Source organism: Geomicrobium sp. JSM 1781026, assembly GCF_041949955.1.
Lineage (GTDB): Bacteria > Bacillota > Bacilli > Bacillales > Marinococcaceae > Geomicrobium_A.
This window is the reverse complement of sequence record NZ_JBHFQF010000001.1, coordinates 1-230686: the sequence shown is the minus strand read 5'-3', so window position 1 is coordinate 230686 and position 230686 is coordinate 1. Positions and strand designations below refer to the sequence as shown.

Annotated in this window: 229 protein-coding genes, 1 pseudogene, 1 riboswitch and 3 other annotated features (1 of these 234 cut by a window edge); of the genes and pseudogenes, 62 read left to right on the top strand and 168 right to left on the bottom strand. The window is 43.6% G+C overall.

The genetic code is table 11. From position 1 onward, the window contains the following. Positions 1-679, top strand: the 3' portion of a protein-coding gene (gene fdhA / locus ACE1TF_RS01150; protein ID WP_375013594.1) for a formaldehyde dehydrogenase, glutathione-independent. The gene continues 536 nt to the left of window position 1, outside the view; only the last 679 of its 1215 coding nucleotides appear in the window; its start codon lies off the left edge, out of view; its stop codon occupies positions 677-679. A 247-nt stretch (positions 680-926) separates the two neighbouring features. Here fdhA and ACE1TF_RS01145 read toward each other — a convergent pair whose 3' ends face one another. The 3 genes from ACE1TF_RS01145 to ACE1TF_RS01135 all read right to left on the bottom strand — a co-directional run bounded on the left by ACE1TF_RS01145 (position 927) and on the right by ACE1TF_RS01135 (position 2751). Continuing rightward, entirely contained in the window at positions 927-1280 is a 354-nt protein-coding gene (locus tag ACE1TF_RS01145; RefSeq protein ID WP_375013592.1) for a YisL family protein, read from the bottom strand. A gap of 228 nt (positions 1281-1508) precedes the next feature. Further along, positions 1509-2129 (bottom strand): SCO family protein, encoded by a 621-nt coding sequence (locus ACE1TF_RS01140; RefSeq protein ID WP_375013590.1) that lies wholly within the window; start codon positions 2127-2129, stop codon positions 1509-1511. Positions 2130-2271: 142 nt separating this feature from the next. Further along, positions 2272-2751, bottom strand: a complete 480-nt coding sequence (locus ACE1TF_RS01135) for a glutathione peroxidase (RefSeq protein ID WP_042401710.1) — start codon at positions 2749-2751, stop codon at positions 2272-2274. Positions 2752-2889: 138 nt separating this feature from the next. Between ACE1TF_RS01135 and pdxK the strand changes: the two genes are divergently transcribed. Next, on the top strand, positions 2890-3723 hold the full coding sequence (gene pdxK, locus ACE1TF_RS01130; RefSeq protein WP_375013587.1) for a pyridoxine/pyridoxal/pyridoxamine kinase: 834 nt from the start codon (positions 2890-2892) through the stop codon (positions 3721-3723). A 36-nt stretch (positions 3724-3759) separates the two neighbouring features. On the opposite strand, the gene ACE1TF_RS01125 is transcribed toward pdxK, so the two are convergent. After that, on the bottom strand, positions 3760-3933 hold the full coding sequence (locus ACE1TF_RS01125; protein ID WP_193744172.1) for a YuzK family famiily protein: 174 nt from the start codon (positions 3931-3933) through the stop codon (positions 3760-3762). A 77-nt stretch (positions 3934-4010) separates the two neighbouring features. Then, positions 4011-4565: an NADPH-dependent FMN reductase gene (locus tag ACE1TF_RS01120; protein WP_042401713.1), complete on the bottom strand. Its 555-nt coding sequence runs from the start codon at positions 4563-4565 to the stop codon at positions 4011-4013. A gap of 450 nt (positions 4566-5015) precedes the next feature. Here ACE1TF_RS01120 and fumC point away from each other — a divergent pair, with 450 nt between their 5' ends. After that, the gene (fumC, locus tag ACE1TF_RS01115; RefSeq protein ID WP_042401716.1) at positions 5016-6404 is read left to right on the top strand and encodes a class II fumarate hydratase; all 1389 of its coding nucleotides are present in this window, start codon (positions 5016-5018) and stop codon (positions 6402-6404) included. A gap of 37 nt (positions 6405-6441) precedes the next feature. Here the strand turns inward: fumC and ACE1TF_RS01110 are convergent, their stop codons facing one another. Beyond that, positions 6442-6618, bottom strand: coding sequence for a hypothetical protein (locus ACE1TF_RS01110; protein ID WP_193744170.1), 177 nt, complete (start codon positions 6616-6618; stop codon positions 6442-6444). A 24-nt stretch (positions 6619-6642) separates the two neighbouring features. Then, the gene (locus ACE1TF_RS01105) at positions 6643-7203 is read right to left on the bottom strand and encodes a phosphatidylglycerophosphatase A family protein (protein WP_042401719.1); all 561 of its coding nucleotides are present in this window, start codon (positions 7201-7203) and stop codon (positions 6643-6645) included. 109 nt (positions 7204-7312) lie between these two features. Between ACE1TF_RS01105 and ACE1TF_RS01100 the strand changes: the two genes are divergently transcribed. Next, positions 7313-8032: an alpha/beta hydrolase gene (locus tag ACE1TF_RS01100; protein WP_375013584.1), complete on the top strand. Its 720-nt coding sequence runs from the start codon at positions 7313-7315 to the stop codon at positions 8030-8032. A gap of 14 nt (positions 8033-8046) precedes the next feature. After that, on the top strand, positions 8047-8475 hold the full coding sequence (locus ACE1TF_RS01095; RefSeq protein WP_375013583.1) for a GNAT family N-acetyltransferase: 429 nt from the start codon (positions 8047-8049) through the stop codon (positions 8473-8475). A gap of 42 nt (positions 8476-8517) precedes the next feature. On the opposite strand, the gene ACE1TF_RS01090 is transcribed toward ACE1TF_RS01095, so the two are convergent. Continuing rightward, complete coding sequence (locus ACE1TF_RS01090; protein WP_042401722.1) at positions 8518-8748, bottom strand: hypothetical protein; 231 nt, start codon at positions 8746-8748, stop codon at positions 8518-8520. 209 nt (positions 8749-8957) lie between these two features. Here ACE1TF_RS01090 and ACE1TF_RS01085 point away from each other — a divergent pair, with 209 nt between their 5' ends. Further along, positions 8958-9443, top strand: a complete 486-nt coding sequence (locus ACE1TF_RS01085) for a CotY/CotZ family spore coat protein (protein ID WP_042401724.1) — start codon at positions 8958-8960, stop codon at positions 9441-9443. A gap of 20 nt (positions 9444-9463) precedes the next feature. Here ACE1TF_RS01085 and ACE1TF_RS01080 read toward each other — a convergent pair whose 3' ends face one another. Next, positions 9464-10066 (bottom strand): CotO family spore coat protein, encoded by a 603-nt coding sequence (locus ACE1TF_RS01080; protein ID WP_042401726.1) that lies wholly within the window; start codon positions 10064-10066, stop codon positions 9464-9466. A gap of 179 nt (positions 10067-10245) precedes the next feature. Here ACE1TF_RS01080 and ACE1TF_RS01075 point away from each other — a divergent pair, with 179 nt between their 5' ends. Continuing rightward, positions 10246-10350 carry a YjcZ family sporulation protein gene (locus ACE1TF_RS01075; protein WP_152549066.1) on the top strand — a complete coding sequence of 35 codons (105 nt, stop codon included), beginning with the start codon at positions 10246-10248 and terminating at the stop codon, positions 10348-10350. A gap of 43 nt (positions 10351-10393) precedes the next feature. On the opposite strand, the gene ACE1TF_RS01070 is transcribed toward ACE1TF_RS01075, so the two are convergent. The 4 genes from ACE1TF_RS01070 to ACE1TF_RS01055 are packed head-to-tail and all read right to left on the bottom strand — an operon-like array spanning position 10394 to position 14325. Further along, a complete protein-coding gene (locus tag ACE1TF_RS01070) occupies positions 10394-11410 on the bottom strand; it encodes an ABC transporter ATP-binding protein (protein WP_042401729.1) in 1017 nt (338 codons plus the stop codon). Beyond that, positions 11407-12453, bottom strand: coding sequence for an ABC transporter ATP-binding protein (locus ACE1TF_RS01065; RefSeq protein WP_375013581.1), 1047 nt, complete (start codon positions 12451-12453; stop codon positions 11407-11409). The genes ACE1TF_RS01070 and ACE1TF_RS01065 overlap by 4 nt, the downstream gene beginning before the upstream one ends. 48 nt (positions 12454-12501) lie before the next feature. Beyond that, positions 12502-13422: an ABC transporter permease gene (locus ACE1TF_RS01060; RefSeq protein WP_042401732.1), complete on the bottom strand. Its 921-nt coding sequence runs from the start codon at positions 13420-13422 to the stop codon at positions 12502-12504. A gap of 12 nt (positions 13423-13434) precedes the next feature. After that, complete coding sequence (locus tag ACE1TF_RS01055; RefSeq protein WP_375013579.1) at positions 13435-14325, bottom strand: ABC transporter permease; 891 nt, start codon at positions 14323-14325, stop codon at positions 13435-13437. 411 nt (positions 14326-14736) lie between these two features. Here ACE1TF_RS01055 and ACE1TF_RS01050 point away from each other — a divergent pair, with 411 nt between their 5' ends. Beyond that, a complete protein-coding gene (locus ACE1TF_RS01050) occupies positions 14737-16392 on the top strand; it encodes a glutathione ABC transporter substrate-binding protein (RefSeq protein WP_375013577.1) in 1656 nt (551 codons plus the stop codon). Positions 16393-17212: 820 nt separating this feature from the next. Continuing rightward, positions 17213-18430, top strand: a complete 1218-nt coding sequence (locus ACE1TF_RS01045; RefSeq protein WP_375013575.1) for a CynX/NimT family MFS transporter — start codon at positions 17213-17215, stop codon at positions 18428-18430. A gap of 205 nt (positions 18431-18635) precedes the next feature. On the opposite strand, the gene ACE1TF_RS01040 is transcribed toward ACE1TF_RS01045, so the two are convergent. Further along, positions 18636-18863, bottom strand: a complete 228-nt coding sequence (locus ACE1TF_RS01040; RefSeq protein WP_042401738.1) for a DUF7667 family protein — start codon at positions 18861-18863, stop codon at positions 18636-18638. A 73-nt stretch (positions 18864-18936) separates the two neighbouring features. Next, positions 18937-19719 (bottom strand): enoyl-ACP reductase FabI, encoded by a 783-nt coding sequence (gene fabI, locus ACE1TF_RS01035; protein WP_375013573.1) that lies wholly within the window; start codon positions 19717-19719, stop codon positions 18937-18939. Between the two features lie 152 nt (positions 19720-19871). On the opposite strand from fabI, the gene prpE reads away from it, so the two are divergent. Next, entirely contained in the window at positions 19872-20636 is a 765-nt protein-coding gene (gene prpE, locus ACE1TF_RS01030; protein ID WP_375013571.1) for a bis(5'-nucleosyl)-tetraphosphatase PrpE, read from the top strand. A gap of 17 nt (positions 20637-20653) precedes the next feature. After that, positions 20654-21070 carry a hypothetical protein gene (locus ACE1TF_RS01025; protein WP_375013569.1) on the top strand — a complete coding sequence of 139 codons (417 nt, stop codon included), beginning with the start codon at positions 20654-20656 and terminating at the stop codon, positions 21068-21070. A 1419-nt stretch (positions 21071-22489) separates the two neighbouring features. Here the strand turns inward: ACE1TF_RS01025 and ACE1TF_RS01020 are convergent. The 4 genes from ACE1TF_RS01020 to ACE1TF_RS01005 are packed head-to-tail and all read right to left on the bottom strand — an operon-like array spanning position 22490 to position 25229. Beyond that, positions 22490-23392 carry an RluA family pseudouridine synthase gene (locus ACE1TF_RS01020; protein WP_375013567.1) on the bottom strand — a complete coding sequence of 301 codons (903 nt, stop codon included), beginning with the start codon at positions 23390-23392 and terminating at the stop codon, positions 22490-22492. Then, positions 23385-24179 carry an NAD kinase gene (locus ACE1TF_RS01015; protein ID WP_375013565.1) on the bottom strand — a complete coding sequence of 265 codons (795 nt, stop codon included), beginning with the start codon at positions 24177-24179 and terminating at the stop codon, positions 23385-23387. The genes ACE1TF_RS01020 and ACE1TF_RS01015 overlap by 8 nt, the downstream gene beginning before the upstream one ends. Then, positions 24176-24841, bottom strand: coding sequence for a GTP diphosphokinase (gene yjbM, locus ACE1TF_RS01010; protein WP_042403774.1), 666 nt, complete (start codon positions 24839-24841; stop codon positions 24176-24178). Before yjbM ends, ACE1TF_RS01015 begins: the two co-directional genes overlap by 4 nt. A gap of 10 nt (positions 24842-24851) precedes the next feature. Beyond that, positions 24852-25229 (bottom strand): UPF0738 family protein, encoded by a 378-nt coding sequence (locus ACE1TF_RS01005; RefSeq protein WP_375013563.1) that lies wholly within the window; start codon positions 25227-25229, stop codon positions 24852-24854. A gap of 79 nt (positions 25230-25308) precedes the next feature. Between ACE1TF_RS01005 and ACE1TF_RS01000 the strand changes: the two genes are divergently transcribed. From ACE1TF_RS01000 to ACE1TF_RS00985, 4 genes are all read left to right on the top strand, one after another. Then, a complete protein-coding gene (locus ACE1TF_RS01000; protein WP_375013561.1) occupies positions 25309-25917 on the top strand; it encodes a CYTH domain-containing protein in 609 nt (202 codons plus the stop codon). Between the two features lie 69 nt (positions 25918-25986). Beyond that, a complete protein-coding gene (locus tag ACE1TF_RS00995) occupies positions 25987-26625 on the top strand; it encodes a lytic transglycosylase domain-containing protein (protein WP_375013559.1) in 639 nt (212 codons plus the stop codon). Positions 26626-26756: 131 nt separating this feature from the next. Beyond that, positions 26757-27143: a globin domain-containing protein gene (locus tag ACE1TF_RS00990; RefSeq protein ID WP_375013557.1), complete on the top strand. Its 387-nt coding sequence runs from the start codon at positions 26757-26759 to the stop codon at positions 27141-27143. An 18-nt stretch (positions 27144-27161) separates the two neighbouring features. Next, positions 27162-28067 (top strand): DsbA family protein, encoded by a 906-nt coding sequence (locus tag ACE1TF_RS00985; protein WP_193744815.1) that lies wholly within the window; start codon positions 27162-27164, stop codon positions 28065-28067. 221 nt (positions 28068-28288) lie between these two features. On the opposite strand, the gene ACE1TF_RS00980 is transcribed toward ACE1TF_RS00985, so the two are convergent. The 4 genes from ACE1TF_RS00980 to ACE1TF_RS00965 form a co-directional block, all read right to left on the bottom strand. Beyond that, entirely contained in the window at positions 28289-29425 is a 1137-nt protein-coding gene (locus ACE1TF_RS00980; RefSeq protein WP_375013555.1) for a competence protein CoiA, read from the bottom strand. Positions 29426-29541: 116 nt separating this feature from the next. Beyond that, the gene (gene mecA, locus ACE1TF_RS00975) at positions 29542-30201 is read right to left on the bottom strand and encodes an adaptor protein MecA (protein ID WP_042403765.1); all 660 of its coding nucleotides are present in this window, start codon (positions 30199-30201) and stop codon (positions 29542-29544) included. A gap of 319 nt (positions 30202-30520) precedes the next feature. Next, entirely contained in the window at positions 30521-30916 is a 396-nt protein-coding gene (spxA, locus tag ACE1TF_RS00970; protein ID WP_042403763.1) for a transcriptional regulator SpxA, read from the bottom strand. 275 nt (positions 30917-31191) lie between these two features. Then, positions 31192-32385 (bottom strand): putative glycoside hydrolase, encoded by a 1194-nt coding sequence (locus ACE1TF_RS00965; protein ID WP_375013552.1) that lies wholly within the window; start codon positions 32383-32385, stop codon positions 31192-31194. Positions 32386-32572: 187 nt separating this feature from the next. Between ACE1TF_RS00965 and ACE1TF_RS00960 the strand changes: the two genes are divergently transcribed. Next, on the top strand, positions 32573-33550 hold the full coding sequence (locus tag ACE1TF_RS00960; RefSeq protein WP_375013550.1) for a sodium:calcium antiporter: 978 nt from the start codon (positions 32573-32575) through the stop codon (positions 33548-33550). Here ACE1TF_RS00960 and ACE1TF_RS00955 read toward each other — a convergent pair. Continuing rightward, positions 33547-34020 (bottom strand): peroxiredoxin family protein, encoded by a 474-nt coding sequence (locus ACE1TF_RS00955; protein ID WP_375013548.1) that lies wholly within the window; start codon positions 34018-34020, stop codon positions 33547-33549. The two genes, ACE1TF_RS00960 and ACE1TF_RS00955, sit on opposite strands and share 4 nt — an antisense overlap. 277 nt (positions 34021-34297) lie before the next feature. On the opposite strand from ACE1TF_RS00955, the gene trpS reads away from it, so the two are divergent. Further along, entirely contained in the window at positions 34298-35275 is a 978-nt protein-coding gene (trpS, locus tag ACE1TF_RS00950) for a tryptophan--tRNA ligase (protein ID WP_042403758.1), read from the top strand. Positions 35276-35529: 254 nt separating this feature from the next. On the opposite strand, the gene ACE1TF_RS00945 is transcribed toward trpS, so the two are convergent. Both ACE1TF_RS00945 and ACE1TF_RS00940 read right to left on the bottom strand, forming a co-directional pair. Further along, positions 35530-36279, bottom strand: a complete 750-nt coding sequence (locus ACE1TF_RS00945) for a DUF3603 family protein (RefSeq protein WP_042403756.1) — start codon at positions 36277-36279, stop codon at positions 35530-35532. 73 nt (positions 36280-36352) lie between these two features. Then, a complete protein-coding gene (locus tag ACE1TF_RS00940) occupies positions 36353-36622 on the bottom strand; it encodes a YuzI family membrane protein (RefSeq protein WP_042403754.1) in 270 nt (89 codons plus the stop codon). A gap of 48 nt (positions 36623-36670) precedes the next feature. On the opposite strand from ACE1TF_RS00940, the gene ACE1TF_RS00935 reads away from it, so the two are divergent. Together ACE1TF_RS00935 and ACE1TF_RS00930 are read left to right on the top strand one after the other, a co-directional pair. Further along, positions 36671-39154 (top strand): CBS domain-containing protein, encoded by a 2484-nt coding sequence (locus ACE1TF_RS00935; protein ID WP_375013546.1) that lies wholly within the window; start codon positions 36671-36673, stop codon positions 39152-39154. 61 nt (positions 39155-39215) lie between these two features. Further along, positions 39216-40097 (top strand): LCP family protein, encoded by an 882-nt coding sequence (locus tag ACE1TF_RS00930; RefSeq protein WP_042403745.1) that lies wholly within the window; start codon positions 39216-39218, stop codon positions 40095-40097. Between the two features lie 68 nt (positions 40098-40165). Here ACE1TF_RS00930 and fabF read toward each other — a convergent pair whose 3' ends face one another. From fabF to ctaG, 13 genes are all read right to left on the bottom strand, one after another. Then, complete coding sequence (fabF, locus tag ACE1TF_RS00925) at positions 40166-41404, bottom strand: beta-ketoacyl-ACP synthase II (RefSeq protein WP_375013543.1); 1239 nt, start codon at positions 41402-41404, stop codon at positions 40166-40168. Positions 41405-41435: 31 nt separating this feature from the next. Further along, the gene (locus tag ACE1TF_RS00920) at positions 41436-42371 is read right to left on the bottom strand and encodes a beta-ketoacyl-ACP synthase III (protein ID WP_375013541.1); all 936 of its coding nucleotides are present in this window, start codon (positions 42369-42371) and stop codon (positions 41436-41438) included. Positions 42372-42539: 168 nt separating this feature from the next. Further along, positions 42540-42908 carry a hypothetical protein gene (locus tag ACE1TF_RS00915; RefSeq protein WP_081829434.1) on the bottom strand — a complete coding sequence of 123 codons (369 nt, stop codon included), beginning with the start codon at positions 42906-42908 and terminating at the stop codon, positions 42540-42542. 66 nt (positions 42909-42974) lie between these two features. Continuing rightward, positions 42975-43139, bottom strand: a complete 165-nt coding sequence (locus tag ACE1TF_RS00910) for a hypothetical protein (RefSeq protein WP_193744812.1) — start codon at positions 43137-43139, stop codon at positions 42975-42977. A gap of 350 nt (positions 43140-43489) precedes the next feature. Continuing rightward, positions 43490-44446, bottom strand: a complete 957-nt coding sequence (gene argF, locus ACE1TF_RS00905; RefSeq protein ID WP_375013538.1) for an ornithine carbamoyltransferase — start codon at positions 44444-44446, stop codon at positions 43490-43492. Further along, positions 44447-47611, bottom strand: coding sequence for a carbamoyl-phosphate synthase (glutamine-hydrolyzing) large subunit (locus tag ACE1TF_RS00900; RefSeq protein ID WP_375013536.1), 3165 nt, complete (start codon positions 47609-47611; stop codon positions 44447-44449). After that, on the bottom strand, positions 47604-48683 hold the full coding sequence (locus ACE1TF_RS00895; protein ID WP_375013534.1) for a carbamoyl phosphate synthase small subunit: 1080 nt from the start codon (positions 48681-48683) through the stop codon (positions 47604-47606). Before ACE1TF_RS00895 ends, ACE1TF_RS00900 begins: the two co-directional genes overlap by 8 nt. 14 nt (positions 48684-48697) lie before the next feature. Then, positions 48698-49855 (bottom strand): acetylornithine transaminase, encoded by a 1158-nt coding sequence (locus ACE1TF_RS00890; protein ID WP_375013532.1) that lies wholly within the window; start codon positions 49853-49855, stop codon positions 48698-48700. An 18-nt stretch (positions 49856-49873) separates the two neighbouring features. Beyond that, positions 49874-50635, bottom strand: a complete 762-nt coding sequence (argB, locus tag ACE1TF_RS00885) for an acetylglutamate kinase (RefSeq protein ID WP_042403734.1) — start codon at positions 50633-50635, stop codon at positions 49874-49876. Further along, complete coding sequence (gene argJ / locus ACE1TF_RS00880) at positions 50632-51870, bottom strand: bifunctional ornithine acetyltransferase/N-acetylglutamate synthase (protein ID WP_375013530.1); 1239 nt, start codon at positions 51868-51870, stop codon at positions 50632-50634. Before argJ ends, argB begins: the two co-directional genes overlap by 4 nt. A gap of 15 nt (positions 51871-51885) precedes the next feature. Then, positions 51886-52917, bottom strand: coding sequence for an N-acetyl-gamma-glutamyl-phosphate reductase (gene argC, locus ACE1TF_RS00875; protein WP_375013528.1), 1032 nt, complete (start codon positions 52915-52917; stop codon positions 51886-51888). A 351-nt stretch (positions 52918-53268) separates the two neighbouring features. Beyond that, complete coding sequence (locus ACE1TF_RS00870) at positions 53269-53877, bottom strand: SCO family protein (protein WP_375013526.1); 609 nt, start codon at positions 53875-53877, stop codon at positions 53269-53271. Positions 53878-53890: 13 nt separating this feature from the next. Next, positions 53891-54817 (bottom strand): cytochrome c oxidase assembly factor CtaG, encoded by a 927-nt coding sequence (gene ctaG, locus ACE1TF_RS00865; RefSeq protein ID WP_375013524.1) that lies wholly within the window; start codon positions 54815-54817, stop codon positions 53891-53893. Between the two features lie 189 nt (positions 54818-55006). Here ctaG and ACE1TF_RS00860 point away from each other — a divergent pair, with 189 nt between their 5' ends. Further along, on the top strand, positions 55007-55459 hold the full coding sequence (locus ACE1TF_RS00860) for a GNAT family N-acetyltransferase (protein WP_042403732.1): 453 nt from the start codon (positions 55007-55009) through the stop codon (positions 55457-55459). Between the two features lie 20 nt (positions 55460-55479). Here the strand turns inward: ACE1TF_RS00860 and ACE1TF_RS00855 are convergent, their stop codons facing one another. From ACE1TF_RS00855 to ACE1TF_RS00800, 12 genes and pseudogenes are all read right to left on the bottom strand, one after another. Continuing rightward, positions 55480-55851 carry a BsuPI-related putative proteinase inhibitor gene (locus ACE1TF_RS00855; protein WP_375013521.1) on the bottom strand — a complete coding sequence of 124 codons (372 nt, stop codon included), beginning with the start codon at positions 55849-55851 and terminating at the stop codon, positions 55480-55482. A gap of 11 nt (positions 55852-55862) precedes the next feature. Then, positions 55863-56708, bottom strand: coding sequence for a YitT family protein (locus tag ACE1TF_RS00850; protein ID WP_081829432.1), 846 nt, complete (start codon positions 56706-56708; stop codon positions 55863-55865). A 119-nt stretch (positions 56709-56827) separates the two neighbouring features. Then, positions 56828-57118 carry a hypothetical protein gene (locus ACE1TF_RS00845; protein WP_052364072.1) on the bottom strand — a complete coding sequence of 97 codons (291 nt, stop codon included), beginning with the start codon at positions 57116-57118 and terminating at the stop codon, positions 56828-56830. A gap of 609 nt (positions 57119-57727) precedes the next feature. Beyond that, positions 57728-58018: a CRISPR-associated endonuclease Cas2 gene (gene cas2 / locus ACE1TF_RS00840; RefSeq protein WP_042403728.1), complete on the bottom strand. Its 291-nt coding sequence runs from the start codon at positions 58016-58018 to the stop codon at positions 57728-57730. Between the two features lie 102 nt (positions 58019-58120). Beyond that, positions 58121-58411: pseudogene (locus ACE1TF_RS00835) on the bottom strand (CRISPR-associated protein Cas4); the annotation flags it as partial. Between the two features lie 28 nt (positions 58412-58439). Then, positions 58440-59297 carry a type I-C CRISPR-associated protein Cas7/Csd2 gene (gene cas7c, locus ACE1TF_RS00830; protein WP_042403726.1) on the bottom strand — a complete coding sequence of 286 codons (858 nt, stop codon included), beginning with the start codon at positions 59295-59297 and terminating at the stop codon, positions 58440-58442. Beyond that, complete coding sequence (cas8c, locus tag ACE1TF_RS00825; protein WP_375013518.1) at positions 59294-61174, bottom strand: type I-C CRISPR-associated protein Cas8c/Csd1; 1881 nt, start codon at positions 61172-61174, stop codon at positions 59294-59296. The genes cas7c and cas8c overlap by 4 nt, the downstream gene beginning before the upstream one ends. A gap of 6 nt (positions 61175-61180) precedes the next feature. Then, complete coding sequence (gene cas5c, locus ACE1TF_RS00820; protein WP_375013516.1) at positions 61181-61891, bottom strand: type I-C CRISPR-associated protein Cas5c; 711 nt, start codon at positions 61889-61891, stop codon at positions 61181-61183. Between the two features lie 383 nt (positions 61892-62274). Next, positions 62275-64755 (bottom strand): CRISPR-associated helicase Cas3', encoded by a 2481-nt coding sequence (gene cas3 / locus ACE1TF_RS00815; RefSeq protein ID WP_375013514.1) that lies wholly within the window; start codon positions 64753-64755, stop codon positions 62275-62277. 106 nt (positions 64756-64861) lie between these two features. Continuing rightward, entirely contained in the window at positions 64862-65884 is a 1023-nt protein-coding gene (locus tag ACE1TF_RS00810; RefSeq protein ID WP_375013512.1) for a D-glucuronyl C5-epimerase family protein, read from the bottom strand. Positions 65885-65980: 96 nt separating this feature from the next. Continuing rightward, a complete protein-coding gene (locus tag ACE1TF_RS00805; protein ID WP_375013510.1) occupies positions 65981-66940 on the bottom strand; it encodes a dTDP-glucose 4,6-dehydratase in 960 nt (319 codons plus the stop codon). Positions 66941-66954: 14 nt separating this feature from the next. Beyond that, entirely contained in the window at positions 66955-67710 is a 756-nt protein-coding gene (locus ACE1TF_RS00800) for an SDR family NAD(P)-dependent oxidoreductase (RefSeq protein ID WP_375013508.1), read from the bottom strand. A gap of 152 nt (positions 67711-67862) precedes the next feature. On the opposite strand from ACE1TF_RS00800, the gene wecB reads away from it, so the two are divergent. Together wecB and ACE1TF_RS00790 are read left to right on the top strand one after the other, a co-directional pair. After that, entirely contained in the window at positions 67863-68945 is a 1083-nt protein-coding gene (wecB, locus tag ACE1TF_RS00795; RefSeq protein WP_375013506.1) for a non-hydrolyzing UDP-N-acetylglucosamine 2-epimerase, read from the top strand. Positions 68946-69018: 73 nt separating this feature from the next. Continuing rightward, positions 69019-69162: a lmo0937 family membrane protein gene (locus tag ACE1TF_RS00790; protein WP_152549170.1), complete on the top strand. Its 144-nt coding sequence runs from the start codon at positions 69019-69021 to the stop codon at positions 69160-69162. A gap of 49 nt (positions 69163-69211) precedes the next feature. Here the strand turns inward: ACE1TF_RS00790 and ACE1TF_RS00785 are convergent, their stop codons facing one another. The 8 genes from ACE1TF_RS00785 to ACE1TF_RS00750 all read right to left on the bottom strand — a co-directional run bounded on the left by ACE1TF_RS00785 (position 69212) and on the right by ACE1TF_RS00750 (position 78066). Continuing rightward, a complete protein-coding gene (locus tag ACE1TF_RS00785) occupies positions 69212-70213 on the bottom strand; it encodes a glycosyltransferase family protein (RefSeq protein ID WP_042404300.1) in 1002 nt (333 codons plus the stop codon). A gap of 1 nt (position 70214) precedes the next feature. Next, the gene (locus ACE1TF_RS00780) at positions 70215-71441 is read right to left on the bottom strand and encodes a glycosyltransferase (protein WP_375013503.1); all 1227 of its coding nucleotides are present in this window, start codon (positions 71439-71441) and stop codon (positions 70215-70217) included. A 224-nt stretch (positions 71442-71665) separates the two neighbouring features. Then, positions 71666-73224 (bottom strand): IS3 family transposase gene (locus ACE1TF_RS00775; RefSeq protein WP_375013501.1). Its coding sequence is split into 2 segments (ribosomal slippage): positions 71666-72591 and positions 72591-73224, totalling 1560 coding nucleotides; the frame shifts between segments, so codons are not numbered across the junction. 84 nt (positions 73225-73308) lie between these two features. Beyond that, entirely contained in the window at positions 73309-74298 is a 990-nt protein-coding gene (locus ACE1TF_RS00770; RefSeq protein WP_375013499.1) for a LolA family protein, read from the bottom strand. After that, on the bottom strand, positions 74295-75746 hold the full coding sequence (locus tag ACE1TF_RS00765) for a sensor histidine kinase (RefSeq protein WP_375013497.1): 1452 nt from the start codon (positions 75744-75746) through the stop codon (positions 74295-74297). The genes ACE1TF_RS00770 and ACE1TF_RS00765 overlap by 4 nt, the downstream gene beginning before the upstream one ends. Then, positions 75736-76440 carry a response regulator transcription factor gene (locus ACE1TF_RS00760; RefSeq protein ID WP_042404293.1) on the bottom strand — a complete coding sequence of 235 codons (705 nt, stop codon included), beginning with the start codon at positions 76438-76440 and terminating at the stop codon, positions 75736-75738. Before ACE1TF_RS00760 ends, ACE1TF_RS00765 begins: the two co-directional genes overlap by 11 nt. Positions 76441-76590: 150 nt before the next feature. Then, positions 76591-76956 carry a rhodanese-like domain-containing protein gene (locus ACE1TF_RS00755; protein ID WP_375013495.1) on the bottom strand — a complete coding sequence of 122 codons (366 nt, stop codon included), beginning with the start codon at positions 76954-76956 and terminating at the stop codon, positions 76591-76593. An 18-nt stretch (positions 76957-76974) separates the two neighbouring features. Beyond that, on the bottom strand, positions 76975-78066 hold the full coding sequence (locus ACE1TF_RS00750; protein ID WP_375013493.1) for an AI-2E family transporter: 1092 nt from the start codon (positions 78064-78066) through the stop codon (positions 76975-76977). 199 nt (positions 78067-78265) lie between these two features. Here ACE1TF_RS00750 and ACE1TF_RS00745 point away from each other — a divergent pair, with 199 nt between their 5' ends. Together ACE1TF_RS00745 and ACE1TF_RS00740 are read left to right on the top strand one after the other, a co-directional pair. Beyond that, entirely contained in the window at positions 78266-79342 is a 1077-nt protein-coding gene (locus tag ACE1TF_RS00745; protein ID WP_042404292.1) for a TAXI family TRAP transporter solute-binding subunit, read from the top strand. Between the two features lie 83 nt (positions 79343-79425). Next, a complete protein-coding gene (locus ACE1TF_RS00740) occupies positions 79426-81405 on the top strand; it encodes a TRAP transporter permease (RefSeq protein ID WP_375013490.1) in 1980 nt (659 codons plus the stop codon). A 39-nt stretch (positions 81406-81444) separates the two neighbouring features. On the opposite strand, the gene ACE1TF_RS00735 is transcribed toward ACE1TF_RS00740, so the two are convergent. Both ACE1TF_RS00735 and ACE1TF_RS00730 read right to left on the bottom strand, forming a co-directional pair. Next, complete coding sequence (locus ACE1TF_RS00735; RefSeq protein ID WP_375014086.1) at positions 81445-82272, bottom strand: MurR/RpiR family transcriptional regulator; 828 nt, start codon at positions 82270-82272, stop codon at positions 81445-81447. 58 nt (positions 82273-82330) lie between these two features. Beyond that, positions 82331-83704, bottom strand: coding sequence for an aspartate aminotransferase family protein (locus ACE1TF_RS00730; protein ID WP_375013488.1), 1374 nt, complete (start codon positions 83702-83704; stop codon positions 82331-82333). A 377-nt stretch (positions 83705-84081) separates the two neighbouring features. On the opposite strand from ACE1TF_RS00730, the gene ACE1TF_RS00725 reads away from it, so the two are divergent. Beyond that, entirely contained in the window at positions 84082-85263 is a 1182-nt protein-coding gene (locus tag ACE1TF_RS00725) for a KamA family radical SAM protein (RefSeq protein ID WP_375013486.1), read from the top strand. A gap of 48 nt (positions 85264-85311) precedes the next feature. On the opposite strand, the gene ACE1TF_RS00720 is transcribed toward ACE1TF_RS00725, so the two are convergent. Together ACE1TF_RS00720 and ACE1TF_RS00715 are read right to left on the bottom strand one after the other, a co-directional pair. Continuing rightward, on the bottom strand, positions 85312-86214 hold the full coding sequence (locus ACE1TF_RS00720) for a fumarylacetoacetate hydrolase family protein (RefSeq protein WP_375013484.1): 903 nt from the start codon (positions 86212-86214) through the stop codon (positions 85312-85314). Further along, positions 86214-86804, bottom strand: coding sequence for an NAD(P)H-dependent oxidoreductase (locus ACE1TF_RS00715; RefSeq protein ID WP_052364007.1), 591 nt, complete (start codon positions 86802-86804; stop codon positions 86214-86216). Before ACE1TF_RS00715 ends, ACE1TF_RS00720 begins: the two co-directional genes overlap by 1 nt. A 108-nt stretch (positions 86805-86912) precedes the next feature. Here ACE1TF_RS00715 and ACE1TF_RS00710 point away from each other — a divergent pair, with 108 nt between their 5' ends. Continuing rightward, positions 86913-87362 carry a hypothetical protein gene (locus ACE1TF_RS00710; protein ID WP_042403343.1) on the top strand — a complete coding sequence of 150 codons (450 nt, stop codon included), beginning with the start codon at positions 86913-86915 and terminating at the stop codon, positions 87360-87362. Here the strand turns inward: ACE1TF_RS00710 and ACE1TF_RS00705 are convergent. From ACE1TF_RS00705 to accC, 3 genes are all read right to left on the bottom strand, one after another. Next, the gene (locus ACE1TF_RS00705; RefSeq protein ID WP_375013481.1) at positions 87357-88871 is read right to left on the bottom strand and encodes an acyl-CoA carboxylase subunit beta; all 1515 of its coding nucleotides are present in this window, start codon (positions 88869-88871) and stop codon (positions 87357-87359) included. The genes ACE1TF_RS00710 and ACE1TF_RS00705 overlap by 6 nt on opposite strands. Positions 88872-88964: 93 nt before the next feature. Next, positions 88965-89453: an acetyl-CoA carboxylase biotin carboxyl carrier protein gene (accB, locus tag ACE1TF_RS00700; RefSeq protein ID WP_042403342.1), complete on the bottom strand. Its 489-nt coding sequence runs from the start codon at positions 89451-89453 to the stop codon at positions 88965-88967. Positions 89454-89469: 16 nt separating this feature from the next. Further along, the gene (gene accC, locus ACE1TF_RS00695) at positions 89470-90810 is read right to left on the bottom strand and encodes an acetyl-CoA carboxylase biotin carboxylase subunit (RefSeq protein WP_375014084.1); all 1341 of its coding nucleotides are present in this window, start codon (positions 90808-90810) and stop codon (positions 89470-89472) included. 252 nt (positions 90811-91062) lie between these two features. Here accC and ACE1TF_RS00690 point away from each other — a divergent pair, with 252 nt between their 5' ends. The 5 genes from ACE1TF_RS00690 to ACE1TF_RS00670 all read left to right on the top strand — a co-directional run bounded on the left by ACE1TF_RS00690 (position 91063) and on the right by ACE1TF_RS00670 (position 94980). Beyond that, on the top strand, positions 91063-92781 hold the full coding sequence (locus ACE1TF_RS00690) for an ABC transporter ATP-binding protein (protein ID WP_375013479.1): 1719 nt from the start codon (positions 91063-91065) through the stop codon (positions 92779-92781). A gap of 68 nt (positions 92782-92849) precedes the next feature. Then, on the top strand, positions 92850-93128 hold the full coding sequence (locus ACE1TF_RS00685; protein ID WP_042403341.1) for a 4a-hydroxytetrahydrobiopterin dehydratase: 279 nt from the start codon (positions 92850-92852) through the stop codon (positions 93126-93128). Between the two features lie 11 nt (positions 93129-93139). Then, entirely contained in the window at positions 93140-93463 is a 324-nt protein-coding gene (locus ACE1TF_RS00680) for a DUF5665 domain-containing protein (protein WP_042425329.1), read from the top strand. Between the two features lie 20 nt (positions 93464-93483). After that, complete coding sequence (locus ACE1TF_RS00675) at positions 93484-93921, top strand: DUF948 domain-containing protein (protein WP_042425327.1); 438 nt, start codon at positions 93484-93486, stop codon at positions 93919-93921. Between the two features lie 282 nt (positions 93922-94203). Beyond that, on the top strand, positions 94204-94980 hold the full coding sequence (locus ACE1TF_RS00670; protein WP_052364006.1) for an alpha/beta fold hydrolase: 777 nt from the start codon (positions 94204-94206) through the stop codon (positions 94978-94980). 182 nt (positions 94981-95162) lie between these two features. Here the strand turns inward: ACE1TF_RS00670 and phaC are convergent, their stop codons facing one another. Genes phaC through ACE1TF_RS00655 form a run of 3 tightly spaced genes read right to left on the bottom strand, consistent with a single transcriptional unit; the run spans position 95163 to position 97487 of the window. Beyond that, positions 95163-96230, bottom strand: a complete 1068-nt coding sequence (phaC, locus tag ACE1TF_RS00665) for a class III poly(R)-hydroxyalkanoic acid synthase subunit PhaC (protein ID WP_375013475.1) — start codon at positions 96228-96230, stop codon at positions 95163-95165. Positions 96231-96266: 36 nt separating this feature from the next. Continuing rightward, positions 96267-97010, bottom strand: a complete 744-nt coding sequence (phbB, locus tag ACE1TF_RS00660) for an acetoacetyl-CoA reductase (RefSeq protein ID WP_375013473.1) — start codon at positions 97008-97010, stop codon at positions 96267-96269. Positions 97011-97046: 36 nt separating this feature from the next. Next, a complete protein-coding gene (locus tag ACE1TF_RS00655; RefSeq protein ID WP_042425326.1) occupies positions 97047-97487 on the bottom strand; it encodes a DUF4349 domain-containing protein in 441 nt (146 codons plus the stop codon). Between the two features lie 317 nt (positions 97488-97804). Between ACE1TF_RS00655 and phaQ the strand changes: the two genes are divergently transcribed. The 3 genes from phaQ (at position 97805) to fabG (ending at position 99670) form a co-directional block, all read left to right on the top strand. After that, the gene (phaQ, locus tag ACE1TF_RS00650; RefSeq protein ID WP_375013471.1) at positions 97805-98197 is read left to right on the top strand and encodes a poly-beta-hydroxybutyrate-responsive repressor; all 393 of its coding nucleotides are present in this window, start codon (positions 97805-97807) and stop codon (positions 98195-98197) included. Between the two features lie 58 nt (positions 98198-98255). After that, a complete protein-coding gene (locus tag ACE1TF_RS00645) occupies positions 98256-98807 on the top strand; it encodes a hypothetical protein (RefSeq protein WP_375013469.1) in 552 nt (183 codons plus the stop codon). Between the two features lie 122 nt (positions 98808-98929). Next, entirely contained in the window at positions 98930-99670 is a 741-nt protein-coding gene (gene fabG, locus ACE1TF_RS00640; protein ID WP_042403331.1) for a 3-oxoacyl-[acyl-carrier-protein] reductase, read from the top strand. A 22-nt stretch (positions 99671-99692) separates the two neighbouring features. Here the strand turns inward: fabG and nfsA are convergent, their stop codons facing one another. From nfsA to ACE1TF_RS00620, 4 genes are all read right to left on the bottom strand, one after another. Next, entirely contained in the window at positions 99693-100430 is a 738-nt protein-coding gene (gene nfsA, locus ACE1TF_RS00635; RefSeq protein WP_042403329.1) for an oxygen-insensitive NADPH nitroreductase, read from the bottom strand. Next, positions 100427-101830, bottom strand: a complete 1404-nt coding sequence (gene allB / locus ACE1TF_RS00630; protein WP_375013467.1) for an allantoinase AllB — start codon at positions 101828-101830, stop codon at positions 100427-100429. Before allB ends, nfsA begins: the two co-directional genes overlap by 4 nt. Positions 101831-101892: 62 nt before the next feature. Then, a complete protein-coding gene (gene dcd / locus ACE1TF_RS00625) occupies positions 101893-102423 on the bottom strand; it encodes a dCTP deaminase (RefSeq protein ID WP_042425316.1) in 531 nt (176 codons plus the stop codon). 86 nt (positions 102424-102509) lie between these two features. Next, positions 102510-102827 (bottom strand): IDEAL domain-containing protein, encoded by a 318-nt coding sequence (locus ACE1TF_RS00620; protein ID WP_042403328.1) that lies wholly within the window; start codon positions 102825-102827, stop codon positions 102510-102512. A gap of 244 nt (positions 102828-103071) precedes the next feature. Here ACE1TF_RS00620 and ACE1TF_RS00615 point away from each other — a divergent pair, with 244 nt between their 5' ends. Then, on the top strand, positions 103072-103449 hold the full coding sequence (locus ACE1TF_RS00615; RefSeq protein ID WP_042403326.1) for a YhjD family protein: 378 nt from the start codon (positions 103072-103074) through the stop codon (positions 103447-103449). Here the strand turns inward: ACE1TF_RS00615 and ACE1TF_RS00610 are convergent. From ACE1TF_RS00610 to mgtE, 3 genes are all read right to left on the bottom strand, one after another. After that, positions 103407-104144 carry a YwaF family protein gene (locus ACE1TF_RS00610; protein WP_375013464.1) on the bottom strand — a complete coding sequence of 246 codons (738 nt, stop codon included), beginning with the start codon at positions 104142-104144 and terminating at the stop codon, positions 103407-103409. The genes ACE1TF_RS00615 and ACE1TF_RS00610 overlap by 43 nt on opposite strands. Positions 104145-104168: 24 nt before the next feature. Then, positions 104169-105374: an aminotransferase-like domain-containing protein gene (locus ACE1TF_RS00605; RefSeq protein ID WP_375013462.1), complete on the bottom strand. Its 1206-nt coding sequence runs from the start codon at positions 105372-105374 to the stop codon at positions 104169-104171. Between the two features lie 155 nt (positions 105375-105529). Next, positions 105530-106894, bottom strand: coding sequence for a magnesium transporter (gene mgtE, locus ACE1TF_RS00600; protein WP_375013460.1), 1365 nt, complete (start codon positions 106892-106894; stop codon positions 105530-105532). Positions 106895-107138: 244 nt separating this feature from the next. Beyond that, positions 107139-107304: riboswitch (M-box (ykoK) riboswitch) on the bottom strand. 134 nt (positions 107305-107438) lie between these two features. On the opposite strand from mgtE, the gene ACE1TF_RS00595 reads away from it, so the two are divergent. From ACE1TF_RS00595 to ACE1TF_RS00585, 3 genes are all read left to right on the top strand, one after another. Then, complete coding sequence (locus ACE1TF_RS00595; protein WP_375013458.1) at positions 107439-108893, top strand: spore germination protein; 1455 nt, start codon at positions 107439-107441, stop codon at positions 108891-108893. A 151-nt stretch (positions 108894-109044) separates the two neighbouring features. After that, the gene (locus ACE1TF_RS00590) at positions 109045-109707 is read left to right on the top strand and encodes a DUF4328 domain-containing protein (RefSeq protein ID WP_375013456.1); all 663 of its coding nucleotides are present in this window, start codon (positions 109045-109047) and stop codon (positions 109705-109707) included. Beyond that, on the top strand, positions 109704-110429 hold the full coding sequence (locus tag ACE1TF_RS00585; protein ID WP_375013454.1) for a (S)-benzoin forming benzil reductase: 726 nt from the start codon (positions 109704-109706) through the stop codon (positions 110427-110429). The genes ACE1TF_RS00590 and ACE1TF_RS00585 overlap by 4 nt, the downstream gene beginning before the upstream one ends. A 44-nt stretch (positions 110430-110473) precedes the next feature. Here ACE1TF_RS00585 and ACE1TF_RS00580 read toward each other — a convergent pair whose 3' ends face one another. Continuing rightward, positions 110474-110686: a hypothetical protein gene (locus ACE1TF_RS00580; protein WP_042403320.1), complete on the bottom strand. Its 213-nt coding sequence runs from the start codon at positions 110684-110686 to the stop codon at positions 110474-110476. Between the two features lie 31 nt (positions 110687-110717). Beyond that, entirely contained in the window at positions 110718-111278 is a 561-nt protein-coding gene (locus tag ACE1TF_RS00575) for a helix-turn-helix domain-containing protein (RefSeq protein ID WP_375013451.1), read from the bottom strand. A 112-nt stretch (positions 111279-111390) separates the two neighbouring features. Between ACE1TF_RS00575 and ACE1TF_RS00570 the strand changes: the two genes are divergently transcribed. Next, the gene (locus ACE1TF_RS00570) at positions 111391-112074 is read left to right on the top strand and encodes an AzlC family ABC transporter permease (RefSeq protein ID WP_042403319.1); all 684 of its coding nucleotides are present in this window, start codon (positions 111391-111393) and stop codon (positions 112072-112074) included. Between the two features lie 3 nt (positions 112075-112077). After that, a complete protein-coding gene (locus ACE1TF_RS00565) occupies positions 112078-112392 on the top strand; it encodes an AzlD domain-containing protein (RefSeq protein ID WP_375013449.1) in 315 nt (104 codons plus the stop codon). Between the two features lie 312 nt (positions 112393-112704). On the opposite strand, the gene ACE1TF_RS00560 is transcribed toward ACE1TF_RS00565, so the two are convergent. The 9 genes from ACE1TF_RS00560 to ACE1TF_RS00520 all read right to left on the bottom strand — a co-directional run bounded on the left by ACE1TF_RS00560 (position 112705) and on the right by ACE1TF_RS00520 (position 120369). Next, positions 112705-114219 carry a tripartite tricarboxylate transporter permease gene (locus ACE1TF_RS00560; RefSeq protein ID WP_375013447.1) on the bottom strand — a complete coding sequence of 505 codons (1515 nt, stop codon included), beginning with the start codon at positions 114217-114219 and terminating at the stop codon, positions 112705-112707. 13 nt (positions 114220-114232) lie between these two features. Continuing rightward, the gene (locus ACE1TF_RS00555; protein WP_042403317.1) at positions 114233-114682 is read right to left on the bottom strand and encodes a tripartite tricarboxylate transporter TctB family protein; all 450 of its coding nucleotides are present in this window, start codon (positions 114680-114682) and stop codon (positions 114233-114235) included. 12 nt (positions 114683-114694) lie between these two features. Beyond that, complete coding sequence (locus ACE1TF_RS00550) at positions 114695-115666, bottom strand: tripartite tricarboxylate transporter substrate binding protein (RefSeq protein ID WP_375013445.1); 972 nt, start codon at positions 115664-115666, stop codon at positions 114695-114697. Positions 115667-115827: 161 nt separating this feature from the next. Further along, the gene (locus tag ACE1TF_RS00545; protein WP_375013443.1) at positions 115828-116499 is read right to left on the bottom strand and encodes a response regulator; all 672 of its coding nucleotides are present in this window, start codon (positions 116497-116499) and stop codon (positions 115828-115830) included. Next, on the bottom strand, positions 116474-118063 hold the full coding sequence (locus tag ACE1TF_RS00540; protein ID WP_375013441.1) for a sensor histidine kinase: 1590 nt from the start codon (positions 118061-118063) through the stop codon (positions 116474-116476). Before ACE1TF_RS00540 ends, ACE1TF_RS00545 begins: the two co-directional genes overlap by 26 nt. A gap of 23 nt (positions 118064-118086) precedes the next feature. Beyond that, positions 118087-118698, bottom strand: coding sequence for a CPBP family intramembrane glutamic endopeptidase (locus ACE1TF_RS00535; protein ID WP_375013439.1), 612 nt, complete (start codon positions 118696-118698; stop codon positions 118087-118089). Positions 118699-118791: 93 nt separating this feature from the next. Next, the gene (gene resA / locus ACE1TF_RS00530) at positions 118792-119349 is read right to left on the bottom strand and encodes a thiol-disulfide oxidoreductase ResA (protein ID WP_375013437.1); all 558 of its coding nucleotides are present in this window, start codon (positions 119347-119349) and stop codon (positions 118792-118794) included. Between the two features lie 353 nt (positions 119350-119702). Further along, positions 119703-120014 carry a DMT family transporter gene (locus ACE1TF_RS00525; protein WP_375013435.1) on the bottom strand — a complete coding sequence of 104 codons (312 nt, stop codon included), beginning with the start codon at positions 120012-120014 and terminating at the stop codon, positions 119703-119705. Between the two features lies 1 nt (position 120015). After that, positions 120016-120369, bottom strand: coding sequence for a DMT family transporter (locus ACE1TF_RS00520; RefSeq protein ID WP_375013433.1), 354 nt, complete (start codon positions 120367-120369; stop codon positions 120016-120018). Between the two features lie 201 nt (positions 120370-120570). Here ACE1TF_RS00520 and ACE1TF_RS00515 point away from each other — a divergent pair, with 201 nt between their 5' ends. Next, positions 120571-121158, top strand: a complete 588-nt coding sequence (locus tag ACE1TF_RS00515; protein WP_375013431.1) for a cysteine hydrolase family protein — start codon at positions 120571-120573, stop codon at positions 121156-121158. A 73-nt stretch (positions 121159-121231) separates the two neighbouring features. Here the strand turns inward: ACE1TF_RS00515 and ACE1TF_RS00510 are convergent, their stop codons facing one another. After that, positions 121232-123277 (bottom strand): cation:proton antiporter, encoded by a 2046-nt coding sequence (locus ACE1TF_RS00510; RefSeq protein ID WP_375013429.1) that lies wholly within the window; start codon positions 123275-123277, stop codon positions 121232-121234. Between the two features lie 315 nt (positions 123278-123592). On the opposite strand from ACE1TF_RS00510, the gene ACE1TF_RS00505 reads away from it, so the two are divergent. The 6 genes from ACE1TF_RS00505 to ACE1TF_RS00480 all read left to right on the top strand — a co-directional run bounded on the left by ACE1TF_RS00505 (position 123593) and on the right by ACE1TF_RS00480 (position 129543). Then, on the top strand, positions 123593-124531 hold the full coding sequence (locus ACE1TF_RS00505) for a metal ABC transporter solute-binding protein, Zn/Mn family (protein WP_375013426.1): 939 nt from the start codon (positions 123593-123595) through the stop codon (positions 124529-124531). Positions 124532-124554: 23 nt separating this feature from the next. Continuing rightward, positions 124555-125307: a metal ABC transporter ATP-binding protein gene (locus ACE1TF_RS00500; protein ID WP_375013424.1), complete on the top strand. Its 753-nt coding sequence runs from the start codon at positions 124555-124557 to the stop codon at positions 125305-125307. A gap of 1 nt (position 125308) precedes the next feature. Beyond that, complete coding sequence (locus tag ACE1TF_RS00495; protein WP_375014082.1) at positions 125309-126568, top strand: metal ABC transporter permease; 1260 nt, start codon at positions 125309-125311, stop codon at positions 126566-126568. Continuing rightward, on the top strand, positions 126565-127446 hold the full coding sequence (locus tag ACE1TF_RS00490; RefSeq protein WP_375013422.1) for a metal ABC transporter permease: 882 nt from the start codon (positions 126565-126567) through the stop codon (positions 127444-127446). Before ACE1TF_RS00495 ends, ACE1TF_RS00490 begins: the two co-directional genes overlap by 4 nt. An 87-nt stretch (positions 127447-127533) precedes the next feature. Next, complete coding sequence (locus ACE1TF_RS00485) at positions 127534-128364, top strand: polysaccharide deacetylase family protein (protein WP_375013419.1); 831 nt, start codon at positions 127534-127536, stop codon at positions 128362-128364. Between the two features lie 15 nt (positions 128365-128379). Then, on the top strand, positions 128380-129543 hold the full coding sequence (locus ACE1TF_RS00480; protein WP_375013417.1) for a serine hydrolase domain-containing protein: 1164 nt from the start codon (positions 128380-128382) through the stop codon (positions 129541-129543). Between the two features lie 48 nt (positions 129544-129591). On the opposite strand, the gene ACE1TF_RS00475 is transcribed toward ACE1TF_RS00480, so the two are convergent. The 17 genes from ACE1TF_RS00475 to ACE1TF_RS00395 all read right to left on the bottom strand — a co-directional run bounded on the left by ACE1TF_RS00475 (position 129592) and on the right by ACE1TF_RS00395 (position 148167). Next, positions 129592-130314, bottom strand: a complete 723-nt coding sequence (locus ACE1TF_RS00475; RefSeq protein ID WP_042403305.1) for an amino acid ABC transporter ATP-binding protein — start codon at positions 130312-130314, stop codon at positions 129592-129594. Further along, positions 130311-130967: an amino acid ABC transporter permease gene (locus tag ACE1TF_RS00470; protein WP_375013414.1), complete on the bottom strand. Its 657-nt coding sequence runs from the start codon at positions 130965-130967 to the stop codon at positions 130311-130313. The genes ACE1TF_RS00475 and ACE1TF_RS00470 overlap by 4 nt, the downstream gene beginning before the upstream one ends. A gap of 67 nt (positions 130968-131034) precedes the next feature. Continuing rightward, entirely contained in the window at positions 131035-131943 is a 909-nt protein-coding gene (locus ACE1TF_RS00465; RefSeq protein ID WP_375013412.1) for a transporter substrate-binding domain-containing protein, read from the bottom strand. An 854-nt stretch (positions 131944-132797) separates the two neighbouring features. Further along, positions 132798-134078 carry an aspartate aminotransferase type Ic gene (locus tag ACE1TF_RS00460; RefSeq protein ID WP_375013410.1) on the bottom strand — a complete coding sequence of 427 codons (1281 nt, stop codon included), beginning with the start codon at positions 134076-134078 and terminating at the stop codon, positions 132798-132800. A gap of 60 nt (positions 134079-134138) precedes the next feature. Continuing rightward, on the bottom strand, positions 134139-134792 hold the full coding sequence (locus tag ACE1TF_RS00455) for an HD domain-containing protein (RefSeq protein ID WP_375013407.1): 654 nt from the start codon (positions 134790-134792) through the stop codon (positions 134139-134141). Positions 134793-134846: 54 nt separating this feature from the next. Continuing rightward, positions 134847-137138 carry a beta strand repeat-containing protein gene (locus tag ACE1TF_RS00450; RefSeq protein ID WP_375013405.1) on the bottom strand — a complete coding sequence of 764 codons (2292 nt, stop codon included), beginning with the start codon at positions 137136-137138 and terminating at the stop codon, positions 134847-134849. A 117-nt stretch (positions 137139-137255) separates the two neighbouring features. Next, complete coding sequence (locus ACE1TF_RS00445; RefSeq protein WP_042430747.1) at positions 137256-137975, bottom strand: cytochrome c biogenesis CcdA family protein; 720 nt, start codon at positions 137973-137975, stop codon at positions 137256-137258. Between the two features lie 152 nt (positions 137976-138127). Further along, positions 138128-138271 carry a hypothetical protein gene (locus ACE1TF_RS00440; protein ID WP_193744316.1) on the bottom strand — a complete coding sequence of 48 codons (144 nt, stop codon included), beginning with the start codon at positions 138269-138271 and terminating at the stop codon, positions 138128-138130. 38 nt (positions 138272-138309) lie between these two features. Continuing rightward, a complete protein-coding gene (locus tag ACE1TF_RS00435) occupies positions 138310-139974 on the bottom strand; it encodes a gamma-glutamyltransferase family protein (protein ID WP_052363624.1) in 1665 nt (554 codons plus the stop codon). Between the two features lie 54 nt (positions 139975-140028). Continuing rightward, entirely contained in the window at positions 140029-141165 is a 1137-nt protein-coding gene (locus ACE1TF_RS00430; RefSeq protein ID WP_052363623.1) for a CapA family protein, read from the bottom strand. Positions 141166-141202: 37 nt separating this feature from the next. Then, a complete protein-coding gene (gene pgsC, locus ACE1TF_RS00425; RefSeq protein ID WP_375013402.1) occupies positions 141203-141652 on the bottom strand; it encodes a poly-gamma-glutamate biosynthesis protein PgsC in 450 nt (149 codons plus the stop codon). A 14-nt stretch (positions 141653-141666) separates the two neighbouring features. Further along, positions 141667-142848: a poly-gamma-glutamate synthase PgsB gene (gene pgsB, locus ACE1TF_RS00420; protein ID WP_375014080.1), complete on the bottom strand. Its 1182-nt coding sequence runs from the start codon at positions 142846-142848 to the stop codon at positions 141667-141669. Between the two features lie 276 nt (positions 142849-143124). Next, a complete protein-coding gene (locus ACE1TF_RS00415) occupies positions 143125-143796 on the bottom strand; it encodes a phosphatase PAP2 family protein (RefSeq protein WP_375013400.1) in 672 nt (223 codons plus the stop codon). A 16-nt stretch (positions 143797-143812) separates the two neighbouring features. Then, the gene (locus ACE1TF_RS00410; RefSeq protein ID WP_375013398.1) at positions 143813-145048 is read right to left on the bottom strand and encodes a M20/M25/M40 family metallo-hydrolase; all 1236 of its coding nucleotides are present in this window, start codon (positions 145046-145048) and stop codon (positions 143813-143815) included. Between the two features lie 113 nt (positions 145049-145161). Continuing rightward, positions 145162-145698, bottom strand: coding sequence for an HD domain-containing protein (locus ACE1TF_RS00405; RefSeq protein WP_375013396.1), 537 nt, complete (start codon positions 145696-145698; stop codon positions 145162-145164). A 122-nt stretch (positions 145699-145820) separates the two neighbouring features. Further along, on the bottom strand, positions 145821-146261 hold the full coding sequence (locus ACE1TF_RS00400; protein ID WP_042399152.1) for a peptidylprolyl isomerase: 441 nt from the start codon (positions 146259-146261) through the stop codon (positions 145821-145823). Between the two features lie 22 nt (positions 146262-146283). After that, the gene (locus ACE1TF_RS00395) at positions 146284-148167 is read right to left on the bottom strand and encodes an ABC-F family ATP-binding cassette domain-containing protein (RefSeq protein WP_375013392.1); all 1884 of its coding nucleotides are present in this window, start codon (positions 148165-148167) and stop codon (positions 146284-146286) included. A 108-nt stretch (positions 148168-148275) separates the two neighbouring features. On the opposite strand from ACE1TF_RS00395, the gene ACE1TF_RS00390 reads away from it, so the two are divergent. Next, positions 148276-149145 (top strand): SDR family oxidoreductase, encoded by an 870-nt coding sequence (locus ACE1TF_RS00390; RefSeq protein ID WP_375013390.1) that lies wholly within the window; start codon positions 148276-148278, stop codon positions 149143-149145. Positions 149146-149187: 42 nt separating this feature from the next. Here ACE1TF_RS00390 and ACE1TF_RS00385 read toward each other — a convergent pair whose 3' ends face one another. From ACE1TF_RS00385 to ACE1TF_RS00350, 8 genes are all read right to left on the bottom strand, one after another. Then, positions 149188-150204, bottom strand: coding sequence for a siderophore ABC transporter substrate-binding protein (locus tag ACE1TF_RS00385; RefSeq protein WP_375013388.1), 1017 nt, complete (start codon positions 150202-150204; stop codon positions 149188-149190). 154 nt (positions 150205-150358) lie between these two features. Next, entirely contained in the window at positions 150359-151165 is an 807-nt protein-coding gene (locus tag ACE1TF_RS00380; protein WP_375014078.1) for an iron ABC transporter ATP-binding protein, read from the bottom strand. A 5-nt stretch (positions 151166-151170) separates the two neighbouring features. Beyond that, positions 151171-152127, bottom strand: coding sequence for an iron chelate uptake ABC transporter family permease subunit (locus ACE1TF_RS00375; RefSeq protein ID WP_042399143.1), 957 nt, complete (start codon positions 152125-152127; stop codon positions 151171-151173). Next, complete coding sequence (locus ACE1TF_RS00370; RefSeq protein ID WP_375014076.1) at positions 152117-153070, bottom strand: ABC transporter permease; 954 nt, start codon at positions 153068-153070, stop codon at positions 152117-152119. Before ACE1TF_RS00370 ends, ACE1TF_RS00375 begins: the two co-directional genes overlap by 11 nt. Positions 153071-153265: 195 nt before the next feature. Beyond that, positions 153266-154198 carry a hypothetical protein gene (locus tag ACE1TF_RS00365; protein WP_375013386.1) on the bottom strand — a complete coding sequence of 311 codons (933 nt, stop codon included), beginning with the start codon at positions 154196-154198 and terminating at the stop codon, positions 153266-153268. Between the two features lie 25 nt (positions 154199-154223). Next, positions 154224-157412, bottom strand: a complete 3189-nt coding sequence (locus tag ACE1TF_RS00360) for an SNF2 helicase associated domain-containing protein (RefSeq protein ID WP_375013384.1) — start codon at positions 157410-157412, stop codon at positions 154224-154226. Positions 157413-157495: 83 nt separating this feature from the next. Beyond that, a complete protein-coding gene (locus ACE1TF_RS00355; protein ID WP_152548974.1) occupies positions 157496-157834 on the bottom strand; it encodes a hypothetical protein in 339 nt (112 codons plus the stop codon). Between the two features lie 286 nt (positions 157835-158120). Beyond that, entirely contained in the window at positions 158121-158543 is a 423-nt protein-coding gene (locus tag ACE1TF_RS00350; RefSeq protein ID WP_042399128.1) for an organic hydroperoxide resistance protein, read from the bottom strand. Positions 158544-158743: 200 nt separating this feature from the next. Here ACE1TF_RS00350 and ACE1TF_RS00345 point away from each other — a divergent pair, with 200 nt between their 5' ends. Next, positions 158744-159202, top strand: coding sequence for a DUF4064 domain-containing protein (locus ACE1TF_RS00345; RefSeq protein WP_042399125.1), 459 nt, complete (start codon positions 158744-158746; stop codon positions 159200-159202). 1070 nt (positions 159203-160272) lie between these two features. On the opposite strand, the gene ACE1TF_RS00340 is transcribed toward ACE1TF_RS00345, so the two are convergent. Then, positions 160273-161427, bottom strand: a complete 1155-nt coding sequence (locus tag ACE1TF_RS00340) for an FtsW/RodA/SpoVE family cell cycle protein (protein ID WP_042399122.1) — start codon at positions 161425-161427, stop codon at positions 160273-160275. Between the two features lie 142 nt (positions 161428-161569). Further along, on the bottom strand, positions 161570-162400 hold the full coding sequence (locus ACE1TF_RS00335; protein WP_375013379.1) for a polysaccharide deacetylase family protein: 831 nt from the start codon (positions 162398-162400) through the stop codon (positions 161570-161572). 74 nt (positions 162401-162474) lie between these two features. Here ACE1TF_RS00335 and ACE1TF_RS00330 point away from each other — a divergent pair, with 74 nt between their 5' ends. Then, complete coding sequence (locus ACE1TF_RS00330; RefSeq protein WP_375013376.1) at positions 162475-162807, top strand: hypothetical protein; 333 nt, start codon at positions 162475-162477, stop codon at positions 162805-162807. Here the strand turns inward: ACE1TF_RS00330 and ACE1TF_RS00325 are convergent. The 25 genes from ACE1TF_RS00325 to ACE1TF_RS00205 all read right to left on the bottom strand — a co-directional run bounded on the left by ACE1TF_RS00325 (position 162804) and on the right by ACE1TF_RS00205 (position 187072). Beyond that, on the bottom strand, positions 162804-163211 hold the full coding sequence (locus tag ACE1TF_RS00325; protein ID WP_375013374.1) for a chemotaxis protein CheW: 408 nt from the start codon (positions 163209-163211) through the stop codon (positions 162804-162806). The two genes, ACE1TF_RS00330 and ACE1TF_RS00325, sit on opposite strands and share 4 nt — an antisense overlap. 10 nt (positions 163212-163221) lie before the next feature. Further along, entirely contained in the window at positions 163222-165201 is a 1980-nt protein-coding gene (locus ACE1TF_RS00320) for a chemotaxis protein CheW (RefSeq protein WP_375013372.1), read from the bottom strand. A 242-nt stretch (positions 165202-165443) separates the two neighbouring features. Then, positions 165444-165590: a hypothetical protein gene (locus ACE1TF_RS00315; protein WP_375013370.1), complete on the bottom strand. Its 147-nt coding sequence runs from the start codon at positions 165588-165590 to the stop codon at positions 165444-165446. Between the two features lie 477 nt (positions 165591-166067). Further along, entirely contained in the window at positions 166068-166721 is a 654-nt protein-coding gene (phoU, locus tag ACE1TF_RS00310) for a phosphate signaling complex protein PhoU (protein WP_375013368.1), read from the bottom strand. A 10-nt stretch (positions 166722-166731) separates the two neighbouring features. Then, entirely contained in the window at positions 166732-167508 is a 777-nt protein-coding gene (pstB, locus tag ACE1TF_RS00305; RefSeq protein ID WP_375014074.1) for a phosphate ABC transporter ATP-binding protein PstB, read from the bottom strand. Between the two features lie 85 nt (positions 167509-167593). Then, positions 167594-168367: a phosphate ABC transporter ATP-binding protein PstB gene (gene pstB, locus ACE1TF_RS00300; protein ID WP_375013366.1), complete on the bottom strand. Its 774-nt coding sequence runs from the start codon at positions 168365-168367 to the stop codon at positions 167594-167596. A gap of 24 nt (positions 168368-168391) precedes the next feature. Beyond that, entirely contained in the window at positions 168392-169261 is an 870-nt protein-coding gene (pstA, locus tag ACE1TF_RS00295) for a phosphate ABC transporter permease PstA (protein WP_375013364.1), read from the bottom strand. Between the two features lie 4 nt (positions 169262-169265). Beyond that, positions 169266-170183 (bottom strand): phosphate ABC transporter permease subunit PstC, encoded by a 918-nt coding sequence (gene pstC, locus ACE1TF_RS00290; RefSeq protein ID WP_375013362.1) that lies wholly within the window; start codon positions 170181-170183, stop codon positions 169266-169268. Positions 170184-170286: 103 nt separating this feature from the next. Further along, positions 170287-171177: a phosphate ABC transporter substrate-binding protein gene (locus tag ACE1TF_RS00285; RefSeq protein ID WP_375013360.1), complete on the bottom strand. Its 891-nt coding sequence runs from the start codon at positions 171175-171177 to the stop codon at positions 170287-170289. Positions 171178-171368: 191 nt separating this feature from the next. Then, on the bottom strand, positions 171369-171653 hold the full coding sequence (rpmA, locus tag ACE1TF_RS00280) for a 50S ribosomal protein L27 (RefSeq protein ID WP_042426987.1): 285 nt from the start codon (positions 171651-171653) through the stop codon (positions 171369-171371). Then, positions 171647-172003: a ribosomal-processing cysteine protease Prp gene (locus ACE1TF_RS00275; protein ID WP_042399109.1), complete on the bottom strand. Its 357-nt coding sequence runs from the start codon at positions 172001-172003 to the stop codon at positions 171647-171649. Before ACE1TF_RS00275 ends, rpmA begins: the two co-directional genes overlap by 7 nt. Positions 172004-172015: 12 nt before the next feature. Continuing rightward, on the bottom strand, positions 172016-172324 hold the full coding sequence (gene rplU, locus ACE1TF_RS00270) for a 50S ribosomal protein L21 (protein ID WP_042399107.1): 309 nt from the start codon (positions 172322-172324) through the stop codon (positions 172016-172018). 14 nt (positions 172325-172338) lie between these two features. Beyond that, positions 172339-172413, bottom strand: a sequence feature (ribosomal protein L21 leader region). Between the two features lie 25 nt (positions 172414-172438). Next, the gene (locus tag ACE1TF_RS00265; protein WP_375013357.1) at positions 172439-173317 is read right to left on the bottom strand and encodes a M50 family metallopeptidase; all 879 of its coding nucleotides are present in this window, start codon (positions 173315-173317) and stop codon (positions 172439-172441) included. Continuing rightward, entirely contained in the window at positions 173310-174116 is an 807-nt protein-coding gene (locus ACE1TF_RS00260; RefSeq protein WP_375013355.1) for a peptidoglycan DD-metalloendopeptidase family protein, read from the bottom strand. Before ACE1TF_RS00260 ends, ACE1TF_RS00265 begins: the two co-directional genes overlap by 8 nt. A gap of 123 nt (positions 174117-174239) precedes the next feature. Then, the gene (minD, locus tag ACE1TF_RS00255) at positions 174240-175040 is read right to left on the bottom strand and encodes a septum site-determining protein MinD (RefSeq protein ID WP_042399104.1); all 801 of its coding nucleotides are present in this window, start codon (positions 175038-175040) and stop codon (positions 174240-174242) included. A gap of 12 nt (positions 175041-175052) precedes the next feature. Beyond that, positions 175053-175751 (bottom strand): septum site-determining protein MinC, encoded by a 699-nt coding sequence (gene minC, locus ACE1TF_RS00250; RefSeq protein ID WP_375013352.1) that lies wholly within the window; start codon positions 175749-175751, stop codon positions 175053-175055. A 73-nt stretch (positions 175752-175824) separates the two neighbouring features. Beyond that, positions 175825-176349, bottom strand: a complete 525-nt coding sequence (gene mreD, locus ACE1TF_RS00245; protein ID WP_042399098.1) for a rod shape-determining protein MreD — start codon at positions 176347-176349, stop codon at positions 175825-175827. Next, the gene (mreC, locus tag ACE1TF_RS00240; RefSeq protein ID WP_042426978.1) at positions 176349-177272 is read right to left on the bottom strand and encodes a rod shape-determining protein MreC; all 924 of its coding nucleotides are present in this window, start codon (positions 177270-177272) and stop codon (positions 176349-176351) included. Before mreC ends, mreD begins: the two co-directional genes overlap by 1 nt. Positions 177273-177403: 131 nt before the next feature. After that, positions 177404-178441: a rod shape-determining protein gene (locus ACE1TF_RS00235; protein WP_042426975.1), complete on the bottom strand. Its 1038-nt coding sequence runs from the start codon at positions 178439-178441 to the stop codon at positions 177404-177406. A 1090-nt stretch (positions 178442-179531) separates the two neighbouring features. Continuing rightward, positions 179532-180230 (bottom strand): RadC family protein, encoded by a 699-nt coding sequence (gene radC, locus ACE1TF_RS00230; RefSeq protein WP_375013349.1) that lies wholly within the window; start codon positions 180228-180230, stop codon positions 179532-179534. 4 nt (positions 180231-180234) lie between these two features. Further along, complete coding sequence (locus ACE1TF_RS00225) at positions 180235-180834, bottom strand: Maf family protein (RefSeq protein WP_042399095.1); 600 nt, start codon at positions 180832-180834, stop codon at positions 180235-180237. Between the two features lie 38 nt (positions 180835-180872). Then, the gene (locus ACE1TF_RS00220) at positions 180873-182174 is read right to left on the bottom strand and encodes a hypothetical protein (protein ID WP_375013347.1); all 1302 of its coding nucleotides are present in this window, start codon (positions 182172-182174) and stop codon (positions 180873-180875) included. Between the two features lie 82 nt (positions 182175-182256). After that, a complete protein-coding gene (locus tag ACE1TF_RS00215; RefSeq protein WP_375014072.1) occupies positions 182257-182994 on the bottom strand; it encodes a prepilin peptidase in 738 nt (245 codons plus the stop codon). Positions 182995-183106: 112 nt separating this feature from the next. After that, positions 183107-184393: a bifunctional folylpolyglutamate synthase/dihydrofolate synthase gene (locus ACE1TF_RS00210; protein WP_375013345.1), complete on the bottom strand. Its 1287-nt coding sequence runs from the start codon at positions 184391-184393 to the stop codon at positions 183107-183109. A 21-nt stretch (positions 184394-184414) separates the two neighbouring features. Further along, positions 184415-187072 carry a valine--tRNA ligase gene (locus ACE1TF_RS00205; RefSeq protein ID WP_375013343.1) on the bottom strand — a complete coding sequence of 886 codons (2658 nt, stop codon included), beginning with the start codon at positions 187070-187072 and terminating at the stop codon, positions 184415-184417. Between the two features lie 44 nt (positions 187073-187116). Beyond that, positions 187117-187335, bottom strand: a binding site (T-box leader). 115 nt (positions 187336-187450) lie between these two features. Here ACE1TF_RS00205 and ACE1TF_RS00200 point away from each other — a divergent pair. Continuing rightward, a complete protein-coding gene (locus ACE1TF_RS00200) occupies positions 187451-187657 on the top strand; it encodes a hypothetical protein (RefSeq protein WP_042399091.1) in 207 nt (68 codons plus the stop codon). Between the two features lie 524 nt (positions 187658-188181). Here the strand turns inward: ACE1TF_RS00200 and ACE1TF_RS00195 are convergent. The 23 genes from ACE1TF_RS00195 to ilvE form a co-directional block, all read right to left on the bottom strand. Further along, positions 188182-189207 (bottom strand): hypothetical protein, encoded by a 1026-nt coding sequence (locus ACE1TF_RS00195; protein WP_375013340.1) that lies wholly within the window; start codon positions 189205-189207, stop codon positions 188182-188184. After that, the gene (gene spoVID / locus ACE1TF_RS00190; RefSeq protein ID WP_375013339.1) at positions 189200-190369 is read right to left on the bottom strand and encodes a stage VI sporulation protein D; all 1170 of its coding nucleotides are present in this window, start codon (positions 190367-190369) and stop codon (positions 189200-189202) included. Before spoVID ends, ACE1TF_RS00195 begins: the two co-directional genes overlap by 8 nt. Before the next feature lie 273 nt (positions 190370-190642). After that, positions 190643-191929, bottom strand: coding sequence for a glutamate-1-semialdehyde 2,1-aminomutase (hemL, locus tag ACE1TF_RS00185; RefSeq protein ID WP_375013336.1), 1287 nt, complete (start codon positions 191927-191929; stop codon positions 190643-190645). Next, positions 191929-192906 carry a porphobilinogen synthase gene (gene hemB / locus ACE1TF_RS00180; RefSeq protein ID WP_373900497.1) on the bottom strand — a complete coding sequence of 326 codons (978 nt, stop codon included), beginning with the start codon at positions 192904-192906 and terminating at the stop codon, positions 191929-191931. Before hemB ends, hemL begins: the two co-directional genes overlap by 1 nt. A gap of 5 nt (positions 192907-192911) precedes the next feature. Next, positions 192912-193652 carry a uroporphyrinogen-III synthase gene (locus ACE1TF_RS00175; RefSeq protein WP_375013334.1) on the bottom strand — a complete coding sequence of 247 codons (741 nt, stop codon included), beginning with the start codon at positions 193650-193652 and terminating at the stop codon, positions 192912-192914. Further along, complete coding sequence (hemC, locus tag ACE1TF_RS00170) at positions 193649-194584, bottom strand: hydroxymethylbilane synthase (RefSeq protein WP_375013332.1); 936 nt, start codon at positions 194582-194584, stop codon at positions 193649-193651. The genes ACE1TF_RS00175 and hemC overlap by 4 nt, the downstream gene beginning before the upstream one ends. A gap of 89 nt (positions 194585-194673) precedes the next feature. After that, a complete protein-coding gene (gene hemA, locus ACE1TF_RS00165; RefSeq protein ID WP_375013330.1) occupies positions 194674-196083 on the bottom strand; it encodes a glutamyl-tRNA reductase in 1410 nt (469 codons plus the stop codon). 318 nt (positions 196084-196401) lie between these two features. Next, positions 196402-196989, bottom strand: a complete 588-nt coding sequence (gene yihA / locus ACE1TF_RS00160) for a ribosome biogenesis GTP-binding protein YihA/YsxC (RefSeq protein WP_375013328.1) — start codon at positions 196987-196989, stop codon at positions 196402-196404. Beyond that, a complete protein-coding gene (lon, locus tag ACE1TF_RS00155) occupies positions 196976-199249 on the bottom strand; it encodes an endopeptidase La (protein ID WP_375014070.1) in 2274 nt (757 codons plus the stop codon). The genes yihA and lon overlap by 14 nt, the downstream gene beginning before the upstream one ends. A gap of 202 nt (positions 199250-199451) precedes the next feature. Beyond that, the gene (gene lonB, locus ACE1TF_RS00150) at positions 199452-201125 is read right to left on the bottom strand and encodes an ATP-dependent protease LonB (RefSeq protein ID WP_375013326.1); all 1674 of its coding nucleotides are present in this window, start codon (positions 201123-201125) and stop codon (positions 199452-199454) included. A 130-nt stretch (positions 201126-201255) separates the two neighbouring features. Next, a complete protein-coding gene (gene clpX, locus ACE1TF_RS00145; protein ID WP_375013324.1) occupies positions 201256-202536 on the bottom strand; it encodes an ATP-dependent protease ATP-binding subunit ClpX in 1281 nt (426 codons plus the stop codon). Positions 202537-202756: 220 nt separating this feature from the next. Next, on the bottom strand, positions 202757-202897 hold the full coding sequence (locus tag ACE1TF_RS00140; RefSeq protein WP_081829107.1) for a ClpX C4-type zinc finger protein: 141 nt from the start codon (positions 202895-202897) through the stop codon (positions 202757-202759). A gap of 107 nt (positions 202898-203004) precedes the next feature. Further along, complete coding sequence (tig, locus tag ACE1TF_RS00135; protein WP_375013322.1) at positions 203005-204318, bottom strand: trigger factor; 1314 nt, start codon at positions 204316-204318, stop codon at positions 203005-203007. 113 nt (positions 204319-204431) lie between these two features. After that, positions 204432-205430 (bottom strand): hypothetical protein, encoded by a 999-nt coding sequence (locus tag ACE1TF_RS00130; RefSeq protein WP_375013320.1) that lies wholly within the window; start codon positions 205428-205430, stop codon positions 204432-204434. Positions 205431-205505: 75 nt separating this feature from the next. Beyond that, positions 205506-206930, bottom strand: coding sequence for a sodium/glutamate symporter (locus ACE1TF_RS00125; protein WP_375013318.1), 1425 nt, complete (start codon positions 206928-206930; stop codon positions 205506-205508). A 172-nt stretch (positions 206931-207102) separates the two neighbouring features. Further along, complete coding sequence (gene leuD / locus ACE1TF_RS00120; RefSeq protein ID WP_375013315.1) at positions 207103-207693, bottom strand: 3-isopropylmalate dehydratase small subunit; 591 nt, start codon at positions 207691-207693, stop codon at positions 207103-207105. 20 nt (positions 207694-207713) lie between these two features. After that, the gene (gene leuC / locus ACE1TF_RS00115) at positions 207714-209126 is read right to left on the bottom strand and encodes a 3-isopropylmalate dehydratase large subunit (protein ID WP_375013313.1); all 1413 of its coding nucleotides are present in this window, start codon (positions 209124-209126) and stop codon (positions 207714-207716) included. Between the two features lie 14 nt (positions 209127-209140). Beyond that, positions 209141-210214, bottom strand: a complete 1074-nt coding sequence (leuB, locus tag ACE1TF_RS00110; RefSeq protein WP_042399064.1) for a 3-isopropylmalate dehydrogenase — start codon at positions 210212-210214, stop codon at positions 209141-209143. A 16-nt stretch (positions 210215-210230) separates the two neighbouring features. Beyond that, positions 210231-211784: a 2-isopropylmalate synthase gene (locus tag ACE1TF_RS00105; RefSeq protein WP_375013311.1), complete on the bottom strand. Its 1554-nt coding sequence runs from the start codon at positions 211782-211784 to the stop codon at positions 210231-210233. After that, positions 211771-212793 (bottom strand): ketol-acid reductoisomerase, encoded by a 1023-nt coding sequence (ilvC, locus tag ACE1TF_RS00100; RefSeq protein WP_375013309.1) that lies wholly within the window; start codon positions 212791-212793, stop codon positions 211771-211773. Before ilvC ends, ACE1TF_RS00105 begins: the two co-directional genes overlap by 14 nt. Before the next feature lie 31 nt (positions 212794-212824). Beyond that, positions 212825-213343 (bottom strand): acetolactate synthase small subunit, encoded by a 519-nt coding sequence (gene ilvN / locus ACE1TF_RS00095; protein ID WP_042399061.1) that lies wholly within the window; start codon positions 213341-213343, stop codon positions 212825-212827. Further along, positions 213340-215070 carry an acetolactate synthase large subunit gene (gene ilvB / locus ACE1TF_RS00090; protein ID WP_375013306.1) on the bottom strand — a complete coding sequence of 577 codons (1731 nt, stop codon included), beginning with the start codon at positions 215068-215070 and terminating at the stop codon, positions 213340-213342. The genes ilvN and ilvB overlap by 4 nt, the downstream gene beginning before the upstream one ends. 94 nt (positions 215071-215164) lie before the next feature. Beyond that, positions 215165-215413 (bottom strand) — a binding site (T-box leader). A gap of 92 nt (positions 215414-215505) precedes the next feature. Further along, complete coding sequence (ilvE, locus tag ACE1TF_RS00085) at positions 215506-216456, bottom strand: branched-chain-amino-acid transaminase (protein WP_375013304.1); 951 nt, start codon at positions 216454-216456, stop codon at positions 215506-215508. Positions 216457-216634: 178 nt separating this feature from the next. Between ilvE and ACE1TF_RS00080 the strand changes: the two genes are divergently transcribed. From ACE1TF_RS00080 to ACE1TF_RS00065, 4 genes are all read left to right on the top strand, one after another. Further along, positions 216635-216961: a hypothetical protein gene (locus ACE1TF_RS00080; RefSeq protein WP_042399058.1), complete on the top strand. Its 327-nt coding sequence runs from the start codon at positions 216635-216637 to the stop codon at positions 216959-216961. Positions 216962-217296: 335 nt separating this feature from the next. After that, a complete protein-coding gene (gene pdhA, locus ACE1TF_RS00075) occupies positions 217297-218322 on the top strand; it encodes a pyruvate dehydrogenase (acetyl-transferring) E1 component subunit alpha (protein WP_375014068.1) in 1026 nt (341 codons plus the stop codon). Further along, the gene (locus tag ACE1TF_RS00070) at positions 218322-219338 is read left to right on the top strand and encodes an alpha-ketoacid dehydrogenase subunit beta (RefSeq protein WP_375013302.1); all 1017 of its coding nucleotides are present in this window, start codon (positions 218322-218324) and stop codon (positions 219336-219338) included. The genes pdhA and ACE1TF_RS00070 overlap by 1 nt, the downstream gene beginning before the upstream one ends. A gap of 8 nt (positions 219339-219346) precedes the next feature. Next, positions 219347-220528, top strand: coding sequence for a dihydrolipoamide acetyltransferase family protein (locus tag ACE1TF_RS00065; RefSeq protein ID WP_375013300.1), 1182 nt, complete (start codon positions 219347-219349; stop codon positions 220526-220528). 968 nt (positions 220529-221496) lie between these two features. Here ACE1TF_RS00065 and ACE1TF_RS00060 read toward each other — a convergent pair. The 5 genes from ACE1TF_RS00060 to ACE1TF_RS00040 form a co-directional block, all read right to left on the bottom strand. Next, positions 221497-221922, bottom strand: a complete 426-nt coding sequence (locus tag ACE1TF_RS00060; RefSeq protein ID WP_375013298.1) for a PaaI family thioesterase — start codon at positions 221920-221922, stop codon at positions 221497-221499. A gap of 3 nt (positions 221923-221925) precedes the next feature. Further along, a complete protein-coding gene (paaX, locus tag ACE1TF_RS00055) occupies positions 221926-222789 on the bottom strand; it encodes a phenylacetic acid degradation operon negative regulatory protein PaaX (protein WP_375014066.1) in 864 nt (287 codons plus the stop codon). 73 nt (positions 222790-222862) lie between these two features. Next, entirely contained in the window at positions 222863-223663 is an 801-nt protein-coding gene (locus tag ACE1TF_RS00050) for an ABC transporter ATP-binding protein (RefSeq protein WP_042426913.1), read from the bottom strand. After that, the gene (locus ACE1TF_RS00045) at positions 223638-224654 is read right to left on the bottom strand and encodes an ABC transporter permease (protein WP_042399045.1); all 1017 of its coding nucleotides are present in this window, start codon (positions 224652-224654) and stop codon (positions 223638-223640) included. Before ACE1TF_RS00045 ends, ACE1TF_RS00050 begins: the two co-directional genes overlap by 26 nt. Positions 224655-224673: 19 nt before the next feature. Continuing rightward, positions 224674-225738 carry an ABC transporter substrate-binding protein gene (locus ACE1TF_RS00040; RefSeq protein WP_375013295.1) on the bottom strand — a complete coding sequence of 355 codons (1065 nt, stop codon included), beginning with the start codon at positions 225736-225738 and terminating at the stop codon, positions 224674-224676. Between the two features lie 326 nt (positions 225739-226064). Between ACE1TF_RS00040 and paaA the strand changes: the two genes are divergently transcribed. Genes paaA through ACE1TF_RS00005 form a run of 7 tightly spaced genes read left to right on the top strand, consistent with a single transcriptional unit; the run spans position 226065 to position 230562 of the window. Then, on the top strand, positions 226065-227045 hold the full coding sequence (gene paaA, locus ACE1TF_RS00035; RefSeq protein ID WP_375013293.1) for a 1,2-phenylacetyl-CoA epoxidase subunit PaaA: 981 nt from the start codon (positions 226065-226067) through the stop codon (positions 227043-227045). Then, positions 227045-227413, top strand: coding sequence for a 1,2-phenylacetyl-CoA epoxidase subunit PaaB (gene paaB, locus ACE1TF_RS00030; RefSeq protein WP_042399044.1), 369 nt, complete (start codon positions 227045-227047; stop codon positions 227411-227413). Before paaA ends, paaB begins: the two co-directional genes overlap by 1 nt. Then, the gene (gene paaC, locus ACE1TF_RS00025; protein WP_375013290.1) at positions 227391-228203 is read left to right on the top strand and encodes a 1,2-phenylacetyl-CoA epoxidase subunit PaaC; all 813 of its coding nucleotides are present in this window, start codon (positions 227391-227393) and stop codon (positions 228201-228203) included. The genes paaB and paaC overlap by 23 nt, the downstream gene beginning before the upstream one ends. After that, positions 228197-228685: a 1,2-phenylacetyl-CoA epoxidase subunit PaaD gene (gene paaD, locus ACE1TF_RS00020; protein WP_042399043.1), complete on the top strand. Its 489-nt coding sequence runs from the start codon at positions 228197-228199 to the stop codon at positions 228683-228685. The genes paaC and paaD overlap by 7 nt, the downstream gene beginning before the upstream one ends. Before the next feature lie 12 nt (positions 228686-228697). After that, positions 228698-229009, top strand: coding sequence for an EthD family reductase (locus ACE1TF_RS00015; RefSeq protein WP_375013284.1), 312 nt, complete (start codon positions 228698-228700; stop codon positions 229007-229009). Further along, positions 228999-229775 carry an enoyl-CoA hydratase-related protein gene (locus ACE1TF_RS00010; protein WP_042399036.1) on the top strand — a complete coding sequence of 259 codons (777 nt, stop codon included), beginning with the start codon at positions 228999-229001 and terminating at the stop codon, positions 229773-229775. Before ACE1TF_RS00015 ends, ACE1TF_RS00010 begins: the two co-directional genes overlap by 11 nt. 4 nt (positions 229776-229779) lie before the next feature. Continuing rightward, entirely contained in the window at positions 229780-230562 is a 783-nt protein-coding gene (locus tag ACE1TF_RS00005; RefSeq protein ID WP_375013282.1) for an enoyl-CoA hydratase/isomerase family protein, read from the top strand. Positions 230563-230686 lie beyond the last annotated feature (124 nt).

Below are 230686 nucleotides of genomic sequence, written 5' to 3'. Positions count from 1 at the left end.
TATTTTCCCAACCGGTTTTCACGGCGCGTATACGGCAGGTGTCAAAACGGGATCCACCGTCTACATCGCCGGGGCAGGCCCTGTTGGTTTAGCGGCTGCTCACTCCGCTCAACTTCTCGGAGCATCAGCGGTTATCGTCGGAGACTTGAATGAGCGGCGTCTTGAACAAGCCCGTAGTTTCGGGTGCGAAACCGTTAATCTAAAGGAACATGATCGTCTCGGTGAACAAATTGATCAGATTCTAGGAGTACCAGAGGTGGATGCAGCAGTTGACGCGGTCGGGTTTGAAGCATCAGGGCACGGTGAGTCGGGTGAACAACCTGCCGCAGTCCTGAATGCGATTATGGACGTTACCCAAGCCGGGGGTAGCCTTGGTATTCCGGGGTTATATGTGACTGAAGATCCTGGAGGTGTCGACGACGATGCGAAAACCGGCTCTTTAAAAGTTCGGTTCGGTCTCGGTTGGGCAAAAGCTCATTCCTTTACAACCGGACAGACTCCTGCGATGCAATACAACCGGAGCTTAATGAAATCCATCCTTTCAGGAAAAGCGAACATTGCCAAAGCAGTAAACGCAGAGCTCATCTCATTGGACGAAGCGCCAAAAGGGTACGCTCATTTCGATGAAGGTGCTGCCAAGAAATTCGTCATTGATCCTCACGGGATGGTAAAGCGTTAAGAAAAAAGCAGTAAGGGGAGAGCCGACCCCCTTACTGCTTTTCTTTCATTAAATCAAACTAATAATAATGCTCACAACGACGATGAGTCCAATAAGCATGAGAATTGTTCGGATCATAAGTAACCGCTCCTCATTTCTGTCATATGTGTCTATACCTATACGTTGAAGGTTTCAAACAAAAATGAGAAAATTGAGTCGTTTGTGCCACTAGAAAAACCACTAGCCGTGCCAGTGGTCCTACAATTCATTAAAACGTAATGACATTAAAGCCCATGAGCGCAACGATAACGAGAAGTACGATCACACCAATAAAGGCGCCGATACCATTCTCTCCCCGCTTCGCTTTGCCAAGAGCCATTTCCATTAGGCCGATCATAACGACAGCTAAGATGCCTTTAACAATGTAAACGAGCGGCCAGCCCATCTGAACGAGCATACCCACACCTGAAACGAGCATGATGATAAAGAACAGACGAAGAATCATATGAAGAATTTTACCAGGTTTGTTCTTGTGACTCGTAAACAAAAAGTACGCAACGATAAATAGCGCCGCAACAAAGGCCCAAGAGCCTTGATGTGAAGCAAAGAACATATCAAACATTTTTTACACCCTTCCTGTAATCCTACTCTCTTTCATTCTAACAGGATTACCCGAATCCATCACTTTATATCCTTTCTAATCACTAGTTTACTAACGAAATATGAACAGAAGATGAACAGAAAAGCTGTTTCTATGTAGCGTAAAGACGAACTGCCCACATCACTCTTATGATGCAGGCAGTACGGTCAATTCCTTATCAAAATATATCATCAAATCTTCAACATGTAATTATTTCTCTTGTTCTACCAATACTTCAAGGTCATTTACAATTGGAGAATGATCGACATCAAGTCCATCATACGTTTCAATTACACGACCATCCATATCGACAAGGAATGTTTGCGTCGAGTGAATGATATCATCGTTTTCAGGGTGCGCTTGAACAACACTATTAAAAGATGCTGCAGCAAAATTCTCTACTTCCATTCTGTCATAGCCTGTGAGAAAGTCCCAATTAGAGAAATCTGCATCATACTGCTCTCCGTATGCTTTTAACTGCTCTGGCGTATCGTGATCTGGGTCCACCGTAAATGAAATCAAATTCACATCTAGCTCCCGCTCATTTAATTCATCTTGAAGTTCGGTCATGTTAGGGGTCATTAAATTACAAACGGTCGGGCAACGCGTAAAGACCATATTGACGAGAGAGTACTTTCCTTTCAAGTCTTCGTTTGATACAGTCTCGTTATCCTGATTCGTATACGAGAAGTCATGCAGTTCTAAATGTCCCCCGTCTGTCGCTGTTGTTGGTTCTTCAGCATCGCCCGCTTCCGGTTCAGACGAACCACATGCTGAGAGTACGAGCGTAAGCGCGAGTGCACTAATGAACATCCAATGTTTTCTGTGCAAATTCCTTCCTCCTTTAGATTTCGTCTGTGGTTCATGCTTGTTTAAGACGTTTCTCTACTTTGAGGAATATGCACAAGCTTGGCAACTATGTCTAATTCAGGACAAGAATATTTTACAATCTTTCTTGAAACGATCGGAATCGCTAACCTAGAAGGTTTACAACCTCGTCTTCGATTCGTTCAATTGATACTCCAGGACCGTACCGTTCAACGACATTGCCGTGTCGATCAATGAGAAACTTCGTAAAGTTCCACTTTATTTTACTTGAGCCCACTCCTTTCGTTGCGGATGTGAGCCTGTCATAAAGCGGGTGAATGTTTGCGCCTCGAACGTCTATTTTCTTAAAAATCGGAAAAGTTACACCGTGTTTTGCTTGAAAGACTTTCGGAATCTCTTCATCATTGAGCGGCTCTTGATTCATAAATTGATTGCTCGGAAAGGCTAAAATTTGAAATTGGTCGTCTTTGTAGCGTTCATACAACTCTTGTAAACCCGTTAATTGATGAGCAAACCCGCAGCGACTTGCCGTATTTACGATCAACAACACACAGCCTTGATATTTTTCTAGTTTATGCTCCCCGTCAACAAACGACTCTACGGACACCTCGTAAATTTGACTCATCGGAAATCCTCCCGTCTTTCTTCATGTTTACCCGCGCTCATCCGTGTTCAACCTTCATTTGTTGTCAAGCAGATCAAAATCACTTTATAATAGAAGAACATACTTTTAGTCTATTCATCAAGGAGGAAATCAATTTTTATGACACAACCAAAAGCATTGACCATCGCTGGATCGGATTCTAGTGGCGGAGCAGGTATACAAGCAGACTTGAAAACTTTCCAAGACCTAGGCGTATACGGAATGAATGCATTGACGACGATTGTCGCAATGAATCCTAATGGCTGGAGTCACAACGTGTTTCCACAACAGGCGTCTACGGTAGAAGCACAACTAGACACGATCTTTTCAATCGGCGTCGACGCGATGAAGACAGGAATGCTCGGGTCCGTTGACGTAATTGAGTTGGCAGCGAAAAAGATTGAAGAACACAACGTTCAAAAGTCCGTCGTTGATCCCGTTCTCGTATGTAAAGGCGAAGACGAGGTACTTCACCCAGAAACAGCCGACGCATTACGTGAAGTGTTGGTGCCGAAGGCTTACGTTGCAACCCCGAACCTTTTTGAAGCTTCACAACTGGCTCAAGTTGACAAGATCACAACGATTGAACAAATGAAAGAAGCAGCAAGCATTATCCACGACAAAGGTACACAATTCGTCGTCGTTAAAGGTGGAAAGCAGTTAGATTATCACCTTGCCGTTGACCTCGTCTATGACGGAAAGACATTCACATTGCTTGAAACCGAGAAAATTGATACTTCATACAACCACGGTGCGGGCTGTACATTTGCTGCAGCGATTACCGCAGAACTTGCGAAAGGCACTGAAGTCAATGAAGCGATTAAAACAGCAAAAGCATTTGTTTCAGCAGCGATTCGCCACGGCATTCGCTTGAACGAATACGTCGGTGCTGTGCGTCACGGTGCGTATCGCACGTTTGGTGACGAGACGACGATTACTTCAACATCGATCTAACGAAAAAGAAGCCAGGCTCACCGCCTGGCTTCTTTCTTATAATTGCTCGTTTATTCGTTTAACGTGGTTGTATTCTTCTTCGCGTTTCTTCTCTACTTCAATGATCTTCTCAACATCTGCATGATACTCTCCAGTGCTATACCCATGAGACTGGTGCATCGCTTTCTCCATAAGCTCGGTGTAATTCATCGGTTGTTCATTACTCTTCACGTAGTAATCCTCCCAATATTCATAGCCGCTACAAGCGGTCTTACTCTACATTTACCCGAACTGCTGTTAATGAAACGTCAGATTTTCTTTCGTAACCAATCTGCAAATGTGTTCAAGTAAGAAAGTAACGCTTCGTCTGTCTCCTTGTCACTTAACTGCCCATTTGTTTCAAACTTATCTGGGGCTTTGGCTACCTTCAATGAATGATCCTCCATAACCGTTGCACCTGCAGCTTTTAATGTTTGAATCACCTGCTGTTGCGCCCCAGCTGTTCCACTATTGGTCGGGGTTACTCCAATCACACCCGCAAAATGCCCATTCAGCATATTCTCATTCGCATCACTACCCGCCCAATCTAGCGCATTTTTTAACACACCAGGAATGCCCTGGTGATACTCCGGTGTCACAATGAGAACACCGTCACTCTTTTGAATCGCTTCTTTAAAATCGCGAATCTGCTCAGGATCACCGTCATTTTCAAGATCACCGTTAAACAAAGGGATATTCTTAAGTGGGTATTCGGTAATTGCCAGCCCAGGAACTTCTTTCGATATGGCTTGACGAAGCAGTTTTGTATTTAGTGACGCGGATCGCAAACTTCCACTAATACCAATGATATTTAACGGTTTCATATGATAGAACTCTCCTTATTGCTATATATTTGCGAAAAAAAAAAGCAGCTCCGCAGGGGACAGCGGAGCCACAACAGAGGATGAGGGATGCAGGCAGGGCCGGTTGGCATTCAGCGACTCGATGTGTTACAGGGGGGACACACCAAGGCTGATCAGGAGGGCGTAGTTCCTGTATGCGAACGAGGAGTTATGTTTAACGGTCGTCGTCCGTAGACTCCCGTGTGCTGCACGTGTGCAACGGCTCCATGTTCTTTCACCGGTTACCCTGTTGGTAAATAGATACCTTTTATCGGAATGTTTCAAACCTGTTTTTTTAAATTATTTACGAAAAAATATAAGAATTGTAACAGCCTTACTTTTTCTCATCTACAAAGTGGTTTATGATAGATAAGGTAGACAACAATTCTAACGTTTACTACTTACATTCATTATGCACAGGGAGCGATTGAGATGGATTATCGAATTGAAAAAGATACACTCGGTGAAATGCAAGTTCCTGCCGATAAATATTGGGGCGCGCAAACACAGCGTAGCGTTCAAAACTTTCCGATCGGCAAAGAGAATATGCCTAGAGAAGTCGTGCAGGGCTTTGCCATCTTAAAAAAAGCAGCAGCGAAAGCAAACGAAAGCTTAGGCAAGCTGGATAGCGAACGAGCAAATGCCATCGCACAAGCAGCCGATGAAGTACTTGAAGGAAAATGGGACAGCCATTTCCCGCTCGTTGTATGGCAAACAGGAAGCGGAACACAATCCAACATGAACATGAACGAAGTACTTGCTAGAAGGGGTACAGAAATTCTTAAAGACAAAGGTTCAGACACAACGATCCATCCAAATGACGATGTGAACCGTTCCCAAAGTTCCAATGATACATTTCCAACGGCAATGCATATTGCAGCGGTAAGTGATGTCAACCAAAAGCTTCTCCCCGTACTTGAAACGTTGAAAAATACGATTAATAAGAAATCTGAAGAGTTCAATGACATCATTAAAATTGGTCGTACTCATTTGCAAGATGCAACACCACTTACGCTCGGGCAAGAGTTTAGCGGCTGGTATGAAATGCTAAGAAAAAGTGAAATGATGATTTCTGAAAGCATTCAACACCTCCACGATCTTGCGATCGGCGGAACAGCTGTCGGAACTGGGATTAATGCACACCCAGAGTTTGGAGAGCGCACAGCCGCTTTTATTAGCGAATTCACATCTTTTCCATTCCGTTCTGCGCCGAACAAGTTTCATGCGCTAACAAGTCATGACGATACGACGTATGCCCACGGTGCCATTAAAGCATTGGCTGCTGACCTTATGAAAATTGCGAATGATGTACGTTGGCTCTCAAGTGGTCCAAGATCAGGAATTGGTGAATTAACCATTCCTGCAAATGAGCCAGGAAGTTCGATTATGCCTGGAAAGGTTAACCCTACACAAAGCGAAGCACTCACAATGGTCGTCACACAAGTGATGGGTAATGATGCGGCCATCGGGTTTGCAGCAAGCCAAGGAAACTTTGAGCTAAACGTCTTTAAACCTGTAATTATCTACAACTTCTTACAATCCGTGCAATTGCTTACAGATGCGATGAAATCCTTCCACGATCGTTGTGTTGAAGGAATTGAAGCAGAGAAAGAGAACATTGAGAACCACGTGAAAAACTCACTAATGCTCGTTACAGCGCTAAACCCTCATATTGGGTATGAAAACGCGGCTTCCATTGCGAAAACAGCTCATCAAGAGGGACTTACACTAAAAGAAGCTGCATTGAACAGCGGCTTATTAACCGAAGAACAATTCCACGAGTGGGTTGATCCAGCCAAAATGGTTCAACCATCCGAATGATACAACGAACCACCGAGCGAATGATTTGCTCGGTGGTTTATTCATCGTATGTGTAACGAACGACATACTTTTTATTTTTTAAACGAATGACTTCCACAAGCGGACCGACTTCATAGCCCCCGTGCCAGTTATCTTCAAGCTTCGCTTTTATGCAGCTCGCTTGAAACTTCGTATGATACGTCTCTTTCCAATAAATCCAACGCGGTCTATACATCAGGACGTTCCTTTCATAAAGTCTTCAACCAATCAACTCTTCATCTTCTCGAATCTTCATGTCTTTTTTTGCTTTTCCCTCTTGCTTATCGCGAATGCGATGCGCCAGTCGGGCAGATGCATTTGCGGCAATGCTACACACGAGATCATCCAAAAAAGTGTTCACTCGTTCCGACGCACGATCCAAATCTCGAATAACCCCAGTCTTCTCTTTATCAAGATAACCAAATGTAGTCACAGCAATGCTACCGAAACCAAATACTGAACCGAGCGCAATCGTTTCATCCACCCCAAATAATCCTTCATCGGATTCAACTAACGCTTGTAACGGTGCTGACAATTGCTGTTTTTCAGCCAGACAATCAAGTTCCACACCGACGAGAATCGCATGTTGAATTTCTCTTTTCATTAACACCGCATCGACGCTGTCTATACATTCAGATATCGTTAAGTCTTCAGCATATGGGTGTTGTAAAGCATACACAATATGACCGATATCTTCAACCGTAACCCCGCGGTTTTCCAAACGCTCCCGTGCCGCTTTCTCAACAACATCCCCTTTTACAGGTTGGTTCTCTTTCCCCATATGAATTCCCCCTTAGCTAATATACTATCATATTCATGCCATCCCCCAAGCTCCACAAGATTATGATACAATACGTCTAGATTCTAGTTGTAATAAAGGAGATAACGAGATGGAAGGATCCGTTCAAACCATTGCATTTAAAAGTACAATTTTAGACACAGAACTTGATCTGCAACTGTACATTCCACCGAACTATCACGAAAACATTGCGTACAACATCGCCATTACCGGAGATGGCCAAGATTTTTTTAAGTTAGGAAAAATTGATCAACAGATGGAAACGTTCATTTTGGAAGAATCTGGCCCTGACACGATCGTCGTTGGCGTTCCTTACCCAAGAGTTTCAACACGGCGCCTATGGTATGCCCCGCTTGGGGAACAAAAAGATGACTACATTCGTTTTCTAAAAGATGAATTGCTTCCTTTTCTTTCAGAAAGATATCATCTGCTGGGCAGCGCTGAAGGTCGTTTACTTCTCGGCGATTCGCTATCGGCATCGCTCACGTTAATGGCTTGCATTCAGGAACCTGACACATTCCAGCGAGCAGTCATGTTCTCTCCTTATGTAGACGATACACTGTTGTCTCTCGTTGCAAATAGTGACGATTTGCATCGCTTTACCGTGTACCACACCCTCGGTAACAAAGAAAACGAAGTGAAGGCAACAGATGGACGGATATTGGACTTTGTAACGATGAACGAGCAATTACATGCATCGTTAGATGGCACATTGAAACACTATCAATATAAAGTGATCGAAGCGGGTAACCATACATGGTTTACGTGGGCGCCAGAACTTCCACACGCACTCGATTATCACTGGTCATAAGGAGGAATAAAGCTATGGAAGTGACCATCGCTCAAACAGAAGAAGAAATGAAAGGCGTGCAACACGTGCGCTACGAGGTGTTTGTGAAGGAACAACACGTCTCCGTTGAAGAAGAATGGGATGAATACGAGGATTCCAGCATCCACTTTCTCGCTCACGACAACCATACCCCTGTAGGTGCGGGTCGTTTACGTTGGGTAGAAAATACAGGGAAAGCAGAGCGTATTTGCATTCTGTCCTCCTATCGTGGTACAGGCCTTGGACGTTTAATCATGAGCGCGCTTGAAGATTACGTACAATCGCAAAACGGCAAGGAAGTGGTTCTCTCTGCCCAAACTCATGCACGCCCCTTTTATGAAAAAATCGGATATAAGGTAACGAGCGAGGAAGAATTTCTTGATGCGGGTATCCCTCACGTTTCCATGAAAAAAGGTATAGAATAGATGGTAAAACCGCTGTGCAAACGAACGTGCACAGCGGTTTTTTTAACCAAGACCGTCAATTCTTCTTCCTTTGCCCGTGACAAAGCGTTCGGAACGTTGCCGATAATAAAAAGAAGAGGCATAATCATCGGTAGGTTCTTTATATTTTCGGTACACTTCATATCGATGTACCGGCTGTACGCGCGAAGCGGCATGAATAAGATTTGATGGACGCTGGACCCGATTGCCGTATTGGCTGGCTGTCTCATTAACGTTTGCTGGAACATACCCCACTTCAATCTCTCCTTCATAGCGATTACCTTTATAGAACTTGTATACCCGAACTCTTCGTCGTTTACTCCTCTTGTCCGTATTTGTTTACATATCGTTCTAACCCTTGATAAATCAGGATTTTTACGAACTCAAATAAAACTACACACGCTTTAGGGTAAACGTACATACGATATAGCGAACATGAAGGAAATCCTAAAGGAGTGATGAACGTGAGCTGCGGTCGCAAAGACTTTGATACCGGCAACTGCGTATGCGATGCGGTGCTTGCGATTAGTGAAGCACAAGATGCCGTTGATAAAAAAACTGGAAACTGCGCGAATAGTTGTTTCTCTAATCTGCTTAAACCAAACGGGCGGATTAACGACACAATTCCATTCATGCTAAAAGGGAAGACCGGAGAATTATTCTGGGCTACCGGCGGTCTAACTGCTGATTTCCCTGATGTTTTCGAATCTGTATTCTTCAGAGTAGAGAACATTTGTGAGAAATCTTGCTGTGCTACACTATCCTTGCTTCGCCCAATCGGTGACATCTTGTTTACACAATCGTGCTGCGTCGATCCAACGTCTTTATCTGATGTAGTCTCTCTTGAGCGCACAAACTGCTGCATTGAAGTAGATCTAAGCTGCTTCTGCGCAATCCAATGCGTAGACCCAGGATTGGTAGACAATCCAGTCGCACCTCCAGGTCAATAACTGGAGGGCACTGGAAAATGTTAAGCAAACGTTTCGATCGTTAAGTCGACAACGTCCTCGTATTTAATCGTCACAAGATAAGGTAACTGCTGGGTCTGCATCGTAAACTGCTCATCTTCAACAGCGGTAACGTTGCCGACCCAGGTCTCTTGTGATGTTTTACACGTACACACTGTCGGCTGCAAATTTCTCATTTTAAACAACAGATCTACCTTTTCTTTTACCGTTTTTTCGGAAAATGGTTTTTTATCTTTCTTTTGTACAGGCTTTTCCTCTTTACGTTCGCTCACTATTGTCTTCTCTGTACTTACTTTGTCACTAAGTGCGTCCCGAAGAAGCTCGTTCGCTTCCATAGAATTGTTCGATTGTTGCCAATCAAACCCTAAATGCCTAGACAGGTCAAAAGAACGTTTCTTTTGCATTGGGGTTTCCTTCGGTGTTTCTGCTTTTTCTTGAGGAGCTGCCTCTTGTTCCTCTGCCTGTTCAGCTTCCTCGAATAACTCTTGGTTTCTTCGTTTATACAATACTTCTAACTCATTATCTCCTTGTGAAGGTAAAGAATGTTCAGGGTTGTCAATATATAAAAGTGGTTGTACACGATTAATGATCCGCTTTGTTCGCATCATCTGCCTCCTTAACTTGTATTGTTTTCATTGTATTCAGCCGTCTACAAGCTATGCAAATTCTTCTAGTTATTCGCCCGTTTTCCTCTCGTACTCACACCCAACGATACACTGCTGCATAGGTTAGTATGGAGAGCAAAGGGTTCTCTAAAGAATCTATATTCCAGGAGGAATGTTACATGTCAGATTGTTGTCACCAAGGCGGTAACCAAGGTTTAGGCGGATTTGCATTTGTAGTTGTGCTCTTTATTCTCTTAATTATTGTTGGTTCTGCATACTGCTAATGCAAAGAAAACAGCCATCCATAACGGATGGCTGTTTTATCGTTTATTGTGGTACCGGTGTGTCTTCTTGTGTTTCAATAATCTTTTCGATGTGATGACAAGCGGCCATGTGACTATCGTTCATAAGCTCTGTAGAACGAAGTTCTGGCTCTTCTGTTTTACACACTTCTGTTGCAAACGGGCAACGCGTATGGAAACGGCAACCACTTGGCGGGTTCATCGGTGACGGCACATCTCCTTGAAGCACGATACGCTCTCGCTTCTTCGTCGGATCAGGGATCGGAATCGCCGAAAGTAATGCTCGTGTATACGGATGTCTAGGATGATCAAAGAGATCCTTCTTGTCAGCAATCTCGACAATCTTCCCGAGATACATAACGATCACACGATCAGAAATGTGACGTACAACACCAAGGTCGTGAGAGATAAACAAATACGTAAGGTTCAATTCGTTTTGAAGTTTCTTCAAAAGATTCAACACTTGTGCCTGTGTCGACACGTCCAATGCGGATACGGCCTCATCACAAACAATGAGCTTCGGGTCGACCGATAGCGCTCTTGCGATACCAATTCGTTGACGTTGCCCACCACTAAATTGGAAAGGGTAACGTTCCGCTTGTTGCGGCCTTAAACCTACAAGTTCCATTAACTCACGAATTCTTGCTGGACGTTCGCTTTTAGGCACAACTCCTTGAATTGCCATTGCTTCATCAAGAATTTGTTTTACTTTTTGTCTTGGATTGAGTGACGCATATGGATCTTGAAAGATGATCTGCATTTCTTTTCGTTTTTGCCTAAGATCACTTTTCTTTAGTTCCATTAAGTTATCGCCATCAAAGAAAATCTCCCCACCCGTCGGGTCATCTAGTCGCAAGATGGCACGGCCAGTCGTTGATTTCCCGCACCCAGACTCACCAACGATACTTAACGTTTCGCCTGGATTGATGGCGAATGAAATATCATCCACAGCTTTTACATCAGCCATCTTACGGTTTAGAATTCCACCTTTTACTGGGAAATACTTTTGCAAGTTCTTCGCTTCAAATAATGGAGTCGTCATTGATTCGTTGCAACTCCTTTCGTTGGGTTTGAACCATTCCACTCGTCAGTGTAGATCCAACAGCGTGTTTGTCCACTCGTATTTTCACTCTCAACATTGTTTGAAGGAGATGCGAGCTCTGGGTGATTTTCGATACAAAAATCAGTTGCATAAGGACAACGCTCAGCAAATCGGCAACCGTCCGGCATATTTTGTGGTGAAGGTACGGTTCCTGGAATCATTTCCAACTCATCTAAATCAATGTCATGACGAGGAATCGCATTCATCAACCCTTGTGTGTATGGATGCAGCGGTCGTGTAAATAGTGTTTTTACATCTGCTTGCTCCACAACTTCTCCAGCGTACATAACGACCACTTTGTCTGCAGTTTCCGCGATAACCCCAAGGTCATGCGTAATCATGAGCACAGCCATTCCTGACTTCTCTTGAAGCTCTTTAATTAGCTCAAGAATTTGCGCTTGAATGGTCACATCTAGTGCTGTCGTTGGCTCATCGGCAATTAATAACTCCGGATCACACGAAAGCGCAATCGCAATCATGACACGCTGCCTCATCCCCCCTGATAATTCATGAGGATAACGCTTCGCCCGGTCTTCTGGCGCAGGAATTCCAACGAGAGTAAGCATGCGAATTGCTTCTTGCCAAGCCGCTTTCTTATCAAGCTTCTTATGAATTCGAACGGCCTCAGATACTTGATGTCCAACCGTGAACACCGGATTTAATGAAGTCATTGGTTCTTGGAAAATCATTGATAACCGGTTTCCACGGTATTTCGCCATCTGTTGCTTCGTTTTCTTTAGAAGGTCGTCTCCACTAAGGCGAATGGATCCACCTACAATCTTGCCAGGGTGTTGAATGAGTTGCATGACCGATAGTGACGTGATGCTTTTACCAGAACCAGACTCACCAACAATCCCTAACGTTTCATTATTACTTACACTAAAGTCCACACCATCTACAGCTTTCACTTCGCCATCTGGCGTGAAAAAGGATGTACGCAAGCCTTCTACTTCCAAAACAGGTGTCTGTTCATTTGAAGCCAATGTCCATGACCTCCTTCTATATCCAACCGGAAATCATCTTCCGATCATTTAGTTCAGTTCAATTCGTTTGTTCAAAATACGATAGGCAATGTCAACGAGGAAGTTCACGAAAACGAATGTTACCGCAAGGACGATAACCGTACCTTGAACGACCGGGAAGTCACGTTGCCCAATTGCGTCAACAACCAGCCTTCCTAGCCCGTTGATCGCAAATACATTCTCTGTAAGAACAGCTCCACTTAAGAAATAACCAAACTGCAAACCAATAACCGTTACAACAGGAATCATTGCATTTCTGAATGCGTGCTTATAGATGACGAGGTTTTCTTTAACCCCTTTTGCACGTGCTGTTCGAACGTAATCTTGATCAATGACTTCGAGCATACTGGATCGGGTCATCCTCGCAATGACTGCAGCTCCTGCCGTACCCATCGTAATGGCCGGCATGATCACTTGTGCAGGTGTTCCCCACCCTGACGTTGGCAGCCAACCTAGTTGTATTGAGAACCAATAAATGAGGAGTAAACCTAACCAGAAGTTTGGCATTGATAAACCAACAACAGCAATCGCCATCGTTCCGTAGTCACGTAATGTATTGCGGTACGTTGCAGATAAAATCCCGAAGAATAGACCTGCTGTTACAGCAACAACCATGCCCCATAATGCGAGTTCAACCGTTATGAAAAACCGGGGGGCGATAATATCAATCACGGGTTGTCCAGTTCTAACGGACTCACCTAAGTTAAACAATAGAAGGTCTCCAAGAAATCGACCATATTGAACGACTAACGGGTCATTCAACCCTAAGTTTTCTCTCATTTGTTCAAGCTGAGCTTCTGAAGCAGCCTCTCCGGCCATGACTTGTGCGGCATCCCCTGGTACGAGCTGGATAATTAAAAAAGCAACGAGGGTGACACCTAACAGTACCGGAATGAGTTGAAGCAGTCGGCGAATAATAAATATATGCATGTCAAATCCTCCCTACTTTTTCGACCTTGGGTCTAACGCATCACGAAGTCCATCACCTAACATGTTAAACGACAATACGAGAAGCACAATGGCAATCCCTGGGAATATCGTTAAATGAGGATTCTCCCACATGTATGAACGTCCATCATTAAGCATGGCTCCCCATTCCGGTTCAGGCGGCTGAACACCGACACCGAGGAAGGAAAGTCCGGCTGCACTTAAAATCGACGTTGCAATTTGCAATGATGCTTGGACAATAATTGGAGATGATACGTTCGGTAAAATATGTTGAAAAATGATTTTCCCATCTTTGGCCCCAAGAGCGCGAATTGCCTCGACGTACTCAATGCCTTTTACTTCAAGAACAGATCCACGAACTATTCTGGCAAAAACAGGTATGTTGTAAATGGATAGGGCGATGATGACATTAAACATGCTTGCGCCTAATGCACTAACAATGGCTAGGGCTAACAAAATCCCTGGGAATGCAAGCATAACATCTGCTGCACGCATGATAATCGTATCTACCCAACGACCGTAGTACCCAGAAACAAGTCCTAAAAGTATTCCGAATACAGCACCGAAAAAGACAGAAACCACACCGATAAACATCGTCAAGTGCGTACCGTAAATAATTCGGCTAAAAATATCTCGACCGTTTTGGTCCGTTCCGAACCAGTTGTCTGCTGATGGTGGTGCAAATCGATTTAAGATGTCTGTCGATTGGTAACTATGCGTCATCAACAGTGGTGCTAAAATGATAATAAGAATGAAGAATAGTAAGATGATCCCACCGACGAGCGATGACTTGTTGCGGACCAGCTGCTTCATCAGGTTCTTAAACCGTGATTCCGGCGCCCCGATTTCCGCTTTGGCCGTGCTCTCATTAACGGTTGACCCCATGAACTGCTCAACCCCTTCTCTTTCATTGTTCTGATGCATGAACACGTGTATAGTGTGGCTCAAAATCATCATTTTACGCTGTTCGTCTTATTATATCAATGTTCGAAATGAAAACAATATAACCGTTGCAAATTCTTCCTAATCGTCAACGATTCGTAGCTTATTTCGACATTCTGTATTGATTTTTGCTTTTTTCTAACAAATTAGTGTTAGACTTAGTCTCGGTTGAACCTCCTTCTTGATGAATAACAAAAATCAATACTTAACAGCTTACAACAGGAACTATTTGTTGTAAATCGTAAATATTTGTTTCGTTTTGTTAATTTTTTCGCAAAAAAGAGTATTGAAAGTTTTTGATTCGTAGTTTATAGTAACCGTAAACTGGTTTTCTTACAACAAGGGGGATAAAAATTGAAAAAGTTTAAAAAGTCTAGCGCATTCGGTTTAACAGTTGCCGCTGCGTTCGCACTCGCTGCATGTTCGACAGATCCAGAAGAGGCACCAGAAGACACTGAAGGCGGAGATACATCCGAGGACACTGAAGTGTCAGAAGATGATGACGTTTCCGACGATGGAGCAGCCGGAGACGGTGGAGAACTCGTTATCGCATTATCTGCAGATGGCGTCTCTCTTGACCCTCACGGTCAAAATGATAACCCATCAGCGAAGTACCGTTCTCTCATTTATGAAACGTTAATGACGTTCGATCCAGAAACGTATGAATTGGTTCCAGGTCTTGCCGAAGAATATGAACAAATTGACGAAACAACGTTTGAGTTCACTCTACATGAAGGTGTTGAATTCCACAACGGTGAAGAACTTACTGCAGATGACGTTGTCGCGACATTTGACCGTATGCTTGACCCAGACATTGCCGCACCTTCAGTCTTCCTATTTGAAATGATTGATAGCGTAGAAGCCATTGACGAGTATACTGTCCAAATGACGACAGAATTTCCATTTGCACCGCTTCTTTCCCACTTAGCGCATAACGCTGGGGGTATTATCAGTGAGACAGCAATCGAACAAGATTACGCTGGAGAAATCAACCTTGATGTTGGTGAAGGCGAAGCCGGAACCGGTCAGTTTGTGTTTGATGAGTGGAACGAAGGCTCTAACCTCCGCATGCTAAACAACGAAAACTATTGGGGAGAGCCAGCGAATATTGACAGTGTTTATTTTGAAGTCATCGGTGAAGACTCCACACGTATGGGAAGTCTTTCCAACGGTGAAGTGCACGTTGCTGACCTTATTCAACCAGCATTGGCAGATCAAGTAGACGCTTTTGATAACGCAAGTCTTGTGAGTGTTCCAAGTTTAAGCCTTACGTATGTAGGAATTAACACAGAGGTTGAACCGTTTGATGATGTACGTGTTCGTCAAGCGATCTCTCTTGCAATTGATAACGATGCTCTCGTAGAAGGTATCTACGAAGGTTATGGTGAGCCTGCAAAAGGACCGATCAACGATCTCGTGTTTGGTTATGACCCTGACATTGATGACATCGGTTATGACCCTGAAAGAGCTCAAGAATTACTCGAAGAAGCAGGATTGGAAGACGGATTTGAATTCACACTTCTTATGAATTCGGATAACCCAGTTCGTGAGCAAACGGCAGTTTTAATTCAAGATCAACTTAGTGAAATTGGTGTTACAGCAAGCCTTGAAAACGTAGAGTGGGGTGCTTACCTCGACCAAACAGGTGAAGGCGATTCAGAAATGTTCGTCCTCGGTTGGGTTACGGTAACAGGGGATGCCGATTACGGTATGTATTCACTCTTCCACTCTAGTCAACACGGAAATGCTGGTAACCGTTCATTCTATACGAACGAAGAAGTCGATGACTTGCTTGACCAAGCACGCCAAGCAACTGACGACGATGAGCGTTTAGAATTATACAGCCAAGTTCAAGAAATTCTCGTAGAAGAAGCGCCAATGCTTTACACTGCATTTGATGAACTGCGCATTGGTGTAGCTGACTCTGTAGAGAACTTCTACCAAGTACCAAACGGTCAATTTGACCTTTCAGAAGTGACAATTACTGAAGGCGCAGACGTTGGCTACTAAAGTTTAGAAACGCGCGGGGCAAGGGATATTGAATATCCCTTGCCCCGTTTTTACTTAAATGAAATTCGAACCCGTATTTTCAACTCTCATACGCAAACCTGTTTTTTGAGCTGATGTGAAAAGAGGATTAGATAAGTTAAACTTTTGAGTTTTTCATTTGCGCTGGTGATGCTCGATTTCCACCGCCTTTGCAAGGCAGGAGAACCGGTCGAAGTTCACCATAAGCGCTCATGAAAGTTAACAACGCTTTTTGTATTTAAATTGCTTCCAAAGAGCCTCAATTGGAAACAGAATTACTCTGTTACGCCCCTTTGGGCCCGTTTTGCTTCCAATCGATTGACCGTCCTTTATGGAAGCAGATCGAGCCCTTTAAAGAGAAAGTGCGTCAGTCTACTTTCAAAGCCTTCTTCATTCTCCCAATATCTCTTTAACGTTAGCTTCATACGCTTTGCCTCGCTCACAATCAAGACATTTCTCAAACTCGGTCATGTAGCACAACACCTTGAGTCTTTACGACATCTTTCGTTCAGTAAATTTCTCTCGTTCAACATATGTAGATCATTTTATTGAGGATTGGTTCTCTAGAAAAATTGCTGAACGATCGGTGCCGCTCCCCTCTTCATGTAAACAAACGGCTATCATCTTTCAACTTATCAATGACTTCCTTCCATCATTTCCTTGTTAAAATGTTCTCCGAACAGCCGTCGCACGTTTTGTACGCATCCGTTAACTTCATTCACGTTAAGCACGACAGTTTATGAATCATCACTTTTATGGTACACTTCTTCCGCACTATAGAACTCGGTTAGGAGGTGGCCGCATGCAACTAGAATCGACGACGCGATCAAGTCGCTATTATACATATTTATTAATTATTGCTATTTTAATTATTGCATCTACATTACGTTCTCCAATGACATCCGTCGGCCCGCTCATCCCGTTTATTCGAGACGACTTGGACATTGCCAATTCGACAGTTGGACTTTTAAATACCCTTCCACTTATCGCATTCGGGCTTTTTTCGCCATTTGTTCCGAGAATTTCTAGAAAGTACGGCATGGAAATGACACTGCTTTTTGCGATGCTCGTTCTTGCTGCAGGCATATTCGTAAGATCAGTCGGATCGGTGTCGTTACTACTTACTGGAACGGTTCTGTTAGGCTTAGGAATTGCCGTTGGAAATGTGCTCATGCCAGGTCTTATTAAGATGAGCTTCCCTTATCGAATCGGATTAATGACCGGTATTTATTCGGTTTCAATGAATGTGTTTGGCGCCTTCTCATCTGGTGTATCCGTTCCTCTTGCTACGTCAGAACAATTTGGTTGGCAAGGAGCTCTTCAGTTATGGGGGATACTGGCAGTATTCGCGATCGTCATATTGCTTTTACGATTACCAGCCATACTTTCTGAAGAAAAGAAAGTACCAGGTCGTGTTGACAATCAGCCATCCCAAGCTCTATTTAAGTCTAAAATCGCTTGGGCAGTCACCCTGTACATGGGCTTTCAATCGTTTATCCCGTACAGCATCTTTACATGGTTGCCTGATATGATGCTCGTAAAAGGGTTTGATGCAACCGAGGCAGGCTGGTTTATGGCAATCTACCAAGCAGGCTTAATCCCAGCAACGTTTATCGTTCCGATTATCGCTGCGAAAATGGCAAATCAACGGGCGCTTGCTTTTTTATCAGGTGTCCTGTTATTTACTGGATTACTCGGTACGATGCTGTCAACATCCTATCTGATCCTCGCTTTTCTCGTTCTCACGGGAATGGGCGCAGGAACGACATTTAGTCTAGCCATGGTCTTCTTTGTTTTACGCACAAGAACCATTACCGAGTCTGCTCAGCTTTCAGGAATGGCGCAATCTGTCGGTTACTTGATCGCCGCGACTGGACCGATTGCACTCGGTAGCTTAGCTGATTGGTCAAATGGGTGGACATTTCCTTACCTCATTCTTATGTTTGTTTCTGCTTGCATCGCATTATTTGGCCTTGTTGCGGGGCAGAATAAACAAGTCATTGAACAAGCTAACGTTTAATAAAAAGCCGGGTTTACAACGAAATAATCAAACCTCAAAACAACCCAAAATATAAACCGAAGGACTAAAAGCCTCTAAATGAGAGTTCCTAGTCCTTCGGTTTTTCAAGGTCTATAATCTTTTAACCGGACGACACCAATATACATAACGTCTCGCCGAAAAATGGCCGAGCATTAAAAAAGGAGCATGCTTTTGAACATGCTCCTTACTCTCCTTGTAACCGCTCAACTTGAGCACAAATCTCGTGTTGCCAACCATTGTCATTTGTTGCATAGGCTAGATATGACATTGCTTGTAGCTTCTCTTTTTCCCAGAAGTAGTTTTGTAAAAATGTTTTACTTTCTTCTAACTCTGCTTGTTCAGGGCCAGACAATGTGCGAAATTCTTCTTCTAGTACGAGACGAATAAATCGTTCAGCTACTACGGTATACATCGCATTCACTCACTTTGCTCTAATAAGGATGGTGTATGGACAGTATATCCACAATCACCCATTCTTATAAGAACTAGCCCATTCCGATAATATGATACCCACCATCAACGTGAATGACCTCACCTGTGATGCCCTTAGATAGGTCACTCATAAGAAACAGGGCTGTATTCCCTACCTCTTCAGTCGTGACCGTTCTTTTTAACGGAGCTTTTTCTTCCATTTCTTTTAAAACAGTATTGAAACCAGCAATTCCTTTAGCAGATAGCGTACGAATCGGACCTGCTGAAATGGCGTTCACTCGTATTTGTTTTGCTCCTAAATCATTTGCTAAATATTTCACACTTGCATCAAGAGCCGCTTTTGCGACACCCATCACATTGTAATTTTTCACGACTCTCTCACCGCCAAGGTACGTTAGCGTAATGATTGAACCGCCCTCTGGCATCATTTCATATTTTTCAATGGCGTGTGAGACGGCGGTTAAGGAGTAGGCGCTAATGTCGTGAGCCAACAAGAAGCCTTCTCGAGATGTTTCAGTAAACGTACCTTCAAGGTCTTCTGTCTTCGCAAACGCGATGCAATGCGCTAGACCGTGGATCGGTCCGACGTCAGCTTTAATCTGTTGAAACGTCTTATCAATTTCATCATCGTTTGTAATGTCACAAGCATAAATGTATTTTTCCTGATTAATGGACGCGGCTAGCTCCCGCACATTCTTCTCTAACCGATCCCCAGCATAAGTAAATACGAGCGTAGCTCCTGCGTCTGAGAGACTTCTTGAAATCCCCCAAGCGATACTTCTTTTATTTGCAATTCCCATAACGACATACGTTTGACCTTCTAAAGATAATGCCATATGTGTGTACCCCTTTCCATTCCGTTAGATCACTACTTCATTCTAGTACCTGGTCATAATCATACCACACTCTTCTAAAAAAATCACGAATCGGTCACTAGAATTACGGGGGCGAAACTGATATATTTTAAAAATACGCGGGGGTGTAGAAAATGGAAGAGAAATTGGACTTCATCGGTGATGTACACGGGTGTTTTGACGAGTTACAGCTACTTTTACAGCAAATGGGCTATCAGGAAGGTTCACATCCAAACGGTCGAAAACTTGTTTTTATCGGCGACCTTACTGATCGTGGACCAAACTCCTTAGACGTTATTCGACTTGTTTATAAACTCGTGAACGTCACACAATCGGCGTATTACATCCCTGGAAATCATTGTGACAAGTTGTATCGATATTGGAAAGGCAACCGCGTGATGATTCGACATGGGCTTGAAACTACGGTTGAGGAGTATGAGCAGTTGCCGAAAATAGACCAAACGAAAATACGGAGACAGTTCATGCAACTGTATGAGCAATCCCCTCTCTACCAAGTATGGAATGATGGGCAAATTGCCGCTGCCCATGCAGGTATTCGCAGGCAAGATATTGGAAAAAGTGCTCATCGTTTGCGTTCTTTTCTCCTTTATGGAGATGTCGATCACCACCAACAACAACCAGGCAAGCCACCGGTTAGAAGAGACTGGGCAAAACGCGAAACCAACATAAACCCGATCATTATTTATGGTCATACACCGGTTCCTAAACCACGTGTGAAAAACCGCACAATTAACATCGATACTGGGTGCGTGTTTGGCGGCTTCCTAACCGCATTTCATTACCCAGAACGAACGTTCACGATGCAAAAATCAAATGAACCCTTACAAGTAGATGCATTTAATCACGAATTTGATTATGAAACCCTCGATATGGATTAAGAAAGGATAAGATTTTGATGATAAAGAAATACAGTTTACTTACTGCAATGATTCTAATGGTGTTGGCAGGATGCTCAGAGGCTGAAGTGAGCCATGATCCAGAAGAATCAATGATTTACGTTGTTGACGACCCTGCCTCCATGACCGTTAATGCGAGAATGATTAATGAAGGTTCCAGTGATACAGATACACTCAACTTTAATTACGATGTAACCGACGAAGCGTTGCTCGAGTCTATTGATGCTGATGCGCTTTTAGAAGAAAGTGAGGAGTTCACAATCGGAGCAGACAATGCATTTGTACTGAATGTGACCATCCCTCTTAGTGAGCCATTGACTGCCGATGAGCTCAGCGGAGGAATTGAAGGCTACGTTACCGATATCGCTGGAAATGAAATTTACCGATTTTCATTTGACCATATTGAAGAAGCATAATTGTGAGTCATTTAAATGGAAATATTAAAAGAGGTGTGATCTAGATCACACCCGAAACGATCTAGATCGCGTTAATACGATGGGTTTTTCCAGACACTGAGCGATCTTTATGGAATGAACGAAACACTTTCTTGATTTACACTGTTGGGTGTTGGGTTGGAGGGGTAGCGCGGTGCTATTTTGCTCAGTTTGTTTCAACTTGCGCGCAGATTCCAGGCTGAAGTGCCAACGACACGTCGGCCCCACCGGGGCCGACACGAGACCCACATCCTGTCGGCGCAGGAATGAATAGGTGATCCGGTAATCTGTTCCCTAGTTTATGAGAATAGACCGCTTTTTCTGCGATTTGACCTAACTTGAGAACAGTTCAGCCGCAACTCGAGCACAGTTTCCACTTTCCCAAGCCTACCAACCGTTAAAGCCTAAAGTTCATCGACTTTGAGATCGATCATCATCGGTTTCAATAGACGTAGAAAAGATTAGTATCTACTGCTATTGGCCTCCAAAGTGTACGGATCGAGTTGAATGCCAATATTGAGCAACCCCAGTTCAGCGACGTCGTCTATTCAGTACCGTTGCTTGGAACGAAAGGCGGTGACGCCTGTAGAAGTTGGGCCGAGACGAGACCCCGCAGGTCGTTAGACCGAGGAGGCTCGGCCGGTCCTCCGCGGTCAAGTAGACACAGCGAACACAAGCGGCAGCGCCGGGTGAGGTGATGTCGCACTTATACTCCGGAGTACAAGCATCCGCCTGCAGTGGAAAGCAACAACAAACTGTGCAATTAGAAAAATGTTAAGTTCATCCTATATAGATCGTTTTCCTGCACGGACGGAGACGACGGTAGCTCTTTTTTGGGAATTTCTGGGAAATTGGCGACCTAGATCGCTTTGGAACACCTCACTTCATAATAAATTATCTAAGAATGATCGACTGTAAACCAAACTTCAAGAGCTAGCAACCATCGGCACTCTAGATGCCGAAGAAAAACCGAGCGGTCTTCGTCATGACTCTCGTTAATGTCTTTTCGGTCTTTGTGACCGAAAAGAGTGGTAGAATTTCTTACGCCTAATGTATAGGCGAGGAAATTATGCAGTTATCACCTCAAGATCAGTGAATTTCTTTAGTACACCATATATAGATCGTTTTAGCCTGTACGGTATAGATGAGAGTGATACGAATAATCGTTCGGGTTCTGGGACAGAATGGCATTTGGCCTACTCCTCAATCTCACTAATCATCTGCCTCCACAGCACTCATTTAGCAAATACTCAAATGGCTACTTAACAACGCATGGAGGTACTCTCAATCGTTTCTAATTTAAAAACCCCCGAGGTCAACGTTGACTTCGGGGGCTTTTTCTATAATAAGATGCGGTGCTGATTTCCATGACAGCATCAGCTCACGGTTTTTAGGTGTTGTTTAGCTATAGTTTTCGGGGATCATATTCAGCATATCCACCGGTAACGGTGCTTCAATGTGAAGTCGGTCGTTTGTTATCGGGTGCGTAAATGTGTTTGACTTGCAATGCAACGCTTGTCTAGCAATATGGGATGAAGCATTGCCATAAAGTGTATCACCTGTTATCGGAAAACCGATTGATGCCATGTGGACGCGTATTTGATGGGTTCTACCTGTATAAAGTTTAATATCCAGGAGTGTTCGGTCGTGACCTGTCCATACTTTTCGGTAATGGGTCATTGCCGGGTCCCCTCCTGAAGAAACCGTCCGTTCTATTATTGATCCTTCTTTTCGTGCGATCGGCTGTTGAATGGTCTGCTCTTCTGCTCGTAATTTCCCATCCACAATCGCCACATATCGCTTCCCTACTTCTTCTTGTAAACGTTTGTGCAATTGATCGTGGGCAAAACGATGCTTCGCAAAAATCACAATTCCACTCGTAAACTGATCTAACCGGCTTACTGGATGAACGCCCCCATTTTGTTTGGTCTGCTGGAAATAATAAATCACTTGCTCAGCAAGGGAAACCCCTCGTTCTCCTTGACCGGGCAAAGTCTTCACTCCACTTGATTTGTTTACAGCAATGAGGTGGTCATCTTCAAAAAGAATTTCAACCGCCAACGCACATGGTTTAAAATGAGCCGGAGGTGCGATGAATGGATAGTGAATCTTGAGTCGATCTTTCCCTTGCAAAAGACTACCCATGTGCGCACGCTCGCCATTTACTCGGATTTTTCCGCAGCTTTTCAGTAACTTCACTGAGCGCGAAGACATGTGGCGGACCGTTTTTACATATGCGGATACTGTTCCTTGAAAGTCGTCATGAACGGTCCACGTCCAGCTGGCAAACGGCTCGTTATTCACCAATAAATGACTCTTTCACGCGCTTCCAAAATGGAAAAGGGCGAAACCTCGCAAAGCGCACATATTCATCAGCAACACGACACTGGATGGAAGCAATATCTTTACTAACGAGTGAATAATGGTCGATCGTCAATTGCATGCTCACATCATTGAGCGGTTTTAAAAGGCACGTGTGATGCTCTGGGAGAACTAAAGGGGAACCAATTGTTCGATACACCCGGTTGTTGATGGAGGCCATTTCAGAAATCTGCATTGATGCAAGCGACGGATGCAAAATTGCCCCACCTAAAGCTTTATTATACGCCGTGCTGCCAGATGGCGTGGAGATACATAACCCATCGCCACGAAACGTCTCAAACTCTTCTCCTTTAATGTCCACGTTACAGACGAGAGACCCTTCCGTCGTTTTCACTGTACATTCGTTTAAGGCCAAATACCGATCCGAAGAATCACCGTCATGATAACGAACGGTCACTTCAAGCAGTGGGTACTCGACGACTTGAAACGGAGTCTTCGCAATATGGATGACTAACTTGTCCGCTTCATCGGGTCTCCAGTCCGCATAAAACCCTAAATGACCCGTGTGAACCCCGACAAAGCAAGTGTTTTGCAGCCGGTGCTTATGGCGATGAAACGCTTCTAGTAATGTGCCGTCCCCACCTACGGAAATGACAATTTCAGGTTCTTTCGGATCTTGTTCTAATTGATGGCTGTTTAAGCCTTCAACGACGGTACGCGCAATATGGTTGGAAACATCGTCCCCTCTCGACGTTACATCATATTTCATACAGTGCCTCCTGACGATTCGTTTTTAAATGACTCGCGATGGTTTTCTTGTCTTTCTTGGATAATCGTCTGTGCTTCACGTACTTCACCTTGAATTTTCGACATCTCTTCATCCAGATTTGATGCCGCTTCTGCTGCGCGATACAGACGTTCCTTAATATCTTTTGGAATTTCGCCTCTGTACTTGTAATTTAACGAGTGTTCAATCGTTGCCCAAAAATTCATCGCCATCGTACGAACTTGAATTTCTACGAGAATATGCTTCGTTCCTTCAATTGTGTGGACAGGATAGTCAATCACCATATGGTAAGACCGATACCCACTTGATTTCTTTTCTTTTATATAATCACGCTCACTTATAATCGTAATATCATTTCGGCTTTGAATCATTTCTACAATCGCATCAATGTCTGTAACGAATTGACAAACAATTCGTACCCCAGCGATGTCTTGCATGCGATTTTCAATCTCTGTGAGCGGGATGTTTTTTCGTTTTGCTTTTTCTTCAATGCTTGATAACGGTTTAACTCTGCCTGTAACAAATTCAATGGGTGTATGTTTAGATGAGCGTTGGTATTGGACGCGTAAACTGCGAAACTTCACCTTTAATTCCTCAACCGCTTGTCGATAAGGTTGCAAGAATACTTCCCAGTTTTCAATCATGATTCCACCCTCATTCTCTGTTGTGATTTAGAAAATGTTTAGCGACTGCTTCTTCCATCGCTTTTCCATAATTATTATTGTCAGGTATGTTGTCGAGAAGCATCTCTAATTCATCATGAAAGTCCATCAGTTCAATGTCATCATTCCCTAAGTAAACGGGCAATTGTTTTTGATGAATGTCGGCTAAAATCGGCCAAAAAAACTCTGGAAGATGTACTTTTTGGAACTCACCATTGCATTCAATGACATATACGAATGCAAGTCGGTCAGAATCTGCAAGCATTCGCATTGCCGCTTTACAATCGGACGAAAGCTGTTCTTCATTTTTCGGAATCATTTGTGCACGATGTTCAGTAATAAGAATTTGATCAATTTGAATATCGGACATGTTGACCACCTCTTTTTCTAATCTACTATTGTTAACGCTCTCTTCACTGTGCGATAATGCATTCGGAGGTGAGTCAATTATGGCACAGCACCATGAAGAATTTGAATTTGAAGGGAAACGCACACTGACCGAACGTCAGTTTGAGCAATTATGTACAGAACATAAACCCGAAGGCACACCATTCATTACTCAGCACAATCATTATTTTGACACAGCCGACTTCCAATTGAAAGAACGAAACGCAGCGCTACGAATTCGGTTAAAAGAAGACGAAATGACACTCACGTTAAAGATCAAAATGGAGGATGGGGCCCATGAAAAACATGATCGCATTCCTTTAGAAAGCTGGTCCACTGAAACACCACTTTCCGCTTTACCAGATGCGACGGTATTATCTTGGTTGGAAGAGGAGTGGGGAATTTCCAAATCATCGCTTCTGCATCTTGGTACGTTGTCTACTCACCGTGCAACGTGGAATTCTAATGACGGCTCTTATTTCTTAGATCATAGTGAGTACCTTGGGACAAGTGACTTTGAACTTGAATTTGAAGGAAGTTCAACGAGTCATGTGAACCTCGTCTTAAAACAACTTGCAAAAACATACCCATTTTTGTTGCAAAACGATGATCCTTCACCGAAAGTAAAACGCTTTTTTGACCGAAAGAAATCTTTACAGGAAAAAATGTAAATCGACCTACGCTTTCTTCCAACAATCTGCTATAGTCAAAGTATACTATAGATGAGGGAGGATACTAAAATGAAAGTGATTCATCCTTTATCATTGCTACCGGCAACTTCGTCCCTTCCGTCAAAGCAACCCCAGTCAGCAAGCGGTTATGAACATTTTGCCTCTGTGTTGTCGAACGTACAATCGGTTGGTAATGATCGTTTCCCATTTCATATGCAAATGGATCGTTCCCTCTACTTTGATGGGTCTTTCGTGTCTGATTTTGCAAATATTGAAGCACCGGAGCTACACCTCAATCATACATACGCATCATCAACATTACCACCGGGTCCGTTCAATCACCTTATTGAACAAAGTGCGAACGAACATGGTGTAGATGCTCGACTCATTTACTCGATTATCAAACATGAATCCAACTTTAACCCACAAGCAACGAGTCATGCAGGAGCCCAGGGACTCATGCAACTCATGCCAGGCACAGCTAGAGGGTTACAAGTGACTGATTCATATGACCCTGCTCAAAACATTGATGGCGGCACCCGCTATATTAAAGATATGTTACGTCGTTACAACGGCGATGTAAGCTTGGCACTGGCCGCTTATAATGCGGGGCCTGGTAATGTCGACAAACATAATGGCATCCCACCGTTTAAAGAAACGAAGGCTTATGTTCCGAGAGTACTTGATACGTATCAATCTTTTGCATAGTCGTTTATTAAAAAAAGAAGGCAAATGCGCCCATGCATCTGCCTTCTTTTTCTATTCGATAAATCATAGTATTTGCCGTCTCACTGTCTCGTTGCTACAATATGTTTAGAACTGAAATAAGGGGTATTTGTATGGAAAATGTAGGGGAGAAATCCTTATATGAAGAAATTGGCGGTGCTGCAGCGATTGACCGACTCGTGGAGCGCTTTTATGATCACGTCGCAGAAGACCCGCGATTGTCACCAATTTTTCCTAGCGATCTGTCAGAAACTAAACGAAAACAAAAGCAATTTCTGACACAATTTACGGGTGGAGGACCACTCTACACAACAGAACACGGTCACCCTAGATTGAGGGCGAGACATTTGCCTTTTGAGATTACACCTGAACGAGCAGAAGCTTGGCTTGAATGCATGAAGCAAGCGATGGACGAAAGTGATCTTCCATTAGACGCTTCCGACGCACTCTTTCATCGCCTTACACTTACTGCGTCTCATATGGTGAATCAATCACATTAGGGGAAAGGGGATATTCCTTTGCTGACGGCTAAACAACATTGTGATACAAATTCAGGGATTTGCGGTAGTGGTGAAGAGGAGCACACAGAGAAACGAGCATTTAAAAAGCTTGAACTGTATGTTTTTACTGATCCTCTTTGCCCGGCATGCTGGGGAATCGAGCCGACGTTAAAGAAAATTAATATGGAATACGGTAATCTAATCACCCTTAGATACTTTATCGTTCCTACGTCTACAAGTGCGTGGATTCATGAGCAAAACAATCGCTCACTGTCTGACTTATGGGATGTGACCTCGAAGAAGACAGGCATGTGTTGTGATGGAGATGTGTGGCGTGAGAATCCTTTCTCCAACACAGAATTGCCCGCCCTAGCGGTAAAAGCTGCTGAAATGCAAGGAAGACAAAGTGGCATTCGCTATTTAAGACGGTTACGGGAACTGCTGTTTTTGAATAAGAAAAATGTAACTGAGGAAGACGTTCTTGTTGACTGCGCAAAAGAGGCGGGTTTGGATGAGAGAGAATTCAACAATGATTTTCATTCAGGTACAATTTCTCGGGCACTACGTTGTGACATGAGCACAACAGAAGAAATGGGTGTCCAGGAAGTCCCTTCAATGATATTCTTTAACGACTGTATTGAAGACGCTGGTGTTAAGGTTTCTGGGCTTCATAGCTACTCCACTTATGTGGAAGTTCTTACAGATCTACTCGGCTTCAAACCGGAACCAAACACCCCATGTACACTAATGGAATTCCTTGAGAAGTATAGATTTGTCGCTACAAAAGAGATTGCAGAAGTGTTTGATTTAACGACGAAAGAAGCGGTTTCAGAAATGAAGAAACTGCAATTACAGCAAAAAGTAGAATGCGTACCGGTCAAACATGGAGAGTTTTGGAGATATACGAATGGGACTGAAGACTAACAGCTCTTCAGTCTTTTTTTGTGTGGTCGAGCATAAAATAGACAAACTGTTTTTGGAGTTGATAAGAATGAAACAAATGCTGCTGGGCCTCTGTTTCGTATTTGTTTGTTATGTGCTGTTTTTGTTGTCTGTACTTCGCTTCATTCCACTTCTTCTCGCCGTCCCGTTGCTCTTTGTATCGATTTTGTTCACGGTACATTTATTCAACGAGCGCAGGAGATTCAAAGGGTTTTCTTAAAAGTAACAGGCAATCGAGCGTATATTTGTCGATCTTGGCGATGTGCCTCATCTGCAGACTTCGGAAAGGAAAGCTCGAGCGTCGGGAGCAATGTGTCATTGGGCTTCTGTCCATGCAAGCGTTGCAACAGCTGGACGTACTGACTCATAAGACGAATCGCTTGTCGCTCTGACATGCCTAACCATTTCATTACCTCGGCTAACTCGTCATTGATCCATTCATGAAATTCATGTTGCTCGGACTCAATCAATGACAGCCATACATACGTCTGCCAAACGACAGGTGGCTCACTCACCCATACTTGACCTGGAACAAACCATCCACATTCAGCGGGGTGCAAGTAAAGTGGGGATTTATACCGATACAACCTCTCTTGTACGTGTTGGCTGAAAGCCGTTTGCAGTTTCACCTTCCCATAGCGCGATTGTTGTTTATAAAATAGTTGTGCTTTCGGCTCATTTTTTACACTGAGATGATCGTGAATGAGTAGGGAAAAACCGGAAGGAGTTAGAGGAAGGGAAGACCAAGAAGCTATAAATTTCCGTGGAGACATGTACGCAGACAACGTCGCAATGCTCAGTTGTTGCCCAAGGTACATGAGTTGTGGAGGGAACGAACCGGTCTGAAAACATGCCTCTTGTTGCCACTCTTGAATATAGATTGCCGTTGCTGTTCTTTTCATTAATTCTGCTGGTAGGACCCACAGTACTTGAATCGATTGCGACTCATATGCTAACGTTCGCTCGCGAATCGCCATTCTGTCAACAGGAGAACACTGCATTTCGAATACATAGTGCACCCCGCGATAACGAAACCACACATCTGCTCTTCGATCGATCATCGGTAACCATTTCTCAACTTCAACTTCTTCAGCAAACGTCTTCACCCATGCATACAAGCGTTCCTTGCCTTCTCGATGTTCTTTCGTTTCTGCAGAACCTGCACAACTAGAGTTTGAATAATGAGAAAAATGCGGGCGGTTTTTACCTCCTGCCCGATACAAGACCGCTTCTTCACAAATCGGACAATGCCATACCAACTGTTTCATTTGATCATTAGGAACTTCAGATTGGTCTAATAAACAAAACAGCTGTCTTTTTTCATCGTAAGCTGTAAACATCTCCGTTCCTTTCTAACAAGAGTACCCAGCTTATTGTATGTTCTCCACTGACTACCTTAAATCCTTTATAACGACAAAAAAAGCAAATCCTTCGTTAGGACTTGCTCGTGAACGCATTATGAAAAGTACGTTGAAAGTACTTGTAAGCCATTCTCACTCACAACAGTCTTTCCATACTCACTAATACGATGAATGGACATATCTGACTCGTGACCATACTCAAGGACACGGCTTAACAAATTATCTTGATCGTCTTCATCATAATAATCATCAAAAACGATGTGGAGATAATACGTATTCTCCATTGCATACACTTCGTTCTGAACGTGCTCTAACTTAACGGATTTACTAAGTTGTAAAAGATCCTCAAGGTCTTTAAAAGCAATGACAATACTTAATGGCTCATCGCTACCTGCTCCGTCACGGTCTTTCTTGCGTGTGCGAAGCTGCTCATCGAGCATATCAACGATGCTTTCATCAACATCATCGTCACGGTCTTTGCTCACAGGAATCTCAAGCTTCACATTGCCATCGTTCATTTGACCCCGTGTAACAACAATTTCCAAACCTTTATCAAATGCCTGTACTTGGATCCATAGCGGGCCTTCAATTTCGAAATTCTCATGGTCGTGCGCTTCATTAATCATTTCAAAAAAGAACTCTTCACCGCGTTCCCGATTGTACCAAATCTCTTCGCTGTCAAAGCCTCTGTCTTCAATATCTGCATACGTAATGTAAAACTTTATTGTAGTATCATTTATTCTTTCGATTTCCACAGTTTCTCCCTCCTCGGGTTAAAGTGGATCTTCACATTCTTATTCACACCGTTAAGCGAATTTAAACCTTCTTCTATTCTATACGAATCCCCTAAGTTTGTTAAGGATAAGTGTACCCATTCAAGAAAAAGAATGTGAATTCTAAGGTTGTTCATTTATACCATTTATCACTTTTAATTTCAAGAGATTTGCGCTTGAAAAATGGGTGTTTTATTAGTGTATCATCGATTGTTGTCTGTTATGCCTGATTTATTTTAGTCGGTTTGGAAGTAAAAAATGAAGAAAAACTTCTGCCATTAAGGTAGAAGTTTTTCCGTTGTCAATTAACGAGCTTTTGTGCTTCTTGTAAGAAATACGTCCGAATTTGCCTCGGTAAAAAGCGGCGAATTTCCGCTTCATTATAACCAACTTGTAGACGCTTTTCATCAAAAATAATTGGACGTCTAAGCAACCCTGGATGCTCACTGATTAGCTCAAACAACTGTTGCAGCGGGAGTGTATCCACATCCACATTCAACTCTTGAAAGATCTTAGACCTTTTTGATACAATCTCGTCTGTTCCATCTTCGGTCATTCGTACAATATCTTTCACTTCTTGTACAGAAAGAGGTTCCGAAAATATATTTCTTTCTTGGAACGGTATATCGTGCTCCTCTAACCAACCTTTTGCTTTTCGACAAGAAGTACAACTCGGCGATGTTAATAACGTCACCATGTAAGACCCTCTCCCTCAATGTAAGATCAATATTAAACTGATTAACATTCTCAAGTAGTCATGTATACTACGTCTATTAACGTTTCAGCGCACGTTCACTGCTATCGTGTTACATTAATTGTACAATAATAATTCTAATGTAGCAACTGAACGTTATGTGACATTCTTTACATATTATCCTATCCATAATTGAAGTACCCCGAATGAACGAAGCGTAAACCTATAAACATAAAAAATACGCAATATATCATGAGAAAAGCCCTACTCTTCATGACCTAAAATGTCGAACTTGATCGTTTCGGGGTATAATTTACCCCTTCTGTATAATGATTGCCTGCATTCCATAGTAAGTATTCATGAATGTCATGATCATGTAACGCTTGTATTTGTGCTTCCACTTCTTCTTTACCATAAGGAATGTAGTTTCCTTCTCCTAGCCAACTTGCCGTAAAATCCTGAATCCACGGTCTAGATTTAGGCGCATTCTTAACCTGTGCGAGCACGTCATTTTCCATTTGTGCATAGGCACTCGTCAATCGATAAGGTTCTTTATCTGGTTGTTCAATACCAAAGTGTGCTGTCCAGTGACTCGGATAAATCATCGAGCTTATCACATCAACGTGCTCAGAGATTTGCGAGAAGTTTTGACCGATGCCCGCGGCTTCGTCTACAGTCGCTGCATATCCAAAAATGTCAACGGACACATCGATATGAAACGGACGCAGTTCCTCTTTGGCATATTCTACAAAATCTGTCACTGCTTGAACACGCGACTTGTCTCGACTCGTACTTGCGTTAGTATATTCGCCGAAATCATACGTCAACAATTCGTCTCTCGTTTCAAACCCTTCTGGAAAGCGTACATAATCAAATTGAATTTCTTTAAAACCCAAACGGGCAGCCATTTTTGCAACATCGACATTGTATGCCCATACATCTTCTCGAAAAGGATTGACGAAAGCCTCATCTCGATTGTTTTTCCAAACTTGTTTGTCCTCTAAAAAAGACAATTCAGGTTGGTCCATTGCAAGTCGGGTATCTTTGAATACGACCACTCTGGCAATGGGATAGATGTTCTTTTGATTCAATTGTTTTAGTAACTCCTCTGGATCATCAATAATATGCGATGATCGATGTGTGTACGCTGAACCGCTTTCAGGTGTAAACGTGATGTTGCCGTAGTCATCTTTTACATCAATGACCATTGCGTTTAGTTCGGATTCTTCAACAAGTTGAATCAATGAGTTTAACCGTTCACCACCTGCAGAATGGGCAGATACGTATACACCTTTAACGCCATCATTCGCTGGAGCAAACCGTTTCATCTCTATTGGTAACTGTTTACGTTCTACCGCTCCTTGTTTTAGTACTGGATGTGGCTCATTCGCAGCTTCTAAAAAACCGATGTCTCCTGCCAAAAGTATGCTGCATACACTAATGACTATGGCTCCTACTTTCAACAGCTTCATGATTACACCCCTCGGACGCTCGACTCATAAACCTATTGTTCTGTTATTGGATGCATTTATGTACACAGCCCTTCACTACCAGAATTTCTTTGTTAGATGAAATTGTTGGAGTAAGTGGAAGTCACTGCTAAAAACTGAAAAAGTGGGTATACTATAGGTCATCAGTGTTATGCAAAGGATGAATGCTATGGTTTTTATTTGGTTTATTGTTGCGGTTATCGTTACTGTTCTTGCTGCTGTAAAAATTAGTACATACGCCGATGCCATTAGTCGCTTATCTTCTTTTGGTTCCTTGCTTATTGGCACCTTTCTACTCGCTGGGGCGACGTCATTGCCTGAAGTGACGACAAGCATTACAGCTGTTTACCTCGACAACCCCGACATGGCTGTTGGTAACGTACTTGGTAGCAACATATTTAATATTGGTATTTTAGCTACGTTTCTACTTATTTATAGAAAAAAACTCATCCTTTCCAATGTCGATCGTCAACAACAATACACGGCATACATCGGCTTAGCGATGACCGTCATCGTTGTGTTGGCTTTATTCTTCACGATTGAGATCCCGCTTCTCAACATCGGCATTGAATCCATCCTTTTGTTGTTGCTATACGGACTAAATATATGGGTGTTACAAAAAACGTCTAGCGCTGCTAATGAAGAGCTTGACGATCCAAAAGACGATCTTCAAGAAGAAAAATACACACTAAAAGGGGCAATGATTGGCTTCATCATTGCCGCAGTCATCATTCTCATCTCAGGTACAGTGCTCACCTTTGCAGGGGACCAAATTGCCGTCATTACCGGATTAGGGTCGAGCTTTGTCGGTAGTTTTCTTATTGCAACGACCACGTCGTTACCCGAAGTCGTTACCGTGTATGTGGCACTTTCCTTAAACAATCGCAATTTAGCTGCCGCCTCCATACTCGGAAGCAATTTGTTTAATTTACTCATTCTTTCTGTGTGTGACTTCTTGTACGACGGATCAATATTGCAAGCGGCATCCATGACGAACATCGTTACAGGGCTCATTCTCCTCGTCAATAGCATCGCCATTGCAGGAGCGATTTACGTGGCAAGGAACTACCGAGAGCGAACGTGGCCAGCGATTGTCATTATCTTGTTGTACTTTGTAGCTGTCATTCTCATGTACGTGTTTCGTTAAGAATTGTCAAATGCCACGAGCAGCTGTTCTAGGCTTGATGGCCCGAAAAACCGGCTTACTTCTTCACCGTCTTCATTAACCGCGATCGTCATCGGCACCCCAAGTACGCCGTATTGGCGACTGGCTAACTGGTCGGGATCAAGCACTACAGGAAACGGTAATTGCTTTGCCACTTCTTCAACAACACGTTCATTCAGTTCGTCATCTGTCATATTAACGGCGATAAGTGAAATGCCCGCTTCAGAGAACAGTTGTTTGTTCTCAGCCAGCATTGCCAATTCCTCTTGGCACACTTCACACCACGTTGTGAAAAATAAAAGGAGAACTTGCTCACCTTTGTAGTCATGGAGTGCAATCTCAGCCCCATCTGTGTCTTGTAACGAAAAGGCAAATGTTTCGGTGGAGCTGTAACTAAACAAAAGAAAAGCTGCACATAAAGCGACAAATACTCGCCTCGTTCTGCTTTGCAATGGTAAACCCTCCTATGATTCTGCTATACTTATGCTTTAAGGGAGTGGTAGAATGCGGGTGGTTACAATGGTTCTAGCGGTTTGTCTCCTCGTGTTTGTCATCGTTGATTACACAACCGGATACTCACTAAGACCCGTTGCCCTAGCCTTTCTTTTTATCTTGATACCCACGTTCATTTATGACCGATGGCGGAACAGAAAAAAGGGCTAGTCGCTATATGATGTGCGAATGTAGATTGAATAATGTACGGCTTATAGGAAAGGAATGAGCGAGAGTATGAAAACCATTTTTTCTGGAATCCAGCCAAGTGGAATTATTACCCTTGGCAACTATTTAGGAGCAATGAAACATTTCGTTGGCTTGCAAGAGGAGTACGACAGTTACTTTTGCGTGGTGGATCAACACGCCATTACCGTGCCACAAGACCCGGAGAAGTTGCGGGACCAAAAACGAAAATTGGCAGCACTATATATCGCCTCTGGTATTGACCCGAAGCGTTCAACACTATTTCATCAGTCAGAAGTACCTGCCCATGCACAAATGGCTTGGATTATGCAATGCTTGGCATATATCGGTGAATTGGAACGAATGACTCAGTTTAAAGACAAATCTGAAGGCAAAAGCGGTGTATCTTCAGCTTTGCTCACGTACCCACCGCTCATGGCTGCCGATATCCTTTTATATGGAACGGACGTCGTTCCAGTCGGTGATGATCAGCGCCAACATATAGAGCTGACAAGGACGTTAGCGGAACGCTTTAACCGGCAATACAAAGACATTTTCACCCTCCCTGAAACGCTCGTGCTAGGGAAACGAATTATGTCACTTCAAAATCCAGAAAAGAAGATGAGCAAATCAGACGCCAATCAAAAAGCATTCATATCGATGCTTGATGATGAGTTAACGATCGTTAAGAAAATGAAAAGTGCGGTGACAGACTCTGACAATGACGTGCGTTATGATGAGGAGAATAAGCCGGCCATTAGTAATTTGCTAACCATCTACGCTACGCTTACCGACCAAGACATTTCTAGCATTGAAAAAACCTATGTTGGAAAGGGCTATGGCGCATTTAAGACGGACTTAGCGGATATTGTTGTCGACAGCATCCGCCCGATTCAAACACGCTTTACTGAACTATACGAATCAGACGAAATTGATCAAGTGTTGGACGAAGGTGCTGATCGCGCCAATGAACGTGCAACAAAAATGCTACAAAAAGCTGAAGAAGCCATGGGACTACAACGCCAATAAACATATAAAAACCTCTTGATCTTCCCTTGATCAAGAGGTTTTTATTATTGGTTCTTCGATCCTTTTCTCCATACATGACCGACAAACAGGCTGCCCCCGATTGTTCCGACTGCAAAAAGGATGACAAAAATTTGCATGATTGTATACGCCAAACCGTCCATATTACTTCCTCCCTTGTCCGTTAAACCTACGCTTCATTATAAGCAAGTTTTTTCCTGATGTAAACGGAGTCGTAACGATGTTTTAAAAAACGTCTATTTATGCATTTCACTTTCGTGCTGCATGTCCCATAACTTCTCAAAGAATGGTTGACCTTTAATTAACGATTCACAAAGCGCATAATGATCTTCACTCCATCCGCCTCTTACCTCATCATATAACCGGTCCCATGCTTCATCTTTACTCATCAGTTGAATGTCCAAATACTTATCCGGTGACCATTCTGTATACCAATAGCGAATTTCGGCATCAAAACCAGACGATTTTAATTGGTCAATGGCCATAAACAGCAACTGTTTTAACTGTCTTTCTTTTCTCGTTAAACCGTGCATGACCGTAGGGTGTGGAGAAAGGATATGGTAATGCTTATCGATGTCGGTTAACTCATCTGTGTATTGTGGTTCTTGATCTTGCTCGATCGCTTCTAACGCTAATTTTTCTTGGCGTGGTGTTAAACGGCTTTTTCTAATTGGTGTTTCGTATCCGAGTGTGTCTACCGCTAACGAGCTTTTTTTGTTCGTTGCAATAAAGCAATAATCAAGGGGTAACTTTGACATGTTCTTTCTGAGCGCACTTTTTTTATATACGGCGTCCAATAGTTGTCTAGGAATCTCCTCGAGGCTGTTTTCTAGTTGTAGAAACAAGCGATCTGTCACATATACCACTTCTGCTTGATCAAGTACTTCAATTCGGTCTTCGCTTCTCCATTCATGAAAAGGACAAATGTTGTATCCGTTCTCTTCTCCTTCGAACCAATTGACCCACACGTCACGTATTCGGGCCATATGGACTCCCCCTTCCTATACCGATAAAATTGTATCTACAGTATAGTCGGACTGTGAATTTTTTATTCTCTAGTCACTTCTTTTCAATAAGATTTGCTTGTTTTTTCTTTTTCTTACCAGTGAGTGAAATAAATGAAACGAGCAACCCTCCGAGCAATAGATAGAGCTCGGCACGCACGCTAATGAATTCCCAAAACTCGTACAAACTATATCCGGATACAATCAAGTTGGAGTACGCGACCAAGCCTACACCGCCAATTGTTGCTATACTTATACCAAGGATTGCCATTGAAACGCGAAAGACCAAGCCGTCCGCCCCCTTATTTCCTCTTAGTATATGCACGCTTTGCCCTCCTCATGAGGAGGGTATGTCGAAACAGGAGTTGAACTTATGAAGCTAATTTCTACCCATACTCATGCTGACTTTGATGGAATTGCCTCCATGATTGCAGCCCAAAAGATACACACCGATGCTCACCTTTTGCTTCCTTCTCATGTGAGTCCAGATGTGCAACAGTATTTGGCGTTGAATCGGGATGCATTTTCATATTATGAAGAAAAAGATGTAAATAGCGACGACATTCATACGATTATTCTCGTCGATGTCAATGATGTAGGACGTTGCTCAAAAGTACTTCAGAATGCTTCTCCAACGGAGGTCATTGTCTATGATCATCATCCACAGAAAACAATGGTCACAGGTGTTCAAGAACAAACAGGGGCAACGGTCACCATACTGGCCGAAGTGATTTTTGAAGAAGAAATTGCACTAACCGAATGGGAGCGGACGTTGTTTGCACTAGGTTTATACAGCGATACAGGCTCGTTCACTTATGGCTCAACGACGATACGGGATATTTCTGTATTACACAAGCTATTTGAAGACGGAATTTCTCTATCTGTCATTCAAACCTACCACGGTGCGGTTTTGAACGCCGACCAGCAACAGTTGTTAACAGAGCTCATGCAAATGGCTCAAACAAAACATCTACACGGGATAAATATTGCAGTGAGTTGCATGAGCTCAAGTACGTACGTTCAAAACTTAGGTCTAATCGTTGAAAACTGGCTATCATTGTCAACCGCGGACGTCACGATCGCTATCGTTGAAATGAATCGCGCAGTTTTTCTCGTAAGTCGAAGCCAATCTGAGCGGTTCAATGTGCAAACGCTCATGGAATCTTTTGACGGTGGTGGTCACCCTAGTGCCGCCGCTGCTACCGTTAAAAAGACGGATCGGTCCTCCATCTTCGAAACAGTGCTTCATTCTTTAGCGAATTATATCGACGACGCAGTGACAGCCAAAACATTTATGTCAACGCCAGTTAAAACCGTTTCCTCACAAATGAATATGGCAGATGTAAAAGCGACAGCGATTCGTTTTGGGCACTCAGGATTTCCCGTCGTTGATGATGGCCAGCTTGTCGGCATGATCAGTGTACGCGATGCACATCGGGCGACGAACCACGGGTTTGGTCACGCCCCTGTCAAAGGGTATATGACTGAACAGGTAATCTCTTGCATAGCCAATACGCCCATTGAGGATGTAGAAAACCTTATGATGAGACACGATATCGGTCGTATTCCCGTCATTGACGATGAGAAGCTCATCGGTATCATTTCTCGGTCAGATTTACTGAGTGCGTTATATGATGCCAAAAAGTCAAAAAACGTAAATGTATCTGAATGGCTCAATCAAATGCTCGGACCCGCACGCACACAATTTCTTCAGCAGTTGGGCAAGGTAGCAGACGAAGAGCAGATGAACGTTTATCTCGTTGGCGGCATCGTCCGCGATTTGTTTTTGGATATTCGTAACATTGACCTGGATTTCGTTGTGGAAGGAGACGCAATTGACTTTGCCGAAAAGCTTGCTCACAAATTCCAAGCGCCCGTTCATGAACACGAAGCATTTAAAACAGCTAAAGTATTCATAAATGATGAGTGGATTGATTTTGCGAGTGCTCGTGCAGAATATTATGACGCCCCTTCTTCTTTACCTAAAGTACGACGTACAAGTCTTAAAGAAGATTTAGGCAGGCGAGATTTTACAATCAATGCACTAGCCATTCAGATTAATGAAGAGCATTACGGAGCTCTATTGGATCCGTTTGAAGGGGTTGACGATATAAAGAAACAACAATTACGCCCTTTACACAACCTCAGTTTCATGGAAGACCCGACGCGCATTTTACGTGCAATTCGATTTGAACGACGCTTTGGATTTTCATTAACGATGGAAAGTCGCCGGTTCATTAAAGAAGCTGAATTATCCATTCAGGAGCTTACCGTAGATCGTATTCGAAACGAATGGCAAAAGATGATTGATGAAGGGATGGTTACTGAAGCTTATGCCCGGCTGGAAGAGCTTCATGTATTACAATCTTTTTTTCCAGGTGCACGATACAACGACCGTACAACCGAAACATTGGCATGTTTCAAGTCCACAGATCGAGGCATAGTTTCTACAATCTATCCACTCTACACGATCAACTTGCCCGATCTAGAGCGGTTTGCCGTCACGAAGCAAGAGCAACGACTCGTACAAGAATTAAGCACGTTATCTAATTTGAGGTTAGGTGAAAACACAACGTACGGTGATCTGCATCGCTCAGTAAAGCAGATCAGCAATCATGCTTTACGACTCACGGCTTGTACGCATACAGGTCACAAACATTCACTGCTCAATCAATACGTAGAAAAACGAAAAAATCTACCTGCACTCATTCAAGCAGAAGACATACTCGTGAGAGGATTTGAAAAAGGACCGATTATCAAGAATACACTTCAATCGGTTGAAGAATTGTGGTTCAATGACCAGATAGAGACTCGGGAACAAGCGCTCGACTATATCGATTCATTAAGAAATTTGTAATAAGGATTTCATAAATGAAACATTTCTGTTATAATTACTAGTCGAGCAGAGGGGGAAAGCGATGAGGATGCGAAGAGGCAATGCCACCAAGGTTTATTTCCTTCTTGTTCTCACCACACTGCTAGTGGTCATACCAGTCGCTTATCAAGGTGATGGCGAGAATGCGGCTACCCTTGAACTTGAACATTCTTCACTACAAGCAGCGAATAGCTCAACAGAGACATTTACAGAAGAGCCATTCCAAGTATTAATCTTCAGTGAGGGGTCTGAAGGGGAAAAGGAACCGAAGAGCAGTACGATGATGCTCGCACAATTTGATCCAAGTGATGGTGAAACGAGAATTGTATCATTGCTTAGTGACAGCTACGTGTCGATTCCAGGCCATCAAGATGACACGCTCGATGCTGTCTACCATCTCGGGGGTACTGATCTATTAGGGGAAACGTTGGTTGATAATTTCGATCTGTCTGTTGATTACTTTGCGAAGATTAATGAACAAGGATTTCTTGAAATCCTTGACATCATTGCTCCTGAAGGCATTTATCTTCCGAATAAAACGGCTGGTTTTAACAGTGAAGAACTGTTACATTATATCCGTGAAGAAAATGGACAAACCGGCAAAAAGACAGCTCGACAAATGGATCTTATCGAAATTCTCCACAGTCACATGTCCGAACATATGACTGTAGCGGATGCACCAACGATTATTAGTACACTTACCACAAATGTGCAAACCAACGTACCGACAGGAACGTTACTCGAATGGGGAAAAGAATATTTCACGCTTAAAAACCCTACGATCGAGACGATGACGATTCCCGTAGCGGGAAGTTACGATAACACATGGCGAGATGACGAACAAAACAATCGACTCACATTCGATAAAGAACCTAATCGTCAAGCAATTGAGGAATTTTTAGATTCGAATGATGATGAATTTTAAGCCCTTACGGGCTTTTTTTTTACAAAAAAAGGACAAGCACTCTAATGGCTTGTCCTAGAATACATAAATTAATTTTCAAAACGTTTGAATACAAGTGTTGCGTTATGTCCACCAAATCCAAAGGAATTGGACATTGCCGCTGATGTATTGATCTGCTTCTTTTCATTTGGCGCATAATCCAAATCACAATCTGGGTCTGGATCATGCAAATTAATGGTTGGCGGAGCCGCTTGTGCATCTAGTGCTTTTAATGTAAAGATGGCTTCGACCGCTCCAGTTGATCCGAGCATATGTCCGGTCATTGATTTCGTGGAGCTAACGACAAGGTTTTTAGCATGAGCTTGAAACACATCTTTAATTGCCGTCGTTTCGTATTTGTCATTGTAGGCTGTACTCGTACCATGAGCATTAATGTACCCGATGTCAGTAGCCTCAATGCCAGCATCAGTGACGGCTTGTTCCATTGAACGCTTTGCCCCTTCTCCATCTGGTGCTGGAGCGGTCATATGATAGGCGTCTGCCGTTGATCCATACCCTAATACTTCTCCGTAAATATGTGCTCCTCGCGCTTGTGCATGTTCAAGTGCCTCTAGTATAAGAATTCCTGCCCCTTCACCGATTACAAAACCGTCACGATTCGCATCGAACGGTTTTGATGCCGTTTTTGGATCTGGGTTTGTTGTAATCGCTTTAGCTGCTCCGAATCCAGCAACAGCCATACTCGTAATAGGCGCTTCAGACCCACCCGTAATCATCGCATCGGCATCGCCTCGTTGAATTAACTTAAATGCATCCCCGATGGCGTTCGTCCCCGAAGCACAAGCTGTCACCGTGCACGAATTCATTCCCTTTGCCCCAAAGTGGATCGATACTTGCCCAGCAGCCATATCTGGAATCATCATCGGAACAAAAAATGGGCTCACCCGACGTGCACCCTTGTCCAGAAATGTTCGGAATTGAGATTCATACGTCTCCATTCCCCCAATTCCTGAACCAATCCATACCCCGACTCGTTCCGCATTGTCATCATTAATATCTAGACTTGCATCGTCGACCGCCATTTTCGCCGCAGCCATTGCAAATTGTGTGAAGCGATCCATCTTCCGTGCATCTTTTTTGTCCATGTAGTTCTCTGGTTCAAAATCTTTAACTTCGCCAGCTACCTTCGTAGTAAAATGTTCAGGATCGAGCCTTGTCATCACGTCAATTCCACTCTCACCAGAAAGCGCGCGTGCAAATGAGCTTTCCACGTCATTTCCGAGTGGGTTAACCGTACCCATACCTGTGATTACGACACGACGTTTCATTTTCTTTCTCCCCTTTATGATTGAAAATCAGTTATCTTCCCCAATAAAGAGCGATGCCGCCCCAGACGAGGCCAGCACCGAAGCCGACCATCACAACTAAATCTCCATCTTTAATCTTACCATTTTTTAGCTCTTCAACAAGCGCAATCGGAATCGAGGCCGCTGAAGTGTTTCCATACTTGTGTACAGTCGCCGCCATCTTTTCTTTCGGCAGTTGCAGTCGCTCTCTTGCAGCCTCCATAATCCGGATATTCGCCTGGTGAGGGACGAGAAAGTCAACATCATCTTTTGTAAGATTGGCTTTCTCTACCAAATTCATGCAAGTATCCCCCATTTGCCGGACCGCAAACTTGAAAACTTCTCTGCCGTTCATTTGAATAAGCGGGTCAGCTTTAATGTGTTCCGCTCCCGCTCCATTTGCACCTAATTCAAAAGATTGGATGCCTCGATTCGCAGAAACCGGGCCTACGATTGCGGCTCCCGCTCCATCCCCAAACAAAACGGCTGTGTTTCGATCATTGAAGTCAAGAATCTTTGACAACTTCTCGGCACCAACGACTAAAACTTTATCATATGTTCCAGTTTGAATGAATTGACTAGCTGTAACAACCCCATACACAAACCCAGCACACGCTGCACCAATGTCCATAGCTGCAGCATTTTTGGCGCCTAGTCTTTCTTGAATGAGAGAAGATACAGAAGGAAATTTATAATCACCAGTGACAGAAGAAACGATAATTAAGTCCAACTCATCTGCTGGCATGTCCGCATGAGCTAAAGCCTCTTTAGCAGCATGGTAAGACATATCTGACGTATTCACCTCATCATCGGCAAACACGCGTTGTTCAATGCCCGTTCTCGAACGAATCCACTCATCCGATGTGTCCAACGTTTTCTCAAATGCTTTATTCGAAACTTGGCGCCCTTTCGTATAACTACCAAGCCCATAAATCCCCGCTTGTCTCATCCCAGAACCTCCTCTATAAAACATTACACTTAGTATTATGACCTAGTCATAATTATAATGCACAGACAATGATTGTTCAACAAAAACCGTCGCACCCTACATATGACTTACATGACGGTGTGACGTGCACGAGAAAAAACCGCAAGCGTCGCTTGCGGAATCACTCGTTTATCGAAACCCAGGACCAAAGTTCGGGCCAAAGTTTGGACCAAAATTCGGTCCGAAACCAGGGCCGTAATTCGGACCGTAATTCGGTCCGTAGTTTGGACCATAAAAATATCCGGGTGGGCCTGGGGGTCCTGGGGGACCAGGCGGGCCCGGTGGACCATACTTGCCGTAACCACCATAACCACCACCACCAAAACCTCCAAAGAATAACGGACCGACAGCCAAACCAGCTAGAAAAGGTAAAAACGGTCCAAACCGCTCATCGCCATGATGATGGGGAGATGGCGGTCGGCTCCGATCAAAGTTTCGATACTGAGGTGGGTACCAATATTGATTCACTCGCATCGGCTGAGCATACATTCGCGGCATTCTTCCCATCCTTTCTAATCGTTAACTAGTTTATGACCATCTTTAAATTGTGCGCCTGTCCGTGTCTCATGTTCTCAACTTAAAGAAAACAAACTCCGCAATAAACCCTAAAGCTATAGACATGAGCAAGATCGCCCATTCTTCCAACGGTAAAGCAAATCCCAAAATGAAATACGATAATACCGTTACTGCCGCAAAGACGAGTAACCCTACTATTAATCTTTGGTGCATATTGTCAGCCCCGCTCTCTATATCGTTTATATGTCTATCCACGTATTCGTTTATGTAAACTCATATACACCTCAAACGATAATTTCATACTCTATTGTACTGATGTTCTCTTATAAACGCCAAACAAAATAGGCGGTGACAAGTATAACGTTTTTATACAGCCGCAGAAAAGAAGATGAGGGTTTTAAAGATTGAAAAGCACCATTGCGAAAGCATTTACATGTGCGCCTAGCCACTGATTAGAAACCATACATAGAGCCACGCCAACTCGTAAAGATCAACACAAAAAAACGCCCCGAACGCTCATTTCACACGAACATCAGGGGTCGTTTACCGGTCACGCTATACAGTTATGTGGCCGGTACTTCCATTACACTAGTCAGAATGGCCTTTTGAACGTGCAAACGGTTTTCAGCTTGATCAAACACGACGGACTGCTTGCCTTCAAGAACCGAAGCGGTCACCTCTTCGCCTCGATGCGCTGGCAAGCAATGCATAAAGATCGCACCTGGTTGGGCCTTCGCCATGAGCTGATCATTGACTTGATACTTTTCAAAGATTTTTAGCCTTGATTGTTGCTCTTTCTCTGCACCCATACTCGTCCACACGTCCGTATAGATGATGTGCGCATCCGAAACGGCTCGTTCAGGATCGACGACATGTCGGATCGTTGCGCCTGTTTGCTCGGCCTGTTTTTGCGCCGCGTCCCAAACGTCAGCATCTCCTTCGTAATCTTGTGGTGTAGCCATCGTCATGTTCATGCCTAGTTTTGCAGCAATGATCATGAGAGAGTGGGCAACGTTGTTCCCATCTCCTACATACGTAATGTTTAGCCCCTTTAAACGGCCAAACTGTTCTTGTATCGTGAGTGCATCAGCAAGCGCTTGGCACGGGTGATAAAGGTCCGTTAATGCGTTAATAACGGGAACATCACTCATCTCTGCTAGCTTTTGGACCATCCCATGATCATTGGCACGAATCATGATGGCATCCACATAGCGTGACATTGCTCTCGCTGTATCTTCAACCGGCTCACCACGGCCAATTTGCAAATCTTCGCCGCTTAGAAAAAGTGCGTGCCCTCCTAATTGCGTCATTCCAACTTCAAAAGATACGCGTGTACGGGTCGAAGCATTTTGAAAGATCATCCCGAGTGATTTCCCTTTTAACCATTCGTGAGATTCATTGTTTTTTAGTTTCTTTTTAAGCAGATTCGCTTGTTCGAGAAGTTGTTCAATTTCCTCGGTTGTGAAGTCTTTCCATGTGAGCACATCTTTGCCGGTGATGTTCGTTTTTGTTTGTTGCATCTACAGCCCCACCTTTTGTGATTGTTTTCCCTGCCAAATCGAGAGCGGTACACTTTCATGCTGGGCGGACATTGCATTTACAAATGCATCTAGTGTATCCGGAGATGAAAGAATATCGATCCGATTCTTTTTTGCGTGCTCCCGTTCTTCGTGAAATTCTTTCGTGCCAACACTAGGCACACTTATATAGAGAAGTGCATCCGTTTGCTGTGCCCATTTGGAGAAACTAATGTCGGTTTGGCTACTGTCAATAATGGAAAACCCTTTTTGTTTTAGACGATGGACCGCTTCCTCACATTGATGTCGTTGATCTTCTCCAACTTGACAATAAACACTGCCTCGTTGTTCATAAACTTTAGGAATTTGACCATCTTTCCAAGCAAAAGCTTGTGTCATCGCCTCTTGTATCGTTTTACCGAAACTTAATAATTCACCCGTTGATTTCATTTCTGCTCCTAATAAAGGATCTACTCCCGCAAGCTTTTCATTTGAGAATACAGGTGCTTTCACAGAGTAAAAGTCCATGTCCTCGAGCTGTCCGTTCACGTCACCAAATACCGATTGCCAAGATTCTCCCATTAGTAATTGCACTGCGCGGTCAACGAGGTCGACTCCGGTAATTTTTGCAAAGATCGGTACCGTTCTAGATGCTCGTGGGTTAATTTCAATCACATAAAGCTGTCCATCAACATCAACGAATTGGATATTAAACAGTCCAACAAACCCTAGATGATTAGCAATTCTTTTCGCATAAACACTCGTAAGTTCTTTCGTCTTTGTACGCAAAGAAAATGGGGGTGTTACAGCAATTGAATCACCTGAGTGTACGCCTGCTCGTTCCACATGTTCAAAGATTCCTGGTATGAAGTGCTGAACTCCGTCAGTCACCACATCCACTTCGAGTTCTTTGCCTGCCATATAGCGATCAATTAGTATTGGATATTGTACGACCCGTCCTTCGTCTTGCAAATACGCAACCAATTCTTTTTGTGAGGTACAAATACTCATCCCCTCACCACCGATGACATAGGAAGGGCGCAGCAATACCGGATAACCAATCTGTTCGGCTTTTCGGATTGTATCTTCTTCATCCATCCCCGTCGTGCCGGGAATATGAGGAATATTTAAAGACTGAAGAAGTTCATAGAAACGGGAACGGTCCTCCAACTGATCAATAACATCAAACGACGCTCCGAATAACGGCACTCCAGAAGCTTCCAACGCCTCCGTTAATTTCACACCCGTTTGACCGCCAAGTTGCAACAGGACGCCTTTCACATCTTCTCGCTCGGCAACATGAATCACATCCTCAGCGGCGAGTGGCTCAAAATACAATTTATCCGCTGTTTCATAGTCTGTGCTTACCGTCTCAGGATTGTTATTAATCATAATCGTTTCGTACCCGAGCTTTTTGAGAGCATGTGCTGCATTGACAGAGCAATAATCAAACTCAATGCCTTGACCAATTCGGATAGGTCCTGACCCTACAATTAAGACAGAAGGTGCACTAGCGTCGCTTGCATCCCCCTTCGTACCCCACGTAGAGTAGAAATAAGGTGTCTCAGCAAGAAACTCTCCTGCGCACGTATCCACCTGATGAAAACTCGGGATAATGCCGAGTTTCGTCCGTTTCTCTTTAATAGCCTCCGCTGTCGTGTTCATCGCTTTTGCAAGCCACACATCTTGGAACCCTGCCGACTTAAACGTACGAAGCGACTCTCTACTCACCGTCTCTAATGAAGCACTCTCTGCTTGTTGCTCTATTTCGATGAGGTAGATGAAATGATCGAGGAAAAACGAATCAATGCCTGTCATCTTTTGCAATTGAGCAGCAGATACTCCCCTTCTCAAAAGTTCCAACACATAAAAGAATCGGCGATCATCGGCGCGCTCGACAAGATCATAAAGCTGAGCAGTATCCATATGACTAACACCGTGTAACTTCAAACCATCAACACGAATCTCTAGCGAACGGACCCCTTTTTGCAAAGCGGCTTCCAAGCTCCGTTCAATCGCCATAACTTCTCCTGTCGCTTTCATTTGCGTACCTAGCACGCGCTCAGCATCATGAAATTTATCAAACGGCCACCGAGGGAACTTCACAATCACATAGTCAAGGGCAGGTTCGAAACTGGCGTACGTATGTTTCGTCACTGGATTTTTTAACTCATGCAAGTGGTAACCCATGCCTAGTTTCGCTGCAATTCTTGCGATTGGGTAGCCCGTCGCTTTCGAGGCAAGTGCTGATGACCGACTCACACGAGGATTGACTTCAATTAAGTAATACTGATTACTATTCGGATCAAGGGCAAATTGAATGTTGCAACCACCGACAATGCCTAATGCACGAATGACTTTTAGTGAAGATGAGCGAAGCATCTGGTAATCGTGGTCGCTAAGCGTTTGGGACGGGGCAACGACGATGGAGTCACCGGTATGAATACCTACGGGGTCAATGTTCTCCATGTTGCACACCGTAATGCACGTATCGTTTGCATCGCGCATCACTTCGTACTCGACCTCTTTAAAACCAGCAATGCTTTGTTCAATTAAACATTGACGAATTGGGCTTGCTTCTAACCCTCCACTAGCGATTGTTCTGAGCTCATTTTCATTGTACGCCTGACCACCGCCACCACCGCCAAGCGTATAGGCAGGACGAACGATGATCGGATACCCAGCACCTTCGGCAAAGGCGACTGCCTCCTCTACTGTCGAGACAATCGTGCTATCTGGTACCGGTTCACCGATGTCGTACATGAGTGAGCGGAACTGCTCACGATCTTCACCTTGTTGTACAGAAGCCATCGGCGTACCGAGCATTTCAACGTTGTATTTGGCAAAAATTCCTGCTTCATGCGCCGAGAGCGCCAAATTCAATCCGGTCTGCCCTCCTACCGTTGCCAAAATGCCGTCAGGACGCTCTTTAATAATAATGTCCTTCAATGTTTCGAGCGTAAGTGGTTCAAAATAGACAACATCTGCACATCGCTCATCGGTCATAATTGTCGCTGGGTTGTTGTTCAGTAGCACCACTTCGCACCCTTCTTCTTTCAGGGCTAGACAAGCTTGTGTACCGGCATAATCAAACTCAGCCGCCTGGCCAATCACAATCGGACCTGACCCTAAGACGAGAATTTTTCTAAGGTGTGTTTTTTTAGGCATAGAGGGTCACTTCTTTCTCTGTTTGAATCATTTGGAAAAATCTATGGAATAACGGGTGACTATCTTTCGGTCCTGGACTCGCTTCTGGATGATATTGCACGGTCATAATCGGCAACTCATGATGTTTCAAACCTTCGATGGATTGGTCATTCACATTCTCATGTGTAACAACAAGAGAAGACTGGTCAATGGATTGTTCATCTACGACAAACCCATGGTTTTGAGCGGTCATATCTACTTTGCCTGTTTGTAAATCGATGACGGGCTGATTCGCTCCTCGATGACCAAATTTCAATTTCTTCGTATCTGCACCAAAGGCTAGCGCCATAAGCTGATGACCTAAACAAATCGCAAATGTTGGGTGATGAATGGCCACTTGTTTATACGTATCCAAGTGCTCCAGCAATTGTTTCGGATCTCCTGGGCCATTTGAGAACAACACGCCGTCGAACTGCATCGATTTTACCGTATCGAACGGGGTATCATATGGCAAAACAGTCACTTTCGCTCCAAAAGCAGATAACTCTTTGACCATCGCATTTTTATGACCAAAATCATACAACCCAATATGAAGGCTTCCACCGCCGTATTGTTCAATTGATTTCGTGGAAACGTCCGGAACATACGAGACGCTCTCAATAGACGAATAGTTCGACCAGTCAACAACGTCCGGGTTTGTCGTAATGACCGCCCCCATTGCTCCTTCACTACGAATCGTTTTTACAATTGCACGGGTATCGACGCCTGTAAGAATTGGAACATCATTTTGATCTGCCACGTCTGTTAGAGATGAATAGGACAGGTGATGATGCCCAACCGGGGAGCATTCCCCGACAATGATTGCTTTTGGTTGCCATTCATTACTTTGATCGGTGTAATCTTGCATTCCGTAATTCCCAATGAGTGGGTATGTGAAAACAACAATTTGTCCCCGGTATGAAGGGTCGGTGACGACCTCTTGATAACCGGTCATTCCTGTGAAAAATACCGCTTCTCCATACACCTCTCTTTGTTGACCAGCCATTTCTCCTGTGAACACATCGCCGTTTTCTAATACGATATACCCTTTCATTGTCTCCATCTCCTTTACCTTGACACTTCTTTCAACACGTGAGTAATCATTTGTAGTCCTTGCTTAAGTTCTTGTGGGTCGATCGTAAGTGCAGGTAACAACCGCAACACGTTTTTCCCTGCAACGAGGGTAAGAATCCCTTCGTCTTGCAACTTTTCGACGATCATGCCTGCATCACAGTCGAGCTCCAGACCGATCATTAACCCGCTCACCCGCACCTCTTTTATGACCTGCAAGTGTTGTTGGGCGGTTTCCAAGAAGGTTTGCACCAGTTTCCCCTTCTCTATAACTGCTGTTAACAGTTGATCATTGAGCAATGACAATGTTGCGTTAACCGCAGACATTGCGAGTGGATTGCCGCCAAAAGTGGTTCCGTGACTACCTGCGCCAAAATAAACCTCCAGCCCTTTCCGGCCAATCATAGCGCCGACAGGAAATCCATTTCCGAGACCTTTTGCTGAAGTAATAATATCTGGATTCATGCCATATTGTTGAAATGCAAAAGGGTACCCCGTTCTCCCGATCCCTGTCTGGACTTCATCAATAATGACGAGTGCTCCATTCTTTTTTGCAATGTTTTCTACCGCTTGCAAAAATGAAGCTGAACCAATATTGACGCCGCCTTCTCCTTGAACCACTTCCAAAAGAATGGCTGCGGTTTCGCTTGACACAATCTGTTCGAGTTCATTGGCATCGTTGAACGTTGCGTACGTGAAGCCTTCAGGTAGCGGATCATAACCTTCTCGTACTTTTTCCTGCCCGGTGGCGGTCATGCTTGCATAGGTTCTTCCATGAAAAGACTGGTGAAAAGAAACGATTTCACTTCTCCCAGTTGCTTTTCTTGCTAATTTAATGGCAGCTTCATTTGATTCCGCACCACTATTTGTAAAAAAAACATTGTGTAAGCCGGACAATTGACTTAACGTATCGGCCGCTCGTTGTTGAGATTTATAATGAAACATATTGGAAGCATGCCAGCCCGCGTGTAACTGTTCTTCCACAGCCCCAATAATTGCGGGATGTCCATGCCCCATATTGACGGTTCCGATTCCGGTCATGAAGTCGAGAAAAACTTGGTCATTTGCATAAATTTTACTTCCGTCCGCTCGATTCCACGTGAGGTCCCATCTTTTATATGTTGGAAATAGATGATTGGTTTCAGTCGTTTGCATGTTTATCTCCCATTCCCTTTAAACTATCGGAACGACGGACTTGTGAATGGATGTTCCTTGTCCGGTTCCGTCTGCGTTAATAATCGTTACCTTTTGTACAGCTCCCGTAAGTGAGGCAATCGCCGCTTGGACTTTTGGGATCATTCCGCCATAAATCGTTCCATCGTCAATAAAGGCTTGCACTTCTTCCTCACTCACTGTAGGAAGAACTGCTCCTTCTTTCATAATGCCCGGTACATTCGTAACAAAGATTACTTCCCTCGCACCGAGTGACGACGCATAATGAGCGGCGGCTGTGTCCGCGTTCATATTCAGCCGACTGCCCTTTGGCCCGGAAACAATTGGAGATATGACAGGCGTTAATCCCCGGGTCGTCAGTTGGTCTAGAAGATCTGTGTTCACCTCAACCGCTTCACCAACAAGCCCTAATGTGTTCTCATCTAACAACTTGGCTTGAATCATCGGTCCATCACACCCTGATAATCCGACTGTTTTTACTCCTGCTTGTTGCAATGCCGAGCACACTTTTGGGTTTACTTTTCCGTTAAAGACCATGTCCGCTACAGCAAGCACTTCTGGTGTGGTACGTCGTAAACCACCGACAAACGTCGATTCCACATTCATAATGTCAAGCATATCGTTCACATCGCTGCCACCACCGTGCACAACAACGAGATGATTTCCTTCTTGTTGATAGCGTTTTAAACGATCATAAAACAGTGGGGTTAGCTCATTAATTGTTGACCCCCCACACTTCACAACAATGTATCGTTTTCTCATGTGCGATACCCCGCATTAATTCGAACATAATCATACGTAAGATCGCAGCCCCAAGCCTTACCGTAGCCCTCACCTACATGAAGATCGATCTTAATTTGGATCGTATCGTTTTGTAAGTAAACACTGATCTCTTCTTCATCAAATGGGACAGGCTCACTTTGGAGGAGCGTTTGACATGGGCCAATTCCAATATCAATCGTATCCGGATTAATCGGAACACCTGCATACCCGATCGCACAAATAATTCTTCCCCAATTGGCATCTGCCCCGTAAACAGCTGTTTTTACGAGATCACTTCCGACAATCTGCTTCGCAACTTTACCCGCACATTCATTTGTTGGCGCGCCATTCACAACGACTTCAATTAATTTAGTCGCTCCTTCACCGTCTTTCGCAATCATTTTTGAAAGTTCTTCGTTCACATGCGTAAATGCACGAAGGAAAGCGTCCCAATCCGGATGATCCGGTGTTAACGATTGATTGTTTGCTTCCCCACTAGCCATCGTGAGCACCATATCATTCGTCGATGTATCACCATCAACGGTTATGCGATTGTACGTTTGGTCGGTCACTTTAGAAAGTGTTTGTTGCAAAACGTCGTGCTCAATATGAGCGTCAGTCGTTACAAAACCGAGCATCGTCGCCATATTCGGATGAATCATCCCTGATCCTTTTGCCACACCAGCAATCGTTACGACCTTCCCATCGATGGGCACTTGCACACACACTTCTTTAGTTCCTGTGTCGGTTGTCAAAATGGATTCTGCAAAGCTCGACGCCTCTTCTTTACTTTCCGTTGGGACGAGTTGCTCCAATCCAGGAAGAATCTTCTCTAGTTTCATACGCTCACCGATAAGTCCTGTTGACGCAACCGCGACGTTGTCTGCTTGCATGTTGAATACGTCCGCTGCTTTTTCCTGAACGGTGTAGGCGTCCACCAATCCTGCATGACCGGTGCACGCATTTGCGTGCCCACTGTTCACGACAACCGCCTGCACATGCCCGCCATCTTCGAGCACTTGCTTCGTCAACGCGATGGGTGCAGCTTGAATTTGGTTCAGTGTATAGACGGCCGCCGCTGGCACCGGTTGTTCACAGTAGATGATGCCTAAATCTTTTCGCTTTCTCTTCACTTTCGTATGAATACCTGTTGCTTTAAATCCTTTCGGCGTTGTGATGCTGCCGTCCGGAATCTTTGACCATACTTGATCAGTTACGAAACTTGTTTCTCCCATTTTTATACACTCCTTTTATGGAAACACAGGTAACATGAAGAGCCCTTCTTCTTCATCATACTTTTGCATAATGTTCATGTTCTGAACGGCTTGCCCTGCCGCCCCTTTCATGAGATTGTCAATCACCGAAACGATTGTCATTCGGTTTGTCCGTGCATCAAACGAGAAGGAAATATCATTAAAATTACTCGAATGCACTTCTTTCGTCGAAGGAAAGCCGTCTTTACGAATTCGCACGAACGGTTTGGATTTATAATATTTTTCATAGATTGCGAGAATGTCTTCCTTTGATAATGACTGGCACGTTGCATACATTGTCGCCATGATCCCTCTTGTCATCGGTACAAGATGAGGGGTGAACGTGACAGGTTGTGCAGCTGGATTCCATTCCGATAGTACTTGTTCAATTTCTGGTGTATGTTTATGCTCATTCACTTTGTATATTTTCAATGACTCATTCATTTCCGAGAAATGTGTCATGGCGCTCGGGTTCTTACCCGCTCCAGTCGTGCCTGATTTTGCATCAATGATGATCGAACTCATATCAAGTACGTTTTCTTTCACTAACGGTGCTAAACCATTCAAGATTGCTGTCGGATAACAACCTGGGTTTGCAATCAGTCTTGCATTTTCAATTTTTTCTCTATTCCACTCACTCAACCCGTAAGCTGCTTCTTGGATGAATGACTGTTTCGCAGCGTTGCGCTCGTACCAAGCTTCGTATACTGAACGGTCTTGAATCCTGAAATCTCCAGATAAATCAATGACGCGCGCGTTACCATCTAGCAGACCTTCCATCAATTCTGCCGCCACACCTGGTGGGGCTGAGACGAAAACGATGTCATAATCATCTGCTAACTGTTTTGTTTCAACACTCTTCAATATGCCTCGATAAATGTCTTGAATATGCGGGTAAAACGCTCCAAACGAAGTCCCTGCATAAGATGAGGAATAGACGGAAAGCTCTTCGACCCGACGGTGCTGCCGGAGTATTCGAACAAGCTCAATCCCTCCATATCCTGTTGCACCGACGATCGCCACTTTCATAATTTCTCACCTCTATTTATATTTATACAATGTGTATGTTCATTATAAACTTGGATAAAAATTAATTCAAGTGTATTTTTATCAGTTCCATTGACTGATTTTCTTACGAATTCTATGAACAAAAAAGCCGGAGCAACTGGCGTACTCAGACTCTATCCACTAGGTGAGGAGAGTATGATTGTGCGCATAAAGAGGCAACGACGATTGACTCTTCTCGGTATACGTATGGGCTTGGCGACTAGACAACACTCACTTCTCTTACCACCACTGCCTAACTTTTTACATTCACAAAAAAATCGGGCCACATAACCGAAGTTATGTGGCCCAAGAAACTGTTATCTTATTCGAATACTATTCGTTTGTGAGTTCTTTTAAATCCTCTACAATGGGTGAAACATCGTCTGCTAACCCATCGTAAAAACGAATCACTTGATTGTTTGGGTCGACGATGAAGAAATACGTCGTATGCATAATATCGTCTTCAGCTGGTTGTACGACTGAATTAAATGTCTCGTTTGCAATTTGCTGGATGTCTTCTAATTCATATCCGGTCAAAAACTGCCAAACGTCGAAGTTCGCAGCATATGCTTCACCGTAATGTTCCAAACGTTCTGGACTGTCAAATTCAGGGTCTACTGTAAAGGTATACAACGACGCATCAATACCTTCTTCTTCAATACCGTCTTGGACCATACCCATATTTGGTGTAAGCATTGTACATACCGAAGGACAGCGAGTAAAGGCCATGTTCACAACGGAGTACTCACCTTCCATATCTGCCTCGGTTACTTCTTCTTCAAATTGGTTAACCGCTGTAAACTCAATCATCTCCAAGTCGAGGTCCGACGTATCCTGACCATTTTCTGAAGATGCCCCTCCAGTGTCATATAACCAACCACAACCGCTAAGTACAACAGCCAGCATGAATATACTCGCTGTTTTTATGATCTGTTGTTTCAAAGTCCGATTCCTCCTAGCGCTCCCCGGTCTTAATGTGTGACGGAATATCACTAATCGTTAACTCGCCATCTTGATGGCTTTCTTTTTGCAGCCATTGTTTGAAGACAAAACCGATCGTTGTCCCGTACACGAGCTCTTGTCCAACTTTCATGGCAACACCGCCAAGTTGCTGATCACTGTATGCGTCAAGTCCACCTAGAACCCCTGGGCCACCAAACATCGATGCAGGAACAGCCGCCCCACCTGGAATACAGTACGCCATCACTTGTGCCCAAAAACTCATATCAGTATAGGTATCATAAAGTGCCGTACCAGAGAAAATAATTAATGCACACGCAGGTGTAATGAGTATCCCATTTCCAAAGATGTAAATAATTCTTCGAAAGTCGTGCAAGTATTGTTTACTCGGCAGTGGCGCAAGCATGTGCCACCACATCATAATTGCAGCAACGAACATGACCATCTCGTATACGCTGTGAACACCCGGGCGTAACATTAAAAAGTCAAACACTACCGGTATGTGATAGATCGAAAAAAGTGCATTAAAAAAGATGAGTCCAATAATTGGATGAAAAATTAACATACGCAAAGGTTGTACCTTCTTGTCCAACCAATTGTAAACGCCGGCAAGAAGCCATTTTGGTAGTGCCAGAATAAATAAAGGTACGGCCAAAAAGTACGCGAAAACCATTTGAATCATATGGATGGAAACCATCATGTGTCCTACACTGTAAAGTGGGCTCCCCCATCCTAAGTACAAACAAACAAGTCCTGTCACAAACATTAAATCTTGCTTAAAGGTTTGCTTGCCTGCACTCGTAAAACGAGTACGCCAACGTCTCGTAAGTAAAAAATATAATGCCCCTATAATAAGAAGCACTGCAATTAATTCAGGCGTCCATAAAGCTCTGAATGACAGCACTTCAAACACTTCACCCATCATACCCCTCCATTACCTTTGAGGTTTCTCTCACAATCTTATCACAAGTCATTCCTACTGTTTTGAACAAGATGTTACATTTTTGTGGGAAAACCGATTCGTTTCTAAATGATCATACCTATGCTATCATAATTGAAGTATTCCCTGGGAAAACATTTCAATGCAATGGGTATTTTGAGGAGGGGTGTCATGAACATTTATAAACTTGAAGAACATCATGATAACGAAACAATTCATCAAGCTGCCGATTTGTTAATGGGGCAAATGGAATCCATCGGTGGAGACGATGCTTACCAGAACATGTACGATATTTTACTACAGACACAGTCCCCTCACACGAACGCTGAACTCTTTATCGCTGAAGAGGATGGAAAAATGATTGGTGCAGCCTACTTAAATACGCAATTCAGTTTGCGTAAAGGTGGCAAGTACATTTGGCTGAATGATTTATACGTACACGAAGGTCATCGTAATAAAGGTATTGCCAAAAAGCTGTTATTGGCCGTCATTCATTGGGCTGAGCAACATGGATTAAAAGGGATCGAATTAGAAACAGGTGTTAACAACATCGCAACCAAAAAATTGTACAACTCCCTCGGCTTCTATGATGTTGTTTCCAAGCGATACGGTTTCCAATTTTGACAAACAAAAGCCAAGCGTATTTACGCTTGGCGTGTAAATGTAACCGGTTGCTGTACCTTCTCTGAAACAGATGTCCCGTTCATTTTTTTGGCAGTCAATTTCACGACTCCTTGATAGGAATGTCCGGCAGATAATAACCGGTTTGGAATTTTTTCTTCATATACAACCTCTTCGCCAGAAGCAACGTACACATCCTCCACAACTTGCATGTACATCCACTCCCGCTCAGACACATACACCAACGCGTTGTCGTCCGCCGAATCATAAAGCCGAACGGACAATCGCTGACTCGTTGGAAAATAAAGGTGCAACGCGTCCTTCGTATCATTTAAGAGCGTTGCTCGAACAACACTACCGGCTGCTTCGTTATCCACCACTACGCTAAAGTTCATACACCCGCCTCCTAGTCATCTTTTCGGAATGAACCTAAGATTTCAGTTGTCGGAACAATATTCGTAAATGCTTCAGGGTCAGCTTCTTCGGTGATCTGTCGTAACGTATAGAGCTCATACCTTGTAATAACAATCATGAGTACTTCTTTTTCAGAAGCATCAAATCCACCTTTTGCAGGCATTCGCGTAATCCCTCGCGTCAAATGCTCATGAATACGCTCACGTAAAATGTCCGCTTTTTTCGTAATAATTAACGCTGTACACTTTACATGTCTTGTGTGAACCATATCAATAATTCTAGACGATGCATATATTGAAACGAGCGTGAAGAGTGCTTGTTCCCAATCGAATGCAAACCCTGCAGACACAACAATCAATGCGTTCAACATGAAGAAATATGCCCCAACTGGGCGATCACTCATTCTCGCCAATACGAGTGCAATAATATCCAACCCACCAGCAGAAGCACCAAACCGAAGTGGCAACGACGTACCGATAGCGACGATAATACCGCCAAACACAGCATTGAGCATAATATCTCCAGTCAGCCCTTGAACTGGGATGATCTCCAAAAAGAAAGACGTTAACGCAACATGCAAAAAACTATAAAACGTGAACAAACGGCCGACCTTTATCCAACCAAGGATCGCAACCGGGATATTCAATACGAGTAACAATACACCTGTAGATATCGGGATGAGCGCATTAACAAACTGTGCTACCCCTGTCAGGCCGCTAGCAAATACGTCTGCTGGAATCAAAAAGAAATTCAGGCCAAAAGCCGCAGTAGCTGCCCCGAAAATAATAATTCCAATTCGTTGCAATTCTGAAATTATCGTCGTTCGTCTTGTGATCACGTACAGACACCTCAAGCTATTATGTAATCAAATGATGAGAAACATTCCGTTGAAGTATACCTTATTGAACCTAAATTAAGCAAGGAAGGTAAATCCTTCCTTGCTTTTCATCCCTTTATTTAGTGAGGTTTAGGTTGGTCTTCGTGCTCTTTGTTGTAATAGTCAACCGAGTACGTCGACCCTTCTGCGACCATTTCATTGTCATTAATATCCATTGGGTCGGGATTCCCAATTCTTTGCTCTAGTGGAATGTCTGAGCTTTTATTCGCTGCTGATCCGACCATCTTATTATATCCAGATTTCGCACGGTCCGCCCATTCTTTTCTTTTCTCAGGGTTACGTACTAAATATGTTGCACCAGCAGCCAAAGCAGCTACTGAAGATGTTAGAAAAATACTTTTCTTACTCATCACTGCGCCCTCCTACAATTGTTGTTATCTTAGTACACATTTTTCCCTTATTAAAAAAGATTAAACTTCGAATTTGCTTATCTCATTGCCATTAGCAGCAACAAAAAACATATAGAATGCGGAAAAGTGGGGTAAGTTCCTATCCAAATGACATCTCCGCATTGATATGGAAAAGGTTGTTCGATTAGCTACTACTCGTGTGATACCTTCACTTATAGACGTACATATAAGGTTTAGTAAGTGGGACAGTGAGGGACATTGGAGGTGTTGGCACCCCGATCTGCGTATTTATTCGAAGAGTGGGGCCAACCATAATAACTACGAAAGAATGGAGTAGTTCATTTCAATCCACGCACTCACATGGAGTGCGATTTCATCACCAAGTTGATCATTATAAAATGAAACATTTCAATCCCCGCACTCACACGGAGTGCGATAGCGGAATTTGCCGTAAAAAAGTCAAATTCCGCCTAAACCTAAAGTTTTTGCTTATACAAATTAGCAAAATCCCCGTATTAGACCAAATCCAATCACACACTTTCACACAATTGATCGAAATACTGGGGCGGGTCACCTAGGGATTTTATGTTCGCTTAGGGTTCGCACTAGTTAAAAGATGAGCGGTTCTTCAATATTAATTGATGGTTTTGCTCCGATGTGTTCTACTTTTGATTTATAGTTTTTGCCTAAGCGATAGATGCGCAAGCTATCCTCATCTACATTGATAATCTCTTCTAGCTTGTAGGTTAGCGCTTTTAGTTGTGCTGTATCGAGTACACATTCAAAGACCGAATTTTGCACTCGCTGTCCGTAATTTTGGCATGCCTTTGATACTTTTCTTAACTGTTTTGGGCCATCTGTACTTGAAGTTTTCACATCGTATGTGATCAAATCGAGCATAGGTCACCTACTTCCAAAGAAATGTTGGATATTCATCTAAATCTCCTCGAATGTGTCTTGCTAATAATAGCGCTTGAGCATAAGGGACAAGTCCCCACGACATTGTTTGTATTCAAACGGCACTGGCTTATACAATCCATCTAGTTGATGAATGAACACTCCATTTGAGTCGCTATGAAACTCAACCACATCACAAATACCGTTCAATTGTAAAGTATGAGATTGAATGGGCATTCCCCGAACAATCACTTTTTCTCCACGTTTTTCTTTTACAAACGGTTGATCTGCTTTTTTGTGAAGGTGTTTGCCTTCAATTGTTTTCACATTCTCTTCCCACTGTTGTTCAATATGAATGAGCGCCCATTGACGTTTGCAAAATTGAAAATGTTGCAAACCTTATAGCATTAAATAGTCTTCAACGTTATTGTCCATGTAACACTTCTGGAGTGAGCCCTTCCAATTCATGTAACTCAACAGCGTAATTGTCTTCATCGAAAGCCGTTGGTGTTTCGGTCTTCGCTTTGATTTGTAGAGAACGGTGCACTTTCGCAGAAGAATATTGTCCGAGTGCTGATGAATGTTCCCACCAGTAGACGTTATGAACTTCCATGCTACCATCAGGACGAGCCGAAGACGTATCGTTTTCAAACAGTGTGACGAGCGCTTGTTTTATTTTTTCAGCGTCTTCATAGGTAAATCCAGTCTTTTCTGCAAGTTGAGTGTTAATGCTTCCTTTGAACAGGTACACTCCGAAGTCAACACGGTGTTTCATCCCCATTGTGTCTGAGCTTTTTTTGTCACCAGTGACAGAATTCACACTTTTGGTGATTTGTGTGCTTACGATATTGACTGGATCGATGCTTATAGCTGGGTGTATCGACACCGGTCCACGTACCCCTACTGATATTTTAGAACTACTAAAGGCAAACACTTGGCCAAAACTTCTTACATCCATCCAATTTTCACAAGCGATTATTGAGAACTGATCAACAGATGCTTTATTATCTTTTAACATTTTAGCTAAATTTTCATCAGATTCAGCTCTTGCTTTTAAACTTTTAAATCCATCATCTTTACGGTCATCTGATTGAACGAATACTGGTTGTCCCATGTCCTGCAAACGATTTCTTATTTTTCTTTTTATAGCTACATCAGAAATTTCACCATACCCCTCATAATTTTGACGCGGTCGATTTCCATTTAATGGATCACCATTCGGGTTTGCCTTTTCTACTGAAATTACTACTGCAAAGTCTATTTTCTTATCTAAATTTTTCAATTTGTATCCCCCTTCTTGATTTGGTTATAAAGTTCGTGACGTTGACTATAAAAGCCAAGTGAAAATAGATCAGATAAAGGTTCATTATTGAAATCTTTAAGCTCAAAATTCTTCATTACTTCTTCTATTCTTTCTAGATGAAAACGAATTGTAGCACCTTTTCTCACGTAGTAAGGTTGTAGCGATTGTTCAATTGTTGACCAAGTCCGCGTGGGGTTGTTTACAAAAGTATTCATATATCTCATGGCATTTGTTGCACGATTCGCTTCTAATTCACCACGTTCAAAAAAATCCGCAATTGCTAATAAGCGACCAAATAAATAACTTCGATCTGTTGTCTCTTTGTTTAGTGCCACATCCCAAAACTCCCCTCGATCCCAATAATTTTTTCGTATTAATGCACAGCTAATACTAAATAATTTTTCCCATTCATAAGATTTACTTGCCTTTGAGTTAAGTGCAATTGGATTTATCGCTCGGTTATACGTACTTCTTACAATATCTATTGGGATTGGCTTCTTATCAACAATGCAAGGAAGTACTCTTTCTATGAAACCTTTAACCACCTTGTCATGTACTCTAGGTCCATAAGCGGCATAAGCAATATCTTCCGTAGTAGGAACACCCCAAAAAGCTTTCTCTTTCTTATGTTCGTCTAAATATATGTGTCTCCATGCACATGTTTTATGCCAGTATATTAGATTGTCTAAATAAAGCTTTTGGTTTATATTCCTGTAATATACTATTGCTACTCTACCTTGAGTAGCAGAATCTAATATTAGGATACTAACTTCACTTTCAGGGTTAAGATTATTGATATATCCAGCAAAAGCTTTAAACAACTTATTAGCGATATGCCCACCGGTTTCTGCTTTAGTTTCCTTCACCTCTTGTTGACTAGTTGCTTGAATTACATCTGTACCATCATTCGGCGCAGGTAATGGTTCATCATTACTTCCCCAAATTATGACCACTCGCTCTTTAAATCTTCTACTTTGTTTTTGAATAAGCCACTTTAATGCATTATGCGCTTTCTGAGAAACATCATATCCAACACCGACAGCTTCATTTTTATGTTTAAACCTTCCTCTAAAACCAATGTTTGTTCCTGAAATTAATTTCCCGCTATCACCAGGATATCGGACTACAGCTGGGTGTATATTACTTAGATTAGTTTCGTTTCCATTAACATAACAAACTCCTTTTTCACCAAGTTGATCATTGTAAAATGTATTAAAGGACTCATACATCTTCTTATCTTTCCATACTGGACTATTTAATTTAGGAGACATTATGTTAAACCTTATAAACACTGAATGTTGCTCATTTACATATTCGAATACTTTAGGCTTTTTACCAAGTATATCTTCATAATCTTTATTCCACTTATTGATTAAAAGGTTATTCTGATCTACATGCAGTACGTTCTCGTCGATTAAATCTTCGATGAGTCTGCCTTTTTTCAGATATTCGTATATATTTTTAACTTGCATCGTCGAACTTTTAGAAAGAGACCACTTTTTCAAATTATCAATATATATTTCATGCGGAGTTTTACCTTTCCCTCTATTTTGACCTCCATACTTTTGAAAATCACCCGCTACATACATCAGCTTGTCATGTAAAGGATGCGGCTCTACATTGCTAGTACGATTTAAAGATTTCTCAGTACAAGGAAGAACAGTACTAACTTTTCCAATCACACTCGCTTCTAGAAAATCCCCCTCATCATCTATAGTTACCTCAATATGTGCTTGTTGCGCAGTATGTGCAATCGGCAATAAAGTAAATTCAGTTCCATCTTTCTTTTCTTCCCACACCCCGACCTGCTTTATATTCCTGTTGTAAGTATCATACAAATTATCTATCCAATTCATTGTTAATTATTCACCTCCAATTTGTTTTGACAATTTCTCTACTGACGTCATATTCTCATTTCCAAATTTTTTTGCTTCCATATCTTTTATGGTCCTTATTAATTTACATTCATGAGGTTTATCAAATTTAATGCGACCATTTATCATATCAACTTGCCATAGTCTGACTTCTAATTGATTCCTACCTGTTTCATCGGGATAATTAAAACCATGCACCATAGTCCCTAATTTGTGAATGCCACTTTTATCATAACTGCCTGCCCCACTTCCAAACTTGCATGGTTCAACATACCCTTGACATTCGCGAGTACCTAGAAAAATATCTCTTCTTCCCCCAGCTTTTAATGAACGTTGTAGTATATTAAAATGTTTTCCCTCATTGCGATCATATTCTAACTCAGGTCGATTGTAGTTAAATTTAAAATGTGCTTTTACTTGATACCGAACCCCTTTCAAATATGTGTAGCTAACCAAATCGTTATCTTCTGTGTAATCAACAGGGCGAATCCCTTTTGACTCCATTTCAATTACATTCATGACTCGAACTTCATCAATATAATAAATGATCGTTGGTTTCCAATAAATGGACATGCATATCCCTTTGAGTGCTTCATATGTGGGAACGCTATAGGACAACTTTTCCCCTCCAATTTTTGTAAGTGGATCAGTAAAAAGCGCATAGTCACCGTAAACTTCAAATTCTATTTGATTTTTCATAACTCACCTCTTATTCCAACGCCTTTTAAATAATAAAGGCGTTGGTTAGATTAAAACTTGATAAAGCGCCAAATTGACTCTCCCACTACTTTAATCAGCAATCCCAGTGTAATTTTGCCTAAAGTATGCTTAATACCTTTATTCAATAATCAACCTCCATTTTGTTGTTCTCAATACATCTAATGTGTAAATAGAATATTTGTGCCGATTACTTTCATTAAATTAATCATATTAATTCTTGAACTTGTAAATACATTTAGTTCTTAATTTTTATGGCAAAACATATTAATGTCACATCATTATTTCGTACCTTATTGGTACGTGGATTGAAATAAGAATTAATATGACTAATTTTAAAGTTTTTGTTTTGTGGGTAGTTGAGGTTAGTACATTAATTCTCTCAACTCCCCATCACCTTTCAAGTCAAGACCATACTCATCACTGTACCAATTCTCACGTAATTCAAAGAATGCTTCGTTAAGATGAGGTATAATTGCATTTCCATTTTTCAAAATTTTTAATTCATATTCCGAAACATTGATTGAGTATTGTTGCGATCGCTTTAATGTAATTGCCAATTCATCAATTTTTTTACTGCCTCCTAAATCAGCTATAATTCCTTTACCACCAGCACTTTCATTTCCATACGGAACTATGATTGAAATTGTTTTTTGATTAATTGCTTCAAAATTTTTAGCAGCTGTAGTCATGCTACTTTTCTGGATTAACGGAAAGCTCTCTATATTATTTAAATTATATTCATTAATAAACCCATTTAAATCGGTATTAATTGTAATGCTCGTCATTGTTAATTCATACTTTTTTATAGTGTAGTTAAAAACCCCTTTTCTTTCTTCATAAAATTTCTCAAAAAATTCTCTCATTGCTATTTCCCCAAACAAATTATGCTGATAACATGATGGTCGCTTAATATAATACCTTATCATTCGTTTAGAAATCGCCTTACCAACTTTGACATCGATTAACTTGTCTAACTCTTCTTCCGAATGGTCAATAACAAAAACATCTCTACTATCATCATTTCCATTTCTATTACAACGACCTGCTGCTTGAGCAATAGAGTCTAAGCCTGTAAGAGATCGAATAACACACTTGAAATCTACATCCACGCCCGCTTCTATCAGAGCTGTTGTAACACATACAAACGGAGTATTATATTCGAGCATTTTCTTTATTTCTTCTAACTGATCTTTACGATGTGCTGGACACATTGATGTACTTAGATGAAAGACTTGAATGTTTTCACTTTTTAACTTTCCATATAATTCCTTAACTACGCGCTTAGTATTAAGAATGATTAAAGTACTACCCCAATCTTTAATGCTTTCCCTTATCCACACTACGAGTGATTCGTTATTCATTTGCTGTTTAGTCTTATCCACTACATTAACGCGTTTAAAAGATTCTTCAATCGCTGGTGAATTATTTATGATTTCATCATTTTCATTTTTCATCAGTTTATATGCAATGTCTCCCAAAGTCGGTTGGGTCGCCGTGCAAAGTAAAATGCTAGAATTGGCTTTTTGATGCAGAAAATTAACTGCTTCATTAAATAATGACAAGCAATGTAAAGGGACCCTTTGAACTTCATCAAAAATAATAATTGAGTTGCTAAAATTGTGTAATCGCCTCGTATTTCGATTTCCTTTCGCATAGAACACATTTAAAAACTGGACCATGGTCGTAAAGATAATCGACGCTGAGAAATCTTCGGCAGAGAGTTTAAGCTTCTGTTTTTTTGTTAAGTGCCCGTCTTCAAATTCATCGCCACGGTCACCTGCATCCCATACGGATTCATCAATAAGGTTTGAATGGTATTCTAATAGATCGTCTGTCGCATCAAGACGGTCTCGAACTTCCTGAGCATTTTGTTCAATAATCGTCGTGTAAGGGACGATGTAAATGATTCGATCTTTTTTAAATTGCATAGCATGTTTCAACGCATAACGAAGGCTTGCGAGTGTTTTCCCGCCACCGGTAGGAATGGATAGTGTAAAGATTCCAGAAGGTTTCCTCGCGTACTCATCACACTGATCGGACATTTCTCTTCTAAGTACATTAATGGGCTCATCCCCATTGTCTTTATGTTTGAGCGATTCAAGATATTGCATCAACGTATAGTAATAGCGATTAAACTCTGGATTTACATCTGTAGTTATCGTTGAAGAAACACCTAGTTCAAATTCCCTTGTGTTCGTCCGGTCCGCATCGACCAAGCAACTAAAAACAAACTTCGTAATAAAAAAGCTTCCGTCAATCGCATATACGCCAAGTTGCTCAAGTTCTTCTACAGCTTTTACCACATAAGCCTCAAACTCAATCTCGCTCATCACTTCTTCATAGAAACGTTGTTTAACTTGTTCGTACTGAGGTAACGTTTCTTTTGTAATGCGTTTTAAAAATTGGGATTCATATTCAGGCGTAACGTAATCATGAAGATTACCATGATGAGAAATAATGGCATTTCCAACAATTTCTACAAGCAACTTTTCGTGAGATGAGCTTTCTTTTTGGTAATATTTCTCATAAAGGAGTTTTCCACCTGCGGTTGCATGATCAACGTCCCCTCTTTGCAAAATTGATTTCTCAGGTTCAAAAACCGCTTGATATAAATAAAGTTGAAAGTCATCACTATACTTCCCTAAATCATGAAGCAGTCCGGCTAAACCAGCCATGTATTTCATGTGTAACTTCGCCCCATGAGCTTCTGCTAAACCCTTTGTTTCCATTAAATGATCTCGTACGCACTGATCTTTTTTATCTGTTTCTCGATAATGAGCAACGAACATCGAATCCTCCGATAATTCTTTTGACCTATTAACATGGTTCTGTTTTTTTGGCATAACACCTCCTAAAATTCTACAATTTATTTTAATTTTTTATAAATTACGATGATAGTTACGTAACCAGCGTCGAGAAAGCCGGTTACGTAAACACCACTTGATGAACCTACACGCCCCCGCTCTTTCCTTGCAAGTAACCTTTCCAACGGTGAAGTGTGGTTTCGAATTCATCGTCTTGATGGATAGAATTGAGTGCTTCTAGTAGATGAATATGGGTAATGTGATACCCCCACTTTGCAATGTTTGGCGCTCCTGATGCGGTGGTATAGTGGGTCAAATCGTAAGCGGTACGGTTTCCTAGATCATAAAGTGATAGCATACGTTTGAGTGTACGCATTCCCGACTGAAACAGGTGATGAGCGTCTTCTTGATTGGAAGCGGTATGCAAATCATAAAGCCCAATTAAAGAGAACATGAACCCATTTAAAATAAAACTTGATGGCGTTGTGGGGCACTCTTCATAAAAGTCATACGTTTCCTCAAACTGAGCGCGCACACCGCCTTCAGCAACGGTTTTTTGAAAGAATGGAACGACGCGCACGGCTGCGTCTAAAAACCGTTTATCATTTGTCAGAAGTGTTGCTCGGCTTAACACGGACAATGCCATCCCTAGACCAATTGCAGAATACCACGGGTCACGAAGGGTAGAGACGCGATGAGGAAGAAAAGGATGGTCAAATGTATACGGCCACCCTCCAAGCTCATCTTGACGGTCGACGAGCCAGTTGGCAACGAGTAAGAATCTCTCGCGGTATTCTTTGGCGTTGTTCAGTAAATACAAACTGTAATTTTGTAGTCCGTACAATGAGATTGTTGAAGGATTGTACACCGGTTTACTACCGTGACTCGTTGTCGGTATACCCGTTTCATCAAAGGTTACTGCCCAATTTTCAACCCGGCTTAAGTCGTATCGAAAGTAGTTCCCTCTCGTTTCATAAGGAGCAATCGTTCGTATTTTTCCGTTCGTTAGACGGATGTCGAGCAGTCGTTCTCGACTCCAAAATGTTTTTTCTGTATTAAATGCTTGTTCGATCATTTGATAAGGCAAATAATATTCTCCATCAATGAACAATCCATCTGCTTCCCATTGCTCGTGTATTGAAACGCGAATGTTCGCTTTATCGGCCATAACAAAAACCCCTTTCTAAATAGCATACGCAATCAAAGGGGTTGTGGACGTGCATTCGTCAGGGGAGATGAACATATTTCTTGAAAAATGGGTAAATTACGTGTGCTTCTTCACCCAGTCAGCGCACGCCTTGATGCCATCTTGGAAGGTGGTCTTTTCATAATCTCCAATCATCGCTTTAAGCTTCGCTCTTGAACCACGGTGGTCCCTCACATCTGCTTTTCGATCTGGCTTTTTTTCGATCTGTCCTGAGTAATTCATTACTTCCGCTATCGATTGAATGACTTCTTCAATCGATAATTGTTGGTCAGTAGTAATGTTCACCGTCTCTCCTGCTTCAATCTTTTCGTATACGTTTAGGACGAGTTGAACTGTATCTTTCACGTACACAAAGTCTCGCGTTTGTTTACCCGAACCGTGAATTTCCGGCGCTTCATTCAGCAATATTTTTCGGATGGTTAACGGGATGACACCAGCGAGAGGGCCGTCAGCATTTTGTCTCGGCCCGTAATTGTTAAACGGGCGGACGATAAACGCATCCAAATCAAACATCTGTACATACGATTGGATCATAAGGTCTGCAGCTGCTTTTCCAGCAGCATAGGTGGTCGTTGGAAGAAGCGGATGTTGTTCATCCATCGGTTCATATTGCGCAGTTCCATAGGCTTCAGAAGAAGAGAAATGACAAAGCGTCTCAAAAGCCTGCTTTCGTTGAAGTTCTAGCAGACTTTTAATGACAACAACATTCGTTAAATACGCGTTGGCAGGATTCATAAATGAGTAGTTTAATGCTTTCGTTGCACAGTTGAATACGATGTTAATTTCGTGTTTTTCAATCAAGTACTCCAATGCTTCTTGGTTTTCTGCGTCATCGATGACAAACGTTGCTCCTCGTTTGATGGCCTGTTCGATGTTTGCTCGTTGTCCAATAAAAAGATTATCGATAATGACAACGTGTGCCGCGTCATCTAGTAGACGATCAACAAGATGACTGCCGATAAATCCAGCTCCTCCGACAATGAGAATATTTTTTCCGATTAGTGGTGCTCTTATCATACTTTCACTTCCTTTCAAATATTTGAACGAGATTGGCCCCCATCAACAGGGATCGTATTTCCGACAATCCAAGTGGCTTGTTCAGATGCAGCAAATAGTACGACACTCGCAATGTCAGGGGGCGTACCGATTCTTCCTGCCGGGATTTTCGCTTTCGCATAATTTTTAAGGAAGTCTGGATCGTTCGTGACCCGTTTTGTCCATTCCTCATTTGGGTGATACACTGCGCCTGGAGCGACGCCACAAACCCGTACGTTTTTTGCGATTGCTTCGGTACTAAACGCTTTTGTAAAGCTAATCAACGCTGCTTTGGCTGCATTATATGACGGGTTTCCTCCTGATTCTCTACCGTAAATTGAGGCCACATTCACAATCACTCCACCACCGTTCGTTTCCATCTCGCTCGCTGTGAGCTTTGACAGATGAAGGGGTGCGATATAGTTGATTTGCAGCGCTTGTTCAAAAGATTGCACGGGCGTATTCATGACCGTACTACCGATGCTCGCCCCTGCATTATTTACGAGAATATCAATGGTCCCTTGCTCACGATTAAATGTTTCGATTAAACGTTCCCGATCGTCATACGACGAAAGGTCGCATACATAATGAGATGCGCCGATATCCTTCGCAACCGTTACTAAGTCTCGCTCGTTTCTTGCCGACACCCCGACAGTTGCCCCTTCGTGTATAAATGCTTCGGCAATCGCTTTACCAATTCCGCGAGAGCCTCCGGTTACGAGTACTTTTTTTCCTTTTAAATTGAGTTCCATATACACCTCTCCAAAAACGTAGTCTCATGACTATATGATGAGCAGGCTTATTCCATACAACGGACGAAAAAACTAAAGGAATGCTTCATTAAAATAGACATATATTTTCTACAGAGAATCGAGGTACGGAAAGAAATTGGAGGGCGATTGTAGTGAAAATTATGACGGTCGTTGGGGCAAGGCCTCAATTTATTAAGTCCGGTGTGTTATCGCGCTTATTGGAACAAGATGAAGACTTTCAAGAAATCGTTGTTCACACTGGTCAACATTATGATCCGCTAATGTCGGACGTATTTTTTAAACAGCTCGCTTTAAAAAAACCGACGTACCAGCTTGCGATTGGTTCAGGAATGCACGGTGCGCAAACAGCAAGAATGATGATTGAAATTGAAAAACTCATGTACCGAGAGAAACCTGACATGATGCTCGTATACGGAGATACGAATTCTACGCTGGCAGGTGCGGTGACCGCCGCGAAACATCACGTGCCAATTGTCCACGTCGAAGCCGGACTTCGCAGTTTTAATCGGCAGATGCCAGAAGAAATCAATCGTGTCATTACCGACCATTTATCCACGCTGTTATTTTGCCCGACAGATGAAGCGGTGAGGTTGTTGAAAAAAGAAGGCATTACAAATGGGGTTTATCAGACCGGTGATATCATGTACGACGCCGTGCTTTATTACAAGGACGATGCGGCAAAGTCCGACGTGCTCGCTCTCCAAAAGCTAAACGCAGGCAAGTATTATTTAGCAACCGTACACCGTGCAGAAAATACCGATGACCCTAAGCGGTTAGCGGCGATTTTGGATGCGTTTGAAACCCTTGATGCACCTGTACTCTTTCCGCTACATCCACGAACGAGAAAGAAAATCGACAGCTTAGGTCTGCGCTCTTGTGAGCAACGGAAAAACATGATTGCCATTCACCCTCTCAGCTATTTCGATCTCCTACAAGCAGCTGCATCAGCTAAAGGAATATTAACGGATTCAGGTGGTCTTCAAAAAGAAGCCTTTATGCTAAAAGTACCATGTGTGACGTTACGAGAAGAAACCGAATGGAAAGAGACGGTGACAGCAAAATGGAACACACTCGTCACCCCTGACTCACAAACGAAAATATCCGAGGCGGTCTCCCGTTTGCAAAAGCCTGCGAAACACCCGAGTCTCTATGGAGAAGGAAATGCCGCCGAGCAGATGGTGCAACATATGAAGTCATGGACCCAACACGGGTAGCGCATAAAGGACAAACCGCTTCTCATATACATGAAAAAGGATTGAAGCCAGTAGAAACAGGGAGGAATTTGCGATGTTATGGACACTCGTCGGCATCATTATCATCTTGTGGCTTCTTGGGTTTGGATTTGAGGTTGGTGGGAATCTCATCCACATACTTCTCGTTGTTGCCCTCGTCGTCGCTTTGTTTAACCTCATTGGCGGACGAAGAGTTTAGCCGCTTGAAGTTGGGAGACTTGCCGTCATCGGCAAGTCTTTCTTTTTTGTTAGAGTGATTCGTACACTTGGATGTAACGATTTGCTACAACGTCTGGATGGTGATGGCGGACTACATAGTCACGTCCCGCAACCCCTAATTCTTTCCAGCTGTCTGGAGCTAATAGAAGCTTCTCTAACTCTTTAGCCAACGTGTCAGGATTGGCGTTCACAATTGGAAAATCATCGGGGTAGTGGTCTCTTACATCCGATCGAATGAAACAAATGACCGGTTTACCAAGAGCCATCGCTTCTGTCGACAAATAACCCGGTGCACCAATAAGCAATTGATCAATGACAATGTCTGCTTGAGCAAGACGTTTTTTTGTGTCTGCATGGGTCGATCCTTCTAACAGTTGAAAGTCAAAATCAAAGCCTGCTTGCTTGAGCTTCTCCATTGTCTCCATCACAACCGCTGTACCTTTCAACACACGACTCGTCGGAGCATGCACAATAAGAGGACGTTTTTTGGCTGAAGGGTAGTTCGGCGATAGCAAATCCGTGTCCAATGTATGAGGGACGACATGCACATGGGGGTACGTATTTTGAATATAGCCTTTTAACTCGTAATCTTGCACGAAAGCGTGGTCGATATATTCAGCTAATTTCTTCGTGTTGTTCTCGATTTTTTCTTCTGTCCATTCTGGCTTTATTTTCACATAAGGATTGTTTCTTTGAGCTAAGGAAGCTTTGCGAATATCCGACCCGTGATGATGAACGACCATCTTCTTTCCAGCTGCTCGAATGAGCTCCAAATCACTGCGGTCCTGAAAAAACGACTCTCCAAAATGGAAATGGAACACATCAAACTGTTGTATTGCCTCACGTAAATAGTCCGCAATACGTGAACGGTGTGTGTCCCTGTGAGTGTTTTGCAACTGCAAACATACATCCGGCTCAAAATGAAATGGGTGACCTTGAAAATGGCAAGATACCGCTTCAACACCTTTTCGTTTTAGTGCATCGCAAAGAGCAATCATCGGATATCCATACGGAATGTGTAGCACACGCATACTACTTAACCTCCTCGTTTAAAAGTGACCGATAAACCGCCAATAAACGGTCTTCCATTCTTCCCCAACAAAAAGACACTTCCATGATGCGTCTCGCATTTTCACTCAATTGATTAAGCATTTGTGAATCGTTATACAGCTGAAGAAAGGCATCGCGGTAATCTTCTGCAGATGCTTGTTTTTTGTGAATAACGGTCCCACATCTGTACTTTTCAAGAAAAGCCGCAAGATCATCACTTTCATTTACAACGACAGGCACCCCGTTCGTTAAATAGCTAAAGAATTTATTCGGCATGGCATATCGCTCATTCAGTGACGCATCGAGTCCATCTGAGTCAATCCAACCGATGTGAACATCTTTCATGTGCTCATGAATGTGAGCATAATCAACCCAACCTGTGAAGGTAATCACATCTACAAGATGACTAGGAATTTCAAGATGCTCATTAAATCGCGTGCCTCCTAATATCTTAAATTGAAAGGGCATCTCTTTTGCACAAAGTTCAGAAATGGCCTTTATTTTTTCCCAATTGCCTTTTCGGTTACTTAAATTGCCTTCAAAGCAGACCGTTAATCGGTCGGTCACCTTCGTGTTGGCAGGAGTATAATCGGTAAGCGGGGGAGAATTATAGATCACTTCTACAGGCACAGTCGGCTTCTTTGATTGATACCACTGCTTAATGGAATCCGATACGGTAATAATTTGGTCGACCTCATCCAACATCAACAGTAGCTTTTCATAGAGGTTCTTCTTTGTCGCTTCAGGATAGCGTTCACTTAACGGGTCCGGTGTCAGCTCATGGCTATCGTAAATGAGCTTAACCTTTTTTCCTTTATGTTCAAGCATTTTCCGCTTAATCCCTACCCCTGCAAACAGTGACAAATATTCATGAACATGATAGACGTCTGCATTCTCTTTGAGTGCGCGTTGGGTCAAGGGGTTTTGAAACGCCTGGTCCCAAACACTAGCGTCCTTTAATACTTTACTTAAATAATGTTTGCAACTTTCTGCATGATAAGTGACGATTTTGATTCCTTCATACGTGAACACTTTGTTTAAGTAATGCTTTTTATAAGGCGTTCCATCCACACCAAACAAATACCCTTGTTTCCGCGGGACGATCATCGTTACTTGATAGCCTTTCTTTTGCAAACTCTTTGCTTCTTTACGAAAAACTCGGGCATCTTGAAATGGATGTTCGACAACAACCATGCACACTTTTTTCATACCATTCTCCTTCTCTCTATCATTCAATATCTTCGTTCTCCTTATCCTATGGACTTGTTCTGTTTTTGCATCCTCATTGCTCCTATGTCTTTTAACTATTTTTTTGTAGGGGGAAACAGCACCTTCCAGTCGTTTCATGAGCCCCTTCACCAACCCATTAAAAAACGAGCTCGTCGTAATGAACTGCCCCCTGTCAAGTAGACAGTGGAAATAATAAAAATAGGTTAAGCGGCTTTATTCCTATATTCCATAGGGGTAAGGCCGTTTAATCGTTTCTGTAGGCGTTCGCAATTATAGAAATAGATATAATCATCGATTGCTTGTTTGAGTTCATCGAACGTTTGGAACTTATGTAATCGATACTTCTCACATTTTAGCGTTCCCCAAAAAGACTCCATCGGTCCATTATCGATGCATCTCCCCACGCGTGACATACTTGGTTTGATTTTTGCCTCTTGAAGCAGTCGTTTGAATCCATGTGAAGTGTATTGAAAGCCACGGTCACTATGTAGAAGTGGCTTGGCTGCAGGGGAGGATTCGGTCGCCTGATTCAATGTTTCAAACACTAAACGATTGTTGTTGGCCCTGCTTAAGACATAGCTAACAATCGATCCATCGTACAAATCCCGAATCGCACTAAGGTAAGCTTTTTGAGATGAACCATATTTTAATTCGGTGACATCAGTGACCCATTTTTCATTTGGATGGTCTGCTTTAAATTCCCGATTCAGCACATTTTCAGCGACGTGTTGCGGGTTTGACTTCACATAGCGCTTTTTCTTTCGCCGGATCACGGATTGCATCCCAGTGAGGCCCATTAACCGGTAGATCCGTTTTTCATTTAAAGGCATCTCGAAAACTCTTCGCATATTCATCGTCATCCTACGATAACCATAAATGCCCTTGACGTCTTCATGGAGCTTACTCATTTCATCCAGAATCGTTTGGTTTAACTGTTCGTTGGCCGAAGGTTTTCGGGTCTTCCATTTATGGTAAGCCGAGCGAGCCCTACCCGCAACTTCACATAATAAGGAAATCGAGAAGTGTTCGGATTGGTGAAGCTCTTGAATGGCTAAATAGATATCTCCCGAACGAACTTCACTTATTTTCGCCTCCTTTCGATCTGCTTCAACTTTTTTAAGAGCGCATTCTCCGCACGTAACCGTTCATTTTCTCTCTTTAGCTTGTTCGTCTGTAATTCCGTTTTTTCTTGAGGTGTGATTTCTCCTTCAGTCTTTGTTCTCCCACGCCGATCACGAAGAGCATCTTCGCCCCCTTCTTCGTGTTTCTTCGTCCACTGGTACACTTGTTGGTAGGAAACGTTATAATGTTCAGCGATCATTTGATAGTCTTTATCACTCTCGATACAATCTTTCGCTATAAAGATCCGTTCTTCGTGTGTCGTTGCTCTTCCCTTGGTCATTGGACGATTCACTCTTTTCCCCGTGGATTTCACGTCTTTTTGACCATTATACTGCTGGATCCATTTTCGTAAAACGGATTGATCTGAGATGGCATAACGGATGGCGATTTCCGTCAATGAATAGTGCTCAGAGAGAACTTCATGAACCGCTTGTCTTTTGATCTCTTTGGTGTATGTTTTTTGACCCTTTGCAGGTTGTAAACCTTCCAAACCGAAGTGCTCGTACTTTCGTCTCCAACGTTTAAAGGTCGCTACACTGACCCCATATTGTTCCGTGACTTCTTTTATCGTTGAATCGCCTTCTTCAATGGCTTGAATGACTTCATACTTTGCTTCCGCATTAAACTTACTTTTCGCCATAAAAATACTCCCCTCAAGGTAAACAGATTTTTTATTTCATCTGTCTACCTTTTGGGGAGCATATCATAAGACGGCTCGTTCCCTTTACTTTGTATTACTAAGTGATTCGACGAACTGCTGAAGTTCCTCAACTTCTACTGCAGGATCTTCTGGATACAAACTATAATATAGCCCTTCTTCCTCCCAAGATAGTGCATACCCTCCAGGAATTTCCCAAACAGAAATTGGAACAAACGATTCAAATGAATTAACTTGGTCGTTTTCGTGAAGGTACTCATCCTCTTCTTCTGCAATCGTTAAAATCATATAGGGTGATAAATCAAGGAAATATTCTAGTGTCACTTCTGTAGAATATTGATACATCTCTCGTAAATCAATCGCTTCATGATCCGAATGGATGCGCACAGGTTGCCCAAACATCGCTTCTACTTCATCCTTTGATATCGTCTGGTCTGCTACATCGGTATAGATGACTTCAGCCGTATCTGGATACTGCAGATCAAACGGATCTTCATCCCAATCTGGGTTTTCGTCATAGACGAGCGCTTCTGTTTGTAAACCACCACGTTCCCAACGTAGAATCACCCACGTCGACTGATCCACCCATAGTCTAAACGATTCTTCTCCATCCATTTGCAATTCGTATGTATCCCGACCGAGAATCGTTTCTTCTCCAGCGACACGAAAATCGAGCTGTTCAATGTCCTCTAAATCGTAAACATCATTCAAGTAATTGACCTCAGCTGGAGGAGATCCTTGGTTTTCGGAAATAAGAACTAACTCTTCTTGTTCCATATACGTAATGCTCTCGTCGGCACTTTCAACCGTTTTACTCACACCTAGACTTTCATGTATATCCATTCGATATGCTTCTTCATTACGCCACTCTTTGAGAAGAATCGTTTCCTCGAACTCATCCATCGTAAATGTGATTTCTGTTTCTAAATAGTAAGAAGTCGGTGTTTTGCTACTGTCTGTTACGTTGGACAATATCTCTTGTGGGGGTGTAACTGCACAACTGGCCAATAAAAATGATGGCAAAAGTGCCACGCTATACACGAGTTGTTTTTTCATAGGGATTCCTCCTTTTTTTCGAATGTGGAAACGAGCATCGTCCCGTACCCATCTACAGGAATGAACTTGATCTCGCCACCGTGTTGCTTCGTAATCATACTTGCGACACTGAGCCCAAGTCCTGAATGTTGACCTTGTTCTTTCGTACGACTCGAATCGCTCTGATAGAATGGCTCAAAAATCCGATTCGCTTCTACCATGTCGATGGTTTCTCCTTCATTTTGAACAATGAGCACACCAAAATGTTGAAAATCGATGTCAACTTGCGTGAAAAGCCACTCCGGTAGTTGACCGGCATCTTGAAAAAGCAGATGGATCTCTCCTCCTATCGGGGTATGGCGAATCGCATTAGAAACTAAATTGTCGACGAGGCGCATCATATGATTCACATGTACGTCGTATGATCCGCTCATATTCACTTGTTTGTTTAGTGTGATTTGTTTGCTCGCACAAAGTTCATCGTAACCGTCGGTGAGCATCTCAAAAAACTCATCACCGTCTATCGTAACTTTGCGTTCCTTTACTGTATCGCTTTTGAGCAAGTTAAACGTATGCAAGTCTTCAATCAGCTGTTGCATATGAAGGGACTTCTTTCGAATCGTAGCCAAATACCCCTCTTTCGTCTTAGGCTCTAGTTCCCGCTCTTGAAGTGATTCCGTGTAGGCTAAAACCGATGTGAGTGGCGTCCTTAAGTCGTGAGAAAGTGCTGCAGTCATCGTTTCTTTCTCTTTTTGCTCTTGCTGCACCCGTTTACGCGCTTCATACGTCTCTTGCTTCATTTGTTCAAAATGCTGAATGAGCTCTCCAATTTCATCTCTTTTCTTGTATAAAATGCTTTCGGAGCTGTCCACATGTTTGGCAAAGCGATCCATATCCACTCTAAGCGCTTGAATTGGCTTGTTTATTCTACGATTCAACACGAACCAAATGAGCGCACTCATGAATAAGACAACAACGACACTCGCCCCAAATACGAGCGTTGACCGAGATTGAACGTAAGCAAGACGCTCCGTTCTTGGGATACTCACCTCAAAAAACCCAACAATCTCATCATTAACAAACACCGGCTCTTTCATATGAAAGTGTGAATACGTCATCTCTGCGTCGTATAAGCCTTCATAGATCGAAGGCATCGCTTCTCGTTGTGTACCCGCGCGCACAGGGTTCGTTTGATGGACAATATAACCATCCTCTCGATACAGCGTGATGTCAGCAACCCCTTCAACATCTTCTTCAATCCCCTCATGAGCACGGTAATCAAACGTGTACAATTCCGGATCTGTCAAATAGTCTCGCACATCCTGATACTGTGAAACGAGTTCCAAATATTCATTGAGGCTTTGCTGTTCATTCCAAGCCGTAAGAATGCTATAAATCGCATAAATAACGACAGCAGGCAAGACCATGACGACGAAAAAGGACAAGAAGAGCCATGTCCTAATTTTCATTCTGGACGTCTCCAACGAAGCGATAGCCACTTCCCCAAACCGTCTCAATATATTTCGGATTTTTTTTATCTTCGTTCAATTTATCCCGAAGACCTTTCATATGAACGGTCACCGTTTGTTCATCCTCACACTCTTCGTGCCAGACGAGCTTGTAAATTTCTTTTTTCGTAAACATTTTGTTTGGAAATTGCAAAAACAGATACAGAATCTCGAATTCTTTCGGCGTTAAAGACACAACCGCACCATCTTTAGTTAACTCATTTTCCTCAGGGTACAGCTTATAGCGCGTTCCGAAACGAATATACGCTGGAGACTTTTGTTTGCGCCATTGTCGGTGTCTACGCAATTGCGCTTGTACGCGAGCGGATAATTCATGTAATGAAAAAGGCTTTGTTATGTAATCGTCGGCACCTAAATGTAAGCCGCGAACTTTATCATCATCTTCTGCTTTCGCACTAAGAATAAGGAGTGGGATATCGCTTTTAAGACGAATGCGTTGACAAAGGTCAAACCCGCTCAGCTCTGGGATCATAAGGTCAATAATCGCCAAGTGATAGTCCCCTTGTTCAAAGTCTTGTAAACCTTCCTTACCCGTTGAAGCAACCGTCACATAGTGCCCTTTGGCTTGCAGGTGGTCGCGTATAATAAAGGCAATCTCTTGGTCGTCTTCTACGACTAGAATGTTCGTCTCCATCAATATCCTTCCTATCTATAGCTTTGTTTCGCCTATATATTATACGACATTTTCCAACATTCAACATCCATTATTTAGAAGTTTTTTCGTGTTAGAACAAAAAGAAAAACATCGCATTCCACTTGTGCGAAATGCGATGCGCCTCTACAATCATGTGCGATATAACTCTTTTGTTTCCTTAATTCGCTTTTCTTCTCCTGTCTTTAACTCGCCATCCCAAGTGAGCATACCCCCAGAGAAGTTGACGACACGTTCAAAACCATTTTCCCTCGCAAATTTCGCGACATTTTGGCTACGTCGACCGCTTCGACAGATGAATACGTGCGTTTTTTCCTTGTCCATTTCTTCAATACGCTCAGGTACTTCCGACATTGGCAAAAGCGGCACACCAGGAATGTGCCCTTCCTCATACTCATCAGGTTCACGAATATCAACAATAACGGTTTCTTCATCTTTTACTGCTTTTTTCATTTCTTCAACGTCCCATTGAGGGATGCCTTCTTCTTCTGTCCTCAAATTACTCAACTCCTTATATTAGTCATCATGTGCTTCTTTGTAACGAAGACGCACTAAACGATACGTATGGCTCACAATTACTTTAAGCACAGCGTACGTCGGAACCGCGAGTAACATCCCAATTAATCCCGCGAAATTGGCTGCAATTAAGAGAATGAAGATAACGGTAATTGGATGTAACGCAAGCTTTCTTCCCATCACTTGTGGGGATATAAATAAACTTTCAAACTGTTGAATCAAAACGACTGCACCTACGACGAGCAGTGCCGTGAACCAGCCGTCAAACAAAGCAACAATAACACCTGGAGCCGTTCCAATCCATGGACCAATAAACGGTATTAAATTCGTAAGCATCGCAATAATGGCCAAGATGAGCGAATACTCTACCCCAATAATGACATAGGCGATATACACGAGCACCCCAACACAAAAGCTTACGATGATCTGTCCTTGAATAAAATTCGCAAGCGCACCGTCCATATCAGAAAGCACACGCTTTCCTTCCGTTCTCTGTTTAGATGGAAGAAAACGAAGCAAAAATTGTGGTGCTTTCTCTCCCTCTTTTAACATATAAAACAAAATAAAGGGAACGAGACCTATGACAATGACGGCGTTGGTGATGGCACCTATAAAACCTACCACATTACTACCAATATCAGAGAGCTCATTCGTCAAGTAATTCCCTACATTTTGAATGATATCTTCCAAATTAAACGAATTGTTCTCGTAAAATCTCTGCATCAAATCACTTTGCATAAAGTCATTGTAAAAGTTTTGGGCCTGATTAATAAACCGTGGCAGCATATCAACTAAGCTATTGAACTGCCGTTGAATTTCTGGACCAACTAAAATGACTGCGAGGGTCAACAGACCAATAAACGCTAAGTAAATAATCGCAATGGCGAGCACCTTCGGCATTTTTTTTGCCAGCAACTTCACGACCGGTCGGAATAAATAGAACAGCACACCCGACAGCGCAATCGGTGCAAAAATGGTTTGGACGAGAATGACCAACGGTGTAAAAATAAAATCAACGAGAGTACTTAAATAAATGATCAAGAGAATTAGAGCAACTGCATAACCAATGCGAAAATACTTACCTGTAGGCATCCCGGCCATCACTCCATTTGCTATATAAGTATCGTGGCTCACTTGTTCTACCATTATACGGAAAACCGACTAGCTTCACAAACATTTGCTAAGTCTGAGTCCGACTTATTATATTTCTAAAACTTTGACAATAGTCGCATTTTTTGATTAAATAGATAAGGATATACAAACATACAATCATAAATAGGGGGATCTTAACATGAAGAAATCGAAGCGTATTTTGGTTTCAGGTGTTTTCGTATCTGCACTTGCTTTTGCGGCAGCTTGCGACAGTGACATCGATCCAGATTCAGTAGATGAAGGTGATCTTGACGGTGGCGCTGAAACCGATGATTCAGAAACAGATGATGACACCGATGATACTGACGATACAGAGGAAGCAACTGGAGATGGAACAGCTCTACAAATCGGGACCGGTTCAACTGGCGGAACGTATTATGCGCTTGGTGCAGAAATGGCAAACGTCATCTCTGACAATGCTGAAGGCATCACAGTCAACTCTGTAACCACTGGTGCATCGTTAGAGAACATTGCACGAATTGAGCAAGGCGAATTAGATCTTGGTATGAGTGTACACATTCCAGCACTTGACGCCATTGACGGTGTTGGTGATTTCGAAGAGCCTGGTCCGCAAGAGGATTTCGGCTATATGGGGTATATTTATCCTGAGACGAATCAAATCGCAGTAGCTGCCGATAGCGGCATTGAGACGATCGCTGACTTGGAAGGCATGACCGTTAACATTGGCCCACCCAACTCTGCTTCTCAAGCTGCTTCCCTTCTAATTCTAGAGGCTTATGGTCTTGAAGAAGGTGACTACGAAGCGTTAGAAGAAGGCTTCGGTGACGGTGCGGATATGCTCCAAGACGGCAATATTGATGCAACATTCGGTTTATTAGGACTACCGGCTGAGAATATTGAAGAACTAGCCAGTCAAATTGATGTAGACCTTCTTTCGATTAGTGACGAAGCACTTGATGCGATTGAACAAGACAGTGCTTATGAGCGAATTGTCATTCCAGCTGGAACGTATGAGTTCCAAGATGAAGACGTTAATGCCATTGCAGCTTATGCCGTTCTAATCGGTTCGATGTCGAACCTAGACGAAGACACTGGCTACGAAGTGACTCGAGCACTTTACGAGAACGCATCTTCAATCACCCACAGCCAAGGTGAGCATATGGAAGATGAAGATAACTTGTTGTTAGGTAGCGAAGGTTTACCAATGCACCCAGGTGCTGAGAGATACTTTGAAGAAGCAGGGTTGTTAAACTAATCATATGATTTAGGGCCGAGCAAGTCTTTGCTCGGTCTCTCTTTATACTTAATGCATATGCACACGAAGGTGGTGTCCATAATATGTCAACAGATCAAGTTCAAGGCGATGTAATTGATGAAAAGCAGAAACAAGAGCTTATCCAAAAATACGACCGCGAATCGAATGTGCGTCAAAACCTCGGAAAGTGGATATGGATTGCCGCCATCATCGGGATATCACTCACTTCATTTCACTTATACACCGGTCTAAGAGGAACATTTGGTTCTTTAATGCAAGGTGCGGTTCACCTCGGTAGTGGACTCGCACTCATTTATATTCTTTATCCGATTAACCGTAAAGCAAGTAAAAAGATTGGCGTTCCGTTTTATGACGCAATACTTGCACTAGCGTCTTTATATTGCTGTTTTTATATTGTTTGGAATTATGATTACTTAACGTCAGCAGTGCTATTTGGCTTTTCCACTCATGACCAAATTGTTGCACTCGCTGCCATTCTCTTATTGCTCGAAGCGACACGCCGGGCCGTAGGAATGCCGATCGTCATCATAGCAGTGCTTGCCATGCTTTACGGTGTGTACGGTTCTGCGAGTTGGCTCGGAGTATTCTCTCACCCTGGGTTTACGTGGGAGGCAATGGCCACACGACTCTTCTTTACGACCGAGTCTATTTTTGGAACACCGATTCAAGTATCTTCCACGTTTATCTACTTGTTCCTTTTGTTTGGGGTTTTACTTGTTAGAACGAATATCGGTCAGTTCTTTAATGATATTGCTTTTCGTCTAACAGGGAGATATACAGGAGGGACTGCAAAAGCCGCTGTTGTTGCGAGCGGTATGCAAGGAATGGTGACGGGTAGTTCAGTCGCCAACACAGTTGGGTCTGGATCTTTTACGATTCCAATGATGAAGCGAGCCGGTTTCAGACCTGAGTTTGCTGGTGCTGCCGAAGCCTCTGCATCAACCGGTGGCCAAATTATGCCACCGATTATGGGGGCAGCTGCCTTTATTATGGCTGGGTACGTTGGCATTCCTTACAGCGAGCTCATTATTTACGCGCTCATTCCAGCACTTCTCTATTTTCTTGGCGTATTCTTAGGCGTTCACTTTGAAGCGAAGAAACAAGGGATCGTTGGGTTACCGGTTTCGGAACTGCCGACTGTTCGTTCCTTTATCACTCGAATGGATATGATTTTGCCGTTAGTTACCATTATCGGCTTGATGCTCATTGGTTACACCCCTACATATGCTGCACTTTGGGGTATTCTTGCTGCGTTTGTCATTAGCTTGTTACGAAAAGAAACACGCCCGACACTGCTCGGGACCCTTGATATTATGGAAAAAGCAGCTCGCACTGCCGTGCCCGTTATTGCCGCATGTGCGACTGCAGGGATTATCGTTGGGATTGTTGTTTTCACAGGGCTTGGGGGCGTTCTTGCTCGCGGTATTCTTGTACTTGCTAGCGGCAACTTCTTCCTCGTTCTTTTCTTGACGATGATTGCTTGTATTATTCTCGGGATGGGTCTACCGACGACGGCGAACTACGTCGTTACAGCGACAGTTGCTGCTCCTGCAATTCTCTTGTTTGATGTTGAGCCGATTGCGGCACACATGTTTGTGTTCTATTTCGGAATTGTTGCAGACATCACGCCTCCGGTTTGTTTAGCCGCCTATGCCGGGGCCGGTATCGCCAGGGGGAACCCGATGCGAACCGGTGTGACTGCCTTTAAGTTAGCAATTGCAGCCTTTATCATTCCGTATGTCTTTGTCATGAACCCGGTATTATTGCTCCAAGATTGGACATTCGCCACGTTGTTGCCGCCGTTAATTACTGCCATTATCGGTATGGTTGCCATCAGTGCAGCGATCATGAATTTCTTTATTGATCGGACAAAGATTCTAGAGCGATTTGCTCTTGTAACCGGTGGAATTATGGCTGTGTATCCGAACGATATTTGGATCTCGCTCGGGGGTATTGGCATCATTGCGATCATCGGTTTGATTCAGTATTTTAGAAAGAAAAACAATCAAACCCCAGGTCAAGCAGACACTGCTACTGCATAAAAAAATAACCAGTCGGATGGATGTCCGATTGGTTATTTTTTATTTATGAAACACATCAAACGCGTCCCACAATTCTTCTAAACTCTCTAGTCGTCGTTCTACTTTTTCATGTTCAGATCTCGTTACTGCTGTTATCAGGGCACTGACGATGCTTTGAGGTGCCGAAAATGAGTCAATAAAGGAGTTAATTTCTGTAGCTGCAAGTAATTTACGATCCCCATAGGGAACTAGAGGAGATAGCATGTGGTCGGTGATGACGACCGTTTTTGCATCCTTTTGCTTTACATATTTCAATACTTCGACCGTACGCTTCGTATAACGGTTAAACCCAAATGCAATGACAAGGTCATCTTTTTGGATATCAATTAAGTGTTCTGGCACGCCGTCAGCGGAGCGAATCATCTCTGTGTTCTGCAAGACGAGATCCAAATAAAATTCCAAAAATAAACCGACACTCATTGCACTTCGGTAGGCAATGATATAGATCCGTTTTGCTTGAATAATGTCTTCAATGACCGCTTCAAATTCCTTCACATCAATTTGTTGTAACGTCGTACTCAAATTGTTAATGTCATCGGCTAACACTTCACGTAACGTGTCCACAGGCTCGTCTCCGTGCTCGGTCGTTGAAGCAAACACTTCTGCTGATGTCCATTTACGTTGAAGCGCCTCTTGCATATGCCGCTGTAAGTCAGGGTACCCTTTGTATTCTAAAAAAAAGGCGAAACGCACGACTGTCGCTTCACCCACTTCTGCATTCTTTGCTAATTTAGATGCTGTCAGAAAGGGCGCTGTTTCTTGGTGATCAATTAGGTAGTTGGCGATCTTTAACTGTGATTTACTCATTTGATTTTGTTTGCTGATCATTTGTTCATATACATCGGCCAATACGCTCTCCCCTTCTTTTTGCAAAGCGCCCCCTCCCCTAGCGATCCATGATCGTTGGAAGAACTCTTTCATAAGCTTCCAGTGCTTGTTGCAGTGCATCGTCATCGTGAACGACTGACATGCTGTAACGATTGCCTGGTTTTACATAGACCCCTTCGGAGAACAACGCGCGATCCAAGTCATTTCTAAATGCTGTATTTAAATGTTTTAAGCTTCGATAATTGGCTATGTCTTCTACATCAGTAAATAATACACTAAACATTGCACCTCTGCCAACTGTTTGGGCTGGAATGTTGTAAGACGCAAACAGTTGGCAGAGCGCTTGTTTGAATGTTTCAGTACGCTTTAGGAGACTGTTATATTGTTCATCAAGGACGTCAAGCGTCGCCAAGCCAGCTGCTAAAATCATTGGATGACCATTGTACGTACCGCTATGAAAGAGCGCCTTTGACGAGCGATCGGCATGTTGGTCGGCAAAAAAGTCGAACCCTGAAAGAGGAGAGGACAATTCCATAATCTCTGCCTTTCCACCTACGACGCCAAACGGAAACCCACCGCCAATTACTTTCCCCATCGTTGTGATGTCTGGTGTGATCCCGTAAACTGCTTGCGCACCACCCATACTTGAACGAAAGGCTGTTTTTACTTCATCAAAAATGAGGACGATGCCGAGTCGATTCGTTACTTCTCGCAGTTTCTTTATAAATTCGTGATGAGGCTCGATGATGCCGCCTTCAATCGGCTCAATAATAACCGCACCTAACTCATCTTTATGTTCAGTCAAAATCTGTTCGCAACTAACGGGATCATTGAAAGGGAGAACGATCGTATCGACGAGCCGCTCGTGATTCATGCCCCCAGAATCCGCTACAGAAAGAGGCGATGTGTGCGCACCTGCTTCACTTTCCGTAGGACTTACACTGACGAGCAAGGAATCAATTGCTCCGTGGTAATGACCTTCAAACTTGGCCACCTTATATTTGTTCGTGTACGCCATCGCTAGGCGTAATGCGAGGAGGTTGGCTTCTGTTCCAGAATTCGTATAGCGGACGCGTTCAACGGAGGGGAAGTAATGCTGTAGTCGCTCAGCAAAAGCGGCCTCCTTATTGTGGGGGGTGCCAAACAGCCACGTGCCGTCCTGTAGAAGTTGGTTTTCTATTGCTTTCTTAACTTGTGGGTGACCGTGACCGAGCATTAACGCACCGTATCCCATCAGAAAATCGATATATTCATGCCCGTCAAGGTCATACAGGCGGCAACCGTTCGCACGTTGAATCGTAATCGGATACGGAGCATAGTGTTTAATGTTTGCCGTCATTCCTCCTGGCATGACTCGTTTCGCTCTTTCCATATGCTGTTTAGACTTTTGTGTTTGTGCTTCATACGACAATCGTTCATTTGCAATACCCATGATCGTCCCCCATAACAAAATAATTTCATAAACAAAATAAAATGAATGATTTATTTCATTTTAAGCGATAACCGCAAAAATGTGAACCCATAATTTCATATGTTTATGATTTTTGAAATATTCATTTCAAAAATAAGGAAGTATGCAAAAGGTTTGCGATGATTCAAAAGGTAAGCGATTGTCCATCAACGTGGTTTGTAGTCACTATTTAGGTCAATAAATTCCCCTTCACATTCGTTGTCACTGTAGACATCTTCATCATGAAATTCTACTTTCACTTTTTATTATTTTGAATTTTTTTATTCTTTTTTGACCTTTAGAATGACTCTTGTTATACTAATTTCACTGTATTTCACTACTAGAATTGGGGGATGTTTATGGCACAGCCGAAATATATTACGAATATTGATAAAATTGCAGAGATTCCCGAAGCAGAACGAGAAAAACTTAAAAAGATTACAGACAAGTTTGTTTTCCGTGTTAATGATTACTATCTCGGTTTAATTGATTGGCAAGACCCAAATGACCCAATCAAAAACCTTGTCATCCCTAATGAACAAGAACTTTCTGAGTACGGACGCTGGGACGCCTCTGATGAGGATACAAATTACGTTGTCCCGGGATGTCAGCATAAATACGAAACGACTGCACTCCTCATTTGCTCTGAAGTGTGTGGGGCGTATTGTCGGTACTGTTTTAGAAAGCGCTTATTTAGAAATGATGTCAAAGAAGCGATGAACGATGTTGATCCTGGCCTTGAATACATTCGCAATCACCCTGAAATTAACAACGTGTTGCTCACAGGTGGAGACCCAATGATTCTTGCAACGAAAAAGCTTCGGTATATCATTGAGGAGCTTCGAGCAATTCCACACGTGAAGATCATCCGGATTGGTTCGAAATTGCCAGTATTCAACCCGATGAGAATATATGAAGATGAAGAACTACTCGCACTGTTCCGAGAGTATTCAACGCCAGAAAACCGCATTTACGTTATGGCCCACGTGAACCACCCCCGCGAGATTACTGAGGAAGCTAGAAAAGGGTTCCAAGCGCTTCATGATGCTGGTGTAATTGTTGTGAACCAAACTCCAGTACTTAAAGGTATAAATGACAATCCTGACGACCTTGCCGAGTTGTTGGACAAACTTTCATGGGCGGGTGTCACCCCGTACTATTTCTTTATTAACCGGCCAGTTGCTGGAAACAACGATTTTGTGCTCACGTTAAAAGAAGCGTATGAAGCGGTGGAAGAGGCAAAAGCACGAACGAGCGGTCTCGGAAAGCGCATCCGTTTATCCATGAGCCATACATCTGGTAAAATAGAAATTCTAGCGATTGAAGACGGCAAAGCCTATCTTAAATATCACCAATCTCGTGACGGAAATTATGGGAAGTTTATGGTGTTAGATTGCCCTGACAACGCAGCTTGGTTTGATGACTTACCAGGGAACGAAGATTATTGGGAAATGCCGAAGAAGAAAGTATCGGAAGTCGCTTCTGTAAATGACATGTCTGACATGCCTGAACAGCGAAGAAAGCGTGTCCGCTCATCATAACGACGAAAAAGACGAGAGAAGGTCATCCTTCCCTCGTCTTTTTTTCATTTATCGAATCATCGTGTTTTCGAGTGTTCCAATGGATGGCAGGTGAACACTTACGTGGTCGCCTTCTCCTAAAAATTTCGGGGGGGTCATGCCCTTTCCAACGCCTGACGGTGTACCTGTAGCAATAATATCACCGGGCAGTAACGTCATTCCTTTAGTAATCACATGCAACAATTCAGGAATATCAAAAATCATATCCGTTAATGGGGCCTGTTGTCGAATTTCACCGTTTACCTTTGTCACGATGGTATCTTGTAGCAGCGCTTCCCGTTCACTGCTAAGTAACACTGCTGGGCCCATTGGACAGAAACCGTCAAGACTTTTCCCTAAATAAAACTGTTTATGTCGAGCTTGCAGATCACGAGCGGTGATGTCATTCAATAACGTAAATCCAAACACGTAGTCCCACGCTTCTTCCTTTTGAATAGCATGAGCTTTTTTGCCGATAATGACGGCAACTTCTCCTTCATAATCTACTTGATCGGTCACTTGCTCATGAAGGGGCACAGGTTGTTTGTGCGCGTTGATCGTATTTTCTGATTTTGTGAAGATCAATGGATGTTCAGGGATATCTTTAGCAGAACCCATTTCAATCGCATGAGCCGCATAATTCTTTCCTACACATAATATATTCTTGGGTGGGGATTGGATCGGCGCTAACCACTCAAATTCTTCGTTTATCCAAAAGTGACCGTCTAGTGTTTCATTTGCTTGTCGTAACACGTCAGCAGTACGATCAATAAGTGTCTCACTTTTATGAATGAACTGAATCAAATCATTTGGGCACTCTTCTTCAGGTGCAAATTGTTGGAACGCCGCTTTCAATCGCAACAAGCGATCTTCGTTCGCCACTTGAACGACAAGCTCACGCTCTCCTTTATACGAAACCATTGCATATTTCATTACACATCCCCCTTATCACGAAACTTCTCAACATATCGCCTGACGCTTTCGAGCATCTCCTCGTGTTCGTCTTGGTCGGCCTGGACAACATATCCTAAGTGTAAAGGCTCTACCATCTTAAATCCACAAAAATCAGCGATACTTGCTTTCACAATTCCTTCTACACATGCTTTTTCTTTTTTGGCCCATGATGATGTTGGTGAACCCGTCGTATAGATCATACCTAGTGGTTTTTCATTCATTTTTGGGATGGGCGTTTCTCCGTCAAGTTCATACGCAAATCCATAAGAGAGAACCCGGTCAAGATACCCTTTGCCGATTGCAGGAAAGCTGCCCCACCAGATTGGATAGATGAGTGTAACAGCGGTGGCGCTTCGCCACAGTGCGTGTTCTTCTTTCATCTCTGCCGGATAGGAAGAAGAAAGGGAGTTCGTGTACTCTTCAAGACCGAGAACGGGGTCGAACGATTGTGCATATAAATTACGTATGACGACGTCTTCACCCCGTTGTCTCCATTGTTCCTCGTACTTTTGTAGCACTTGCCCGTTAAAGCTGTCGGTTGTCGGGTGCATGTAGACAATGAGTTGCATCGCTCACTTCTCCTTTTCTTGATTTTTGTTTCAATTGCTTAAAAAGAGGTTATAGATATACTACCTAACTGCGGTATGTGGATAAGTAAACACAAAGAGGTGACTCCCATGCATAAGTTCTCAACTGCACTTGCGGTATGGGCCATTTTCATTTTCTTAACAGGACTGTTGTTCCCTTTAGAGATGACAAGTGGCGCGGGTCAAGTGACGCAAGTGTTACACAGCTATACAGTTTATGGGTTCTTTTCGATGATCCCAATTGTGTTTTACGGCGGTTTTTTGTCATTCATGGCCGACTGGATTGCCAAGCATTACAACCACTTCCAAGAAACCATTTCACTTAGCATTCATATGATGGGCGGTTTCTTTGTTTATGTATTTACCGTGAACATTGACATTACGATCCTCGCCGTAGTCGCGACAATTCTCTTTTTTATCGTTGACCGTGCTTTGCTTTTACTTGAGCACCGGAATGGGGGCGTACAACTCGCAAACGGATTATCCTTGTTTGTCGGTTGTAGTGGTGTAATGACGATGATAATTGCAAGCACTCTATAACGGCATATTTCCATGGTTCGTCGCTGGTCTTTTTTTATTGCGTAACACTCGAAGCGCCTGAGCGAGTGTGTCTGGTGTATCCATTGGATCAATAATGTCATCCACTTGACCTAAAAGGGCAGCATAGTAAGGATCCATGTACTCCTCTTTGTACGCCTTTATCTTTTCTTCGCGTAATTGCTCTGGGTTTTCAGACTCGCTCAACTCCCGGTGGTAAAGCACTTCTACGGCCCCTTCAGCACCCATTACAGCCACTTCTGCAATCGGCCAAGCGTATACAAGGTCCGCACCAATCGCTTTACTGTTCATTGCTACATACGCACCTCCGTAAGCTTTTCTAATGATGACTGTCACTTTAGGCACACCACTCTCCGCATAAGCATACAGCAATTTCGCCCCGTGACGTATGATTCCAGATTCTTGTTGCTCAACACCTGGAATAAACCCTGTCACATCTTCAAACGTAACAATTGGGATTTGAAAACAGTTGCAAAAGCGGATAAACCTTGCCGCTTTGTCCGACGCATTAATATCGATGGCCCCGGCTTTCACTTTTGGGTTGTTCGCAACAATACCAACGGTTTCCCCTTGCAATCTAGCAAAGCCAACGACCATGTTCATCGCGAACTCTCGTTGCACTTCCATAAATGAATTCGCATCAAACACCGCTTGGATGACAGATTTCATGTTATACACTTTTTTTTGATCCACAGGGACAATGTCACGCAACTGTTGCCGGACCCCCGTTTTTCTCTTAGCTGGAGCGCTCGGGCACGGTGACGTGGCGTTTTGCGGTAAATATGCGAGTAACTTACGCACTTCTTGTAGACACTCTTCTTCATTATCAGCAATAAAGTGGACGTCGCCACTACGCTTCCCATGAAGCTCACTTCCACCAAGATCATGATGATTGACTTCTTTGCCTCCGACCGATTTCAGCACCTTCCCTCCAGTTAAAAACATATGGGAGGTTCGTTTCACCATAAAAACAAAATCTGTTAATGCTGGAGAATAAACAGCACCTCCGGCACAAGGGCCCATAATGACAGAGATTTGTGGGATTTTCCCAGAGTATTGAACATTTCTATAGAAGAGTTGCCCGTACCCTTCCAATGCACTAACGCCTTCTTGAATACGCGCTCCTGCAGAGTCACACAAGCCGATAATCGGACAGCTGACTTGCATCGCTAAATCCATGAGTTTCGTAATCTTTAAGCTATGCATCTTCCCTAATGACCCACCGTTAACAGTAAAGTCTTGGGCAAACACGCACACATCTCTTCCGTGGATTTCTGCTGTACCCGTAACAACGCCTTCAACTCCGGAGTTTTGATCAGAATGAAAACGATACAACTCATGAAACGTCCCCGTGTCAACCAGTTGATCGATGCGTTCTCGAGCCGTTTGCTTCCCGCGGTCTTTCTGGCTTTTGGCTCGGGACTCGCCACCCCCTGCTTCAATAAACTGTTTGCGATTATTTAATTTGTCTACCGCGTCATTCATCTCCATTGTACACATTCACCCCGTAATGTCGGATAGAAAAAAGAAGCGACAGTATGTCGCTCCTACGTATAGTGTACAAATTCTTCTATTTTTACCCATTTACGCTTTTACAAGAAATAGAGGTTGTCCGTAATCTACGAGTTCGCCGTTTTCAACGAGAACCTCAACGATTTCACCAGACACTTCTGCTTCCAATTCGTTCATGAGCTTCATCGCCTCAACGATACAAACAATCGATTCATTGTTTACTGAATCCCCAACTTTGACGTACGGTTCGGCATCAGGAGATGACGCTCGGTAAAACGTTCCAACCATTGGCGACGTAATTTGTTCGGTGTTTTCACTCACCGCTGGTTTTGTCGGCTCTTGTTTTTCCTGTTGGTCAGTACTCGGAGTCACAACTTGGTCACTGCCCCCGCCACTTTGCTGGACGCTCGGTACATGGGACACGACAGGTGCTTGTTCAACCACAGTCGTCTGTTTTCGCAGGGTAATAAACGTGTCATTATCAGACTTCAGCTCAAGCTCCGTTAAGCTCGACGTATCTACTGCCTCAATTAGTTCTTTAATTTCCTTGATCGTATACATGGTCGTGCTCCTTTTGTTAGACTGTATATTTTTCTAAGAAACTCGTATCAAATTCACCTGATTTAAATACTTCATGATCCATGAGATTCAAGTGGAATGGGATGGTTGTGTCGACTCCCTCAATAACAAATTCTGAAAGCGCACGCTTCATTCTCTGAATTGCTTCTTCCCTTGAATTGGCGCGTACAATCAGTTTGGCAATCATTGAATCATAGTGAGGAGTAATGGTGTAACCCGTGTACGCCGCACTATCTACTCGGACGCCAGGCCCTCCAGGTGGTACACACATGGAAATCTTTCCTGGTGAAGGTCTGAATCCTTTCTTCGCATTCTCTGCATTAATTCTACACTCAATTGAATGGCCTTGAACACGGATGTCAGCCTGCGATACCGAAATTGGCTGCTTATTCGCAACATGCAGCTGTTCTTTAATCAGGTCCACTCCGGTCACCTCTTCAGTGACTGGATGTTCCACTTGAATTCTCGTGTTCATTTCCATGAAGTAAAAGTTTTTATGTTTGTCCAACAAAAACTCAACCGTACCCGCACCACAATACGAGACCGCTTTAGCAGCAGACACGGCTGCTTGGCCCATTTTCTCCCGAATGTCTTCGTTTAATGCTGGGGAAGGAGCTTCTTCAATCAATTTCTGGTGCCTGCGCTGGATTGAGCAATCTCTTTCGCCGAAATGTACGGCATTGCCAAAACGGTCCCCTACAATTTGAATTTCAACGTGCCTTGGCTCTTCAATAAACTTCTCAATATAAATACCGCCGTTTCCGAAGTTCGCCAACGCTTCCCGTTTTGCCATCGCCAGTGAGCGCTCTAACTCTTCTTGATGATAGGCAACGCGCATCCCTTTGCCACCACCACCAGCGGTTGCTTTTATGATGACAGGATAGCCAATTTTCTCTGCAATCAAAACAGCTTCATCATCATCCTCAACAAGCCCATCACTACCTGGAACAATCGGGACACCTGCGTTTCTCATCGTATCCCTTGCCATTGCTTTGTCACCCATTTTATTGATGGCATTTGGAGACGGGCCAATGAACACGAGACCGTGATCTTCACAAATCTCGGCAAACTCCGCATTCTCAGCGAGAAAGCCATAGCCAGGATGAATGGCATCACACCCTGTTTTCAGCGCCGTCGCAATAATATTCGTCTTTTTTAAATAACTTTCTGCTGCAGCATGTGGACCAATACAATACGCTTCATCCGCCATCACCGTATGTAACGATTCGCGATCGGCTTCCGAATACACCGCTACCGTTTCAATGTTCATTTCTCGGCAAGCACGAATAATTCGAACCGCAATCTCCCCGCGATTCGCTATTAAGACTTTATTCATCATACTCATGAAGCTCCCTTCTAGTATCGGACCGGGTTCAATTCGTCCGCTGCAAAAAGCTGAATAAAAGCTCTTTGCTTTTATGGCACCTGATCCTAATAACAACTGCCATTACTTAAAGTGTAAAAAAATCCGACACAAACGTCAATGTCATAATTTATTCCTTGATTTTCATTCATACATTGACTTTGTTCAGACGTTTACATAAAATAGATGAGTAATTGAAAATGATTATCAATTGATAAGGAGGCACTTATGCTTCGACGTTTTTTTACCTACTATCGGCCTTATAAGAAGTTATTCATGATTACCTTTATAAGCGCGATCTTCGTATCGTTGCTTGAGCTGGCATTTCCGATCATTGTCAATCAAGTCGTAGACCGACTTTTACCTCAAGGGAATATTACGGTCATTATTATTGCTTGCGCAGTTTTGTTCTTGATTTACATATTTAATTCGGGTGCTCATTACATCGTTACATACTGGGGACATATTCTCGGGATTAACATTGAAACAGACATGCGAAGAGATTTATTTCAACACGTTCAACAACTTTCATACAGTTATCATGATAACAATAAAACTGGACATTTATTGTCGAACCTTACGAATGATCTGTTTGAAATTGGTGAAGTTGCCCACCATGGCCCTGAAGATGTCTTCACCGCACTCATGACATTGTTTGGATCATTTGGGGTTATGCTCTACATCAATTGGCAATTGGCTGTCCTTACGTTTATTGTCGTACCGTTTCTCGCTTGGGTCGTCATTTTTTGTAATCGAAAGATGTCAGGAGCGATGCGCGTCATGTTCCACAGGATGGCTGCCTTTAACGCACGAGTTGAAGACACACTCGGCGGCATCCGACTCGTACAAGCTTTTGCGAATGAAAAACACGAACAAGATTTGTTTAAAGAAGATAATGAGAATTTCAAAGAAGCAAAGATTCGCTCCTACCGCATTATGGGTATTAATAATTCCTTAAGCTACATGATGATGAGAATTATGACCCTTTTTGTACTACTCGCAGGCGCTTACTTTATGCTACAAAACCAGCTATCTGTCGGTGATTTTATGGCATTTATTCTTCTTACGAACATCTTCTTTCGACCAATTGAGAAGATTAATGCCATCATTGAAAGCTACCCGAAGGGATACGCCGGATTTAAACGTTACATCGCCATTATGGACACAGAACCTGAGATTGACGATCACCCAGAAGCAAATGACCGGTTTGGGTTAAAAGGAAACATTGAATATAATGATGTGAGCTTCGGCTACACTAAAGAACAACCTGTTCTTGAAAATATAAACCTGACAATTTCTCAAGGAGAAACGATCGCCTTTGTTGGGCCATCCGGTGCAGGTAAAACAACGCTGTGCAGTCTGCTCCCTCGATTTTATGAAATTGATTCTGGTTCAATTTCGATTGACGGTCATGACTTGAGCGCCATTACGTTGGAATCACTTCGCCATCAAATTGGCGTGGTTCAACAAGATGTATTCATGTTTTCCGGCAGCCTTAGAGATAACATCCGATATGGAAACCTTGACGCATCTGATGAAGAAGTGATGGATGCTGCCCGTCTCGCAGAGCTTGAAGAGTTTGTCTACTCACAACCTGACGGATTAGATACGATCGTTGGTGAACGAGGGGTTAAATTATCTGGAGGACAAAAACAACGTCTTTCCATTGCTCGCATGTTTTTGAAAAACCCTCCTATTCTCATTCTTGATGAAGCAACTTCTGCCCTTGATACAGAAACTGAAGCTGCCATTCAACGAGCACTACAACGACTTTCTACAGGTAGAACGACGCTAGTCATTGCGCATCGATTGGCAACCATTCGTCATGCTGATCGCATCGTTGTCGTCACAAAAGATGGGATTGCTGAAGAAGGCAGTCACGAACAGTTGTTGCAAAAAGGCGGTCACTACAGCCGCTTGTACCATGCACAACAAACCCTTATTTAAGAGGAGGTTTGTTCCCTCCAATGGATTGGGTATAGACAAGTAGTCAATCACTTGGAGGTGCTTTTTGTATGAGTACAGCAAAAGAACAAGTTGCCCAGTTAAATGGCTGGGAGTTACAAGAGGAGACGATCGAGAAAACGTACGGGTTTGACGCTTACTTGGTCGGCATCACGTTCGTATCGAACGTTGCCAGATATGCCGAAGCCGTTCAACATCACCCACATGTCACAATCGATCACACGAATGTAACCGTAAAATGGACAACCGTAGACCAGGGTCAACTTACTGAGAAAGACATCCATGCAGCCCAAGCGTCTGACAACTTGTACGCCAGTCAAAACGAGTAGGAGGACACTGAATGAAAAGGCTGCCAGATAAAGAACGTAATCAGCAAGAACAGGAAGAAAAAATCAAGAAACTTGAGCGATTAATTGATAAAATGGAAGAGATGACGACAAGCGCTCGCTTAAAAGATATCGCCTATCATTTTAATGACAAAAAAGAAGTGATTAAGGTAAACATCATTGCAGGGGTAGCCAGAGGCGTCGGACTCACGCTTGGGACCGCCGCTGTCCTGGCCCTACTCGCCTACATAGCCACACAAGCAGCGAGTTGGCCTCTTGTCGGACAATTTATTGCTGATCTGATTAACGAAGTTCAGCGTCACATGCCAAGTACATGATGTGAGAAAGGAGAACAGAAATGGATTTACTAGGAATTGCAGCACTCGTTGCCGCTATCGCATTTGCCGTGTTGGTCATTTTTCTTGGAAAAGTATTATCCAACTTAAGTGTTGTGCTCCAAAAAACAGGAGAAACGGTCGGGAAGCTCCCAGACCAATTGGATGAAATTAGTAAAGAAACCGGCATTATTTTGCATAATACGAACGAAACCATTCTCGACCTAAACGAAAAGATTAAGACACTAAACCCAATCTTTGGTATGGTCCAAGATGCTGGTGAGGCGTCCCGCAAATTATCCTCCAGTCTTGTTGATATGACAGAGAGCATGAGATCACAAACGAACCAGGCAGCCAAAATGACAGACAACAAAGACTTACGAGGCATGTACGGCCTCGCGGCATTCGTCTACTACTTGAACCAGAAGCGTAAAGAACACAAAACGACCGACTCCAATTAAAAAATGAGAATGAGCGATGCCTATGGTTTCCATCCGTTGGAGACCGTAGGTTTTTTTGTGCTCCTCGTCCGTTCTCCTCTCCGCCCTTGTTCCTTTTCCCCATAAGACACGGACAACATTTCGCCTTCTCTCCACAAATGATGATGCACAGTTACATGTTTTGCATACACTGCTCTTAGAAAGCATAAATTGTAATCGCTTTCACTATTATCTTTTTGTTTATTTATCGTTTTTAATGGCGAGAATATATACGGCTTGTAAGTACGGAGGAGGGAGTTGTTCTTGTACTCATATATTGATATTGGTGAGCGTAACAACGATGTTCTTGTACTTGTTCACGGTCTTGGTAGCCGCAAGGAATCTTGGAAATACCAATTTGAACTATCGAAAAACTTTCGTGTAATCGCCCCTGACCTTCGCGGACATGGAGATTCATCATTTGATGATGACATTACGATAAAAACATTTGCACGAGACATCATTCATTTACTCGAACAACTGGACATATCCGCTGCACACTTTTGTGGATTATCACTCGGAGGCATTGTCATCCAAGAAATCGTCAAAACGAAGCCGGCGATCGTCCAGTCACTTATTCTTAGTAACACCTCTTCTTACATTCCGAGAATGACAGGCCTTTACGCGCTGTCAGAAGGAAAGAAAAACCTCGCCAAAATGAGCGATGATCTATATGAGCAGCATATGATTAAACAATGCATGTACGATGCCAAAAATGAGAAACTTTTCCACGATATTCACTCATTCTATTTTAAGCTTAACCGCAAAACGTATTTAAAAGCAGCGAAAAGCGGTGTAGGCATTAATTATCTCTCGACGTTAATGTTCTGTCCGAAGCCAATCATTATTATCGCATCGCTTAACGATCGCATTACCCCCTATTTAAATGCAACGACGATGAGTCTAGCCGCACCCTTTTCCAAAATGCATACGTTTGATCAATGTGGACATACGCCTAATGTAGAGTGTCCAGCTGAATACAACCGTGTTCTCCTTAACTTTCTCAACGAACATCGCAGCAATAAAGCGGCCTCTCAATAAGTGAAGACATCACCATTTTCACACGTTAACGCCGCGGCAGTTTGACTTGTGCAGAGAAATTATGAATTTTCTGTTGCAAATTGCAGCGTGCTCTATACTCGAGAATAAATTTAGTCTCTAACCTACACATCAATAAACCAGCCCCTTGTCTACCTAACAAGGGGCTGGTTTATTCTTATTGTTTAATTTGAGCGTTCTGCAAGCCAATCGCCTACAGTTGGATACGTCATATTTACCGCTTTAGGTCCAAAGATCACGCTCACATGCCCTGTTGGCATTTCTTCATAACGCTTATCTTTACTAGAGATCTTGTTCATTAACGCCTCTACTTGAGCAGGTTGGGCAATATGGTCTCTGCCCGCGGAAATGTTGAGCACATTTGCTTTAATGTTCGACAAGTCGACCGTACGGCCTCTTACTTTAAGTGTTCCTTGAATGAGCTTATTTTGTTGGTAAAATTCACGTATCCATTGCCGGTAAGCCTCTCCAGGGAAAGGAACCCCGTCAGCTACCCACTTTTGCATCAATTTCCAACTTTGGATGAACGTTTCATTGTCCGCACGATCAACGAGATTCACATACGGTCCGTAGAAGTTGGCGATTGGCTTCGTCATCTTATTGCCAAAGTCAATCATCTCGCCAGGCACTAAACCTAATGTTTCAACGACATGATCGACATCAAAATAGCGGTCATCTAAAAATGAACCGTACAACCCTGTATCAGAAAAATCAAATGGACTCGTCATAAAAATAAGGTTTCGAATCGGATAATCATCGTATAGAGAAGCAAAAATTGAGGTCATCGTTCCCCCCATACAATAACCGAGAATCGAGCACTCATCAGCCCCTGATTTTTGAAGCACTTTTCGGACAGCTCGCGGAATGTAGTCGACAATATAATCATCAAGCTTCATGTGTCGGTCTTCCATCCCTGGCGTTCCCCACTCCAGCAAATACACATCAAAACCTTTGTTTGTTAAATATTCAACGAGACTATTTCCTTCTGTAAGGTCTAAAATGTACGGTTTGTTAATCAACGCGTAAACGAGCAGCAACGGAACAGAATGCTCTCGCTCTACAGGGGGTACGTAGCGATACAATGTTGCTTTGTTTTTTGTCCAAATGCTCTCCTTAGGAGTTGGACCGACTTGTGGATCCGCATCCGTTGTGAGGACTTCAAGGGCACGTTTAAATCGTGAAAATGATGCGGGCATTTGGTCCGTTAGCCATTGGTTATTCTCTATAGTCATTCGATCACCCTTTCCATAACAGCGTTTCTAGAACATTTACATGTACAAGCCACCATTAATGTTGAGTTGTTGACCTGTAATATACTCTCCGTCTTTGCACAGGAATACTACACCTCTTGCGATCTCTTGCGCTTGGCCTAGTCGTTGTACTGGCACGCTAGAAACGATTTGATTGAGCACCTTTTCTGGCATCTCTTGCACCATTTCTGTCTCAATAAATCCTGGGCACACTGCATTTACTGTAATGTTCTTTCGGGCAAGTTCTAACGCAAGCGACTTTGTATATCCAATCATTCCTGCTTTTGCCGCTGCATAATTCGTCTGTCCAAACCCACCTTGTTGCCCGATAATCGAGGAGATGTTAATGATTCTTCCTGACTCAGATTCAAGTAAGTGAGGCAAGGATTTTGACACCGTATTGTACACACTGTTCAAGTTTACGTTAATGACTTCTGACCAATCTTCTTCAGAAAGTTTCTTAAACGTTGAATCACGGGTAATTCCGGCATTGTTAACAAGTATGTCTAGCTGACCGAACGTATTCACGGCCGCTTCGACAATTTGGCTGGCATCCTCTACGTTTGACACGTCACCTTTGACGGCCAAAGCCTCTCCACCCGAGTCATTAATTTCTTGCACGAGTTTCTCAGATGGCCCTTGGCTCGTATTGTAATTGATGACGACCCGAACACCGTTATCTGCTAATTCTCTCGTAATGGCTGCACCAATTCCTCTTGCACCGCCCGTTACAATGGCTACTTTATTTTTGAGGTCTGCCAAAGATCTTCATCTCCTTTAATTCAACTTGAACGTTGTTTAGGATTTGCCTGAAGTTGCTGCTGCTTCACTTGCACCGGATTGCACATGCTTTAAGATCGTATCGAGCTTTTCATCTAACCCTTTCATTTCTGTTTTAAGTTTCGTAATTTCCCTCTTTATGTCTGACTTTACTGCAGTCAGGTTCATATCTTGCAATTGATCATCCAGATGATCCACTTTTTCATCTACGTTAATAATCAATTTAGAAACCTTGGATAAATCATCGACACTTGGGACATTCGCTTGTTCCAAGTAACGACTCATCGTTTCATCCATCATTTTCTTGTACAAAAGATTCATTTCAAGCGTTGTGCCCATCCATTCTGAAAATTGCTCTTCTCTCATCTTCTCATCCAGGATGCCACTCCAGTAGGAATCATACTGTTGATACAGGTTCTTCCACATGTCAAAGGGATCAAATCCGTTTTTATCCGCCATTCTCCTGCCTCCTTAAATTCAATTCTTCGGTAAGGAAATCTCCCATCAATTTCTTTCTATTTATAATTATAATTATTTTCGGATAATTTGTCGGATATTGTCACCTCCTGTAAACGGCGTCAGTGTTTTCTATTCCTAAGGCATCCATACACCCTCTTGTACGTATAACTTTCGACACAAATCCTTCAATCCCTCTATAAAAAAATAAGAAATAAGCATTTTGCTTTTTCGAACGATTTCCTCAATTCCTCTTGACATACTTTTCATATAGGTGTAAATTACACTTAAGTGAAAAAGTTAATTGAGTAGGTGTTCACATGACGGAAAAAGACAAACGAGAAGACAAAGTAAAAACAAATGCACCTAAGAATTTAATGGTCCCCATGTTACTGCTAAGCCTTCGTGGCTGGGATTTACACGGCTACAAGCTTATTGAGCAACTCTCAGAGTTTGGTATGCGTTCTGTAGACCAAGGGAATGTGTATCGGACATTGCGACAACTAGAAAAAGACAACATGATCAAATCGGAATGGGACACGTCAGCGGGAGGCCCTGCCAAACGAATCTATTCTCTCACCGACGCGGGTGAAGAATATTTATCATTATGGGCAGACTCATTGGAACAATATCAATCAATGCTCGATCGCTTCTTTTCAATGTATACAAATATGATCTTTCCCCCTAGACAAAAAAACGACGACGATCAGTAGTGACCCTGCAGGATGACCTGCATCACAATAAAGAGAAATTTTATAGGAGGAGTAAATAATGGCTACAACGGCTAAAAAGCAAACCGAGAAACCTGTTGCTACGTTCATTGATGCAACATGGGATGCATGGAAAAACAGCATGCACATGGTGTATTCAACGCAAAAGGAAGCAGAGAACTTGACGCTTCGCGCAATGGAACAACAACAAGATTTATGGAAATCATTCCAAACAAACATGAATAAAGTGCAAACCGAGCAAAAAGCGTGGGCTGACGAAGTGAACGACCAAGTAAAAGAAAACCTGGCTAATACGAGTGGCGATGAAGCAAAACGTGTGTACGAACAATGGAATGGACGTTTCGAAGAAGTTGCGAATCGTTTTGGGCAGTTAACGTATACGCCGTATCGTGAAATGTTCACATTGTTTACACGCTCACAAGAACAAATGCATGATGCAATGAAGAAAAGCGTGTCGCAACAACAGAAGAATCGTGAAGACCTTCAGCCTCTTTTTGATGATTTCACAGAGCAAATGAAAAAGACACAAAACGGCTTTTACGATGTATCAGAGAAGAATCACCAATTATTTGCCAACTATTACAAAGCATAAATAAATGAACGAGCATGAAGACCTCAGTTCTTCATGCTCGTTTTTCGTCACAAAAAACGGACAGCCATCCATTTATGTAAACGCTTACCATTTCATCGGACGATAGGAGGAGTACGATCCTTATGAAACTATTAAACAAAACAACGATTATTACGGGAGGCGCACGAGGTATTGGGAGAGCGACCGCTTTAAAGTTTGCCAATGAAGGGGCACGAGTAGTGATCGCCGACCTAAACGCCGCTGATGTGAAATCTGCTGTACTAGAACTTGAACAGACAGGCGCTGAAGTACTTGGTGTTCAAACCGATGTGTGCAAGTATGACAGTGTGAACAATCTTATGGAGCGTGTGCTCGAGCGGTTTGGCTCAGTTGACGTCGTTATTAATAATGCCGGTATTACTCAAGACGCCCTGCTCACTAAAATGACGGAAGACGAATGGGATCAGGTAATGAACGTGAACCTAAAAGGGGTGTTTATCGTTGCTCAAGCAGCGGCGAAGATCATGAAAGCTAAGCAGTCTGGCGTGATCTTAAATGCCTCTTCAGTCGTCGGTACATTTGGCAATTTCGGACAATCCAATTATGCTGCAAGTAAATGGGGTGTGAATGGGATGACGAAAACGTGGGCAAAGGAACTGGCGCGCTATAATGTTCGCGTAAACGCGATTGCTCCTGGGTTTATCTCAACACCTATGGTTGATAAGATGCCTGAAAAAGTGCTAACTAAAATGAAAGAAAACGCCTTGTTAAAACGACTAGGCAGTCCAGAAGACGTCGCAAACGGCTATGCTTTTCTTGCTTCTGATGACGCAAAGTTCATCACCGGCACAATTTTAAGTATTGATGGCGGCGTTACATTGTAAGATGTAACGACCGCCATGTGTCTTATTTCAATGTGAACCCTTGATCTTTTAGGAAGGTTGTCACTTGTTGACGTCGGGGCTTGTTTAGATAGTTCGCCATGTTCTCTCCCCAACCTTCGGTACGTTTGCCGTTGGTCCTATTTTTATAGTATTCGCTCGTCTCTTGCTCGTATTGGTCCAATCCTTCATGGATGCGGGATGCTTCATAACGATCTTCATGAAGTACGACTTCAACAGGAAACCTCGGTTTTTGCCCTGGATCCTGGTCTGGATAGCCGAGGCATAATCCCATGACTGGAAATGTGTACGATGGTAATTCCAGAATTCGCGCCACTTCATGAAGGTCATTTCTTATTCCGCCAATCATCACACCGCCGAGGCCATACGAACGTGCGGTGAGCAACACGTTTTGTGCAGCCAATGCGACGTCCACGGCTCCGACAATCACATTCTCGGTCTCTTCCATCTGCATCGGCGCTTCCCATTTTTCATTATTCATCTTATGTTTGTGCCAGTCTGCGGTAAAAACAAGAAATACCGGAGCCGCTTCCACCCACGGTTGTCCCCCTGCGACCTCTTTTAGTGCTTTTCTTTTCTCATGGTCCGTCACGCGAATGATTGTGTATGCCTGTACATGGTGAGAACTTGGTGCCCAGCGAGCGGACTCGATTAAGTCTTTAATGATGGCATCGTCTACACGTTTATCTTCATATTTACGGATCGATTGATGAGATTGGATCAGTGCTCTTGTATCTTTCATTTTGCATTCCTCCTCGGAGTTACGAGCGTGCCGGCCGGTGTACTGTCTACAATTTCTCCATCTGCCATTACCGTTTTTCCGCCAATAATCGTGCGCACCGGCCAGCCCGTAATCTCACGGCCGTCGTAAGCAGATATCTTGCTTTTACTATGCAAGTGTTCCTTGCGGATAGTGTTCGTCTTCTTTAGATCAACAATGGTTACATCGGCATCCGTTCCTGGTTGAAGAGTGCCTTTTTGATGCGAAATGCCATACAGCCTTGCTGGATTTTCGCTCAAAAGCTGTACGATTTGGTTGATCGTCAACCGTCCAGTGTTTACTTCGTTTAGCATGAGTGGAGCTAACGTCTCCACTCCACACATCCCTGCAGGAATTTCACTCAGTTTCCCTGCGTACTTCTCTTCCGCTGTGTGCGGAGCATGGTCTGAACAGACGACTGTAATCGTTCCGTCCTGAATTCCTGCCCAAATGGCGTCTTGATCTTTCTTCTCTTTAACGAGTGGAAAGATTTTCATATCTCGTCCTACCGATTCATAATCTTCATTCGTTAAAAACAAATAATGAGGACATGTTTCTACAGTCACATGTTGCCCGTTTGCTTGTGCTCTTCGCACCGACTCGACACTTTCTTTCGCCGATACGTGCAAAACATGAAAATGAACCCCGCTCTCCTTGGCAAGTGTAATGCCTGTATCAACAGTAAGCGTTTCTGCAACTGCTGGTCTGGACCGAAGCAATGCGTCGTATGATTCATCTTCAGGGTCTTTCTCTTCGCTTAATTGCCGGATTAACTCATGGTTCTCTGCGTGTACAGCAAACACTTGTCCCGTTTTTGCGGTTTCTTTCATCATTTGATACACCTCGCCGTCATCAAACGGCTGGATAATCGACTCATCCGCATCATCAACATTGTAGAGAAGCTGATACGTCTCCTGATGAATGCCGTAACCCCAAAAGTATTTAAATCCAATTACACCTTTTTCATGCATATCTGGAATTTGTTCGCGGTTTAGCGGTCCGAGGCAAATCCCCCATAAACCAAAGTTAATAAGTGCTTTGCCCGTAAGATTCTCTACTTGCGCGTCAAATGTCGGAGCATCTTTTACCGGCGGTGTTGTATTCGGCATTTCAAACAGTGTTGTAATTCCACCTGCTGCAGCAGCTTGTGTAGAAGTGAAGAAGTCCTCTTTATGCGTCGGTCCTGGATCTCTGGAGTGAACGTGTGTATCAATGAGTCCTGGAAGTACGTGATGACCTGTGGCATCAATAACTTCTCCCGCTTCTCGCACATCATCTGGACTTGTGACTGCCGCAATCTTCTTATCACTTATGTAGATCGTTCCCGGAAAGGTTTCGTTTCCGGTGACGATCAGGCCGTTTTCAATGCGTACATCATACATATTCTCATCCCCATTCTGTCAGATTTAAGAAAAACCGCTTCATCAAGAAGCGGCCATCCTTTTTAGTTAATATCTTTGTAAACACGGCTACCGACGGCTTTTCTTTGTTTCTGATACTTTCCGTCATATGGAGACGCTGCATTCTGGTCCATGCGAGCAAATACGAGTTGTGCAATTCTTCGCCCTGAGATGAGGCGAATGGGCAAACGGTTTGCATTGAACAACTCTAGCGTGATCTCCCCTTCAAAGCCCGGGTCCACCCATCCTGCATTTTGAATAAATAATCCCATTCTACCGATCGAACTTCTCCCTTCAACAAACGCAGTTAAGTCGTTCGGGAGCTTTATGTACTCTCGAGTTGTTGCGAGTAAAAATGAGTTCGGGGGGATGATTACTTCGTCTGCTTCAAATTCAACATATTGCGCGGGAGTATCTAAAGAGATCGATTCAATGGCATTCTCATCAATCTTCAAATAGTGATTTCCAAGACGGATATCGACCGACGCAGGCTGAATTTGCGCATCGTCAATGGGCTCAATCATTAGTTCTTGTTGAGCCATCATATTCTTAATGGTTGTATCTGATAAAATCAACGGATTCTATACCTCCTGAGGACACTTCTTCTATTATTAGTATACTAGATATTGACGCGAAAAACAAAAAACCAGCAGCTGAAAAATCAGCCACTGATTGGAGGTTTCCCGTCTTCGAAATTACATTCTAATTCGTACCCATGCTCGGATATTGTGTTACCTGTCTGATATTTAACAATCCATTCATTATACTTTGTTGTGAGTGTCGTAAAAGCGTCTTCATCTTTTTGATCGAGAGCTTCATCAATGAGTCGTTCATAGCGAGCCTTTGTAAACTCATATACAGAATACTCCAACATCATACGTGCGTATAGCGACTGTAACACTTGTCTAGGTGCCCTGTACCCCTGACGGATCATTTTCAGTTTCTCAAAGAGTTCATTCTCGTAAGTTGAACCTGCCATTGCTGCTCCCTCCCATAACTCATCGTATTATTTACGTATTATGAAGCGTTCGTCCTTGAGAGTCAATACCCGAATTTTGACAATTCCAAACGTTTATTGAAAAACGTTTCTAGTATCTTATTAAATTCTTTAAGAGAACATTCCGATCAACCGAATGCTTTTTTTCTTCTTCCTGCATTTTCTTGTTGTAAACACGAACACACATTCGTATACTGAGCATATACTCGGTTTAGGAGGTGCGATGATGCCTGTCACTAAGGATGAGCTAACGCTGATTCATTATGCGGTTATTTTGCCGCTCGTACGCAAATCTTTTCAACGCTCTCGCATTCAGGCAGAGCAGTCTCTAAGCTTGCACGAGCCCTACTTGACGCTTATTGATGAAGCACTGGCACTTGTGCATGAAGATTTACGAACATTAAAGCAAGAACAACAAACCCGATCGATTCGCGTCTACAAAATTGACAGTGACTTGACATTTTCCGAATATGGTTACGTTTGCGGACGCTACGAAGGACAAAATCGCTATGTGAACACGAACCTAAAGCGACAGACGAGCGCCTGCATGGAACGCTATCTTCACGGCGAACGGGTCGAACCGGATTTCTTTAACAACTTGTAAACGCCATACATGATTAAGAAGACGACAAGTGACACCGCTTGAAGCACAAAAATGTAATATGGCCACGGCCCAAACCAATCAAAAGGTGACGGACTTGGAGGTTTTTCCATCAAGTACATGTAATTGGCGTACGGAACAAACCAGTTCACCATAAACACACCTGCTGCATACACGTTCAAATACACCCACACTCGAAATACAGATCGAAGAAAAACATGCTTTCTATGCACGAAAAGCATATACACGACAGCAACAATGACGAGCGCATGCGTGGAGAAGAAATGAAAAAATCGAAAGTGTGGAAATCCAAAGTTCCCAACATCAGGTGTAACTAAGGTTAAGAGAGCACTTCCGACTCCAGCAAAAAATGTAATTTCGAACCAGCGCTGCCCTGTTGTAAGAAGCATCACCACAGCTGTAATCCACGTAATACTACTCAAATGAAGAGGCAAAGCAAAGTGCGCACCCCATACGCCATTCACGACGTACCACATCTGATATACGGCCTCAAGTAGAACAAACAGCGCAACGAGACCGTAGCGAAAACTTGCATCGACGGTCGGGCGACTACGAATGGCACGCCGAAAAACAGCGATTATTACACAAACGAGAATAAGCACGCCAAAAACGGCGATGTGTGCAGGGCCGAACAAAACAAAGTCCGGACTGGGTTGTGAATAGGAAAATAAGGACACCTTAGAACCTCCACATCTAGGGAACTAGACTTTAATCTGCAGGTCTTCTTCCTCCTCTACTTCAGCAAACAGATCCGTCATAATTTGCATTCCTTTCCCGATCTGTTCATCGGTTGCATGTGTATAATTAAGCCGAAGTGTATTGTATTGAGGCGTGCCCGCATAAAACGGCGCACCAGGCACGTAGGCAATACCGCGACGAACAGCCTCCTTTAATAAGGAATCGGTGTTAATACGCGGGTCTACTTCCAACCAAAGAAACATGCCACCTTCAGGATCAACAAATTCCGCTGTCTTCAATCCAGATGAACGAATGGCATCGACCATTACGTTTTTTCGATGTCCGTACAGATCACTAATCTTTTGGATATGAGCATCTAAATCAAAGTTCATACATAGCTCATACAAGGCTTGATGGGCTAACGAATTCGAATGCAAATCATTGGCTTGCTTTGCTTGCGCCATCATGCGAATGATTTGGTAGGGACCTACAATCCAACCTGTACGCAGCGCTGGAACAGCTGTCTTTGAGAAGGTGCTCGTGTACACAACGTGAGAGCCATCATCCAAAGCAGCCATCGGCGTGTAACCCGCATCATGATATTGAATATCTCCGTAAGGGTCGTCTTCAAACACGATAAAATTCTGCTTGTGAGCAAGTCGAACTAACGCTTCTCTGCGTTCCAAACTCCAAACTCTACCACTAGGGTTTGAAAACGTTGGAACGACGTAAACGACTTTCGGTCGGTATACTTTCGCTTTTTCTTGTAGATCGTCTAAGTCCATACCATTCGCATCGCAGCGAATTGGTACGATCTTTGCTTCATATGATTGAAACACTTGTAGAGCGGCCAAATACGTCGGTTCTTCAGTGAAGATGACATCTCCTGGACCAATCATAATTCGTGAAAACAAATCGATGGCTTGTTGCGAGCCTGTTGTAAGCAATACATGTTCGGGCGTAAACCCTTGTATTCCCTTGTTTTTCATCCGTTCAATGATTACTTCCCGAAGGGGAAAATACCCTTCAGTCTCCCCATACTGCATCGCCTTCTTTCCTTTAGATAATGCTCTGGAAAAGGCATCCTCAATCGCTGCTACTGGAAAAAGATCATCATCAGGCAGCCCTCCCGCAAACGATATGACATTGCCTTGGTTGACAATTTTCAAAATGTCCCTCACTGCTGATGACTGTAGGTGTCTTACACGTTTAGCAAATGCGTATTTCATCTCCGTCGCTCCTTAGTTGTGTTCTCCCTATGTCTTTCACAAAATGTTTATAAAAGTCCTTCTATTTTAGCTCATTTCACAAAAAAGTCAATCGATTCACACCGTTATCAGCCACCAAAAAACGTGCAGGGAGTATCCCTGCACGTGAATGATTGCTATAGAAATTGAAGTAATGTCGTTGCGATTGAGAAATAAATCGTAATGGACACAATATCATTAAATGTCGTAATAAACGGACCAGATGCAATGGCTGGATCTAGCTTAAATTTGTTAATGATAAGCGGAACAACCGAACCTACCACCGCGGCCATTGCAAGAGAAATGAGTAAGGAAACACCAACAATTCCAGCTAGATAAAGGCTATCATCGAAAAAGAACGGGATAATAATTAAGAGCACAAGCGCACAGGTAATCCCAATTAACAAGCCTGTTCCAAATTCACGCCCAAGTGCACGTACGAGACCTTTCTTCTCGAAGTTGCCGAGTGCCAAGCCACGAACAACGATCGCAAGAGACTGCGTACCGACGTTTCCTGCAGAGCCCATTAACATCGGAATAAAGGCTGAGAGTAACACAACTTGCTCCAACGTTTCTTCAAATGAACCGATAATACCTGCAGTTAGCATTCCAAATAACATGAGTAGAACGATCCAAGGTGTACGCTTTTTCGCCGCTTGAAATGCAGAAATGTTTACGTCTGTTGCCCCTCTCGTAGCAGAGAATTCGGCAAGGTCTTCCGTCGCTTCTTCTTCAAGAACATCCATCACATCATCGACGGTGACAATTCCAAGCAATACCTCAGTGTTAGAAATAACAGGCACAGCTAAGAAATCATATTTCTTAATGAGTTGTGCAACGTCCTCTTGGTCTTCATTAACATGAACAGAGACGACTCTCTTGCTCATCACTTCCCCGATCGTTGCATCGAGGGAAGCGACCATCAAGTCACGTAAGGAAACAACACCTGTCAGCTTTTCAGCTTCATCAACTACATATAAATAATAAATCATTTCAGCGTCAGGGGCTTCATTTCTTAAACGCTCAAGCACGGTGCTCACTTGCTCTGTTTCATGCAAGCTGACAATTTCTTTCGTCATGATGGCACCGGCGGTTTCTTCTTCATACGTTAATAATTCTTTTACATCTTCAGCATCTTCATCGTCCATGGATGTAAGGATGCCCTCACGCTGATCTTCGTGTAATTCACCTAAGAAATCGGCTACATCATCAGCATTCATATGGTTGAAGACATCACCCATCGCACTGTCTTCCCAATTGCTTGCGACCTCTTTTTGCTCTTCAAGCTCTAACTCCTCAAAAATATCCGCCAATTCCGAAGGCGTCATGAGCGTATAAAACTTCTCTTTCGCCGTTTCATCCAGCTGTTGAAAAACTTCCACTTGATCAACAGGGTGCAGGTCAAGAAACTTTAATCTAAAAACAGTTGTTTGATCTTGTTCTAATAACTCAAGTAAATAACGGCTGTAGGCTGCGCGTGTTTCATCGTTTAGTTTTACCATCGCTTACTCCTCCTGTTCAGCCGTCAATCCTCACCTTTTGATGAGGGACAGCTATCCAATTTACCGGCTTGCACCTATCATATTCGTCTGTACTCAAACTGGGATCCATGTCGTCCCTCACCTCCCGTGTTACCTCTTGTTATTGTGGCTCGGCGTCACTACGCCCATACGAAAAAAGAGCCGTCTACGAGAAGACGGCTCACTAAAAACAAAGCTACCTGTATCACAGAAGCTTCTTTCGCTCATATCGTCTCCGTCGTAGAGCTTTAGCACTGTACGGCATAGGCATGAATGCCAGCTACATTAAAGAGTACCTTATCTCGATAATCTCTGTTCACCCATTGGCGTCTTTGGACATTTTTGGGCAGCAGCGTATCTCCGTACAGGAGCCTCACCTAACGAGGTATATTCGTTTTGATTTCGTCTACGACTATACAGCCGTCCATCTGTTCTGTCAACCATTATACTCGAACGCTTGCATCCATGCATGACGATTCAAGGCTTCGAACATAATAACCGTGACGTAAAGGAGTGAGCAAAACAGATGAAGCGTACGCTTTCAGATCGTTATGAAGAGAATACAGAACTGTTAACGAAAGAATTGAACGTTGATAAAAACTTCGACATCATTAAACACGAGTTTCAGTCTGGAGGCGTCCGCCTTTGCCTTTTTCTCGTTGACGGCTTCGGGAATGATTTGTCCATCATTCATATGCTCGAAAACCTATCGAGACTGGAGAAAGATCAACTAAAAAAAGATCCCCTCTCTATCCTGCAACAGCGTATGATTCCTAATGCAGAAATTGAACGCAGCCAAGAAGTAAAAGAAATCGCAACGATGGTATTAGCCGGTCAGTCGGCGCTCATTGTTGAAGATTGCGATGAGTTATTGCTCATCGACGCAAGAGAGTATCCGATCCGCTCACCTGAAGAACCTGATTTGGAGCGAGTCGTACGCGGTCCACGGGACGGGTTCGTGGAAACACTTGTCTTTAATAGCGCACTCATTCGCCGTAGATTACGCGACCCTTCTTTAATGATGGAGTACTTACAAATCGGAAGAAGATCTAAAACCGATATCGTGATTGGCTATATTGGCTCGATTGCCGACCCTGAACTCATTCGTAGGCTTAAGAAAAAGCTAAAGGGGATCGAGATCGACGGCTTAACAATGGGAGAAAAAACACTTGAAGAATTCCTATTTAAAAAGATGATGTCGCCATATCCACGAGTTCGCTACACCGAGCGTCCGGATACGGTAGCCTCCCACCTACTGGAGGGGCACGTTATTATTATTACTGACGGTTCGCCAAGTGTCATGATTTTCCCAACGACTTATTGGCATCATATGCAACATGCTGAGGAATATCGTCAAGAACCGATTGTCGGTGCTTTCCTAAGATGGGTAAGACTCGTTGCGGTTTTTGTATCCATCTTTTTATTGCCAGTTTGGTTTTTATTGGAGGAGAATGAAGCACTCGTTCCTGAGGCTCTTAGTTTTATTGGCATAAGTGAGTCGTTTAGTGTACCTGTATTCATGCAAATCCTCATTGCAGAATTCGGACTCGAAATTCTTCGCATGGCAGCGATACACACGCCAAACGCACTCGCAACGGCCCTCGGTCTTGTCGCCGCCATTCTTATTAGTGAAATCGCAATTGAAGTCGGGGTATTTACAAGTGAAATCGTACTCTACACAGCGGTTGTTGCTATGGCTGGCTATGCGACACCTAGTTATGAGATGGGACTATGCAACCGTCTCATTCGCCTCGGGTTAATTCTAAGCGTAGGTTTTTTTGGTCCGATCGGTTTTTTCATTGCTCTAATGGCTTTCTTTTTAACACTCGTAAAAACAAAAACGTTAAATACTCCATACATGTGGCCGTTTCTCCCCTTTAACGGGCGCGCAGCAGCGGATTTTCTCTTAAGAATCCCTCAACCGTACAAAAATAATCGGCCTTCGATCGTTCATCCAATTGACAAAAAAAGACAGCCGTAATGTTACCGACGCTCGCTTGCATCGCTCAAATGATGCAAGCGAGGCATTGACATAAAAGCATGAATAACCATTCTTCCTGAAAGCTGACAGATGGAATGGAATTCTGCTATATTAAAGAAGGAATACGTAGAAATGAGGCTGTACATAATCTATGAAACAACAACAACAAAGAATTGAACGGATTCGAAAATGGCTCATTGTTTTCTTACTGTTAACGACGATTTCAGCATTCGGTGTCGCCATTGCCAGCATCTATGAATACATTACGCTGTTGGACATGCCTGCAACGGCGAGCACAGAGGAGATCCCTGCTGAAACAAGACAATTGCTCGGACAAATTAGTATTGGGGCGTTTATGCCGCGACTGTTGTTTTTTCTCATCACCGCTGTCGTTTTTTTAATATGGACGTATCGACTTTTTGACGGTGCAACTTCAGTACTTAAAGACGATTCGCTCAATAACCCTGGATGGGTCGTTAGTTTCTTTATTATCCCATTCATGAACTTCTTTTTGCCATTGCTCTCGTTTCTTGACTTATCAAAGAAACAATCGGTGCAACGGTTCGGACACAAAGAAAGAAAAAAGTCAGCGCTCGTAATTAGTTGGTGGGTGTTCTTTTTATTCTCTTTGCTCGTGTCCATGACGACCGGTTTTTTTGTAACAGAAGACGCGACAGTGGGCATGTTACGCAATGATGCACTGTCTACGAGCATTTCAGAATTCACGCTAACAATTGCTGGTATATTGGCGGTTCTCGTCGTCAATATGCTCACTCGGCAACAAGAAGCAATCATTGAGGAGGAAAGCACATGAAACATGTCATAATTACAGGCGCTTCCAAAGGCTTAGGGCTCGCACTGACCCATGAATATCTAGCTGAAAACGCCTTCGTTCACGCGCTTTCAAGGTCATCCATGCAAGTGAAAGACGTACACCATTACGAGATTGACCTTACGAACGTAGACGCACTCAATGATACGTTCACTGCGATCTTTGAACAGATCGATGCCTCTTGTACAGAGCTCATTCTCATTAATAATGCAGGGATGGTGGAGCCTGTCGGCACGGTCATTGAGAACACCCCTGCCTCCTTGGAAAAAAGCGTAACCTTGAACTTAACGGCACCGATGGCAGCATCGAGCTTATTCTTACAGAAGAGTCAACACCTTAACGTAAAGAAAACCGTCTTGAACATTAGCTCTGGTGCCGGGAGAAGCCCGATGGAAGGGTGGAGTGCTTACTGTAGTGGCAAAGCCGGTCTGGATATGTTTACGAGAGCCGCAGCTGCAGAACAGAGCGAAGAAACCAACCCTGTGCTCTTTCTGTCCCTCGCTCCAGGAATCATTGATACGGGTATGCAAGAAACGATACGCAGCTCAAGTGAAGATAGTTTCAAACATGTGGATACATTCAAATCGTATAAAGCAAATGGAGACCTTGCTAAGCCCGAGACAATAAGCGGAGCGATCGTTCACTCGTTACTCAAAGAAGACCTTGAAAACGGAGCCCTTCTAAGTATCCGTGATTACCTTTAAATAACAAAGAGCGAGAAGACCACTTAAGGCCTTCTCGCTTTTTGTTACTCTCCATCATTTCGGTTTTTACGATCATTACGTTTTAAGAAATAGACGGCAACACCAGCAAAGACTAGCGCGCCAATCATCGAGCTCGTAATCATAACGAGGTAAGGAATTTCGTTTTCATCCTCATCTTGAGGTTCAGCGACCAATTCCATAAAACTACCGTCTAACGAAAAAACGTTCATCACTAAAAATAACATTACCCACTTCAAACGATCGTTCCTCCAATCAATCTCTCCACCTTTATGTCAACCGGTGGGCGATGACAAAATGCAAAACCGTGCATGCATTTGTCGGGTTTATATATGTATGTGGCGAATTGCCCATGAAACGAATTGTATCATAACGAGCGAGTTCGTATTCATGGTCTTGTACACTAATCTTCAATGTTCCCTCCATTACGGTGACGTATTCAACAACGCCCGTGCGATGAGGTTCAGATTGATACTCCGCATTCGCTTGTAAATACGCTCGGTACATCTCAATGCCATTTGTTTGGAACAAAGGCTCGGCGCGAAAATGTTCATTCCCACTAGAAAGTACCATCCCCTCACCCCTTCTAGCAATCTCCACATCTGAATCGACAGATAAGAGAGACGATATCGGAATGTCTAAAGCATCGGCAATTTTCCAAATGACAGCAAGGGTAGGATTCCCTTCTCCTTGCTCAATCTTCAGCAATGTCAACTTACTTACACCGAATTGTTTGGCCATCGCTTCAATGCTCATTTCCTTTGCCAAACGAATGCTTCGTAAATTTTCACCTAACCTTTGGACAGGAATCTGTTTTCGTTGATGATCCATAATTCCTCCTAAATTACTCATTATATCGGTTTTCGTTATTGTAGCATACCTTCACTTGCTGGTATAATTAAATAAATTTATAGTTTATTATAACATACCAAGAGGTGGTAGAATGATTGACAAACTGGCCATTAAACAAGGTTGTATCGATGCTTTTCCTTTAGCGATCGCCATTGGTGCATACGGCCTTTCATTCGGGGTGCTTGCCATTCAAGCAGATTTCACCGTTTTCCAAAGCGTAATGATGAGTGTGTTTGTATTTTCAGGAACGGTACAACTCGCATCGGTAGCGATGGTCGCCTCAGGCGCTTCGCTGTTAAGCATTCTTGCCGCCGCAACTTTACTGAATCTTAGAAACCTTCTTTACGGAGCAACCCTTTCAAAAGGATTTCGAAATGTGAAGAAGAAATGGCGCTTCTTACTCGCGTTTGGCGTCTCTGATGAATCGTTTGTCCTCGGTACACAGAAGTTTAAACGAGACGGACCTGCTCCTGTATATTTTGCGACTGTTGCCTTATTTTTTTACATGAGTTGGATCATCGCTACGCTAATTGGTGCACTCATAGGGGATCAAGTTGACCCGTTACAATTCGGGCTTGACCTCGCGTTCCCAGTAACGTTTGCGGCATTACTTGCACCATCGTTAAAAGAAAAAGCCTCGATTACGACGGCGATTTGTGCACTCATCATCGCCACGAGCATGGAAGTCATCTCACCTGGAAATGAGTTTACGATTGTCGTTACCGGTCTCGTTGCCCCATTCGCAGGCGTGATACTCAACAAAGGAGGACACTAATCAATGATCCAGCAATGGCTATTAATCATTGGGCTCGCCATATCCACATACATATCACGGCTCATTGGGCTGGAAGCGATGGCCCGGATAAAGGCATCTCCACTTGTCGAACTGTACTTTCGATATATTCCAGCAAGTATGATCACCGCCCTCATCGTTGTGCAAATTATGAGCCCAGAAAATGGACACACGTATATTTCGATTCCCGTCCTTATTGCTAGTATCGTCGGGATACTCACGATGTTGAAGTCGAAATCGCTACTCTTGTCCCTCGTCACCGGCATTCTCTCAGGAATGGGCGTTCGGTATTTCTTATGAGAATTGTAGCGAGCGAAGCATGTCTTCGTCAGGAGCTTTTCAAAAACGATTAATAGAGACGTTCCATCAGACGGTCACAGAGGCTCCGCCTTTGTAAAAAAAACGAAACAGGCTGACGACACACCATTTTATTCCGGATTGCCCACCTACCCGGGACAATAATATTACGAAAGACACTACCTTTTGTTCCGGCTAGCCATCTTTAATGCACTCATTCTGTCTTTTATACACGACTAAATCCGCCCGTAAAATGGATTATGGGCGGATTTTTTGTTGTGATGACTAACCAAGTTATCATCGTTCAGGGTTTTTCTACGTGCTCGCTGGTGTATCTTTGTTAGTTGATCGTTTTCGTTTGACGAGCTTGATCAACAATGGATACGAGAATGATAGCAATGTGAGTAGAGCCAATACAATTGTGATTGGTGAAGCAAACAACATATCGACGGGTTGGTCATAAATGACTAATGACCTTCTTAAGTTCTGCTCCATTTCACCGCCGACGATTAGTGCGAGAATTAATGGCACAATCGGATAATCGAGCAGACGCATGAAGAGCCCTAGTACACCCGCAAAAATGAGGATATAGAAATCAATCGTACTATACCCGAGCGTGTACGCACCGATAAAGGACAAGATGAGTACGATCGGGTACAACACTCTCGGTGGAGTTTTCAAAATCTTGACGAGAACACCAACCATCGCAATGTTAATGATGACGAGAATGATATTACCGATAAACATACTATTAATAAGTGTCCAAACGAGATCTGGACTGTTCTCAAATAATAACGGTCCAGGCGTAATGCCGATCATGACAAGTGCCCCTAGCATAACGGCTGTAGTTGCTGAACCTGGTATTGCCATCGTAAGCATCGGAATGAGTGAGCCTACGGCAGCGGAACTGTTTGCCGACTCAGGAGCAACCAGACCTTCAACCGCTCCTTTTCCGAACTGTTTTTTATTTTTTGATATTTGCCTTTCGGTACTGTACGCCAATAATGACGAGATCGTTCCTCCAGAACCTGGTAGCACTCCGAGAAAGAAGCCAATCGGACCACTACGAACGATCGGTGCAATGGAACGTTTCCATTGATCTTTAGTAAACCATTTACTCCCGATACTTTTGCCATCAACATCTTTCGGTTGTTTGTTAGCAAACATATTGTACAGCACTTCGCCAATAGCATAAATCCCGATAATGATGACGACAAAACTAATGCCCTCGGTAAAATGGGGAATATCAAACGTGTGGCGGTGCACACCGGTTTGTAAATCAATACCAATGGTACTAATGCCAAGCCCTAAAAACATCGTAATAAATCCTTTGACCATATTGCCGATGGAAAGGGCGACGACGGCAGAGAGGGCAAAGAAAAACAGAAATAAGTACTCAGCAGGCCCGAAATTCAACGCAAAGTTTGCCAAGGGAATGGCTAAAAAGATAAAGCCAAAAATCGCCATTACACCACCGATCAATGACGCGATGGCGGCAATGCTCATCGCTTGGCCTGCTTGACCATTCTTTGTCATCGGATACCCATCGAATGTTGCTGCAATCGACGAACCGTCCCCAGGGGTATTAATGAGAATCGAACTTCTAGAGCCCCCAAACAAAGCACCGTAATAAATCGCTGCCATGAGAATGAGTGCACTCACAGGTTCCATCCCAAACGTTAACGGAATCAGCACCGCAACACCTGTTGCCGGTCCTAACCCAGGAAGAATCCCTACAATTGTACCGAGAAATGCTCCAAGAATGAGCCATAGGAGGTTAATCGGTTGAAGCGCTGTCCATAAACCATCTAACACAAAGCTTAAATCCATACCGACTTCCTCCTTACGGTAAACTAATTTCTAGCAAATAGCTGAACACGTACCAACTGCTTCCTGCCACAACGACCGTTACAATGAGATTGAGCAACCACCGTTTCTTTCCGTTAAGGAAAAACATGAGCGCTGCTAAAAAGACCAATGTGGAAAGGAAGAATCCTAGACGTTCAAAGATCAATGTATATAGCAAACAGAGTGCCAATATAATTCCTAGCGTGTATATGGTTTCTTTTTTTAGTAATGCTTTTAAGTCGTCATTCTCTGTATCAAAATGTTGTCGTACCTTGACAAGGTCGATGACAGAAAAAACGAACAACCCTGCGCTCACGACGAGCGGGAAATACATCGGCCCATACGGATTGCCGAGCTGTGCATGAGGCAATTGCAACGTGAGAATAGCAAGTGCTATGCTAATGACGATAAAAAATACAGGTAAAGAAATTCGAACGGCATTCATGGCGGCTCCTTTCTACGGCGCTAAACCTGCCTGTGTAATTATTTCAGCGAAAAACTCTTGCTGCTCTTCAAAAAATGCACCTGTTTCATCGCTACTCATATAAAAATCTTCGAGATCATAATTATCGAGTACGGTTTGCCACTCTTCTGTTTCCACCATCGCGCTCAGCCACTCGTCCCATTTTTCAACTTCATGCTCTGGCATATCCTGAGGGCCCATAATGCCACGCCAATGGGGAAATACCATATCGATGCCTTGTTCCTGCCAAGTTGGTATATCTGGAAAACTATCTAACCGATCCGGCGATGTGACCGCTAAGATGTCGACTTCACCAACTTCATACTGGTCTGAAAGGTCAGACATCGAGTTGCTCGTTACATCGATATGTCCACCGAGTAGTGCATTCATAATGTCTCCCCCGCTGCTATACACAAGAAATTGCAGTTCTGTCGGATCTACGCCTGATTCAACAGCGGCTTGTACAAATGAAAGGTGATTTCCACTTCCAAGCGACGGACTTACACCGATGGTTAAAGATTTCGGATCTTCTCTTAATTGTGCCATCAGTTCATTCCCATCAGTAAACCCAGCATCCGCTCGTGTTGCGACCGCTAACCACTCTGTTGATAACATCGCCAATGGGGTGAAATCTTCATGTGTGAGTTCACTTTGCTCTAACAAATTACCTGTAACGAGTAAACTTGAGTTCACCGCTGCAAAATGACCATCTTGTTGATTTAAGTATTGCCAGCCAACTTCCCCGCCCCCGCCTGGCTTATTCACGACGGTAATATCTTCTTCCACTGAACCTTCAGCATCCATCGCTCGCTGAATCGACCGTGCTGTCATATCCCAACCCCCGCCTGGTGTTGCCGGCGCAATAATTTCAATCGGCTGATCTGGAAATGTATCTGCCGATGAAGAAGAATCCGAACACGATGCTAACAGAAATGCAACACCGATCATCGATAACTTCTTCCACATATGTAACCCTCCTTCACATAAGTAACCGTTTTCAATGTTTATGAATATATCATTCATCATTTCCAGAAACAATATTTAGAATTTTTATTTCTTTTTATCCTTTTTGACCATCCTTTTTTTGTCGATAAAAAAGAGGAACCCAAAAACGGGTCCCTCCTCAGTTACACATGTACATATTTTCTTTCAGGCCGACCGATGACACCGTAATTCAACTGTGTTCGTGCATGACCTGAAGCGACCAAATGCTCTAAGTATCGACGGGCTGTCGTTCGAGAAATGCCGACCGCTTGGCACGTATCTTCAATCGTTACACCGTCAGCTATATGTTCTAATGATAGCTGAACTTTGTAGAGTGTGATGGAATCAATTCCTGATGGGAGTGACGGCTCTTCGTAGCCTCCACTACCGGAACTCGTCAAAAATCGGCTAACATCCGCTTCTGTAAATGCAGACGAGTGAAGAAACCAATCTCGGTGCTGTTTATATTGGCGAAGCGTTGACTCAAATCGTTCTTTCGACACCGGTTTTACGAGAAAGTCATACACACCAAAACGCTTCGCTATCAAAAGATCTTGTCGTTCATCAGAAGCAGAAATCACGATGATGTCCGTGTCAGGATATTCACTACGAATGTGCATCAAGAGATCTGTTCCCCGCTCATCAGGAAAATAAATATCTAACAAAATTAAATCGACATCGGCTGCTTTTAGACTTGAGCGTAGTTCTTTACCGTTAAGCGCTCGGCTAATTACCTGAAACCCTTCAACAGATGTTACGTAGGCTTCGTGAATCCCTGATACCCGAAAATCATCTTCGGCAATAATAACGTTCATGAGCCGGTTCCCCTTTCGTTTTTGGTAGGATAATGGATACACAAGCACCTCCAAGTTCTGAATTAGCAATTTCTAATGAACCGTTATATTCACGCAACGTTTTTTCAACATTGTATAAGCCATACCCTCTTTTGGATCCTTTTCGAGAATAACCTTGCTCTACAACGAGATGTTGCTCTTCACGTTCAATACCTACACCACTATCCTCAATTTCAATAATGATGTCATCCCCAACATCCGTCATAAAGATACCAATATTCTTTTGTTTTTCATCTTGCACAGCCTCGATTGCATTGTCAATCACATTGCCTAGCATGATCGTCATTGCGGAAATCGGGATATGCGTCGGTGATAGAGATGAGCGATCTTCGATAACCATATGAATGTTCTTCTCAGCCGCCTTTCCCATACTAGCAAGAAGAATGGCTTGAATGCCTGCATCTTCAATACGGTTTAACTTAGGTAAAAATTGATCGGTAACAATCGCTTCCTCTTGAACAAAACGAATCGCCTCATCATATTGTTCTAGTTGCAATAAACTCATAATGACATACAATTTATTTTTGAATTCATGAGTTTGAGCGCGCAGCCCGTCCGCATAACTTTTCATTTGATCCATCATCAGTTGAAGTTGTCTCATGTCTGTTTTATACCTGAAGCTACAGATCGCTCCAACTAACCGTTTATTCGTATACATCGGACGGAGATTCGCAATTAATGGGTAGCCGTTAAACGTCCGCTCTTCATCATATACGAAGTTCTCCTTTTGAATCACATCATGGAGACCGAGTGCTTCTGTAAGAAGGATTTCGTCTTCTTCGTGATGAAGAAGCAACCGCGCCGACGGATTAATGAGCGTAATCTTTTTATCGGTATTAATCGCAAGTATGCCCTCCTTCACGGATTCCAACATCGCTTCTCGTTCAGTAAACTTACTCGCAATCTCCACCGGCTCCATCCCTAACGTATCTTCTCGAATATTCCGAGCAAACAAAACGACACCCGTACCGAGTACCGCCAAACTGATCAACGCAACAATTCCTAATCGAAAAAACTTATCCGCAATCGAACTCATCAGCGTTTCCCGAGGATACTCAACGCTCACAGCACCAACCAACCGCTCCCCATTGTCAGCCATTTGTTGATAGACCGGGGCAATAATTTGGATGCTCATTTCATCCAATTCAGAATTATTCTGATAAGAACCGAACATAATGGTCCGGTCGTATACTTCATCTGGCAGCGAGGGCTGCGCATTCAGATCAAGTGAATGATACACATCATTCTTTTCGTCGTCCACAACAGAAACGATGGGTTGTTCAACTTGTAGTCGAATCCGGTCAATATGTCCTTCAAGCTCTTTTTCGTCTTGAATGGCTACCGCATCAGCGATTGCCGGCATATACCCAATGGTATTTGCGGTTTGTCTAGCTAATTGTTCATATTCACTTCTCGTATTATCAACCTCTATAGAAGCGAAAGCGATAATAAAAATAATAAATAAAAATGAAGACAGCAGTGTAAAAAAAACAAGCATACGTGTCCGGATTTTCATTTTTTTCATTCACATGTTGCCCCTCTCATCCATCATTCGGATTGAACATGACGATTGGCTGATGTTTTGCGTAAATGCCAGCCAAGAATTGTATTGTAAAGGGCATGGGCAATAACTGGGGCGAGCAAAGACCCTGTAAAATAAAATAAAAACGCTAGCCAAAACCCCATGACGAGGATTGTTAGATGCATGAAGGGCTCTCCTCGATATTGAGGGATATGTAATGCCATAAACAACAGGGCATTTAGAAGGAGCACAAGCCAGGCAGGAAACGTATCAAGAAACAAACCGACGAGTGCTCCCCGAAACAAAAACTCCTCAGCAAAGCCCGCACCCAAACCGACTGTTACGAGCCCTCCAGGCATTCGAATAATTCTTTCCAATATTCTCGTCATCTCATTGTCAGGTAATTCTGTCCCCGTTAACACGAGCACTCCGGTGACGACTAGCGCCATGACTAGTCCACTTACTACGCCAATTCCGATCACAAACAACAACGATTGGTTGTCGATGGTAAACAACTGAATGAGAAACGGCAACGTCTCACCCCATCGAAAAATAATCATGAGCACAAGGGCGGCCACAATCATTAGACCAAAACCTTGCCATATAGCAAAGAGCAGTTGCACATCAGATCTTTTCACATCGTCACCTCCAACAACTTTAACGCCAGGCGTTTTCTATACTGCGCTTAGTTCTTCGTTTAGATACGAGCCATAAAAGAAAGGCTGCACCTATTAGGAAGCAGCCGGATCAATCATTTCCATGAAATTTTCAACATGCTCTTGGCTCATGCCGCCTTCACGTTTTAGTACAACTTCCCCGTGTTCATCAATTAGGTATGTTGCTGGAAGTACGCCGACACCATATGCGCCTAACACGTCACGATGACTGTCCATAAGTATTGGGAAATTCAATTCATGACGATTCGCGAAACGGTCAATTTGTAGCTCACTCTCTCCTACATTCACCGCAAGAATTTCTACATCTTTATCTTTATAGTTTTGCCATTCTTCTTCCATATACGGCATCTCATCTTCACATGGTGGACAGAATGTGCCCCAGAAGTTCAAGAATACGCCTTGCCCTTCATAGTCAGCCAGCTCAACCCGCTCTCCATCCATGTTGACGAGCGAGAAGTTTGGTGCTTGATCCCCTTCACTCACTACACTAGCCTCTGCCATAAAAAAGTTGGTCACGAATACATACCCAATGGCAGCGACAATGGATAAGAGGATTGCGGTACGCATGAACATTCTACGTCGTTTACGTTTAACTCGATCTTGTTTGTCCATGGATTCACCTCTATCTTAAGTAAATATCACGATACAGATAGCATCTCATATTCTCAGAATAATAATCAAGTCACAGCAATCTTTGTAACGAATTGTTTACATTTTACTAGGATCACACACGAATTTCTACTGAAACATCCCCATGTAGGTCATGTGATGGCCCCGTTCTTAACCTCTAATAATTTATAGAAAAGAAACCTACACTTGATCACCTCCACTCTCTTTGATTAATCCCAGCAATCACTTGCCAACCTAAACGAGACTATTTCACGCTTAAAAGCAGGTATGAGCAGGTGATGGCTGCTTTTACAGTACATCTAAAAAACTCAAATCCCCTTTTATTGTTGTAGTAACTAAGATAACAATTTTAATCCGACAGCTGAGGCTAGAATTAATGAAATGGCAAAGATGCGCTTCACGTCTTTACTTTCATTAAACAAAATCATCCCGAGAACGGCTGAACCTGCTGTCCCAATGCCCGTCCAAACACCGTATGCGGTTCCCATTGAAATATCATTCATTGCATACGTTAACAGTGCAAAACTAATCCCGAAAAATAAAACTACATAACCAATCGCATGCCATTGTTTCATGGCCACCTTTTTTAAATTGATTACCCCAACGACTTCAAATAATCCAGCAATGACGAGGGCTGTCCAATACATTTTACGTGGCCTCCTTTATCACTTCTGATTTCTTTTCTTGGTCATCACTTAACAACTTCAATGAAATAACACCGGTTAATAGCGTACCGATTAAAAGAATTTTCAACGCACTGAAGGGTTCTCCGAAAAAGAGAATTTCAACGATAACCGTTCCTGCAGTTCCAATACCCGCAAATACGGCATAGACCGTCCCAATTGGCAGTTCCCTCGTCGCTAAAATAACGAATGTAAAACTAATGCCTATTGCAACGATAGTTAAGATCCATTGCCATAAGGCTGTAGAATAATTTAGTCCCGCAACCCAAAAAATCTCCAATAAACCTGCGAGTAATACGAGCAGCCAATTACGATTCATTGATGATCACTCCAAACATGCGATTACTAACTAACGTTAGTTAGTATAAGTAAAACACGCTTTGAAAATGGCGTCAATGGTAACCATCGGAAATTTCCGTTTGACTCGTGCCATTTACACCACCGCTTCGATGCGTGATATCGCCCATTCATATATAATGTAAGAAAAGACGATGGAACAAAAGAAAGGAAGGTAATCATCATGACTACAGCGCTACTCGTCATTGACTACACGAATGATTTTGTAGCTGACGATGGAAAGTTAACGTGCGGAGAACCAGGACAAAGGATTGAACAGCGGATTATGGAATTGATAAAACAATTTCATGACACGCGCACTTCAATTGTATTTGCTGTCGATGTGCATGCAGAAAACGATCCGTATCACCCAGAAACAAAACTCTTTCCAGCTCATAATATTGCAGGCACTAATGGACGCGAGCAGTTCAATAGCATTCAACACTTTTTAGATGGATTCAAAGAAAAATTGCCGGAACACATTCGCATGATGGACAAAACGCGCTATAGTGCGTTTGCTGGAACCGACCTCGCCATTCGCTTGCGAGAACGTAACATCTCTACAGTTCACCTGACCGGTGTATGCACTGACATTTGCATCTTGCACACAGCTGTTGATGCTTTCAATTTAGGGTTTTCCATTATCGTTCATGCTGATGCTGTTCAAAGCTTTAATCAACAAGGGCATCATTTCGCACTCCAACATTTTAAAAACTGCCTCGGTGCTGAAGTTGTCGAATCGTCAAACGTGCACAAAATTGGCCAACAGTAGACAACTTTCTTTTCCACAATAAACGGGGAATGTGGCATCATGCACACTCCCCCCCCCCCTTTTTGTGAACGGCTCATTCGTCCTCTAGTTCTTCTCCTTCTCGAAGTACAACCATCTCGTTGTAAAGCAAACGCTCTCGCAATTCATGCGCTTCTCGGATCGCTAAGTGACCCGCTTGGATTTGCTCATCTATAAACACCCTTCCTTGCTGGATGCCTGCTAAATGAATGCGTTTGATTTCTTTTACATCTTCTTCTCCTTGTTCCGGCGGTGCATACAGTACGTGCAGATGTTGGTGCTGTTCTTCTTTTACATACATCACTTCTCGTCGGTTGTGTGACGTCTCTTCATTTGTCAGCCTGTTCATTACGTTCGGATGAATCACATCTTCGATTTTCTTCAATTGCCTAATCTCATGAGTAGCTCCTACGTGACCACGGGTAAACTGCCGTGATTTAAGCAGACCTAATTTCACGTTGAACCAATATCGTTTTAGTACCGACATGCGGATGTAAGAATCGACCTTACTTCGATACGCCGAATAAATTTGCGCGGTTCGTTTCTCCACCGTCCGTTCGTCAATGAGTACTTTTAATGTGGTTCTTTCAATATCTTTGACAAGATCTCGCAACCGGTTGATCTCCTGCCGAGAATGACCAAGCTCGACCCCTCGCTCCACATAAATTAATTGCTTTTTAAATCGAGCAATGACCGTATGATATAACAACATATCCGTCGTCGTTACCTTTTTCTCTAGTGATGTCACGATTGCTTCTATCATGTGTGCATGAGCTTCATTCACTGACCATGAGCGCTGCTTATTCCCCTTCTCTCTTTTACCCATCATCGGTAAAAAGATCGTCGCTGCAATCATCGAAATTAACACGACGCCCGCTGCAATAAACAGTACAGTATCCCGCAATGGAAAAGCAGTTCCATCATTTAACTGATCTGGGATTAACAGCGCTGTTGCCAAGGTGATTGTACCGTGTATGCCACAGACTGCTGCAAACAATGCATAATAACTTCTGGAGAACTCAGAGCTGTCGTTGCCTTTTGATTGCTGACGTTCTTCAATAAATAACAGAGACTGTGTAGGTGAACCTGAGAATAATGGATGCCATACGTACACCCATACGTACCGAATGATGAATAAAGCGATGGCAATACACACGGTTAATAACGTAATCCAGCCGAGTGGGTATTCCTCACTTGCTGTTAGCCCTTGCCATACTTCTGGTAGTAAAAATCCGAGCAGTACGAAAACGAAACCATTTAATAAATAACCGACAATCGACCACGTATTGTTGGCAACCACTTGCATTTGCATCGATGTTTGTTGGAGTTTATCCCGTTCAATGCCATACACCACACTGGCAGTGACGACTGCAAGAATTCCCGAAACGTGAACAGCCTCTGCTAGAAAATAGATGACAAATGGTGTGAACAATTGAATGGAAACTAACGAATACACATCTTCAAACCCAAATGTGCGTAACATGATGCGAATCTGAACGATAATTAGCGCCCCTAAAAAACCGACGAGCGCTCCTCCTAACGCAACAAAAACGAAGTTTGAAGAGCCTTCCCAAATTGAGAACACTCCTGTAATCGTTGCCGCTAAAGCGATTTTAAATGATACAATCCCCGCAGCGTCGTTTATGAGCGACTCCCCTTCTAGAATGGTCATTAACCCTTTTGGCAGTTTCATTCCTTTTGTAATCGACCGCACTGCGACCGCATCTGTCGGTGATAAAACTGCGGCGAGGGCAAACGCAACACCTAAAGCCATTTCTGGGATCAACATATGAATAATGAACCCAAGACCTGCAACGGTTATAAACACAAGACCAAAAGCCATGAGTAAAATGGGCCAACGATACGTCCAAAAAGCCGTTCTTGAAGCGTGATACCCATCAAAGAATAGAATTGGTCCAATGACTGCCATCAAAAATAATTCCGGTTCAAATTCAAATGTTAAACCAGGAAGTAGCACCCCTAAAACAGTCCCTAAAAAAACTTGAAATAATGCCGCGGGAATTTTTGAAAACTGCCGGTGCAAGATTGTGCCAACGACAACAAGAATTAATAACATGAGAATTGATATGAATACGTGCATAACGTTCCCTCCACTACCTAACCATTGTTGCCAGTTCCAACCTTTTCCATGCAAACCAATCTGTCACCATGAGAAAAATAACAACAAAGCCTATTGTCAGAATGATTTTCTAGGTAAAAGAACGTCTGCCATGCCCCGCCCATACACTAGGTTTATGCCTGCGTATGAGCTCATTCGAATTTCTATTTTTGGATTGACATTTATACATGTGAAGTGTAGGATTACGTTATAAGTTGCACTAAGGCAACTTTCATAGCTTAAGTAAATTTGTTTGTCCTAATCAAATATTTATATAGAACTTGAGGAGTGAGAGAAATGAAAAAGAAAATGATGATGTTTGGAACAGGAATTGCATTGGTTGCCCTTACGGCCTGTGGTACAGAAGAAACGGAGGGAGATGCTTCCTCTTCAGGTGATGACCCGATCCAGGTCGTTTCGACGATCGGGCAGCTTGATGACGCGGTTACGAATATCGGAGGTGACCTCGTCGATAACCATGCACTAATGGGCCCTGGAATTGACCCACACATGTACAACGCGTCTCAAGGCGACGTTCAGCTTCTCGACGATGCGGATATTGTTTTTTATAATGGACTAAATTTAGAAGCGAATATGGAAGATATTTTGGAACAAATGGGTCAAGGTAAGCCCGTTTACGCTGTCGGTAACAATGTTCCAGAGGACATGATCAAAGCAGATGAAGAAGAGCAAAACATGCCTGACCCACACATTTGGTTTGATATTGACTTGTGGTCTTACGCTGTAGAAGAAGTCCGCGATGGCTTAATCGAGCTAGACCCTGATAACGAAGACGTCTATACTGAAAATGCAGAAACCTACTTGAGTGAGTTAACCGAAGTTCAAGAATGGGCATATAGTGAAATTGAACAAATCGAGCAAGACCAACGCGTACTCGTGACCGCCCACGACGCATTTCAATATTTTGGTGATGCCTTTGACTTTGATGTATTAGGTCTTCAAGGGATTTCAACTGAAGCTGAATACGGACTAAGCGACGTTCAACGCATCATTGATGAAATGATTGAGCGTGACATTACGGCGGTATTTGGTGAAACAAGTGTATCTGACAGTGCCATTGAAGCTGTGATTCAAGGAGCTGGGCAACAAGGACATGATGTTGAGCACGGCGGTGAACTTTATTCCGATGCTATGGGTGAAGAAGGAACAGAGGAAGGAACGTACATTGGTATGTACCGTGCGAACGTTTCACAAGTGGTAGACGCCTTGAAATAATAAGGACAGATAGGAGTATTTTTATGTACCCGGTATCCGCAAGCAACATCACCGTGGCTTATCACCGAAAGCCTGTGCTTCAAAACGTCAGTTTTGAAGCACCAGAGGGAAACTTGATAGGAATTGTTGGTCCAAACGGTGCCGGAAAATCGACACTGATTAAAAGCATTTTAGGTCTCGTGCCAAAAGCTTCCGGAAACGTGACGATTTTTAATCAACCGTACAAAAAACAGCGGCAATTAATTGGCTATGTCCCACAACGCGGCTCTGTCGACTGGGATTTCCCGACAAATGCTTTGGACGTTGTTCTGATGGGGCGATATGGAAAGATTGGGATGTTTAAGCGACCGAAAAAAACCGATATTAACAAAGCGATGCATTGCCTAGAACAAGTCGGGATGGAGCGATATGCCGACCGCCAAATTAGTCAATTGTCAGGTGGGCAACAACAGCGGGTATTTCTCGCAAGGGCACTCGCTCAAGACGCTTCTGTCTACTTCATGGATGAACCGTTCGTCGGTGTTGATGCAGCGACAGAGCGAGCGATTATTACATTATTAACCTCATTAAAAGCACAAGGTAAAACAGTTCTCGTCGTTCATCATGACTTGCAAACGGTCGAAGACTATTTTGATTGGGTGATGTTACTCAACATCCGCAAAATTGCATTCGGACCGACGGGTGACGTCTTTACGAAAGATAATTTACAAAAAACGTACGGTGGGCGCCTCTCCTTTTTAGACCAAGATCAAAAGGGAGTGAGCCCCCTTGCTTGATGTGTTATTACAGCCCAATACCCAGTGGGTACTTCTCGGTACGATGCTGCTCGGTATGACGAGCGGCGTGCTCGGAAGCTTTGCCTTACTTCGCAGGCAAAGCCTGATTGGAGACGCCATGAGCCATGCCGCGCTACCCGGCATTTGTATCGCGTTTATCATTGTGGGCTCTAAAGAGATGATTTTCTTAGTACTCGGAGCCGGAATCACCGCCTATTTTGGCACTTTTTTGATTCAGACGTTCGTGAAACATTCACGCATAAAGACAGACACAGCAATTGGTCTCGTCTTGTCGGTATTTTTTGGAATCGGCATCGTGCTTTTAACGATTATAAATCGAAGCGCCGGTGGCAACCAGGCCGGTTTAAATGAATTCATTTTCGGTCAAGCAGCCGCCATGGTACGCAGTGATGTGTATATATTTACAGGCGCTGCCATCCTATTACTTGCCACTACTTTTCTTTTGTTTAAAGAACTGAAGTTAATTACCTTTGACCGGGAATTTGCTGAAGGTCTCGGTCTTCCTGCAACGCTAATTAACGGAATTCTCATGACGATGATCACCGCTTCGGTCGTTATTGGTCTTCAAGCTGTAGGTGTTGTGCTCATGGCAGCCATGCTCATTGCACCGGCGATAACTGCTCGCTACTGGACGAACCGCTTAAGCGTGATGATTATCCTCTCCGGCATTTTAGGAGGATTCTCAGGAATTATTGGCACACTTGTTAGCACGCAGATTTCTGGAATGCCAACAGGACCGCTCATTATCGTCTCGGCTTGTTTACTGTTCTTCCTCTCACTATTTATCGCGCCTAAAAAGGGCCTCATCACAAAAGCGATTCACTTATACCACTTGAAGAAACAAACATCTGAAGCGCAAGTGATGCAAAGTTTATATGAACTTTACGAGGAGGAACCGCGCGCCTTTACGTCGGAAGAAATTCAACACGCCAGGCCGTTAACCCCAATCATGTTTCGACGGACAATTAACACATTAATACGAAGACAATGGATTACGACTAAACACGATAACAGCTACCAATTGACGAGCAGTGGACAAAAGAATGGATATCGAATCACATTGAACAATCGCTACTTGCAACTGTACTCCATGTATGAGCTGCAGTTTGCTCACTTACCGATGGAGAAAATGAATTGGAACTTCTTATCCCTACCGAAAGAAGACCTTCAACCTTTCGATGAACTGCTCAAAGAACACGACATGGAACCCTTGTTAGAGAAGGGAGGCGGTCATCGATGAGTTATGCCGCTTGGATTATTATGACTGCTTCTCTTGTCGGGATTACGTGTAGCATAATTGGCGTGCTTTTGGTCCTTCGCAGAATGGCAATGATCTCTGACGCCATTAGCCATACCGTACTTCTTGGCCTCGTCTCCGCGTATTTGGTCACAAACTCGTTAGACGGCCTTGCCATGTTCATTGGCGCTGCGATTACTGGGGTGCTAACTGCCGTCTTCATTCAATTGTTGAATTCAGCAGGCGTGCAAGCAGACGCGTCGATTGGCATTGTGTTTACCTTTTTATTCGCCATTGGTGTCATTCTTGTTTCCATGTTTGCTCGAGATGTTCACATTGATACAGAGCATGCAATTATGGGAGAGCTTGCCTTTATTCCGTGGACGACAGTGGAATGGTTTGGGCTGCCGCCCATCCCGCAAGCCGTTTGGGTCATTGGCATCGTTCTTGTCATTAACATCGTGATCTTGGTGTTATTGTACAAAGAATTTAAATTAAGTTCCTTTGACCCAGAGCTTGCTGCTGCGCTTGGATTGCCCGTCGTCTTCCTTCATTATGTCCTCATGGGAATGACTTCAATTACCGCTGTCGCAGCTTTTGATGCTGTTGGAGCCATACTTGTCGTCGCCATGATTATCGCCCCTCCTGCAACGGCTTATCTTTTGACTGAGCGGTTATGGATGATGTTTGTATTGAGTGCGGTATTCGGTGTTATTTCTGCTGTGGCAGGATACTATACCGCCGCTTGGCTCGATGCTTCCATCTCTGGCATGATGGCTACAATGACTGGCATTTTGTTCATACTCGCCTTTTTGTTCTCTCCAACACACGGCATTATCGCAAAAAGAATCAACAACCGACGTATTCGCCCTGAGTCATAAGCTCAGGGCGTTTTACTGTCATTTTGTTTTGAAGGATCCCGTGATATGATTATTTATAAACCTACATACTAGATGAGGGGCAAAGAAATGATAAAACATGCATTCATTTTCGTTTTGTGCTCGTTCATGCTCTTTGGATGTGCCCAAACCTCATCCATACATATTGATCGTGCGTCATTGCAGGAAAAGCCAATCGCTATGCCTGAGAAGTCGTTTACGAATCATCAAGCCTTTGTAGAAGAACGTTCCCCAACGGAATGGGGAGAACAAGTGACCGGTGTGATGACACGTTTAGACACGAACGACCCAGTAGTTGCCCTCACGTTTGATTTGTGTGGCGGCCCACACGGGAAAGAGTTGGATGAAGAACTGTTAGACTATCTCATCAGAGAAAACATCCATGCAACTCTTTTTGTGAACTATCGATGGATTCAAGACAATAAAGAACAATTTCTAGCGCTCAATGATAATCCTCTATTTCAAATTGAGAATCACGGTACTGAACATCGCCCCCTTTCCGTAAGTGGACAAGCCGCTTGGGGAATAGAAGGTACGAATAATGCTGATGAGGTTGTTGCAGAAGTGATGACGAATCAAGAAGAAATCGAACGTCTCACAAGCGAGACCCCTACGATGTTTCGCTCTGGAACTGCGTACTATGATGACGTCAGCGTGGAAATCGTCGAAAGTTTAGGTCTCCAAGTGGTGAATTTCGATATTGCTGGAGATGCAGGAGCCACATTTTCTGCCGACCAAATTGAACATGCACTCCTACAATCACAACCGGGAAGCATTGTGCTACTGCATTTAAATCAACCTGACAGTGACGTAGCAGAAGGTGTGATGCGCTCACTTCCACAGCTTGAAGGTCGCGGACTCACTTTTGTCCACCTTGATGACTACACATTAACTTCATAAGAAAGGAACATCGGTATGAACATAAGAAAAGCTTTGGCAACACTCGCTGCAGGTGCAAGCGTGGCTATTGTGGGTTATAAAGCCATTCAAAATTGGAAAGCTGCCACGCTTTTTTCTGAGCACTCACGAATTGAACGATTTCAACATATGAACGAAGTGATGCCATCTAACCTTGTAAAGACATCAGAAACACCGAGTCAAGCTTTTGAGAACGCTACCACTCAAGTTAATAAAAGCTATCTGTATAAAGGCAAAGAACAAACCCTCGATCATTTCTTGAACAAAACGACAACGACCGGCTTTATCGTCATAAAAGATAATCAAATCTTGCTCGAAGAATATTTGCACGGCAGCGACGAGCATACCCGCTTTACGTCGTGGAGCGTTGCAAAATCAATGGTTTCAGCACTGATCGGCATTGCCGTTGACGAGGGGAAAATTCAGAGCATTCAAGATCCAGTCGATCAGTATGTGCCTGAACTTGCAAACAGCGCTTATCGAAACGTTCCGATTGAACATGTGCTTTTAATGGCTTCGGGAGTGCGATTTAATGAAGACTACAGCCATCCGTTGTCAGATATCCGCAAGCTCTTTTATTCGACGCTCGTATTCAACCAGTCCATTGACAATTATGTTCAGAGTCTTAGTAGCAACCGGCTATCTGGCACGATGTATCGTTATGCTAGTGTCGATACCCAAGTACTCGGCATGGTGCTCCGAGAAGCAACGGGTGTACAGCCTTCAGAATATTTCTCTCAGAAGATATGGAAGAAAATAGACGCTGAGCGAGATGGGTATTGGAATACCGATCGCAAAGGCAATGATCTCTCTTTTTGTGGCTTCAGTGCGACACTTAGAGACTATGCCCGTTTCGGGCAGTTGTATTTGCAACAAGGAAAGTGGAATGAAGAACAAATTATTCCTGCCGATTGGGTTTCTGCTTCTACACAAATCGGTGACACTTCTCTTCGCAAACAACCGTCGCTCGGATACCAATATCAATGGTGGATTCCTCATCAAGAGAACAAAGATTATCTTGCGATGGGTGTATGGGGGCAATTTATATACGTTCACCCAGAAAAACAGACGGTAATTGTGAAGACGAGTGTGGATCCTGATTTTGAGAAACACGAAAAAGAAACGATCGAAGTGTTTCGGCATCTCGCTGAAAATATTTAACCAAGACAAAAACGAGCACAAGGTCATTAAAACCTTGCGCTCGTTTTATTATAAGATTTTACTTAAAAACGATTGTGTACGTTCATGTGACGTATGATCAAACACTTCACTTGGCGTACCTTCTTCAAGGATTAAACCTTCGTCCATGAAAAACACACGATCCCCTACTTCTTTTGCAAAGCCCATTTCGTGGGTAACAACGACCATCGTCATCCCTTCGTTTGCAAGGTCTTTCATCACTTGCAACACATCACCGACAAGCTCAGGATCAAGTGCTGACGTTGGTTCATCGAAGAGCATAATTTTAGGATTCATTGCGAGTGCCCGCGCAATCGCAACCCGTTGCTTTTGCCCACCTGAAAGGCTGGATGGATACGCCGATGCTTTATCCTCTAGGCCGACCTTTTTCAAAAGCTCCATCCCTCTTTGATTTTGGTTTTCGCCTTTTGCCTTTTTTAACTTGGTTGGGGCTAACATAATGTTTTCCATGACCGATTTGTGAGGAAACAAATTAAAATGTTGAAACACCATCCCGACGTCTTGACGAACGATGTTAATATTCACTTCCCGATTGGCAATGTTTGTGCCATCAATGATGACTTCTCCAGCTGTAATATCTTCCAAACGATTCAAGCAACGAAGAAATGTACTTTTCCCCGAACCCGACGGCCCAATAACACAAACGACTTCTTGTGCATCAATCTCGGTCGTTATGCCCTTTAAGACTTCATTGTCTCCAAAGGATTTATGTAAGTCGTTCACTTTGATCATGATTTATCGAGCCTCCGTTCAGTGTAACGCAATAAAATAGATGCAGGTATAGTTATCATGAGATAGAAAATACACACCATGAAATAGGTTTCAAACATGTTAAACGATATACTCGCAAATTGCCGGCCTTGATACATAAGTTCTGCAACCGCAATCGTTGATAGTAGCGACGTATCTTTAAGACTAATCACAAATTGATTTCCAAATGGTGGAATCATGACTCTTACAGCTTGTGGCCAAATAATGTAGCGCATCGTTTGTCTACCATTAAGCCCGAGGGATCTCCCGGCTTCCATTTGCCCTTTATCGATGGACTGCACACCACCACGAACAATTTCAGCGATATACGCCCCTGAATTAATCGCGATGACGGCAACCCCAGTAAATAACGGGTCAAAATTGTAATTAAACAATGCAGGAATACCGAAGTGAACGAATAAGATCTGTGCGAGGATAGGCGTTCCACGGATAAGTTCTATGTACGTAATGGCCATCCATCGAACCACTTTGAATCTCGCAATACTCATGAGGCCAAACATTGAACCTATAATACAACCAATTGCCACACCGACAAATGTGATAATGACGGTATACCATAAGCCTTGAGCAAGGTAAGGCATCACTTGAATAAATGCATCTGGATTTAAATTCATGACTGGCTCCTTCCAAAAAGAGAATGAAACTGCTCATACAATGGCTGTATGAGCAGAACCTGAATGATTATGTGCCCATCGGGCGCTCACCGAAATAGTCTTCATAAATATCATCATAGGTTCCATTCTCCATGAGCACTTCCAGTGCATGATTAATCGGATCAACGAGCTCATGACCTTGTGGCATGCCGATTCCATAATCATCAGCTAAAAGTGTATCACCCACGGTTACAAGCTGACCTTGTGCTTGTTCCTCAACATAATACAATACGTTTGGTTCATCGTAGAGCACAGCATCAGAGTGTCCTTGGATAACGTTCTGATAGGCTTCAACAACATCTGGTAACGCTTGAATGCTCGCATTCTCAAGGTTTTCATCGAGATAATCGTGAGAAGTCGATCCTTGGTTAGTGGCAATTGTAATCCCGTCTTGATCCAATTCTTCTAACGATCCCCATTCACCTTCGTTATCCGCAGCGACCGCAACGATAATCCCTGCATCTAAGTAGTATGGATCAGAAAAATCAATCGTGTCTTGACGTTCTTCAGTAATGCTCATCGCATTAATGGATGCATCATATACGCCAGACTGGATGCCAGCGAGAGCTCCTTGGAATTCCATCGTTTCAAAGTTCACTTCAATTCCCATTTCATCTGCGAGTGCTGTCATCAGCTCAATATCAAATCCTGATAGTTCATTTGTATCAAGATCCATAAACGCGAAAGGAACGAAGTTGTTATCTGTAGCGACCGTAAACGTTTCGCCTGCTACGTCAGCATACGCGTCATCATCGCCACCAGCTGCTGCATCATCGTCACCTTCGGCGTCTTCATCACCATCTTCATCTTCCACTTCTTCCGTATCTCCGTTTGTGTCATCTACCTCTTCATCCGCTCCAGTATCGTCATCACCACATGCGGCTAACGCGAGCATAGATGCTCCTAAAACACCTGTAAGTAACAAATTCTTCTTCATCTTTTCTCTTCTCCCCCTAATAAATCTAAAAATTAGTAATAGGAAAATCTACCTTAGTGTATCATAACTACGGAAAAACACAAAAAATGTTATGCACATTCAGAACATTTCACGTATTCATGACAGGAAATCTCACACGTTATTTGAGGGGGATACAGCCTCACAGCCATCCGCCTCAAAACGTAAACCTTCCAAACCGCAAATTGTGGAAGCGAACTATTCGTTGAAGATGGGAGTCGGTCTTAAAAAATAAAGGGCCTAAGAAAAACCGAGGCCTTCTCCGCAGGTGCTCTCTCTTTAGGGTGGTTGCTTGAGTGTTTTGGAAGCGATCTATACATGTTGAATGAAATAAATTTACTGCGCGTTATGGTCGAGATTGAATTAAATCTTCTTTCCGCAGCCTTGCAGCGGGCAAACCTACAGTTATATACTGCTAAACACATAAAATATCCTGTCCGAGCTCTTCTTGTTTCACTTTTACACCTTTGGTGCCGATGGTTGTGGGCAGTTGTAACACTTTTGATCATGTGTAGAAAGACGGGAACTGTGGTTATCAAATAGGCCAAGGATCGTCACTCTCTCTGACTGTTCTTAGTTACCATTCGCCATTCAATAGGTTTTCTTTCAAATACTCACTGCATCATATATTTCATATTGTGACAGTTGGTGGCGTTTATGTGATCATTTAGGTGAAGTGTGATGCCTTTTCCTTAACTGATCGTCACTAAAAAGGGTTTTTGTTACGATTGGAGCCTATCTTTAAACCCCGAGTGAACTGGGATCGATGGCACTACACAGACCTATATAAAAAGCCGGTTGTTCCATAAGAACAACCGGCTTTTTATATAACTTGATTAGAGCATTTTCTTTTCAATTGTCACCAACTCTATACAAATACATAGCACTTGCAACGCCGTCGCAAGCTCTTCCATGCTGGGATACGTTGGTGCGATACGGATGTTTTGATCATTCGGGTCCTTTCCATATGGGAAAGTTGCTCCTGCACCTGTGAGTGTAACACCGGCATCTTTCGCCATTTGCACAATCTTCTTTGCTGTGCCTTTAGCTGTATCGAGACTAATGAAATAGCCCCCTTCTGGTTCAGACCATGTCGCAATCTCTTTATCACCAAGTTGCTCACGGAACGTTTCATACACGAGGTCAAACTTCGGCTTAATGATACGCGCATGCTTTTTCATATGTTCTTCAAGTGATGTCACTTCAGTGAAAAAGCGAACATGACGCATTTGATTAATCTTATCATAACCGATTGTTTGTGCTGCCATTTTACTTCGAACATCATCTACATTTCCTTCACTTGCAGCAAGTGTTGCGATCCCAGCTCCAGGGAAAGTGACTTTGGATGTTGAAGCAAAGATATAGGGCCGGTCTTCATTGCCCGCAGCTTTCGCGGATTTGAGTATGTTCTTCAGCGAGACTGGCTCTGTGCCTAAATGATGGATCGTATATGCATCATCCCAAAAGATTCGAAAGTCTGTAGCTTTTGTTTCCATTGAAGCCAATCGGTCTACAACTTCATCCGAGTATGTTGTCCCATTTGGGTTGCTATATTTAGGTACACACCAAATGCCTTTGATCGTTTCATCTTGCTTTACAAGCTCTTCGACCTGGTCCATATCCGGACCGTCTTCTTTCATATCAATGATAATCATCTCAATGTTATAACGTTCACATATTGCAAAATGGCGGTCATACCCCGGGCTTGGCGCAAGAAATTTAATTTTATCATAATCTGCCCAAGGTTTTTCACTTCCTTTAACACCGTCAAACAGCGCACGTGTTACAGCATCATGCATGAGCGTAAGACTAGAATTACCACCAACAATGACTTCTTCTTCGCCTACATCAAGAAGGTTAGCAAAAAAGCGTTTCGCCTCTGGAATTCCATCCAATTGACCATAATTTCGAAGGTCTACGCCATTTTCAGAAACCATGGACGAGCTTGAATCCAACACATCCAACATGCCCATAGACAGTTCAACTTGCTCCGGACAAGGTTTTCCCCTAGCCATATTGAGGTTCAAGTTTTGCTGAACGGCATTTTTGTACTGTTCTTTTAACTCATCCAATCTTTCGGTTAGTTGATCTTTAGACCATTCACTTAACTGTGTCACAAGTTTTAGCTCCTTTGTTTTTGACTCACTTACTATTGTAAAACAACCAACAAACAAATGTCAGCTATCGCCCCGTTGTGGACTTCCCCATTCGAGTAAAAATTGTTCTAAAAACACTTCTATGAATTGATGCCGTTGTTCAGCGATCTTTTTACCTGTTTTTGTATTCATCAAGTCCTTTAACTTAAGAAGTTTCTCATAGAAGTGATGAATAGCCGAACTTTGTCCATGTCGATACTCCTCTAAGGTCATCTTAGAACGGACTTCCCGCTGTGGCTCATAGATTGGCTGACCTTTTGCACCGGAATATTGAAAAGTTCGTGCCACACCAATTGCACCAAGTGCATCGAGTCGGTCGGCATCTTGTACAACTTTTGCCTCTATTGTTTTCAAATCCTCTCCATTTCCACCTTTATAAGAAATTGAAGTAATGATTGTTAGAATATGTAGCCTGTCGGACTGTCTCACATGAAAGCGATCAAGCCACGCTTCAATTCTTTCCAGCCCTGCCTGTTCGTCTTTTACTACTTTGTCGTCTGCTAAATCATGCAAAAGCGCTGCCATCGCAACAATGAATGGGTCTGCCCCTTCTTCCTTAGCTAGACGAATGGCCATTTTATAAACTCTATCAATATGATACCAATCATGACCTGTCTTTTCAGCGGTTAACTGTTGTTCAACCCATCGTTTCGTTTCGCTGATCACTTTGTCCATCTAATCCCTCCAAAAAAGTCACAGCTCATTATACCATTGAGCTGTGACGATCTACTATCCGACTGTACCTGTCGCTGTACTTATCGTTCCCGTAGCATTTGCTGCATAGCGAAGAATTGACACATGGCCTGCAGTATTGGCAACCCCTGTACCGTTGACTAAACTTACTGCAGCTGGTGAAGAATTGACAATTTGAATGGTCGTGCCCGCAGCATAGAAATTCGAACGGTGCACATCTATGATCCCACCACTGTCAGCATTGCCAATGGCTGCGGCAAGCGTTCCGTTGACTAACAATCCAAAAGATGCTCCCGCAGCAGTAGCCACTGCCGTGTTTAACGTAACGTTAAAGAAATACAAACCTGGGACCTGAATTGTAAACAAGCCTGTGGCAGGTGTATACGTAATCCCTGCAAACTGCCGCGGGATTAAGTTGATTACTGGCGATCCAACGGCTACCGTTTGAGGTTGAACGTTACTATTAAAGAACGGTGATGAATTATCGGCTGTAGGTCCAGTTGGGCCAGTGACACCTGTTGCTCCTGTTGCTCCGATCAAGCCTGTCGCTCCGGTCGGCCCAATGATGCCAGTTACTCCAGTAACGCCTGTAGGTCCTGTAGGTCCTGTAATTCCAGTGACGCCCGTTGCTCCGGTAACGCCTGTTGCCCCAGTTAGACCCGTTGCTCCGGTAACGCCCGTTGCTCCAGTTAGGCCCGTTGCTCCGGTGACACCTGTTGCCCCAGTTAGGCCCGTTGCTCCGGTAACGCCCGTTGCTCCGGTAACGCCTGTTGCCCCAGTTAGGCCCGTTGCTCCGGTGACACCTGTTGCCCCAGTTAGGCCTGTCGCCCCGGTAACGCCCGTTGCTCCGGTTAGACCTGTCGCTCCGGTAACGCCTGTTGCTCCAGTTAGACCCGTTGCTCCGGTAACGCCTGTTGCCCCAGTTAGACCCGTTGCTCCGGTAACGCCCGTTGCTCCAGTTAGGCCCGTTGCTCCGGTGACACCTGTTGCTCCAGTTAGGCCTGTCGCTCCGGTTAGACCTGTTGCTCCGGTAACGCCTGTTGCTCCAGTTAGGCCCGTTGCTCCGGTGACACCTGTTGCCCCAGTTAGGCCTGTCGCTCCGGTTAGACCTGTCGCTCCGGTTAGACCTGTTGCTCCGGTAACGCCCGTTGCTCCAGTTAGGCCCGTTGCTCCGGTGACACCTGTTGCCCCAGTTAGGCCTGTCGCTCCGGTTAGACCTGTTGCTCCGGTAACGCCTGTTGCTCCAGTTAGGCCCGTTGCTCCGGTGACACCTGTTGCCCCAGTTAGGCCTGTCGCTCCGGTTAGACCTGTTGCTCCGGTAACGCCCGTTGCTCCAGTTAGGCCCGTTGCTCCGGTGACACCTGTTGCCCCAGTTAGGCCTGTCGCTCCGGTTAGACCTGTTGCTCCGGTAACGCCTGTTGCTCCAGTTAGGCCCGTTGCTCCGGTGACACCTGTTGCCCCAGTTAGGCCTGTCGCTCCGGTTAAACCCGTTACTCCAGTGACACCTGTTGCTCCGGTAACGCCTGTTGCCCCAGTTAGGCCCGTCGCTCCGGTAACGCCTGTTGCTCCGGTCACTCCCGTCGCTCCAGTTGATCCTGTTCCCGTTATTCCTGTGGCCCCAGTAAGTCCCGTCGCTCCAGTAACGCCTGTTGCTCCGGTCACTCCCGTCGCCCCGGTAACGCCTGTTGCTCCGGTCACTCCCGTCGCTCCAGTTGATCCTGTTCCCGTTATTCCCGTGGCTCCAGTCACTCCCGTCGCCCCGGTAACGCCTGTTGCTCCGGTCACTCCCGTCGCTCCAGTTGATCCTGTTCCCGTTATTCCTGTGGCCCCGGTTGCTCCCGTCGCTCCGGTCACTCCTGTTGCTCCAGTCACTCCCGTTACCCCGGTCGAACCTGTTCCGGTAACGCCTGTTGCTCCAGTCGCCCCGGTCACACCTGATAATAGTAATTGATATTCAGGAGATGTGCCTGGAGTCCCTGTTGGACTTGCCACCACAACGCGGTAAATGCTTCCATTGAAAGAAATTAACTCACCGACGACATATGTTGGGCGTGCAGTTGGGTTATAAACGACGACTCCTTCTAATCCGACACCAGTAACTCCTGTTGGACCCGTTGGGCCTGCTGGTCCTGTAGGACCGACTGAGCCTGTTGGGCCCGTTGGTCCTGTGGCGCCATTACCGCCTCCACCATTTGTTATGCCTGTTGGGAATGACGAGGTCGCTCCAACAACTCCCGGACCATTAATTAATTGATTGTTCACCTCAATGTCATATTGATTCCTTCTGTCATTTCGTCTGTTATTCCATAAGTGCCATGGAAAATGCATTCATGTACCACCTCAACAATTGAAATATAGTATCCTATGTTGATAAAAGTACGTTTGCTACACAATTGTTTTGGTAAAAAAAGAGTACTCAATTTGAGTACCCTTTTTCAAATCCCATTATAGCCAATCAGGGACAAAAGATCCGAAGTATGCAGACACTGTCGAAAATAGACCTGTAAATAATGCAAGTCCGAGTAAGATCATAATAACTCCACTCGTTTTTTGGATCATCGGTAAGTATCGATTCAAGCCGCTAAGTTTATTCAACGATTGAGAGAATATCAATGAAACGAGTAAAAATGGGACGCCTAAACCGATGGAATAGACGAGTAGTAAACCAACTCCGCTAAACATCGTTTCTTCTTGGCTTGCCATATACAATATCGAACCTAGAATTAATCCTATACAAGGCGTCCAACCTGCTGCGAATACGAGCCCAAAGCCGACTGAACCAGAAAAACTCGAGACTTTTTTCGGACCTCTTTTAAAGATGCGGCGTTCTGTAATCAAGGATTGCAAGGAAATGAGTCCCGACATTTGTAGACCAAATAAAATAATGATAATCCCGCCAATTCTTTCAATCAATGTCCCGTATAAAGCAAACCATGTACCAATGGCACTCGCTGATAATCCCAGAAGCAAAAAGATAATCGTAAAACCCGTAATAAATCCAACACTTCTAGATATAATGAGTCCTCGGTTGGCATTTACTGCTCCACCCTTCACATCTGTCCCTGTCAATTGGGCAAGATATGCAGGTACCAACGGGAAGACACATGGAGAAAAAAACGTGACCATACCAGCCAAAAAGGCTGCACCTAAAGTTACTTCATCCATTATCTAACCTCCAGTCCAAGCTGTTAGTATTATTGTATATCACGACTTGGACTTTTAACCTTGTAAATCTAAGATTGTAACAAATTTATCACTCGTTGCATAAAGAAACCCGCACTAGCTGGTGAGATGTTGGCTAGTACGGGCCGGATCATTTATTCATGAGAATCTTGGTTTGTATGAAACTCGATCGCTTCCCTTTCCTGTCCAGAAAGCGTATCTTCATACTGCATACCGTAAAGGCCGAACACTAGAATTGCGACAATTCCTACCGGTAAAAGAGCTTTAATAAATTTCATTGCTTGTTATTCCTTTCTCCCATTGCTGTATTAAACATCTAACGCCGTGGATCAGTAATTCGTTGCACTTGACCCTCATCAAAATCCGCAACGAGCACTTGCAAACCACCGAAGTAAACGGCCGAATAAAAGGCATCCACATCATGGCCCATGGCTGCTAACTCTTCCATGCTCTCCTCTGGCCAACTTGATTCAACGACAACCTGACGTTCCCCAGTCTCAGGATGTGTCCCATGTGTGATTCTAGGCATGTTCATCGCTTCTTCTAAACTGTCTAGGTGTGCCGAGTAAATAAGCACCTGACTCATGATTTGCGGAATTCGATTTCCCCCAGGGCTACCCATCCCAATGACTTGTTGGTTTGCAGGGTCCACTAGCAGCGTAGGTGTAATGAAACTTCGTGAACGTTTGTGACCGGCATACACATTCGGTGATGTTTCTGTTTGTGCGAAGTTGTTCATATGGTTATTTAGAAAATACCCTTGTTCAACCATCACACCTTCACCGAAAAAGTTGCTTAGCGTATTTGTTGCAGAGACGACCATACCATCAGAATCGGCAATTGAAAAATGTGTCGTGTTGCCTTGGTCATCCGTTGATGCTTCAATGCCTTCTGAATCCCCATTAATCTCATCCAGATCAACTTCCTCAAGTAACCCAGCGCTATAGGCTTGACTTGTTAATTGATCGGTATTGATGTCAGGATTTGTCGTTGGGTCTCCGATATTACGCGATCGATCTCGATACGTTTCACGAACACTTTCAATAAATGTGTGGCCAAACAATGCAGATCCAGGTTCCATCTCCGTTAGCCCAGCTGTTTCTGCCATTTGTAATTGCTGAATTAACGTGACACCAGACATCGGTGGCGGTGATGAATAGACGGTATATCCATTAAATTCTCCTGAAACTGCTTGACTTTCTAGAACCTCATAAGCTTGAAGATCCTCTACGGTTATGCTGTTTTGATCTCCAGCAAGTTCATTAGCTAATTCCCCGGTATAAAAATCATCAAACCCATTTTCCAAAAGCCGCCTCATCGTTTGTGCGAGGTCCTCTTGAACGAGCTCCATGCCTTCTTTTATACGAATGCCTCCAGGATAAAACGGATCTGCAGATTCTTGGTCAATCCTGGCGCTTGCCTGGTACAGACGATCTTCGAGCATATCATCAACGATAAACCCACCTTCTGCATAATTTATTGCCGGCTGAAGGAGCTCGTCTAGAGACATCGTTGCGTAGTTTTCGTGAACGGTCTGCATTCCTTTAACAAACCCAGGAACACCAGCTAAATTTTCTTGACCTTGTGCTGGTGACATCTCACGGTAATCATAGACCATTGGCGATTCGTTCAAATCATCGAGAACGAGCATCGCGCCACCACCACCAATGCCTGAACCGTAAGGTTCAACGACACCGAGCGTGAATGCGACCGCAATCGCGGCATCGACTGCATTTCCTCCATCCGCTAGAATTGCTTCCCCAACTTCTTCTGCGTATGGGTGTGAGGCACTCACTCCGGAGTCTCCAAGATCAACTTGTACGTCTTCTTCATCTTGTGGCCCATTTGAACTCCCTGATGGTTCATCCACATTTTCTGATGAATTTTCAGGGCCTGTATCGTCATTTCCTGAGAACATTACAGCCACAGCTAACAACACAACGGCAGCAATTGACATAAGAACCGTCATTCTTTTCGACAAATCTAACCCTCCCTGACATCTGAATACGATTTTTTGACAGTTTTTTCACTTCCGCTAGTCTACCACATGGCTATGGTCGACTTCGAATATTAAGCGCCCATCTTTGATCTCATACACACTGTCATCGGTCGTATCTTTTGTCAGTTGCTGGAAGATTCTTTGCCTGAAGTACGACTCTCCCGCTCCATTAAGCGGTCTAGGTTGTGATTCATGAATTCGAAATGGCACCAACTCAATTTCTGCGCGGCCATCCTCATATAAATGATATTGAGCAAGGGCAGTGTCCCTCGTTCGGGTCCACCCTTGATCAAATATAAAGTTCCCTAATGAATAAAAAATAATGCCATCGTTATAGTGCTCAACAGACTGCAAGACGTGAGGATGATGGCCAATGACAATATCAGCTCCAGCATCAACATACGCTTTCATCAAGTCTTCTTGCCTCTGTGTTGGCGTACTCGTGTACTCAACGCCTATATGAACATGAACAATGACAAGGTCGGCTTCTCCATCAGCCGCCTTAATGTATTCAAGTGACTCCGATGGATCTGACTCTAAAACACCCGAGCGATCAGCACTTGCCCACACATCATTAAAGCCGACTGTAGCAATGGTTAATTGCTCGTCAATTTGATTGTAGTCAATAAACGGCTGTTGCACGTGACCAACCGTATCCACATTCGATTGTGCAAATTGATCAATGGTATCTTGTAAACCTTTTTGACCATAATCTAGAATATGGTTATTGGCCAAATTTACGACGGAAAACCCAGCGTTCTCCATAATATTGATTGACGATTCCGGTGCATGTAAAGGAATTTCCTTATCTGCTTGCTCGTATTCTTCCCCGTCGATAAGTACCGGGTGTTCAAAATTCCCTGTCACATAATCCGCCTCGTCAAAATACGGCATTGCATAATGAAACAAAAAGTCTGAGCCTCGGTAATCAATGACATCTTCCACGTAACGACCCATCATAATATCGCCAACAAATGAAGCAGTTAAGCGTGGTTCTTCTTCGTTTGTACTTTCTGCAAGAGACTCTTGCTCTGGCAGTGGCCACCAGTTGGCAGCCATCAGAATCACAAACGTTAAAAGAACCCCGATGATGCTATGGGGCAACGCTTTTTTCTTATGTTTTTTTGTGTAGGCTAACATCTTCTCTTTGAAAGTAAACTGTTTATCTTCCATCATATCCCTCGCCTATATGAATTCATCACGTCTCGCTCTATAGGAAATATAAAAACGAAACAATGAGGAATGTAATCCCGCTTATCACAATTGTACTCAGTGTCGTAGGCAAAACGCCTTGTCGCTGAAAAGCATTTGCAATCAGACCAGGAACAATCACCCCGAGACCTCGAAACTCAACGGTTTCAAATGGGAAGATGGGGTAAAAGTAGTCAAAGATCATTTTCACAAGAATTCCTACGGTCATCATCGCTGCAAACTTACGTCTACCATAGAGAATCGTTAGCCTACCTACGACTTGCGTGACGATTAAGTATGTGATGAAACTCAAGAAGAAAATCATAACGAGAAACAACAATTGATCAAATACGAGTGCCAAATAACCGGGAACAATGAGTCCCGCTGGCATAATTCCCGTACGCTCTGTGTAAATCAGACTTAACACGACGCCAATAACTAGCGCAATGTATAATTCAGTACCAAACAAACGACGCCCACTCCTTACGCATATACCGGTTTTTTATTGGACTCTAGTTGTTCAATGAGCGGAACGGCTCCATGGTAGTTTCCGATTCCGAACACCACTTGTCCATGTGCAACTTGTTCGAGATATCTCATTACTTGATCCGCATCTTCACCTTCCAAGTCTTTTAGTTCATTAACTTGAAGAAGTCCTTCATCATACGCTTTTTGAACAGGTGCAACCCCTTCGCCGATGAGCACCAACTTATCGATCTTTATGTTTGGCAACATCTGTTCAGCAAATTGTTCAGTACGCTCAGGTCGATCAGAGCGACAATTCATGATGATGATCGGTTCTTTTGATGGGTAGCCTAGCGTAATGACATTTTCCCAAATCTTCATTGTTGATGCTGGCTCATTTGCTGAGAAACCATTGACGAAAAAGGATTCTTCACCATTCTTCTCAAATAGAGGAAAAACACGCGTGACACCAGGGGCAGCTTTCGCTTTCAACATCCCTCGGCCAGCCGTATTCTCATCAATGTCCAATGCACGGGCAACGGCTAATGCCAGCGCTACGTTCTCATGAAATAGCATATACTCAAACTTTTTAAGGTAGGAGTTCGGTACGGCTTCAGGATCAGCAACGTAAACACGAGTATTTCTCCGTTTGGCTTCTGCTTTTAGCTCCTCAACATAAGGTGAAGGTGAGACGATTAACTTCCCATCGTAAGGGATGGTTTCCTTATAAGCATCCACCATATGATCAAGCGTTGGCCCCATCACTTCCATGTGGTCTTCTACGACATTCACAATGACGGTGATGTTCGCTTGCATCCAACTTTCTTGAAATACTCTTTGGTAATCAGGAGCAACAGCCATACACTCGCTCACGAATACTTCTGCACCTCGGTCAGCCGCTTCTTTCATAGCAATTTTCTGTTCGCGAATGTTCGCACCTTCTGGGCGCCGTTTAATGGGCCGCTCTTCATCGGTGTCCCAATAAAACATTCTTGCTGCTGTACCTGTAATCTTTCCGACGGTTTTCCTACCATCTTCCATTAACACACCAGAAATGAGCCGGGTGACCGTTGACTTCCCTCGACTGCCATTAACATTAATCCGTAGTGGAATTTTGTCGACTTCAACTTGATGTTGTTTTTTTTCGTACATGCCCAGTCCGAGCAATCCCAGTAATACTAATCCTGCAAATAGGGTTATCACACTAAGTCCTACTTTCTTCACGCTGTTCCAAACGATTTCCTTGATGAGTATACGTTAATTATACTGGATAATCTAGTCTGTTCCGTTTCAATGCTGTTACAATTTGCGTTCAAACTACTACATTCCACAACTATTTTTTCATATATTGTAAAATGTTACAGTTACTGCTTGTAGTTTTTACTATATTCGTTGCTTTATGCATGATACATGTATTGTTTTCGTTATCGTGGAACTACGGAGCCTAACTGGTTTGTCGTTATTTGTTATTTTGCGTTACACCCGTTTTTCTCGTTTGTTCCAAACAGAGAGCGCCATGTTCATAATAAGTAATAAGATGACGAACCAGACGATGGAATAGATCGTTGCCATTATGACATCCGTAGGAAAATGAACCCCAAGGATGACGCGGCTTACTACTGTTAAAAGAGCAAGAATAACGAGGACTACCCCTGCGGTAATTTGTGCAGGTTGCCCCCACTTCATTACTTGTTTAATGAGATAGATCATTAAAATGGAGATCATGACCGCTCGGAAGGAGTGACCGCTCGGAAAGCTATATGACAATAAGTTTAACGGCTCCCCAATAAAGTCGATTGTCCTCTCTAAGCCACCTGGCCGTTCCCTTTGAATGATCTGTTTTAGAACGGTGTTTAAGGCAACGCCTCCAAAAAGGTAGACGGTACTAAAAAGCATGAACATCCATTCTCTTTTGCTCATTAAGTAAAGGAAGAGCAAAACGAAAAAGATCATAAAGAATAGTGAATCTCCGTAATGAGTCACCACCTCAAAAAATCGGTATACCCCTTCGCCCTCTTCTCCAGAATGAATTGGCTGGAGGGCACGTAAAATTGTTTCATCTAGCCACTGTCCTACAGGTAACATTAAAAATGTGAAACCAATCGTGCTTAAGGCGAGCAATAGCACGCCAATCATACGTTTTCCCATCGAATCCCTCTTTAATTTATGTTCTTTTTCTAAGTGTTGGGGAGTTTCCCACTGTTCCTACAAGGCCAAGAATCGTTAGAAGTACCCGTTGCGGACCGAGGTAGCCTTTCTCCGGTCGATACCATTCCAAAAGTGTATGTGCACCACCAGCCTGTCCACCCGCTCCAAGTGTTATTGATGGCACCCCGATGCTCATCGGGTAATTGGAATCCGTACTTGCCGGAGGGGCAAGGCTCGGAGCAAGTGCTAGTGCCTCGGTTGCATACCAAGCGGTTTCTACAATTTCAGTTGACGATGACTGACTACCTACCGGTCGATCGCCAATTTGTTCAATCGTATAGCCTACACCTTCTTCAGAAGAAAATGCCCATTTACGATTCTCTTCATCTGCTGCTTCTTGAAGAAAACGAAACATCGTTTGTTCTATTGAATCAAGTTCAGGCTCTCCGTTGGATCTAAGATCAATCGCTAATTTCGCTTCTTCAGCTATAGCTGTCGGGATGGTTCCTCCCTCAAACACCCCTACATTAAATGTCGTTTTAGGGTCGGTGGAGGGTTCAAGATCAGCCAGCTTCACAGTCGCCCGTGCAGCTGCATGAACGGCGCTCGGTGTACCAAATGCCCCAAAGCTATGACCACCTGGGCCTTTATACGTTACGATGTAGCGAAAACTGCCTGTGCCATTATAAATGATTTCAGTTGGAGAAACAGCATCAATTGAAATAAAACCATCAATGTCCCTATTATCTTTGAAAAAAGCTTTCACCCCGCGAAGATCCCCAGGACCTTCTTCCCCAACTGTACCTCCAAATATTATGTCTCCAGTCGTCTCGATGGCGCTTTGTTGGAATGCGCGAACAATCGTAAGTAACGCTGCTAGGCCTCTTGCATCATCGGTAATACCGGGACCATAGTAAATGCCGTCTTTTTCTGACACTGTTGTATCTGTATCTTTTGAAAAGACACTATCAATATGCGCTGAAACGAACAATGTGGGCCCATTGCCGGCCCCTTTTCTTCGCCCATATACGTTACCCTCTTCATCTTTTCTTACATCAAGAAGACCTAACTCTTCTAGACATTTTTTTATGTAGTCTGCTCGCTCGTGTTCAGAAAAAGGGGGCGCAGGAATTTGTGCAATCGTTATTTGTTCGTCCAATGTATTTTTATCATCCGCATTGATGGATGACAGCATCTGTTTCACATCATTGTTATTCATTAGAGCATGGTACACTTGTTCATATTGAGCCATGAAAAGAACCCCTTTGCCGTTTTGTCCTATTATACGTGAGTACACGCTGATTGTTAACGATTTGCCACTGAATAAAAATAGGCCCGAAAAGGATTGAACATTCCTTTTTGGGCCTAACTCGATTGTTTTTCATATGCTCTTGATGTTTGTTGGACAAGTTCGTCCAAACCTCTAATTCTTTGCAAAGCTTCTTTCTCATCGATCATTCGGTAATGGTGCAACCCATCTGGTTCTTCATTCGCTTCATCTGCTTGACTGACGACCATTTGTAACGGGGTTAATTGCAAATCTCCTGAAGGCAAATAAGAATCTGTATGCAGTAGAATGGCTAGTGCAATTTCTTTTGCCGATTTTCGATCTTCTCCGAGACGAATCAATAGTTTGTGCGCACGTTCTGCACCCTTTATTGCGTGAATATCATTTTCTTTGTAAGAATGGAAGTTCCACTCGCCATCTTCACCGTACCATGTGTAATGTCCGATGTCGTGAAGAAAAGCTGCCTTCACCGCTAGTTCTGGGTGAACCTGGCTCTTGCAGGCAAAGTAAAATGCAGATTCAGCCGTTGAAATTGCATGATCTAGCCCTGAGCGTTTAATAAACTTCTTCGCAATTGGGTGGGAATAAAGATCATAAAGTGTGACGTGATTCATGGTGATCCACTCCTATTTTTTCATTTAAACGTATCATAAATGATTAGAGTATTTCAAGGTTTTTTTCATAAAACAAAAAAAGGATGGACGTTGTTTCGCCCATCCCTTTTTTCTATTTCTTATTATGCTTCGTCTGTGACACGTACTTCTTTCATTTTGTCCCCTGGCTTAATTGCAAGCACTTCGTCCATTCCACTCGTTACTTGTCCAAATACGGTATGCACGCCATCTAGATGAGGTTGCGCTTCGTGAACGAGGAAAAATTGAGAAGAACCTGTATCTTTACCAGCATGCGCCATTGATAACGATCCTGGAACATGTTTGTGAGGATTTCCTTCTGTCTCACATTTGATCGTTGTGCCACTGCCGCCAGCTCCAGTGCCTGTTGGGTCTCCGCCTTGAGCAACGAACCCTGGAATAACACGATGGAACGTCACATCATTGTAGAAATCGCTATTCGCTAGCTTTTCAAAGTTTGCAACGGTATTCGGCGCTGCGTCTGGATAAAACTCCATTTCAATTTTGTTGCCATTTTCCATTTGGATGTATCCTTTTTTAGCCATCATATTCCTCCGTTAATTTGGTTTACTGTTCGTCCATGAGTTCAGCGAGTTCAGACCACCGCTCCATCAATGCTTCGATCTGATTGTCCAGCTCGTGAATTTGCTGTTGCAGATCTTGCAACAATAACGCGTCACTACCTGAGCGACTCATGTCCTCTTCTAATTCTGCCTTTTTTTGCTCTAAGCTGTCAATGCGGCTTTCAATCGTGTTCCAATCTTGTTGATCTTTGTATGATAATTTTTTTCGTTGTTTCAGTTGTACAGGTTTTGTTTTCTCCTTATCGGTGTGTTTGGATTCTTTCGCGTGTTCGGCGACCTGTTTCACATAGTCTTCGTAATCCCCCATGAATCGATCAATGTTGCCATCTTCACGAAACACAAGAAGTCGTTCGGTGACCCGGTCCAAAAAGTAGCGGTCGTGGGATACCGTCACGACCGACCCTGGAAAATCTAGCAAATATTCTTCTAGAATACGTAATGTTGGAATATCAAGATTGTTCGTCGGTTCGTCAAAAAACAGTACATTCGGCTCCTCCATTAACACCCTTAACAAATATAACCTACGACGCTCGCCACCAGATAGACGGTAAATCAGTGTGCGATGCATTGAGCGAGGGAACATGAAACGTTCAAGCATTTGTTCTGCAGTGATTTGCACACCTGACTTCGTCGTAATGACCGATGCACCTTCTTGAATGTACTCGAGCATTCGTTGACTATCATCAATTTCCATTTCACCTTGTGTGAAATAGCCGATCTTCACGGTTTCACCTTGGATGACTTCCCCTGCATCTGGTTGAATGCGTTTCGCTAACACATTAAGGAATGTCGTCTTGCCACTTCCATTTGCTCCAACAATACCGATGCGTTCCCCCCGGGTAATGAGCTCATCCACGTCTTTAAACAACCACGTCCCCGTCGGTGTTTGTTTTGAGAGATGAACGGCTTCAATCACCTTCTTGCCTAAACGAGTGCTAGCCGTCGAAAAAGAAAGTTGCTCTTCTTCTTTTGGACCGGTTTGCGATTTCATGTCATGTATTCTGTCTTTTCTCGCCTTTTGCTTTGTCGACCGGGCCTTCGCTCCTCGATGGAGCCAAGCAAGCTCTCGACGCAAAATGTTTTGTCTACGATCTTCTGATTTGATGGCCTGTTGTTCACGATTCGCTTTTTCTTCCAGATACAATTCGTAATTTCCATCATATTGATATAAATTTCCTTGATCTAGTTCAAAAATGGTTTGCGTTACTCGGTTCAAAAAATAGCGATCATGGGTTACAACTACGATTGCGCCTTCGTATTGAAGAAGAAATGATTCCATCCAAGCGATGGCTTCTGCGTCTAGATGGTTCGTCGGCTCGTCCAAGATGAGCAAGTCTGCAGGTTCAATAAGAGCCCGTGCGAGAGCCACCCTCTTTCTCTGTCCACCAGAAAGTGTGCCAACAAGCGCAGATGGTTGTTTAATACCGAGCTTTGATAACACCGTTTTCGCTTTCGTATCTGCAGCCCAGCCATCATGGGCGTCCATATTCGCTTGCGCTTTAAACAACGCTTGTTCTGAAGCGTCAGACCCTTGCTGTAACTCATAGTTTACGAGCGCTTTGTTGTAGTCACGCAGCGTTCGCATCACCGTCGACGGTCCATCAAGCACCGTATCTAAAACCGTTTTACTTTCATCGAGTTCAGGTTCTTGCGTTACATATTGAACCGTGAATTTGTTTGCATGATTCACCTCACCATGCTCAGGAGAATCACTCCCATAAAGAATATTTAAAAGCGACGTCTTCCCTGTACCGTTAGCCCCAATTAATCCGATTCGTTGTTTTGACTCTATACTAAATGATACATCGTTTAATAGTATTTTCTCTCCATACGTCTTTCTTAAGGAATGTGCAATAAGTACACTCATAAACGGCCCCTTTCACTCCCCTATCTTATCATACGTTACACAAAAAATAATTCCATCAGTTTTGCTTATACTATGAGAAACTTTTTATGATGGAGGTACTTACGTAACATGGACGATAATCGATACCCAACTGGCGGATTCCCGCCTCAAACGCAAAGCAGGCAACCAGGTAGTGAAGCCAACATGGACCCGTTGCCAACGCAACCCGACACCTCATCAAAACCAACCCGTAAATTACTAGGCAAGACTGCACTGATTACGGGTGGGGATAGCGGCATTGGCCGCGCCGTTGCGATTGCCTATGCTAATGAAGGTGCGAACGTTGCGATTGTATATTTGGACGAACATGCAGATGCGACAAAGACGAAACAACTCGTTGAAGAAAGTGGGGGATGTTGCCTAACTATAGATGCTGATCTAACAGACTCCACATCCTGTAATCAGGCAATTCAAGACACCATTGCCCATTTTGGTGAGTTGAACATCCTCGTCAACAATTGTGCTGTTCAATATCCAAAAAACAGTCTCTTAGATATTAGCGACGAACAACTAGAGCTCACGTTTCGCACGAATTTCTATTCTCACGTTTTTATGACGCGAGCATCATTGCCACATCTAAAGCCAGGGGACACGATTCTTTTTACATCATCAATTAACGCTCATATCGGCAACGAGACATTAATCGATTATACGAGTACGAAAGGGGCGATTACAGCGTTTGCTCGAAGCATGGCAAAATCTCTTGTTTCCCAAGAGATTCGAGTGAATATCGTTGCTCCTGGACCGATTTGGACACCACTAATTCCTTCTTCATTTGACCAGGATAAAGTCGCACAGTTTGGCGCAAACACACCGATGGGACGAGCTGGACAACCGAGTGAACTATCATCCGCATATGTATTTTTAGCCTCAGACGGTGCCTCCTACATGACCGGCCAAACCATTCATATTAATGGTGGTGATTACATGTCTTCATAAACCAGAAAAAAAGCAGTGCCCGAATGGGACACTGCTTTTTTATTATTGTTCAAAATGCTCATTAATGTTATCAACCATACCTTGAACAGACTCAAGTCCACCACCGCTTAAGTACCAGAAATCTCCGTCTAGTGGCACGATGTTGTCATTTTGGTAAGCTGCAGTACGCGCAACAAGTTCATTATCAATGACCTCCGTTGCACTTGCTTCTGCGTCGCTTCCCACTGTTGCCCCGCGATCAAGAATAAAGATGTAACCTGGGTCTACATCTGCAATATATTCAAAAGAGACATTATCGCCATGCGTTTCAGCGCTAATGTTTGGATCAGCCGCTTCAATGCCTAACACGTCATGGATAAATCCAAAACGAGAACCTTCACCGTACGCACTTGCAGCACCTTCATCAGCAGAAAGAATTAAAGCATCTTCATCGCTTGCTTCTGCACGTTCTTGAATGTCTGCAATGTCGTTATTAATCGCTTCAAGTTGTGATTCTACTTCATCTTCAGCAGCGAAAATTTCACCAAGAACATGCATATTGGACTCAAATGACTCCATGTAGTTCTCGTTGTCTACTGCTAAGAATACCGTCGGGGCAATTTCACTTAGCTCATCATACGCATCTGACGCACGACCTGAAATGAAAATGACGTCTGGTTGCATCTCATTGATCAGTTCGAAGTTAGGCTCAAATAAACTACCTACATCTTCAGCCGTTCCTTCGAGGTCTGATAAGTATCCTGGTACGTTATTTGCTTGTGGAATGCCTGAAATGTTGCCATCAATTGCACGAATTGAGTCTGTAATTCCGTTGTCAAAAGAAACAACTGTTTCTGGTTCAACTGGAACCGTAGCCTCTCCGAGCTCATGGTCAATAACGACTTCACCTGCAGAATCTCCATCTGCTGCGTCGTCATCCTCTGTGTCTTCCACTTCATCTGTGCCTGCTGCATCGTCGCCTGTAGCGTCAGCGCCGTTTTCTTCCTCCTCAGCACCTCCACATGCAGCAAGTGCCATCATCATTGATACAGATAGAAACGGTACATAAAACTTCTTCATTATTCATTCTCCTTCATTCTTTACGATATTTCCCCTTTATCGTAACCCTTGCTATGGATTTCACACTTTCGGTAACGGCTGATTACCTTTGTTTCTCTCTTTTCTATGTGCATAACGTAAGCCCCAAGCCCCACCTCCCTAAGTTTATGAATGCTTACGTGAAGTACACACAAATCTTATTGCAGTTCACTTCTTCAATATTGATGTCCATATCATAAATGTTTTTTAAGGATGTCGGATTAATAATGTCGTGGCAATGGCCTTTTTCAACGACAATCCCGTCCTTCATCGCTACGATATCATCAGAATAGCACGAGGCGAAGTTAATATCGTGAACGACGATAATAATCGTTTTTCCAAGCTCATCACACAGCTGGCGCAGCGTTTTCATAATCTGAACAGAGTGTTTCATGTCTAGGTTATTCAGTGGCTCATCCAAAATAATATAGTCCGTATCTTGAGCGAGGACCATCGCAATATACGCACGCTGGCGTTGTCCACCACTCAGTTGGTCTAAAAATTTATCTTGAATGTCGCGAAGGTTCATATAGTCAAGCGCATTCTCAACAAATGCCCAATCTTCCTTCGTCAGGCGGTTTTTGGAATATGGGAAGCGACCGAAGCTTACCAATTCTCGGATGGTGAGACGAATATTAATGTTGTTGGATTGCTTGAGAATGGAAACCTTTTTCGCTAGTTCATCACTTTTGTATTTGCCAATTTCTTTTCCTTCAACTAGCACTTCACCTGTATCGTGGTCCAGAAGGCGACTCATCATTGAGATGAGCGTACTTTTTCCGGCGCCGTTTGGACCAATAAACGAGGTTAATGTTCCTTTATTCACTGCGACAGAAACGTCTTCAACGACTTTTTTTCCGTCGAAAGCTTTTGAGACATTCTTCACCTCTAGTGCAGCAACTTCAGTATGAACGGCTGGTTTCTCAACTTCTAGCATTTTCATAGCCATTAGTTTTTCGTCCCCCTCAATAAAAGATAAATAAAGTATGCGCCGCCTACGAAATTGATGATTACACTAAGCGGGGCAGAAAAAGCAAACACTCTTTCTACAACTAATGTTCCTCCAACGAGTGCCACAATACTAACAAGAACGGAGGCAATGGCCAGTTGTGAGTGTCGAAATGTTGAAAGCATCTCTCTTGCCACGTTTACAACGAGCAATCCTAGAAACAGAATGGGTCCGACGAGCGCTGTGGACACACTCACCATAATCGCAATAATGATCAAGTATCTTCGTACAACCTTATCATAAGGAATGCCGAGGTTCACAGCGTGATCACGTCCAAGAGACAGTGTATCCAAGTATTTCAAATATGGAAACGCATAGATCATTGTGAGTAAAAGAATGATACAAGCGAGCCATAATAAATCTACGTTAATGTTACTAAAGCTGGCAAACATTCGGTTTTGTATCGACTGGAACTCATTTGGATCAATCAACACTTGCATGAACGTTGACAAGCTTGAAAAGAGCGTTCCAAATATAATGCCGACGAGCAATAGAAAGTATATATTTTGCTGTTCACCTTTAAAGAGCATCGTATAGAGAAGCAACGCAAAACCAACCATCAGAGCAATCGAAATCATGAAGTTGGTCCCTTGAGACATTGATACAAGGCCTAACGTTCCAAAGAAAAATACGAGCGATGTTTGAACGAGCATATATAAAGAATCCAGACCGATAATACTCGGTGTAAGAATTCGATTGTTCGTGATTGTTTGGAAGATGAGTGTAGAGAATGCAATCGCCGCACCTACAATAATAATGGCTGCGACACTTCTACCTCGCCTCGGCAGTGCATAGTCCCACCCTTCCGGAGTGAGTCCAATAAATAAGAATGTAACCGTAAGCACGAGTGACAGGACGCTGAGTATAATAAAGATCCACTTTGTTCTACGTTGCATACGACTTTCTCCTTAGCAGTAAAAATAGGAAGAGTGCGCTTCCAATCACACCTACCATAAGGCCAATAGGAATCTCATATGGATAGATGAGCACACGGCCAAGAATGTCACATACAAGTAAAAAGATCGCCCCGAACAGTGCCGTATGTGGCAAGCTGTTCCGTAAATTATCCCCGCGCATAATGCTTACAATGTTCGGTATGATTAAACCTAAAAACGGTATGGAACCGATCGTGACAACAACAGCAGCTGTAATTATGGCAACGATTAACAAACCGATGTTCATAATTTGTTTGTAATTCAATCCTAAATTCGATGAAAAATCTCTTCCCATACCCGCTACCGTAAATCGATTTGCAAAGATAAATGCAATGATAACGAGCGGAATCCCAATGTACAGAATCTCATAGTTTCCTCTTAATACGAGGGAAAAGCTTCCTTGCATCCACGCATTTAAACTTTGAATGAGGTCATATTGATACGCAAAAAATGTTGTAACTGCACTAACAACACTTCCAAGCATCAAACCAACGAGAGGTACGAAAATGACATTCTTGTAGCGAATTCTCTCCAGGATCTTCATAAACAAGAACGTTCCACCTAGCGCAAACAAAAAGGCGACGAGAAGCCTCTCCATCGTACTTGCACCGGCAAACATGATGATGGCAACAAGAATCCCAAGCCTTGCCCAGTCAAGCGTCCCTGCTGTCGTTGGTGACACAAACTTGTTTTGTGTCAGCTGTTGCATAATGAGTCCACATACACTCAAACTGACACCAACAACAATAATAGCGAGCAGTCGAGGAAAGCGACTAATAAAAAGAGTTTCCCACTGTTCTTCAGTAAAACGGTGGATATTCCAAATTGATAAATCTTGAACCCCAACGAAGAGGGATATAATTGACAGTAATATAAGTGTAGGTATTAAGTATTTAAGTTGCATCATAATATTCTATCCAAATGACTATAGCACTTTGGTCAACCCTCCTCTTTCAAAGTCCAAGTAATAATGCAAATGAGATTCATTATCAACGAGGGCACTTCTGATTATATCATCTCAGCCGAATGTTTCAATGCCTAATTGAGAAAAATATTCATTTACGCACGAAAAAGTGGTTCACCTTGTTGGTAAACCACCTTAATTGATTGATTCAAAAGCATCATATTGATGAAACTCAACAATACGAAAGCGTTCATCCTGTTGGACAAGCAATAGATCTTCAGCGAGAAACCGTTCTTCGCCTTCTAATTTATACTCGGCTCGAACGATATACGAGGTTTCATCTGCTTTCATGGCAGGCAAATCCGGGATCGCTTGTTGGATCTGTTCATGAAAAACGTCCCCCATTAGGACTTGTGCATCCTCTACCCGAGGAACACGCATCGCATATCGTTCTGCTAGCTCTTGGTCGGTCAGCGCTTCTTGTTGCTGCCACTCATCCGCAATATATGAAGGAATCACTTCCCAGTTCTCGTTGGTGACTTCACTATAGTATTCCTGAGCAAATTGTTCAGGAGTGATGAACTTTACCTCATCGTCAGTTGAATGATCTGTCGGTATGGGGGTATGCATAAACAAGTGTGATACTTGCCAGTCATTTTGTTCACGGTACAATTGAAGGTCCAACGTCAATTGCACGTCCTCCCCATACAATTCTTCATATGCAGGGTCGGTGAAGCCAGCTCGAACTACCACTTCATATTCCACTTCGTTATCTTCCAGCTCATCTTGTTGTTCATACACATTTATGCTAGACACATCCGCATTTGCAAATACTGCATATAAACGGTCCATCATCTCTTCGTTCATCTCGATCATCGATGATTGGATGTTCATATTAAGGTAATCCTCATCTGCATCAGCTAACGCTTCCACCACTCGTTGTATGAAACTTTCTTCATCTAACTCATTAAGGTCTGGCTCATTCTCATTTGTTTGCTCGATATCGTCTTCTCCTTCTTCAGGGAAGACGTCGACATCAACTTCTTCAGCGTCAAGACATCCAGAAATAAGTGTTGTACCGAGAATGAGTAGTAATATAAACGTGCCACTTGAACCTTTACTCTGCATCCCACTCCCCCCACAGATACGAATATTAAGCCTTCAGATCATTCGTATCTAACAATTCGTCCAGATCTTTTACGGTCAGTGAATGCAACATCGTCTCACCGGGTTGGATAATGTCATTCACAAGTGTTTTTTTCTGGTCTTGAAGTGCTGCAATTTTCTCCTCGATCGTTCCTGTCGTCACAATACGAACGACATCAACATTCTTTTCTTGTCCGAATCGATGGACTCGGTCTGCTGCCTGTTGTTCAACAGCTGGATTCCACCACAAGTCATACAAAATGACCGTATCCCCGCCAGTCAAGTTTAACCCTGTGCCACCGGCCTTGAGAGAAATGAGAAAGATGGATTTGTCACCTTCATTAAATGCGTCTGCAATCGCAAGTCGATCCTTTACTGGCGTCTTTCCATCTAAATAATGGTATCCCCATTCATTCTGTTGCAATCGAGAAGCAATAATGGCGAGCATTGACGTGAATTGAGAGAAGATCACCATTTTCTTCCCCGACGACAGGCCATTTTCAATGTAAGACATGAGAAATTCCATTTTATTCGATGTATGCCCAGATTCATTCATCACTAAGTCTGGATGACAACAGATTTGTCGTAACCTCGTTAGCCCTGCTAGAATTTCAAACCGCTCTTGAGTAAAGGCGTCACGCTGAACAGCCGATTGAAGCTTTGCACGAATTTGCTCGACTTGAGCAACATAAAGCTGCTTTTGAATATCGTTTAATTCCGTGTACTGAACAGACTCTTGTTTCTCAGGCAGTTCTTTTAACACTTGCGTCTTTAACCTTCGCAAAATAAACGGTCGGATCCGATGAGCAATGCGAGTGTTGGACAATTCCATAAATCCTTTTTTTGAAGGAAAGAGGTCAGGCATCACAATCGAGAAAATCGAAAAGAGCTCTTCTTTACGGTTTTCAATCGGTGTACCACTCAACGCAAATGCATGCTTCTTGCGGAGGGAACGCACGACTTTCGTTGTTTTCGCTTGTTCATTCTTTAGAAACTGCGCTTCATCAAGGATGAGGTTATCGTAAACGGCGTGCTGATAAAGTGACTCATCACGTTGAACGGATGGATAAGATGTTATATACACATCTGCATGTTCTCTGAGGATGTTTTCGCGGTCATCTCTTTTGCCATGAACAATCTCTACATGTAAATTCGGCGCAAACCGTTCAATTTCCTTTTTCCAATTGTAAAGCAATGATGCTGGTGCAATAACTAACGACCGTGCCCCTTCATTCTTTCGAGTGTAATCGGACAAGTAAGCAATCGCTTGAATCGTTTTCCCGAGCCCCATATCGTCCGCAAGTATGCCTCCGAATCCATAGACAGAAAGTGATGACAACCATTGAAAACCTGTACGCTGATAGTCTCTCATCATTTGATTGACAGGCTCAGGCGGTGTTATTTGATGGTGCCCTGGCTCTGATACATCATCAATGAGACGTTTCACTCGCTCATCAAACCGTGTATGTGGTTGATTGTTAAGCTGAAACGCTTTATACAAAGGAACATTCATATTTGTTTGTATTGGACCATTTTCCCCTACGATTCCAATCGCATGGCGAACATCATCCATTTGCTCAGAAGATAAGTCAACATATTTTCCACTAGACAGCTTTGTATACGACCGATTTAACCTCATTGCCTGTAATAATTCTTCTGCTTCTGATGAGGAAACATCGGCGAATTGGAAATCAATATCTAGCCATTTCATGCGACTATTGAATTCAATTGAGATGGTCGGATCATCATTTGGATCATACACAAGATCTTTGACACTTTCGGTAAATTGCATCTCTGTATCTTTTTGAAGCTGCTGGACATCATTTAATAAGAAATGGGCGATGGACTCTTCTCCTGATAGCGTGAGTCCGTTTTCATTATATGTGAATGGGATGTTCTCAATGACGCTCATAATTTCTTGTTCTTTCTGGATATCTCTTAGAACAATGTCTCCTTCTTTCGTATCTTCTTCACGCTGATACGGATCGATCTCACGATCTCCATACCGGAACTGTAAACGAGCTTGCAATTGTTCACCGTCCCCTTCGACAAACAATGTCGGCGTAAGCGCCACTTGAACCAAACGATCAGCGATGTTCGTTACGTCAACATTGGCGATCTTTTCTAGCTGTGGAAGAATATATGATAGGAAACGTTCAAGCATCGCTATAGGCACGACCAATCTGCCTTGTTCGCGTTTCATCCGTTTATACATTCTCTCGAAGATGTGTCGCTCAGTTTCGTCTAAGAAATAAACGACCCCTTCTTCCATAAATGCCTCATATTCAGATCCTAAATAGTGAATGTTCTCGAGATTTTTCCACTCTAACTCAAACTCCGCCCCGTCCTCGGAGGCGTCCAAATGAAACTGTAACGGCAGTGATGCACGTTCGTTTTCTATTCCCTGAAATGGAACAAGTTTTTCATCGATGTATATAAAAATGTCGTTCTGGTCGAGCTCTTCCAATAGCTTAATCAGAACAGATCCAGGTAGATGGATCCTCCTAACCGCCTTTTGAGCGTAGATGAATGACTCTTCTTTGTACTGCATTAACTGGATTAACTGCTCCATGATCCACTTATCAGTTTCCGTAAATGTGTGCTCCATCGGTCGGTAAGTGAATGACTTTGTAAAAGGATAACTGTCTCGACGGTGAACCGCTTGCAACCAGCTGAAAATGTGTTTGACGACGTACGCACGATCTATCCCTGCTTTAAGCTCTAGCTCAGCATACCCACCACTCGTAAATAAATTTACTGGGTGAAAGTGGATGTGGTATTCGACGCGCAACGGTTCCCGCTCTGAATGAATGTCACGCTGCATATCGTACAAATCAGCAAAGCTATCAATGAAACGCTCAACTTTCAAAGGATCTGCATTTGTCTTTTTTCTTGCAGCAGGTGTAGAACTGGTCTGATTCCCCCATTGATAAAGCACAGCTACAATATGTTTACAGACGCCCCCGTAACTATTAAATGCTGGACATGTACAGTCGTAGTCCGCTAATATACTCTCGTCTCCAACAGTAAATGACACGTCATAAATATCTTGACCTAGAACGACCGCTGTATAGCGCTCGTCTTTTCCTTCTTGAATCTTTCTTACTCTGCCTTCTGCCACATACTTCTTCCCTCGTTTAATCGTCGCAGGCAATGCATGCGTACGAATAAACTCTTCAATTGCTGAGTGAGCCATGAGTTACCTCGCTTCCTATCCAAAAACACGAAGAAAAAACACACGCTTAGGTAAGAAACCCAAGCCTGTGTACTCAACGATGTTTACTCTGATTTAAATGATTCGACAATTTCATATAAATCATCGTCATTTTCTTTATTTCTTTCGTCTCTAACAAGCCCTGCAATCGATCGTTTTTGGATAATGAAGCGCAAGTCTGCCATGAGCTGCACAGTATCCACTCCAGGGTCTGCAGGCTTGTTTACAACACGCAAGCGGTAATTATCAAACTTCGTGTGGTTCAAAAACTTTAATAGGCAATAATAACAGCCTCTTCTCGTCCCTAACTTAAGATAACGATGCTTTATATTCTTCCCACAAATGTTGCATTCGATATTTGGCTTTCGAACTGTGTTTAGTCGTAACGATTCTAATAACCACACCGACTCTTTTGCTATTTTAGCAGTTCTAATCGAAAACCCCTCCTCACAGAGCCTCATGAACACTCAAGTGTTGAACACTTATTCACTACGCTTTGGGATTTTTACTTCTTCAGTATGTGACGAATTGTTTACTTCTAAACTTATAATAACCGAAAGAGAATATCAAGTCATCTGCACTAAAGTAGGATTGCACGAGTAAATGTTGCCAATGCGTATCTGACAGGTCGTTTGCTTTCATTAAAAAAGTGCCTTGTCACTAGTGGACAGGCACTTTCGTATGATAGAGTTACTTCGCAGCCACTTCTAAAGAAACATCTACATTTCCACGAGTTGCTTTGGAATAAGGACAAAACTCATGCGCTTTTTCTACCAGTTGTTCAGCTGTTGATTGGTCAACCCCTTTAACCGTCACATGAAGTTTGACGCCAAGTTGAAAGCCATTGTCACTTGGGTCTTTTAGCAAGCTGACTTCTGCTCTTGTTTCTGAATCAATTTCTTCTTTGCTTTTCTTTGCCATTAAGTTTAGCGCACCGTCGAAGCACGCTGCATAACCGGACGCAAATAACTGCTCAGGATTTGACGCATCACTCGGTATATCATCTCCGCTAGGCATCGTGAGTCCTACATTAATGACACCATTGTCAGATTTAACTTGTCCTTCGCGACCACCTGAAGCAGTCGCACTCGTTGTAAATACTTTATCTGCCATGTTCATCTCCTCCAATCAGTTCTATCTATTATGTTTACGTTTTCGCTTATTTTTAAACCTCATATTACAAATTCATTGAGTTGTTCATGAATAGACTCATATAGTAGTATAATAAAAGGAATGTAACCGTAAAGGATTGCATTACTGCTAATTCGGGTATGAAGATTGTACCATGCTCAATGAGGGAAAGGTGATTAAAGATGAAAAGAACAGGAGAAAAGGTACTAGGTTGGATTGGGGTTGCAGTGAACTTTTTAGTTATTGTTCTTACCGCAATGGGAACTGTTGTTATGAGCGCAGCTTTTGGCTCTGACCAGTTGCAAGCAGAACTCGAAGCTGATCTTGCGAACGATCCGGCATTAAACAGCGAGGACATTGATATGATGCTAAGCGTATTCTCTATGTTTTCTGCGATTGGCTGGTTTGCGGTTGTCGTTATGGTTATTGGTATGATTCTTGCCATTATCGGTCTTATTAAAATTAATGGAAATGCCAAAACCGCGGGTATTCTTCTTATTGTATCCGGTGCGCTTATGGTCATTCTCACGCTAGGCGGCTCCATCATTCAATCTGTACTCTTCATCATTGCAGGTATTATGTGCTTGGCTCGTAAGCCACAAGTCGAACCTGCCGAAGAAGAAACATCAACAGATTATTAAAAGAGCATGAGTAAGGAAAGGGGCTGTCCCAAAAGGTTTTAAAATAGACCTTGGGCACAGCCCTTTTTTCTATGAATGAGTTTCATATCTTCGATGGGTTGCAAGTTTTCGGGACATTAACATCAGTATCGTTTATTGATTTTCACTGCAGGCGGATGCACTCCAGAGTACAAGGGCGACATCGGTGGCCAAAAGACGCCCAACGTGTTTTTTAAGTTGCAAAGTTTTGATCTTGGAACGGAAGAACGGGTTCCAAAGATCATCGATTGGAATCAGATTCACTCATAAGTGACCATTTTGACTCTTTCTGATTCCAATCGATAGACATCTAGTTCCAAACGTCCGTTTATGGGATCATATTCAGCACTTTAAAGAAATTGAACAACAATCTAGTTCCAAAGCGATGTTTATTGAGTCGCACGCCCTGCCCCGAACACCGAGTTGAAACCCCAAACTTCTGTCGGCGCGAGTCGCGCCGAATCGAGACCAATTTTGGTTCGGTCCCGCTGGGACCGACAGGTCGTAAGGAGTTAGGTTTCGTCCAATCTGCGCTCCAGTTGGAACAAACTGCGCGCAAGTTTTACGAAATGAGCGCTAAAATCGCTAAAAAGAGCTAACTTGATCGCAGAAATTGAAAACTAGCGCGCACAATGCGAACCATGCCCTGCCCCGCTCGATACAAATACCATTGAAGTAATTTCGCTATGTGAAAGAGATATGAATACATTTTTGTCATAACAATCAATCGCATGAAATCACGAGATAATCTCTACATTCTGGCATCCAATGCATTGCTTTTGTTCATCCTATATAGAGAGTTTTTCACTACTTTCGGCATTGAAGATGCGTGGGGAATTTTCTCGGAGGTTAGCGGTGTAGATCACTCACCCAAATGATCTAGATTCATTGACCTTCGGGAAATCGCAGCGCCACTCCTCCCTTAGGATCCACTGCCTTTTGTTCCAAACAAATCCGCCTTTAATTCCTCTATTGAAGGCCACATTTGGACTTTATAAAAAAGCCTTAGGATAACTTTTATCCTAAGGCTTTTATGGATCAACCGCTCGTCGCTATTTCTCTTCAAACACATAACTCTTCGCATGATACCGGACTCCGAGCACAATGCCAATCGCGAGCATCGAACTGAAGAGAGAACTACCTCCATAGCTCATAAACGGAAGCGTAAAGCCGGTAACAGGAAGTAAGCCAACGTTCATGCCGACGTTTTGAAACACTTGGAATGTAAACAGTGCAATGACACCGGAGCATAAATACGTGCCAAAGCTATGGTGAGAACGAATGGCGGTCATCATAATTTGATAGAACAGAATAAAGAACAATGTAATGACGAGAGCCGTTCCGAGAAACCCTGTTTCTCTTCCAACGATTGAAAAAATAAAGTCGGTATGCGCTTCGGGAACGTATACGTCATGCTCTGTGTTTCCTGTCAATCCACCAGAACCAATTGCGGTCATTGCTTGCGCCACTTGATAACCTTGATCTGGGTTCTCCAGCGGTCGCAACCACCCATGAAAACGGTTCACCTGATAGTCTTCGATATGTCTAAAGAACGCATTCTGCACGAAGTCTGGAAAACGAAAATACGCAACAATAAATGCGCCAACAATGACGGATGGAATTCCATATAAAAGACTAAGCAGCTTATAAGACATTCCTGAGACGAGTGTTAGCCCGACGGTTATGGCAAGCATCATCATGACCATCCCCATATCCGGTTGAGAACGAAGCAACAGAATTGGTGGAATAATGACGAGAGCCATTTTCGTTAATAGCCATAAATCGGATTTAAGTTCTTTTGGCGTCCAGCTATTGTTATGTTTATAAATAATGGCACTAAGTGTGACGATAATAAATACCTTCATAAACTCTGAAGGCTGTAAATTCACGAAACCGAGATCAAACCAACGGGTCGCCCCTAACCGCTCAGGAGCTAGACTACTTGGAGAAACAATCTCTAGCACAATGAGCATGAACAATCCGAACGCATAACTAATCCAATGCAAATTTAAATAATATTCAAAGTCAAAGTGCATGACGACAATCGCGATAATAAATCCGGCCACAAAAAAAGCAGCTTGCATAATAACGATCGTTGTATTTCCTACAGCAAAATAAATGTATAAACAGCTCAAAACAGCAAAAATAAATAATACAAACATCATATTAATGTCGTATTGTTTTTCATAGCTTTGGTAAGGTTTCATGCTTTCATCCCCTGAACACATCATTCTGCATTTATGATACACGATTTATTGTGACACGTATATGAGTAAAACATTGCAATTATCGACGTCTTTGCAAACAACCGAAATAAAGCGCCAAATGCATTTGCATTCGGCGCTGTTATTAGAGTGCTCGATCAACGTCAAGCATGTCCGACACGGTCACGAACTCATACCCATCTGCTAGCAATTCTGGAATGAGTGTATCTAGAGCATCCGCTGACGTGATAGTCTGATCCCAATTCCCACCATCATGCATCAAAACGATGCTTCCTGGACTAATTTCACTACGTAGAATGTCGACAATCTCTTCTGAAGGGATTTGCTGCCAGTCTTGTGAGTCCGCATTCCATCCAACCGCAATATTGCCCTGTTCGGTTAAGTGCTCCATTAATTCGATATTTAAGCTGCCATATGGAGCACGGAAAAGCCTCGGCTTATACCCAACACTCTCTTCAACGACACGCTCAGTTTGTGTCAACTCCCAATCCAACCTCGCGACGAGATCCTCTTCGTCGTCGTCATCTGTTAAGTTTGGATGCCAAAACGTGTGCGAACCGATATCATGACCGGCTTCATCGATCTCTTGTAGTAACTCTGGATATGCTTCGGCTCTTGCTCCGAGCACAAAGAACGTACCGAGAACATCATATTTGTCCAACACTTCTAAAATCTGTGAGGTGTGTCTTGGATCTGGCCCATCATCAAACGTGAGGGCAACCTGTTTCTCGTTTGGGTCTCCCATATAGTAAAATGAATCAGGGAAGGATTGTTTTAACTGGGTAAACGTCACAGGGTCAGGATCTCTCACATCCTCTTCACTCCCACCACGTAAGGGAGGAAGTTCATCTTGCGCTGCAAAAACGTTCATCGGAACGACAAATGACACGAACAAAGCGACTGCTACTGCTATTTTGACGTATAGAGCTTTCAATTCATCTCTTCCTTTCAACATGACCTACCTGTTAACATATACAAAAATTAACAATGTATGTATGAAAGGCACGACTTATTAAAGAAGGTGTTTGTATGGAAACCCGTGATCGCTTTGTATTTTCACTCATCGTCGTTATCGCCACGGGGTTAATTGTCTTTTTAACCCCAGGAACCGAACAGATGGCACTTATGACGGTCAGCATTGTTTTTTCTTGTTGGTCAGTTTCTGCTTATTTGTTGTTCTACTCTACAGTGACAAATGCTTGGTTTTATAACATTTGGGGCGCTAACGGTCTTTTCTATATTGCTGTAATTGTGCTTGAGGACGGGCGCGCCCATACCGTCATGGTTATAATGATTCTGTTATGGCTGTTTATTCTGGCCATTGATTTCTTGTTTAGACAATCAAGACAAAAGGGTGACTAGTTGTAAATCATAGTCGCATCAATCATAAAGATTAATTCATCCCCGCGTTTCACAACACCTTGACTAATGGCAGAATTTGAGCTTGAGCTCAAACTGTCAGAGACTTCATCCTCTTCAATCTGGATCACTTCTCTCGCTTCATCCACCATCACGCCAAGAGGGTCGTCTTCAGTTGCAAGTAGCAATAATCGTGTGTTCTTCGTTAGTTTTGCGGCTGGTTTTCCCATGACAATACGCAAATCTATTAGCGTCGTAATCGCTCCTCGCATGTTCATTACACCGAGCACTTCTTGAGCAGTTCCTGGCACGCGTGTCATCTGCTCAACGCGTTCAACGGATTGAACATGATCTACATCAATGCCATATTTTTCACCGTCTATGGTAAATACGATAACCTGTGTCATAAGTCACATCCTATTCATTCAATAAACTATTCGTATCAATAATCAGGATCACATCTCCATTACCTAGAATCGCAGCACCAGAGATTCCTTTCACATTCCCTAAATAATTGCCAAGTGACTTTAAGACGACATCTTGCTGACCAACGAGAGATTCTACGGCAATGGCAACGGCGTAGTCACGATGCTTCACAATAATGAGAGATTGAAAGTCATCTTCAAACGTCGAGTGCCTCGCTTTGGTACTCGGCGGAATTTCAAATGCCTCAGACAAGTGGACGACAGGGATGACGTGATTCCGATAATTTGTCACCATCTTTCCTTGCGCTTTATAAATTTCCGCTCTTTTTACGATGGCGGTTTCAACGATGGAAGAAATCGGAATGCCATACCATTCATCCTCAGTCTGTACGAGCATCACATCCATAATGGATAACGTTAACGGAAGCTGAATGGAAAACACCGATCCACTCCCATGCGTACTACTTACCGAGATCTTTCCGCCTAACGATTCAAATGTTTGTTTTACAACATCTAAACCGACACCCCTACCTGAAACATTCGTAATCTCTGTTGCTGTGCTAAACCCCGATGAAAATAACAATTGATAAATTTGATGGTCATCCATTCGCTCTGCCTCAGCATGTGTAATGACCCCTTTTCCTAACGCACTAGCTTTAACTTTTTCTCGGTTAATGCCCGCACCATCGTCTGAAACTTCAATATAGACACTGTTTCCTCGATGAAATGCTCGCAGTTGTATCGTCCCTTGCTCACGTTTTCCTTGCTCACGTCTCGTTTCAGGATGTTCAATCCCGTGGTCAATCGAATTACGTAAAAGATGCACGAGCGGATCGCCAATCTCATCGATAATGGACCGGTCCAATTCTGTACTCGTTCCACTCATCTGCAAATCAACTGATTTTCCGAGCTCTTTAGACAATTTTCTTACCATGCTCGGAAAACGGTTAAATACATGTTCAACACTCATCATCCTCATGCTCAAGATCACATCTTGCAGTTGCTGTGCGTTTCTCGTTAACCGTTCAATTGAAGAAGTGAGTTCTGAATCATCAATGCGTGCGGCAATGCCTTCCATTCTGCTCCGATTAATGATGAGCTCTTCAAACAAGTTCATCAACGTATCCAATCGTTGTACATTAATTCGTACCGTTTTACTCGTTTCAGTTTTCGATGGAAGCGCATCTGCTGGACGGGGTACTTCTTCTTGCGTCGTTCCGTGTTCTTTTTCTTTGCTCACGTTTGTTTGAACGTCTGAAATATTCACCTCTTGAATTTCTGACACTTGTCCGACCGTTTGCTCTAATACATCCTTCTTTTCCCGGGAAATAAATGTGAGTACGAAACGATTCTCAAATGCTTCAGCTTCCAATTCCTCGGTAGTGGGTACTGATTTGATGACGTCACCAAAAGACTCTAGACTTTGAAGCACCATGAACGCCCTCACCGATTTGAGCATCGCTTGTTCATCTATATAAACCTCAATTTCATATGCACGAAAACCATCTTCAAGAGATTGTTCAATAACCGTCCATTCAAACTCATTATACGCCGTTTTCACTGCCAATCCGGGCTTTTCTTCCTCGAGTTGTTCACCGTTTGTAACTTTCTCTAACCGCTCGACGAGCGCTGTTACATCTTTAGTTCCGTCTCCACCAGAAGCGATTCCTTGGACCATCTCTTCCAATGCATCCGCTGACTGAAACATTACATCAATCGTATCTACCGTTAATGTAAGCTCATCACTGCGAATGAGGTCCAACACATTTTCCATCGTGTGTGTTAAGTTGGCGACGTCTGTAAACTCCATCGTCGCAGCCATGCCCTTTAATGTGTGGGCCGATCGAAAGATCTCCTCAACGACACTTCGATTCGCTGTGTCTTTCTCTAACTCAAACAAACAGTCTTGTATATTTTGCAAATGCTCAACACTCTCATCAATGAACAATTGTCGATATTCTGCATGAGCCATGCTTTCACCTCTTCATATTCACACGTCTACTTCTCATATCGGTATATCGAGCGAGTAGTTTGAGCTTTCTCGACAAAATAACTAGCGATCAAACACTATGCTGTGGAATGGCGAATTTTCAAGGTTCATTGTTTCTTCGTATCTCTCTTACTGTTTCACACTTCAATCGTTGACGCACATACGAATTGGCCTATATTAAAACGTGGTGAAGCAAAATCTAGGCTTCACCACGTTGTACGTGTTTACATATAGAAATTTCGCAACGCTTGATCTTTCATCCGATGATAAGATCGTTCTCGTTGTTGGTATTCATACGCTTTTTCAATTTCTTCTTTTGAAAAGAAGCGAGGTTTAATGATTACTGTGATTAACATTAAATGAATTCGCATACTTCCCGCCTCCTTTCTGTATCCATTTTAGGGAGAGGTATCCTCATTCCAAGTATTGATCTGTGTTCCGCTAATGAGCGTTCTCATTAGGCTCTTCCTCCTTTCAGGTCCAATGTAAATATATGAAAACGTTCGTTTGAACGTTCCACACTCCGCTATTTCTACGCAAATGTGCAGCAATTATGAATCTTTTTTTACACACAAAAATCCCCCGACCGTTTCACACAGGCGGAGGATGGTCATTTCGTATTGTAAAAAACATCGCACATTGTAAAACGGCTACAACGATCCAGCTCGTCGACAGTTAGCATCGACGAATGGGATAATCCCCACATGTGTCCAGTATGAAGTTGTGACGAAGTGTCCTCGTTTACGTGTTGTCATGTGTGATCACCCTTTCTGAATTTTATAAACTTAGTATAGCGGGTATTCATCTCTCTGTAAAGCTTTTTTTCTTGTCACCACATTTTCACACAATTAATGCCGATTCAAATCACGATGTACACCTTCTACAACGTATAGAACTTGTTCTGCTAAGTTCGTACAGTGATCTCCAACCCGTTCCAAAGAACGTGCGGTGTAGGCGAGCTGGACGATGGTCCGTTCATCATGTGTATTCAATATAAATTGTTGAATGGCTCGACCGTAAAGATCGTCAAGAGTTCGATCTTGTTCCTCGATTTGCTTGACTTCGTTTACTTGCAAATGATAAAAAGCTTCAATGGCTCCCTTCAACATACGCACACTGTATTCGCCCATCTCGGTTATAATTTCTGTTTCTTCAAGAGAAAATGCTTGCGGTATACGGTGCAAATTTGCTTTAGCAATCTCTACTGCCAAATCACCAAGACGTTCGAGATCAGTAGACACTTTCATCATCGCTGTTAACGTTCTCAAGTCGGTCGCGACTGGCTGTTGTGTCACGAGCAATTGCACGATGTGCTCATTTACTCGTAGATCTGTTTCGTTAATCGTTTTATCTTGTTCGATGATTTGTTTAGAATGCTCAATATCTCCTGCTGTTAAAGCAACTAAAGATGCTTTTAGCGAATGATACGCCAACGTTCCCATCTCATATAATTGTTCATGTAAGGATTGAATTTCCGTTTGTAAAACTGTTCTTCCTTGCATGCCAGCTCTCCTAACCGAAACGTCCTGTAATATAATCTTCCGTCTGTTTCCTTAACGGATTCGAAAATAATCGATGCGTTTCACCATGCTCAACGACATTTCCCATATATAAAAACGCGGTAGAATTCGAAACTCTCGCTGCCTGCTCCATTTGATGCGTCACTAACACCACGGTATATTTCTCTTTTAATTTACTAATCAAATCTTCGACAGCAAGAGTTGCTTTTGGATCTAAGGCGGATGTCGGTTCATCCATTAATATCACTTCAGGGGATGTTGCAAGTGCACGAGCAATACAAAGTCTTTGTTGCTGACCACCAGACAGACTGAACGCTGAATCATGTAATCGATCTTTCACTTCATCGAAAAGATAGGCATCTTTGAGTGATCGCTCAACAATCTCGGCAAGATCTTTCTTTTTTACGCCGTGAACTTTCGGCCCGTATGAAACATTGTCAAAAATGGATTTGCGGAACGGGCTTGGCTTTTGAAAAACCATGCCTACACGTTTGCGTAAATCCAACGGGTCTTGTTTTTCACGTAAGATATTCTCACCCTCAAACGAAATCGTTCCGCTCATATGAACGTGTTCATCAGCGTAAATCATAAGGTTTAGTGTCTTTAACAACGTTGACTTTCCACATCCAGAAGGACCAATTAACGCCGTCACTTGATTTTTTCTAATTGGTAGACTGACGCCGTGTAAGACTTCATTGTCCCCGTAGGCTACTCGCAAATCTTCTATCTGATAGACTGTTTCAGTTTGAGGTGTTGCGCTGTTTACCATAGCTTCATGCATTTCTAGTTCAGGTCGTGCTGCAAGTTTTACCATACCGCACCCTCCATCTGTTTCGTTTTATCTCACACGTACATTAACCAAATTTACCTGTAATATAATCTTCGGTTTCTTGTTCCTTCGGGTTTGTAAATAATTGATGCGTGTCACCTGCTTCAACGACATTGCCGTTAAGAAAAAAAGCAGTGCGATCTGATACTCGTGCCGCTTGTTGCATATTATGGGTGACGATAACGACCGTATAATTGCTCTTTAATTCATGAATTAATTCTTCTACTTTGGACGTGGCAATCGGGTCTAGAGCGGATGTCGGTTCATCCATTAAAATAATATCAGGCTCAATGGCGACGACCCGTGCAATACAGAGCCTTTGTTGTTGTCCACCAGAAAGGCTCATCGCACTGTCATTCAACCGATTCTTCACTTCATCCCATAGCGCTGCTTGACGCAAACTTCTTTCAACGATTTCCATCAGTTTTTTCTTGTTTTTAATTCCATTTGCTTTTGGCCCGTAGGCAACGTTTTCGAATATACTGATTGGAAATGGGTTTGGCTTTTGAAAGACGGTGCCGACTGATTTTCGTAACTGCACCTCATCGACTTGCGGATCATAAATATCTTGACCTTCAATTCGTACGGTCCCACTGACTTTCGTTTTCGGGATCAAATCATTCATTCGATTTAATATTCGTAAGAATGTCGTCTTCCCACAACCAGACGGGCCGATGAGAGCGAATACTTCATTTTTGTTTATATCCAATGAGATATCTTTTAGCGCTTTTTTTTGGCCGTAAAAGAAGTCTACGTTTTGGGCGGTAATCTTCACTTCTTTTTCTTTATGATCAATCACTGGTCTTGACCCCTCTCTCGGCGTTTATGTTGAAAAGCGGCGTACGAGCAATTTGAACAATCCGGCAGCAGTAAAATTAATGATGATGATCAGAATGATGAGCACTGCTCCAGAACCGAGCGCCATTTGTAAATCCCCTGTTTCCATCGCAACGAGGTAGAGATGCAAAGCAAGTGTTCTGCTCCCATCAAATATCGAAGTAGCGACTAAAAGACTGCCCCCGAGCGTTAACAAAAATGCTGCAGTTTCACCGATAACGCGCCCGATTGATAAGATGATGCTCGTCGTAATTCCTGGTAATGCAAATGGTAAAACAATCTTTTTAATCGTATACCAACGCGTCGTCCCTAACGCTAAGCTTGCTTCTTTTAACGTGTTTGGCACACTCCGAAGTGACTCTTCCGATGCACGAATAATGACTGGTAAGATCATCATCACACCTGTTAATGCCCCAGAAAGAATTGAAAACCCACCAGTGTGATCACCTAGCATAAGAACAAAGAAAATAAACCCAAACATCCCGAATACAATCGATGGAATCCCGGCAAGAAGTTCTGTAGAGAACCGTATGATATTTTTAAATCGACCCGCAGGCATATATTCGTTCAAATAAACGGCTGTTCCTACACCAACAGGCGTTGCAATAAGGAGAACGAGTGCAACAAGATAGATCGTTCCAAGTATCGCAGAAAATACACCACCTTCGGTCCCCATGCTCCGAGGTTCAGTGAAGAGAAACTCCATACTAATGACCGAAAATCCTTGACTCATAATATAAAAGAGGATGCCGAATAGAATGATAACGGTGAGTAGAGCGGCAAGACTCAACATTGTAAATGCTAACCTTTGACTTCGTTTCACTTTGATCATATGGTTTGGTTTCACATTGAACATCGGGTCAATACTCCTTTTTTCTAAGAACAATCGTGATTGAATTAATGATTATGATGAACATAAATAGAATGATGCCTGTCGCAAACAACGCTTGACGGTGCTCAGGTCCGGCATACCCCATCTCCAATGCAATGTTCCCCGTTAGTGTTCGAACAGGTGCAAAAATACTTTCCCAACCGAGTTCAGGGATAAGAACGGTATTCCCGATGACCATAATGATGGCCATTGTCTCGCCTATAGCTCGGCCAACCCCAAGAACAACCGCCGCAATTAGACCCGATTTCGCTGCAGGCACAACGACTCGGTAAATCGTTTGCCACTTCGATGATCCTAAAGCTAAAGCTGCTTGTTTATATTCCTTCGGCACAGCTCGAATGGCATCCGCTGAGATCGATATAATCGTCGGCAAAATCATAATGACTAAAATGATGGCTCCCGCTAACACCGAATACCCGGTTTGATAGGTGGACGGTAAAAATTCACTTAAAGGTCCACGCGAAAGACGACGGATGAGGTCTAAAATAATCACCATACCAAATAGCCCAATCACAACCGAGGGGATACCTTCCATGAGTTGCACTGCCGGCCGAATGACTTTCGCCACTCGAGGAGGTGCGATTTCTACTAAGAACACCGCTACAGCAATTCCGATGGGCGCTCCAATGGAAATGGCTAAAACCGTCGCCAACACAGAACCAACAATCATCGGAAAAATACCGTACACTTGATTGGTTGGATCCCATGTTGTCCCAAAAATAAACTCTGTTATGCCATAATTAAACATGAAAGGCAAACCTTCCATAAATATAAAAAATGCAATAAGTCCTAAAGACAAAACAGAAGTTAACGCCATGATCAATAGAATTTTTTTGACAATACTTTCTTCGATGTTACTTTTTCTATTCCGCACCTTTTGAAACATTACTGTAACCACCCCATGACCGCTCTTGAAGGATATTATTTTTCATTGTAAAAAACAGGGCAGCTATCCCCACCCTGTTCGCTCTCCACGCCTTGCTTAATCGTTAATCAACGGATATAAATCCATTATCTTCAACGACTTGTTGACCGTCATCGCCAAGAATGAAATCGAGAAATGCTTGGGCGACTTCACTTAAAGGCTCATTTTCGTTGCTTACATAATTGAACGGTCTAGAGACGGGATACTCACCTGATCGAATGTTTTCATCTGTCGGTTCAGCACCATCAATATTAAGACCTTGAACAGAATCACTCATGCTACCTGTTGACATGTACCCAACTGCAAACGGATCATTTGCTACGCTCTCAGCAACACCGCCGGTCGTATTCTGAATGAGTGCAGAATCGATAAGATCATCTTCTCCGAGCACAATATCTGTAAATGCATCTCGTGTTCCTGAGCCATCTTCTCGACTTACAACAACGATGTCAGCATCATCTCCACCGATTTCAGACCAATTTGTCACCTCACCAGAGAAAATGTCTGTGACATCTTCTAACGCTAGTTCTGATAGAGCATTGTCTGGGTGAACAATAATGGCAATGCCGTCAAGAGCAATGACGTATTCTTCAATGCCTGTTTCGTCTTCAGCAATTTCACGAGAGACAGCGCCAAAGTCTGATGCACCTTGCTGAGCTGCGGTCACACCTGCACCTGATCCCCCACCGGAAACTTCAATTCTTGTATCTGGATTCTCTTCCATAAAAGGAACCGCTAACTCTTCAGAGATCGGTTGAACCGAAGTGGAGCCAGAAATGGTGACTGTCCCTTCCAAGTTGGATGCTTCTTCATTGTCCAATGATTCAGCTTCACCTGAAGCGGGTTCGTCTGCTTCATTCGTCGCCGTAGCATCTTCTGAATCCCCGCTATCACAAGCTGCAAGTGTCAACAATGCCACAATTCCTGTTACTTTTAGAAGATGATGCTTCTTCATCCGTTTAATCCCCCTAATTGAGTACATGATTTCCCTTACATGTCTTACTATAGCGACTCATTATTGAGGACAGTTGAATCGTTTGTAAAAAAACAACTAAGGATTGTTAACGTTCTGTCAATTTTACCGACACTTGAAAAACGCAAAAAAAGGCGGGTAAAGGACTTTGCCTTTACCCGCCTTTTGGCGATTTATGCTTCTTTTGTGTATACACTTACTTGCTTACGCTTTTTACCGAGACGCTCGAATTTAACGACGCCGTCGATTTTCGCGAAAAGTGTATCGTCTCCGCCTTTACCAACATTCTCACCAGGATAGATCTTTGTGCCGCGTTGGCGAACGAGGATGGAGCCACCTGTTACTAGCTGACCGTCACCGCGCTTCGTCCCTAGGCGTTTAGAAATGGAGTCACGACCGTTCTTCGTACTCCCTACCCCTTTTTTCTGAGCGAAAAACTGTAGGTTCATGTTTAGCATTTGTCTGCACCTCCTGAAATTTCATTTACATGTATGAATTCACCGTACGATTGTTGGATGCTCTTTAGTGCAACAACCATACCTTCAAGTAATAGCTGTCCGTCTTCAGCAACTCGACCTGTCCAACTGCGAGGCACTTCGCCGTACAAATACCCGCCGTCGTCCTCTGATTGAATGGTCAGTGGCTGCTCGCAAAGCGCTTCGATGGCATTCACTGTACCGATCGCAACTGCTGATACGCCGGCACATACGATGTCTTCACCATATTCAGCGGCATTCGCATGCCCGCTTAACTCAAATGAGTGTATCGTACGATTTTCTTCGTTTCTTACAATCGTAAGTCGAATCATCAACGTGCACCCTTATAGAGAGATGCTGTCAATCTTAACTTTCGTGTAAGGCTGACGGTGTCCTTGCTTACGACGATAGCCTTTACGACGCTTAAACTTGTAGATGGTGATCTTCTTGTTCTTCCCTTGTTTCTCAACAGTACCTGTAACTTTCGCACCTTCTACATAAGGAGCTCCTACTTTCGTGTCATCTCCACCAACGAAAACAACACGGTCAAAAGTGACAGCGTCTCCTGCTGTTTCTGGAAGCTTCTCGATAAAGATCTGCTGACCTTCTTCAACTTTGATCTGCTTTCCACCTGTTTCAATAATTGCGTACATTCCTATGCACCTCCCGATTTCCTAAGACTCGCCATCCGAGGTGTTCTACCTTCGAACTTAAAACCTCTTCTGTGCGGTTGTAGTTTGGGGGTTCCAAACAACATAAAAATGTTATCATAGGACCGGACGGTTGTCAATGATATCGCCGATGTGTAGCTCCTGCCCACCTCGGTCGGTTTCATAAAAATGGTCATCATAAAACCAATACCGCAACAAATCTTTTTCTTCAAGAAACTGCCCAGATTCAATCACCCGATAAAGGGTAGGCTTTCCTTTGTATAGCTGTTTTATCGCTGCGGATAGCTTTAAATTCGCAGGCACAGATTGCACCTTCGCTTCTACGTCTGGTTCAAAACGTTTGCGTTCTAACAAGAACCGCTGGTATCCGTAAGGTTGTTGCTTCCACTCAAGGAAATTTGCAATGGCTAAAAAGAAAATAATCATCCACCATTGCAAATGTAGAGGGAAGTACATGGCAGTGAGTGTCATGACAATAACTAATACAGCAAGCGATGTTAACAATGAAATCTGCTGTGCCTCACGAAAAGGGCGAATCGATGTATAAGCCACTTGTGCGAGTCGGCCGCCATCAAGTGGCAATACAGGCAGTAAATTAAACAATAAGATCGTTAGATTATGGTAGATGAACAGTTCGTGATCCGCTTGCGACCAAAATGGAAACAATGACAAAGCCAAAAACGATAATCCGATGAGGAAAACGTGTTGCAAAGGTCCTGCCAATATGACAATCACTTCCTCGCGGTGCGGTCGATTCCCGTATTCTTCTGTCTCAGCTACACCGCCAAACGGCAACAGCTCAATCTTTTTAATCCGCCATCCCAATTTCTGAGCAGCGATTGCATGACCCATCTCATGACAGAAAACAATACAAAATAACATGATTAACTCCCGAAAATAACCTGTGGCTATCGCCAACCCAATGACGAGCCAAAATACAGGGTGAATTCGTATTGTTCGAAAGAGATCAATCAAATGTCATCACTTCATTGGGGTCAATAAACTCATTGTTCTTTCGTAAGCCAAACATGAAGCTGCCGCCTTCAAACTCATCACTCGTCGTGACTGCTCCGAGCACATCACCTGACTGCACATGGTCATATAAATTCACATCAATGGCATCGAGCGTACCATACATTGCCTCAGTTCCATCTTCATGCTGAACGACGACCGCGTCTCCCCATTCTGAATCGGCACCCGCTCGAATAACGACCCCACCGCGAGCAGCCGTCACCATTGCATCTTCCGCTGTTTCGACAATCATTGCCTGTCCGTTTTCTGAAAACGATTCACGAACCTCAATTATTCCGGCTGCTGGAAGTGCATATCCCTCTCCAATCGGTGCCTCTATTTGTTCGCCGGATTCATTCAAATCTCCAGGAAATAATGCAAGCGGTCGGCCAAACTGCTCTTCGTACCAGCCAGAAACCGCTGCAAATTGAAACTCCTCACCGTACCACTGCATGGCCGTTTGTCGAACAGGTTCGAGAGAGGCTTGATTTGTTTGTGCAACAATTGCTGTCACGACAAAGATGCCTAGTGCACATAGCCATTGTATAAAAAATCGCTGCCGCACCTTTTCATTCCGGCTGCTCGTCTTCATTTTCTTTTCATCATCACGCCACATGTAAAACTCTGGCTCATGCTCATTCATCTCTTCACGACTCGGGTAATACGCAAGATGTGTCTTTTCTTTCGGTGAATCTGCAGGTTTCCACTCTTTCCTACGTTTCTTTTCGGCTTCTCTTCGAATTTGATCCAACTGGTCTCCCATCGGAACCCCTCCGTCCCATTCAGTCACCCACTTTCTTCATAGATATGTGGAAATGGACAAGGATATACCACGGAAACAAAAAGAAGCTACAGGCCGTATTTTCGGTCCCGTAACTTCTGTTGATTATGCTTGAATACCAAACAACGATTTCACTCGCGCAAGAAAACTCTTCTTCGTAGTTAATGAGAGCAGGGGTACAGATTCTCCAAGAATTCTTCGTGCAATATTTCGATAAGCCAATGATGCGGACGTATTCGGTGTTGTTGCTACTGGCTCCCCTTTATGAGAAGCTCTGAGCACACCTTCATCTTCAAAGACAACACCTAATAAGTCAATGGCAAGTGTCGCGACGACATCATCTACGTCAAGCAGATCGTCTCCCTTTTCCTTGGACGCTTTTCTCACGCGATTGACGACGAGCTTCGGTGAAGGCATTTCTTCTTGTTCCAATAGACCGATCACACGATCGGCATCTCTAACCGCAGGTGTATCCGGTGTAGTGACGACGATCGCTTGGTCCGCACCCGCAACCGCATTTCGGAATCCTTGCTCAATTCCTGCAGGGCAATCAATGATCAAGTAGTCGTAATCTGGCTTCAACTCATTGACAACTTCTGCCATCTGCTCTGGTGTGACGTCAGATTTATCTTTCGTTTGTGCAGCTGGTAGTAGATGAAGACATTCAAAACGCTTGTCTCGGATGAGTGCCTGCTGAACTTTACAGCGACCTTCCAATACATCAACCAAATCATAAATGATGCGGTTCTCAAGACCCATGACAACATCAAGATTTCTTAAGCCGATATCGGTATCGAGGAGGCACACTTGTTTTCCTTGCAGCGCCAATGCTGTTCCAATATTTGCCGACGTTGTTGTCTTCCCTACGCCGCCTTTCCCGGATGTAATGACGATTGCTTCTCCCACAGCATATCCTCCTTAGTCCCTTCTATTCTTACGATCACGACGAAATGCCGCCAGACCGTTCAATGCATGAAAAACAATCTCTTCTTCCTGATGCTCGATGCATGCGTACTTCGGCTCTGCATAAAGAATTTCTTGAGCACGTTCTGCCCGAGTTGACTCGGTAAGATACAAATGCTCAGCAATCTTCACTTGCGATGGAACCATAACAGATGCAGCAACAACTGCGTTCTCGTTCCCTTTAATCCCTGCTTTAGCAATCCCTTTAAGCGAACCGAGTATGTACACGTCCCCTACCGCTTCAACAATTCCGCCTGGATTCACATCGCCAAGAATGAGAAGATCTCCTTTTACACGAAGCACTTGCCCCGAGCGGACGATCCGTGTATACGTCGTTAACTCATCTCGTTCTCTTTCTTCCTGGGCGCGGGCAATTGTCATCACGTTGCTATAAAACTCATCAACAACAATAACGCCTGTATGCTCAATCAGAGCCTTTACCTCTTCTTGTTGCGCCTCGTTTAAATAACGATTACCGGCATGCACACGTACCGATACGTCTTTGCCCTCATCAAAGGCTGAGTGATTCTCTGCAATTTTCGCTTCAAGCTCTGACACGATTGAAGCATAACTGCACTGATCATCCAAATGAATGACAATCCCGTCTTTCGTCCCTTTTATCGTGACGAACTGCTTTTGGAATGTAGTTTTCACCGTCTCACCTCGGTACTTTCATCTTCGCTAACCGCCAAATGGCTATGTGCCTTACTGATAAGATTCCACATCTTTATACATTTTCCTGCATACGTTCCCTTTCTTCAATCCATTGAAAGATCTTTCGCATCGGAAAAAGGATCACAATGCCAAACGCACCATTTAAAAGCAATGACGGCATCAGTCTTGTGGTTGCAAATTCTTCAAAGCCTACAAACGCAACTCCTGTCCATGTATACATGAAATAAATGAGCGTTTCCAAGCCAGCAAGCCCAACTAACATAATAAGCAAGACAACAATCGGTCTCGATTTGACTGCTGAGAAGTTAAAACCTGCCATATACCCTAGCAAACCGTAAGAAAACATGTAAATTCCAATGATATAGGAATAAACGACATCATGAAAAAATCCAGTAATGATTCCAAAAAACAGCCCGTGTACAGCACCTCTGTAAATGGAAATAAACACAATCGCTACAAAAGCAAACCGCGGCATCCAATAGAGGTCTTGATCGAAAGAAGCCGGAAAAAACACTTGGAACCATGTTCCTTCGATAATAAAGAGGAAGGCAACGATCACCGGGAGAATGTAACGCATTATTCTCCACTCCCTTCACTTTCTTCCTCTTCTTCTTGCTCCTCTTGCAGATTCTCAAAATCTTCTTGAATCCCTTCGAGATTGCCTTGTTCGCGATCGATGACCATTACATGATTAATATTGTAATAATCTGCAGATGGCTGGATGTATGCATTTTGCGTAAGCCCGTACTCATCGATCTCCACGCCGACAATTTCACCAATAGGTAGGTCGGCAGGGAATAACCCACCCAAACCAGAAGTACTTACAAACTGACCGACTTCAAGTTCGTTTTCTGAGTCAACCTTTTGCATGATTAACAGATCTTGTTCATGGTCCCAACCTTCAATGAAACCAATGGCCGGTTCATCATCTTCAACGGCAACCTTAGCAGACACTCGGTTCGTTTGTTCACCGTCGGATAACAATTGAATTTGTGACGTAAAGGCACTCGTATACTGCACTCTTCCAATGAGCCCTTCTTCGGTAATGACAGCCATATCAGCTTCAACCCCGTGCTGCGTTCCACGATTAATCCCAATGGTTTCTGTCCACCGATCGGGCTGACGCTCAATGACTAACGCGGGAATTGATGTGAATGAACTTAAACTCTCCATCCCATCATACATGCTCGTAAGACTCTCATTCTCTTCTCGTAACCCATCCAGTTCTGAACGTAACATCGCATAGTCATTCAAGTGTTCCTTTAGCCGTTCATTTTCTTCATGTACATTTAGAATATGAATAAAGTCATCATAAATGCCGCGCACAAAATAAGCAGGCCTTTGGAAAACCGACTGCACTGCCCCGACAGAATCTTGCACAATTTGCTCCGGTATTGTTGCTTGCTCACGCTCACGCATCGTAAGTCCAACCAAAATGACAAGGACAATAATGCCAACCATTAGTAATATTAAACGCTTATTCGAAAAAAAATGAGGCATGCTAGACACCTTCTACCTTGTTCTATGAAACCCATTTGAACACTATTGTTTTGTGAACTATATGTTACACGCTTATAAATGGTGTGCCGGTTTAAGTAATTTACAAAAACCGACAACCTTGTCTAGCGTCTTTACTTGCGATTGGATCTTGCTGTAATTCCGGCTCTTGAACGGAATAGATGGAGGTTTTCCAAAGCTCTTCCAGTACCAAGCGCCACACAATCTAATGGTTCTTCAGCGACCAACACCGGCATGTTCGTTTCTTCTCCTAGGCGCTTATCCAGACCTTCTAACATCGCCCCACCACCGGTGAGCACAATGCCACGATCCATAATATCTGCAGCCAGTTCAGGCGGCGTGCGCTCAAGCGTCGATTTCACGGTTTCTATGATCGTTGTGATCGTATCTTCAAGTGCTTGTGCAACTTCGTCCGCTTCAATTGAAATCGTCTTAGGAAGTCCTGTGACGAGGTCACGTCCACGAATCTCCATTGATTCAACATTTTCTTGCTTTTCTGCTGATCCAATTTCCATTTTCAATGCTTCCGACGTACGTTCACCGATCATGAGATTGTACGTCTTCTTGATATACTGAATAATCGATTCATCCATTTCATCACCGGCCACACGAATGGACTGGCTCGTGACAATGCCGCCTAAAGAAATGATGGCAACTTCTGTCGTACCACCGCCGATGTCAACAACCATACTGCCTGTAGGTTCCCAAACCGGTAGATCTGCACCGATGGCTGCAGCAAACGGTTCTTCAATCGTATATGCCTCTCGTGCCCCTGCTTGCTTTGTCGCATCTTCAACTGCCCGTTTTTCCACTGCAGTAATTCCTGATGGTACGCAAACCATTACATTTGGCTTACGCGTAAAAACAGAACGGTTCCGTTGTGCTTGACGTATAAAATATTTCATCATTGTCGCGGTCGTATCAAAATCGGCAATTACACCGTCTTTCATCGGTCGAATCGCAACAATGTTACCCGGTGTACGTCCAATCATATTTTTGGCGTCATTACCGACAGCCTCAATTTGTTGGTTGTCTGAACGCGTTGCTACAACTGAAGGTTCACGAACAACAACCCCTTTTCCTTTTACATATACAAGCGTATTCGCTGTCCCCAAGTCAATGCCTAAATCCTTAGAAAAACCACCAAACATCTATGTATCTCCCTTCATTACCTTCAATTGATTCGTCGTTTTATATCATCGTCTCGTTACAATTTCGGTATCTTCATTACGTATTTTTTTACAACTAAGACCCATATCTAGATCTAAATTTCCCTTACTCATTATACGCAATTTTTACCTAAAAACATAGCGGTAAAAACAGCTTTCATAAATTTCCTCAATTCGTCACAATCGAAAAAGAAGCTAAGGACTTTTGCAGGAACGTAACGTTCCCTAAGAAACCTCGCTAATTTTGGCTAAACGTAGGGAACGTAGATAAGTACTTTGAGCTATATAAGTTGAACGAAAGAAATTCATTGAATCGGATGACCGAGATGGGTCTTTGCGGATGTGTGCTTGCATATTGTCTGTTGAAATTCATCTCGTTGCACTTCGACAGCTTCGTTGCCGATCTTTGTTCGTCACTGCAAGGGTTGCGGGCAACACGAAAAACGTTTGCCGAAGGGTGAATAGTTGTGACCAAGGCCCACCACCTGGCACAAGAATGTGATGGCCGGTCACGTATGTGACAATCCAGCCCTCAAATCGGGCACTTTCGGCACGCAACTGTCACAAATCGCAATATTTGTGACAGTTGACACCTTTTATGTGCGCATTCACATTTAAAATCATGATTTTTCTTTCTCAAGTGTCACATTAATGAATATATGGGGCATTTGGCCTTCTTTCCACACACCGTAGCCAGGAGGCAAAAACGTGAACCGATGTCGCCCTTGTACTCTGAAGTGCATAGAAAACACGGTGGGCGTACTCAGACCACCGATGTTGCACTTGTAGTCTGGACTGCATAGAAAACACGGTGGCAGATGTTTCGCCACCGATGTTGCACTTGTACTATGGAGTGCATAGAAAACACGGTGGCAGATGTTTCGCCACCGATGTTGCACTTGTACTATGGAGTGCAAGCATCCGCCTGCAGTGGAAAGCAACAACAAACCGTGCAATTTGGAAAATGTAAAGTTTATCCTATGTAGATGCTTATCCGCTCCCGCTATGGGTATACACTCGTTTACATAAAAAACCCAAACGTTTGATTGCTCAAACGTTTGGGCTGTTACGCTCATGGGTTCACAGAGTCAAATACCCCGCCGAGATCACGTAAGCTTACGTAACATTGGTCGCCAATAATGATATGATCCAACACGGGAATGCCAATGATATTCCCACAATCAACGAGCCGTTTTGTTACTTGAATATCTTCTTTACTTGGGGAAGGATCACCAGAAGGATGGTTGTGCAAACAGATCATCGATGCGGCTGAACGCCGAATTCCTTCTTTAAATACTTCTCTTGGATGGACAATGCTAGAGTTTAGCCCGCCAATAAATAACGTTTGTTTGTGCATTACTTGGTTTTTCGTATTCAGGTAGAGAGCAATAAAATGTTCTTGTTGCAAAAAACGCATCTCTTCCATGACCCGCTCGGTCACATCTTCAGGGCCAGAAATGATCCACTTCTCTTTTGTATTCATCGTATGGATACGTTTTGCTAGCTCTAATGTTGCGCGGATTTCAATTGCTTTTACGAAGCCGATACCACGAACAGCTTGCAGTTCTTCGACCGTGGCATCCTTTAGTTGTAGGAGACCACCAAATGAAGTGAGCAGACGCTGACTTTGGTCGAGAACAGTTTCTCCGCGACTCCCAGTTCTAAGGAGTATGGCTAACAACTCTTGATTGGACAGCTTGTCTGGTCCTTCTCTGACTAATCGTTCACGGGGCATCTCATTCACGGGTAATTTTACTTCGGGGGGCAGCAAGGGCTCACCTCTTCAGATTTGAATTTAACCAATCGGGGTAAATGTTGACATGTTCAAGCTCTTGCCTGAGACGAGATAATGGCAGACCAACAACGTTATAATAATCGCCAACAATTTCTTTAATAAATAGAGCAGCCAGGCCATTAATTCCATACCCTCCGGCTTTGTCTAACGGCTCACCTGTGCGTACATACATGTCGATCTGTTCGTCTGTGAGCGGGTAAAATGTCACTTTTGTCTCGGCGTGGAATGTGCGGACACTATCGGTAGTGGCCAAAGCCACTCCTGTGATGACTTGATGAGGTGTCTTGGACAGGAGCGAAAGCATGTCAACAGCATCGCGTTCATCTTTCGGTTTGCCAATCGGTTCCCCATCTAAAGCGATAACCGTATCTGCGGAGAGGATCACTTCGTCTTTCGACATGTCTTCTTGAAACACGAACGCTTTCTTCTTCGCTAAGCTCACCGCGTTCTCTGCAGGGGATTTGTTAGGCTGAAACTCCTCATCAACCGGGCGTGTGTGTTGGGTAAACGTGTAGCCGGCACTTTGTAACAACGCGACCCGCCTTGGTGATGAGGAAGCTAGAATTAATTGATTGGTCATAGGGAGCACTCCTTTTATGATCGGTGGCTCCTATTATGTCACAACTCTTGTACCCATCGCTCATAATCGAGAACAAATTGCATCCATTCTGCATGATCATCTGGGTTGTTTTGCAGTGATTCATAAGATTCAAGAACTTGTTCTCCTGACTGTGTTGAGTTAGAAATGACCGTTTGCACCTCTTCGGTAAGCGGCTCAGGTGCCTCCACACCCGTCCCGATAGATGCTTCAATTTCACTTTGTAATAGATTGGCTGCTGCTGTCACTGTTGGGTCGATTGAGTCACTTTCTGGCTCAATCTGAAGTTGTTTGACGTACACATCCATTCCATTTGCTTCGAATTCTGGCATAAGGTCTTGCTCAGCTTGATTTGCTTCAGTCATACCGACATACAAAAAGATGTATTCACTGTCTGTGGCATCGTGCAACACAGCCGGGTGACCAGCGCTCACAAGTTGTCGCTGCACATCTTCGCCTGCTTCCATACTAGAAAAAGCTCCCGCTTGTACAACGTCAACTTCTAGAGGTGCCCACGTTACTTCGTCTCCAACAGACGTTGTCGCTCCGCCCTCTTCTGCTGTCCCCATCACTTCTTCTGCCGAATCAGTAGGGGAAGAGGACGTCACAATTTGCAATAAGGGTAAACCAAACACCACTCCGAGTAATAGAGCTGCTGCAATGAGTCCGATGAATTTCACACGGTCAAAACCATGCCCTTTTCGTTTTGGACCACCGGAACCTGAAGGTTTCTTTTTGCGATGAAAGGGTAAACCAGGTGCTTTTTTACTCGTCGTTTCTTGTGCTCCTTTTTGCTCCCACTCGTTTTTCTTTTGTACTACATCCACTGTTTCATGGTTAGAGGAAGAAGAAACGGGCTTTTTTTCTATCTCTTCAGATTTTGATGTTTCTGCTGCGTGTATTGTTTCTTTTGAAGCTTCTGGCGTACGCACAGCTGGAAGTAATCCCTCGGATGTCACTCGCTCGCCTTCGTTACTCTTCCCCGATTTCTCATTTGTTGGTACAGCTTGATCGCTGTCTTTCCCAGGCTCTTTTTTTAGTGATGAGCTGTTCGTCTTCGCATGTGCGCTCGTTTTGTGATTTTCACCTTTCTTCTTTGCTGCTTCCGGCGCGCCTTGATCATTGTTCGCCGACTTCTTATTCGTTTTTACATCTTGGGAATCGCCTCGCGCAATCTCTTCTTTGGATGATGAGCGATTCGTCTTCGCATGCTCGCTCGTGTTATGTTCATTGTCTTTCTTTTTTGATGTTCCAGGCTCATCCTTCTTCTTTTCATTCTCATTCTGAAACGTAAACGTCATTTTCCCCCGGTCTTGTCCCATATGAACCTCCCTACCTTGAAGGTATTAATATGAGGACAAGGTTATCATATGAAAAGGACAAACCTTGAAGATTCCTGTCAGTTCAATACAAGGAATAACTGACAATGAATGACAAAGCACGGTCCATTCCTTCCCAGACCCAGTCGTAAGCAAATAAAGTAAGGAGCACAGCTACGGAAATGCTAGGCGCTAGAGGATAATGTTTCGTTTTCCCTTTTCGCACAATACCTGTCATTGTGCCAAACAGTGTCGACAAAAAGAAGACGAGGATAAACATCGAGCTGCCAAGCGCCAATGCAAGAATCATAAACAGCTTCACATCGCCACCGCCTATTCCTCCGCCTGACAAAGCGAGTACAGCAAACAGAAACAAAAAACAAAGAAATGCTGTGAGGAGCGGATCATACCAAGGAGAAAGAGGTTCGATGAAGAGGCGGTATACGAGAAATATCAATCCAAAAAACACGACAATTTTGTTAGGGATTCGTAAATAAAGGAGATCTGTCAACACGACGATGATACAGAGGGAAATGACGACAATCGAAAAGAGGAGTTGCGTAGAAACACCAAAAATGAGAAATGCGCTAGCAAATAACGCTCCCGTTATGAGTTCTGTACATGGATACATTATCGAGATCGGTTGTTTACAATGTGAACACCTACCTTTTTGAAAAACGTATGAAAACACGGGGATCAAATGAGTCATTCGGAGTGTACGCTTACAAAAAGGGCAATGAGAGCGTGGCCAAGAAATGGACAGTCCTCTAGGTATGCGTACGGCAACTACAGAAAAAAATGAACCAAAGATAAAACCAATCAATCCAAAAAAAATCAATTCAGTTCCTTTCCATTACCAACGACCGATTAAACACTGCCACAATAAATAAGATTCGCCATCGACAGTAACATTCCTTCTATCGACAGCAAATCTTTTATTTTGTCAGAAACGCACGCATCTCAGAAATAAAAAACAATGAACCTGTAATTAAAATCACGTCTGTTTCTTTCGCAACACGTTTAACATTGTTGTAAGCTTTTTGATTATCCAGCTCAACAGTGATGCCTGAATAGGACATCGTTTCAGCCACTTCTATCGGGTTGGCACAACGCTCATGATTAAAGGAGGTGAGTATGAAAGACGCCGGCTGTAATGAAAGGAGAGGTGCATACATTTCGTTTACATCTTTTTCTTTTGTCACCGCTGCGATCACATGGATCGGTCGTTCTTTTGCGAATGGTTGCATATAACGAACAAGGCTTTCAATTCCTTCAGGGTTATGGGCTCCGTCAATGAGGGTAAACGGCTTGTCCTTTACTTTCTCCAATCGGCCAGGCCACATCGACTGAATGAGACCGCTCTTAATGGCCTCTTCCGAAACCTGATGTCCCATTTTTTGAATTTCAAGCGCGATCGAAACAGCAAGAGCAGCATTGTCAACCTGGTGCCGCCCTCGCATATAGATGCGTAAATGAAGAAGTTCTTGATCTTGGACACGCAGTGAAAACGTTGAGCCTTCTTCTTCGGTCGTCACGTGTGTCACATGAAAATGATCGTTTAAACGAGTAATCGGAGCGGACAGATCTGCCGCTTTCTTTTTAATGACTTCAAGAGACGGCTCGTCGGTGACTGACGTGATGAAAGGAACTCGAGGTTTAATAATGCCTGCCTTTTCATTCGCGATCGCTTCTACGTGATCTCCTAAAATGTGCATATGGTCCATCCCGACATTCGTTATCGCACTTACGCGAGGAAAGATGACATTGGTCGAATCCAATCTGCCACCTAAACCCACTTCATAAATGACAAAATCAGGAGCGACCGACTCAAAATAGACGAAAGAAATTAACGTAAGAATTTCGAACTCCGTTGCCGGTCCAAATGGGTCATCCGTTTGTTCAATCGCATCCCGGACCGTTTGTGCTGCCCGGACAAAGTCATCTTGATGAATGGGTTCCCCATTTAAACTAATCCGTTCTTCAAACCGCACTACATATGGAGAAGTAAATGTACCCACGGAATATCCTGCAGTTTGCAAGATATTCCTAAGATACGTAACGGTAGAACCTTTTCCATTTGTTCCCCCAATATGGATGCATCGGAGCTTCTTCTCTGGGTGCTGGAGGGTGGATAACACGAGCTCCATACGATCCAGCCCTGGCTTGACGCCAAACTTACGTGCGCTTTGTAGCCAGTCCATAACCTGATCAAAGGTGTTCATCAACATCTGCCCTCCAACTCGCTATTGTGCGAGTTTCTCAATCTCTTTTAATCGTTCAATCACTTTTTCTCGTTTCATTTCGTAATCGGCTTTCTTTTCTCGTTCAGCAGCAACCACTTGTTCCGGGGCATTGCTTACAAACTTCTCATTTGTGAGCTTGCCCTCCAGTCGCTTCACTTCTCCGTCAAGTTTCTTCTTCTCTCCTTGCAGGCGGGCCAATTCTTCAGAAACATTAATTAAGCCAGCAAGCGGAATATAAAGTTCTAACCCCGACAAAACATGCGAAATCGATTGTTCTGGCGCGACTAATGACCGATCAATCTTCAGTTCTTCTGGCGAACAGAAATGTTCCAAATAATGAACGCCTCTTTGTAATTGTTCTGCAGACGCTTCTGAACTTGGCTTCATATGCAAAGGAATCGGCTTTCTCGGCGCAACGTCCATTTCTCTACGTGTGTTGCGAACGGTGCGGATGATTGATTGATAAAGTTCCATGTCTGTGAATGCTTCTTCGTCCACCCACGTTGCCTCTGCTTTAGGCCACTCAGCAATCGTAATGGAGTCACCCTTGTGTGGCAGGTGCTGCCAAATCTCTTCAGTAATAAATGGCATAAACGGATGAAGCAAGCGAAGCGTTTGGTCCAACACATGCGCGAGCACAGAACGCGTCGTTTGTTTATCTTCTTCAACGTCTCCATAGAGCGGAAGTTTCGCCATTTCGATATACCAATCACACACATCGTCCCAAATGAAGTTGTAGAGCATCTTTCCGGCTTCACCAAACTCATAACGATCCATTAAACGTGTAACATCAGCGATCGTCTTTTGTAACTTTGCAAGAATCCAACGGTCGTGCGTAGCGTTGACTTGTGTGAGGTCAATGTCCTCATACGTAAAGCCTTCCATGTTCATGAGCGCAAATCGCGACGCATTCCAAATCTTATTGCCAAAGTTCCAGTTTGCCGTTACTTTATCCCATTGAAATTTAAGGTCATTTCCTGGTGATGTGCCTGTCGCAAGCGTGAACCGGAGTGCATCCGCTCCGTATTGTTCGACAACGTCCATCGGATCAACACCGTTCCCGAGGGATTTGCTCATCTTCCGTCCTTCTGCATCACGAACCAATCCATGAATAAGAACATCCTTAAACGGCCGTTCACCGGTAAATTCTAGCCCTTGGAAGATCATTCTTGATACCCAAAAGAAGATGATGTCATATCCAGTTACAAGCACATTTGTCGGATAGAATCGTTTTAAGTCTTCTGCTTCCTCATCTGGCCAGCCCATTGTTGAGAACGGCCACAATGCTGAACTAAACCACGTATCCAACACATCTTCATCTTGTGTCCAGTTTTCAAGATCCGCTGGTGCTTCTTTTCCTACGTACAGTTCACCTGTTTCGTTATGGTACCACGCAGGAATTTGATGTCCCCACCAAAGCTGTCTAGAAATACACCAATCTCGGATGTTTTCGAGCCATTGCATATACGTGCGTTCAAACCGCTCCGGCACAAATGTGACTTTATCATCTGCATCTGCTTGCAGCTTCATGGCAGCTTCAGCGAGAGGTTTCATATCTACAAACCATTGGGTCGAAAGATAAGGTTCAACGACAGCGCCACTTCGTTCTGAATGACCGACAGAGTGCAGGTGTTGCTCAATGTCAAACAATATGCCGTCAGCTTGTAAATCCTTCACGATTTGTTTGCGGCATTCGAATCGATCTAAACCTTGATATTTTCCAGCATTTTCATTCATTTGCCCAGCTTCATCCATGACGAGAACACGAGGCAGTTCATGACGATTTCCAATTTCAAAATCATTCGGGTCATGAGCTGGTGTGATCTTTACCGCTCCCGAACCAAATTCACGATCAACATATTCATCAGCAATAATCGGTATTTCACGTTGAACGATCGGCAAGATAACGGTTTTTCCAATTAAATGTTTGTAGCGTTCATCTCTTGGGTGTACCGCAACTGCTGTATCTCCAAGCATCGTCTCTGGTCGCGTCGTAGCGACTTCGATGTATCCTTCTTCGTCTTTTAACGGGTAACGCATGTGATAAAAAGCGCCTTCTACTTCTTTGTACTCTACTTCAATGTCTGAAAGCGCTGTTTGAGCAGATGGGTCCCAGTTAATGATGTATTTACCGCGATAGATGAGCCCTTTCTCATATAAACGAACGAACACTTCTTTTACCGCATCGGACAATCCTTCATCTAATGTAAATCGCTCTCTCGTGTAGTCTAATGACAAACCGAGCGTGGACCATTGTTCTCGAATAAAGTCTGCATATTCTTCCTTCCACTGCCAAGACACATCAAGAAACTTTTCTCTGCCCATTTCTCTTCGAGATCGGCCTTCTTCTTTTAGTTTCTGTTCGACTTTGGACTGCGTTGCAATGCCTGCGTGGTCCATTCCCGGTAGCCACAGCATGTCCTTGCCTTCCATCCGTTTCTGACGAGCAATAATGTCTTGTAAAGTCACGTCCCACGCATGCCCTAAATGCAACCGTCCAGTTACATTCGGTGGGGGGATGACGATCGAGTGGGGATCTCCCTTTCTTTCACCATCTCGAGTAGCTTCAAAAAAGCCATTGTTAATCCAGTAAGGATACCATTTTGACTCGGTTTGTTTCGGGTCATACTTCGTTGCCATGTTTTTCTCTTCAGTCATTGTACGTCCTCCTTTTTTTGAATAAAAAAAAGCCTTCTCCTTATGAAAAGGACGAAGGGCTCGCGGTACCACCTTTATTTATGAACAATAATCGTTCATACTCTCAGCAACTGTAACGTAAGTTAACGTATTCCTTCTACTATGGTCATTCAAAGGATCTGCTCATGGACGACTTCTGCCCTATCCTGGCGGGGGACCTTCCAGCCATGGGTCCCTTCTCTGTATGAGGATGTGCGCATACTACTTCCATTCTTCGCATGTTGAGGATTCAGTTTGTGTATTTATTGTACCGATGCCTTTACCATTCGTCAACAACATTGGTGACTGATTTGTTTTGCAGGCATAGGATAGAGTAAAAACTAAGGAAGGGGTGTGCTAATGCCCAGATATTATAGTCCGCCCCCGCAATACCCGTACGGAAAAAAGAAACGACCACCATGGGTGTATAAATGGCGTGCGGCAGCTGCTCAAATCTTGCTTCCGATCATCTGCTTTCAGTTGCTACGTTTGTTGTTTTTTGCCACGTTTATTGATGTGTTAATACTCATTATTCTTGCTTGTGCTTTCTGGTATTTCCAAAAATAGATACATTTATGCTTCTGCCTATAAAAACAGATCACCGAAAAACCGGATGGGTCATTACGGACATCCGGTTTAAGTATGACTACCTCGTGTTACGAGAATAAGATTATGGAAAAAATCATTCAACATCCAGTTGGGGTATATGATCATTTTGTAATCTATATACGTTGCACTAAAGAAATTTACTAGCACTTGATGTTATAACTACATCAAACCTCCATTCCATTCGCTTGGCGTAAGAAATTCTAAGACCCTTTTCTGTCACAGAGACTGACGAGACGAACGTACGGCTTACCATCGGCACCTCTGGAGCCGATGGTTGTACTCCAGAGTACAAGAGTTCCCCTGCAGTGGAAAGCAAGTCCCAACAGCGCAAATCAGGAAGATATTAAGTTCATTCTATATAGATTGTTTCGAGGGTGATCTAGATCACCCTTCTCCTAAGAATCCCCAAATTTTATAAAGCTTGAGGTGTTTGTGAGCAATCACTAACTCACCCACCTCTTGCCAAAAAAACAGCCACGAGACTACGTTGCGCTTTGTCTCATGGCTGCTTCTTGGTCTTCTTTCCACTTCACTAGCTCTGCGCCGTATCTTAGTGCATTCAAACGCAGTTCTAGCATTGCCGTCCACTGGTGCTCCGCATAGCTTTGAGGATTGGCTCGATATTGTTCGACAAAATCAATAATCGGTGTTGGCGTTAGCATCAACGCCTTTAGTAACGACGTATCTGCTTCTCCCCATAGAGGGCCATATGCCTCATACGTACCCACGATTGCTTGGTAGTCTAACGCATGGAACGGTTGATTTCTCGCAATGTCTTGATAAAAATAGGCAAGGTCATATGCGGGATGATTCGGTCCACTCGCTTCCCAATTCGTCCACCATGCATTTCCATCAGCTGCAATTAAACCGTGCGCGATTGAAGGTTTTCCGTGACAAAAGACAAACCGATACGTTTCTTTTTCCTTCACGTGACGAGCCCAATTTTGAAATCCACTTTTCCCAGATTGGAACATTCGTTCCAAAAATGGACCGGCATGCAAATACGTCATCGTGAATGGAGAAATGAATCGAGACTGCTCAAGTTGGTCTGCCAACTGTTCCATATGAAGACGCTGTTGATTCCATATGAAATCAACTTCTTGCTCGTATTCCTCCAAGGCACCCTCTTCAATGGTTTGCTCATTTTCAGAGATCTTATGATTCGCTGCAAGAACAGATAATAATCTTAGCTCTTTGGATGGTGGGGATGTGAGTGTTTGTTCTTCTACCCAAGGTTCTAAATAATAATCATAGCCTTCAGCTTCAAAAACAGGAAAATCCCCTCGCGTACTTGTCATGAGGGGGATAATCCCTTGAATGCCTGAACGTTCACCGTAACGTAAATGTTGCAAGAACGTATCTCGTTCTCCGGGCGTTCGGTCCCATCGCTTCATCGCCATAGGACCGTCCGGATGGTCAACTTTTATTACGCGGTCACTCACCCACTGCCAGTCGGACGGACGGTCAACAATGGTGCGTACGGCCGCACGCCACGCCTGATCATTCATGTTGAGCTTGCACCGGAATGTAAATAATTTCACCAGCTTCAACATGATTCATGTCCATATTGTTCCACCTTAAAAGTTGTTGAACGGAAAACCCGTACCGCTCAGCAATCGTGTCTAACGATTCATTATCTTGAATGATGCACATTTTCATCTTGGTGAACGTCTCCCGATCCCCTTTTTCAAGCATCTCTGTAAGGTATAACGCGTTCTCTCTTCTTTTTTCAGGCTTTTGTGGCTCTTCTTCCACATCTTCCTCATGATGATCTTCAGGCTCCTCATCTAACGGCTCTCTGCTGTATCGTACAGCGCTGTCATGAGAAGGCTCTTCTTGGGCACGATGACTATTCAAATTCAAGTGGACATCTTCTTTTTCTTCTTCCACTCCGGTCCGTTGTTCTTCTTCTGCCTCTTCGGTCGACTCATCATCATTTGAATTATGATCGTCCACAAAAGCAGTGTGCTCAATACGATCTGTATCCTCATCTGCTACTTCTTGCGCATCGTAGTAGGACTTCACTTCATCTCGGGCGAAAGGCTCTTCTTCTAGTTCTTCAACGTCTTCATCAAGCTCAGATGACCATGATTCATGAGTAACATCGTTTTCTTCTTCCTCTTCTTCTTCATAACGCTCTTCAGCGTATTCTTCCTCCGGTACTTTTACTTCATGAGTAAACCTCGGAAATGGCTCAGGCGGTGATGCAATCGTCTTTTCAGCTTTTGCATCTTGATGCTCATCAATCATGCCCGTAATCGTAACATCCGCTGCCAGTTGGATGCAGCTCGGTTCCGGAAGATCATAATCAAAGCTATCTACTTGAACATACAACTCTTCGACACTTTGGATCCGATTTAACGGAATGGAAACTTCAATCGGAAAGAAATGCTTGATTTCACGTTCGCCATTTTCCGTCGTTCGCACGCTGTCGATTCTTTGGGGAACACCCCCACCTTCATAGTCTTCAAAGCTCTCGTTTTGATCAAACGGAACATACTGACCGAGTAGGTGCAACCCCCCTTTAATGCTCACTTGATGATCATCTTCTTGAATTGTTAATTCAGGTTCAAGCTCCAGCCCTAGGATGGTTTGGATTCTCTCGCCCTGGTCTAGCCATACCGATTCTTCAAGGTTAAACGTTAACGCAGATGGCTGTTCTTGGCTCACAGTCAGCTCCTCCTTTTCTACTCAACGTAATCTTTCTCTGCCTAGCCGTTCACTGATTGTCATCCCGACTTTTACTCACGAAACATTGTGACCCTTCCCGTATATCCAACCCTTTTTACAAGACGGTGGGAATATCACTACAGATTTAGCCAGTACGCTATCAACGTATGTCACCAACTCGGAAAATATGTTCATAAACCTACGGCTGCTCACGTTAAAAAGACGCCAAAAGCTGTTCGCTTTTGGCGTCTTTTTAAAATCGTAGGATACACATTAGATTCTTGATAATGCTCGTTCAGCAGCTGCAATCGTTTCTTCAATCATTTCATCAGTATGCTGCGTACTCAAAAACATGCCCTCAAATTGTGACGGTGCAATTGAAATACCTTCTTGCAACATTTCTCTGAAATACGCGGCAAACTGCTTAACATTTGATGATTTCGCGGTGTTAAAATCAACGACTGGGCTGTCGTTAAAGAATAACCCAACCATCGAGCCTGCACGGTTAAACGTGACCGAGATGCCATGTTTCTTTGCGGCTTCAGTAATTCCTTCTTCTAAACGTGCCCCTTTTCTTTCAAATTCTTCATAGTGCTCAGGTGTCACTTGAGAAAGTGTCATATATCCTGCGGTCATCGCGAGAGGATTTCCAGACAGTGTTCCTGCCTGATAGATTGGGCCACTTGGCGCTACTTGCTCCATTATTTCTTTTTTACCGCCATAGGCACCGACCGGCAATCCCCCACCAATGACTTTGCCGAGCGTAGTCAAATCAGGTGTAACAGAGAATCTACCTTGAGCAGAATGGAAACCTGCTCGGAAACCCGACATCACTTCATCGAAAATCAACAGACTTCCGTACTCTTCAGTCATGTGACGAACGCCTTGTAAAAACCCTTCCTCTGGCAAGACGACACCCATGTTCCCAGCCACAGGCTCAAGAATCACTGCTGCAATGTCATCGCCGTATTTTTCAAACACGAGCTGCAAGCTGTCCAAGTCGTTGTAAGGGACGGTGAGTGTATTGGAGGCAGTACCTTCGGGTACTCCTGGGCTATCAGGAAGTCCAAGTGTCGCCACACCAGAACCGGCTTTAATGAGTAACGAATCACCGTGTCCGTGGTAGTTCCCTTCCATTTTGACAATCTTGTTTCTGCCCGTATACCCACGAGCTAAGCGTAGTGCACTCATCGTCGCCTCTGTACCAGAGTTGACGAACCGCACCATTTCAACAGAAGGAACGCGGTCGATAACGAGTTCCGCAAGCTCTGTCTCCATCGTATGAGACGCCCCGAAACTGGTGCCGAGCTCTGTTGTCTTTTTAAGGTGTTCAACGACAACCGGATCAGCATGACCGAGCAACAACGGCCCCCATGACAGTACGTAATCGATGTATGTCTGATCATCGAGGTCAGTTATGCGTGCACCGCTCCCACTCTTCATGTAAATGCCGTGGTCCATTCCGACCGAGCTGTATGCACGTACAGGGCTGCTTACCCCTCCTGGCATAATTGGTTTTGCTTTTTCATACGCTTGTTTTGAATTGTTAAATGTACGCATTATGAACTCCTTTCATTAATCCATCTGGCCATGTCTTTTGCGAAATACGTAATAATAAGATCAGCACCTGCACGCTTCATGCTGACTAATTTCTCTTGAACCGTTTCTTTCTCATCTAGCCAGCCATTTTGAGCCGCAGCTTTGATCATCGAATATTCACCTGATACGTTGTAAGCAACGACTGGATAATTCGTCTGATTTTTAATGTCTCGCATCACATCAAGATAGGATAGCGCCGGCTTGACGATAAAGAAGTCAGCACCTTCTCGCTCATCAGATGCTGCTTCGCGCATCGCTTCTAAGCGATTTGCCGGGTCCATTTGGTACGTTCTGCGATCTCCAAATGCTGGTGAACTGTGTGCCGCATCTCGGAATGGACCATAAAATGCTGAGGCGTACTTGACGGAATAAGCCATGAGTGCACGATCTGCATAACCTGCTTCATCAAGACCTTCTCGAATCGCTTTTGTAAATCCGTCCATCATGTTGGATGGGGCAATGATATCAGCACCTGCGCGTGCCTGAGATACAGCGGTTTCCGTTAACAACCGCAGGGATTCATCATTTAACACTTCACCTTCATGAATGACACCACAATGCCCGTGATCAGTATACTGACACAAACACGTGTCGGCAATGACAACGAGGTGTGGATGCCGCTCCTTCACTTGACGAATGGCTCGCTGAACAATTCCTTCTTCTGCATAGGCTTGGCTGCCGACATCATCTTTATGGGCGGGTACACCGAACAAGATGATTGATGAAATTCCTAAGTTCACAATCTCATCGATTTCATCATCTAATCGGTCCAACGAATAGTGGAACACTCCGGGCATTGAAGGAACTTCTTTGCGAACATCACTGCCTTCCACTGCAAAAATCGGATAGATGAGATCGTCTTTCTCAATACGCGTTTCTCGTACCATACCCCGCATTGTTTCACTGCTTCTTAGACGCCGATGTCTGTCAAAACTCATCTCACTCACTGTGAACCCTCCCTATTCAAATACGTACAAATCGTTGTAGCTAAACTTTCAAATGTTGCTTGTGGTGCTGCAATTACTTTAGAAAAACCCGTTCGTAACGCCCTTTGTTCAGTAACCGGACCGATGACAAAGGCGATCGTTTTTGCCGGGATGATTTTCATATGGCTCATCATCTGCTCATAAGCAGATACTGCACTTGGACTTGTAAAGACGACAGGATGATGAACATGTTGGCGCCAAACGTCCATTTCTGCATGCGTGGCAACGGTTTCGTAAACAGAAACCGCCTGCACATGCACAGCAAAACGTTGGAGCTCTTGTTCCAACATGAGTCGAGCTTGCTTGCTTTTTGGAAAAAGTATCCGCTCTCCAGGTAGTAGCTTCTTTCGTAACACTTCTAACAGGCCTTCGGCATTTTCATTGCCCACACTTGCAACAACATCAACAGTAAACCCTGCTTGTTCAGCCGCTCGACTTGTTTTCTTACCTACGGCAGCAACCTTTACAGCCGTATAATCCAACTCAACCTGTTGTAGGAAAAACGAAACGGCATTGGCACTCGTAAAAATGATTCTATCTATCTCCGTTGGATTAGGAAGACGCTGCTCTGTATGTAGGCGTTGTAACTCAACGAGAGGAAAGTGACAAGCTGCGATCCCAACCTGTTCAATTGCTTGAACGAGATTGTCTTTCTCCCCTTCTTTTTTTCCTCTCGTGACGATAACGGCTCGGCTCAAGATTCTCCCTGCTCTGCACGTACTTGTTCAAGTATTTCTTTCCCCCCACGTTCAAAGAGGTTCGCTGCTGCGGTTTTCCCCAATTGCTCGGGATCATCTCCGGTGAGTTCTTCTTTGAGCAAGGTTTTTCCGTCCGTAGAAGCGATCAATGCCGTCAATGTAAGTTGCCGATCTTCATTCATCGTTGCATGGGCTGCAACTGGAACCGTACAGCTACCTTCAACATTTCTTAGAAATGAGCGTTCCGCACTGACGGTATGAGACACTTCCTCATCGTGCAAATGCTGTAGAATGGTAATGACTTCCTCATCACCCACTCGACATTCAAGCCCGAGGGCACCTTGACCAACGGCAGGTATGCTTAATGTCGGATCCAAAAATTCTGTCACGACTTCATTCGTCCACCCCATGCGACTAAGACCTGCAGCAGCCAAAATGATCGCGTCGAAATTCTCCTCTTTTAGCTTGCGCATTCTCGTTTCAATGTTTCCACGAATCCAGTGTACTTGTAAATCTGGGCGAACTGCGAGCACCTGAGCTTGTCGACGTAAACTGCTCGTTCCTACAACTGACCCACTAGGTAATTCCATTAACGTCTCACCGCTATTGGATAACAGTGCATCGCGAGGATCTTCTCGTTCGGTTACAGCAGCTAGCGTAAAAGCTTCAGGCAGTACAGATGGCACATCCTTCATGCTATGTACAGCAAGGTCAACTTCGCCTTCACGAAGCGCATGCTCAATCTCTTTCACAAATAAAGCTTTCCCACCTACTTTTGATAACGTAACATCTAGAATGCGATCTCCTTTTGTTACAATCTTTTTGAGTTCAAATTCATACGGTAACCCTAAAGATTCTAACTGGCTTAACACCCATTCTGCCTGATTAACCGCCAAGTTGCTTTTTCTCGTTCCAATGACAATTTTCCTCATCATGTTGCCTCCATTTTACCTAGATTCGTGGGATACACGAAAGCAACCAGAAAGCGGTGCGCCTTCCGGTTGTCTTTGGTGTTACTATGCTAAACAATGACATCTCTTGCATAGCGATACTGCAAAAGCTCTTGGAGCACTCGACCTTCTAAATGTTGGGTTTCGACAGTCGCTTCCACTGGATCTGCAGACGGTCTAAACGTCTTTTGTTCACGTGCTTTTAGCGCTGATAATTCTGCTTCTAAACCGAAGATCTCAACAAATAAGGCAAGAGATTGCTCTCGGTCATCTTCCCCCGACATTTCCTTCGCACGAGTAATCGGCTCTTTTAAAAGTTGGTTGACGATACTCTTTGTATGCTTGGAAAGAACTTTTCTTTCTCTTGAGGTCAACTCTGGCATCTTCCGTTCAATGCTCTCCATCGTCTCTTGTTGAATGGTTAGTGCTTTTTCCCGTAATGCAGAGATAACAGGAACAACACCAAGCGTATCAATCCATGCCTTAAAATCGGCAATTTCTTGTTGAATCATGCGCTCAATTTGAGTTGCTGCTTCCTTTCGGTCTTCCATATTGGCTGCAACAATGCCTTCCAAGTCATCGATGTCATAAAGAAACACACCGTTCATCGTACCCAGCTCTGGGTCCAAGTCACGGGGAACCGCGATATCGACCATAAACAAAGGCTGATCGGATCGTAAAGACAATGTGTCTTCAACACCGGCTTTTGTCAGAACATATTGATCGGCACTCGTTGATGAGATGAGAATGTCTGCTTCTTTTAAACACTCGTGCAGTTCTTCAATGTCTCTAGCTTGAGCACTCATGTTGTTTGCGAGTTCTCGTGCTCGTTCAAATGTACGATTCATCACTGTAATACTTGCCGCACCATTTGCTTCAAGGTGCTTCGCTGTCAATTCGCTCATCTTCCCTGCGCCTAAAATAAGAACATGTTTGTCCGATAAATTCCCGAGCACTTGCTTTCCTAGCTCAACAGCTGCATAGCTAATGGACGCTGGGTTATCATTAATGGCTGTCTCTGCATGTGCTCGTTTTGAAAACGTGACCGCTTGACGAAACAACTGATTAAATACCGTCCCCGTTGCATCGTTCTTTTGGGCCAGGGAGAAGCTTGATTTCACTTGTCCAAGAATCTGTGTTTCACCAAGAATCATCGATTCAAGCCCTGAAGATACACGTAATAAGTGCTCGATGGCTTCATCGTTTTCTCGGATGTTTAACACCGGCTGAAAGATTTCTTGCTGAACATCAAACCATTGCGCGATAAACTTCTTTGTGAAATGTCGACCCGTGTGCAATTGGTCAACAACGGCATAAATCTCCGTCCGGTTACACGTAGAAATAATCGTGCATTCCAAAATACTCTTCATGTCTCTTAACATGTGGAGAGCTTTAGGTAATTCTTCTTCATCAAACGCGAATTGTTCCCGCAAATCGACAGGGGCACTTTTATAGTCGATGCTAGCAACAATAATATGCATATTTCGTCTCCACCCCCAATGATAAAGCTCTGCTTCTTCTCTACTAATGATCGTTACACGAGCCTAATTCTCTATTTATATTGTAACATGGCAGCCATGCGTCTGAATGCACGAAAATGTGAACAACCTCTGAAACGACACGGTAATGAGTATCTTCATCTTTTCCATTAGAACACACTTCTAACCTTCGTTCAACAGAACTGCTCATTTCGACAAGTTCTCTTTAGTATTGTAGCCAAATTCGCCCATTCCATGTAAAGAATCAAGGAATACAACGAAAGGCACAATGCTCAAGTGAGATTCATTGTGCCCCGAACGTCAAACTTGTAATAAGCGACGAATTTCTTTCCAAGCTTGGTCTTTGCCATCACCAGTTTCTGAAGAAAATGCAACATATCGGTCTTCTTCATGAAGTTCAATGATGTCTAAAATGTTCTTTATATGCTTTGTTCGTTGGGTTTTATTAATCTTATCAATCTTCGTGAGTACTAACAAAATCGGAACCTCATAATGCTTCAACCAATCATACATCAAAAGGTCGTCGTTCGTAGGATCGTGCCTAGCATCGACGAGCAACACGACTCCTCTTAGCTTATCTCTCGTCGTTAAGTATTCCTCAATCATTCTTCCCCACGCCGCGCGTTCTTTTTTGGACACCTTCGCATAACCATACCCTGGAATATCAACAAAATAACAGACGTCGTTAATATTGAAGAAATTCAATGTCTTTGTTTTACCTGGTTGCTGAGAAGTGTACGCGAGCTTTTTGCGCTTTGTCATCGTATTAATAAATGATGATTTCCCAACATTGGACCTCCCTGCAAAGGCGAGTTCAGGGAAGTCTCCAGTTGGATACTGGTCTGGACCAACGGCACTGATCTTTAATTCTGCTTTATTTACGTTCATCTTTCTCTCCCAACGCATGCTTTACAACTTCATCAAAGCTCGTCACATCGACAAACTCGACGGCTTCTTTCACACTTTCTGGCACATCGTCTAAGTCTTTTACATTATCATGAGGAATAATAATTTTCTTGAGACCGGCACGATGCGCACTCATCGACTTTTCTTTCAGACCACCAATGGGTAGTACACGTCCGCGCAACGTCATTTCGCCTGTCATTCCGACTTCCTTCTTCACAGGCCGGCCCGTCAATGCCGATAACAGAGCTGTAGCCATTGTGATTCCTGCAGAAGGACCGTCTTTTGGTGTCGCCCCTTCGGGTACATGAATGTGAATATCATATTTTTCATGAAACCGCTCATCAATGCCAAATTCATCTGCTTTCGAACGAATGTAACTAAACGCCGCTCGGGCGGACTCCTTCATGACATCTCCAAGTTTACCGGTCAACGTGAGATTTCCTTTTCCTTTCGCCAATGACACTTCGATGGATAGCGTGTCGCCACCTGCAGCTGTGTACGCCAAGCCAGTAGCTGCACCGATCTGGTCTTCTTCTTCTGCCATCCCATATCGAAACTTCGGTTTCCCAAGCATATCCTCAACGATACTCTCGGTAATAATGACACGTTTTTTCTCTCCGGCTACGATCTGTTTAGCCGCTTTTCTACAAAGCGTTGCGATGCTTCGCTCTAAATTTCTGACGCCCGCTTCGCGTGTATAGTAACGGACAACTTTCATGAGCGCTTGTTCGCGGATCTGCACGTCACTTTTCGTTAACCCATGTACCTTAATTTGTTTTGGCAACAAATGATCGGTAGCAATGGCTTGTTTCTCTATTTCCGTATAACCGGCAATATGGATCATCTCCATCCGGTCACGTAACGGTGCGGGAATTGCCCCCACTTGGTTTGCTGTCGTGACAAACATGACATTGGAAAGGTCGTACGTTTCCTCGATGTAATGGTCACCAAACTGATGATTTTGCTCAGGGTCTAACACTTCAAGCATGGCTGATGACGGGTCTCCTCGAAAATCACTCGCCATTTTATCAATTTCATCGAGCAGGAATACCGGGTTCATGACACCGGCTTTTTTCATCCCTTGTATCATCTTCCCTGGCATCGCACCGACATACGTGCGGCGGTGGCCACGAATTTCTGCTTCATCACGAACACCTCCGAGTGAGATGCGGACAAATTCTCTCTCTAACGAGCGAGCAATTGATTTGGCAAGCGATGTTTTCCCAACTCCAGGAGGCCCAGTGAGGCAAAGAATGGGCCCACGCAGTGAATCCGTGAGCTTTTGAACCGCCAAGTGTTCGAGCACACGCTCTTTCACTTTTTCTAACCCAAAATGGTCTTCGTTCAGCACCTTCTCTGCATGATCGAGGTCGAGACGGTCCGTCGTTTCTTCACTCCAAGGAATCGTCGTCAACCATTCAATGTAATTGCGAATGACGGAGCTTTCTGCTGAACTCGCAGGAACCTTTTCGTAGCGCGCCAATTCCTTTAATGCCTTTTCACTGACGTTCTCAGGCATCTCGGACTCCTCAATACGTGTCCTTAGCTCTTCTACTTCGCCACCTTTGCCATCCTTATCTCCTAATTCCTTTTGAATGGCTTTCATCTGCTCACGCAAGTAGTATTCTTTTTGGGTCTTCTCCATTGACTTCTTTACGCGCTGGCCAATTTTCTTTTCTAAACCGAGTACTTCTCGCTCATTTTCTAAGATGTCAAGAAGTTGCTCTAGCCGCGCTTTTTCTTCAAACGTTTCAAGAAGCTCTTGTTTTCTTTTAATTTGTAGCGGCAGATGCGAAGCGACGAGATCAGCAAAATAACCTGGCTCGTCGATATCTTGTACTGATTTTAGTGTGTCTTTTGATACTTTGCTCGACAGTTTCGTATATTGCTCAAACTGCTTCAAAACCGACCGCATTAACGCTGTCTTCTCTTCGGTATCTTCATCGTCGGTTTGACTGTCAACACGTATTTGAATGTCTACTTCATAGTAGTCTGATTCACTCGTAAACGTCTCAATCGTCGCCCGCTTCAAGCCTTCAACGAGAATACGTGTTGTGCCATTTGGCATTTTAATCATTTGTTTTACGTAAGCAAGTGTGCCAACGGTGTACAAGTCTTCTTTTGCTGGTTCATCAACAGATAAGTCAATTTGACTTGTAAGAAGAATTTCTTGGTCACCGACCATCACTTGTTCTAATGCTTTTACTGATTTCGATCTTCCTACATCTAAATGAAGCACCATCCCTGGGAAAACAAGCACTCCTCGTAGTGGAAGGAGTGGAATGGTACGTTTTTCGTGTTGAGTTGACGTCAACATCATCCCCCATTTCCTAAATCACAATGTTCCATCTAATTGTCTATATGTTCGTAAGCTCTGTAGACTCATGATATTCATTGTAGCTTAACGAATATCACGTGTCTATGAACTCACATCTCGTCATGAACTAGATGGATGAGGATTGATTATGATTGATCGGATGATTCATCGTTGTGTCCAAAACTACAGGTTCTTCACTAAGCACGTGAAGAAATAATTCATCTAAAGAAGAAAGAGGGATAACTTCAATTCCGACGTGTCGATGAAGCACTGTTTCATCATTTTCAACAGGAATATACGCTTTACAAGCTCCTGCCTCGAGTGCGGCAGCGACCTTGGCAGGCACCCCTCCAACCGGTTTGATCGTTCCCCAGATGCTGAGTTCACCCGTCATGGCGACATCGTTTTTCACTTTCTTATTCGTGATGGCAGAGTAGATCGCTGTAGCAATCGCTGCACCTGCTGAAGGTCCATCAATAGGCGTACCTCCAGGGAAATTCACATGGATATCATAATGGTCAACAGGCACTTGAAGACGGCGCAATACGGTCATGACGTTATCAACTGAACTTCGAGCCATACTTTTTCTACGGATGGAGCGCATTTGATTACCGGCATTTTCTTCTTCAGCGATTCCCGTCACTGTCAGCATTCCTTTTCCTTCAGAGGTCTTTCTTGCGGTGGCTTCAATTTCTAAAAGCATACCAAGATCTGGACCGTAAACGGCAAGACCATTGACCCGACCAACAGCCGGACTTTGATGGATGACTTTCTCTGGGCGCCGAGTCAAACGACTGGCATGAACGACCCATTCGATGTCGGATACGCCGATCTCATTGCGATCTTCACTCGTAGCCAATCCTGCTGCAATCTGAACCGTATTTACCGCTTCACGGCCGTTAGATACGTAAGACGCGATCGTTTCTAACCCTTCTGGTTGGATACTCATCTCCAATCGCTTCGCTGACTTTTCAGCAACGCGCGCTAACTCTTTTTGCTTTAACGGACGGAAAAAAACTTCTAAGCAACGGGAACGAATGGCTGGCGGGATTTCATCTGGCGTTCGGGTTGTCGCTCCAATCAAACGAAAATCAGCAGGTAATCCATTTTGGAAAATATCATGGATATGTCTTGGAATATTCATGTTCTCTTCGCTATAGTATGCGCTTTCTAGGTACACTTTACGATCTTCTAATACTTTTAACATCTTGTTCAACTGGATGGAATGAAGTTCCCCGATTTCATCAATAAAAAGCATACCACCATGTGCTTTTGTAATGGCTCCTGGTTTCGGCTGCGGGATGCCTGCTTGCCCCATCGAGCCTGCCCCTTGATAGATTGGATCATGAACGGACCCGATGAGTGGGTCTGCAATCCCTCTTTCATCAAACCTAGCTGTTGTACCGTCGAGCTCAATAAATGGTGCTTCTTGTAAAAATGGGGAGTGTTCATTTGATTTCGCTTTATTCATGACGAGACGAGCGGCTGCAGTTTTTCCTACACCAGGGGGACCATATATGATGACATGTTGCGGGTTCGGGCCACAAAGTGCTGCTTCCAAAGATAAGATCCCTTCATCTTGTCCGATAATATCATCTAAAGTTTCTGGTCTGACTTTCTCCGATAATGGCTCATTCAAAGATACAGACCTTAACTTTTGTAACTGCACCATCTCTTTTCTCGACTCACGATCGACCGATACTTTTTGTGTACGCTGGTTTTTTAGCAAGTTCCAGAAATAAAGGCCAATAACGATACCAAAAAACACTTGAACCAACATGATGATCGATGTCCAATTCATGCAATTCCTCCTTACAACCGAATCATTCTCAAGTAGTATGACTCGGTCGCTCAGAAGCTATCCCCATAGTTTCACAATGCGCACACGAAAAAACCCGGGAGAATTTCTCCCGGGTTGTAAGATTAAAGTGTTATGCGCTTTCTCGCGGCACGATCTCATCTAACGTGATCGATTTGCCATCTTTGGTCGTAAGAACTGGTGACGCGTTGTGTAACACGCAATCAGCAGTAATTTTACAACGGCTAATGTTATCTTGTGACGGAAGATCATACATCACATCTTGCATGATAACCTCAATAATTGAGCGCAACCCTCTCGCCCCTGTTTTACGTTCAATCGCTTTCTTTGCAATTTCCGTAAGAGCGTCTTCGGTAAACTCAAGTTCCACTTCATCAATCTCAAGTAAACGTTGGAATTGCTTAACGAGTGCATTCTTAGGTTTCGTCAGAATTTCAATTAGCGCATTCTCATCGAGTTGTTTCAAGCTTGAAATTACCGGTAGACGTCCAATGAATTCTGGAATCAACCCGTAGCGAAGCAAGTCTTCAGGCAGAATTTTATCTAGATAATCATCTTCTGTCATTTCACCGCTCTCGCCTTCAGAGCCGAATCCGATGACTTTCTTACCTAGACGGCGCTTTACGACTTGGTCAATCCCATCAAATGCTCCACCAACGATGAACAAAACGTTTGATGTATCAATTTGAATAAATTCTTGATGAGGGTGCTTACGCCCGCCTTGTGGTGGCACGCTTGCTGTTGTTCCTTCAAGAATCTTTAAAAGTGCTTGTTGCACCCCTTCTCCAGACACGTCTCTTGTGATGGATGGGTTTTCTGACTTGCGGGCTACTTTGTCAATTTCATCGATGTAAATGATCCCTTTTTCAGCTTTTTCAACATCATAATCTGCTGCTTGGATAAGCTTCAAAAGAATGTTCTCTACATCTTCACCGACATAACCAGCTTCAGTTAACGACGTCGCATCTGCAATCGCAAACGGCACATTCAATATTCTAGCTAACGTTTGAGCCATAAGTGTTTTACCACTACCAGTAGGTCCGATCAAACAGATGTTACTCTTTGAAATCTCAACGTCATCGCCACCTTGACCAATCGTTGAGTTCACGCGCTTATAATGGTTGTACACAGCAACCGACAGTGCCTTTTTCGCACTTTCTTGCCCGATCACATAGTCATCGAGAATCCCGTCAATCTCTTGAGGTTTCGGAACGGTTTCAAATTCTACTTCCTCATCGGTTCCGAGTTCTTCTTCAACGATTTCAGAGCATAATTCAATACATTCATCACATATATATACACCTGGTCCAGCGACTAATTTCCGAACCTGGTCTTGTGTTTTGCCACAGAAAGAACACTTGAGTTGCCCTTTCTCCTCGTTAAACTTGATCATGTGATTCACCCCTCTTTTGTATTATGTAGACTACACCGAATGGTTGCTCCACGTCAAACAATAGCCCCTACATTATCGTACCCATTCTTCATCAGCTTTACGTTGAAAAACGTAAATTCATTCATGTTTTTTTAATGGAGGTCCTTCTGTACGTTCACAAAATGAACACAATCATGTATTCATGAAAAAAGAGGACACGACGTTCGCGCCTCATTTTGTTCTATAATTCTTTCTGAGCTACGCCTACACATTCATTGCAAATGTAGACACCCGGTCCGGCAATTAACTTTTTCACTTGATCTTTCGTTTTGCCGCAAAACGAACACTTGTGTTCTTGTTGATCTTTTTCGTTTCTGCTCATCTGTTCCACCTACTTTTTTAATGTACAGGAATCCAATGAAAAGATCAATCGAAGCGGTTTTCTATTGCATAAAAAGGCACGAATAAGACTCGTGCCTTCTTTGCGACTTACGCTTCTTTATCTTCTTTTGCTTCAACTGTTACGCTCTCATCTACTAAGAACTGAACAGCTGTTTGGATGCGAAGATCATTCTTTAAAGAATCTACGCCACCTTGCATGGCAAGTAGTTGACGAATTTCTTCTTTATCGCGCTGATACATTTCTGCCATTTTGTCGAGCTCTTCTTCGACACGCTCGTCACTCGCTTCAAGTTCTTCCGCATTTGCAATGGCTTCAAGTACAAGGTTCATGCGAACGCGCTTTTCTGCTTCAGGCTTAAATTGTTCTTTCATACCTTCTGCATCTGTTCCTGCCATTTGGTAGTACATATCCATAGAGATGCCTTGTGATTGGAATCGCTGTTCCATTTCTTGCATCATGCGATCGGTTTCTGCTTTAATCATCGCATCTGGAATATCGACAGTTGCATTCTCCGCTGCTTTTTCTACAACGGTATCATTGTAATGGTGCTCTTTCTCATGCTCGAGATTGTGCTGAAGTTCGTCTTTCTTCTTCGTTCTTAGCGCTTCTAGTGACTCAACTTCTTCGTCTACGTCTTTTGCAAATTCATCGTCAAGCTCAGGAAGTTCTTTGCGCTTCACTTCGTGAACTTTCACTTTAAATACCGCAGGTTTACCAGCGAGGTCTTCCGCATGGTATTCCTCAGGGAACGTAAGCTCGACATCTTTTTCATCGTCTGCTTTCAAGCCGACCATTTTCTCTTCAAAACCAGGAATAAATTGTCCAGATCCTAGCTCTAGCGAATGGTTCTCTGCTTTTCCACCTTCAAAAGGTTCGCCGTCCATAAACCCTTCAAAGTCAAAAACAACCGTATCGCCATCTTGTGCAGTTTCGTCAACAACAGCAAGCTCTGCTTGCTTATCGCGTAGGTTATTTAATTCAGTTTCAACATCTTCATCATTCACTTCTGTGTTGAATGCAGGAACTTCTAACCCTTTGTAATCGCCAAGCTCAACTTCTGGCTTCACAATGACATTCGCTGTAAATGTTAACGTCTTTCCTTGTTCCATTTCTTTAATATCAATTTCTGGTTGGTCTACTGGCTCAATGCCTGTCTCTTCTACCGCTTCTGAATAAGCTTTTGGAAGAACAATATCAAGTGCATCTTGATAGAGTGACTCTACACCAAAACGAGATTCAAATAGTTTACGTGGGACTTTCCCTTTACGGAATCCAGGTACGTTTACGCTTTTCTTGACTTTTTCAAATGCTTGATCAATGGCTTCATCAAATTGTTTCGCATCTACATCGACAGTGAGGACCCCTTGGTTTCCTTCACCTTTTTCCCATTTTGCAGTCATTTATTGTGTTCCCTCCAAGTTTCATAGGTTACGCTTCCATTTTTACAACCACTATATTATAACATACTCCACGTGCATTTCAATCGCACCAAATTAGAAAAGTTCGCCAGTATCTACCTTTCATAGTGTTTGAACATCAAGAGCAACTCATTCACGTTTACTTGACTTGCTCCGTAGTATTCAACCCACTCACCTGTATAAGTGTCTAAGTCTTCGCCTACATATCTAAGTGCTTCAATATGGAGGGCCGCTGCCCAATCCATTGACGAAACTCTTTCATATTCGAAAGGGTACAATATGACCGCCATCCAATCCCACACGTGCCGGCACGTCTCATACAAGTGGGGGTTGTCCGATTCGATCGGAGCAAGTGCTGAAAAAATCTCAGTCTGGGCATCCCCTGCATAATTTTCTAACGCCGGAAGGGTTTTCGGCACAATTGTTGTTTCCTTTTCGTTTTTAGTAACGAATACAGGCGTTTCCATTTCCTCATCTTTAAGATGAAGCAATATGAGTGACTTAACGACAGGAGACCGGTCTTTGTCCTGTAAAACATCGTCGAAAGTGTCAATAACTACGACGAGAGGATACGTCTTCAACTGCTGAAATGCCGACCACTGTTCTTCCGCCGATCCAAATCGCAAGGATCTCGTTAGGTCGGTCGGAACAGGTCGCGTTTCCTCTTCCATTTCGATTGCAGGCGCTTCCTTATGACGGTTCGCTTCTTCAAGCAGTGCACGAAACTCTAAATCATCATTCAATTGAATATGATTTCCATCCGCTGCATCGTTAATAAGATCGGCCAGTTCCTGCCAACGACTTTGCTCTACCAGTGCCGTAGCAACAATCATGAGCCCGTCTCTATACAAATGCCCTAAGCGCGGAAGACCTTCATACGCATCTTGTATCACGTCGTTGTGCCTTTCCAATTTGAGCAGTGACACCCATTTCCCATAGATTGCTTCTTGATGATCGGGCTCAAATTGAATCACTTCCTGAAACGTGTGGAGCGATTTCTCAAACTGCCCGCCTTTTAAATCATTCAGACCGTTTTCTATTAAACGCTGAACCGTACCAGGAAACACGATCACCTTTTGTTCTTCTTCATTCATGACGATCCCTCAATCCAGAGCAACAACCTATGTACGAAGCATCGCCTCGCCATAGGTTGAGCGGAAACACGTTTCTTATGAACGCGTTTCATTTTGTTTGTTTTTCCCAAAATATAACACACCGAGCAACCAAAAACCAATCATGAGAATTGTCGCCACAATGAGTGCTGGTACGGCTCCAAACTGAATGATGATTGGCATAGCAGCTGCCGTTACAAGTCCACCACCTACCATCGGCTCAAATAGAATTTGTTTATAGCCAAATGCTTTCATTGCTGGTGTCTTCTGTTCTGGGTCGACAATTTTCATGAGCATAATGCCGGTCGCGGCAACACCCATTGACTGACCGAAGTCACCCATTCCTCGCTCAAACCAATAATGAGGAATCATGCGCGGCGCCAGATACAAGAACATAAATACGTTGAGCGCTACACCAACAACAGCTAAAATAATAAATTCCATCAGGTTATTGCCGATGACTTGTAAGCTTAGTGTACCGAGCGCACTGACAATAAGCAGGTCCAGTGCCGTATTTTGGATTCTACTAATCGTCGGGCGGTCAACGATATCATTTTTATCAAACCGAGTAATAAAGATTTGAACGATAATCCCGCCAATCATTGCGAATGGAAAGAGAGGGACGTGAGTAATTAGTTCCATTTGCTCAATCCATAAAGTCTCTTCTACCCACATTAAACCTTCGAGCAACCAATAACCGATAAAAATAGACAAGCCGACCATACCGATATGCAACGCTAATGGATCGATGGAAACGGTTGACGTCGTCATCTGACCACTAGGTTCACGGCGGTTTTGATCTAAAACACCCGTTTGCTGATCAACAGATATATCATCAGGGTGTTTCAATGTCTCCGAAGCGCCTTTTCTCGCAGCGATGTTCAGCATAATAATACCGATGAGAACACCGGACAATAGACCAACTGTTGCAAGGCCAATCGCAAGATCATAACCTTCTTCAAACCCTAATGATTCAAAGCTATCGGAAAGTCCCGCTGCCGTTCCGTGACCGCCAACAAAACTGATTTCAATAAGTGCACCTGCTGCAGGGCTCATGCCAAATAACGGTGTTAAAATCGTTATGGCGACGAGAATACCGACAGCGTACTGAGCCCAAGAAATCGTATAACCGAGTGCTACTTGCGGCCCACCGACTTTCCATATGTCTTGTAACCTAGGCAGTGCAAAACCAATAAATAAACATGCAAATACGACATTAATAAGTATACCCGGCAGCTCTGCCCACACTTCATACATCGGTTCTGTAAATATCCCGTATGGCATGACTTCGTTTCCGGTCACTGCTGTTATAATTCTTCCTAACACCTCAGGGCCAAATAGTAAGGCAAAGAACCCACCAATAATTGAACTCGGCAAAAATAACCGTTGAAGTACGGGAACTTTCAATCGTATCCATTTCCCGATGATGAGAACAATACTAATAACAACTAGTGCAAATCCAACAATCTCTACTGCTTCCATGTACTCACCTTCCTCGCTTTCTCCACATTCATGACTAACAACGAACATGAATACCTTTTCTTTACCCAAACTAACAGGCTTTTAAAACGACATCTATACAAAATGCTGGATTTGTATGATTTTACCTACAAAAAAAGGAAGAAAGCCGGTCAATAAATCCGGCTTTCTTCCTTTATAATGGTTGTTTTTTTGCTTCATATTCACGAATGTCATTTACATATTGTAAAGTGAGTCCAATTTCATCTAATCCATGAACCATCATATTTTTCCAATATGCATCAATGTCAAATGGATGCCTTTCTCCTGAAGGATCTTCAATATATTGATCATCAAGGTTAATGAGTAATTCAAATGACTTGTTTTCACTCGCTTTCAACCACTCTCTCACCTGTTCGCTTTCAATCCTTATCGGCAGCAATCCGTTTTTAAAGCTGTTGTTATAGAAGATATCACCGAAACTTGGTGCAATGACAACGCGAAAGCCATAGTCTTGAAGTGCCCACGCTGCATGTTCTCGGGACGAACCACAACCAAAGTTTTCATCAGCTAACAAAATTGTCGCACCTTCAGCACTCGGATGGTTAAGCGCAAAATCTGGATTTGGGGACTCATCATCGAGAAAGCGCCAATTATAGAATAGAAATTGACCAAAACCAGATCGCTCCACACGCTTTAGAAATTGCTTTGGGATAATCTGGTCGGTATCAATATTCACAAAAGGGAGAGCCGCTGTATTTCCTTTATGCGTAGTGAATTTCTCCACGTTTATCGCCTCCTTTTTCCTTACGTAACCTGCTCTGCTTCGAGCTTTCTTACATCAACAAAATGACCGTGAACCGCTGCAGCTGCAGCCATAACCGGACTCATCAAATGCGTACGGGCATTTTTCCCTTGTCGTCCTTCGAAATTACGATTCGATGTAGAAGCACAGCGCTCACCTGCAGGTACTTGGTCAGGGTTCATTCCTAAACACATGCTACATCCGGCATCTCGCCACTCAAAACCGGCTTCAATAAATAATTCCGCAAGCCCTTCTGCTTCTGCCTGGCGTTTTACTTGCATACTACCAGGTACGACGAGGGCACGAACGTCTGGCTTTACTTTCTTTCCTTTAATATAGCGCGCGGCTTCGCGAAGATCGCTAATTCGCGCATTTGTACATGAGCCTAAAAATACGTGTTGAATTTCAACGTCTTCCATCCTTGTTCCAGGAGAGAGACCCATATACGCTAGTGATTGTTCGATCGCTCTTCGCTCAGCATCACTTTTTGCATCTGTAGGAGACGGAACGACACCGTCAATCGCAATTCCTTGACCTGGGTTCGTTCCCCACGTCACCATCGGCTTCACTTCATCTGCAGACAATGTGAGCGTCTCGTCAAACGTTGCACCTTCATCGGTAGCTAGCGCTTTCCACTCTTTGACCTTTTGTTCGTAATCATCACCTTTCGGGACATTTACACGCCCTTTCAAGTAATCAAACGTCACTTGGTCAGGGCTAATTAATCCTGCTCTCGCCCCTCCTTCAATTGACATGTTACAAATGGTCATTCTCTCTTCCATTGTAAGTCCACGAATCGCTTCACCCCGGTACTCGACCACATGTCCTGTTCCAAAATTCACACCGTACTTAGCAATAAGCGCCAAAATAATATCTTTTGCACTCACACCACTGTTAAGACGGCCATCAATGACAACCTCCATCGTCTTTGGCCGACTTTGCCATAAAGTTTGGGTCGCCATCACGTGTTCAACTTCACTCGTACCAATACCAAAAGCTAAAGCGCCAAATGCACCGTGTGTAGACGTGTGACTATCTCCGCAAACGATTGTTTTTCCTGGTTGAGTTAATCCAAGCTCCGGTCCAATAATATGAACAATCCCGTTGCTCGGACTATCGAGGTCAGCGAGCTCTACCCCAAACTCTTCACAGTTTTTAACGAGCACATCAATTTGTTTTTTTGCAATCCGATCGGTGATCGTTCTTCGATCTTCTGTAGGGATATTATGGTCCATCGTTGCAAACGTCAAATCCGGTCTACGAAGAGATCGATTATTCATACGTAACCCTTCAAAAGCTTGCGGAGACGTGACTTCATGAACAAGATGGAGATCAATATACAACAAATCAGGCTTCCCTTCTTCTTGAGTGACCGTATGTTGATCCCAAACTTTTTCAATGATCGTTTTTGCCATCTTTCTTCCCCTCCTTATGCTAACGCTTGAATGACCGCTTCAGTCATTTCTTTTGTCGTATGCGCTTTTGTTTCGTTCCGTTGAAGATCTTTCGTTCGATACCCTTGTTCGAGCACAGAAAGAATTGCTCGTTCTACTTGCTCTGCTTCTTCTGCAAAACCAAATCCATATTTTAATAGCATGGCAGCTGACGAAATTGCAGCCAATGGGTTCGCCAATTCTAAACCAGCAATGTCAGGGGCCGAGCCATGGATCGGTTCAAACACACCGGGTCCAGTTTCACCAAGACTTGCTGATGGCAATAACCCGAGAGACCCTGTCAGCATGGACGCTTCATCGCTTAAAATATCTCCAAACATATTTTCTGTAAGAATGACATCGAATGAGGACGGGTTCTGAATGAGCTGCATTGCTGCGTTATCTACGAGCATATGCGACAAAGAAATATCGGGATGGTTTGCGACTCTTTCTTCAACCACCTCGCGCCACAATCTGCTTGACTCCAATACGTTAGCTTTATCCACAGATACGATCCGCTTGCTACGAAGAGCAGCCGCATCAATGGCACGTTCCGTAATCCGATCAATTTCTGATACCGAGTACGTGAGTGTGTCGACAGCATACACTTCTCCGTTGTCTTCTTTTCGTTCATGATCACCGAAATAAATGCCTCCGGTCAGTTCCCTCACGATTAAAACATCGACATCTTTAACGACTTCACGCTTTAATGGAGAGGAATCCAGTAAAGGAGCGTACGCCTTTACTGGTCGCAAGTTCGCAAACAACCCTAATTCTTTCCGCATTTTGAGCAAACCTTTTTCCGGACGTTTTGCCACATCAATTCCATCCCACTTCGGACCACCAACAGCCCCAAGCAAAATCGCGTCGCTTCCTTTACATAGCTCTTCGGTTTGCTTAGGAAAGGGGTCTCCCGTTTCATCAATGGCAGCACCTCCGATGCTCCCATAGGAAAACTCAAACTGGTGATCCCGCTTTTTTGCTACGGTTTGTAACACAGCAACTGCCGCTTCTGTCACTTCCGGTCCAATGCCATCTCCAGGCAATACTGCTATTTTTTTCACGCTCATTACTGCACCCTCACTTCTATGACTTTACCGGTTGCTCAGCGGATTGCTTCGCAGGATTTCCAAGTAGGATTCGGTTTACTGCATTCAAATAGGCATATGCGGAAGCTTCTAGCACATCATGCGCCGTACCTCTTCCAAGTGACGAATCATCCTTATACGTAAGGTGAACAACCACTTCAGCTAGTGCGTCTTCTCCACCGCTTACCGATTGAATACGGTAATCATCAAGTCGGATCTCTTCTCCGATGATCCGAGCCAACGTGTTGTAAACCGCCTCAACACTCCCTTTACCCGTTGCCGCTTCTTCAACCGTTTCACCGTTCGGTGTTTTTACGATGACTGTTGCCGTCTGGATGACGTTCGCTTGCGTCGCTACGTTTACTTGCAAGCTTTGCAGTTCATATTGACCGACTGGACTGCCAGCCTTGTCAGCAGCCATTAGCGCGAAGATATCATCATCGGTAACATTTTTCTTTTTGTGGGCAAGTGCCTTAAACGAGGCGAATACTCGCTTTAACTCTTCATCTGTCGGATCAAACCCAAGTTCAACGACTTTATTTCGAAAGGCATGCTTACCTGAAAGCTTACCGAGAACGAGTTTATTCTTCTCAACACCGACAAGTTCTGGTGTAATGATTTCATACGTGGTGCTCTCTTTTAAAACTCCGTCTTGGTGGATCCCGGATTCGTGAGCAAATGCATTAGCGCCGACAATGGCTTTATTACCAGGAACGACGGTACCACTCAACGTGCTCACTAGGTTACTCGTTCGCTTGATTTCAGAAAGTACTAGGTTTGATGATCTTTGGTAATGGTCTTTTCGGATATGCAAAGCGACGGCAATTTCTTCGAGTGAAGCATTGCCTGCCCGCTCTCCTAAACCGTTTATCGTACATTCCACTTGGTCAGCTCCACCTTCAACAGCTGCAAGTGAATTGGCAACTGCCATTCCTAAGTCGTCGTGACAATGACTTGAGAGTTTAATCTTTTCGACGCCTTTTACGTTGTCTTTCATGTGTTTAAACATGGCGCGAATTTCATTCGGCGTTGTATACCCAACTGTATCCGGTAAATTGATGACGTCAACACCCGCTTCAATGACCGCTTCAGAAATTCTCGTTAAAAATCCCCAATCCGTCCGACACGCATCTTCTGCTGAAAATTGGACCGTCTTGAACAACGTCTTTGCGTATTTAACAGCTTCTACAGCAGAAGCCAATACTTCATCTTGGGTCATGAACAATTTGTGCTTAATATGAACGTCAGACGTTGCGATAAACAAATGAATTCTAGGCGCTGCAGTGTTTTTCAGAGCGTCATAGGCAATGTCGATGTCTTGCTTTTTCACTCGCGACAGACCGGTCACCGTACTATTTTTTACTGTTTCTGCAATTTGCTTGACGGATAAAAAGTCGCCCTCATTGGAAGCCGGAAACCCGGCTTCAATGATGTCAACACCTAGACGGTCGAGCTGCTTTGCAATTTCCAATTTTTCGTCACGATTTAAATTCAAACCCGGTTGCTGTTCACCGTCTCGTAAAGTCGTGTCAAAAAACTCAACTGCCCGCACGTGATACCACTCCTTTTTGGTCTTGTTTAACAAACGGCATCATCTCTCGAAGTTTTTGACCAACTTCTGTCAGCTGGTGCGCATGTTCACGATTATTAATGGCATTAAATTGTGGACGATTCGCTTGGTTTTCTAAAATCCACCCTTTAGCAAACTTCCCTGTTTGAATGTCATCAAGGATTTCTTTCATGGCTTGTTTCGTATCATCCGTTATAATTCTAGATCCAGCTTGGAAATCACCCCACTGTGCAGTATCTGAGATGGAGTACCTCATGTACTCCAAACCGCCCTCATACATCAAGTCAACAATAAGTTTCAATTCGTGTAAACATTCAAAGTATGCGACTTCTGGTTGGTATCCTGCTTCAACAAGTGTTTCAAAACCGGCTTTTACTAGTGCGGACGTTCCGCCACATAAGACAGCTTGCTCACCGAATAGGTCGGTTTCTGTTTCTTCTTGGAACGTTGTTTCAATAATACCTGCTCGACCTGCGCCAATTTGTTTCGCATAGGCAAGTGCTAGATCTTTTGCCTCGCCATGCGGGTCTTGGTAGATTGCATAAAGTGCTGGAACACCTGCACCTGCTTCATACGTACGACGCACGATGTGACCTGGACCTTTTGGAGCGACCATAAACACATTTACATCTGTTGGCGGTTGAATTTGGCTAAAATGAATGTTGAAGCCATGTGCAAATACGAGTGATTTTCCACTTGTTAAATACGGCTTGATTTCATTTTCATAGATTGCAGGCTGCGCTTCATCGGGTAGAGCAAGCATGAGAATATCTGCACGCTCAGCAGCTGCGGAAACTTCATATACGTCAAACCCATCTTTTTCTGCTTTCTCCCAAGAACGGCCTTTACGGATGCCGATAATGACATTTACTCCGCTTTCTTTCATATTTAATGCGTGCGCGTGTCCTTGTGAGCCATACCCAATCACGGCAATTGTTTTTTCTCCAAGTACGTTCTCATTAATATCATTGTTATAAAATACTGTAGCCATCTTAAATCTCTCCTTTAAATTGTGTTATATATTATTGGAAAAGCGAGTATTTCAATTCTTGAGCTTGTGTCGTTGAGCTTCGCTTCAAAGCTGTTGCCCCTGTTCGAGCTAACTCCTTAATTCCGTAAGGCTTGAGAAGGTCAATCAATGCTTCAACCTTACTATGGTCGCCAGTAACTTGAAGTGTGACAGTGTCCCGACCGACATCAACAATGGTTGCTCGAAATGGACGGGCGAGTGTTTCAATTTCTCCACGGTTTTCTGCGGATGCGACTACTTTTATGAGCGCTAGCTCTCGAAGAACAATCGATTCACCAGAAATATCTCTTACTTTTAGTACATCTACTTGTTTGTTCAACTGTTTGACAACTTGGTCAAGTGCGCCATCGCTTTCTACATTCACAACGAAAGTCATTCTTGATATCTCGGGATTCTCGGTCGTTCCAACGGTTATGCTCTCAATATTAAACTGTCGCCTAGCGAACAATCCTGTAATCCGGTTTAATACACCTGACGAATTGTTCACCGTTGCAGTTATCGTTCGAATCACGGCGCAATTCCCTCCATTTCCTGATGACCTTTACCAGGTGCAATCATCGGGTACACATTTTCTTGACCTGTCACTCTAAAGTCGAACAATACAGGTCCGTCAATCGCTAGCCCTTTTTTTAGAACCGCTCTTGCTTCACTTGGGTCGTCGATGCGATATCCCGGAATGTTATACGCTTCGGAAAGTTTCGTGAAATCGGGTTGAATCGGAAACAGTGAATGAGAATACCGTTCTCCGTGGAACAACTCTTGCCATTGCCTTACCATCCCAAGCGAAGCATTGTTTACAATCACAATCTTTACAGGAAGATGCAGTTCTTGAAGAATCGACATCTCCTGGAGGGTCATCTGAAAACCTGCGTCTCCTACGACGGCTACAACCGTTTTGTCGGGTTCAGCAAACTGTGCGCCGATGGCTGCTGGAAAACCAAAGCCCATCGTTCCCAGCCCCCCAGATGTGACCCAGTGATTGGGTTCATTGAATTTGTAATACTGGGCTGCCCACATTTGATGTTGACCGACGTCTGTCGTCACGATCGCGTCTCCATTTGTTTCCTCGTAAACCATTTCCATGAGGGTTTGCGGTTTGAGTGTTTCTTGGTCCGCTTCATACCAGAGTGGATAGTTGCTTTTGTATTCACCTAACCGCTGGTGCCATTCATCAAAACGACCTAGTGGTTCAGTTGTTTCATTTAGTAGCTGTAACGCTCGTTTTGCATCGCCAACAATCGGAATGTCAGTCGTAATATTCTTTCCGATTTCAACAGGGTCTACATCGACGTGTGCAACCGTCGCGTATGGAGCAAAGTGTTCTAGTTTACCCGTAAGACGATCATCAAAGCGTGCCCCTATATTGATGAGTAAATCTGATTCATGCAACGCCATGTTAGATGCGTACAAGCCGTGCATCCCTGCCATTCCAAGGCTCAAGTCATCATGAGCAGGAAATCCTCCCAGACCGAGCAGTGTCGACGATACCGGAATGTTTTGTGTTTTTGCAAAACGTTCAAGTTCATTTGCACCACCTGCATGGAGAACGCCAGCACCAGCGAGTATAACAGGACGTTTGGCTTTCTCAATCGCCGCTTTTAATTTCTTAATTTGCAATCGATTAGGTTGAACGGTTGGTTGATAACCGGGTAGTTGCACCCTTTTTGGATACGTAAAGTTCCCTCGATCGATGGATACATCTTTGGGCAAATCAATGAGTACAGGACCTGGACGACCAGTCGTCGCAATGTGAAAAGCTTCTTTCATCACCGTAGGGATATCTGCGACATTTCGGATTTGAAAATTATGCTTCGTGATTGGCATCGTAATACCGATCATATCCGCCTCTTGAAAAGCATCCGTACCGATGACATTCGTTGCAACTTGACCGGTAATGACGACAAGCGGCAATGAGTCAATCATCGCATCGGCAATGCCCGTCACAACATTTGTCGCCCCTGGACCCGACGTAACGATGCAAACACCTGGTTTCCCTGACACTCTTGCATAACCTTCAGCAGCGTGTATTGCGCCTTGCTCGTGTCTTGCTAAAATGTGACGGATCCCTTTTTTGTAAATCTCATCATACGTCGGCAGGATGGCTCCGCCAGGATAGCCAAAAATGATTTCCACACCTTCTTCTGCCAGTGATTCGAGAACCATTTGACTGCCATTCATCTCTTCGTTGTTCCGGTCAGTTCTCCGTTCATCATCTTGCACTTCGAGATTCGTGCCCATCTCCATCTTCCTCCTTCATACAATTTCTCTTCCTCCAAAGCATCCATCTGTCTACGATAAAAAAATAACCTTTTCTCCCCATTGGACATTTAACCAAAGGGGCGAAAAGGTTATTCCGCGGTACCACCCTAATTTCCCGGTTCTAAATAGAAGCCGGCTCATTGCGCTAAAAGCGCTTGTTAGTAACGGTCAGATGATAATCCGACCGGTGATAGCTACTTGATATACATTCACTATCACACTCCGAGGGGAGTTCATTATTAGCTTCCTCACCGTCTCTCAGCACGAACGGCTCTCTGTAAAGAAAGTATTAATAACTACTGGTCCTCTTCAACGTTTTAAATATTGAATTGTACGAATTTCGAATTTGTTATTGATTGATATAGTAACACACCTATGCTTAGAAAAACAGAGTTATTCAACAACTTTTAAAAATTATCCAGCTTCCATGCTCTTTTCGTATACAGGGGTACCGTCATGGGTAACCTTCTCACGAAATGCTTTGGTAAGTTTTACCGTTTCCTTGCCTGGTATACCGTCGCCGATTGTCCGACCGTCTACCTTTACAACAGCAATAACCTCTGCCGCCGTACCCGTCAAAAACATCTCATCAGCTGTATACACATCGTGGCGAGTAAATGGTTGTTCTTTAATTGGATATCCAAACTCATTCGCGATATCAATGATGGCTTGGCGGGTAATCCCTTCCAAAGCGCCGACGTAACCCGGAGGCGTGAAAATCGTTCCATTCTTCACTAAGAAGATGTTGTCCCCAGAGCCTTCTGCAACATAACCTTCATCGTTTAGCATGAGCGCTTCAGGAACGCCTGCAAGGTTCGCTTCAATTTTTACTAGAATATTATTTAAGTAATTTAATGATTTTACTTTTGGACTGAGTACATCAGGACGATTTCTTCTAGTCGCAACACTTACAATTTCAATTCCCGTTTCATATAATTCCTCTGGAAATAACGCAAGCTTTTCAGCAATGACGATGACTTGCGGCTCTCCACATGATCTAGGGTCAAGTCCAAGATTACCAACACCACGTGAGACAACGACACGAATGTAAGAATCTTTAAGCTGATTTCTACGAATCGTTTCTACAACAATGTCTTCCATTTCTTGTTGTGAGTATGGGATCTCCATCATGATTGATCGGGCTGATTCATACAGACGAACAATATGATCCTTTAACTTATACACATTATTGTCGTAGGCACGTATGCCTTCAAACACGCCGTCTCCATATAAAAAGCCATGATCATATACAGATACTTTTGCATTGTGTTTCTCTACAAACTCTCCATTCATAAAGATCCACTGCTGTTTTTCTGACATTGCATTCACCCCAATCCCAACCTCTTGTTCACTCAACACGTTCATTTGTTCACCCTAAATGAACACCGACAATATGAAAACAATGTTACATCGTTATCTCTTCGAGGTCAACCGTTTTTTGTCACATAATTTCACAAAGTCAATTTACGTTGACTGCGAACTAGTGTTCGTGTTAAATTGAAGTTATTACAACATCGTCACTGTTTAGGAAGGGGGATGGACGATGCATTACAATGATCAAGTAAAACGAATGATGACGCTTAACTGGAATGATTTAGAGAAACGCCAAACCTTACATCATATAGAATATCGCAAACGACCGTATACCCTCGCAAATCAAAGGGAATGGCACAGACTTGTGCGTGTAATCCAACAGTCTAACGATCAAGAATTGCGCATAGCCGTTTGCAGCGGGAATCAAGGCGATGTGGAATGGCTCCAAGGCCACTGTGTTGAAATGGATTGGCAGAACGAGAGAATCGTCCTCCGCTCAACGCATCGCTACCTCTTTATCTTATTTTCCTCCATTTATTCTATTAGTGAAGTGTAGCATGGACCCTCTTCGGGTTTGTTACACTTTTTTTGTTATCGTTTTTTGTTCGTCATACATTTATTCAACTTCACGTTTTCTTACATAACTACGGTTTTGCTTTACTGTTTTAAACGGAAAAATCACATAGATGCTATTATTCATAGGGTTTTCAGATACAGAACTGAATATTCTTAATTTTATTGACAACACGTCATATTGCCCGTTATCATAACAGTATAATGTCGTAGAATGAATATTTCGTTATATTTATAGGAGGGTTCAGATTGGCGCAATTTGTAAATTCTACACGTGCGAATAACTCAGACTCTACCGAACGCTATCCGCTCTTTCAAATGATTTTGCCAGACGGAGGCACGCTCGTCGACGATCGAGACATAGACACTTCTTTACTCATTAAGATGTATACAAACATGCTTCGCGCACGTCTTTTTGATCAGAAAGCGGTCACGATGCAACGTCAAGGAAGAATTGGAACATATGCGCCTTTCGAAGGTCAAGAAGCCGCTCAAATTGGAAGTGCAATGGCACTCTCCGATGGAGATTGGTTATTTCCTACGTACCGAGACCATGCTGCGACAATGACTTACGGTCATGACCTTCTCACCATTTTTCTCTATTGGAAAGGTAGAATTGAAGGGTGTGTTCCTCCTGAAGGTATGAACATCCTCCCCCCTTCTGTTCCAATTGCTACACAATTACTACACGCCGTAGGTACAGGTTGGGCTGAACAACGAAAAGGAACCGATCGTGTGTCTATTGCTTACTTCGGTGACGGTGCCACATCTGAAGGCGACTTCCATGAAGGGCTCAATTTTGCAAGCGTTTACAATACACCTACGATTTTCCTATGCCAAAACAATCATTACGCGATCAGCGTCCCTCAACATAAACAAATGAAATCCAAAACGATCGCTCAAAAAGCCGATGCCTATGATATTGAAGGAATTCGTGTCGATGGTAATGACGTTTATGCTGTTTATACGACCGTGTCAAAAGCGATAGATAAAGCTAGAAACGGTGGAGGCCCTACGCTTATTGAGGCCGTAACGTGGCGGTACGGCGCGCATACAACCGCCGATGATCCGACGAAGTATCGTGACCAACAAGAAAGCGAGGCCCGCCGCACTGAAGATTGCTTATCAAGGGTACATACGTACCTATCATTAAAAGGAGCCATCGGAGATGATTGGCTAAAACGAGAACAGGCGATCATTCAATCTGAAATTGACGAAGCAGCCGAAGCTGTTGATCGCTATCCAGATCCAGATGCAACCGTCATGTTTGAACACGTATTTCAAACGAAAAGTGCTGCACTAATTAAGCAACATGAACGTTTTGAAAAGGAGGCCCACCAATGATGAGTCAAGCGAGTGCTTTGGAGGAGAAAAAGACGAAAGAAATGACTCTTGTTGGTGCGATTACTTCTGGGTTAGAAGTGATGTTACGTGAAGATGAGCGCGTCATATTGCTCGGGGAAGACATCGGAACAAATGGGGGCGTGTTCCGAGCTACCGATGGACTGCAACTAGAATTTGGCGAACAACGGGTTGTGGATACCCCTCTTGCTGAATCAGGAATCATCGGCACGAGTATCGGTCTTGCGATGAACGGCTTTTTACCTATCGCTGAAATGCAATTTCAAGGTTTTATCTACCCTGCCTTTCAACAGATTGTGTCCCACGCCGTCCGTATGCGTACTCGAACGTTAAGCCGCTTTACTGTACCGCTCGTTATTCGCGCTCCTTATGGGGCGGGAATTCATGCTCCTGAACTGCACTCAGACAGTATGGAGTCCCTTTTCACGCACATTCCGGGTTTAAAAGTCGTCGTACCATCAACCCCCTATGATGCTAAGGGGCTGTTAATCGCAAGTATTCTTGACCCTGACCCGGTACTTTTTATGGAGCCGATGAAAACGTACCGTGCGTATCGTGAAGACGTTCCTGTTGAGAAATACATCGTAAACATTGGAGAAGCGAGTGTTCGTCAAACGGGTGAGGATGTAACCGTTCTTGCTTGGGGCAACATGGTACGTCTAGCATTGGAGGCTGCACGTGACACACTTGAAGAAAAAGGGATTCAATCAGAAGTCATTGACTTACGTACGCTTGACCCGCTAGACGTTCCAACGATTATAGCTTCCGTAGAAAAAACAGGCCGGGTCGTTGTCGTCCATGAAGGTCACCAGACGAGCGGCTTTGGTGCGGAAATTATTGCGATGATTAATGATGAAGCTTTGTACTCTTTACGCGCCCCGATTCAACGAGTGACGGGGTTTGACGTTCACGTACCGTTTTTCTCTATTGAACAAGCGTATATTCCAAGTGCCAAGCGAATTGGCGCAGCCATTGAACATGTCATGAATGAAGGGTAGGGGTGTGTATGTTTGAAATGAAATTAACCGACATCGGTGAAGGCATTACTGAAGGTACTGTGGACACCGTCTTTGTAAAAGTAGGGGACTCGGTCTTAGCTGACCAGCCTGTGTTGAGTGTCCAGACTGATAAAGTGACCGCTGATCTGCCTTCACCGGTTGCCGGAAAAGTCGTTAACATCCCTGTTGCAGAGGGAGACGTCGTGCAAACAGGTGCCACAATTATTGTAATTGAGGACCACTCCAAAAAGACAACACCCTCTCCCTCACCATCACAAGATGCTGCGAAGGGCTCCTCCCCTACACCTTCACGTCTTTTTCGAATGAGGAATGTGAAAGCAGCACCGTACACTCGTAAACTTGCTCGTTCATATGGCATCGAGATTGAAACGATTGAAGGAACGGGTAAAAACAAACGAATTACGAACGAAGATATTGAACGGACACGTCAAAGTAGCGACAATCCAACAACCGATCGTACACTATTGGATACGCACACGAAGAAAGAAAGCCTGCCTTTCAAAGGACGCAGAAAGCAAATTGCTAAAAAAATGACAACTTCCGCTTACACGATTCCGCACGTCACGCACTTTGACCGGATTGATGTAAGTGCGTTAATTGAAGTAAAAGATGAGTTAAAAGAAGACGGCGTTTATCTTTCTCTCACTGCATTTTTTCTGAAAGCCGTATCGATTGCCCTATTAGAGTTCCCTGTCTTTAATTCAAAGTTAGATGAAGAACGCGAGGAAATTACGCTGGAGCCAACGATAAACTGTGGAATTGCGACACATACCAATGAGGGTCTCATTGTTCCTGTGATAAAGAACGCCGAACAAAAAAGCATTCCGCACCTGCATGAAGAGATGAAACAACTTACCGAGAAAGCGCAAAACAACGAGTGTGAAGTGAGCGACTTACGAGGAGGCACATTTACGATTAGCAATGTCGGTCCGATCGGAGGGGTTTATGCAACACCGATTATTAACCACCCCGAAGTCGCCATTCTCGCTCTTCATCAGATCGAAGATACACCGGTTGTGCGTAACAAAACAATCGTCATAAGGTCGATGCTTAACCTGTCACTCTCTTTTGATCACCGCGTTGCCGATGGCTACACAGCGGTGATGTTTACGAACCGGATGAAAAGCTTACTTGAAAAGCCATATCGCCTCCTTACTTCTCTCAAATAAGGAAGAGACGATGAAAAAAGCGAACCCAAAACTGACGCTAGGGTTCGCTTTTTCTATTTATAATACTAAGGGAAAGGGCATGGGAGAGTGGTTCACATTGTGCGCGCTAGTTCGAATTTTCTGCGATCAAGTTTACACTTTTTAGCGATTTTAGCGCTCATTTCGTAAAACTTGCACGCAGTTTGTTTCAACTTGAGCGCAGATTGAATTAAATCGAACACTATACGACCTGTCGCCCCCAGCGGGGTCGAACCGAAATCGATCTCGATTCGGCGCGGCTCGCGCCGATAGGATTTGGGTTTTCAACTTGGAGATTGGGGCAGGGCGTGCAACTCAATGAGCATCGATTTTGGGCTAGATTGTTGGTCATTTTTTCCATAAAATGTTGAACCTGATTCCATAAACGGAGGTTTGGAACGAGACGTCGATCGATTGGAATTAGAACGAGGCAAACCGATCACTTATGAGTGAATCTGATTCCAATCGATGATCTTTGGAACCAGTTCTTCCGTTCCACGTTCAACATACCGCATGTTTTGGATTTTGGAGTGCAGCACCTTGGCCGCCGATGTTGCACTTGTGCTCTGGAGTGCATAGTAAACACGGTGGGCGATTTCTGACCACCGATGTTGTACTTGTGCTCTGGAGTATAAAGAAAACACGGTGGCTGTATTTTAGCCACCGATGTTGCCCTTATAGTCTGGACTGCATAGAAAACACGGCGGGCGTCTTTTGACCGCCGATGTTGCACTTGTGCTCTGGAGTACAAGAATTCGCCTGTAGCGGAAAGTAAAAACTAACAACGCAAATCAGGAAGATTTAAAGATCACCCTATATAGATCGTTTTGGACGTTGTCTTAATTGATAAAAGCCGCTATATACCAATTATAGATTCCCCACAACACTTTACTTATTATGCCTGTCTGCCCACACAGAAAAACAGCGAGGGGTTCGTACATTCACGACCCTCACTGTTGGTTCGTTTGGATGAAGATTGAAGACACAGTTGATGCTGCTTTTTTATCGTTTTGCCATAACTCCCCAGTCACGTAAGCCATCTTTTTGCCGAGTTTCTCAACTTCGGCATTTACTGTCACATTACCTGGGAAAATGGGACGGTGAAATGTTGTATGAAGATCTACACTTGCAAAGCTTTGGTTGTCCTCAAGTGTTGATGCGAGTGCATACGCCATCAGAATATCGGTAGCGCCAGACAAAAACCCGCCCATAACAACCCCATTTCCGTTTACAAACCGCTCATCTGGCGACCAGATGCCCGTCGATTTCCCCTGTTCTGCAAGTTGTACTGTAACATTCATATGCGTATCACACGCAGGCGGTGGACGATTGTGATTGGCGACTTGTTTGAAATCTCGAATTGTAAATGGCTCCATGAATTACTCCTTTATAGACAAAGGTTCCCGGTATCCTTTGCCACGCTTCACACTGTCTTTTGCATCATTATCTTCCTTGTACACCGATTCAAAAAACTCATTTGCTGGCTCGGCTAACACTTCATAGTATTCATGAAATAGGGAAGACGCATGATCACCCACCCAGTAATCTGGGAGCAGCGGTTCAGGAAGTTCTGGGTCTATAAAAAGAAACTTCCGATACTCGTGGACAAGTTTCGTGCGCTCTACAAAGCATTGTTCTCGGTTCATCTTTTGGTTCTTAATTTCGTTTCGCGTAATGATGAACCGCTTACTGTATTCATCAATAAACTGTCGATAACGTTCGTTCACTGCGGCAAGGTCCCAACATTTTTCAACGAGCTCGTCGTTGCGTTCTGGCGTTTGATGATCACCTGTAAAAAAATGGATATATTCTGCAATTCCATAGCGCTTGGAAAGCTGCTGAACTTGATCTTCTAATCGATGGGGTGTGAGCCAACAACTATGCGTCAGTGAGCCAAAACCACTCCACCCTAATTCCTTTCGTAATTCATCTCGGAGCTTGCGTTGGTCTTCTGGAATCGAATAAATAAGCATACGCCATCTTCCGTCCCATTCTTTTTCCACATCATTGAAAATACGCTTTCCTGCTTCTCGCATCCGTTTTTGACCTTGGGTGGTAAGTGAATAAAAACTGCGATTGCCTCTTTTTTCGGCTTGCACCCACCCTTGTTTTTGCATTCTAGATATCGCAGCTCGCACTGCCTGTGCATTATGTCCAAAGGCTTCTAAAAGGCGAATGAGTGTCCCAACCCAAACTTTTCCTCCATAGTGATGAATGTAATCCCCATAGATTGTAAAGATCATGGAGCGTGCATTGACTTTTTGAGACAAAGTATCGCCGTTCCCTTCTTTGAAAGTACGTTTCTCTTATTCTATCTTATGAACTGAGTACCGCACGGTCATTCGCGAGATGGTCGCCACGAATCTTTTGAAACTCATGTAACAACTGTTCCACCGTGAGCTCTTTCTTCTGGTCGCCTGAAGCTTCAAATATAATCTGTCCTTTATCCATCATAATTAGCCGATTGCCTAGATCTAACGCTTGCTGCATATTGTGGGTGACCATAAGTGTTGTCAGCTCTGTCCCTGCAACGATCTCTTTCGTCTTCTCGGTAATCAACTTGGCGCGAGACGGGTCAAGTGCGGCGGTATGTTCATCCAAAAGCAAGATTGACGGGTTCGTAAACGTGGCCATGAGGAGCGATAACGCTTGACGCTCTCCCCCTGATAAAAAGCCAACTTTCGCGTTCAGTCGATCTTCAAGCCCGAGACCTAGTGTCGCAAGTTGCTCTCGAAATAAAAGTTTCCGTTTTTTCGTCACGCCCATTGAGAAGAATGAACGTTTATGCGTCCGGCTATACGCCATTCCCATATTCTCCTCAATCGTCATTGAAGGTGCGGTCCCCGCCATAGGATCTTGAAACACTCGACCGATTAACCTCGATCGTTCATGTTCTTTTTGACGGGTCACATCTTTGCCATCAATTTTGACAGTGCCTACATCAGGAGTCAAATTACCGGCTATTAGATTCATCATTGTTGATTTCCCCGCACCGTTACTGCCAATTACCGTCACAAAATCCCCTGGTTCTAGTGTAAGGTAGACGCGTTCCAGCGCTGCTTTCTCATCAATCGTGCCTTCATTAAACACTTTATAAATCTGACTTAGTTGAAGCAACGCTCTCCTCCCCTTCGTATTCTCGTTTAATCTTTCTTGCTTTATTATATTTACGCCTTCGCTCTTTCCCATCATCAATCATTTTCGGAATAACGAGCGCTCCGATAACAATGACGGCAGTAATGAGTTTCATATCACCCGTTTCCAAAAACCCAACCCTAAGCGCCAATGCCACGACAATACGGTAAATAACCGCACCAACGATGACCGCAAGCGTAATTTTGAAAATTGAGCCTTTACCAAAAATCGATTCTCCAATAATGACTGAAGCAAGACCGATAATGATCATCCCAATACCCATGTTCACATCAACAAAACTACTATACTGGGTAATCACTGCACCTGACAATGCAACAAATCCATTCGATATCCCAAGCCCGATGATTTTTAAACGGTCTGTATTCGCTGATAAAGAGCTAATCATTCTTGGGTTATCACCCGTCGCTCTAACAGCAAGACCAACTTCCGTCTTTAAAAAGAAATCCGTAAAGAGCTTCACACAGATGACGATCACGAACGCGAGCAATAAAATCCCCCACGTGCTCGGTTGGAACCCAATATTCAATGCACCAAACAAGCTTGCCATCCATCCATCAAACGGAAGTGATGCCCACGCATTGCCAAACATCGTCATGATTGTATCTTCTCGCATCAACGGAATGTTTGGGCTGTTCCCCATAATTCGCAAGTTGATGGAATACAAAGCGATCATCATGAGAATGCCGGATAACAACGGGTTAATCTTGCCTTTGGCATGAAGCGTCCCCGTAATTGTCCCGGCAAGAAATCCGGCGGCGACGGCCGCTACAGTCGCGAGAATCGGCGAGTACCCACTCGTAATCAGAATGGCAGCTACCGCACCTCCCGTGACAAAACTACCGTCAACCGTCAAATCAGGGAAGTTTAACACCCGAAATGACAGATAGACTCCTAATGCCATAATTCCATATAATAGCCCGAGTTCAAGTGAGCCAAAAATGGCCGTAAACATGCCGTTTCACCTCACCTTTTCACTCGTTGATTATGTTGTCAGCGATGGTTTCCCATTCTTCATCCCAATCCAGACCCATGCGTTCTGCTGCTCCTTCATTAAAGACAAGCTCTAGCTCTGGTGGGAATTCTACAGATAACGTGGCTGGGTCTTCCCCATTCACGAGTACGTCTGCCGCCATTTCTCCAGTTTTGTAGCCAATATCATAATATGAAAACCCGAAACCTGCTAAACCTCCAGCCTCAACAGAATCTAATTCCCCAACAAAAAGCGGTAAGCCTTCGCTCTCTGCCACACCAATGACCGCGTCAAGTCCAGAAACGACTTCATTATCTGTAATAATATAAATGGCATCAATATTACCAATCAGGCTTTCAGTTGCACTTTGCACGTCTGCTGATGTTTGAACAGTTGCCGTTTGTACACTCATTCCTAATTCGTCGGCAGTCTCTTCAGCAATACTCACTTGATATTCTGAATTTTGCTCGCCTGCATTGTAAATCATTCCAATCGTCTCAATATCAAACTCTTCACTCATCAGTTCGACCGTTTGTGAGATGGCATCTGGATGCAAATCCATCGTACCTGTAACGTTGCCTCCTGGTGAGTCCAAACTATCCACAAGTTGCGCTCCTTCTGGGTCGGTCACCGAGGTAAATAAAATAGGAATGTCCGCAGTTGAGCTTGACATAATTTGTGCTGCTGGTGTTGCATTTGCAAAAATAAGGTCCACATCATTCCCGATAAACGTATCCGCAATCGTTTGCAACACATTCATATCCCCATTTGGGTTCTGGTCATCATAAGTAATGTCTAACCCGGCATCATCAAGGGCGTCTTTAAATCCATCTGTGGCAGCGTCAAGAGATGGGTGGTCAGCATATTGAACGACACCAATATCAAACGCCTCACCATTCGCTGATGTCGCCTCTTCGCCCGCATCATCTTCGTCTTCTACTTCTTCATCACCTGTAGCATCTCCCGACGCCTCTTCTGTTTCGCCATTCTCCTCCCCTGCATCACACGCCATGAATAATGCAGCAGCAAATACTAAAGACCCCGACCCTAGTAGATACTTTTTCAAATGAAATCCCCCTTAAACAAAATATTCGAAAAAAGAACAAGATATAAGACTGTTCTTCATTTCTTTTATCGTATTATCGCACAACCTTCAACAAATTAACACTTTAACTTGCTAAAATTTACCGATGTCATTCTTTTTCATTACGGCTGATCTTATTTTGTTATACATAAATTACATCGATTATCGCTCGCTGTCAATCATATTTTTTGAATAATCTTACAAATAAACGCAAGAATAGATATAATTTTCCTAACTTTCGATATTGCGATTCGTATAACAGAATGATATTATAACGTTAAAATAACGTAATAAAAGGAGCGTGCGTGATGTATCATTTTCTGGAACATCAAATCGCCGATTCTTCAAACGACGACCCGGCTCTATACGAACAGTTTATGGAGAAGATTGAACGAGGAGATAAAATTGAAGCTGACGACTGGATGCCCGAAGAATACAGAACAACACTGATTAAGCTAATTTCCATGCATGGTATTAGTGAGATTATGGGCGCACTTCCAGAAAAAGAATGGGTTCCAAAAGCCCCGAGTTTGGAACGAAAGCTCGCCATTATGGCAAAAGTTCAAGATGAAATGGGGCATGGGCAGCTACTTCTGCGCGTCACCGAAGATCTCATGAAACCGTACGGAAGAAACCGACAACATCTTATGGAAGATTTGCTTAGTGGACGGTTAAAGTTTCATAATGTTTTTCATATGCCAACGTACACGTGGGCAGATGCGGGCATTGTTGGCTGGCTCGTGGACGGGGCGGCGATTATTTCGCAAACAAATATGCTTGATGCCTCTTATGGACCTTATCAACGCGCTTTGCTTCGCATTTGCAAAGAAGAAGTATTTCATGCTCAACACGGAGAATCAATTATTATGGCACTTGCCGAAGGTACTGACGACCAAAAACAAATGTTACAAGACTCACTAAACCGTTGGTGGCCGTCGTTGCTAATGTTTTTTGGCCCAGAAAGTGCTGCGACGACAGGGTCTTCAAAACAAGAAATTACGAAGAAATATCGGATTCGCAAAAGCTCAAATGAAGAATTACGTCAGGCGTTTCTGGACAAATATTTGCCACGTGTATTTTCATTAGGCTTAACCGTCCCTGACCCTACTGTCCGTTACGATGAACAGCAGCAACGTTGGATATATGCGCAACCCGACTGGAATGAATTTAAACAAATCATCTCAAATAATGGCCCTCGTTCAAAGGAACGACTCGCATTGCGAGAAATTGCTTATGAGAATAATCGCTGGGTTCGAGAAGCACTATCCAATCGAGATGAGGTGTCGTAATGGATGAATCTTCTTTCTATCAAGAATTCGAAGTATTCAGCAAAAAGAATAACAAACAGTCTTTTCAATATCAGTTTAGTCTCGTCGCACCAAATGCTGAAATGGCACTGTTACTTGCTCAAGAGAACTTTATGCGACGCGAAGATGTAATTGACATTTGGGTCATACCAAAACAACATATCTACGGTTTAGAGAGCGAAGAACGGGAGCAGTTGACTACCCGCATCGATAATAAAGATTATCGAACAACAAAAGCTTATGGCTATTTACGCAAGAAGTGGCAAGCGAAAGAACAAGGAATGCTTGATGAAAAAGAAATCATGTCATGGAAAGAGGTGAATTCACATGACGATCATTCACAACGCTGAAGAAGCTGCTAAAAACGCGGAGTATAAGGACGTTGTTATTCAATTGTTGTATCAACTTGCCGATGATGATTTCATTGTCGCTTTTCGTGGATCTGAATGGCTCGGACTTGCACCCCATATTGAAGCTGACGTTGCGTATTCTTCGATCACCCAAAACACGATGGGTCATGCCGCTTATTTCTATCAATTATTAGAAGAACTCGGCCAAGGGCCGAAGAACAAACTTGCCCATGAAAGATCGGCAAATGAGCGGCGAAACGCTACGTACTTGGAGAAAAAGAACGGTGACGGAGTATACGACCAAGATCCTTATTATGATTGGGCGCTTGCTGTCATTCGCGGATTTTTCTATGAAACATTTAAACGAGTGCGTTTGCAAATGCTCAAAAATTGCTCCTACGTACCACTCACCCATGCAGCCAATCGTATGTTAGCCGAGCAAACGTACCATCTCGCTTATTGGAAAATGTGGGTCAATCAACTGCAATCATCAAGTGCTACAGCAAAACAAAAGCTTGATACTCGCATTCAAGAAGCGTGGAACGAATGCCTCGATCTATTGCAACTCGGTGACCAACAAGAGAAGATGATCGTCTATCAATTAATGCCAGAAGAAAGTCTCATTGAAAAGCAATGGATTCACGAATTGAGTAAAACACTCGTTCAAGTGCCCGATAGACCGCTGCAGAAAGTGTTTAGCGGTAGAATAGGCGAACATACAAAAGACCTCGAACAAGCGATCGATACGCTTTCAGAAGTGTATCGATTGGAAGAGCATGCGGTATGGTAGGGAATCGTTTGAATAAGGAAACTGTCCACCAGATTTTAAAGACCGTCGATGACCCAGAACTCGCTGGTGTAAGCATTGTTGATTTAGGAATGATTGACCAAATAGACGTCACATCCTCAGGGAAAATCTTCGTTCGATTGATTCCTACTTTTACCGGTTGCCCAGCACTTGATTTCATTGAACGTCAAGTGGTTCAAGCTTTACAGCAACAAGGGTTCACTCGCATTGATGTTGCTTTTTCATTCGATTTGCCGTGGTCAACAACACGTATTACGAAAGCAGGGATCGCATCATTGAGACAAAACGGAATTGCTGTACCCACCACTCCTGATGAAGACTTTAATTGGGAGGTGAACTGTCCGTATTGCGAGTCTTTATTTACGTCCGTAGATAATTTGTTCGGCCCAACCGCCTGTCGTAGTATCCTCTATTGCCATCACTGTAAAAATCCGTTTGAAGCTATGAAACCTATCCATTCTTAAGGAGATGATCTTTTGGTAAAACTTATCGCTCTTTATAAACAGCCCGAAGACCGAGCAGCCTTTGATGATTATTATTTCAATACGCATGCACCGATAACAAAAGAAATACCCGGACTTCTCGACATGAAAGTGACGAAGATTGTTGGCTCCCCGATGGGAGGAGAAAGTGATTTTTATTTGCTTTGTGAGATGTTTTATGATTCTCACGAATCATTAAAAGCCGGCCTTAAAAGTGACGAAGGCAAAGCTTCAGGCAAAGATTTAATGGGGTTCGCCGGTAACCTCGTGACGCTAATGATCGGTGAGGACGTCGATGAGCAATAACGAATATATTCGTGTTTCACAAACGGAGTCGATCGGGATCATTACTCTCGACCGACCAGAGGTTTTTAATGCCCTCAACCGGCAAATGGTCAAAGAAATCGCCAATCAACTGGAAGCGTTCGATCACGACCGACAAATATCGGTCATCATTGTAAATGGAAGCGGGCGGATGTTTGCCGCAGGTGCTGATATTAGTGAGATGAAAGATGAATCACCGGTCTCATTGGAATATGCCGATCCGTTTCGGGATTGGGAACGGATCATGAGAATCAAGAAACCAATGATTGCGTCTGTCCACGGCTCGGCTCTTGGAGGAGGCTTTGAATTAGCTCTTCATTGTGACTGTATTATTGCTGCAGAGAACAGCCAGTTCGGTTTTCCTGAAGTCACCCTCGGTGTTCTCCCTGGTGCTGGTGGCACACAGCTCCTCACCCATGCGCTCGGTAGAAGAAAAGCGTTGGAGATCATCGGTCTAGGGACACCAATCTCTGCCCGATACTTGTATGAAAACGGAGTTGTAAACGTGGTATTCGCCTCAGAAATTCTACATGAAGAAACGCTTCAATTCGCACGTACATTTGCAAAACGACCTGCCGTTGCGCTACGTGCGATAAAGGAGTCGGTTCTCGCTGCGGAGCACCAATCCATTCACGATGGGATGCTTTTTGAAAGAAAGAACTTTTACCTCACGTTCGCTACAGACGACCAGAAAGAAGGCATGAACGCATTCAAAGAAAAACGCCAGCCACGGTTTAAAGGAGTGTAGTGACGTGACTGATTCTTTTCAAGAAATTATTTATACCGAGCAGCACAATATTGCGACCATTCGTCTAAACCGACCGGATGCCTATAATGCATTAACACCGATCATGCTAAAAGAAATCACAAAGTCCTTGAAACACGCAAACAAAGATCCAAAAATTCGGGCGATCATGATGACCGGCAGTGGTCGAGCATTTTCTGCCGGTCAGGACCTTCACAGCATTGAGGAGGCGACACGGTACGGTGATTTCCTGAAGTCTAGCTATCACCCACTTCTGAACATGATGCGATCCGTCGAAAAACCGATTGTTGCAGCTGTCAACGGAACCGCTGCCGGTGCTGGAATGAGCATTGCTTTAGCCGCTGATTTTCGACTCGTCCAGCCACGCACGAAGTTCGTTAGTGCATTTGTTAACATCGGCCTCATTCCAGATGCAGGTTTTCTTTCCGTCTTACCACGAATTGTTGGCTATGCAAAAGCGATGGAGATTTCCGTTCTAGGCGATCCAATTTCAGGCACTGAAGCCGTTGGACTGCACCTTGCATCATTGTGTATTGATGAAGCGGATTGGGAGGAGCAGATCGAGCAGTTCACCCGCCGACTCGCCGATTCACCAACACGAGCAGTGGGACTCATCAAACGGTATATGTACGATGGAATGGATCAATCTTACGACGTGTTGCTAGAAAAAGAAGCGGCCGCACAAACGATTGCCGGGCAATCCGATGATCACGTTGAAGGACTGCACGCTTTCAAAGAAAAACGAACCCCCACATTTACGGGACACTAAATGTTGGGGTGGAAAAACAACTGAGGCAAAATAAAATACGCAGGCTCCTTTGTCCTCTATACTTGAATTTGCCGAAACAAGTCATAGACAAGGAGCTGCGTATCCATGCATTTTATCACATCAT

Bases quoted from the DNA above. Each gene is read 5' to 3' on its own strand.
- ACE1TF_RS01145 (WP_375013592.1), bottom strand. From the start codon at position 1,280: ATGTTTGATATGTTCTTTGCTTCACATCAAGGCTCTTGGGCCTTTGTT.
- ACE1TF_RS01135 (WP_042401710.1), bottom strand. From the start codon at position 2,751: ATGAGTCAAATTTACGAGGTGTCCGTAGAGTCGTTTGTTGACGGGGAG.
- pdxK (WP_375013587.1), top strand. From the start codon at position 2,890: ATGACACAACCAAAAGCATTGACCATCGCTGGATCGGATTCTAGTGGC.
- ACE1TF_RS01120 (WP_042401713.1), bottom strand. From the start codon at position 4,565: ATGAAACCGTTAAATATCATTGGTATTAGTGGAAGTTTGCGATCCGCG.
- fumC (WP_042401716.1), top strand. From the start codon at position 5,016: ATGGATTATCGAATTGAAAAAGATACACTCGGTGAAATGCAAGTTCCT.
- ACE1TF_RS01110 (WP_193744170.1), bottom strand. From the start codon at position 6,618: ATGTATAGACCGCGTTGGATTTATTGGAAAGAGACGTATCATACGAAG.
- ACE1TF_RS01105 (WP_042401719.1), bottom strand. From the start codon at position 7,203: ATGGGGAAAGAGAACCAACCTGTAAAAGGGGATGTTGTTGAGAAAGCG.
- ACE1TF_RS01100 (WP_375013584.1), top strand. From the start codon at position 7,313: ATGGAAGGATCCGTTCAAACCATTGCATTTAAAAGTACAATTTTAGAC.
- ACE1TF_RS01095 (WP_375013583.1), top strand. From the start codon at position 8,047: ATGGAAGTGACCATCGCTCAAACAGAAGAAGAAATGAAAGGCGTGCAA.
- ACE1TF_RS01080 (WP_042401726.1), bottom strand. From the start codon at position 10,066: ATGCGAACAAAGCGGATCATTAATCGTGTACAACCACTTTTATATATT.
- ACE1TF_RS01075 (WP_152549066.1), top strand. From the start codon at position 10,246: ATGTCAGATTGTTGTCACCAAGGCGGTAACCAAGGTTTAGGCGGATTT.
- ACE1TF_RS01070 (WP_042401729.1), bottom strand. From the start codon at position 11,410: ATGACGACTCCATTATTTGAAGCGAAGAACTTGCAAAAGTATTTCCCA.
- ACE1TF_RS01060 (WP_042401732.1), bottom strand. From the start codon at position 13,422: ATGCATATATTTATTATTCGCCGACTGCTTCAACTCATTCCGGTACTG.
- ACE1TF_RS01055 (WP_375013579.1), bottom strand. From the start codon at position 14,325: ATGGGGTCAACCGTTAATGAGAGCACGGCCAAAGCGGAAATCGGGGCG.
- ACE1TF_RS01045 (WP_375013575.1), top strand. From the start codon at position 17,213: ATGCAACTAGAATCGACGACGCGATCAAGTCGCTATTATACATATTTA.
- ACE1TF_RS01040 (WP_042401738.1), bottom strand. From the start codon at position 18,863: ATGTATACCGTAGTAGCTGAACGATTTATTCGTCTCGTACTAGAAGAA.
- fabI (WP_375013573.1), bottom strand. From the start codon at position 19,719: ATGGCATTATCTTTAGAAGGTCAAACGTATGTCGTTATGGGAATTGCA.
- prpE (WP_375013571.1), top strand. From the start codon at position 19,872: ATGGAAGAGAAATTGGACTTCATCGGTGATGTACACGGGTGTTTTGAC.
- ACE1TF_RS01025 (WP_375013569.1), top strand. From the start codon at position 20,654: ATGATAAAGAAATACAGTTTACTTACTGCAATGATTCTAATGGTGTTG.
- ACE1TF_RS01015 (WP_375013565.1), bottom strand. From the start codon at position 24,179: ATGAAATATGATGTAACGTCGAGAGGGGACGATGTTTCCAACCATATT.
- yjbM (WP_042403774.1), bottom strand. From the start codon at position 24,841: ATGATTGAAAACTGGGAAGTATTCTTGCAACCTTATCGACAAGCGGTT.
- ACE1TF_RS01005 (WP_375013563.1), bottom strand. From the start codon at position 25,229: ATGTCCGATATTCAAATTGATCAAATTCTTATTACTGAACATCGTGCA.
- ACE1TF_RS01000 (WP_375013561.1), top strand. From the start codon at position 25,309: ATGGCACAGCACCATGAAGAATTTGAATTTGAAGGGAAACGCACACTG.
- ACE1TF_RS00995 (WP_375013559.1), top strand. From the start codon at position 25,987: ATGAAAGTGATTCATCCTTTATCATTGCTACCGGCAACTTCGTCCCTT.
- ACE1TF_RS00990 (WP_375013557.1), top strand. From the start codon at position 26,757: ATGGAAAATGTAGGGGAGAAATCCTTATATGAAGAAATTGGCGGTGCT.
- ACE1TF_RS00980 (WP_375013555.1), bottom strand. From the start codon at position 29,425: ATGTTTACAGCTTACGATGAAAAAAGACAGCTGTTTTGTTTATTAGAC.
- spxA (WP_042403763.1), bottom strand. From the start codon at position 30,916: ATGGTGACGTTATTAACATCGCCGAGTTGTACTTCTTGTCGAAAAGCA.
- ACE1TF_RS00965 (WP_375013552.1), bottom strand. From the start codon at position 32,385: ATGAAGCTGTTGAAAGTAGGAGCCATAGTCATTAGTGTATGCAGCATA.
- ACE1TF_RS00960 (WP_375013550.1), top strand. From the start codon at position 32,573: ATGGTTTTTATTTGGTTTATTGTTGCGGTTATCGTTACTGTTCTTGCT.
- trpS (WP_042403758.1), top strand. From the start codon at position 34,298: ATGAAAACCATTTTTTCTGGAATCCAGCCAAGTGGAATTATTACCCTT.
- ACE1TF_RS00945 (WP_042403756.1), bottom strand. From the start codon at position 36,279: ATGGCCCGAATACGTGACGTGTGGGTCAATTGGTTCGAAGGAGAAGAG.
- ACE1TF_RS00935 (WP_375013546.1), top strand. From the start codon at position 36,671: ATGAAGCTAATTTCTACCCATACTCATGCTGACTTTGATGGAATTGCC.
- ACE1TF_RS00930 (WP_042403745.1), top strand. From the start codon at position 39,216: ATGAGGATGCGAAGAGGCAATGCCACCAAGGTTTATTTCCTTCTTGTT.
- fabF (WP_375013543.1), bottom strand. From the start codon at position 41,404: ATGAAACGTCGTGTCGTAATCACAGGTATGGGTACGGTTAACCCACTC.
- ACE1TF_RS00920 (WP_375013541.1), bottom strand. From the start codon at position 42,371: ATGAGACAAGCGGGGATTTATGGGCTTGGTAGTTATACGAAAGGGCGC.
- ACE1TF_RS00915 (WP_081829434.1), bottom strand. From the start codon at position 42,908: ATGCCGCGAATGTATGCTCAGCCGATGCGAGTGAATCAATATTGGTAC.
- ACE1TF_RS00910 (WP_193744812.1), bottom strand. From the start codon at position 43,139: ATGCACCAAAGATTAATAGTAGGGTTACTCGTCTTTGCGGCAGTAACG.
- argF (WP_375013538.1), bottom strand. From the start codon at position 44,446: ATGCAACAAACAAAAACGAACATCACCGGCAAAGATGTGCTCACATGG.
- ACE1TF_RS00900 (WP_375013536.1), bottom strand. From the start codon at position 47,611: ATGCCTAAAAAAACACACCTTAGAAAAATTCTCGTCTTAGGGTCAGGT.
- ACE1TF_RS00895 (WP_375013534.1), bottom strand. From the start codon at position 48,683: ATGAAAGGGTATATCGTATTAGAAAACGGCGATGTGTTCACAGGAGAA.
- ACE1TF_RS00890 (WP_375013532.1), bottom strand. From the start codon at position 49,855: ATGCAAACGACTGAAACCAATCATCTATTTCCAACATATAAAAGATGG.
- argB (WP_042403734.1), bottom strand. From the start codon at position 50,635: ATGAGAAAACGATACATTGTTGTGAAGTGTGGGGGGTCAACAATTAAT.
- argJ (WP_375013530.1), bottom strand. From the start codon at position 51,870: ATGGGAGAAACAAGTTTCGTAACTGATCAAGTATGGTCAAAGATTCCG.
- argC (WP_375013528.1), bottom strand. From the start codon at position 52,917: ATGAAAGTGGCGATCGTCGGTGCAACAGGATATGGAGGGATTGAGCTT.
- ctaG (WP_375013524.1), bottom strand. From the start codon at position 54,817: ATGGGTGAAGTGTTTGAAGTGCTGTCATTCAGAGCTTTATGGACGCCT.
- ACE1TF_RS00860 (WP_042403732.1), top strand. From the start codon at position 55,007: ATGAACATTTATAAACTTGAAGAACATCATGATAACGAAACAATTCAT.
- ACE1TF_RS00855 (WP_375013521.1), bottom strand. From the start codon at position 55,851: ATGAACTTTAGCGTAGTGGTGGATAACGAAGCAGCCGGTAGTGTTGTT.
- ACE1TF_RS00845 (WP_052364072.1), bottom strand. From the start codon at position 57,118: ATGAGTAAGAAAAGTATTTTTCTAACATCTTCAGTAGCTGCTTTGGCT.
- cas2 (WP_042403728.1), bottom strand. From the start codon at position 58,018: ATGCTCGATTTGATCACATACGATGTGAAAACTTCAAGTACAGATGGC.
- cas8c (WP_375013518.1), bottom strand. From the start codon at position 61,174: ATGAATTGGATAGATAATTTGTATGATACTTACAACAGGAATATAAAG.
- cas5c (WP_375013516.1), bottom strand. From the start codon at position 61,891: ATGAAAAATCAAATAGAATTTGAAGTTTACGGTGACTATGCGCTTTTT.
- cas3 (WP_375013514.1), bottom strand. From the start codon at position 64,755: ATGCCAAAAAAACAGAACCATGTTAATAGGTCAAAAGAATTATCGGAG.
- ACE1TF_RS00810 (WP_375013512.1), bottom strand. From the start codon at position 65,884: ATGGCCGATAAAGCGAACATTCGCGTTTCAATACACGAGCAATGGGAA.
- ACE1TF_RS00805 (WP_375013510.1), bottom strand. From the start codon at position 66,940: ATGATAAGAGCACCACTAATCGGAAAAAATATTCTCATTGTCGGAGGA.
- ACE1TF_RS00800 (WP_375013508.1), bottom strand. From the start codon at position 67,710: ATGGAACTCAATTTAAAAGGAAAAAAAGTACTCGTAACCGGAGGCTCT.
- ACE1TF_RS00790 (WP_152549170.1), top strand. From the start codon at position 69,019: ATGTTATGGACACTCGTCGGCATCATTATCATCTTGTGGCTTCTTGGG.
- ACE1TF_RS00785 (WP_042404300.1), bottom strand. From the start codon at position 70,213: ATGCGTGTGCTACACATTCCGTATGGATATCCGATGATTGCTCTTTGC.
- ACE1TF_RS00780 (WP_375013503.1), bottom strand. From the start codon at position 71,441: ATGAAAAAAGTGTGCATGGTTGTTGTCGAACATCCATTTCAAGATGCC.
- ACE1TF_RS00770 (WP_375013499.1), bottom strand. From the start codon at position 74,298: ATGAAAAAACAACTCGTGTATAGCGTGGCACTTTTGCCATCATTTTTA.
- ACE1TF_RS00765 (WP_375013497.1), bottom strand. From the start codon at position 75,746: ATGAAAATTAGGACATGGCTCTTCTTGTCCTTTTTCGTCGTCATGGTC.
- ACE1TF_RS00760 (WP_042404293.1), bottom strand. From the start codon at position 76,440: ATGGAGACGAACATTCTAGTCGTAGAAGACGACCAAGAGATTGCCTTT.
- ACE1TF_RS00750 (WP_375013493.1), bottom strand. From the start codon at position 78,066: ATGCCTACAGGTAAGTATTTTCGCATTGGTTATGCAGTTGCTCTAATT.
- ACE1TF_RS00745 (WP_042404292.1), top strand. From the start codon at position 78,266: ATGAAGAAATCGAAGCGTATTTTGGTTTCAGGTGTTTTCGTATCTGCA.
- ACE1TF_RS00740 (WP_375013490.1), top strand. From the start codon at position 79,426: ATGTCAACAGATCAAGTTCAAGGCGATGTAATTGATGAAAAGCAGAAA.
- ACE1TF_RS00735 (WP_375014086.1), bottom strand. From the start codon at position 82,272: ATGATCAGCAAACAAAATCAAATGAGTAAATCACAGTTAAAGATCGCC.
- ACE1TF_RS00730 (WP_375013488.1), bottom strand. From the start codon at position 83,704: ATGGGTATTGCAAATGAACGATTGTCGTATGAAGCACAAACACAAAAG.
- ACE1TF_RS00725 (WP_375013486.1), top strand. From the start codon at position 84,082: ATGGCACAGCCGAAATATATTACGAATATTGATAAAATTGCAGAGATT.
- ACE1TF_RS00720 (WP_375013484.1), bottom strand. From the start codon at position 86,214: ATGAAATATGCAATGGTTTCGTATAAAGGAGAGCGTGAGCTTGTCGTT.
- ACE1TF_RS00715 (WP_052364007.1), bottom strand. From the start codon at position 86,804: ATGCAACTCATTGTCTACATGCACCCGACAACCGACAGCTTTAACGGG.
- ACE1TF_RS00710 (WP_042403343.1), top strand. From the start codon at position 86,913: ATGCATAAGTTCTCAACTGCACTTGCGGTATGGGCCATTTTCATTTTC.
- ACE1TF_RS00705 (WP_375013481.1), bottom strand. From the start codon at position 88,871: ATGGAGATGAATGACGCGGTAGACAAATTAAATAATCGCAAACAGTTT.
- accB (WP_042403342.1), bottom strand. From the start codon at position 89,453: ATGTATACGATCAAGGAAATTAAAGAACTAATTGAGGCAGTAGATACG.
- accC (WP_375014084.1), bottom strand. From the start codon at position 90,810: ATGATGAATAAAGTCTTAATAGCGAATCGCGGGGAGATTGCGGTTCGA.
- ACE1TF_RS00690 (WP_375013479.1), top strand. From the start codon at position 91,063: ATGCTTCGACGTTTTTTTACCTACTATCGGCCTTATAAGAAGTTATTC.
- ACE1TF_RS00685 (WP_042403341.1), top strand. From the start codon at position 92,850: ATGAGTACAGCAAAAGAACAAGTTGCCCAGTTAAATGGCTGGGAGTTA.
- ACE1TF_RS00680 (WP_042425329.1), top strand. From the start codon at position 93,140: ATGAAAAGGCTGCCAGATAAAGAACGTAATCAGCAAGAACAGGAAGAA.
- ACE1TF_RS00675 (WP_042425327.1), top strand. From the start codon at position 93,484: ATGGATTTACTAGGAATTGCAGCACTCGTTGCCGCTATCGCATTTGCC.
- phaC (WP_375013475.1), bottom strand. From the start codon at position 96,230: ATGACTATAGAGAATAACCAATGGCTAACGGACCAAATGCCCGCATCA.
- ACE1TF_RS00655 (WP_042425326.1), bottom strand. From the start codon at position 97,487: ATGGCGGATAAAAACGGATTTGATCCCTTTGACATGTGGAAGAACCTG.
- phaQ (WP_375013471.1), top strand. From the start codon at position 97,805: ATGACGGAAAAAGACAAACGAGAAGACAAAGTAAAAACAAATGCACCT.
- ACE1TF_RS00645 (WP_375013469.1), top strand. From the start codon at position 98,256: ATGGCTACAACGGCTAAAAAGCAAACCGAGAAACCTGTTGCTACGTTC.
- fabG (WP_042403331.1), top strand. From the start codon at position 98,930: ATGAAACTATTAAACAAAACAACGATTATTACGGGAGGCGCACGAGGT.
- nfsA (WP_042403329.1), bottom strand. From the start codon at position 100,430: ATGAAAGATACAAGAGCACTGATCCAATCTCATCAATCGATCCGTAAA.
- allB (WP_375013467.1), bottom strand. From the start codon at position 101,830: ATGTATGATGTACGCATTGAAAACGGCCTGATCGTCACCGGAAACGAA.
- ACE1TF_RS00620 (WP_042403328.1), bottom strand. From the start codon at position 102,827: ATGGCAGGTTCAACTTACGAGAATGAACTCTTTGAGAAACTGAAAATG.
- ACE1TF_RS00615 (WP_042403326.1), top strand. From the start codon at position 103,072: ATGCCTGTCACTAAGGATGAGCTAACGCTGATTCATTATGCGGTTATT.
- ACE1TF_RS00605 (WP_375013462.1), bottom strand. From the start codon at position 105,374: ATGAAATACGCATTTGCTAAACGTGTAAGACACCTACAGTCATCAGCA.
- mgtE (WP_375013460.1), bottom strand. From the start codon at position 106,894: ATGGTAAAACTAAACGATGAAACACGCGCAGCCTACAGCCGTTATTTA.
- ACE1TF_RS00595 (WP_375013458.1), top strand. From the start codon at position 107,439: ATGAAGCGTACGCTTTCAGATCGTTATGAAGAGAATACAGAACTGTTA.
- ACE1TF_RS00590 (WP_375013456.1), top strand. From the start codon at position 109,045: ATGAAACAACAACAACAAAGAATTGAACGGATTCGAAAATGGCTCATT.
- ACE1TF_RS00585 (WP_375013454.1), top strand. From the start codon at position 109,704: ATGAAACATGTCATAATTACAGGCGCTTCCAAAGGCTTAGGGCTCGCA.
- ACE1TF_RS00575 (WP_375013451.1), bottom strand. From the start codon at position 111,278: ATGGATCATCAACGAAAACAGATTCCTGTCCAAAGGTTAGGTGAAAAT.
- ACE1TF_RS00570 (WP_042403319.1), top strand. From the start codon at position 111,391: ATGATTGACAAACTGGCCATTAAACAAGGTTGTATCGATGCTTTTCCT.
- ACE1TF_RS00565 (WP_375013449.1), top strand. From the start codon at position 112,078: ATGATCCAGCAATGGCTATTAATCATTGGGCTCGCCATATCCACATAC.
- ACE1TF_RS00560 (WP_375013447.1), bottom strand. From the start codon at position 114,219: ATGGATTTAAGCTTTGTGTTAGATGGTTTATGGACAGCGCTTCAACCG.
- ACE1TF_RS00555 (WP_042403317.1), bottom strand. From the start codon at position 114,682: ATGAATGCCGTTCGAATTTCTTTACCTGTATTTTTTATCGTCATTAGC.
- ACE1TF_RS00550 (WP_375013445.1), bottom strand. From the start codon at position 115,666: ATGTGGAAGAAGTTATCGATGATCGGTGTTGCATTTCTGTTAGCATCG.
- ACE1TF_RS00545 (WP_375013443.1), bottom strand. From the start codon at position 116,499: ATGAACGTTATTATTGCCGAAGATGATTTTCGGGTATCAGGGATTCAC.
- ACE1TF_RS00540 (WP_375013441.1), bottom strand. From the start codon at position 118,063: ATGAAAAAAATGAAAATCCGGACACGTATGCTTGTTTTTTTTACACTG.
- resA (WP_375013437.1), bottom strand. From the start codon at position 119,349: ATGGACAAACAAGATCGAGTTAAACGTAAACGACGTAGAATGTTCATG.
- ACE1TF_RS00525 (WP_375013435.1), bottom strand. From the start codon at position 120,014: ATGTATTGGACAGCCCTCGTCATTGCTGGATTATTTGAAGTCGTTGGG.
- ACE1TF_RS00520 (WP_375013433.1), bottom strand. From the start codon at position 120,369: ATGAATCGTAATTGGCTGCTCGTATTACTCGCAGGTTTATTGGAGATT.
- ACE1TF_RS00515 (WP_375013431.1), top strand. From the start codon at position 120,571: ATGACTACAGCGCTACTCGTCATTGACTACACGAATGATTTTGTAGCT.
- ACE1TF_RS00510 (WP_375013429.1), bottom strand. From the start codon at position 123,277: ATGCACGTATTCATATCAATTCTCATGTTATTAATTCTTGTTGTCGTT.
- ACE1TF_RS00505 (WP_375013426.1), top strand. From the start codon at position 123,593: ATGAAAAAGAAAATGATGATGTTTGGAACAGGAATTGCATTGGTTGCC.
- ACE1TF_RS00500 (WP_375013424.1), top strand. From the start codon at position 124,555: ATGTACCCGGTATCCGCAAGCAACATCACCGTGGCTTATCACCGAAAG.
- ACE1TF_RS00490 (WP_375013422.1), top strand. From the start codon at position 126,565: ATGAGTTATGCCGCTTGGATTATTATGACTGCTTCTCTTGTCGGGATT.
- ACE1TF_RS00485 (WP_375013419.1), top strand. From the start codon at position 127,534: ATGATAAAACATGCATTCATTTTCGTTTTGTGCTCGTTCATGCTCTTT.
- ACE1TF_RS00480 (WP_375013417.1), top strand. From the start codon at position 128,380: ATGAACATAAGAAAAGCTTTGGCAACACTCGCTGCAGGTGCAAGCGTG.
- ACE1TF_RS00475 (WP_042403305.1), bottom strand. From the start codon at position 130,314: ATGATCAAAGTGAACGACTTACATAAATCCTTTGGAGACAATGAAGTC.
- ACE1TF_RS00470 (WP_375013414.1), bottom strand. From the start codon at position 130,967: ATGAATTTAAATCCAGATGCATTTATTCAAGTGATGCCTTACCTTGCT.
- ACE1TF_RS00465 (WP_375013412.1), bottom strand. From the start codon at position 131,943: ATGAAGAAGAATTTGTTACTTACAGGTGTTTTAGGAGCATCTATGCTC.
- ACE1TF_RS00455 (WP_375013407.1), bottom strand. From the start codon at position 134,792: ATGGACAAAGTGATCAGCGAAACGAAACGATGGGTTGAACAACAGTTA.
- ACE1TF_RS00450 (WP_375013405.1), bottom strand. From the start codon at position 137,138: ATGCATTTTCCATGGCACTTATGGAATAACAGACGAAATGACAGAAGG.
- ACE1TF_RS00445 (WP_042430747.1), bottom strand. From the start codon at position 137,975: ATGGATGAAGTAACTTTAGGTGCAGCCTTTTTGGCTGGTATGGTCACG.
- ACE1TF_RS00440 (WP_193744316.1), bottom strand. From the start codon at position 138,271: ATGAAATTTATTAAAGCTCTTTTACCGGTAGGAATTGTCGCAATTCTA.
- ACE1TF_RS00430 (WP_052363623.1), bottom strand. From the start codon at position 141,165: ATGGAAGATAAACAGTTTACTTTCAAAGAGAAGATGTTAGCCTACACA.
- ACE1TF_RS00415 (WP_375013400.1), bottom strand. From the start codon at position 143,796: ATGGGAAAACGTATGATTGGCGTGCTATTGCTCGCCTTAAGCACGATT.
- ACE1TF_RS00410 (WP_375013398.1), bottom strand. From the start codon at position 145,048: ATGGCTCAATATGAACAAGTGTACCATGCTCTAATGAATAACAATGAT.
- ACE1TF_RS00405 (WP_375013396.1), bottom strand. From the start codon at position 145,698: ATGAATCACGTCACACTTTATGATCTTTATTCCCACCCAATTGCGAAG.
- ACE1TF_RS00400 (WP_042399152.1), bottom strand. From the start codon at position 146,261: ATGGCTAAAAAAGGATACATCCAAATGGAAAATGGCAACAAAATTGAA.
- ACE1TF_RS00395 (WP_375013392.1), bottom strand. From the start codon at position 148,167: ATGAGTGTACTTATTGCACATTCCTTAAGAAAGACGTATGGAGAGAAA.
- ACE1TF_RS00390 (WP_375013390.1), top strand. From the start codon at position 148,276: ATGGACGATAATCGATACCCAACTGGCGGATTCCCGCCTCAAACGCAA.
- ACE1TF_RS00385 (WP_375013388.1), bottom strand. From the start codon at position 150,204: ATGAAGAAGTTTTATGTACCGTTTCTATCTGTATCAATGATGATGGCA.
- ACE1TF_RS00380 (WP_375014078.1), bottom strand. From the start codon at position 151,165: ATGAAAATGCTAGAAGTTGAGAAACCAGCCGTTCATACTGAAGTTGCT.
- ACE1TF_RS00375 (WP_042399143.1), bottom strand. From the start codon at position 152,127: ATGCAACGTAGAACAAAGTGGATCTTTATTATACTCAGCGTCCTGTCA.
- ACE1TF_RS00370 (WP_375014076.1), bottom strand. From the start codon at position 153,070: ATGCAACTTAAATACTTAATACCTACACTTATATTACTGTCAATTATA.
- ACE1TF_RS00365 (WP_375013386.1), bottom strand. From the start codon at position 154,198: ATGCAGAGTAAAGGTTCAAGTGGCACGTTTATATTACTACTCATTCTC.
- ACE1TF_RS00360 (WP_375013384.1), bottom strand. From the start codon at position 157,412: ATGGCTCACTCAGCAATTGAAGAGTTTATTCGTACGCATGCATTGCCT.
- ACE1TF_RS00350 (WP_042399128.1), bottom strand. From the start codon at position 158,543: ATGGCAGATAAAGTATTTACAACGAGTGCGACTGCTTCAGGTGGTCGC.
- ACE1TF_RS00345 (WP_042399125.1), top strand. From the start codon at position 158,744: ATGAAAAGAACAGGAGAAAAGGTACTAGGTTGGATTGGGGTTGCAGTG.
- ACE1TF_RS00340 (WP_042399122.1), bottom strand. From the start codon at position 161,427: ATGAAACCTTACCAAAGCTATGAAAAACAATACGACATTAATATGATG.
- ACE1TF_RS00335 (WP_375013379.1), bottom strand. From the start codon at position 162,400: ATGTTGAAAGGAAGAGATGAATTGAAAGCTCTATACGTCAAAATAGCA.
- ACE1TF_RS00330 (WP_375013376.1), top strand. From the start codon at position 162,475: ATGGAAACCCGTGATCGCTTTGTATTTTCACTCATCGTCGTTATCGCC.
- ACE1TF_RS00325 (WP_375013374.1), bottom strand. From the start codon at position 163,211: ATGACACAGGTTATCGTATTTACCATAGACGGTGAAAAATATGGCATT.
- ACE1TF_RS00320 (WP_375013372.1), bottom strand. From the start codon at position 165,201: ATGGCTCATGCAGAATATCGACAATTGTTCATTGATGAGAGTGTTGAG.
- ACE1TF_RS00315 (WP_375013370.1), bottom strand. From the start codon at position 165,590: ATGCGAATTCATTTAATGTTAATCACAGTAATCATTAAACCTCGCTTC.
- phoU (WP_375013368.1), bottom strand. From the start codon at position 166,721: ATGCAAGGAAGAACAGTTTTACAAACGGAAATTCAATCCTTACATGAA.
- pstB (WP_375014074.1), bottom strand. From the start codon at position 167,508: ATGGTAAACAGCGCAACACCTCAAACTGAAACAGTCTATCAGATAGAA.
- pstA (WP_375013364.1), bottom strand. From the start codon at position 169,261: ATGTTCAATGTGAAACCAAACCATATGATCAAAGTGAAACGAAGTCAA.
- pstC (WP_375013362.1), bottom strand. From the start codon at position 170,183: ATGTTTCAAAAGGTGCGGAATAGAAAAAGTAACATCGAAGAAAGTATT.
- ACE1TF_RS00285 (WP_375013360.1), bottom strand. From the start codon at position 171,177: ATGAAGAAGCATCATCTTCTAAAAGTAACAGGAATTGTGGCATTGTTG.
- rpmA (WP_042426987.1), bottom strand. From the start codon at position 171,653: ATGCTAAACATGAACCTACAGTTTTTCGCTCAGAAAAAAGGGGTAGGG.
- ACE1TF_RS00275 (WP_042399109.1), bottom strand. From the start codon at position 172,003: ATGATTCGACTTACGATTGTAAGAAACGAAGAAAATCGTACGATACAC.
- rplU (WP_042399107.1), bottom strand. From the start codon at position 172,324: ATGTACGCAATTATTGAAACAGGTGGAAAGCAGATCAAAGTTGAAGAA.
- ACE1TF_RS00260 (WP_375013355.1), bottom strand. From the start codon at position 174,116: ATGGGAGACCAGTTGGATCAAATTCGAAGAGAAGCCGAAAAGAAACGT.
- mreD (WP_042399098.1), bottom strand. From the start codon at position 176,349: ATGCGTTACATTCTCCCGGTGATCGTTGCCTTCCTCTTTATTATCGAA.
- mreC (WP_042426978.1), bottom strand. From the start codon at position 177,272: ATGCCTCATTTTTTTTCGAATAAGCGTTTAATATTACTAATGGTTGGC.
- ACE1TF_RS00235 (WP_042426975.1), bottom strand. From the start codon at position 178,441: ATGTTTGGTGGTTTTTCTAAGGATTTAGGCATTGACTTGGGGACAGCG.
- ACE1TF_RS00225 (WP_042399095.1), bottom strand. From the start codon at position 180,834: ATGACCAATCAATTAATTCTAGCTTCCTCATCACCAAGGCGGGTCGCG.
- ACE1TF_RS00220 (WP_375013347.1), bottom strand. From the start codon at position 182,174: ATGGGACAAGACCGGGGGAAAATGACGTTTACGTTTCAGAATGAGAAT.
- ACE1TF_RS00210 (WP_375013345.1), bottom strand. From the start codon at position 184,393: ATGAACACCTTTGATCAGGTTATGGACTGGCTACAAAGCGCACGTAAG.
- ACE1TF_RS00205 (WP_375013343.1), bottom strand. From the start codon at position 187,072: ATGACTGAAGAGAAAAACATGGCAACGAAGTATGACCCGAAACAAACC.
- ACE1TF_RS00200 (WP_042399091.1), top strand. From the start codon at position 187,451: ATGCCCAGATATTATAGTCCGCCCCCGCAATACCCGTACGGAAAAAAG.
- ACE1TF_RS00195 (WP_375013340.1), bottom strand. From the start codon at position 189,207: ATGAATGATCAGGCGTGGCGTGCGGCCGTACGCACCATTGTTGACCGT.
- hemL (WP_375013336.1), bottom strand. From the start codon at position 191,929: ATGCGTACATTTAACAATTCAAAACAAGCGTATGAAAAAGCAAAACCA.
- hemB (WP_373900497.1), bottom strand. From the start codon at position 192,906: ATGAGTTTTGACAGACATCGGCGTCTAAGAAGCAGTGAAACAATGCGG.
- hemC (WP_375013332.1), bottom strand. From the start codon at position 194,584: ATGAGGAAAATTGTCATTGGAACGAGAAAAAGCAACTTGGCGGTTAAT.
- hemA (WP_375013330.1), bottom strand. From the start codon at position 196,083: ATGCATATTATTGTTGCTAGCATCGACTATAAAAGTGCCCCTGTCGAT.
- yihA (WP_375013328.1), bottom strand. From the start codon at position 196,989: ATGAACGTAAATAAAGCAGAATTAAAGATCAGTGCCGTTGGTCCAGAC.
- lon (WP_375014070.1), bottom strand. From the start codon at position 199,249: ATGGTGCTTCATTTAGATGTAGGAAGATCGAAATCAGTAAAAGCATTA.
- lonB (WP_375013326.1), bottom strand. From the start codon at position 201,125: ATGAATTGGACATCGATCATCATGTTGGTTCAAGTGTTTTTTGGTATC.
- clpX (WP_375013324.1), bottom strand. From the start codon at position 202,536: ATGATCAAGTTTAACGAGGAGAAAGGGCAACTCAAGTGTTCTTTCTGT.
- ACE1TF_RS00140 (WP_081829107.1), bottom strand. From the start codon at position 202,897: ATGAGCAGAAACGAAAAAGATCAACAAGAACACAAGTGTTCGTTTTGC.
- tig (WP_375013322.1), bottom strand. From the start codon at position 204,318: ATGACTGCAAAATGGGAAAAAGGTGAAGGAAACCAAGGGGTCCTCACT.
- ACE1TF_RS00130 (WP_375013320.1), bottom strand. From the start codon at position 205,430: ATGAATGAAGAAGAACAAAAGGTGATCGTGTTTCCTGGTACGGTTCAG.
- ACE1TF_RS00125 (WP_375013318.1), bottom strand. From the start codon at position 206,930: ATGGAAGCAGTAGAGATTGTTGGATTTGCACTAGTTGTTATTAGTATT.
- leuC (WP_375013313.1), bottom strand. From the start codon at position 209,126: ATGGCAAAAACGATCATTGAAAAAGTTTGGGATCAACATACGGTCACT.
- leuB (WP_042399064.1), bottom strand. From the start codon at position 210,214: ATGAGCGTGAAAAAAATAGCAGTATTGCCTGGAGATGGCATTGGACCG.
- ilvC (WP_375013309.1), bottom strand. From the start codon at position 212,793: ATGGCTACAGTATTTTATAACAATGATATTAATGAGAACGTACTTGGA.
- ilvB (WP_375013306.1), bottom strand. From the start codon at position 215,070: ATGGGCACGAATCTCGAAGTGCAAGATGATGAACGGAGAACTGACCGG.
- ilvE (WP_375013304.1), bottom strand. From the start codon at position 216,456: ATGAACGTGTTGAGTGAACAAGAGGTTGGGATTGGGGTGAATGCAATG.
- ACE1TF_RS00080 (WP_042399058.1), top strand. From the start codon at position 216,635: ATGCATTACAATGATCAAGTAAAACGAATGATGACGCTTAACTGGAAT.
- pdhA (WP_375014068.1), top strand. From the start codon at position 217,297: ATGATTTTGCCAGACGGAGGCACGCTCGTCGACGATCGAGACATAGAC.
- ACE1TF_RS00070 (WP_375013302.1), top strand. From the start codon at position 218,322: ATGAGTCAAGCGAGTGCTTTGGAGGAGAAAAAGACGAAAGAAATGACT.
- ACE1TF_RS00065 (WP_375013300.1), top strand. From the start codon at position 219,347: ATGTTTGAAATGAAATTAACCGACATCGGTGAAGGCATTACTGAAGGT.
- ACE1TF_RS00060 (WP_375013298.1), bottom strand. From the start codon at position 221,922: ATGGAGCCATTTACAATTCGAGATTTCAAACAAGTCGCCAATCACAAT.
- paaX (WP_375014066.1), bottom strand. From the start codon at position 222,789: ATGATCTTTACAATCTATGGGGATTACATTCATCACTATGGAGGAAAA.
- ACE1TF_RS00045 (WP_042399045.1), bottom strand. From the start codon at position 224,654: ATGTTTACGGCCATTTTTGGCTCACTTGAACTCGGGCTATTATATGGA.
- paaA (WP_375013293.1), top strand. From the start codon at position 226,065: ATGTATCATTTTCTGGAACATCAAATCGCCGATTCTTCAAACGACGAC.
- paaB (WP_042399044.1), top strand. From the start codon at position 227,045: ATGGATGAATCTTCTTTCTATCAAGAATTCGAAGTATTCAGCAAAAAG.
- paaC (WP_375013290.1), top strand. From the start codon at position 227,391: ATGACGATCATTCACAACGCTGAAGAAGCTGCTAAAAACGCGGAGTAT.
- paaD (WP_042399043.1), top strand. From the start codon at position 228,197: ATGGTAGGGAATCGTTTGAATAAGGAAACTGTCCACCAGATTTTAAAG.
- ACE1TF_RS00010 (WP_042399036.1), top strand. From the start codon at position 228,999: ATGAGCAATAACGAATATATTCGTGTTTCACAAACGGAGTCGATCGGG.